Source organism: Pseudomonas saudimassiliensis, from assembly GCF_000939975.1.
GTDB classification, from domain to species: domain Bacteria; phylum Pseudomonadota; class Gammaproteobacteria; order Pseudomonadales; family Pseudomonadaceae; genus Halopseudomonas; species Halopseudomonas saudimassiliensis.
In genome coordinates this window covers 2,359,946-2,590,631 of sequence record NZ_LK391969.1, presented here as the reverse complement: position 1 = coordinate 2,590,631, position 230,686 = coordinate 2,359,946, and the positions used below count along the sequence as shown (strand labels likewise).

198 protein-coding genes, 2 tRNA genes, 2 pseudogenes and 1 riboswitch (2 of these 203 cut by a window edge) are annotated in these 230,686 nt (G+C 62.7%); of the genes and pseudogenes, 86 read left to right on the top strand and 116 right to left on the bottom strand.

Translation table 11 applies throughout. From position 1 onward, the window contains the following. The 8 genes from VG99_RS11945 to VG99_RS11910 all read right to left on the bottom strand — a co-directional run. Nucleotides 1-722: the 5' portion of a sensor histidine kinase gene (locus VG99_RS11945; RefSeq protein ID WP_044500214.1), read on the bottom strand. Its footprint begins 475 nt before the window's first position; 722 of the gene's 1,197 nt are visible here — the first part of the coding sequence; the start codon lies at nt 720-722; its stop codon lies off the left edge, out of view. Nucleotides 723-831: 109 nt separating this feature from the next. Further along, nucleotides 832-2,310, bottom strand: coding sequence for a sigma-54 dependent transcriptional regulator (locus tag VG99_RS11940; protein ID WP_044500212.1), 1,479 nt, complete (start codon nt 2,308-2,310; stop codon nt 832-834). Nucleotides 2,311-2,525: 215 nt separating this feature from the next. Beyond that, nucleotides 2,526-2,822, bottom strand: coding sequence for a flagellar protein FliT (gene fliT, locus VG99_RS11935; RefSeq protein ID WP_044500210.1), 297 nt, complete (start codon nt 2,820-2,822; stop codon nt 2,526-2,528). A gap of 20 nt (nt 2,823-2,842) precedes the next feature. Then, nucleotides 2,843-3,223 (bottom strand): flagellar export chaperone FliS, encoded by a 381-nt coding sequence (fliS, locus tag VG99_RS11930; protein WP_036988791.1) that lies wholly within the window; start codon nt 3,221-3,223, stop codon nt 2,843-2,845. 234 nt (nt 3,224-3,457) lie between these two features. Then, nucleotides 3,458-3,826: a flagellar export chaperone FliS gene (gene fliS, locus VG99_RS11925; protein ID WP_044500208.1), complete on the bottom strand. Its 369-nt coding sequence runs from the start codon at nt 3,824-3,826 to the stop codon at nt 3,458-3,460. 2 nt (nt 3,827-3,828) lie between these two features. Further along, nucleotides 3,829-5,229 carry a flagellar filament capping protein FliD gene (fliD, locus tag VG99_RS11920; protein WP_338052301.1) on the bottom strand — a complete coding sequence of 467 codons (1,401 nt, stop codon included), beginning with the start codon at nt 5,227-5,229 and terminating at the stop codon, nt 3,829-3,831. Nucleotides 5,230-5,352: 123 nt separating this feature from the next. Then, nucleotides 5,353-5,739, bottom strand: coding sequence for a flagellar protein FlaG (locus VG99_RS11915; protein WP_052508792.1), 387 nt, complete (start codon nt 5,737-5,739; stop codon nt 5,353-5,355). Nucleotides 5,740-5,809: 70 nt separating this feature from the next. After that, entirely contained in the window at nt 5,810-6,718 is a 909-nt protein-coding gene (locus VG99_RS11910; RefSeq protein WP_044500206.1) for a flagellin domain-containing protein, read from the bottom strand. A gap of 397 nt (nt 6,719-7,115) precedes the next feature. On the opposite strand from VG99_RS11910, the gene VG99_RS11905 reads away from it, so the two are divergent. The 4 genes from VG99_RS11905 to VG99_RS11890 all read left to right on the top strand — a co-directional run bounded on the left by VG99_RS11905 (nt 7,116) and on the right by VG99_RS11890 (nt 10,744). After that, nucleotides 7,116-8,444, top strand: coding sequence for a DUF2254 domain-containing protein (locus tag VG99_RS11905; protein WP_044500205.1), 1,329 nt, complete (start codon nt 7,116-7,118; stop codon nt 8,442-8,444). A gap of 198 nt (nt 8,445-8,642) precedes the next feature. Next, nucleotides 8,643-9,695, top strand: a complete 1,053-nt coding sequence (locus tag VG99_RS11900) for a hypothetical protein (protein WP_044500203.1) — start codon at nt 8,643-8,645, stop codon at nt 9,693-9,695. A gap of 376 nt (nt 9,696-10,071) precedes the next feature. After that, nucleotides 10,072-10,446, top strand: coding sequence for a type II toxin-antitoxin system RelE/ParE family toxin (locus VG99_RS11895; protein ID WP_044500202.1), 375 nt, complete (start codon nt 10,072-10,074; stop codon nt 10,444-10,446). After that, a complete protein-coding gene (locus VG99_RS11890) occupies nt 10,439-10,744 on the top strand; it encodes a helix-turn-helix domain-containing protein (protein ID WP_044500200.1) in 306 nt (101 codons plus the stop codon). The genes VG99_RS11895 and VG99_RS11890 overlap by 8 nt, the downstream gene beginning before the upstream one ends. 218 nt (nt 10,745-10,962) lie before the next feature. Here the strand turns inward: VG99_RS11890 and VG99_RS11885 are convergent, their stop codons facing one another. From VG99_RS11885 to VG99_RS11870, 4 genes are all read right to left on the bottom strand, one after another. After that, a complete protein-coding gene (locus tag VG99_RS11885; RefSeq protein ID WP_044500199.1) occupies nt 10,963-12,483 on the bottom strand; it encodes a M48 family metalloprotease in 1,521 nt (506 codons plus the stop codon). Then, complete coding sequence (locus tag VG99_RS11880) at nt 12,483-12,836, bottom strand: hypothetical protein (protein ID WP_044500198.1); 354 nt, start codon at nt 12,834-12,836, stop codon at nt 12,483-12,485. The genes VG99_RS11885 and VG99_RS11880 overlap by 1 nt, the downstream gene beginning before the upstream one ends. Nucleotides 12,837-12,847: 11 nt before the next feature. Next, nucleotides 12,848-14,185 carry a CHASE2 domain-containing protein gene (locus VG99_RS11875; RefSeq protein WP_158023921.1) on the bottom strand — a complete coding sequence of 446 codons (1,338 nt, stop codon included), beginning with the start codon at nt 14,183-14,185 and terminating at the stop codon, nt 12,848-12,850. 533 nt (nt 14,186-14,718) lie between these two features. Further along, nucleotides 14,719-15,966: an NAD(P)/FAD-dependent oxidoreductase gene (locus tag VG99_RS11870; protein WP_044500195.1), complete on the bottom strand. Its 1,248-nt coding sequence runs from the start codon at nt 15,964-15,966 to the stop codon at nt 14,719-14,721. A 183-nt stretch (nt 15,967-16,149) separates the two neighbouring features. Between VG99_RS11870 and VG99_RS11865 the strand changes: the two genes are divergently transcribed. Continuing rightward, nucleotides 16,150-17,013, top strand: a complete 864-nt coding sequence (locus VG99_RS11865) for an alpha/beta fold hydrolase (protein WP_044500194.1) — start codon at nt 16,150-16,152, stop codon at nt 17,011-17,013. Between the two features lie 63 nt (nt 17,014-17,076). Here the strand turns inward: VG99_RS11865 and VG99_RS11860 are convergent, their stop codons facing one another. The 3 genes from VG99_RS11860 to VG99_RS11850 form a co-directional block, all read right to left on the bottom strand. Further along, nucleotides 17,077-17,430 carry a hypothetical protein gene (locus VG99_RS11860; protein ID WP_044500193.1) on the bottom strand — a complete coding sequence of 118 codons (354 nt, stop codon included), beginning with the start codon at nt 17,428-17,430 and terminating at the stop codon, nt 17,077-17,079. Nucleotides 17,431-17,527: 97 nt separating this feature from the next. Then, nucleotides 17,528-17,788, bottom strand: a complete 261-nt coding sequence (locus tag VG99_RS11855; protein WP_044500192.1) for a hypothetical protein — start codon at nt 17,786-17,788, stop codon at nt 17,528-17,530. A 164-nt stretch (nt 17,789-17,952) separates the two neighbouring features. After that, nucleotides 17,953-18,801, bottom strand: a complete 849-nt coding sequence (locus VG99_RS11850) for an SDR family NAD(P)-dependent oxidoreductase (RefSeq protein ID WP_044500191.1) — start codon at nt 18,799-18,801, stop codon at nt 17,953-17,955. A gap of 158 nt (nt 18,802-18,959) precedes the next feature. Between VG99_RS11850 and VG99_RS11845 the strand changes: the two genes are divergently transcribed. After that, entirely contained in the window at nt 18,960-19,385 is a 426-nt protein-coding gene (locus VG99_RS11845; protein WP_044500189.1) for a PA0061/PA0062 family lipoprotein, read from the top strand. Here VG99_RS11845 and VG99_RS11840 read toward each other — a convergent pair. Next, nucleotides 19,360-20,175, bottom strand: coding sequence for a hydroxypyruvate isomerase family protein (locus tag VG99_RS11840; protein WP_044500187.1), 816 nt, complete (start codon nt 20,173-20,175; stop codon nt 19,360-19,362). The genes VG99_RS11845 and VG99_RS11840 overlap by 26 nt on opposite strands. Nucleotides 20,176-20,310: 135 nt before the next feature. Here VG99_RS11840 and VG99_RS11835 point away from each other — a divergent pair, with 135 nt between their 5' ends. The 4 genes from VG99_RS11835 to phnE (VG99_RS11820) are packed head-to-tail and all read left to right on the top strand — an operon-like array spanning nt 20,311 to nt 23,571. Then, nucleotides 20,311-21,177 (top strand): putative selenate ABC transporter substrate-binding protein, encoded by an 867-nt coding sequence (locus VG99_RS11835; RefSeq protein ID WP_044500184.1) that lies wholly within the window; start codon nt 20,311-20,313, stop codon nt 21,175-21,177. Next, a complete protein-coding gene (locus VG99_RS11830) occupies nt 21,174-21,983 on the top strand; it encodes a phosphonate ABC transporter ATP-binding protein (RefSeq protein ID WP_044500182.1) in 810 nt (269 codons plus the stop codon). Before VG99_RS11835 ends, VG99_RS11830 begins: the two co-directional genes overlap by 4 nt. Then, on the top strand, nt 21,974-22,810 hold the full coding sequence (phnE, locus tag VG99_RS11825; protein ID WP_044500180.1) for a phosphonate ABC transporter, permease protein PhnE: 837 nt from the start codon (nt 21,974-21,976) through the stop codon (nt 22,808-22,810). Before VG99_RS11830 ends, phnE (VG99_RS11825) begins: the two co-directional genes overlap by 10 nt. Then, nucleotides 22,807-23,571, top strand: coding sequence for a phosphonate ABC transporter, permease protein PhnE (gene phnE, locus VG99_RS11820; RefSeq protein ID WP_044500179.1), 765 nt, complete (start codon nt 22,807-22,809; stop codon nt 23,569-23,571). The genes phnE (VG99_RS11825) and phnE (VG99_RS11820) overlap by 4 nt, the downstream gene beginning before the upstream one ends. 245 nt (nt 23,572-23,816) lie before the next feature. On the opposite strand, the gene VG99_RS11815 is transcribed toward phnE (VG99_RS11820), so the two are convergent. Further along, on the bottom strand, nt 23,817-24,116 hold the full coding sequence (locus VG99_RS11815; RefSeq protein WP_044500177.1) for a DUF2288 domain-containing protein: 300 nt from the start codon (nt 24,114-24,116) through the stop codon (nt 23,817-23,819). Between the two features lie 222 nt (nt 24,117-24,338). Between VG99_RS11815 and VG99_RS11810 the strand changes: the two genes are divergently transcribed. The 5 genes from VG99_RS11810 to VG99_RS11790 are packed head-to-tail and all read left to right on the top strand — an operon-like array spanning nt 24,339 to nt 29,179. Next, nucleotides 24,339-25,466: a branched-chain amino acid ABC transporter substrate-binding protein gene (locus VG99_RS11810; protein ID WP_044500175.1), complete on the top strand. Its 1,128-nt coding sequence runs from the start codon at nt 24,339-24,341 to the stop codon at nt 25,464-25,466. Between the two features lie 56 nt (nt 25,467-25,522). Next, a complete protein-coding gene (livH, locus tag VG99_RS11805; protein WP_044500174.1) occupies nt 25,523-26,449 on the top strand; it encodes a high-affinity branched-chain amino acid ABC transporter permease LivH in 927 nt (308 codons plus the stop codon). Continuing rightward, the gene (livM, locus tag VG99_RS11800) at nt 26,446-27,705 is read left to right on the top strand and encodes a high-affinity branched-chain amino acid ABC transporter permease LivM (protein WP_044500172.1); all 1,260 of its coding nucleotides are present in this window, start codon (nt 26,446-26,448) and stop codon (nt 27,703-27,705) included. The genes livH and livM overlap by 4 nt, the downstream gene beginning before the upstream one ends. Beyond that, entirely contained in the window at nt 27,702-28,475 is a 774-nt protein-coding gene (livG, locus tag VG99_RS11795; protein ID WP_420848280.1) for a high-affinity branched-chain amino acid ABC transporter ATP-binding protein LivG, read from the top strand. The genes livM and livG overlap by 4 nt, the downstream gene beginning before the upstream one ends. 2 nt (nt 28,476-28,477) lie before the next feature. Continuing rightward, nucleotides 28,478-29,179 (top strand): ABC transporter ATP-binding protein, encoded by a 702-nt coding sequence (locus tag VG99_RS11790; protein WP_044500171.1) that lies wholly within the window; start codon nt 28,478-28,480, stop codon nt 29,177-29,179. 38 nt (nt 29,180-29,217) lie between these two features. Here the strand turns inward: VG99_RS11790 and VG99_RS15530 are convergent, their stop codons facing one another. Next, on the bottom strand, nt 29,218-29,883 hold the full coding sequence (locus tag VG99_RS15530; protein WP_052508791.1) for a hypothetical protein: 666 nt from the start codon (nt 29,881-29,883) through the stop codon (nt 29,218-29,220). 132 nt (nt 29,884-30,015) lie between these two features. Here VG99_RS15530 and VG99_RS11780 point away from each other — a divergent pair, with 132 nt between their 5' ends. After that, nucleotides 30,016-30,561: an OmpA family protein gene (locus tag VG99_RS11780; protein WP_052508790.1), complete on the top strand. Its 546-nt coding sequence runs from the start codon at nt 30,016-30,018 to the stop codon at nt 30,559-30,561. A 99-nt stretch (nt 30,562-30,660) separates the two neighbouring features. On the opposite strand, the gene VG99_RS11775 is transcribed toward VG99_RS11780, so the two are convergent. From VG99_RS11775 to VG99_RS11745, 7 genes are all read right to left on the bottom strand, one after another. After that, complete coding sequence (locus tag VG99_RS11775) at nt 30,661-30,990, bottom strand: Na+/H+ antiporter subunit G (protein ID WP_044500169.1); 330 nt, start codon at nt 30,988-30,990, stop codon at nt 30,661-30,663. A gap of 9 nt (nt 30,991-30,999) precedes the next feature. After that, nucleotides 31,000-31,269 carry a K+/H+ antiporter subunit F gene (locus tag VG99_RS11770; protein ID WP_044500167.1) on the bottom strand — a complete coding sequence of 90 codons (270 nt, stop codon included), beginning with the start codon at nt 31,267-31,269 and terminating at the stop codon, nt 31,000-31,002. Beyond that, nucleotides 31,254-31,724 carry a Na+/H+ antiporter subunit E gene (locus VG99_RS11765; RefSeq protein ID WP_044500165.1) on the bottom strand — a complete coding sequence of 157 codons (471 nt, stop codon included), beginning with the start codon at nt 31,722-31,724 and terminating at the stop codon, nt 31,254-31,256. The genes VG99_RS11770 and VG99_RS11765 overlap by 16 nt, the downstream gene beginning before the upstream one ends. A gap of 32 nt (nt 31,725-31,756) precedes the next feature. After that, nucleotides 31,757-33,280, bottom strand: a complete 1,524-nt coding sequence (locus VG99_RS11760) for a monovalent cation/H+ antiporter subunit D (protein ID WP_044500163.1) — start codon at nt 33,278-33,280, stop codon at nt 31,757-31,759. Next, entirely contained in the window at nt 33,280-33,606 is a 327-nt protein-coding gene (locus tag VG99_RS11755) for a Na+/H+ antiporter subunit C (protein WP_044500161.1), read from the bottom strand. The genes VG99_RS11760 and VG99_RS11755 overlap by 1 nt, the downstream gene beginning before the upstream one ends. Then, nucleotides 33,606-36,395 (bottom strand): monovalent cation/H+ antiporter subunit A, encoded by a 2,790-nt coding sequence (locus tag VG99_RS11750; RefSeq protein WP_044500160.1) that lies wholly within the window; start codon nt 36,393-36,395, stop codon nt 33,606-33,608. The genes VG99_RS11755 and VG99_RS11750 overlap by 1 nt, the downstream gene beginning before the upstream one ends. A 237-nt stretch (nt 36,396-36,632) precedes the next feature. Further along, on the bottom strand, nt 36,633-37,094 hold the full coding sequence (locus VG99_RS11745; RefSeq protein WP_044500158.1) for an outer membrane lipoprotein: 462 nt from the start codon (nt 37,092-37,094) through the stop codon (nt 36,633-36,635). Nucleotides 37,095-37,445: 351 nt separating this feature from the next. Here VG99_RS11745 and VG99_RS16225 point away from each other — a divergent pair, with 351 nt between their 5' ends. Then, the gene (locus VG99_RS16225; RefSeq protein ID WP_158023920.1) at nt 37,446-37,616 is read left to right on the top strand and encodes a hypothetical protein; all 171 of its coding nucleotides are present in this window, start codon (nt 37,446-37,448) and stop codon (nt 37,614-37,616) included. On the opposite strand, the gene VG99_RS11740 is transcribed toward VG99_RS16225, so the two are convergent. Continuing rightward, nucleotides 37,584-38,756 (bottom strand): 1-acyl-sn-glycerol-3-phosphate acyltransferase, encoded by a 1,173-nt coding sequence (locus VG99_RS11740; protein WP_044500156.1) that lies wholly within the window; start codon nt 38,754-38,756, stop codon nt 37,584-37,586. The two genes, VG99_RS16225 and VG99_RS11740, sit on opposite strands and share 33 nt — an antisense overlap. A 188-nt stretch (nt 38,757-38,944) precedes the next feature. On the opposite strand from VG99_RS11740, the gene VG99_RS11735 reads away from it, so the two are divergent. The 5 genes from VG99_RS11735 to VG99_RS11715 all read left to right on the top strand — a co-directional run bounded on the left by VG99_RS11735 (nt 38,945) and on the right by VG99_RS11715 (nt 42,728). Continuing rightward, entirely contained in the window at nt 38,945-39,145 is a 201-nt protein-coding gene (locus tag VG99_RS11735; RefSeq protein ID WP_044500155.1) for a CPXCG motif-containing cysteine-rich protein, read from the top strand. After that, complete coding sequence (locus VG99_RS11730) at nt 39,142-39,810, top strand: SOS response-associated peptidase (protein ID WP_044500154.1); 669 nt, start codon at nt 39,142-39,144, stop codon at nt 39,808-39,810. The genes VG99_RS11735 and VG99_RS11730 overlap by 4 nt, the downstream gene beginning before the upstream one ends. Nucleotides 39,811-39,927: 117 nt before the next feature. Continuing rightward, nucleotides 39,928-40,734: a M48 family metallopeptidase gene (locus VG99_RS11725; RefSeq protein WP_044500152.1), complete on the top strand. Its 807-nt coding sequence runs from the start codon at nt 39,928-39,930 to the stop codon at nt 40,732-40,734. A gap of 152 nt (nt 40,735-40,886) precedes the next feature. Next, nucleotides 40,887-42,182, top strand: a complete 1,296-nt coding sequence (locus tag VG99_RS11720; protein ID WP_044500151.1) for an OprD family outer membrane porin — start codon at nt 40,887-40,889, stop codon at nt 42,180-42,182. A gap of 153 nt (nt 42,183-42,335) precedes the next feature. Continuing rightward, nucleotides 42,336-42,728 (top strand): YkvA family protein, encoded by a 393-nt coding sequence (locus VG99_RS11715; protein WP_044500150.1) that lies wholly within the window; start codon nt 42,336-42,338, stop codon nt 42,726-42,728. A 39-nt stretch (nt 42,729-42,767) separates the two neighbouring features. Here the strand turns inward: VG99_RS11715 and VG99_RS11710 are convergent, their stop codons facing one another. After that, nucleotides 42,768-43,940: a baeRF3 domain-containing protein gene (locus VG99_RS11710; protein WP_044500148.1), complete on the bottom strand. Its 1,173-nt coding sequence runs from the start codon at nt 43,938-43,940 to the stop codon at nt 42,768-42,770. A gap of 216 nt (nt 43,941-44,156) precedes the next feature. Here VG99_RS11710 and epsC point away from each other — a divergent pair, with 216 nt between their 5' ends. After that, a complete protein-coding gene (epsC, locus tag VG99_RS11705; protein WP_044501617.1) occupies nt 44,157-45,074 on the top strand; it encodes a serine O-acetyltransferase EpsC in 918 nt (305 codons plus the stop codon). Between the two features lie 6 nt (nt 45,075-45,080). Here epsC and VG99_RS11700 read toward each other — a convergent pair whose 3' ends face one another. Further along, nucleotides 45,081-45,860, bottom strand: a complete 780-nt coding sequence (locus VG99_RS11700; protein ID WP_044500146.1) for a class II glutamine amidotransferase — start codon at nt 45,858-45,860, stop codon at nt 45,081-45,083. Nucleotides 45,861-45,965: 105 nt separating this feature from the next. Between VG99_RS11700 and VG99_RS11695 the strand changes: the two genes are divergently transcribed. The 4 genes from VG99_RS11695 to zapE all read left to right on the top strand — a co-directional run bounded on the left by VG99_RS11695 (nt 45,966) and on the right by zapE (nt 51,597). Continuing rightward, nucleotides 45,966-47,294 carry an amidohydrolase gene (locus VG99_RS11695; RefSeq protein WP_044500145.1) on the top strand — a complete coding sequence of 443 codons (1,329 nt, stop codon included), beginning with the start codon at nt 45,966-45,968 and terminating at the stop codon, nt 47,292-47,294. 244 nt (nt 47,295-47,538) lie between these two features. Continuing rightward, nucleotides 47,539-49,599, top strand: coding sequence for an autotransporter family protein (locus VG99_RS11690; protein ID WP_044500144.1), 2,061 nt, complete (start codon nt 47,539-47,541; stop codon nt 49,597-49,599). Between the two features lie 172 nt (nt 49,600-49,771). Beyond that, nucleotides 49,772-50,455: a hypothetical protein gene (locus VG99_RS11685; protein WP_052508789.1), complete on the top strand. Its 684-nt coding sequence runs from the start codon at nt 49,772-49,774 to the stop codon at nt 50,453-50,455. Between the two features lie 38 nt (nt 50,456-50,493). Beyond that, nucleotides 50,494-51,597, top strand: a complete 1,104-nt coding sequence (zapE, locus tag VG99_RS11680; protein ID WP_044501615.1) for a cell division protein ZapE — start codon at nt 50,494-50,496, stop codon at nt 51,595-51,597. Between the two features lie 42 nt (nt 51,598-51,639). Here the strand turns inward: zapE and VG99_RS11675 are convergent. The 7 genes from VG99_RS11675 to hrpB all read right to left on the bottom strand — a co-directional run bounded on the left by VG99_RS11675 (nt 51,640) and on the right by hrpB (nt 57,557). Beyond that, a tRNA-Asp gene (locus VG99_RS11675) sits at nt 51,640-51,716 on the bottom strand. A 13-nt stretch (nt 51,717-51,729) separates the two neighbouring features. Then, nucleotides 51,730-51,805 (bottom strand) — tRNA-Val (locus VG99_RS11670). Between the two features lie 60 nt (nt 51,806-51,865). Next, the gene (gene yghU, locus VG99_RS11665; RefSeq protein ID WP_044500142.1) at nt 51,866-52,708 is read right to left on the bottom strand and encodes a glutathione-dependent disulfide-bond oxidoreductase; all 843 of its coding nucleotides are present in this window, start codon (nt 52,706-52,708) and stop codon (nt 51,866-51,868) included. 102 nt (nt 52,709-52,810) lie between these two features. Beyond that, entirely contained in the window at nt 52,811-53,116 is a 306-nt protein-coding gene (locus VG99_RS11660) for a TOBE-like domain-containing protein (protein WP_082050038.1), read from the bottom strand. After that, a complete protein-coding gene (locus VG99_RS11655; RefSeq protein WP_044500138.1) occupies nt 53,117-53,683 on the bottom strand; it encodes a TMEM165/GDT1 family protein in 567 nt (188 codons plus the stop codon). A gap of 234 nt (nt 53,684-53,917) precedes the next feature. Then, on the bottom strand, nt 53,918-54,937 hold the full coding sequence (locus tag VG99_RS11650) for a methyltransferase (RefSeq protein WP_044500136.1): 1,020 nt from the start codon (nt 54,935-54,937) through the stop codon (nt 53,918-53,920). 79 nt (nt 54,938-55,016) lie between these two features. Continuing rightward, entirely contained in the window at nt 55,017-57,557 is a 2,541-nt protein-coding gene (hrpB, locus tag VG99_RS11645; RefSeq protein ID WP_044500135.1) for an ATP-dependent helicase HrpB, read from the bottom strand. 114 nt (nt 57,558-57,671) lie between these two features. Between hrpB and VG99_RS11640 the strand changes: the two genes are divergently transcribed. From VG99_RS11640 to VG99_RS11620, 5 genes are all read left to right on the top strand, one after another. Further along, complete coding sequence (locus VG99_RS11640; protein ID WP_044500132.1) at nt 57,672-58,082, top strand: hypothetical protein; 411 nt, start codon at nt 57,672-57,674, stop codon at nt 58,080-58,082. Then, nucleotides 58,082-59,005 (top strand): cation diffusion facilitator family transporter, encoded by a 924-nt coding sequence (locus VG99_RS11635; RefSeq protein WP_044500130.1) that lies wholly within the window; start codon nt 58,082-58,084, stop codon nt 59,003-59,005. The genes VG99_RS11640 and VG99_RS11635 overlap by 1 nt, the downstream gene beginning before the upstream one ends. A 287-nt stretch (nt 59,006-59,292) precedes the next feature. After that, entirely contained in the window at nt 59,293-59,781 is a 489-nt protein-coding gene (locus tag VG99_RS11630) for an Lrp/AsnC family transcriptional regulator (RefSeq protein ID WP_044500128.1), read from the top strand. Nucleotides 59,782-59,809: 28 nt separating this feature from the next. Further along, a complete protein-coding gene (locus VG99_RS11625; RefSeq protein WP_044500127.1) occupies nt 59,810-60,010 on the top strand; it encodes a DUF2788 domain-containing protein in 201 nt (66 codons plus the stop codon). A 75-nt stretch (nt 60,011-60,085) separates the two neighbouring features. Further along, nucleotides 60,086-61,735, top strand: a complete 1,650-nt coding sequence (locus VG99_RS11620) for an acyl-CoA dehydrogenase family protein (protein WP_044500126.1) — start codon at nt 60,086-60,088, stop codon at nt 61,733-61,735. 407 nt (nt 61,736-62,142) lie between these two features. Here VG99_RS11620 and VG99_RS11615 read toward each other — a convergent pair whose 3' ends face one another. From VG99_RS11615 to VG99_RS11560, 12 genes are all read right to left on the bottom strand, one after another. Then, nucleotides 62,143-63,432, bottom strand: a complete 1,290-nt coding sequence (locus VG99_RS11615; RefSeq protein ID WP_044500124.1) for an adenylosuccinate synthase — start codon at nt 63,430-63,432, stop codon at nt 62,143-62,145. Nucleotides 63,433-63,505: 73 nt separating this feature from the next. After that, on the bottom strand, nt 63,506-64,711 hold the full coding sequence (locus VG99_RS11610; RefSeq protein ID WP_044500123.1) for an ATP phosphoribosyltransferase regulatory subunit: 1,206 nt from the start codon (nt 64,709-64,711) through the stop codon (nt 63,506-63,508). 73 nt (nt 64,712-64,784) lie between these two features. Further along, nucleotides 64,785-64,970, bottom strand: a complete 186-nt coding sequence (locus VG99_RS11605; protein WP_044500121.1) for a DUF2065 domain-containing protein — start codon at nt 64,968-64,970, stop codon at nt 64,785-64,787. Between the two features lie 122 nt (nt 64,971-65,092). After that, the gene (gene hflC, locus VG99_RS11600; RefSeq protein ID WP_044500120.1) at nt 65,093-65,965 is read right to left on the bottom strand and encodes a protease modulator HflC; all 873 of its coding nucleotides are present in this window, start codon (nt 65,963-65,965) and stop codon (nt 65,093-65,095) included. Further along, the gene (gene hflK, locus VG99_RS11595; RefSeq protein ID WP_044500118.1) at nt 65,965-67,173 is read right to left on the bottom strand and encodes an FtsH protease activity modulator HflK; all 1,209 of its coding nucleotides are present in this window, start codon (nt 67,171-67,173) and stop codon (nt 65,965-65,967) included. Before hflK ends, hflC begins: the two co-directional genes overlap by 1 nt. Nucleotides 67,174-67,291: 118 nt before the next feature. Further along, nucleotides 67,292-68,593, bottom strand: coding sequence for a ribosome rescue GTPase HflX (gene hflX / locus VG99_RS11590; protein ID WP_044500116.1), 1,302 nt, complete (start codon nt 68,591-68,593; stop codon nt 67,292-67,294). Between the two features lie 17 nt (nt 68,594-68,610). Next, the gene (hfq, locus tag VG99_RS11585) at nt 68,611-68,862 is read right to left on the bottom strand and encodes an RNA chaperone Hfq (protein ID WP_044500115.1); all 252 of its coding nucleotides are present in this window, start codon (nt 68,860-68,862) and stop codon (nt 68,611-68,613) included. Nucleotides 68,863-68,986: 124 nt separating this feature from the next. Beyond that, nucleotides 68,987-69,961: a tRNA (adenosine(37)-N6)-dimethylallyltransferase MiaA gene (miaA, locus tag VG99_RS11580; RefSeq protein WP_044500113.1), complete on the bottom strand. Its 975-nt coding sequence runs from the start codon at nt 69,959-69,961 to the stop codon at nt 68,987-68,989. Beyond that, nucleotides 69,962-71,824, bottom strand: a complete 1,863-nt coding sequence (gene mutL, locus VG99_RS11575; protein WP_044500112.1) for a DNA mismatch repair endonuclease MutL — start codon at nt 71,822-71,824, stop codon at nt 69,962-69,964. A 20-nt stretch (nt 71,825-71,844) separates the two neighbouring features. Beyond that, nucleotides 71,845-73,239 (bottom strand): N-acetylmuramoyl-L-alanine amidase, encoded by a 1,395-nt coding sequence (locus VG99_RS11570; RefSeq protein WP_044500110.1) that lies wholly within the window; start codon nt 73,237-73,239, stop codon nt 71,845-71,847. 14 nt (nt 73,240-73,253) lie between these two features. Continuing rightward, nucleotides 73,254-73,736, bottom strand: coding sequence for a tRNA (adenosine(37)-N6)-threonylcarbamoyltransferase complex ATPase subunit type 1 TsaE (gene tsaE, locus VG99_RS11565; protein WP_239419898.1), 483 nt, complete (start codon nt 73,734-73,736; stop codon nt 73,254-73,256). Continuing rightward, nucleotides 73,733-75,271: a bifunctional ADP-dependent NAD(P)H-hydrate dehydratase/NAD(P)H-hydrate epimerase gene (locus VG99_RS11560; protein WP_044500109.1), complete on the bottom strand. Its 1,539-nt coding sequence runs from the start codon at nt 75,269-75,271 to the stop codon at nt 73,733-73,735. Before VG99_RS11560 ends, tsaE begins: the two co-directional genes overlap by 4 nt. 59 nt (nt 75,272-75,330) lie before the next feature. On the opposite strand from VG99_RS11560, the gene queG reads away from it, so the two are divergent. Then, on the top strand, nt 75,331-76,398 hold the full coding sequence (gene queG / locus VG99_RS11555) for a tRNA epoxyqueuosine(34) reductase QueG (RefSeq protein WP_044500108.1): 1,068 nt from the start codon (nt 75,331-75,333) through the stop codon (nt 76,396-76,398). A 29-nt stretch (nt 76,399-76,427) separates the two neighbouring features. Here queG and orn read toward each other — a convergent pair whose 3' ends face one another. After that, nucleotides 76,428-76,970: an oligoribonuclease gene (gene orn / locus VG99_RS11550; RefSeq protein ID WP_044500106.1), complete on the bottom strand. Its 543-nt coding sequence runs from the start codon at nt 76,968-76,970 to the stop codon at nt 76,428-76,430. 89 nt (nt 76,971-77,059) lie between these two features. Between orn and rsgA the strand changes: the two genes are divergently transcribed. Then, nucleotides 77,060-78,085: a small ribosomal subunit biogenesis GTPase RsgA gene (gene rsgA / locus VG99_RS11545; RefSeq protein WP_044500104.1), complete on the top strand. Its 1,026-nt coding sequence runs from the start codon at nt 77,060-77,062 to the stop codon at nt 78,083-78,085. Nucleotides 78,086-78,126: 41 nt separating this feature from the next. Here rsgA and motB read toward each other — a convergent pair whose 3' ends face one another. Next, entirely contained in the window at nt 78,127-79,179 is a 1,053-nt protein-coding gene (gene motB, locus VG99_RS11540; RefSeq protein WP_044500102.1) for a flagellar motor protein MotB, read from the bottom strand. A 3-nt stretch (nt 79,180-79,182) separates the two neighbouring features. Continuing rightward, nucleotides 79,183-80,037: a flagellar motor stator protein MotA gene (motA, locus tag VG99_RS11535; RefSeq protein ID WP_044500101.1), complete on the bottom strand. Its 855-nt coding sequence runs from the start codon at nt 80,035-80,037 to the stop codon at nt 79,183-79,185. A 205-nt stretch (nt 80,038-80,242) separates the two neighbouring features. Here motA and VG99_RS11530 point away from each other — a divergent pair, with 205 nt between their 5' ends. Both VG99_RS11530 and asd read left to right on the top strand, forming a co-directional pair. Next, nucleotides 80,243-81,058, top strand: a complete 816-nt coding sequence (locus tag VG99_RS11530; protein ID WP_044500099.1) for a rhodanese-like domain-containing protein — start codon at nt 80,243-80,245, stop codon at nt 81,056-81,058. Nucleotides 81,059-81,068: 10 nt separating this feature from the next. After that, nucleotides 81,069-81,929 (top strand): archaetidylserine decarboxylase, encoded by an 861-nt coding sequence (gene asd, locus VG99_RS11525; RefSeq protein WP_044500098.1) that lies wholly within the window; start codon nt 81,069-81,071, stop codon nt 81,927-81,929. Nucleotides 81,930-81,982: 53 nt separating this feature from the next. On the opposite strand, the gene epmA is transcribed toward asd, so the two are convergent. Continuing rightward, nucleotides 81,983-82,942 (bottom strand): elongation factor P--(R)-beta-lysine ligase, encoded by a 960-nt coding sequence (epmA, locus tag VG99_RS11520; protein WP_044500097.1) that lies wholly within the window; start codon nt 82,940-82,942, stop codon nt 81,983-81,985. A 66-nt stretch (nt 82,943-83,008) separates the two neighbouring features. Next, complete coding sequence (gene efp, locus VG99_RS11515) at nt 83,009-83,575, bottom strand: elongation factor P (RefSeq protein ID WP_044500095.1); 567 nt, start codon at nt 83,573-83,575, stop codon at nt 83,009-83,011. A 120-nt stretch (nt 83,576-83,695) separates the two neighbouring features. Between efp and epmB the strand changes: the two genes are divergently transcribed. The 3 genes from epmB to VG99_RS11500 all read left to right on the top strand — a co-directional run bounded on the left by epmB (nt 83,696) and on the right by VG99_RS11500 (nt 88,776). Next, nucleotides 83,696-84,721 carry an EF-P beta-lysylation protein EpmB gene (epmB, locus tag VG99_RS11510; protein WP_044500093.1) on the top strand — a complete coding sequence of 342 codons (1,026 nt, stop codon included), beginning with the start codon at nt 83,696-83,698 and terminating at the stop codon, nt 84,719-84,721. A 155-nt stretch (nt 84,722-84,876) separates the two neighbouring features. After that, nucleotides 84,877-86,655, top strand: a complete 1,779-nt coding sequence (locus tag VG99_RS11505) for a hypothetical protein (RefSeq protein WP_044500091.1) — start codon at nt 84,877-84,879, stop codon at nt 86,653-86,655. Nucleotides 86,656-86,706: 51 nt separating this feature from the next. Continuing rightward, complete coding sequence (locus tag VG99_RS11500; RefSeq protein WP_044500089.1) at nt 86,707-88,776, top strand: EAL domain-containing response regulator; 2,070 nt, start codon at nt 86,707-86,709, stop codon at nt 88,774-88,776. A 43-nt stretch (nt 88,777-88,819) separates the two neighbouring features. Here the strand turns inward: VG99_RS11500 and VG99_RS11495 are convergent, their stop codons facing one another. Then, on the bottom strand, nt 88,820-90,337 hold the full coding sequence (locus tag VG99_RS11495; RefSeq protein WP_044501613.1) for a catalase: 1,518 nt from the start codon (nt 90,335-90,337) through the stop codon (nt 88,820-88,822). 126 nt (nt 90,338-90,463) lie between these two features. Further along, nucleotides 90,464-91,675, bottom strand: coding sequence for a phosphoserine phosphatase SerB (gene serB, locus VG99_RS11490; RefSeq protein WP_044500084.1), 1,212 nt, complete (start codon nt 91,673-91,675; stop codon nt 90,464-90,466). 146 nt (nt 91,676-91,821) lie between these two features. Between serB and VG99_RS11485 the strand changes: the two genes are divergently transcribed. Beyond that, nucleotides 91,822-93,393 (top strand): hypothetical protein, encoded by a 1,572-nt coding sequence (locus tag VG99_RS11485; RefSeq protein WP_044500083.1) that lies wholly within the window; start codon nt 91,822-91,824, stop codon nt 93,391-93,393. Nucleotides 93,394-93,442: 49 nt separating this feature from the next. Here the strand turns inward: VG99_RS11485 and parC are convergent, their stop codons facing one another. The 7 genes from parC to thiC all read right to left on the bottom strand — a co-directional run bounded on the left by parC (nt 93,443) and on the right by thiC (nt 102,451). Then, nucleotides 93,443-95,695 carry a DNA topoisomerase IV subunit A gene (gene parC, locus VG99_RS11480; protein WP_044500082.1) on the bottom strand — a complete coding sequence of 751 codons (2,253 nt, stop codon included), beginning with the start codon at nt 95,693-95,695 and terminating at the stop codon, nt 93,443-93,445. 56 nt (nt 95,696-95,751) lie between these two features. Then, nucleotides 95,752-96,279, bottom strand: a complete 528-nt coding sequence (locus VG99_RS11475; RefSeq protein ID WP_044500081.1) for a retropepsin-like aspartic protease family protein — start codon at nt 96,277-96,279, stop codon at nt 95,752-95,754. A 16-nt stretch (nt 96,280-96,295) separates the two neighbouring features. After that, nucleotides 96,296-98,191 carry a DNA topoisomerase IV subunit B gene (parE, locus tag VG99_RS11470; RefSeq protein ID WP_044500080.1) on the bottom strand — a complete coding sequence of 632 codons (1,896 nt, stop codon included), beginning with the start codon at nt 98,189-98,191 and terminating at the stop codon, nt 96,296-96,298. Nucleotides 98,192-98,312: 121 nt separating this feature from the next. Next, nucleotides 98,313-99,128 carry a 3',5'-cyclic-AMP phosphodiesterase gene (gene cpdA, locus VG99_RS11465; protein WP_044500079.1) on the bottom strand — a complete coding sequence of 272 codons (816 nt, stop codon included), beginning with the start codon at nt 99,126-99,128 and terminating at the stop codon, nt 98,313-98,315. 190 nt (nt 99,129-99,318) lie between these two features. Further along, the gene (locus VG99_RS11460; RefSeq protein WP_044501612.1) at nt 99,319-99,768 is read right to left on the bottom strand and encodes a DUF1249 domain-containing protein; all 450 of its coding nucleotides are present in this window, start codon (nt 99,766-99,768) and stop codon (nt 99,319-99,321) included. Further along, a complete protein-coding gene (locus tag VG99_RS11455; RefSeq protein WP_044500078.1) occupies nt 99,768-100,385 on the bottom strand; it encodes an NUDIX domain-containing protein in 618 nt (205 codons plus the stop codon). Before VG99_RS11455 ends, VG99_RS11460 begins: the two co-directional genes overlap by 1 nt. 182 nt (nt 100,386-100,567) lie before the next feature. After that, nucleotides 100,568-102,451: a phosphomethylpyrimidine synthase ThiC gene (gene thiC, locus VG99_RS11450; RefSeq protein WP_044500077.1), complete on the bottom strand. Its 1,884-nt coding sequence runs from the start codon at nt 102,449-102,451 to the stop codon at nt 100,568-100,570. A 74-nt stretch (nt 102,452-102,525) separates the two neighbouring features. Then, nucleotides 102,526-102,624, bottom strand: a riboswitch (TPP riboswitch). 130 nt (nt 102,625-102,754) lie between these two features. Between thiC and VG99_RS11445 the strand changes: the two genes are divergently transcribed. Then, nucleotides 102,755-104,221 (top strand): TolC family outer membrane protein, encoded by a 1,467-nt coding sequence (locus VG99_RS11445; RefSeq protein WP_076939752.1) that lies wholly within the window; start codon nt 102,755-102,757, stop codon nt 104,219-104,221. Between the two features lie 152 nt (nt 104,222-104,373). On the opposite strand, the gene waaA is transcribed toward VG99_RS11445, so the two are convergent. Next, nucleotides 104,374-105,636 carry a lipid IV(A) 3-deoxy-D-manno-octulosonic acid transferase gene (waaA, locus tag VG99_RS11440; protein WP_044500076.1) on the bottom strand — a complete coding sequence of 421 codons (1,263 nt, stop codon included), beginning with the start codon at nt 105,634-105,636 and terminating at the stop codon, nt 104,374-104,376. Nucleotides 105,637-105,763: 127 nt separating this feature from the next. Here waaA and VG99_RS11435 point away from each other — a divergent pair, with 127 nt between their 5' ends. The 5 genes from VG99_RS11435 to VG99_RS11415 all read left to right on the top strand — a co-directional run bounded on the left by VG99_RS11435 (nt 105,764) and on the right by VG99_RS11415 (nt 110,889). Then, nucleotides 105,764-106,936, top strand: a complete 1,173-nt coding sequence (locus VG99_RS11435) for an NAD(P)/FAD-dependent oxidoreductase (RefSeq protein ID WP_044500074.1) — start codon at nt 105,764-105,766, stop codon at nt 106,934-106,936. After that, on the top strand, nt 106,929-107,759 hold the full coding sequence (locus tag VG99_RS11430; protein WP_044500073.1) for an aldo/keto reductase: 831 nt from the start codon (nt 106,929-106,931) through the stop codon (nt 107,757-107,759). The genes VG99_RS11435 and VG99_RS11430 overlap by 8 nt, the downstream gene beginning before the upstream one ends. A 39-nt stretch (nt 107,760-107,798) precedes the next feature. Next, on the top strand, nt 107,799-108,671 hold the full coding sequence (locus VG99_RS11425) for a hypothetical protein (RefSeq protein ID WP_044500072.1): 873 nt from the start codon (nt 107,799-107,801) through the stop codon (nt 108,669-108,671). Nucleotides 108,672-108,749: 78 nt separating this feature from the next. Beyond that, on the top strand, nt 108,750-110,246 hold the full coding sequence (locus VG99_RS11420) for an acetyl-CoA hydrolase/transferase family protein (protein ID WP_044500070.1): 1,497 nt from the start codon (nt 108,750-108,752) through the stop codon (nt 110,244-110,246). Nucleotides 110,247-110,424: 178 nt separating this feature from the next. Beyond that, nucleotides 110,425-110,889, top strand: a complete 465-nt coding sequence (locus VG99_RS11415) for a hypothetical protein (protein ID WP_044500069.1) — start codon at nt 110,425-110,427, stop codon at nt 110,887-110,889. 116 nt (nt 110,890-111,005) lie between these two features. On the opposite strand, the gene hldE is transcribed toward VG99_RS11415, so the two are convergent. Together hldE and msbA are read right to left on the bottom strand one after the other, a co-directional pair. Further along, nucleotides 111,006-112,448, bottom strand: a complete 1,443-nt coding sequence (hldE, locus tag VG99_RS11410; protein WP_044500068.1) for a bifunctional D-glycero-beta-D-manno-heptose-7-phosphate kinase/D-glycero-beta-D-manno-heptose 1-phosphate adenylyltransferase HldE — start codon at nt 112,446-112,448, stop codon at nt 111,006-111,008. A gap of 47 nt (nt 112,449-112,495) precedes the next feature. Next, nucleotides 112,496-114,280, bottom strand: coding sequence for a lipid A export permease/ATP-binding protein MsbA (msbA, locus tag VG99_RS11405; RefSeq protein WP_044500067.1), 1,785 nt, complete (start codon nt 114,278-114,280; stop codon nt 112,496-112,498). A 172-nt stretch (nt 114,281-114,452) separates the two neighbouring features. On the opposite strand from msbA, the gene VG99_RS11400 reads away from it, so the two are divergent. Genes VG99_RS11400 through VG99_RS11375 form a run of 5 tightly spaced genes read left to right on the top strand, consistent with a single transcriptional unit; the run spans nt 114,453 to nt 119,015 of the window. Continuing rightward, nucleotides 114,453-115,052 carry a lipopolysaccharide kinase InaA family protein gene (locus tag VG99_RS11400; protein ID WP_044500066.1) on the top strand — a complete coding sequence of 200 codons (600 nt, stop codon included), beginning with the start codon at nt 114,453-114,455 and terminating at the stop codon, nt 115,050-115,052. A 45-nt stretch (nt 115,053-115,097) separates the two neighbouring features. Then, the gene (locus VG99_RS11395) at nt 115,098-115,907 is read left to right on the top strand and encodes a BUD32 family EKC/KEOPS complex subunit (RefSeq protein ID WP_082050035.1); all 810 of its coding nucleotides are present in this window, start codon (nt 115,098-115,100) and stop codon (nt 115,905-115,907) included. Between the two features lie 27 nt (nt 115,908-115,934). Continuing rightward, a complete protein-coding gene (locus VG99_RS11390) occupies nt 115,935-117,080 on the top strand; it encodes a hypothetical protein (RefSeq protein WP_044500064.1) in 1,146 nt (381 codons plus the stop codon). A 31-nt stretch (nt 117,081-117,111) separates the two neighbouring features. Next, nucleotides 117,112-117,891, top strand: coding sequence for a hypothetical protein (locus VG99_RS16125; protein WP_158023918.1), 780 nt, complete (start codon nt 117,112-117,114; stop codon nt 117,889-117,891). Then, a complete protein-coding gene (locus VG99_RS11375; RefSeq protein WP_044500059.1) occupies nt 117,888-119,015 on the top strand; it encodes a hypothetical protein in 1,128 nt (375 codons plus the stop codon). The genes VG99_RS16125 and VG99_RS11375 overlap by 4 nt, the downstream gene beginning before the upstream one ends. A gap of 46 nt (nt 119,016-119,061) precedes the next feature. On the opposite strand, the gene VG99_RS11370 is transcribed toward VG99_RS11375, so the two are convergent. From VG99_RS11370 to glnE, 11 genes are all read right to left on the bottom strand, one after another. Beyond that, complete coding sequence (locus VG99_RS11370) at nt 119,062-119,874, bottom strand: hypothetical protein (RefSeq protein ID WP_044500058.1); 813 nt, start codon at nt 119,872-119,874, stop codon at nt 119,062-119,064. 9 nt (nt 119,875-119,883) lie between these two features. Continuing rightward, nucleotides 119,884-120,936, bottom strand: a complete 1,053-nt coding sequence (locus VG99_RS11365) for a polysaccharide pyruvyl transferase family protein (protein WP_158023917.1) — start codon at nt 120,934-120,936, stop codon at nt 119,884-119,886. Between the two features lie 33 nt (nt 120,937-120,969). Next, nucleotides 120,970-122,118: a glycosyltransferase gene (locus tag VG99_RS11360; protein ID WP_044500056.1), complete on the bottom strand. Its 1,149-nt coding sequence runs from the start codon at nt 122,116-122,118 to the stop codon at nt 120,970-120,972. Between the two features lie 251 nt (nt 122,119-122,369). Then, nucleotides 122,370-123,791 (bottom strand): lipopolysaccharide kinase InaA family protein, encoded by a 1,422-nt coding sequence (locus tag VG99_RS11355; protein WP_044500054.1) that lies wholly within the window; start codon nt 123,789-123,791, stop codon nt 122,370-122,372. Continuing rightward, nucleotides 123,788-124,534: a lipopolysaccharide kinase InaA family protein gene (locus tag VG99_RS11350; RefSeq protein ID WP_044500053.1), complete on the bottom strand. Its 747-nt coding sequence runs from the start codon at nt 124,532-124,534 to the stop codon at nt 123,788-123,790. Before VG99_RS11350 ends, VG99_RS11355 begins: the two co-directional genes overlap by 4 nt. After that, on the bottom strand, nt 124,531-125,346 hold the full coding sequence (gene rfaP / locus VG99_RS11345) for a lipopolysaccharide core heptose(I) kinase RfaP (RefSeq protein WP_044500051.1): 816 nt from the start codon (nt 125,344-125,346) through the stop codon (nt 124,531-124,533). Before rfaP ends, VG99_RS11350 begins: the two co-directional genes overlap by 4 nt. After that, on the bottom strand, nt 125,343-126,464 hold the full coding sequence (locus VG99_RS11340) for a glycosyltransferase family 4 protein (RefSeq protein WP_044500050.1): 1,122 nt from the start codon (nt 126,462-126,464) through the stop codon (nt 125,343-125,345). Before VG99_RS11340 ends, rfaP begins: the two co-directional genes overlap by 4 nt. 228 nt (nt 126,465-126,692) lie before the next feature. Beyond that, nucleotides 126,693-127,751 (bottom strand): lipopolysaccharide heptosyltransferase I, encoded by a 1,059-nt coding sequence (waaC, locus tag VG99_RS11335; RefSeq protein WP_044500048.1) that lies wholly within the window; start codon nt 127,749-127,751, stop codon nt 126,693-126,695. 5 nt (nt 127,752-127,756) lie between these two features. Continuing rightward, nucleotides 127,757-128,800 (bottom strand): lipopolysaccharide heptosyltransferase II, encoded by a 1,044-nt coding sequence (gene waaF / locus VG99_RS11330; protein ID WP_044500046.1) that lies wholly within the window; start codon nt 128,798-128,800, stop codon nt 127,757-127,759. 115 nt (nt 128,801-128,915) lie between these two features. After that, entirely contained in the window at nt 128,916-129,839 is a 924-nt protein-coding gene (locus tag VG99_RS11325) for a branched-chain amino acid transaminase (protein ID WP_044500044.1), read from the bottom strand. 130 nt (nt 129,840-129,969) lie between these two features. Beyond that, nucleotides 129,970-132,912, bottom strand: coding sequence for a bifunctional [glutamate--ammonia ligase]-adenylyl-L-tyrosine phosphorylase/[glutamate--ammonia-ligase] adenylyltransferase (glnE, locus tag VG99_RS11320; RefSeq protein ID WP_044500043.1), 2,943 nt, complete (start codon nt 132,910-132,912; stop codon nt 129,970-129,972). Between the two features lie 249 nt (nt 132,913-133,161). Here glnE and aceE point away from each other — a divergent pair, with 249 nt between their 5' ends. From aceE to VG99_RS11305, 3 genes are all read left to right on the top strand, one after another. Continuing rightward, a complete protein-coding gene (aceE, locus tag VG99_RS11315) occupies nt 133,162-135,813 on the top strand; it encodes a pyruvate dehydrogenase (acetyl-transferring), homodimeric type (protein WP_044500041.1) in 2,652 nt (883 codons plus the stop codon). A gap of 11 nt (nt 135,814-135,824) precedes the next feature. Beyond that, nucleotides 135,825-137,801 carry a dihydrolipoyllysine-residue acetyltransferase gene (gene aceF, locus VG99_RS11310; RefSeq protein ID WP_044500040.1) on the top strand — a complete coding sequence of 659 codons (1,977 nt, stop codon included), beginning with the start codon at nt 135,825-135,827 and terminating at the stop codon, nt 137,799-137,801. Between the two features lie 359 nt (nt 137,802-138,160). Continuing rightward, complete coding sequence (locus VG99_RS11305) at nt 138,161-138,760, top strand: REP-associated tyrosine transposase (protein ID WP_044500038.1); 600 nt, start codon at nt 138,161-138,163, stop codon at nt 138,758-138,760. Nucleotides 138,761-139,129: 369 nt separating this feature from the next. On the opposite strand, the gene clpB is transcribed toward VG99_RS11305, so the two are convergent. From clpB to rluD, 3 genes are all read right to left on the bottom strand, one after another. Next, nucleotides 139,130-141,697 carry an ATP-dependent chaperone ClpB gene (gene clpB, locus VG99_RS11300; protein ID WP_044500037.1) on the bottom strand — a complete coding sequence of 856 codons (2,568 nt, stop codon included), beginning with the start codon at nt 141,695-141,697 and terminating at the stop codon, nt 139,130-139,132. A gap of 123 nt (nt 141,698-141,820) precedes the next feature. Further along, on the bottom strand, nt 141,821-142,558 hold the full coding sequence (gene pgeF / locus VG99_RS11295; protein WP_044500035.1) for a peptidoglycan editing factor PgeF: 738 nt from the start codon (nt 142,556-142,558) through the stop codon (nt 141,821-141,823). After that, a complete protein-coding gene (gene rluD / locus VG99_RS11290; RefSeq protein WP_044500033.1) occupies nt 142,555-143,514 on the bottom strand; it encodes a 23S rRNA pseudouridine(1911/1915/1917) synthase RluD in 960 nt (319 codons plus the stop codon). Before rluD ends, pgeF begins: the two co-directional genes overlap by 4 nt. 172 nt (nt 143,515-143,686) lie before the next feature. Here rluD and VG99_RS11285 point away from each other — a divergent pair, with 172 nt between their 5' ends. The 5 genes from VG99_RS11285 to mqo all read left to right on the top strand — a co-directional run bounded on the left by VG99_RS11285 (nt 143,687) and on the right by mqo (nt 149,769). Continuing rightward, the gene (locus VG99_RS11285; protein WP_044500032.1) at nt 143,687-144,691 is read left to right on the top strand and encodes an outer membrane protein assembly factor BamD; all 1,005 of its coding nucleotides are present in this window, start codon (nt 143,687-143,689) and stop codon (nt 144,689-144,691) included. A 173-nt stretch (nt 144,692-144,864) separates the two neighbouring features. Beyond that, entirely contained in the window at nt 144,865-145,101 is a 237-nt protein-coding gene (locus VG99_RS16380; protein ID WP_044500031.1) for a PP0621 family protein, read from the top strand. Continuing rightward, nucleotides 145,082-146,674, top strand: a complete 1,593-nt coding sequence (locus tag VG99_RS11275; RefSeq protein WP_044500029.1) for a sensor histidine kinase — start codon at nt 145,082-145,084, stop codon at nt 146,672-146,674. The genes VG99_RS16380 and VG99_RS11275 overlap by 20 nt, the downstream gene beginning before the upstream one ends. 36 nt (nt 146,675-146,710) lie before the next feature. Next, nucleotides 146,711-148,051 carry a sigma-54-dependent transcriptional regulator gene (locus VG99_RS11270; RefSeq protein WP_044500028.1) on the top strand — a complete coding sequence of 447 codons (1,341 nt, stop codon included), beginning with the start codon at nt 146,711-146,713 and terminating at the stop codon, nt 148,049-148,051. Nucleotides 148,052-148,281: 230 nt separating this feature from the next. Next, entirely contained in the window at nt 148,282-149,769 is a 1,488-nt protein-coding gene (gene mqo, locus VG99_RS11265; protein WP_044500027.1) for a malate dehydrogenase (quinone), read from the top strand. Between the two features lie 64 nt (nt 149,770-149,833). On the opposite strand, the gene VG99_RS11260 is transcribed toward mqo, so the two are convergent. Both VG99_RS11260 and glyA read right to left on the bottom strand, forming a co-directional pair. Next, on the bottom strand, nt 149,834-150,571 hold the full coding sequence (locus VG99_RS11260; RefSeq protein ID WP_044500026.1) for a substrate-binding periplasmic protein: 738 nt from the start codon (nt 150,569-150,571) through the stop codon (nt 149,834-149,836). 119 nt (nt 150,572-150,690) lie between these two features. After that, nucleotides 150,691-151,947, bottom strand: a complete 1,257-nt coding sequence (glyA, locus tag VG99_RS11255; protein ID WP_044500025.1) for a serine hydroxymethyltransferase — start codon at nt 151,945-151,947, stop codon at nt 150,691-150,693. A gap of 236 nt (nt 151,948-152,183) precedes the next feature. Here glyA and ettA point away from each other — a divergent pair, with 236 nt between their 5' ends. The 3 genes from ettA to VG99_RS11240 all read left to right on the top strand — a co-directional run bounded on the left by ettA (nt 152,184) and on the right by VG99_RS11240 (nt 155,952). After that, nucleotides 152,184-153,848: an energy-dependent translational throttle protein EttA gene (gene ettA / locus VG99_RS11250; protein WP_044500024.1), complete on the top strand. Its 1,665-nt coding sequence runs from the start codon at nt 152,184-152,186 to the stop codon at nt 153,846-153,848. Nucleotides 153,849-154,119: 271 nt separating this feature from the next. After that, nucleotides 154,120-155,460 (top strand): NADP-specific glutamate dehydrogenase, encoded by a 1,341-nt coding sequence (gene gdhA, locus VG99_RS11245; protein WP_044500022.1) that lies wholly within the window; start codon nt 154,120-154,122, stop codon nt 155,458-155,460. Between the two features lie 141 nt (nt 155,461-155,601). Further along, a complete protein-coding gene (locus VG99_RS11240) occupies nt 155,602-155,952 on the top strand; it encodes a PilZ domain-containing protein (RefSeq protein WP_044500021.1) in 351 nt (116 codons plus the stop codon). A gap of 1 nt (nt 155,953) precedes the next feature. Here the strand turns inward: VG99_RS11240 and radA are convergent, their stop codons facing one another. Continuing rightward, nucleotides 155,954-157,330, bottom strand: coding sequence for a DNA repair protein RadA (radA, locus tag VG99_RS11235; protein WP_044500020.1), 1,377 nt, complete (start codon nt 157,328-157,330; stop codon nt 155,954-155,956). 82 nt (nt 157,331-157,412) lie between these two features. Between radA and VG99_RS11230 the strand changes: the two genes are divergently transcribed. After that, nucleotides 157,413-158,858 (top strand): hypothetical protein, encoded by a 1,446-nt coding sequence (locus VG99_RS11230; RefSeq protein ID WP_044500019.1) that lies wholly within the window; start codon nt 157,413-157,415, stop codon nt 158,856-158,858. Between the two features lie 111 nt (nt 158,859-158,969). Continuing rightward, nucleotides 158,970-160,097 carry a methyltransferase gene (locus VG99_RS11225; protein WP_044500017.1) on the top strand — a complete coding sequence of 376 codons (1,128 nt, stop codon included), beginning with the start codon at nt 158,970-158,972 and terminating at the stop codon, nt 160,095-160,097. A 365-nt stretch (nt 160,098-160,462) separates the two neighbouring features. Here the strand turns inward: VG99_RS11225 and VG99_RS11220 are convergent, their stop codons facing one another. From VG99_RS11220 to VG99_RS16115, 4 genes are all read right to left on the bottom strand, one after another. Beyond that, nucleotides 160,463-162,907 carry a Lon protease family protein gene (locus VG99_RS11220; protein WP_044500014.1) on the bottom strand — a complete coding sequence of 815 codons (2,445 nt, stop codon included), beginning with the start codon at nt 162,905-162,907 and terminating at the stop codon, nt 160,463-160,465. Between the two features lie 29 nt (nt 162,908-162,936). Continuing rightward, nucleotides 162,937-163,785 carry a uroporphyrinogen-III synthase gene (locus tag VG99_RS11215; RefSeq protein ID WP_052508787.1) on the bottom strand — a complete coding sequence of 283 codons (849 nt, stop codon included), beginning with the start codon at nt 163,783-163,785 and terminating at the stop codon, nt 162,937-162,939. Between the two features lie 70 nt (nt 163,786-163,855). Beyond that, entirely contained in the window at nt 163,856-166,810 is a 2,955-nt protein-coding gene (locus tag VG99_RS11210) for a transglycosylase domain-containing protein (protein WP_052508786.1), read from the bottom strand. Between the two features lie 147 nt (nt 166,811-166,957). Beyond that, entirely contained in the window at nt 166,958-167,338 is a 381-nt protein-coding gene (locus VG99_RS16115) for a hypothetical protein (RefSeq protein ID WP_044500010.1), read from the bottom strand. Nucleotides 167,339-167,503: 165 nt separating this feature from the next. Here VG99_RS16115 and VG99_RS11200 point away from each other — a divergent pair, with 165 nt between their 5' ends. Next, a complete protein-coding gene (locus tag VG99_RS11200; protein WP_044500008.1) occupies nt 167,504-168,883 on the top strand; it encodes a diguanylate cyclase in 1,380 nt (459 codons plus the stop codon). An 11-nt stretch (nt 168,884-168,894) separates the two neighbouring features. Here VG99_RS11200 and VG99_RS11195 read toward each other — a convergent pair whose 3' ends face one another. Together VG99_RS11195 and ccoN are read right to left on the bottom strand one after the other, a co-directional pair. Next, complete coding sequence (locus VG99_RS11195; protein ID WP_044500007.1) at nt 168,895-170,040, bottom strand: HPP family protein; 1,146 nt, start codon at nt 170,038-170,040, stop codon at nt 168,895-168,897. Between the two features lie 172 nt (nt 170,041-170,212). Beyond that, the gene (gene ccoN, locus VG99_RS11185) at nt 170,213-171,655 is read right to left on the bottom strand and encodes a cytochrome-c oxidase, cbb3-type subunit I (protein ID WP_044500005.1); all 1,443 of its coding nucleotides are present in this window, start codon (nt 171,653-171,655) and stop codon (nt 170,213-170,215) included. A 224-nt stretch (nt 171,656-171,879) separates the two neighbouring features. Between ccoN and VG99_RS11180 the strand changes: the two genes are divergently transcribed. The 6 genes from VG99_RS11180 to VG99_RS11155 all read left to right on the top strand — a co-directional run bounded on the left by VG99_RS11180 (nt 171,880) and on the right by VG99_RS11155 (nt 180,413). Continuing rightward, a complete protein-coding gene (locus tag VG99_RS11180; RefSeq protein WP_044500003.1) occupies nt 171,880-173,043 on the top strand; it encodes an isovaleryl-CoA dehydrogenase in 1,164 nt (387 codons plus the stop codon). Between the two features lie 37 nt (nt 173,044-173,080). Beyond that, nucleotides 173,081-174,688 (top strand): carboxyl transferase domain-containing protein, encoded by a 1,608-nt coding sequence (locus VG99_RS11175; RefSeq protein WP_044500002.1) that lies wholly within the window; start codon nt 173,081-173,083, stop codon nt 174,686-174,688. Nucleotides 174,689-174,779: 91 nt separating this feature from the next. After that, nucleotides 174,780-175,571, top strand: coding sequence for a gamma-carboxygeranoyl-CoA hydratase (locus tag VG99_RS11170; protein ID WP_044499996.1), 792 nt, complete (start codon nt 174,780-174,782; stop codon nt 175,569-175,571). 4 nt (nt 175,572-175,575) lie between these two features. Further along, a complete protein-coding gene (locus VG99_RS11165; protein WP_044499995.1) occupies nt 175,576-177,471 on the top strand; it encodes an acetyl/propionyl/methylcrotonyl-CoA carboxylase subunit alpha in 1,896 nt (631 codons plus the stop codon). Between the two features lie 72 nt (nt 177,472-177,543). Beyond that, entirely contained in the window at nt 177,544-178,449 is a 906-nt protein-coding gene (locus tag VG99_RS11160; RefSeq protein WP_044499994.1) for a hydroxymethylglutaryl-CoA lyase, read from the top strand. A 14-nt stretch (nt 178,450-178,463) separates the two neighbouring features. Then, nucleotides 178,464-180,413, top strand: coding sequence for an acetoacetate--CoA ligase (locus VG99_RS11155; protein WP_044499992.1), 1,950 nt, complete (start codon nt 178,464-178,466; stop codon nt 180,411-180,413). Here VG99_RS11155 and VG99_RS11150 read toward each other — a convergent pair whose 3' ends face one another. Together VG99_RS11150 and VG99_RS11145 are read right to left on the bottom strand one after the other, a co-directional pair. Continuing rightward, nucleotides 180,414-181,292, bottom strand: coding sequence for a cache domain-containing protein (locus tag VG99_RS11150; RefSeq protein WP_082050033.1), 879 nt, complete (start codon nt 181,290-181,292; stop codon nt 180,414-180,416). A gap of 105 nt (nt 181,293-181,397) precedes the next feature. Further along, nucleotides 181,398-182,294 (bottom strand): LysR family transcriptional regulator, encoded by an 897-nt coding sequence (locus VG99_RS11145; RefSeq protein ID WP_044499988.1) that lies wholly within the window; start codon nt 182,292-182,294, stop codon nt 181,398-181,400. A gap of 124 nt (nt 182,295-182,418) precedes the next feature. Between VG99_RS11145 and VG99_RS11140 the strand changes: the two genes are divergently transcribed. From VG99_RS11140 to VG99_RS11120, 5 genes are read left to right on the top strand one after another with little or no spacing between them, the layout of a single operon-like run. Beyond that, complete coding sequence (locus tag VG99_RS11140; RefSeq protein ID WP_044499987.1) at nt 182,419-183,927, top strand: CoA-acylating methylmalonate-semialdehyde dehydrogenase; 1,509 nt, start codon at nt 182,419-182,421, stop codon at nt 183,925-183,927. A gap of 53 nt (nt 183,928-183,980) precedes the next feature. Continuing rightward, on the top strand, nt 183,981-184,754 hold the full coding sequence (locus tag VG99_RS11135; RefSeq protein ID WP_044499985.1) for an enoyl-CoA hydratase: 774 nt from the start codon (nt 183,981-183,983) through the stop codon (nt 184,752-184,754). A 56-nt stretch (nt 184,755-184,810) separates the two neighbouring features. Beyond that, the gene (gene mmsB / locus VG99_RS11130) at nt 184,811-185,704 is read left to right on the top strand and encodes a 3-hydroxyisobutyrate dehydrogenase (RefSeq protein ID WP_044499984.1); all 894 of its coding nucleotides are present in this window, start codon (nt 184,811-184,813) and stop codon (nt 185,702-185,704) included. Continuing rightward, entirely contained in the window at nt 185,701-186,765 is a 1,065-nt protein-coding gene (locus VG99_RS11125; RefSeq protein ID WP_044499982.1) for an enoyl-CoA hydratase/isomerase family protein, read from the top strand. The genes mmsB and VG99_RS11125 overlap by 4 nt, the downstream gene beginning before the upstream one ends. A gap of 13 nt (nt 186,766-186,778) precedes the next feature. Next, nucleotides 186,779-187,930, top strand: a complete 1,152-nt coding sequence (locus VG99_RS11120; protein ID WP_044499979.1) for an acyl-CoA dehydrogenase family protein — start codon at nt 186,779-186,781, stop codon at nt 187,928-187,930. A 47-nt stretch (nt 187,931-187,977) separates the two neighbouring features. On the opposite strand, the gene VG99_RS11115 is transcribed toward VG99_RS11120, so the two are convergent. From VG99_RS11115 to VG99_RS11105, 3 genes are read right to left on the bottom strand one after another with little or no spacing between them, the layout of a single operon-like run. Further along, on the bottom strand, nt 187,978-188,655 hold the full coding sequence (locus VG99_RS11115) for a glutathione S-transferase (RefSeq protein ID WP_044501609.1): 678 nt from the start codon (nt 188,653-188,655) through the stop codon (nt 187,978-187,980). Between the two features lie 50 nt (nt 188,656-188,705). Continuing rightward, entirely contained in the window at nt 188,706-189,338 is a 633-nt protein-coding gene (locus tag VG99_RS11110; protein ID WP_420848298.1) for a response regulator transcription factor, read from the bottom strand. Between the two features lie 9 nt (nt 189,339-189,347). After that, the gene (locus VG99_RS11105) at nt 189,348-190,820 is read right to left on the bottom strand and encodes a sensor histidine kinase (RefSeq protein WP_044499976.1); all 1,473 of its coding nucleotides are present in this window, start codon (nt 190,818-190,820) and stop codon (nt 189,348-189,350) included. 158 nt (nt 190,821-190,978) lie between these two features. Between VG99_RS11105 and VG99_RS11100 the strand changes: the two genes are divergently transcribed. The 4 genes from VG99_RS11100 (at nt 190,979) to VG99_RS11085 (ending at nt 196,325) form a co-directional block, all read left to right on the top strand. Further along, on the top strand, nt 190,979-192,607 hold the full coding sequence (locus VG99_RS11100; RefSeq protein ID WP_044499975.1) for an acyl-CoA synthetase: 1,629 nt from the start codon (nt 190,979-190,981) through the stop codon (nt 192,605-192,607). A 164-nt stretch (nt 192,608-192,771) separates the two neighbouring features. Further along, entirely contained in the window at nt 192,772-194,148 is a 1,377-nt protein-coding gene (locus VG99_RS11095) for a solute carrier family 23 protein (RefSeq protein WP_044499973.1), read from the top strand. Next, the gene (locus VG99_RS11090) at nt 194,145-195,407 is read left to right on the top strand and encodes an OprD family porin (protein ID WP_044499972.1); all 1,263 of its coding nucleotides are present in this window, start codon (nt 194,145-194,147) and stop codon (nt 195,405-195,407) included. The genes VG99_RS11095 and VG99_RS11090 overlap by 4 nt, the downstream gene beginning before the upstream one ends. Before the next feature lie 51 nt (nt 195,408-195,458). Continuing rightward, a complete protein-coding gene (locus tag VG99_RS11085) occupies nt 195,459-196,325 on the top strand; it encodes an MBL fold metallo-hydrolase (protein ID WP_044499971.1) in 867 nt (288 codons plus the stop codon). 47 nt (nt 196,326-196,372) lie between these two features. On the opposite strand, the gene VG99_RS11080 is transcribed toward VG99_RS11085, so the two are convergent. Further along, nucleotides 196,373-196,972, bottom strand: coding sequence for a hypothetical protein (locus VG99_RS11080; RefSeq protein ID WP_044499965.1), 600 nt, complete (start codon nt 196,970-196,972; stop codon nt 196,373-196,375). Nucleotides 196,973-197,544: 572 nt separating this feature from the next. On the opposite strand from VG99_RS11080, the gene VG99_RS11070 reads away from it, so the two are divergent. After that, entirely contained in the window at nt 197,545-198,045 is a 501-nt protein-coding gene (locus VG99_RS11070; RefSeq protein WP_044499962.1) for a hypothetical protein, read from the top strand. A gap of 213 nt (nt 198,046-198,258) precedes the next feature. Here the strand turns inward: VG99_RS11070 and VG99_RS11065 are convergent, their stop codons facing one another. The 18 genes from VG99_RS11065 to rpsB all read right to left on the bottom strand — a co-directional run bounded on the left by VG99_RS11065 (nt 198,259) and on the right by rpsB (nt 218,151). Then, on the bottom strand, nt 198,259-201,336 hold the full coding sequence (locus VG99_RS11065; RefSeq protein WP_044499955.1) for an error-prone DNA polymerase: 3,078 nt from the start codon (nt 201,334-201,336) through the stop codon (nt 198,259-198,261). After that, nucleotides 201,333-202,745 carry a Y-family DNA polymerase gene (locus VG99_RS11060; protein ID WP_044499954.1) on the bottom strand — a complete coding sequence of 471 codons (1,413 nt, stop codon included), beginning with the start codon at nt 202,743-202,745 and terminating at the stop codon, nt 201,333-201,335. Before VG99_RS11060 ends, VG99_RS11065 begins: the two co-directional genes overlap by 4 nt. 3 nt (nt 202,746-202,748) lie before the next feature. Then, nucleotides 202,749-203,357: a translesion DNA synthesis-associated protein ImuA gene (gene imuA / locus VG99_RS11055; RefSeq protein ID WP_044499953.1), complete on the bottom strand. Its 609-nt coding sequence runs from the start codon at nt 203,355-203,357 to the stop codon at nt 202,749-202,751. Nucleotides 203,358-203,532: 175 nt separating this feature from the next. Then, nucleotides 203,533-204,192 (bottom strand): ribonuclease HII, encoded by a 660-nt coding sequence (rnhB, locus tag VG99_RS11050; protein ID WP_420848297.1) that lies wholly within the window; start codon nt 204,190-204,192, stop codon nt 203,533-203,535. A gap of 5 nt (nt 204,193-204,197) precedes the next feature. Next, entirely contained in the window at nt 204,198-205,382 is a 1,185-nt protein-coding gene (gene lpxB, locus VG99_RS11045) for a lipid-A-disaccharide synthase (RefSeq protein ID WP_044499950.1), read from the bottom strand. A gap of 3 nt (nt 205,383-205,385) precedes the next feature. Further along, nucleotides 205,386-206,162, bottom strand: coding sequence for an acyl-ACP--UDP-N-acetylglucosamine O-acyltransferase (gene lpxA, locus VG99_RS11040; protein ID WP_044499949.1), 777 nt, complete (start codon nt 206,160-206,162; stop codon nt 205,386-205,388). Next, a complete protein-coding gene (gene fabZ / locus VG99_RS11035) occupies nt 206,159-206,599 on the bottom strand; it encodes a 3-hydroxyacyl-ACP dehydratase FabZ (RefSeq protein WP_044501608.1) in 441 nt (146 codons plus the stop codon). Before fabZ ends, lpxA begins: the two co-directional genes overlap by 4 nt. 45 nt (nt 206,600-206,644) lie before the next feature. Further along, nucleotides 206,645-207,706 carry a UDP-3-O-(3-hydroxymyristoyl)glucosamine N-acyltransferase gene (gene lpxD, locus VG99_RS11030; RefSeq protein WP_044501607.1) on the bottom strand — a complete coding sequence of 354 codons (1,062 nt, stop codon included), beginning with the start codon at nt 207,704-207,706 and terminating at the stop codon, nt 206,645-206,647. Nucleotides 207,707-207,711: 5 nt separating this feature from the next. After that, a complete protein-coding gene (locus VG99_RS11025) occupies nt 207,712-208,218 on the bottom strand; it encodes an OmpH/Skp family outer membrane protein (RefSeq protein ID WP_044499948.1) in 507 nt (168 codons plus the stop codon). Nucleotides 208,219-208,252: 34 nt separating this feature from the next. Further along, nucleotides 208,253-210,571: an outer membrane protein assembly factor BamA gene (gene bamA, locus VG99_RS11020; protein ID WP_044499947.1), complete on the bottom strand. Its 2,319-nt coding sequence runs from the start codon at nt 210,569-210,571 to the stop codon at nt 208,253-208,255. Between the two features lie 103 nt (nt 210,572-210,674). Next, nucleotides 210,675-212,036 carry a sigma E protease regulator RseP gene (gene rseP, locus VG99_RS11015; protein ID WP_044499946.1) on the bottom strand — a complete coding sequence of 454 codons (1,362 nt, stop codon included), beginning with the start codon at nt 212,034-212,036 and terminating at the stop codon, nt 210,675-210,677. A 37-nt stretch (nt 212,037-212,073) separates the two neighbouring features. Further along, complete coding sequence (ispC, locus tag VG99_RS11010; protein ID WP_044499944.1) at nt 212,074-213,258, bottom strand: 1-deoxy-D-xylulose-5-phosphate reductoisomerase; 1,185 nt, start codon at nt 213,256-213,258, stop codon at nt 212,074-212,076. Then, on the bottom strand, nt 213,255-214,070 hold the full coding sequence (locus VG99_RS11005; protein ID WP_044499943.1) for a phosphatidate cytidylyltransferase: 816 nt from the start codon (nt 214,068-214,070) through the stop codon (nt 213,255-213,257). Before VG99_RS11005 ends, ispC begins: the two co-directional genes overlap by 4 nt. After that, entirely contained in the window at nt 214,070-214,816 is a 747-nt protein-coding gene (uppS, locus tag VG99_RS11000; protein ID WP_044499941.1) for a polyprenyl diphosphate synthase, read from the bottom strand. Before uppS ends, VG99_RS11005 begins: the two co-directional genes overlap by 1 nt. A gap of 101 nt (nt 214,817-214,917) precedes the next feature. Beyond that, nucleotides 214,918-215,475, bottom strand: a complete 558-nt coding sequence (gene frr, locus VG99_RS10995; protein ID WP_044499940.1) for a ribosome recycling factor — start codon at nt 215,473-215,475, stop codon at nt 214,918-214,920. Nucleotides 215,476-215,478: 3 nt separating this feature from the next. Next, a complete protein-coding gene (pyrH, locus tag VG99_RS10990) occupies nt 215,479-216,213 on the bottom strand; it encodes a UMP kinase (RefSeq protein WP_044499939.1) in 735 nt (244 codons plus the stop codon). A 181-nt stretch (nt 216,214-216,394) separates the two neighbouring features. Further along, a complete protein-coding gene (gene tsf / locus VG99_RS10985; protein WP_044499937.1) occupies nt 216,395-217,264 on the bottom strand; it encodes a translation elongation factor Ts in 870 nt (289 codons plus the stop codon). Between the two features lie 146 nt (nt 217,265-217,410). Next, entirely contained in the window at nt 217,411-218,151 is a 741-nt protein-coding gene (gene rpsB, locus VG99_RS10980) for a 30S ribosomal protein S2 (RefSeq protein ID WP_044499935.1), read from the bottom strand. A 277-nt stretch (nt 218,152-218,428) separates the two neighbouring features. Here rpsB and map point away from each other — a divergent pair, with 277 nt between their 5' ends. From map to dapD, 5 genes are read left to right on the top strand one after another with little or no spacing between them, the layout of a single operon-like run. Then, the gene (map, locus tag VG99_RS10975) at nt 218,429-219,229 is read left to right on the top strand and encodes a type I methionyl aminopeptidase (RefSeq protein WP_275425484.1); all 801 of its coding nucleotides are present in this window, start codon (nt 218,429-218,431) and stop codon (nt 219,227-219,229) included. A gap of 23 nt (nt 219,230-219,252) precedes the next feature. After that, nucleotides 219,253-221,946 (top strand): [protein-PII] uridylyltransferase, encoded by a 2,694-nt coding sequence (locus VG99_RS10970; protein ID WP_239419894.1) that lies wholly within the window; start codon nt 219,253-219,255, stop codon nt 221,944-221,946. A 13-nt stretch (nt 221,947-221,959) separates the two neighbouring features. After that, nucleotides 221,960-223,156: a succinyldiaminopimelate transaminase gene (gene dapC, locus VG99_RS10965; RefSeq protein WP_044499931.1), complete on the top strand. Its 1,197-nt coding sequence runs from the start codon at nt 221,960-221,962 to the stop codon at nt 223,154-223,156. A 4-nt stretch (nt 223,157-223,160) separates the two neighbouring features. Beyond that, nucleotides 223,161-223,502, top strand: coding sequence for an ArsC family reductase (locus tag VG99_RS10960; RefSeq protein WP_044499926.1), 342 nt, complete (start codon nt 223,161-223,163; stop codon nt 223,500-223,502). Nucleotides 223,503-223,529: 27 nt separating this feature from the next. Next, nucleotides 223,530-224,564 carry a 2,3,4,5-tetrahydropyridine-2,6-dicarboxylate N-succinyltransferase gene (dapD, locus tag VG99_RS10955; protein ID WP_420848279.1) on the top strand — a complete coding sequence of 345 codons (1,035 nt, stop codon included), beginning with the start codon at nt 223,530-223,532 and terminating at the stop codon, nt 224,562-224,564. Nucleotides 224,565-224,615: 51 nt separating this feature from the next. Here the strand turns inward: dapD and VG99_RS16375 are convergent, their stop codons facing one another. From VG99_RS16375 to VG99_RS15945, 5 genes and pseudogenes are all read right to left on the bottom strand, one after another. Further along, nucleotides 224,616-224,819 carry a (2Fe-2S)-binding protein gene (locus VG99_RS16375; protein ID WP_275425483.1) on the bottom strand — a complete coding sequence of 68 codons (204 nt, stop codon included), beginning with the start codon at nt 224,817-224,819 and terminating at the stop codon, nt 224,616-224,618. A 396-nt stretch (nt 224,820-225,215) separates the two neighbouring features. After that, a pseudogene (locus tag VG99_RS16325) lies at nt 225,216-227,303 on the bottom strand (molybdopterin oxidoreductase family protein); the annotation flags it as partial. After that, on the bottom strand, nt 227,300-228,763 hold the full coding sequence (gene nirB, locus VG99_RS10945; protein ID WP_052508785.1) for a nitrite reductase large subunit NirB: 1,464 nt from the start codon (nt 228,761-228,763) through the stop codon (nt 227,300-227,302). The gene nirB and the pseudogene VG99_RS16325, both read right to left, overlap by 4 nt. 25 nt (nt 228,764-228,788) lie before the next feature. Beyond that, nucleotides 228,789-230,129, bottom strand: a complete 1,341-nt coding sequence (locus VG99_RS10940; RefSeq protein ID WP_044499922.1) for an MFS transporter — start codon at nt 230,127-230,129, stop codon at nt 228,789-228,791. Nucleotides 230,130-230,413: 284 nt separating this feature from the next. Then, nucleotides 230,414-230,686, bottom strand: a pseudogene (locus VG99_RS15945) (hypothetical protein) (it continues 732 nt past the right edge of the window).

The following is a 230,686-nucleotide window of genomic DNA, read 5'->3' as shown; positions in this document are numbered from 1 at the left end:
GGCAGATCACCCTTGGCGAACAGCAACATGTCCCGCACCTGCTGCTCGATGGTCTGCAGCCGGTCCTTCAGTCGCTGGCTGAAACGCTGGCGATGCACGACCGACAGCTCCGGCTCATGTAGATGGCTGGCGTACAGTAAGGCCGTGGACAGCGGGGTGCGGATCTGGTGAGCAAGCGAGGCGACCATGCGACCCAGGGCGGACAGGCGCTCGTTGCGGGCCAGGTCTGCCTGCAGGCGGCGGGTCTCGGTCAGGTCGGTGAGCAGGATGATCTGCCCTGGCTCGCCCCGCAAGGAACGGGTCGCCAGGGACACACGGCGGCCGCTGCGCAGAGAGACTTCATGGTAATCGTCATCACGGGGGGCAAAACGGTCGCGGATAAGCTCGCGCCACAGTTGGCCTTCGAGGGGTTCACCGAGCAGCTCGCGGGCCACGGGATTGGCCTCGCGCACCACCCCGCGGCCATCGAGCACGATGACGCCGCCGGGGAGCAGATCCAACAGGTTCTGCAGCCGCCCAGCCAGACGAGCCTTTTCGGCCAGCTCGCGGTTGCGCTGGGCATTGACCTCAAGCAGCTGCGCCTGCAATTGCGCTACCTGCTGTTCCAGCAGGCCATGCGACTCGCGCAATTGATCGGACATCTGGCTGAACAGACCATAGGCCTGTTCGAGCTTTTCCCGGTCCTGCGCATCCTGCGGCAGGTTTGGAGCAGTGACAGCCATCGCAATCCCCTGATAAAAACACTACTTGGGGATCACTAAGCAAAGGTTATGCCACCGACAATATTCCCTTTAAAATCAACGTCCTGATATAAACAAACATTACTACCCGTCAGGCTTCTGACGCTTCCCGGTCAGCTCCACCGTCGGCGTCCCGCTGCATGCCGTATTTGCGCATCTTCTCAACGAGAGTAGTACGGCGGATACGCAGCCGCTCCGCCGCCCGGGCCACTACATAGTTGGCCTCGTCCAGCGCCTGCTGAATCAACGACTGCTCCAACCCCGCCAGGTGCTCCTTCAGATCCAGCCCCTCGGGCGGCAAGCCAGTGCGGTCCAGCCCCGGCACACCGGCCTGCCAGGCATTTTCTTCGGCTTCCTCGCGCAGTTGCCGCAGATCCTCGTGGGTATCCTCGACGTAGCGGAATTTACGCGGCAACTCGGCAACCCCGATGACGCCGTGGGGGTGCATGATCGCCATGCGCTCGACCAGGTTGGCCAGCTCGCGCACGTTGCCCGGCCAAGGGTGCTGACACAGGGACATGATCGCCGCGCTGCTGAAGCGGATGGAGCCGCGGCGCTCCTTCTCGAGCCGGGTGATCAGCTCGTTGAGCAGCAGCGGCAAGTCCTCGATCCGCTCACGCAGGGGCGGCATCTCGATGGGGAATACATGCAAACGGTAGTAGAGGTCTTCGCGGAAGGTGCCTTCCTGGATCATCTGTTCCAGGTTCTTGTGGGTCGCGGCGATCACCCGCACATCCGCCCGCTGCGGCTTGTTGCTACCGACCCGTTCGAAAGTACGCTCCTGCAACACCCGCAGCAGCTTGACCTGCATGTTCATCGGCATGTCGCCGATCTCATCAAGAAATAGCGTACCGCCCGCGGCCAGCTCGAAACGCCCGGCGCGACTGGTGATGGCCCCGGTAAAGGCGCCCTTCTCGTGACCGAAGAGTTCGCTTTCCAGCAGCTCCGCTGGAATCGCCCCGCAGTTGACCGGCACAAAGGGCCCATCGCGCCGCTGCGAGTGATAGTGCAGATTGCGCGCTACCACCTCTTTGCCGGTGCCGGAGTCGCCCAGGATGAGCACCGTAGCTTCGGTATCGGCCACCTGCTTCATCATCTGCCGTACCGCCTGGATCGACCGACTGGTGCCCACCAGGCTGCGGAACAGGTTGGGTTCGCGCTGTTGCTTGCGCTTACCGTCGTCGAACACCTCCCGGTATACCTGCGCACGGTGCAGGGTATCCAGCAGCTGGTTGTAGCTCAGCGGCGGCTCCAGCACACCCAGCAGGCGCTGGCGCAGCGCCTCCGGCCAGCTCGCCACCCGCTCGCGTCCAAGCACGACAACGGGCAGATGGGCATCCCATTTATCGAGCTGGCTCACCAGCGCATCGGCCCCCGCCGGGTATTCACACTCCCCGACGATGACGCATTTGACCGCGGCCGGGGACGGCAATTTCGCCGCCACTTCCTCCTGCCAGGCAGCGGAATGGGTGAAGAGGATGTCCTCTCCCAGGAAACCGAGAATCAGATTAAGGTCGTGGCGGCTGCGTGGACAATCATCGATCAACAGGATATGGCTATTGAGCTGCATGAGGGCAGAAGGTCCTTTTTCCAGTGACTCGCACAATGCAATGGCACTACGCCATAACTGCGGGTACAGGCTTAAGGTAGAGAATTTGCCCTTGTGAGTCAAATACTTGGCGCACTAAAAGGGTGCTATCTGTCTGATAACTAATTTATGGCAAGGGCTGGGCTAACAAACGGCGGAGATTCAGCACCGGAACGGCTCCTGGGAGCCCGTCCGGCTCAACTGAACATCTGGTAGACCTTGGCACCCTGGCGACTGCGCTGCACACCCTGCAGCTCCTCAGCCAGCTTGCCCTGCACCGCCTGGCACAGGCCAATGACTTCACGGTAGGTCTGGGACAGGGAGGTCAGCATGTCGGCCAGCAACGCCTCATCCCGATCCGGCTGGGCCATGGCCTGCTGCACCAGTTGACGACAGAGCTGGTCCAGCTCGCCCACCTGCTGCCAATCACCTGCCTGCACGGCAGCGATCAGTGCCTGATGGGTGTCCTGCAATTGTTCGACGGCAACAGCCATGATGATCTCCCGGGGCTGGTTCAGGACTGGCGAATGCCGTCCCAACCCTCTTTGATTTCACGCAGCAACTTGGCGACGTCTTCCAGCATGGCCGGATCGTTCTTCAGGTTGGCCTGGCTCAGCCGCTGCTGCATGAAGGCGTAGAGATTATCCAGATTTGCTGCTATTTCGCCACCCTTCTCGGTGTCGACCGCGTCACGCAAACCACCAATAATGCCCATCGCCTTGCCGATCAGCTCACCCTTCAGCGCGATATTGCCATACTCCATCGCCCCCTTCGCCTGCGCAATGCGCTGCAAACCACCTTCCAACAGCATCTGGATCAACCGATGCGGATCAGCCTCAGTTACCTGGGCATGAACGTTGACAGTCTGGTATTGCTTCATTGCGTAGGCATTCATTGGGACACCGATCCTGAAGAAGTGGTTCACATACTTTGGTTATCGGCAGGGAGGGAAATACTTGAGGATGAATCGGAGGTTTTCTTTAATTACACATTCGCTAACAGGGCCTCGTACCTGCCTAACTGGGCCCGCCCTTCTAACCGGGCCTCGCCTGTAGGAGGGGCGACCTCGCCGCGACGCTGGCCGGTAGGCCAGCCCACTCTCTCTATTCACACTAACGCAACGCCAAGCTCACTTCGGCTCAATCGCGTCCCAACCTTCCTTGACCTCTTCCAACAACTGCTGCACTTCATCCAGCGACCGCGGCGTATCATCCAACGCCACACCCGCCAGCTTGCGGGTCATGTAGTCGTACAGGCTGTCGAGATTCTCGGCAATCTCGCCGCCCAGGTCCTTGTCCAATGACGCCTGCAGCGCACCGATGATGGTGATGGTGCTACTGACCGCCGTGCCGCGCCGCTCAGGATTGCCGGTCTGCTGGGCATGGCGCGCCAGCTTCAGGCGCTCGATGGCCCCAGCCAGCAGCAGCTGTACGGCGCGGTACTGGGAGACTTCCTGGGCCAGGTTGACCTGTTTGTAGGTGTCGATGGGGCTTTTCATGGTTATTTACTCGGTTTCACTACACCGGGAAGGCTCTCAAGCACCCCGGTGAGATAGTTGCTGGTGCCCATCAAGTTCCCAACCAGGGAATCCATCGCATTGAACTGCGCGAGCAATCGAGACTCCAGCGAAGCGGTACGCCGCTCCAGTGCCTCCTGCTGGTCCCGTACACTCGACATGGTGTTCTGCAGCGCCTTGTCGCGGTTATCCAGCAGGCCACCGGTCTGGGTGTAAGGTTTGACGCGACTCTCCAGGCGGACCATCAGACCATTTTCGCCAGTAAAAAAGGCGCTGAGCTTATCCGTGCCGGACTCTAGAACCTTATCCAGCTTCGCCGTGTCCAGCTTGAGCTTACCGTCCCGCTCAGTGGTGATGCCCAGGTCCGCCAGGATACGCAACTCACCGTCGGACTGGCTGCTCAGCTCGGAGCGCACACTGTTCATGAAGCTGCGCACGGAGGCGTCACCCACCAGAGCACCAGTCGAAGGCTGATCATCGCCGCCCGTTCCGGGGGTGACTTTGGTCAACGCACCAATGGTGCCGACCAGCTTGTTATAGGCATCAACAAATTCGGTTACCGACGTTTTAACCGTCTCCAGGTCTTCTGCCACCGTCAGCGAGACCGGCTTCACCGCACCGGATTCATCGGCGATCTGCGCGGCGTTCAGCGTAAGCGATACCCCGTCGATGGCGTCATCAATAGTATTGCTCGCGCTGGACAGCATGATCCCGTCAATGGACAGCCGTGCATCGCTGGCCGCCATGAGCAGACGAGGCGCGCGTTCGCCGGTGGGAGCCGAGGCCGAGGCAGGGAATTCCAACAACGAAAGGTCGCCGGACCCACTGGCAGTGGCGGTAACCTTGATGTCGTTGTCAGCACCAGTAGCACTGGAGCTCAAGATCAGGCGTGAGCCACCCGGGCCGCTGGGGTCACTGACGATAGTAGCGTTCAGCCCCTTGTCCTTGCCGGCCGCGTTGATCGCATCCCGAATACCTGCCAGGGTATCCGCGCCTTCGGCAATCTCCACATCGAAGCTGTCTTCACCGATCTGGATAGTCAGCGTCCCGCTGCCAATCACGGTGTCGGCGCTATCCACGCCGGCAAGCGATACCTTGCTGCCCTGTGCCAGCTCGAACACCTTGACGTCATAGTTGCCCGCAACGGCCTTGGAACCGGCGGTAACAGTTACGATGGATTCGTCGGCAGACGCGGCCGATCGCTGCTGATAAAGGGGAGCGCTATTGAGCTTTTTCAGGGCCGTTTCAAAGGAAGACAGGGCGCTGCGGAACTGCCCGAGAGCGGACACCTTGGTTTTGGTCGTGCCTTCCAAGCGGTTGAGCTGGGCCTCTTTGGGAGCCTTGTCCGCTGCGACCAATGCATCCACCATAGCCCGCACATCCATACCGGACCCGAGGCCGCCAATTCCACCTATTGCCATTTCTGCCCTCCGTGACCGCTTATTGACGGTCTGGCCGCTGAATCATACCTGGACGAGGTTAAAGCAAAAACTGAGCCAACGCTTCGATTACACCTCAGTCTTCAATAGCAAGCCGCTCACTTCGGATAACTTTTCCGATAGCGCCAAGGCTTCCTCGGAGGGAATCTGGCGAATCACATTTCCGGTCTCCCGGTCTGCTACGGTCACCACAATTCTGCCGCTATCGTCATCCAGACTGAAACTGATATCTCGATCAGCTGCACGAAATGTCTCGTTCAATTCCGCAACAGTTACCTCCAGCTCCTCACGGCTTAACTTATCGGCTGGGCTTTGAGTCAAGAAACCGTCCGTGGGTGCATGCGCCGCCGCGGGCATTCGGTCGATTGCATCCTGATGCTGAGCGTCCGGCGCCTGGCCGGCCTTGCGCTCCGGTGAGCGGGGTATATCGAGCAAATCAGGTATACGCGTTTCCATAATCCTTGCCTCGCAAACGACAAAACGGAGGGAAGATCACTCTCCCCTCCGTGGATCACTGCCAGATGGCTTAGCCCAGCAGGCTCAACACTGCCTGCGGCAGCTGGTTGGCCTGGGACAGCATGGCAGTACCGGCTTGCTGCATGATCTGGTTCTTGGTCAGATTGGCAGTTTCGACGGCGTAGTCAGTGTCCATGATGCGGCTGCGCGAAGCTGATACGTTTTCGGAAATGTTTTGGAGGTTGGAGATAGTGCTGGACAGACGATTTTGCTTCGCACCGAGATCGGCCCGCGTAGCATCAATAGTTGCTAACGCTCCGTCAATCGCCTCGAGATTCTTTGCTAACGTAGTCGCAGGAACTTCGGTCGCTGTGCCGTCTACGTCTTCCGTGGTTGCGGCAAGCCTAATCGCATCGATTTTGATGCCATCTGTCTCAGTTGACCCTAGTGCGCTTGCCCCAAATCCTTCGTTTGTACCGTGGGTGAGGTTCAGGGTGATAGTGTCGCTGGTGCTCGAGTACGCACCAACTTGAAAGGATCTTGCCGCATTAGACGCGCCACCATTCAACAGTTTTTCTTCACCAAAGGAAGTTGTGTTTGCGATACGATCCAATTCTTGCGACAGCTGGGTTACTTCCTTTTGCAGTGACTCTTTATCGGCGGCACTGTTTGCACCGTTCTCAGCTTGTAGTGCCAGCTCACGCATCCGCTGCAGGATGGTGGTAGATTCCTGCAAGGCGCCTTCCGCAACCTGCGCCATGGAAATACCATCGTTCGCATTCCGAGTCGCAACGTTCAAGCCATTAATTTGGCTGGTTAGACGATTGGAAATCTGCAGACCGGCCGCATCGTCCTTGGCGCTGTTGATACGCGAACCGGAGGATAGACGCTCCATCGCAGTGGTCAGAGCATTGGTGGAGCCGCTCAGGTTGCGCTGAGCGTTCAGGGAAGCAATGTTGCTGTTTACTGTCAGGGCCATGGTCGTTCTCCATTTGGTCCGAATTGATGTTTGCCTGAGCTTGCGACCACTGGGCCGGTCATCCCCAGGCACCCATAATGTTCGCGTTCAATCCCTTTATCGGCGTACTGGCCAGGAGCTTTAATCTTTTTTCAGAAAATCTTTCCCGGTTGGCTTGACAGCCTGGAAAGCAGCTGCCGCCGATGAAGATGTTATCGGGCAAAACGGGTAAAGCTTTAGGAGTGGAATAGCAAAATCGACACGGGCGTATCGTTACCGAGTTGTCTGGATGGTGCGACTGCCATTCACAGCAGCCCCAGGCGATGTCGGCCCGCCCCCACAGGGGCGTCGCCACAACTGTGTGCACTTCGCACCCGACGGCTGTCAAAGCCATATCGCCATTCCAGGTACTCGCCATATGTCAGCTCCAGCTAACCTAGTGTTCCGCCTGTTCCATCGGGTGCGTGAAAGCATCGCCTTTTATCCCGCCTTGATTACCGCCTTCTACGCCTTGCTTGCAGCGGCGGTTCTGGCCTTCGAAATGACGCCGACCGCGTTAGCGCTGCGCGACAAGCTGCCATCCGGCCTTCTGGACCCGGACAATGGTCGGGAAATCCTCGGCACGCTGATCACCAGCATCGTGTCGCTGACTGTATTCAGTTTTTCCATGGTTATGGTCGTGCTCAACGGCGCGGCTGCGCGTTTGACGCCTCGGGTGCTGCCGGGGCTGTTGAGCGACATGCGTAATCGCGTGGTCCTCGGTATCTATCTGGGCAGCATTCTTTATTATCTGCTGTTGATCACCACCATCAACAAGGACGAACCCGCCACCCTGCCATCGGTTGGCCTGCTGCTGGCGCTGCTCATGGGTATCGTCTGCCTGGCGATGTTCGTGGTGTTCATCCGTTCGGTATCGCAATCAATTCAGGTTGACTGGATCTTGAGCGAGCTATTCAGGGAAGCTAATGCCGCTCTCGATAAGCGCAAGCGCCGACTGGCCGGCGTCGGCGGCGTGCCAGATGACAGCGACTGGTGGTGCCTTCCTGCAGCGCGGCCCGGCTATCTGCGGGATGTGAATCAACGGCGTCTGGGCAAGCTACTACGCAATCGCAACCTGCGTGCGGTAATCAAGGTGGAGCCGGGGTTCTTTCTGGTAGAAGGCCACCCGCTGATAAGTTTCAGCGAGCCTTTAAGCGCGCAGGACCAAGCGGAGGCGATCGACTGTTTCGACTTTCACGACTACGAATTCGCAAGTGCCAATATTTCATACGGCATGCGGCAGATGTCGGAAATCGCAGTCAAGGCCATCAGCCCGGCCATTAACGACCCAGGCACCGCGATGCGTGCGATCAATCTGATCAGCGTATTGCTGCAACGGCTCGGCGGAGTGCCACCCTTTGACGTTGGCTGTTTCGATCGGGGTAGTCCGCGCCTGTTCTGCCCGCAGCTCACCATGCACCGCATGCTGGAACTGGTGATCGCGCCCATCAGGGTATACGCCAGTCACGACCCGCTGGTGGTGATCACCCTGCTGCAATGCATGAAAAACGCATTACACGATAGCCCGAGTGCGGAGCAGGTCGAGGCGATTCATGGAGAAGTCCATGCGCTTCGCGACCAGGCCGATGCGAAGGTCGAGAACACGCGCGACCGCCACGCGGTCAACGATGCACTGGAACGATTGCTGAAGCTGGAGCCGCGCAAGCGCCCTAGCGTACAACTTCTGCCGATCGACGAAACCCGTTAGCAAGCGCTGTCGTTGAGCTTGCGCTTACAGCTGACTTCAGACACCCGCCCGCTGGACCCCATGACAGCCTCTGTGGTCCCTGATACGCGGAGCCGGTCACATTCCGCGCTCTATCGCCTTGCACTCAACCTTTTGCATGGCAGACTCGTCCCGCAGAAAAACGAATCTGCTTGGAATTGAATGCAAAAGGATTAAAGCATGGATAGCTCTCTCGCTGCCGGCCCAGGTGCAGCTCACGACGATCAACCGAAATATGCGTCCTACCCCGGTGTAGTAAGCCGTGCACTACCACTGTTGGCAATCATTGTGGGGCTGTATATATCCTGGTTCTACGAGCCCCCTTTCTATTACGGGAGCGGCACGCAGTGGCTGGTGAACGCCGGTGCGTTTCTTGTGTTTGGCGGGGTCCTCGCGTGGGCGGGGCTTGAGCTTGGTTCCCGAAAATACGAAGGGCATAGAGTCCACCCGGCCGCCGGGGTCGGTATATTCTTCTCGATCGTTATGCTGCTCGCCATCACAGCCAGGCTGATGGTTTACCTGATTGACCCGCCCCATTGGCCCGAAATGGATATTACGTTCGCCCCTTTTGACTTCAAAGGCAGTTTGATTGCCGGCGCAATCGGGGTCTGCGTTTATGCAATTATGCTGCGACATATGCACAGGCTGACACTGAAAAAGCTACCCCTGCATCTGCTGCTCTGGCATGTACTCACAGGGCTGGCCGGGGCACTATTCTTCCACCTCAGCTATGGACTCAGGCTTGACGTCAACGCGTTCCGCATCGAAATGATCTCTGACTTTACCAGTGGGTTAACCGTAGCTGGGGCCCGGCTGCTGTATATTGGTGGCAGCGTGCTCGCTGCCTGGTGGCTTGCCAGTAACGTGAAGCCAGCTGATGTGAGCCCCAGGCAGACAAGGGGCACCGTGGTCGGTGACCTGGTTTGCGACTTCATTGACAACCGCCTCGGCTTGGCACCCACCTTCTGGTATATCGGCATGATTGGAGGGCATCTGGCCACGCTGCCGCTGTTGGTCCTTGTCGCCATGAACGCTCCGCCGATCGCCGCTCTCTTTATCCTGGTTCCGCTCATATTATTCTGGGCCATGGTGTTTCTGCGGATAATCCAATCCAGTGAACGCTATGCCGGATCAACTTTCTGGGTGGTGTGCGCGGTCATCCTTATCGGCGCGCAAATGGTGAGTAATCTGATAGGGGTGATAGTGATTTCCCGCGAGCTGATTGGGGTCTGATGAATCGTAATTACAGCGCGGCATGGATTGATATCATGCCTCGCTTGGTGACGGTCTACTGATGCCTGCCCATCCTGATTGGGATCCTGCGGAGTATGCCCATCGGTGCCCGGCGCAGTGCACTCGTTGCAAAAAACAGATCACGTGGTTTCCATGGTTGATGATCGTACGGTCGGGGTATGGGGGCAGGTCAGCATTACCGCCCGGCGCGTCGAGCACCGTCCTGACATAGCGTGCCGTCGGTGAGCCCGATTTGTGGGCACTGCTTCACAGCTGTACCAACAGCTTGTTGACGAACCATTCTTACCTGTTAGTTTCGCAGGGGTTACACCTATAGCACTCAGTGATACACTACGCCACATGACAAGGATGTAGCATGCAGGTATTCAAAAACCGAGCATTCAGCAAATGGGCCACCAAGGAGGGGCTAAGTGACGAGGCCTTGTTGAATGCGGTCGAGGAAATAACACGAGGCTTGGTGGACGCTGACCTGGGCGGCCAGGTATTCATGAAACGAGTGGCTGTTGGCAGCCGAGGCAAGAGCGGAGGCGTTCGAACTCTGCTGGCGTATCGCGCAGGTAGCAGGGCCTTCTTCGTTTACGGCTTCGCCAAGAATGTCAGGACGAATATCAGCGATAAGGAACTGAAGGCTTTGAAGCTGTATGCAGATGTCCTGCTGAACTACAGCAGAGCCGAGTTGATAAGGGCCGCCAAAAGCGGCGTACTGATCGAGGTTGTTAGCGATGAATAAAACGATCCTGGACACTATCCACGAAAGCGTCAGGGAATTACATGAAGCTGGTGTGATGAACGACGTCACTTTGCGCGAGTTCGACGTACTTTGCCTGCCACCTGTGGAGATCTACACCCCGGAACAAATCAAAGCTATCCGGAGAAAAACGCGAGCCAGCCAAGCTGTGTTCGCCGCCTACCTCAACATCAGCCCCTCGACGGTGCAGAAGTGGGAAGTTGGCGGTAAGAAGCCAAACGGCCCATCATTGAAGCTACTCAATCTGGTAGATAAGAAAGGATTGGAAGCGTTGGTGTGATCAACCTCCGGGTAGAGGCGAGGCTGGCCGCAGCCGCTGTATTTTTCTGCGGTTTTGCTCATCGAGTCCGATCGCGGCCTGTGGATTCGACGTTCCCGGGAGAGGCGGTAGGAGCGGAAACGGGGCGGCCGTTCAGGCCAGACTCAGGTCAGATCCAGGCCCGCTTGCGAAGCTGGGGTTTGCCTGAATCAGCGCTGCCCAGCCCCGCTTGAGCCCGCTCAGGGCGCCAGCGACTGCAATAAGCTCCCGTATGACAGATTGCTTTTTGCCGCTGCTTCCGCATCACCGCAGGAAACGCCTTCGCCCAGGTACTTTGCGGTACATTCCGCGACCAGCGCCAGGGCGTCCACTTTCAGCTCGGACGACTCCGCCATGGCGATGACGTCGTGGTAGTAGGTGGGTGGGCGGCCGTATTGGTCGAAGGTGGCGAGCAATCGCTTGGCGGTGGCCGGGTTGCTCTCGCCGGCCAGGTGTGCGCTTTCCACATGCAGGCTGAATGATGGGTACGCGCCTTTCAGCCCTAGTGCCAGGTTCTGCTGCATAGCGCCCGTCTGCCCCTGTGCGGCGCGCAGTTCGTAGAAGGACTGGCGCAGGAAATTCTGGTTGTTGGTATGCGGGTTGATGGCGCTTCTCATGAATCGTTCAGCGTCTGCCGGTTTGCGCTGGGCGAGTGCATCCCGTGCTTCTACCACACCCAGCAGACCTTGCCAGATCTGCTCAGCTTTGCGGGCCTTGCTGATCGCTTGCCAGTTCCTGACTTCCAGCGCTGGGGTTGGTGCTGCCGGGTAGTGGGTGTCCACATAGGTGAGCAGGCTGTCGTAGCGTTTTTCGGCGGAGTCATGGTTCTGGTTGAGCTTGTTTACCACCGAGCCCACGCCGACGGCCGACCGGTCCAGAATGCCGCCGAGCATTTCGCCGAGCGCGTTCTTTTCCAATTCGGGATCGTTGACCATGAACAGCTGATCAATCAGCGCATTGCGCTGGCTCTGCGCGGTTCTGTTGCGCTCCTCCCACAGGGCCATCTTGTCCAGCAGCGTGAACATGGCGTCGCTGTTGTAACCCGCAGCGATGAGTAGATCCATGCCGAGCTTGTCGGCTTCCAGCTCCTGCCGCCGCGTCCACCCTGGGCTGAGGAAGCCATCGGATACCATGAGCGCGGTGAAGGTGTTTTCGATCAGCTTCTGATCCGAGCCGCGCACGGTTGCGCTGTCGCCCTGCTTGATACTCGCCAAGAAGGAGGCGGCCACAACGGCTTTCTTCTGCGCCTGTACGAACAGATCCGAGCTGTTGTGATTACGGATGGTATGCGCCAGCTCATGGGCCAGCAGCGCGGCCAGCTCGTCGGTGCTGCCCATATCCTGCAGCATGACGTAGGGAATGTAGATGTTGCCGTCCGGGCTGGCTCTGGCGCCAAAGGAGGTATCGGCAAACAGATAAGCCTGCCCCGGCAGATCGGCGATCCCGGACGCCTGCTTGAGGCGCTCCAGCTGCTGGTTGATGTAGCGTTCAGCTTCCGGGTGGCTCACCAGGCCAAGCCCGAGACTCTGATTGCGGTAACGATCCTGCTCCTGCCCTACCGCGAGCATGCCGGGGGCATAGGTTTTATCGACCTGCGCAAGGATCGGCTGATCCGCCGAAAGCTGGCCGGGGATGAGGTTTCTCACCGATTGGGTGGCGCCGGTTACGCAGCCCATCAACAGCGCTGCAGTGGTGCAGAGTGCAGGTAATTTCAGGTTCATCAGCATTCACCCTTGCCCAGCCCGCGCGTTACCGCCCCGGGCGCCACGGCGACGATGTTGCTGCAGGTGCCCGTGATGGCGGTGTAGTCACGGTTGGTGCGGACGGCACGCTTTCTGATCGAATACGCCCGCTGTTCGATTTCCACCTGATAGAAGCCGTTGGCCGGGGCGCCGGTGATGGGCATAGGTAACGGCAGCGTCGCCGCCTCCCTGCGCTCCAGCGGCTGTTGGCCCTGCGCATCAAACAGATCCACCTGCTTCTGACGAAACTCGATGATGGCGGCCTGTTCAGCTATTACCTGCTGGGTGCTCAGTATGCCCAGCAGCGAGGCTGTGAGGATTATCTTGCGCATCCTGTTCTCCTTTATATCCATGTATATAATCTGCGAAAACCATGACGTACGGGCGTGTACCAGCGCTCAATCAGGTTGAGCCGCTCAATAACCACACCGATACCCAGAATTTCCAGAAAGCCGGCCCACACCACCACCGACAGATCCAATATCAGGAACTGAAACCCGCAGGCGGCAATTACCAGCGCGAGGGCCGAGATCTTTATACGTCTGCCGGTTTTCTGGTTGGCATCAGCGAATAATTTCCAGTAGCAAACCAGCGCTGCGATCAGCAGGAGCACTAAAAAATGCAGGATGGCTACGGTGTGCGATCCGAGGATGGGGAGTGTGCGGCTCGGTTGCCTTGCTTTGTATTGACTCCCCCAGGTCAGCAAATTGTCCAGCGCCATGGCGTGGTAATAGGCGCCCGGAAGAATCGCGCGGGTGGGCGTGAAGACCATATCCTGAATGCCGGAGAGGCTGGCGCCGTAGATGATGACGCGGCCCTTCAGGTGTTCGTCCAGCTCACGTAACGCTTCGTCTTCTGTCTCGGCAACCGGGTTGATCAGGTCGCGCACCAGTACGGTGGTGCTGTAGGGAATGGGTGTGGTTACCCCGTCAAAACCCTGCAGTAAGGTGCCCAGCACGCTGCCCCGGCCTTCATTCTCCGCCTGCATCCAGGCCTGGTTAAGCGGGTTATCAGCTGTACCCCAGAAGATATCCAGCACCCCCCGGTGCTCGGCATGGATACCCAATTCGTCTTCAGCGATGGCAAAGGCGGCAGAGCGCAGGCCGTTGACCTGCTGCGGGTACGACCGAGCGATGAAGTCCGCCGCATCCATCATCACCTGCGGTGTAACCGGAATCACCAGCCCGACCAGTTCGGGCCACATGCTCTCGAGCCAACCCAGCCTTGGCACGGAGAGATATACCGGCACCGCCGCTTGCTGGTAGCTGGTCAGCACACTCGCAAGATAATCCCCACCCGGCTTGTGTTTATTCATCCAGAAGAAATCAATGAATACCGCCCGGGGCTGATGATGGAGCAGGTCACTCAGAATGGATGCATGAAAGGAGTAAGGAGCCGGCCATTGGCCTTGCAAGGCGGCATCGACCACCTCATCGGTGAGCAGCAACACGGCGGTGTCCTGCTGACGATCAGCGGGGTAGATCCAGCTACCGAGGTGGGTGTTGAAAAGGTCCTGGGTGTACTTGTCCAAACGCTCGCTGATGCCCAGTGGGGAGAACATCAGGAATAGCCACATCATGGCGGCCAGCAGAAGCGTGAAGAAGGGGTAAAGAAAGCGGGTTGAAGCGGTTGCCGAGTCCTTTCGCAAACCAATAATTCCTTGAAATGCCAACTGGATCACACAAAGTATAACCAGATGACATCAAAAGGCTATCAGGAATGTCGTGCCGGTGCCGGTGGAGAGCGGCTTGTATGTTCGGGACGGCAGTCTCGTGGTGAGGTTGAAGTGATTTTTCCAAATCCCAGAAAGCTCAAAGGGGAGCTTACGCTCCCCTCTGGTGTTCTTGTTTTTCTGAGCTTTTCTTGTTCTTTTAGCCGGCGGCAGTGCCGCCCTGAAACCCATCCCGGGTTGCCTAAAGCAAGCGGATTGCTTTGGATGCGCAGGAAGAGACCTTCCCATTCTCCAAAAAAATCAGTTTGCTGCACTCGCACCGTGTTGTTCTTGTTATGTGTGGAGCTGAATCTTGTTTTTATTAGTGAGTTTTCGCGGTTTTTATTTTTGTTGTACCAATAACATTGCAGAGCGCGTGCCAGGTTTTGAACATACCTTGTAAATCAGTCACTTAGCTGTATTTGTCGATTTCTTGGGGTACCCGCCGCACACCCCAGTGTTACCTTTCACCCCCTTAAGTGTTACCGGCCCCACAAAAGGTATCACCCTGAGAAGCGATCCACCGCAAAGGGTGACATATCGATCGCTGGCGTTTCTCCATCCATCATCTGCGCCAGCAACTCGCCGGTGGCCGGCCCCAGGGTGAAGCCCTGGTGGCCATGACCGAAGGCCAGCCAGAGGCCATTTTTACCCGGTGCCGGGCCGATGACGGGTTTCATGTCGGGCATGCAGGGTCGGGCGCCTTTCCAGGGTTCGGCGTCGCGGCGGGCGCCGAGGGGGAAGAGGCTGCGCGCGGCGCGTTCGGCGGCGGCCAGTTGGGTGTATTTGGGCGGGGCGTTGAGGTCGGCCAGTTCGGCGCCGGTGGTCAGGCGGATGCCGGCGCGCATGGGTTCGAGCAGAAAGCCGCGTTCGGCGTCCATGACCCAATGATTGAGGGTGGCGCCCTGCTCCGCCGAGTAATGCATGTGGTAGCCCCGTTTGACGAACAGCGGCACCTTGATGCCCAGGCGCAGCAGCAGGTCGCTGGACCAGGGCCCCAGGGCGACAACGACTTGCTCGGCCTCCACCGGGCCTGCGCTGGTGCTGACGCGCCAGCCACTGCCCTGCTGGACGATATCCTCGACGCTGGCCTGCAGCACCCGGCCGCCCTGCTCCTCGAAGTTGCGCGCATAGGCTAGTACCAGCGCGCCGGGGTCGGAGACCATCCACGGCTGGGTCCAGTGGATGGCGCCGATCAGCTCGGTGCTCAGGTGCGGTTCTACCGCGCGGAGCTGGTCGGCGCTAAGCACTTCATATTCCACGCCGAAGCGTTCGCGGTCTTCCCGGGCCTTGGCGATGCGGTCGTCCAGCGCGTCCTGGGTGCGATACAGCTCCAGCCAGCCACCCTTGCGGACCAGTTCCTGGGCGCCGGCGGCTTCGATCATCGGGCCGTGGGCGTCCTGGCAGCGCATGATCAGCGAGGCCCATTCCTTGACGATCCGCTCGTAGCGCGCGCCGCCCGAGTTGAGCCAATACTGCAGCAGCGGCCCCGCAGCGCTGACCATGCCGGTCGGACGGTAGCGGATGTCCACTTCGCGGTTGGGCAGCACTCGCAGCAGGGTGCCGATATCCCGGGGGAAGGCATAGGGGCGCACCGCCTCGCGCTGGATGATGCCAGCGTTGCCGAAGGAGGTTTCCCGGCCCGGCTCGCGGCGGTCCACCAGGGTAACGGTGTGCCCGCGGCGCACCAGATGCCAGGCGATGGAAACGCCGACCATTCCGGCGCCCAGAACGACGATATTGCGCGACATGAAAATCTCCCGGCCATGTTTTTACAAGCCCCGACTTCGGGGTGATCTGACCAGAGTCTAGCAAGGGTTTACCGGGGAAGAGTCTGTCTTGCCCGCCGAACGGTCGCCCGCTGACACCCCCCTGTAACCTGGGTGGGGTTAACTGCACCACAGGTGATATTCAGCTTCGGGAGGACAGTGGACATGTATGCAGAAAAGGCGGTGGTGCGGGTACACGGGGGCCACAAGGTGCACACGCGTTTCTATCCGAACCCGCGCAGCGACAGCACCGTCATCCTGGTGAACGGTTCGCTGGCGACCAGCGCCTCCTTCCAGCCGGCCCTGCGCTTTCTGCAGCCGCTGTTCAACGTGGTGCTGTTCGACCAGCCCTACTCCGGCCAGTCCCGCCCCCATAACCCGTCGCTGGGTATGCTGGGCAAGGAGGACGAAGCGTTGATTCTGCTGGATCTGATCGAGCACTTCCGCGCCGATCACATCATGTCCTTTTCCTGGGGTGCGGTGTCGACCCTGCTGGCCCTGGCCCAGCGGCCCGCACGCATCCGCCGGGCGGTGATCAGCTCTTTCTCGCCCATGCTCAACCGGGACATGATGGACTATCTGGTACGGGGGCAGGAATGCCTGGCGGCCTGCGACCGGCACCGCATCGCGACCCTGGTAAACGAGACCATCGGCGAGCATCTGCCGCCCCGGTTCAAGCGGTGCAACTTCCGCCATATCTCCACGCTGGAAGTGCACGAGTACGCGCAAATGCTCCATCACATCCGCCAGGTGCTGAGCCTGGACGCGGATCGCTATATGCAGTGCGTGGGCAATGTGGATATTCCGCTGCTGTTTCTCAATGGCGAGTTGGACAAGTACACCACGCCGGCGGACGCCTTGTATTTTGCTGACCTGGCGCGGCGCTCCTCCTATGTAACCATCCGCAACACCGGGCATTTTCTGGAAAGCGAGCACCAGACGGCCTGGGAGGATGTGCGCGCGGCGGTGGAACATTTCCTGTTGCCGGGGGAAGCCGAGCAGGCGCGGCGTTTGGCGATGGTGGGCTAGACAGGCAGCATACGAAAAGGCCTAGGCCGGGATGATCCCGGCCTGCGGCGCGTCAATCAGCCCTCAAGGCGATGTCGAGGTATCGCGGTCGATGCCCGGGTCCACTCGCTCGTTAGGCGAAGCGCTCTCGGTGCCCAACCCCGGATCCCGGTCGAGGGACCGTTGCAGGTTCTCGTCCTCCGGCGTCATGGCATCTTCAGCGGGCGGCATGGGCTCGTCCGCTGCGTCCAGCGGGTCGGTTGCCGGCGCGGGGGTGTCGTCGGTGGGCGACATGGGCTCATCGACCGGATCGACCGGGGCCTCGAAGGTCTCTTCCGCGGGCGCTGGATCATTCATCGGCGCGGTATCGGGTTCGTCATCGCCGCAGCCGGCCAGCAGCAGCGCAAACAGGGGAATACTCAGGTAGCTAAGACGCATGGCGGTTCTCCACTGGTAATGGTCCATGCGTTTTGACAGGCTTGGGGCCGGTAAAGTGCCGAATATCCGCACTCCGGCCCCAAGCGTTATCGGCACGTTATTGGGTAGTGCTGGTCCCTTGGCCGGTAGCCGGGTCGGTCAGCTCGCCGGAATCGGTGCCCATTCCCGTACCGCTGCCTGCTGGCGGTTGCTCGGTGGTGTTATTCGGGACAGTCGAGTCGCCGGTGGGGTCGGTCGGGGTGCCGTACTCTTCTGTCTGCGGCGCGGTGTTGGTTTCTGGGAAGGTGGCTTCTTCCTCTTCACCGCAGCCAACCAGCACCGCGGCGAACAGAGGAATACAGAGGTAAGTCAATCGCATGGCAGTTCTCCTTTAACAGGGGGTCGTGCTGCTATTGACCCGTTTCCCGGCTCCAGGTGCCATTTTTCCATCTACCGCGTCCTGAGCGCGAGGTCGCCCCTCCCACGGATTGTGCACGCGGCACGATTTTCTGTAGGAGGCCCGACCTCGGGGCGATCTGGCCGTTAAGGGTTCATCGAATCGAAGACGCCCTCTTCCCGGTCGGCTGCTTCGGCGCGCAGCTTGATCAGGGTCTTGATCTTGCGGTGCGGGAAGACGTAGAACTGGTTCTTTTCCACGGCCTTGAGGGTCATCTCGGCGATGTCGGCGGCGGGGATGCGACCGTGTTCGACCGCGTACTTCAGTGCCTCGGCGCGCTTGAGCGATACCTCGGTCTTCTCCACGGTCTGGGCCTTGTCCGCCGGGCGGTTGCGGTCGGACTGGTGAATGCCGGTGGGGAAGAATGCCGGGCACAGCACGGTCACACCGACGTTGGCCTGGGCATCGCGCAGGTCCAGGGCCAGGGTCTCGGAGATGGCCACCACCGAGGTCTTGCTGACGTTGTAGATCCCGCTGCTCGGACCGTTGAGCCAGCCGGCGGCGGAGGCGGTATTGATGATGTGCCCTTCGTCCTGCTCGATCAGCATCGGGGTGAAGGCCTTGATGCCCCAGACCACGCCATAGAGGTTGACGCCCAGCACCCACTCCCAGTCGTGTACGGTGTTCTTCCAGATCGGCCCGTTGACGCTGACGCCGGCATTGTTGAACACCAGGTGCGCACCGCCGAAGCGGCTCTTGCTCAGGGCGGCCAGTTCTTCTACCTGCTCCAGGCGGGAGACATCCAGGCGCATGGTGACCGCTTCGGTGCCCGGGTGGGCGGCCTCGACCAGGCGCAGGGTTTCCTGCATGCCCGCTTCGTCAACGTCGCCCAGCACCAGTTTCATGCCGCGCCCGGCGCAGCACAGCGCCAATTCCCGGCCCAGACCGCTACCGCCGCCGGTGATCACTGCTACCTTGTTCTGAAAGTCCTGCATGTCTGAGTTCTCCTGTTGGTGCGCTGGTGATGGGTGCAGCGCAGGGTGAGCCGATGCAGGGAGAATGCCGCGCCACGCCCGCCCCCGCCAGCGCTATGCGCCCGGTTGATCGGGGACCAGCAGTGCGGTTTATGCAAGCTGGCCCGAGGACCCTCCACTTGGCATATAAAACCCTGCTTTTGCTGTTTGCCTTGCTCGCCGGCTGCGTCCAGTCGCCACCGGCGCCGCTGGCGGCCGACCTGGCGCGTATCGCCCTGGACAGCAGCCCCCGGGCGGACATGCGCGCCTACCGAGTGGACGGCGAACTGGTGCGGCAATTGCGTTTCCCGGACTTGGAGCCCGGCTTGCGTCAGCTACAGGTGCGCTACCGGTTCGACATACCCGGCGGCATGGGCGGGTTGGGGCAGGAGTCCGAACCACGCCGACGCAGCTGCATTCTCGGGGTGGCATGGGACCTGGCCGGTGGGCAGCAATATCGCTTCACCGCCTACCGGCTCGGTTGGCAGCCGGTGGGCTGGCTGGAAACCGCAGCCGGCGAGCGGCTGGTGCGGGCCCAGGTCATACGCTGCGGGCCTGGAGTCTGAAAGTGCCGGCGGCAGTCCACTGCGCCAGCCACTGCAGACTCTGCTCCGGCGGCAAGGCGGGCTTGTACTCCGCGGCCAGCCAGCCCCGGTAACCATGCTCGTTCAGCGCCCCGAAAGCTTCGTGGAAATCCAGATTGCCGGTGCCGGGCTCGCCCCTTCCCGGTGCATCGGCAAACTGCACATGGCCGATCCGCCCGGCCAGCAGCGCGACCGACGCGGGAATCGATTCGCCCATGCGCGCCAGGTGGTACAGGTCCAGCTGGGCCGAGAGATTCGGGTGGTCGACCCGCTCGATCATGGCCAACAGCTCCTCGCTGCTGCCGAGCAGGAAGCCGGGCATATCGTGGCGGTTGATCGCCTCGCACACCAGGCACACGTTGATATCGGCAAAAGCCTTGGCAGCCTTGCCCAGGTTGCGCGCCAGGGTATCAAGCGCTGCTTCCCGATCTACGCCCTCGGCCAGCCGGCCAGGCAGGACGTTGACCTTCTCCGGGCGCAGCACCAGAGCATATTCCACCGCCTGTTGCAGGGCCTCATCGAAGGCAGCTTCCCGGCTGGGCACCCCGGCCAGACCCGGGCCGCCGGTCATCAGATCCCCGGCCGGCACGTTGATCAGCACCAGCGGCATGCCGGCGGCGGCAAGGTGGTTCTGCAAGGTGGCGGCGGGAATGTCGTAGGGGAACTGGATTTCGACACCATCAAAGCCCGCCTCCGCCGCCGCATGGCAACGCTCGGCCATGGGCAGGTCGGCAAACAGCATGGAAAGATTGGCAGCCAGCGGCCAGGACATGGAAAATCCTCCAAAAGATATTCTCATCACTGTATAGCAGTTTGCCCGCCCGGCCGGTTCCAGTAAACTTGCGCCACGCCTCGCTCGGCCTCGACCCCCGGGCGGGAGTCTTCCGCTATTGAACCGGAGAATGACATGTCGACCTTTCGCCGCCCGCTGGCCATCCTGGCCGGCGTTTGCATGACCCTTGCCGCCAGTTTTTTGCCCGCCCACGCCGAGACCACGGTGTTGCGCGTCTCTGCCATTCCCGATGAGGCGCCCACCGAGCTGCTGCGCAAATTCGAGCCCCTGGGCGCCTATCTGCAGCAGGAGCTGGGTATGGAAGTGCGCTTCCAGCCGGTATCCGATTACGCAGGGGTGGTCGAGGCGCTGGGGGCCGGCCGGCTGGATCTGGCCTGGCTGGGAGGCTTCACCTTCGTCCAGGCGCGACTGCGCACCGGCGATGCCATTCCGCTGGTACAACGCGAGCAGGATGAAGTCTTCACCAGCACCTTCATCACCGCTGACCCGCAGATCGAGGATCACCAGGACCTGCAGGGCAAGAGCTTCGCCTTCGGCTCGGTTTCTTCCACCTCCGGCCACCTGATGCCCCGCTACTTCCTGATGCGGGACGGTATCAACCCGGACGAAGACTTCAGCCGCGTCGGCTTCTCCGGCGCCCATGATGCCACCGTCGCCTGGGTCGAAGCCGGCCGGGTAGATGCGGGCGTGCTGAATACCTCGGTCTGGGACAAGCTGGTCGAGGAGAAGAAGGTCGATACCAGCAAGGTACGGGTGTACAGCACCACGCCCACCTACTTCGACTACAACTGGACCGTGCGCGGCGATCTGGACGCGCAGCTGGTGCAGGACATCAAGGCGGCCTTCCTCAAGCTGGACCCGGAAAACCCCGAGCACAAGGCCATCCTGGATCTGCAGCGGGCGTCGCGTTTTGTCGAGACCAATGCTGACAACTACAAGGGTATCGAAGAGGCGGCCCGCGCCGCTGGCCTGCTGCAGTGACCCTGAGGCTTGAGGGCGTGGGTCTGACCCACGCCAACGGTTATCAAGCCCTGCGCCACCTTGATCTGACTGTCCAGCGGGGCGAACGGATCGCCATCATCGGCCCTTCGGGGGCGGGCAAGACCAGCCTGTTGCGGCTGCTCGGTACGGCCCTGGTGCCCAGCACCGGGCGGCTGCACCTGCTTGGCAGCGACCCGGCAACCCTGCGGGGCCGCGCCCTGCGTCGCCTGCGCAGTCGTATCGGCCTGATCCACCAGAGCCCGCCATTGCCACCGCGCCAGCGGGTGGTCACCGCCGTGCTGGCCGGGCGCCTGGGCCACTGGTCACTGCTGCGCGCGCTGGTATCGCTGTGCTATCCGCTGGACGTTGCCGGAGCCCGCGCCGCCCTGGCGCCCCTGGACCTGCAGGACAAGCTGTTCGCCCGCTGCGATCAGCTGTCCGGTGGGCAGCTGCAGCGGGTGGGGATCGCCCGCGTGCTGTACCAACAGGCCGATCTACTGCTGGCGGACGAGCCAGTATCCGCCATGGACCCGGTACTGGCGGACCATACCTTGAGCCTGCTGGCCGAGGTTGCCGCCGAGCGCGGCATCAGCCTGATCGCCAGCCTGCATGCGGTGGACCTGGCGCTACGGCACTTTCCGCGGATCATTGGCCTGCGCGCCGGGCAAATCCTGTTTGATCTGCCGGTCGAACAGGTCACCCAGGCCGAGCTGGACCAGCTGTACATCAATGAGAGTTTCAGCGACGCAGCCCCCGGCTATGGTGTCCCGAGCCCAGCGCCCCTGGCGGTTGGTCGATGCAGCTGAGCGGCGCTGGCCAACCGCCCCGCGACCCGGCGGCCCTGCCCCGGCTGCTGCTGACCTGCCTGGCGCTGCTGGTGCTCTGGCCCGGCCTGGTATTGACCGAGTTCAGGCCCGCGACCCTGCTGGATCCGCGCAACCTGGATATCTTCTCCCGCTTTCTCGCCGGCTTCTGGCCGCCGGACCTGTCGCCCGGCTTTCTTGCCCTGCTGTTCAAAGCGACCCTGGACACCCTGGCCATGGCTACCGCCGGCCTGGTACTGGCGCTGCTGGTGGCGGTGCCGCTGAGCCTGCTATCGAGCCACGCGCTGTCGGTATCAGCACTGTCCAACGGGCAACCCAGCTACCTCGGCCGCCTGCTGCGCTATCCGGCGCGCCTGCTGCTGATCGTGCTGCGCAGTATTCCGGAAATCGTCTGGGCGCTGCTCTTTGTGCGTGCTGTGGGGCTGGGGCCCACCGCCGGGGTATTGGCCATCGCCATCACCTACAGCGGCATGCTCGGCAAGGTGTATGCGGAAATCTACGAATCCGTCGACCGCCGCCCCGCCCAGGCTTTACTGCAGGCTGGCAGCTCTCGCCTGGCCGCCTTCTGCTACGGCATCCTGCCCGCCGCCGCCCAGGAGCTGACGTCCTACACCCTGTACCGCTGGGAGTGCGCCATCCGCGCCTCGGTGATCATGGGTTTTGTCGGTGCGGGCGGCCTGGGGCAGATGATCGACCTGTCGATCCGCATGTTCGCCGGCGGTGAGGTGGTCACCATATTGCTGACCTTCCTGTTCCTGGTACTGGCCGCCGACCAGCTCAGCAACCTGTTGCGCCGGCGGCTGGCATGAAGCGGCATCTCGAGGTGCTGCTGTGGGTTGCTTTGCTGCTGGCGGCGATCATCGCCTCCTTCAGCTGGTTGCAGCTTGACCTGGCCGCCCTGTTCCGTGGCGATGGCCTGGCCCAGATGCAGCAATACGCAGGATCCTTTTTCCCGCCGGACACCTCCGCCGGTTGGCTGCGGCAGATAGTCGATGGCGCCCTGGAGACCCTGGCCATTTCCGCCATCGGCACCCTGCTGGCAGCATTGGCCGGTGCGGGGCTGAGCCTGCTGGCCGCCGGGCGGCTGGGAGCCGTGGCAAAGATGCTCGCCCGGCTGCTGCTCAATGCTCTGCGTTCGATCCCCGAGCTGGTGTGGGCGGCGCTCATGGTGCTGGCTGCGGGGCTGGGGCCCTTCGCCGGGACCCTGGCGCTCGCGCTGCACACCGCCGGGGTGCTCGGTCGACTGTTTGCCGAGGCGCTGGAAAACACCCCGCCCGACCCGACCCACGCTCTGCGCGAAGCCGGCGCCGGGCCGATCAAGGCATTCTGCTACGGCACCCTGCCCGGCGTGTTGCCCCAGTGGCTGAGCTATAGCCTGTACCGCTGGGAAAACAACATCCGCATGGCGGCGGTGCTGGGCTTTGTCGGCGCTGGCGGGCTGGGGCAGATGCTCTATGTGACGCTGAGCCTGTTCCAGCAGGCACGGGCCTCCACGGTTATCCTGGCGATGCTGGTGATGGTGCTACTGGTGGATGCGCTGAGCGCCTGGCTGCGGCGGCGTTGGGGGTAGCCCCTCTTCCCAGCCTCCTTCCGGCCCCGGCCCTTGCAGAGTTCAGCGCACCCAAGCGGGCGAAGCAATGCTTCGCTTTTTCCGTTTCGCCCCACTAGGCAGAGGGAACGATACTAGCCCGCCGATACCTGCTACACCGGCAGTTAGGAATGGGCTCCGATCAGGCACCTATATGCCGATTTGCACAAACAAACTCCCTCTCCCCTCGCGGGAGAGGGCTGGGGAGAGGGGAAAAAGCTGACCGCTCAACCCCGCTCCTGAACCAACACCCAGGGCCGAATCACCACCGCCCACAAGGTATCCGGGTTGCGTTCGAACCAGTCCGCGGCCTGGGCGTCGGTCGCCTTTGCCACTTGCCCCTGCTCCATCCAGCCCTTCACTTTCCCGCTGTCGTCGTCGATGAACGCTTGGGCGACTTCGACCAGGTCCAGGGCGCTGGTCACTACCAGCAACTCGCCCCGGGCGAAGTGGGGTTCCAGGGTATGCCAATCGATCTGGGCGGTGGCGCCAAGGATGGCGGCGTAGGTTTCGCTGGGCGCGGACATGGCGGGTCACCTCAAGACAATGAATGCTGCGCATGGTAACCGCCACAGCGCCAGATGCAATATCCGCAGACGATCAACCGAAACGGTGCCAGGGGTAGCGAGTTGGCATCACCTCCGCTACAGTTCAAGTGTCTGTCGAGCTGTCATGGCCAGTGCAGCGCCCTGGCTGGATGAGCAAGTGCCAACAGACGGGTCATAATTCCAATAAAGTGAGCAAATGGCATGAAAAAGACACAGCGCAAGGTTCTTTCTCAGTTCATCGTCATGACCGCCCTGGCGGGAGTCAGTACGCTGACGCTGGCCGCCGAGACTATCCGCATCGCCCTGGCCGGCCCGGTTACCGGCGCGGTAGCGCAGTACGGCGACATGCAATTCACCGGCGCCAACATGGCCATCGAGATGATCAACAAGGCGGGCGGTGTGAACGGCGCCCAACTGGAAGGTGTGGTGTTCGATGATGCCTGCGACCCGAAACAGGCAGTCGCGGTGGCCAACCGTATCGTCAACGAAGGCATCAGTTTCGTCGTCGGCCATCTCTGCTCCAGCTCGACCCAGCCCGCCACCGACATCTATGAGGACGAAGGCATCCTCATGGTCACTCCCGCCGCCACCAGCCCGGACATCACCAACCGCGGTTATGAGCTGATCTTCCGCACCATCGGCCTGGACAGCCTGCAGGGCCCGACCGCCGGCAACTACATCGTCGAGCATGTGAAGCCGAAGAAAGTCGCGGTGATCCATGACAAACAGCAGTACGGCGAAGGCATCGCCACCGCAGTGCGCAGCGTGCTGACCGAGGCCGGTATCGAGGTGCCGATCTTCGACGGCATCACCGCTGGCGACAAGGACTTTTCCTCGCTGATCGCCCGCCTGCGCCAGTCCGGGGTCGACTTCGCCTATTTCGGCGGCTACCACCCGGAATTGGGGCTGATCCTGCGCCAGGCGCGGGAACAGGGCCTCGACATTACCTTCATGGGGCCCGAAGGCGTGGGTAACAGTGATATCAGCGCCATTGCCGGCGAGGCGGCCGAGGGCATGCTGGTTACCCTGCCCAAGGCCTTTGACGAGGACCCCGCCAACGCCCATCTGGTCGAGGCGTTCAAGGAGCGCAAGCAGGACCCCCGCGGTCCCTTCGTATTCCCCTCCTACGCCGCGGTTCAGGTCATAGCCGATGGCATCCGCCTGGCGGAAAGCACCGACCCGACCGAGGTGGCCGAGGCACTGCGCAGCAACACCTTCGACACACCCACCGGCAAGCTGGCCTTCGATGAAAAGGGCGACCTGAAGGATTTCAACTTCGTGGTCTACAAGTGGCACGCGGACGGCACCAAGACTGCCCTGAGCCAATAACGCAGCCTGTTCACGGGTCGGCGACCGGCGCCGACCCCATGTCCATGGATGTGCCCATGCCCGACAGTTTCTATTACCTGCTGCAACAGCTGCTCAACGGCCTGACCGTGGGCAGCACCTATGCCTTGATCGCCATCGGTTACACCATGGTCTACGGCATCATCGGCATGATCAACTTCGCCCACGGCGAGGTGTACATGATTGGCAGCTATATCGCCTTCATCGTCCTCGCCGCGCTGGCCCTGATGGGCATCGAATACCTGCCGCTGCTGATCATCGGCGCCCTGGTGGTGAGCATGATAGTCACCAGCGCCTACGGCTACAGCATCGAGCGGGTGGCCTACCGGCCGCTACGGGGCGGCAATCGACTGATCCCGCTGATTTCCGCCATCGGCATGTCGATCTTCCTGCAGAACCTGGTACGCCTGGCCCAGGGTTCGCGGGATATCGCCATGCCCAACCTGGTACGCGGCGGCATCGATATCGGCCCCTCGACCGGTTTTCACGCCACCCTGTCCTATATGCAGATCGTCATCTTCGTGGTCACTTTGATCAGCATGACGCTGTTGACGCTCTTCATTACCCGCTCGCGCATGGGCCGCGCCTGTCGCGCCTGCGCCGAAGACCTGAAGATGACCAACCTGCTGGGTATCAATACCAACGGCATCATCGCCCTGACCTTCGTCATCGGCGCTGCGCTGGCGGCAGTCGCTGGGGTGCTGCTGGGCATGTACTACGGCGTGATCAATCCCCATATCGGCTTCATGGCCGGGCTCAAGGCGTTTACCGCCGCGGTGCTTGGTGGCATCGGCAGCATCCCCGGTGCGGTACTTGGCGGCTTGTTGCTGGGTGTGGCCGAGGCCATGACCTCGGGCTATTTCAGCGCCGAGTACAAGGACGTGGTGGCCTTCAGCTTGCTGATCCTCATCCTGCTGTTTCGCCCCAGCGGCATCCTCGGGCGCCCGGAGGTGGAAAAGGTATGATGCGCAACTTGAAACCGGCGCTGATCTCCGCAGTAGTGGTGGTCGTGCTCAGCGGCCTGCTGATGGGCGTGCGAATCAGCCAGCAGGGCACCGGCCTGGTGCTGACGGGCGCCGGAGCGGACGTGGCGATGAAGATCGCCGCAGCCGCCCTGTTCCTCTTCCTGTTCAACCTGTTCCGTGATCACCTGGCCGCGCTCTGGTTCAAGGTGCCCGCCCTGCCCCGCACGCCCGCGGCCTTTAGCATCCTGGCCGGGCGGCCGGCGGTGCGTCGGCTGTTCTGGTGTTTCCTGATTGCCGCTGCGCTGGTCTGGCCGTTTTATTGGGGCGATCGCAGCAGTATCGACCTGGCCACCCTGGTGCTGATCTACGTGATGCTCGGGCTGGGGCTGAATATCGTGGTCGGGCTGGCCGGCCTGCTGGATCTGGGCTACGTCGGCTTCTACGCCGTCGGCGCCTATACCTACGCCATGCTGGCCATGTATTTCGGCATCGGCTTCTGGACCGGGTTGGCTGCCGCCGGGGCGATGGCGGCGCTGTTCGGCTTCCTGCTGGGCTTTCCGGTGCTGCGCCTGCGCGGCGACTATCTGGCCATCGTTACCCTGGGGTTCGGCGAGATCATCCGCATCCTGCTGAACAACTTCACCAGCCTGACCAATGGCCCTAACGGCATCGGCAGCATTCCCAAGCCGGACCTGTTCGGCCTGGAGTTCAGCCGCCGCGCCAGCGAGGGCATGCAGACCTTCCACGGGTTCTTCGGCATCGAGTTCAACCCGATACATCGGGTGATGTTCCTCTACTTCCTCGCCCTGGTGCTGGTGCTGGTGACGCTGTTCGTGATCAACCGCCTGCTGCGCATGCCGGTGGGCCGGGCCTGGGAAGCCCTGCGTGAAGACGAAGTGGCCTGTCGTTCGCTGGGCATCAACCCCACGGCGGTCAAGCTCAATGCCTTTACCATAGGCGCGACCTTTGCCGGTTTCGCCGGCTGCTTCTTCGCCGCGCGGCAGGGCTTCATCAGCCCGGAATCCTTTACCTTCATCGAGTCGGCAATCATTCTCGCCATCGTCGTACTGGGCGGCATGGGCTCCCAGCTTGGGGTGATCCTGGCTGCGATCATCATGACCCTGCTGCCGGAGATGGCGCGCCAGTTCGATGAATACCGCATGCTGCTGTTCGGCCTGCTGATGGTGCTGATGATGATCTGGCGCCCCCAGGGCCTGCTGCCGATGAAACGCCCGCACCTGGAGCTACGCACATGAGCATCACCGCCCCGCTGCTGGACGTATCGGGCCTGTGCATGCGCTTCGGTGGGCTGCTGGCGGTGGACCAGGTGGCGCTGCAGGTTGGCGAAGGCCAGATCGTGTCCCTGATCGGCCCCAATGGTGCCGGCAAGACCACAGTATTCAATTGCCTGACCGGCTTCTACAAACCGAGCGCCGGCAGTATCCGCTTCCGCGGCGAGGAAGTCAGCGGCCTGCCCGGCTTCAAGCTGGCCCGCAAAGGGATGGTGCGCACCTTCCAGCACGTGCGGCTGTTCAAGCAGATGAGCGTGGCGGAGAACCTGCTGGTGGCCCAGCATCAACACCTGAATACCAGCATGCTGGCCGGATTGCTGAAAACCCCCGGTTTCCGTCGCAGTGAAAAGGAAGCGCGGGAGCGGGCCGCCCAGTGGCTGGAGCGCACCGGCCTGCTCGAGTTTGCCAACCGCACCGCCGGCACCCTGGCCTACGGGCAGCAGCGCCGCCTGGAAATTGCCCGCTGCATGGTCACCCAGCCGACCTTGCTGATGCTCGACGAACCCGCCGCCGGACTCAACCCCCGGGAGACCGCCGACCTGCAGGAACTGATTGCCGAGCTGCGCAGCGACCACGGGCTGACCATCTTGCTGATCGAACACGACATGAAGCTGGTAATGGGTATTTCCGATCACGTGGTGGTGATCAACCAGGGTTGCCCGCTGGCCGCCGGCACGCCGGCGCAGGTATGCCGGGACCCGGCGGTGATCAAGGCCTACCTGGGGGAGACCTGAGCATGCTGACCTTTGCCAACGTCAATACCTTCTATGGCAAGATCCAGGCCCTGCACGATGTCAGCCTGCAGGTTGAAGCCGGCGAGATCGTGACCCTGATCGGCGCCAACGGTGCCGGCAAGACCACCCTGCTGATGACCCTGTGCGGCGACCCGGCCCCTACCAGCGGCAGCATTCGCTATCGGGATGAGGAGCTGGTGGGGTCGCAGACCTGCGACATCATGCGGCGGGACGTGGCCATCGTACCCGAGGGCCGCCGGGTATTCTCCCGCCTGACGGTGGAAGAGAACCTGGCCATGGGTGCATTCTTTCTTGACCGCAAGGAGGTGCAGGCCCAGCTGGAGGCCACCCTGGCACTGTTTCCCCGCCTGGAGGAACGTTATCAGCAACGCGCCGGCACCATGTCCGGCGGCGAGCAGCAGATGCTGGCCATCGGCCGGGCGTTGATGAGCAAACCCAGGCTGCTGCTGCTCGATGAGCCGTCACTTGGCCTGGCACCGATCATCATCCAGCAGATCTTCGAGATCATCGAGGAGCTGCGCCGCCAGGGCGTGACCATCTTCCTGGTGGAACAGAACGCCAACCAGGCGCTGAAGCTGGCGGACCGGGGTTATGTGATGGAACACGGCCATATTCTGATGCAGGGCAGCGGGGATGAGCTGCTGGCCAATCCGCAGGTGCGCGAGGCGTATCTGGGGGCTTGAGGCTGGGGTCAGGGCGCCGCCCTACCCCCAGCAACTACTCAGGGTGCCGCCGCCTGCCCACCTTCATACCCACAGCCGCGCAGCCGCTGCCCATCCCGTACCAGGGTCGCGCTCAGGTGGTAATAATCGCCGGTGCTCCGGTCAATGCAGCCGGACGGATACAGCCACAACTCCAGCCCCTGGTCCTGGACACCACGAAATACCTGGGCGCCGTCGGGCATCTGCTCGTGGATGGTCGCCAGCTGCCGACCACTTTCCGCATCGTCGGTGTCCAGCGTCAACCCCTGGGCAGTGATATCCACGCGCCAGGCCGGATCCAGACTGAAGGCGACCCACTGGCTATGCTTGGCGCTGTTATCCATGCAACCGCGTCCGGTTGTCTGCAGGCGCTGGGTCCGCTGGACGACCCAACGGCCGTCTTCCTCGGTGACCAGCAACTCCGCAAACATGGAGATCTGCCCCGGCTGGGCAACGTCGTCGAACAGCTCCTGCAGCTGCGGGGTCGGCTGCAGCAGCCGTTCATGTTCTTCGCCGCAGGGCCGCACTATCCAGCGGCCATCGGCGCCCCGCTCGATCAGCCCGGCGACCCGCTGTGCGGGGCCTTCAGCTGCGGACGGCCAGAGGGACCATGAGGCGCAGCCAGTCAGGCTCAGGGTAAGAAAAGCGACTGCCAGCGCCGGTGTCCGGCCAAACCAACCTGCCATAGTGTGAACCTCTTTGAAGAATCGGCCATAAACCGATGAATTGCTTGAATTTGGTGGTCACAATTCGCTTGCCGAGTGCTAATCTGTGTGCACTTCGAAATTGCCCAGGTTAACTCACCGTCTGGATTGCACATGAATATCATAAAAACACTGACGCTTGCTTCACTGGTTTTCGTAACCGCCTGTTCTTCCAAGCAGGAAGTGGTCGAGGTGGCCCCGCCGGCACCGTCCTGGGCCGAATCACGTATCGTCAATCTCACCAGCATTGCTAAACAGCAAGGTTATGAGATTGAGCGCGAAGGCGAGCAGATCCGCCTGATGATCCCGGTGGATGGCAACTTCCATCCCAAACGCACCCTGTTGTTGCCCTCGGGCCTGGTGCCGCTGAGCAAGGTTGCCCAGGCACTGAAGGTCGATGGCGCCAGCCAGCTAACCGTGGTCGGCCACAGCGACAGCGACGGCAGCGACGAGCTGAACAAGAAGCTGAGCATGGAGCGGGCCCAGGCAGTTGCCAGCGTCCTGCGCCTGGGCGGCATCGAGCGTCAACGCATGCGCCTGAGCGCCATGGCCGACAACCAGCCCCGCGCTGACAATGCCAGCCCTACCGGTCGCAAGCTCAACCGCCGGGTAGAAATCATCCTGACGCCCTACCCCACCAGCATCGCGCTGGCTGACTGATCTGCTGATCCGGCTGCGATCATCCGGGGCTCACCCGGGATGATCGCAGCCAATCGAGTCGCTCGTTCCTGCCTCCCGGCAGAATCACTTCCTACCCGCTTACTGTTCCCAGGGTTCGCCCCGGGTCCGTTCGACCCGTGCGGCCCGAACCTGCATGGCGGCCTTGGCCAGCATGTTGGCGCTGGTCGGGGCGGTAATGAACAGGAACAGGGTAATCAGCAGCTCATGCAGGCCAACCTCCCCGGTTGAACTGAAATACACCATGGAGGCGACCACCAGTGCGCCCACGCCCAGGGTGGTCGCCTTGGTCGGCCCATGCAGACGCATGTAGAAATCCGGCAGCTTGTACAGGCCAAAGGACCCGATCAGGGCAAACAGGCTGCCCAACAGCAACAACCCGGCTACCAGCCATTCAATTGCGGTTTCCATGACTGCTCCTTATTCGATGATATCGCCGCGCAGCAGATACTTGGCCACCGCCACGGTGCCGACAAAACCCATCACGGCAATCAGCAACGCTGCTTCAAAGTACAGGTTGGAGCGCAGCAACAGGCCCATCAGCACGATCAGCGCGATGGAATTGATATACAGGGTGTCCAGTGCCAGGATGCGGTCGGGCATGTCCGGCCCCTTGAACAGCCGCAGCACATTGAGCAGCATGGCGAGGGAGATCATGCCCAGGCAGATGATGATCACGTTCTGGAGCATTGGAATACCTCCATCAGCGGCTGCTCGTAGCGATGTTTGATGGTGTCGATCAGCTCCTGCTCGTCCGGCACGTTCAACCCATGGATCAACAGGCTGCGACGGTCCTCGCTGACATCCGCCGAGACGGTTCCCGGCGTCAGCGAAATGGTCGTCGCCAGCATGCTGATGCCGAAGTCATTCTCCAATTCGAGGGGATAGACCACGAAGGCCGGCTGCAGCCGCTCGCTGGGCCCGAGGATCAGCTTGGCCACATCGAAGTTGGCCGTGATGATGTCCCCCAGCACCCGCAACACAAAGCGCAGCAGCGTCCAGGGTTTATGCAGCCGGGGCGGGTTCGGCCAGAACACCTGAGTGAGCCAGGGTATGGCCAATCCGAGCACCCCGCCCATGATCAGCGAGCCGGCCGTCAGGTCGTTGACCAGCAGCTGCCAGACAACCAGCAACAACAGGCTCATCCACGGATGCGGCAACCATCTTGATTGCGTGATCAATGGGCACCTCCAACAGCCTTGGCCTGGAAGGACAATACCTGCCGGGCGTATTCCTCGGGATTCAGCAATTGATTAACCGTCGCATCCAGGTAATCGAGCACCGGATCAGCGAATAGGACCAATAGCGGCGAACACAGCATCAGCAGCAGGACGGCCGTCAGGCGTACCCCATCCAGTGGCTCGCCGCCTCCGGCAGCCGGGTCCTTGCGCCAGAACAGGGTACTGCCGGCCCGGCTCATGGCGATGATGGTGATCAGGCCGCTGCCCAGCAGCAACGGATACAGCCAGGCCGCAGCCGTGCCGGTTCCGGTGGCCCGCAGCAGCAGCAACTTGCCAATAAAGCCCGACAGCGGCGGCAGGCCAATGACCGAGATGGCGCCAAGAAAGAACAGCCCGCTGAGCAACATGGGCTTGGGAAGCGCGGGGCCCGGCACCAGGCGACCAACGAAACGCGGGCCGCGGCAGCGGGAGACGATCCCGGCGAGCAAGAACAGCGCGCCGCAGACCCAGGTCGAATGCACTAGATAATAGAGCGCACCGACCAGGGCCTCATGGGTGCCCAGGGCAACCCCGGCAAGTAGTGTACCCACCGATACCACCAGGAGATAGGCAACCAACCCGTTGAGGGTTGCGGCGGCCAGCGCGCCGATGGTGCCCATGGCCAGGGTGATCAGCGCAGCCGGCCACAGCCAGACGGTGATCAGGTCCGCCAGCGGCCCGGCGGTCTCGCCAAAGATCTGTGTATACACCCGCAGGATCGAATAGATACCGACCTTGGTCATGATCGCAAACAGCGCCGCCACCGGCGGGGTAGCTGCGGAATAGGCCCGGGGCAGCCAGAAATACAGGGGAAATACCGCCGCCTTGAGGCCGAACACCACCAGCAACAGCATGGCCGCCGCTGCCACCAGCGGTGCATCCGCAGCGGACAGCTGGGCTACCCGCTGGGACAGATCAGCCATATTCAGCGTGCCGAGCACCCCATACAGGGTGCCTACCGCAATCAGGAATAGTGCTGAGCCAAACAGATTGAGCAGCACATAATGCAGGCCTGAGCGTACCCGCGCCGAGCCGTTGCCATGCAGCAGCAAAGCATAGGAGGCGATCAGCAGGATCTCGAAAAACACGAACAGGTTGAACAGGTCGCCGGTGAGAAAGGCGCCGTTGATCCCCATCAGCTGGAACTGAAACAGCGCGTGGAAGTTCGGCCCCATCAGGTCGTCGCCGCGCACGGCGTACAGTATCGCTCCCACCGCCAGCACAGCCGTGACCAGCAACAGCAGCGCCGACAGGTGGTCCACCACCAGCACGATGCCGAACGGCGGTACCCAGTTGCCCGCAGCATACACCTGTAAGCCGGTACTCGCGGCGCCCAGCAGCAGCACTGCAACGGGTATCTGCAACAGGGTTGCCAACAGACAGACGCTACGTTTGAAACCCTCCCCCGTGCGGCCGGACAACAGTAACAACGCGCCCGCAAACATGGGCAGCAGGACAGGCCATATCGCCAGATGCTCCATCAGCGCTTGCTCCGGCCGTCGACGTGATCGTTTTCCAGCTCGCCCTGGGCGCGCAGCGCCAGGACCAGCGCGAAGGCCGTCATGGCAAAGCCAATGACGATGGCGGTCAGCACCAGCGCCTGGGGCAGCGGATCGGTGTGCTCGGCCACCTGCCCCAGCACGGCAGGCTTACCGGTGCTCAACCTGCCCATGGCGAACAGGAACAGGTTCACGGCGTAGCTGATAAGGGTAAGGCCGACCACTACCGGGAAGGTTCTGGCGCGTAGCAGAAGATAGACGCCTGACATGGTCAGCACCCCCAGCGTGAGGGCATACAGCAGCTCCATTATTGCGGCTCCCGGACAGCGTGAATTGAGAGTTTGCCCAGATTGGACAGAATCAGTAGGGTCGCCCCGACTACGGTCAGGTACACCCCGAGATCGAACAGCATGGCGGTGGCCAGCTCGATTTCGCCCACCAGGGGGATGGCGAAGTGGCCGAAGGCACTGGTCAGGAAGGGGTAGCCGAACAACCAGCTACCCACCCCGGTGAGCCCGGCGATAACCACACCGGCACCGGCCAGATGGTGATAGTCGACGCCCCAGCGGGCGCGGGCCCAGGCGTTACCACTGGCGACGTATTGCAGGATCAGCGCCACTGCGGTGATCAGGCCGGCAATGAAGCCGCCGCCTGGCAGGTTGTGCCCGCGCAGGAAGATATACACCGACACCATCAATGCCAACGGCAGAATCAGATGGGACAGGTTGACCAGCATGAACGGGGGCCGGTCTTTAGCCCATGGGCGCCCTTCGGCATCGACCGCCGGCCGGCTCATGCGCAGCCCCTTGAGCAAGGCATAGATCGCCGCACCGGCAATGGCCAGTACCGTGATCTCGCCCATGGTATCGAAGCCGCGGAAGTCCACCAGGATCACGTTGACCACGTTGGTCCCGCCGCCTCCGGTCAGGCTGTTGGCGAGGAAGTACCCGGCAATGCTCTCGTAGGGACGGGTCAGCACCGCCAGGCAGAGTACGGTGACCAGCGCGCCGGCCAGCGCTGCGATCAACAGATCGCGGCCGCGGCGCCAGGTCGCTGACTCGGCCGGTGTGGTGCGCGGCAAGAAATACAGCGCCAGCATCATCAGGATGATGGTGACCGACTCCACCGAGAGCTGGGTCAGCGCCAGGTCCGGTGCCGAAAACCGGGCAAAGGCAAGCGCGACGAACAGCCCGACCACGCTGAGCATGACCAGGGATACCAGGCGCCGGCGATGCCAGATCGCGGTCGCCCCGGCTGACGCCATCAGCATCAGCGCCGCGGCCAAGGTCGCCCCGTCAACCGGCGTCAGCGGTACCGTTCCCCACAGGGACGGCAACCGCGCCAGCCAGACACCACTTACCAACAGCGCCGATAACAGCATCCACAGCAGATAGCGCTGCAGGGACATGTTTTCGATCCGCAGGGTAAACACCGCGGCCATGCCGACCAGCCGCTGCATGATCTGCTCGAAGATAGCGCGGGCGTCCAGCTGTGGCAGATGCACATACCAGCCGAGCAAGCGATGGCGGCCGAAATAGATCAGGATCCCCACCAGCAACGCCACAAAGCTCATGGCCAGCGGCAGGTTGATTCCATGCCAGATGGCCAGGCTGTACTCCGGCAAGTCGCCGCCCAGGGTGGCGCTGGCCGCTACCGCCAACAGCCCGGCGACGGTGAAGCCCGGCAACAGGCCCACCAGCAAACACAGCGCAACCAGGATCTCCACCGGTATCTTCATGTAGCGGCTGGGCTCATGGGGCGGGAACTTCGGCAGGTTCACCGGCTTGCCGTTGAAGAAGACGTCGTGGATGAAGCGCAGCGAATAGGCCACCGAGAAGACACTGGCGGTCACTGCCACCAGCGGCACAATCCAGCTGTAGTTGCCGAACTGGTGCTGCTGCAGGGTCTCGGTGAAGAACATCTCCTTACTGAGGAAACCGTTGAGCAGCGGGACCCCGGCCATGGCCGAGGCGGCGACCATCGCCAGCGTTGCGGTATGGGGCATGTACTTCCACAGCCCGTTGATACGCCGCATGTCGCGCGTGCCGGTCTCATGGTCGATGATCCCCGCCGCCATGAACAGCGAGGCCTTGAAAGTCGCATGGTTGATGATATGGAACACGGCGGCCACCGCAGCCAAGCGGGTATCCAGGCCGAACAGCAGCGTGATCAACCCCAGATGGCTGATCGTCGAATAGGCCAGCAAGCCCTTCAGGTCGTGCTGGAACAGCGCGGTACAGGCACCGAGCAGCAAGGTCGCCATACCGGTGACGCTGACCAGGAAGAACCACAGATCCGTCTCTGACAGCGCGGGGTATAGCCGCGCCAGCAGGAATACCCCCGCCTTGACCATGGTGGCCGAGTGCAGGTACGCCGACACCGGCGTGGGCGCGGCCATGGCGTGGGGCAACCAGAAATGGAAGGGAAATTGCGCCGACTTGGTAAATACCCCCAGCAGCACCAGCACCAGGATCACGGGGTAAAGCGCATGCTCGCGAATCACATCGCCGGCGGCCAGTACGGCGCTCAGCTCATAGCTGCCCACCACCTGGCCCAACAGCAGCACCCCGGCCAGCAGCGCGAGACCGCCACCGCCGGTGACCGCCAGGGCCATGCGCGCGCCCTTGCGTGCATCGGTCGAGTGGGACCAATAGCCGATCAGCAGGAAGGACGACAGGCTGGTCAATTCCCAGAAAAACATCATCAACAGCAGGTTTTCCGAGAGGACCACGCCCAGCATGGCGGCCATGAACAGCAGCAGGAAGCTGAAGAAGCGCCCCATGGGGTCGTTCTTCGACAGGTAATAGCGCGCGTAGAGGATGACCAGTATGCCAATGCCGAGGATCAGCAGGGCAAACAGGAAACTCAGCCCATCAAGGCGAAAGCTCAGGTTCAGGCCAAGCCGCTCGATCCAGGGCCAGGTCTGGACAATCACCTCGCCGTTGAAAACCGTAGCCGCATGGCTCCACAACAGGATCAGCCCCAGTATGGGGGCAACCATGGTGGCCAGCGCACATAACGAGCGGCCCTTTCCGTCCGTCAATAGCGGCAGGCACACACAAAGCAGAGGCAGCAATACAATTAGCGCCAGGGTCATCAGGTCAGAACTCCATATTGTCCGTTACCCTCCTGCACGGGTAGGAACTCGCCATTATCCACAGTGAGACGGCTCGAGCCACGATAAATTGCTTAACAAATTAATAGCATAAGCGCGGCGGTGGGCGTGGGGGCGCTACCAATATGGTTATCGGAAAGGTAGCAAACGGACTGATCGAAGGACGGCAGCACGGGCGGGGAGCCCATGAAGCGGGCCGTAGCGGCCCGCCAGGGGGAGTTACTTGCTGACGCGGGAAACGCCATTGACAGTGAGTACCCGCACCCGCTCACCCGGTGCGAAGGACATATTCGGATCCACTTCCTGCACGTAGGCGCGGGTCTGGCCGCCATCCTCGCGCACGGTGATCTCGATACCCTGGTTCCGGGTCAGCCCTTCCTCGGCCGCCGCACCGGCCATGCCGCCGGCCACCGCGCCCAGCACGCCGGTGATGATGCTGCCGCGGCCACCGCCGACGGAACTGCCCGCCACGCCGCCCACCACGGCGCCAGCGCCGGTGCCGATATTGGTCTTGGTGCCTTCGATCCGCACCAGGCGCACCGACTCTACGGTGCCCATGCGCACGGTCTGTGGCGCGCGGGCTTCATCGCGGCTGTAGGTGTCTCCGGTCAACCCGGAAGCACACCCGCCGAGGACCAGTGCGACACCCAGCAGGCAGCTCTTGATAATTCCTGTGTTCATGATTCACCTCGTATCTGTGCGGCAACCCGCGGGCTACCGATTGGTCTGCGGCCGGCGCCTTCTGAAGATTGGACCCGAGCCGGGCGAGAATGTTGCGCATGTCCTTTCATCGGGTTTTCACCGGCACGGGTCGAGGTCCGTTGCGGTTTATCCTAAAATCCGCGCCGATCATCGACATCGTCCGCTCCAGCCAGAATAACAACTAAATCCCCAGCTCACGAGCACCGACATATCCGGAGAAAAATTGCATGCCCGTTTTGCAGGTTGCGTGGTCCTTTTATCTGAATAACAGTGTTCTGGTGCTCAACAGCCTGGCCTTGTTCTATGGGCTGGCCGGCGCCTGGCTGATCCTTGCCACCCAGTTGCGCTCCGCCCGCGCCTCCCGCCGCCACCGCGGCCGGCACGCTGGACATGGCCGGCCCGGCAACCGGCAACCCCCGGGCCAACCGGCTGTTCATGCTGGTTGGCGGTGTTTGCCTGGGACTGGCCTCACTGCTGACCCTGGCTGCCCGCCTGGTCTGACACCCACTGGCGACTGATCACCGGATTGGCGTACTGACGCAGCCACCAGGGACGTTGGTCCGGCGGGCAGGCCGCCAGCCGATCGGCGAACCGTTTTTCCTCCAGTGCCAGGGTGGCAGCGTCGAACTGTCGGCGCCACCCCTCGATGTTCACCTCCGGACATTCCGCCTGCAATTGCTCCAAGGCCAGGTAGTTGCTGGCATACAGCCGATACAGGCCGAGAATCTGGCGATCCGCTTCCGCCGCCACCGCCTTGGCATCGGCATAGTCGCCCAGCAGGGGCTTGCCGAAGGCAATGTGCACCCGCCCCTTGTAACCGGTCAGCCCCATGGCAATGGAGCGATCATCCTCGCCCGGCTGCTTGGTATAGCCACCGGTTCGCTCGCGCTGCTCCAGCTCCCGCGCCTTCATCTGGTCGCAGGGATCCCATTCATAGGCGATGGATACCGGCACTATATTCAGTGACCGCACTACCTCGGCGAACGCCTCACCCTTGCGGCTCATGCACAGCATCTTGATGATGGCGGTGTCGGTACGATCACAACCGTCCTTGGCGCGGCCTTCAGCCTGGGCGATCCATACCGAATGCCCGCCCAGGATCGAATGGTTGATGTAGGCCGACAGGGTCTGGTACACCGCCAGCTTCTCCCGCCGCCCGGCCACCGAGCGATGCACGATAAAGCACTTGTTCAGCCGCATCAGGTCGCTGACGAAGGGGCGCTGCAGCAGGTTGTCGCCGATGGCGATACGTGGCGTCGGGTGCCCGCCGTGGTACAGGGCATAGTTGACGAAGGCCGGGTCCATGGCAATGTCCCGGTGATTGGCCAGGAACAGGTGCGGCTGGGTCTTGCTCAGGTGCTCCAGCCCACTATAGGTGACCGTCAACGCACTGCGTTCGATCACCTTGTCCAGCCAGGGCTCGAGACGATGCTGCAAGGCGTCGATGGTATCGATCCCCCGGGCCTCGCGGCGCAACCCGGCACCCACCAACGCCGAGGCCATGCCCGGCAGCCAGCGGCTCAAGCGGGGGAATCGATAACCGGCCAGCGTACGCAACAGCTCGCGATCCTGCAGCAACCGCTGCAGGACGACAGGTACTTCGTCATCTCCATAGGGCCGGATGGCATCAAACTCGCCCATGCATTCCTCATTACCTTGGGTAGAAAGCGCGCATTATGCGGCGCAGCGAGGGGACTCACAATTCCCCTGTGCCGGTTTTGTCGGATCATGCCTGAAGCGTACCGGCAAATTCCCGCCACATCCGCCGCCTGGGTAGTTCACCCCCGGGTCTGCTAGACTGCCCTACTACCCCGTTTCGAGAGAATCCCATGCCCCTGCTGGATGAATGCGCACGCCATTGCCCGCACTGCGGCGAGCCCATCCGCTTGCTGGTCGACCTCAGCGGCGGCTCGCAGAGTTATGTGGAGGACTGCTCCGTCTGCTGCCAACCGATCCTCGTCAACCTCTGGGTAGACAATGACCTGGAGGGTTACCAGCTCGACCTGCGCCGTGAGGAAGATCCGCTATGACCGGCCGCATCGCCCAGTTCAATGCGCCGGCGCCGGACCTGCCCGCAGGCTGGCGGCCCAATTGGAACCTTAGCCCCGGCAATCGCATCCTGATCCTGCGCAAGACCGACAGCCGCCTCGAATGCACCGAGGTGCTGTGGAATCTCACCCCTGGCTGGCTGCGCGACCTGAGCCGCGCGCCCTTTTCCGCCCAGGCCGAGTTCCTCCATGACAAGCCGATGTTCCGCGAGCCCCTGGTGCAGCGCCGCTGCCTGATTCCCGTCGATGGCTTCTATGTCTGGCAGCCGCAGGGCCAGCGCAAACAGCCCTGGTACCTGCGGCGTGAGAACGGCGGCCTGGCGCTGGCGGCACTCTGGGATCGCTATGCCCTTGACGATGGCACTTACTGGGACAGCTGCGCATTGATCACGGCCCCGGCCAAAGGCCTGCCGGCGCGCCTGGGCGAGCGCATGCCGGTGACGCTGAACCGGGCCGAGCAGGCGATCTGGCTGGCCAGCGCCACGGCGCCGGGGGCGCTGCAACCGCTACTGCTCAATGCCGACTCCCAGGTGCAACTGATGTATCCGGTCAACCCTGCGGTCAGCAGCCCGGCCACCCAGGGCCCGCACTGCTGCAACCCGATCGGTCATGCGGTGCGGCTCGACAGCCCCGCCGCAGCGGAATGATTGCCAACTGATCCGGAACGCTTTATAAACCGCAGCGGTCCAAGCTAGTTAAATCTGATCTGCTACCGAGCGCACGCCACGCTGCCCCCGGTATCGAAATCGCGAAGGAAGTCCGTCATGCGCACCCGTCTACTTTGCTGTCTGCCATTCATGCTCCTTGCGAGCTGCGAAACCGTCAATACCACCCAGGGCGGAGCGGTCGGCGTCGATCGCAGCCAATACATGTTCAGCGCACTGTCCAGCGCCGAGGTCGACCAGATGGCGGCCGAGTCCTACAACGAAATGCTCGCCGAGGCGAAAGCAAAAAAGGTGCTCAACACCGATGCTGCCATGCTCAAGCGACTGCACCGCATCGCTGACAAGCTGGTCAAGGAGGTCGATCATTTCCGCCCCGATGCGGCCAACTGGAAGTGGGAAGTGAACCTCATCAAGAGCGACCAGTTGAACGCCAGCTGCATGCCCGGCGGCAAGATCATCTTCTATACCGGCATTGTCGATAAGCTGCAGCTGAGCGACGACGAGATTGCCCAGATCATGGGCCATGAAATTGCCCACGCTCTGCGCGAACACGGTCGCGAGGCCATTTCCCGCGCCTATACCACGCAGATGGGCACCCAGGTGATTGGTTCGCTGCTGGGCCTGGGCGAAGGCGCCCGCCAGGCGGCGGACATGGCGGTACAGTACGGCCTCGAGCTGCCCAACAGTCGCTCCAACGAAACCGAAGCAGACCTGATCGGCCTGGAACTGGCCGCGCGGGCCGGCTACAAGCCGGACGCGGCGGTCACTCTGTGGCAGAAGATGGCCGCCGCCTCCCAGGGCCAGCCGCCCGCCTTCCTGAGCACTCACCCTTCCTCCTCCGGGCGCATCCAGAACCTGCAGAACAATATTCCCAAGGTACGCCCCCTGTATGAGGCGGCGCGATAAGACCGACCGACAACGCAGGGGTTCCTCATACTTAGGTCTAGATCGACACGTCAATTGCTTGATTTGTTGGCAGATTCATCTATGTTACAGCGGTTATAAAAATGACCGCCCGACGGGCAACCCCTGAGATGTAATACTCGAGGAACAACATAATGAGAAAAACACTGATCGCCAGCAGCGTCGCCGCCGCTGTGCTGGCTCTGCCAACTCTGTCCATGGCCCAGGCCCCGAATAACGGTTTCAGCTTCGTCGACGACGCCAAGGCTACCCTGGGCCTGCGTAACCTGTATTTCAACGGTGATTACCGTGAAGGTGATGTTGAGGACGACAAGGCCTGGGGCCAGGGCTTCATGCTCGACTTCCAGTCCGGCTACACCCAGGGCCCCGTCGGCTTTGGTCTGGACGTGTTTGCCCGTGCGGGCATTCGCCTGGATTATCAGGGCAGCCAGAGCATGTTCCCCGAAGATGACGACGGCGGCGCGGTACCCGAGTTCAGCCAGATCGACTTCGCTGCCAAGGCCAAGGTCTCCGAGACCGAGCTGAAGGTCGGCCGCGGCCTGCAGCCCAGCCTGCCGGTGCTGATGCGCAACGACGGTCGCCTGCTGCCGCAAACCTACAGCGGCGCCACCTTGACCTCCAAGGAAATCGACAATCTGACCCTGCGCCTGGGCCAGATGGATGAGTCCAGCGGTCGTAACTCCACCTCCCATGAAAATCTGCGCATCGGTGGCAGCAGCGAACTGGTGAACAAGTTCCAGTACGCCGGCGGTGATGCCCAGCTGGGCGACAACCTGGTAGCCAGCTACTACTTCGCCAAGCTCAAGGACTACTACAAGCAGCACTACCTGGGCGCGGTCCACACCCTGGACCTGGGTGCCGGCCAGTTGATCACTGACCTGCGTTACTTCGACAGCGGCTCCACTGGTGCCAACGATAGTGGCGCAGCTGGTTACACAGCCCGTGGCATCTACAACGATGGCGAAGTGGACAACCGCGCCATGAGCGCCATGTTCACCTACAAGCTGAGCAACCACGGCCTGGGCCTGGGCTACCAGAAGATGAGCGGCGACAGCAACTTCGTCTACCTGGATAACGGCGGCGGCTCCACTGCGTACCTGATCACCGACTCGCAGATCAACAAGTTCGAGCGTGCCGGCGAGAAGACCTGGGTTGGCCAGTACAGCTACGACTTTGCCGATCTGGCGCCCGGTCTGAAATTCACTGCCAAGTACCTGCGCGGTAGTGACTTCGACGTCAATCCCGGCGAAAGGGACGAGGAATGGGAACGTAACCTGCGCCTGGACTACACCGTGCAACAGGGCTTCCTGAAAGACCTGGGTGTATCCGTGCGTCATGCCAGCCTGCGCTCCGGCGCCGCTGAGGGCAACAGCGGCCGCGACCAGGACCAGCTGCGCGTCTACCTGACGTACAACTTCGTTCTGCTCTAAGTCGAAACGATGCCCCGGTACGCCGGGGCATCTTCCACTGGCTCCATCCCTTCTTCACACCCTCCCCGCACCGCACTTTCACCCCACCGCTGTGGTCTGTAGTCTGAGCACCTGACTATCAGGTTCACGCATTGCATTTCCCAGGGGGCGACCATGGCCATCAAGTTTCAGAGTTTCGAGAAAAAATTCAGCGAAAGCGGTTTATGGAACAAATTGACCCGCTACGCCAAGGTGGCAGGCAAGGAAGTGGTGGAAAAGGTCCTCTGGCTGTACTACGCCGCCCAGGATCCGCAGACCCCGCGCTGGGCTAAAACCGCCATCTACGGCGCCCTCGGCTATTTCATCTTCCCGCTGGATGCCATCCCGGACTTCGCCGTCCTGCTGGGCTATACCGACGATCTGGGCGTGCTGCTGGCAGCCCTGGCCACGGTGTCGGCCTATATCACCGATGACGTAAAGGCCCAGGCCAGTCGCAAGATGGAGCGCTGGTTCGGGCCGGCGATACCGGAGGAAAGCGGCATCGTTATCGATGCCGAAAAGGAGTAACAATACCGGCAGCCCGGCACGGGCTGCCGGTCCGGCACTTCAGAACCGGAACACCGCGGCGGCCCCGCTGCCGCCTTCCATCATGCCCTTGGGCACCACGACCACTTCGGCCCCATTCTGCACCGCCCGGGGGATCAGCTGATCGAGCACGTCCGCGCCACTGTCAGCGGTGTCGTCTTCGGCTTCATACAGGTCCACCTCGCCGCTCTGGGGATTGACCACCCCCGGCACACTGCGCCCGGATTCCACCAACAGCATGGCTACCCGTCCGGCGTAGACTGCCTCGCCAATTTCCGGCAGATCCTCGCAGGTCAGCTGCTTGCCCTTGGCCGCGCCATAGCGCTCCATGACGCTGTTCAACCAGGCGCTGTGACGGCGGGTCATGATCTCCGCTGCGTGGCGGCGCAGCTCGCTGGCATCGAGCAATGACGGATCCAGGGGAATACCCTCCTCCAGCAACTGCGGGTTGTGGCTGATCTCGCGAAAGGCCGCCTGGTTACGCGGCAAGGCGGCGAGGATCAAGGGTAGACCCGGGCGGGAGTGGTGTTCGGTGATGGCCTTGTCGATCGCACGGAAATACCGCTCACGGTCATTGTCGATCTCGTCCTGCTTACCGCCACCGCCGGCCTCGTGCATGGTCATGCCGCCGGCACGTTCCGCGGCCCGGCTGAAACCTTCCGGGTAACCGGACTGGTTCTTCTCGGTCAATTCGGTACCCAAGGCATCTTCCAGGTTGCGGGGTACCGAGGGATGCAGCTCCACTTCATGGGTAACATGGCGATCGCCCTCGCACATCCTTACCGCATCGCGGGTAACGCAAAGGATCTGGAAGCTTTCCGCGAACTGGTTTATGCGCAGCAGGGGTTGGAGATAGGGTTGGCGATCTACCCGCACCCGTTCCTCGACGGTCTGATGCAGTGAGAACACCTTGAAAAAGTCATCGCTGGCCAGTACTGCCAGGCCGTTACGCGGGTTCGTCCAGAGTTCGTCGTCGTTGAGCAGCGCCTCGAATTGCTGCAGGAGCGCCGTTCCCCCTGCCCCCTTGCCGCCCTCCAGATGGTCGCGTAGCTGACGCATGAGGTTCTTGTAACGGACCTTGTTCTGCTCGCGTTCGGGGAAGGTCCGCTCCATGGGCATGTAAAGGGACACGAAGGTCTGGCCCTGGAGTTTAAGCAATTCAGTCAGTGCTGCTCGGGTAATGTGTTGGTACATAGATGGTCACCTCGATCGTGGAGCCTCTCCCTGATTACGACGGGGTTGCTCGCTGCGAGTTCAGACAGACCGATAGCCTGCCCTCCCCCAGCTGCGGATTGCAGTTCGCGGGCACCCTCTGCGGCTGTATCCATGCTGAATCGGTTGCGCGCCAGGGCTTTGCGCCGCGGCCAGGAGTGTCTACCATGGGGCCTTTCCGGAACATAAGTGTTGACCATGACCTACGACCAAAGCTGGCAACTCGATAGCATTGTCGAACAACTGCGGGAAGCCCGCTCCGAATGGCGCACAGCCCAGGGGCGGACCCACGAACCCGGCGACCGGGAGTTGCCCTCGCGCACGGCCATGCAGACCATTGTCGAATCATTGGCCGGTGCGCTGTTCCCCATGCGCCTGGGGCCGGCCGATCTGCGCAAGGCCAACGAGGACTTCTATGTTGGCCACACGCTGGATGTGACGCTGAATTCACTGCTACAACAAGCCTTGCTCGAACTGCGCCATACCCACCGCCATAACCCGCAGGATACCGATGAGCTGTTGAAGCAGGCGGAGGGCATTGTCCGCCGCTTCGCCGCAGGCCTGCCAGCGCTGCGGCGTATCCTGGATACCGACGTGATGGCCGCCTACCACGGCGACCCCGCCGCCAAGTCGGTCGACGAAGTGCTGCTCTGCTACCCCGGGGTGATGGCGGTTATCCACCACCGCATCGCCCATCTGCTGTACCGCGAGGGTCTCACCCTGCTGGCCCGGATCATCAGCGAGCTGGCCCATTCGGACACCGGCATCGATATCCACCCGGGCGCCCAGATCGGCCCGAGCTTCTTTATCGACCACGGCACCGGCGTGGTTATCGGCGAAACCGCCATCATTGGCGAGCGGGTGCGCATTTATCAGGCGGTGACGTTGGGCGCCAAGCGCTTCGAGTCGGACGACCAGGGCAAGTTGCTGAAGGGCCAGCCGCGCCATCCGATTGTCGAGGATGATGTGGTGATCTACGCCGGCGCCACCATTCTCGGCCGCATCACCATCGGCGCCGGCTCGATCATTGGCGGCAATGTCTGGGTCACCCAGAGCTTGCCAGCCGGCAGCAACGTGTCCCAGGCCAGCCTGAAGAACCGCCGCTGCACGGACTGATGCCGCTCAGGCGAGCACGTTGCCCTGCTGCAGGGTTTCACCGCCCTGCCACAGGCGCCACTCGCCCGGCGCATAAGGCTGCCACTGCTCATTGCTGGTCAATGGTTCGGTCGCGACCACGGTAACCACGTCGTTCGGGGTGGTGTGCTCCTGGAAATCCACCACCAGCTCCACATCGCTGAGCTGGGCCGGCCCGAAAGGCGCACGCCGGGTGATCCAGGACAGCTTGGTGGTGCAGAGCGTGAACAGCCACTGGCCATTGCTCAACAGGATATTGCAGACCCCGCGGGCCGCGAATTCGGCACAGGCCTCGGTCAGGCAGGCGAGGATATCCTGCTGATCCGGCTGCTGGGCATATCGACTGCGCAGCCGGTTGAGCAACTCGCAGAAAATGGCTTCGCTGTCGGTGCTGCCGACGGGCTGGAACGGCCCCGGGCCGGCGGTGAAGTCATTGATCTGGCCATTATGGGCAAAGGTCCAGTACTGCCCCCACAGCTCACGGGTAAACGGGTGGGTATTGGCCAGACTGACCCGCCCGACGTTGGCCTGGCGAATGTGACAGATGACATTCTCCGACTTGATCGGGTAGCGCTCGATCAACTGTGCGATGGCGGAGCTGTGGCAGGGCGCAGGGTCATGGAAGCAGCGTACGCCCTTGCCCTCATAGAAGGCCACACCCCAGCCGTCGCAGTGGGGTCCGGTGCGGCCGCCACGCTGCATCAGCCCGGAAAAGCTGAAACAGATATCCGTCGGTACGTTGGCACTCATGCCCATCAATTCACACATTTGGTTTCACTCTACTACCCCACCGCGGCAAGTCACTCTGGTTGAACATGGTAGCGTATATGGGGTCTCAACTCCCATGAACCTCAACAGGGCAGACCCATCATCATGCTTCGTCATTCCCTTCTCCCCGGCTTGACCGCCGGCCTCCTGTTCAGCCTCGGTGCCTACGCCCAGACACCGGTCACCGACCTGGAACAGCAAATCCGCAAGGATACCGCCGCCATCGAAGAACAGCTCATCGCATGGCGCCGGGACATTCACCAGCACCCGGAGCTGGGTGAGCAGGAAACCCGCACCGCCCGCCTGGTGGCCGAGCACCTCAAGGAGCTTGGCCTGGAAGTGCAGACCGAAGTCGGCCGCACCGGCGTGGTCGGTATTCTCAAGGGCGCCAAGCCCGGCCGCACGGTGGCCCTGCGTGCCGATATGGACGCCCTGCCGGTGAAGGAACCGGCAGGCCTGCCCTTCGCCTCCCAGGCGACCGGCATCTACCATGGCACCGAAGTCGACGTGATGCATGCCTGCGGGCATGACGCCCACACCGCCATGTTGATGGCCACCGCCGAGGTGCTGGCGGGCGTGCGCGACCAGATCGAAGGCACCGTCATGTTCATCTTCCAGCCCGCCGAGGAGGGTTCCAGCCTGGTGCAACCCGGCCCGGATGCCAGCTGGGGTGCCAAGCTGATGCTTGAAGACGGCCTGTTCAAGTCGGTCAAACCCGATGCCATCTTTGCCATGCATGTCATGCCTGGCCCCACCGGTGAGATCAGCTGGCGCAGCGGTGCTACCACGGCGGCCAGCGACATGCTGAACATCACCGTGACCGGCCACCAGGGCCATGGCGGCATGCCGTGGAACACCATCGACCCGGTTGTCGCTTCAGCCCAGGTAATCAACGGCGTGCAAACCGTGGTCAGCCGCAAGGCCAACCTGACCCGCTCCCCCGCCGTGGTGACCATTGGCAGCATCCATGGCGGCAGCGGTCCGAACATTGTTCCCGAGACAGTAGAAATGGCCGGCACCATCCGCACCTACGACCAGGGTGTGCGCGACAAGCTGCGCGACGATCTGACGCTGAGCGCCGAGAAGATCGCCGAAAGCGCCGGTGCCACCGCCAAGGTGTCCATCGAGCCGATGTACAGCACCACCATCAACGATGCCGAGCTGACCGAGAAGATGGCGCCGGTACTGGAGCGCGCCGCTGACGGCAAGGTCGCCACTGCCGAGTTGCCCGGCGCTGCTGAAGACTTCTCCTTCTTTGCCCAGGAAGCGCCCGGCCTGTACGTTTTTCTCGGGATCACCCCGGAGGGCCAGGACCCGGCCACCGCCGCGCCTAACCACAACCCGGAATTCTTCGTCGATGAAAGCGCGCTGGTTGTGGGGAGTCGCGCCATGGCGATGATGGCAGTCAACTTCCTCGCCAACCAAGAGGACTGATTCCTGCCTCCCCTGTGCCGGGCCCCTGTGGTCCGGCATCTGCGCGTCCATACAGTTGAAAATATATGCAAACAGAGCCAGAATCGGCGCCGGCGCCAGTTGAACCGGAAAAGGACAGACCGGCCCACCTGAATCTGGAATCTGCTTTCTCGACAAGCTGTCGCCCAATCAATGCTGGCGTTGTTGAAGTGCTTCCGTAACAAAAATCTGCGTCCTCCTGCCGGGCGTAGCTACGGAGCTTCACATGAACCTCAACAAACCTACCCTGCTCGCGAGCATCATCAGTTCGACCCTGATGAGCGGCGTACTGCATGCCGCCACCACGCTGGACATGGCTATCGTCATCGACGAATCCGGCTCCATGTCCGGTGAACACAACGCCTTCATCGGCACCTATGTGCGCAACCTCGACAGCATGCTCAAAGAGCAGAACGTCACCTTGAACCAGTACGGTCTGGTGGGCTTCGGCGGCGCAACCTATACCCCGCCTTCCGCCCACGAAGCAGGCCGCGAACAGGGCGCGGATTTCTACCGCCATTTCAACCTGTCACTCGATCCTGACAACGTATGGGGCACGGCGGACGACTTTCACGCCATCACCTCGGAACTGGTGACCACCGGTGGGACAGAAGACGGTTACCGGGCCATCGATTACACCTTCCGCAATTTCGACTTCCGACCCACCGCCGGCGCCTCGATCATGCTGATCACTGATGAGGATCGGGACAACGACCGTACCAACCTTGACACCTCGCACCTGCCCAGCGGCATGACCGAAATCGACAAGGCCTACATCCAGGCCCAGTTGGCGCAGTACAACACTGTTGTCCACGCTGTCGTCAGTCAGCGTTTCACCGATCTGGACGGTAACCCCGCCATCGCCGTGGTAGGCGCCGACCCGGCCACCGGCTACGCCTATGTGAAGGACGCGTCGGGCGTGATCACCAAGGTGCAGGGCTACATCCTGCAATCAGCCGACGGCACTACCCAAGCCGATTACACCGAGCTGGCGCTGACCAGTGGCGGCACGGCGATGGATATCGATGGCCTACGCAGCGTATATACCGACGCTGACGCCCTGGCGGCGCTGAGCGGCGAGCTGGCCAAACTGGTAGCCGAAATCTCCGCCGGGCAGACCCCGGTTGTCGGCATCGACTGTAACGCTGCCAGCGGCGTCGCCGCGCAAATCTGCAGCGCCATTGCCGCTTCCAACAACACAGGATTGCAGCAGATCGGTCAGCAAATAAATAACCCCAGGCAATACCGTCAACTCAATCAGTACCAGGTCAGCCAGATGCTGCGCACCGCTGCGGCCAACAGCCGCCACGTGCGCCGCGTGGTGCTGGACCGGCTGTCCGACCTGCGCCGCACCGGCATGGCCAGCAACGACATCCACTTGATGAACTACAGCAATGCCAACGTCAACCTGTCGCCGGATATGGTCGACTCGATGCGGTTGGTCCGGGGTGGCGCGGCCTCGGGCGATCAGGGTGACGTGGGTTACTTCATTCGCGGCATCTACACGCGCGGTGATTATGACGACACCTCAGCGGCCCCGGGCTATGACAGCACGACCTACACCCTGGTGGCGGGTGCCGACCGTTACGTCAGCGACGCCCTGCAACTGGGTGCGGCTCTGCACTATTCAACCACTGACTCGGACTTTTCCGGGGTGGGTGGCGGTACCGAGGCCGACACCTGGGGTGGAATCCTGTATGGCTCACTGGAGCTGGGCCCGGAGCTGTATCTGGAGAGCAACCTGAGCTACAGCCGCGCCAACTTCGATACACGTCGCGACAGCGGCTTCGGCGTGCTCGAAGGTGATACCGATGGGGATATCTGGAACCTGTCGGTGGGCGTGGTGAAATCCATGCTGGTGCGCAACCTGGCGATTCAGCCCTTCGCCTACCTGCATTACACCGACGTCGAGATCGATGGCTTCACAGAGAGTGGCGGCGCCGCTGCGCTGCGGGTCGGCAGCAGCGATATCCAGTCGCTGGTGTCCGAACTCGGTTTCACCACCGCGGTGCAGTTCTCCGACACCCTGACCGGCGACCTGCGCCTGGCCTGGGAACATGAGTTCGAGGACGATGGCACCTCGGTGCGTACCGCCTTTGTGGCTGCCCCCGGTAACGTATTCGATAGCCGCACGCCGTCGCAGTCGTCGGACTATGGCCGCGTTGGGGTGGGGCTGACCAAGGACATGGGTGTCAATCGTAGTCTCGCGCTGCGGGCGGAAACCCTGGTCGGCCATAACAACTACGATGAGCACTCCGTTGAGATACGCTTCCGGCAGAATTTCTGACCTATCCGGCGCTGCGGTCACGCATGGTGATCGCAGCGGTTTCACCGGGCCGACAGCTTCGCTGTCGGCCCGCCTATTCATCGGCTGGGTGCTGCTTTGGTTGGCATCCGGCTGCGCTCCCCTTTCTTCGCCCTCGCTCAAGGAAATAGCCAACCAGGCTGGCCTCCAACCCGTGTCTCTAGCAGGCGGTGACTATCTGCTGCATTCCTATCAACGAGAAGTCGCCGGGCGCCATGCCCTCGTGTTTATCGAGGGCGACGGCCGCCCCTGGCGCGCCGGCGGCCGGGTTGTATCCCCGGATCCAACCCCCGCCAGGCCACAGGCCCTGATCTGGATGGGCCAGACATCGGGTCCGGCTCTTTATCTGGGACGCCCCTGCTATGGGGTGCAGGCGGCGCCCGGCTGCGATCCCCTGCTCTGGACCTACGGCCGCTATTCCACAGCGGTGGTAGACAGCATGGTCCTCGGGCTAGGCGACTGGCTTGATCAACATCCAGATATCGAAACCATTACGCTGGTGGGCTATTCCGGCGGCGGCGTACTGGCCTTGCTGCTGGGCGAACGGGATCTACCGGTCACGCAGGTGATCACCCTGTCCAGCCCGGTGGATACCGATATCTGGTCCGATCATCACCGTTACGGTCGGCTGTTTGCCTCCCTTAATCCCGCAGCGATCAGGCTCTGGCGAGCGGACCGTCAGCGTTATCTGTATTTCGGTGCCAACGACACCCAGGTGCCCCCGCCGCTGTTCATTGGGTCGGCCAAACAGATCCCCCATGCACAGCTGCATATTGTTCCAGGCGTGGGACACCAATGCTGCGCGCCGACCATCTGGCTACCGCAACACACCCCCTGACCAGCAGCCCCATGGCCGTTGCTGGTAAACTGCACGCCATGACTATGCAATCACCCCTGGCCGCGTACCAGCAGGCCATCGCCCATCAGGGCTTTATTCCCGATCCTGCCCAACAGCACGCCATTGACCATCTGCAGCACTGCTTCGAGGCGCTGCACGAGCCCGGCGCGCCCGCACCCCGGGGCGTCTACTTGTGGGGCCCGGTAGGCCGCGGCAAGACCTGGCTGATGGACAGTTTCCACAACAGCTTGCAGGTGCCCAGTCGGCGCCAGCATTTTCACCACTTCATGCAGTGGGTGCATCGGCGGCTATTCCAGCTGACTGGCACCGCCGACCCGCTCAGTACCATCGCCCGGGAGTTGGCGGCGGAAGTACGGGTGCTGTGTTTCGATGAACTCTTCATCAGTGATATCGGCGATGCCACCCTCCTTGGCCGGCTGTTCCTGACGCTGTTCGATGAAGGCGTGGTGCTGGTGGCTACCTCGAACCAGCCGCCGCATCAGTTATACGAGCACGGGCACAACCGTGAACGCCTGCTACCCGCACTCGCCGCCATTGAACAGCACATGCAGGTGGTAGACGTGGATGGCGGCCAGGACCACCGCCTGCACCCCGGCCAGGCGCACCCACGTTACTGGGTGAACAACCCGACAGCCCTGGTTGACGTTTTCACCCGGCTGTGCCCCGCCGGTGCCGTATCCAGCGCCCCAGTGATGCTGAACCACCAGCAACTGCACCCACTGCGGCACTGCACCGAGGCCATCTGGTTCACCTTTGCCGAACTCTGCGAACGGCCGTTGGCCGCCACGGACTTCATGACCCTGTGCGACAGTTATCCGGTGATCTTGTTGGGAGAGGTCCCGGCGCTCAGCGGCGCCGAGCGGGAAGCGAGGATTGCGCGGGGTACCGAGGATGCGGTGGAGCAAGTGAAGGCTGGCGACCGTGCCCTGCCGGCGCTGTCGAAACAGGACGACAGCGTCCGCCGGCTGATCGCCCTGGTGGATGAATGCTATGACCGCCGCATACCGCTGTATATCGAAGCGGCAGTGCCCTTGACCGAGCTATACACCCAAGGCGCCCTCACCTTCCCGTTCCGCCGCACCCTCAGCCGTCTGCAGGAAATGCAGCTGGCGCGCTTCTGAAACGAAAAACCCTCGCATCTCTCGATGCGAGGGTTTCGGATATGGCGCAGCGGACGGGACTCGAACCCGCGACCCCCGGCGTGACAGGCCGGTATTCTAACCAACTGAACTACCGCTGCGCGTTACCTCGAGTGGTGGGTGATGACGGGATCGAACCGCCGACCCTCTGCTTGTAAGGCAGATGCTCTCCCAGCTGAGCTAATCACCCATTTGCTCTCGAAGTGGGGCGCATTCTAGACAGGTTTTACCGTTATGGCAACTCCGCTGCTCACTGATCGAAATCACTGGCCGAATGCCGCTCCGGCACCTGCTCGCCCAGTTCACCCCAGGTGCGGTTGACCTTGCGGCCGCGCTGCACCGCCGGGCGCTGGCCGATCTCCTCGGCCCAGCGCAGCACATGGGTATAGCTGTGGGCTTCGAGGAATTCCGCGGCCTCGTACACCTGGTTGGTCGCCACCCCGCCGTACCACGGCCAGATCGCCATATCGGCAATACTGTACTGATCACCCGCAATGTAGCGGTTATCCGCCAACTGCCGGTTCAGCACGTCGAGCTGGCGCTTGACCTCCATGGTGTAGCGGTTGATCGGGTACTCGAACTTTTCCGGGGCGTAGGCGTAGAAGTGCCCGAAGCCGCCGCCCAACAGGGGTGCGCTACCCATCTGCCAGAACAGCCAGTTCAGGCACTCGGTGCGTCCGGCCAGGTCGTGGGGCAGGAAGTGGCCGTACTTCTCCGCCAGGTAGACCAGGATTGAGCCGGATTCGAACACCCGCAGCGGCGGGTTGACGCTGGTGTCCAGCAGTGCCGGGATCTTCGAGTTGGGGTTGATCCCGACAAAGCCGCTGCCGAATTGGTCGCCTTCCTGGATGCGGATCAACCAGGCGTCGTACTCGGCCTCGCCGATGCCCAGTTCCAGCAGCTCCTCGAGCATGATGATGACCTTGACGCCGTTGGGGGTCGCCAGCGAATAGAGTTGCAGGGGGTGCTCGCCGCGGGGCAGTTCACGCTCGTGGGTGGGGCCGGCGACGGGCCGGTTGATATTGGCGAACTTGCCGCCGTTGTCCTTATCCCAGGTCCAGACCCTCGGTGGCACGTAGGCTGAATGGCTCATCTGATCCTCCCATCGGTGGCCGGTCGGGTATCGACCGGCAAACAGTGCAGGTAAGGATAGTAACCCTGGCCGGTGGCGCAGGCCACCGCCGCCAGGGCCGGCTCAGATCGCTTGCAGCTCGCTGTCGTCGAGGAACACCCGACTGCTGACCGGCCTGATCCAGGCATCGCCGCCCTGCAGCAGGCCTAGCTCGCGGAACCGGTGTTTGCTCAGTTCCGCCTGGACCAGGGTTTCGCTATGGTCGGTACGCAGCTCCAGCCGCACCCTCGGGCCGACCACCGAGACCAGATCAATGCGCGCGTGCAGCGCATCATCGCTACCCTGGCTCGACACCTCATTACAACCACCGACTCGAGCGCCTCCCACCCCGGGCGCGGGTCCTTGGGGGTCCTCCTGGGAAGGAAGCATCTAGCTCCAGGCTAACCAGCCGGCATAGACACCAAGCAGCAAGAAGATAACGGCGGTAATACCGCGGATCAGGCCCAGCGGTAATTTTCCGGCCACGGCGTGGCCCAGAAATACCACGGGCACGTTCGCCAGCATCATGCCCAGCGTAGTACCCAGCACCACCCACAGATAGGCATCGAATTGTGCGGCCAGGACCACGGTCGCCACCTGGGTCTTGTCACCCATCTCGGCGAGAAAGAAGGCGACCAATGCCGCCATGAAAGCGCCGTAGCGGCTGATCGGTGGAGTATCGTCTTCATCGAGCTTGTCCGGCACCAGGGTCCAGGCGGCCACGGCCAGGAAGCTGATGGCGAGCAGGATGTAGAGCCAGGTATCGCTCAGCAGGCCTGCGATCAGCTGACCTACCGCACCGGCCAACGCATGGTTGGCAATGGTGGCAAACAGGATGCCCCAGATGATCGGCCAGGGTCGACGAAAACGCGCCGCCAGCAGCAACGCCAGCAACTGGGTCTTGTCGCCGATCTCCGCCAGCGTCACCACTCCGGTTGAAACGAAAAAGGCTTCCAAGGATATTCCGAAAGAGGGCGGGTCGAGCATTCCAATGACATATGCGCACCCCCGCCCTCGGCTGGTGCACCTATGTCAAAGGTCTCGTCAGACCCGGGTCACCTGGGGTGACGGCAGGGCCGCAAACGCCACGGCCTGCGGGCCGATCGTGTTGACGTTTGCCGTGGAAGGCTGGCTTCCGGAGAGACTACTCCCCTAAGACGGCGGCCACTGTAGCAAGGCCCGCCGGTCGAATCAACCCGGCGCAACGGCCGAGTACACCTTGAACCGGCTGGTCTCGCGCAGGACCGTGCAGGGTCCGATGTGATCTTCGATAAGCGGTGGGTACTTGAGAAATCCGTTGGCGACGATGCGCAATTCGCCGCCGGGCAGTAGATTGCGCGTCACCTTGTTGAAAAATTCCTCGGCAATGCTGGTGTCGTGGCGGATGCCGGTATGGAACGGCGGATTGCTCACCACCCCGGCAAAGCGGCCATGCACATCACTCAAGCCATCGGATGGATAGACCTGCCCTTCTACCCCATTGGCCCGCAGGGTCTGCTCGGCGCAGTACAGCGCCAGGGCATCAACGTCCACCAGGTCGAAGCGGCTGTCGGGGTTGCGCCGGGCCAGCACTGTGGCCAGCACACCGGCCCCGCAACCGAAATCCAGCACCCGGCCCGCTGGCAGCGGTGCCAGTTCTTCCAGCAGCAACTGGCTGCCCTCGTCCAGCCGCCCATGGCTGAACACACCCGGCAGGCTGACCAGCTCTACCGTCTGGTCCGGAAAGGCCAATTGCACGGAGCGCTGCCAATCCGCCAGCTGGAACGGCTTGGCCCCCTCCTGGACCACGCAGCGCCACAGCTGGCAATGGCGAGCGGAGTCAAGCTTCTCGATCGCGGTGCCATGGGCGGCGAGCAGTTTCTCCGCCCGGCTGATCCCGCCCTTCTTCTCGCCGACCAGATATAGCGGACAGCCGGCCCGCAGCAGCGGGACTATCTGGGCCAGGGCAAACTCGGCCCGTTCGATGGCCTTGGGCATCATCAGGATCGCGGCATCCAGCTCGGTCACGGCCGGGCACAGATGGGAGAAGCGCAGATGCTCCTCGTCCAGGCTGCCGCTCAGGCCTTGCTGCACGAAGTAATCCCAGGTCCAGACATGCCAGTCGGCCGGGAGCTGCCGGGTCAGGCCATCCACCGGAGGATTGACCAGCAGCAGGCGCTGGCCGGCAAACAGCTCGGCGCTGCGTTCGAGTATCTGACTGGTGTTGTCCATGGCTGTGCTCCGTAGGTGAACCGGGCCGGGCATTGTACGCGCGCGAGGCACTGGCTTAAAGGCGATCGGCTTGCTGGTTTCAGCCCTTGCGCGGCTTGGCCCGGGTAGTCGGCTCGGCCTGGAGCGGATCGTCTGGCCAGTAGTGCTTGGGATAGCGGCCCTTCATGTCCTTCTTGACCTCCGCATAGCTGCCACTCCAGAACCCCGCCAGATCCTGGGTCACCTGCACCGGCCGGCGGGCCGGTGACAACAGGTGCAACTTCAATGCCACCCGGCCCTGGGCGATGCGGGGGGTATCACGGCTACCGAACAGCTCCTGCAGACGCACCGCCAGTACCGGCGGCTGCTCGCTGTAGTCGATGCGGATGCGGGACCCGGTCGGCACCGTCCAATGGGTCGGCGCCAGCTCATCCAGCTGCTGCGGGAGCGGCCAGGGCAACAGCCCGGTGAGAATGGCCGGCAGGTCCAGGTTGGCAAAATGGGCCAGGCGGCTGACCCGGTCCAGCCAGGGCGCCAGCCAGTCTTCGAGACTGTCCAGCAGCGCCTGGTCGGACACATCCGGCCAGGCGCTGTCCGCGCCCTGCTCCATATGCAGCTGCCTGAGCAACAATACTCGCGCCTGCCACTGCCGCAGCGCTGGCGTCCAGGGCAGCAGCGCGAGCCCCTGCTTGCGCACCACATTACAGAGCGCGCGGCTGCGCTGGGCCGGATCGATATCGGCCAGCGGCTCGCGGCGCAGCACCAGCGTGCCGATACGCTGTTGGCGCTCGGCGACCAGGGCTTCGCTGCGCGGGTCCCATTCCAGGGTCTGCTCCTGGTGCAGCATCTCCGGCAGGTATTGGGTCAACCAGCCGGGATCCAGCGCCGCCGCCAGGAAGATGCGCGCGTTGCGCTGGTCAGCGTGCCCACCGAGGCTGGCGACTACCAGCCAGGGTTGCTGCTGCAGGCTGTCGACCTGGGCGAAGGCGGCGGCGCGGCCATTGGCCAGCCGATAGTCGGCGCCCTGCTCGCCCCGACGCTGGGCAATGCGGTCCGGGTAGGCCAGCGCCAGCAGCAGGCCGGCCCAGCGTTCGTGGCCCGGTTCCGGCAGCTGCTGCGTGATGCCGTGTCGTTCGATCAGTCGCTGCCACTGCCCGGCGAGCTGGCGCGCCCGCTGCAGCGCGCCGCGATCCAGTGCTGGTTCGCCCGCCGGCTGGTCGAACAGGGCCAGTCGGCGAGCGATATCCGCATCATCCACCCCGCGCAGGAGATCCCGTTCACCCAGAATCGCGGCCAAGCGGCAGGCCTGGCGACCCAGCCCGAGCTGCTGACCACGCAACAGCATGTGGGCCAGGCGCGGGTGCATGGGTAGAGCGGCAATGGCGCTGCCATGGTCGGTCAATTGCCAGCCGCGGGCAGTACGCGCCAGTGCCCCCAGTTGTTCGAGCAACTCCCGGCCCTGCTGCAGCGCCGCCGCTGGCGGCCGGTCCAGCCAGCGCAGCTCGGTGGGATCATCCACGCCCCATTGCGCCAACTGCAACGCCAATGGCGCCAGGTCAGCCTGCAAAATTTCCGGCTGGCCCTGGGCCGCCAATTGATCGTGCTGGCCCGCCGACCACAGGCGGTAACAAACTCCCGGCTCGGTGCGCCCGGCCCGGCCCGCCCGTTGCTCGGCGGCGGCTCGGGAGATACGTCGGGTATGCAGCCGGGTCATGCCGGAGACCGGGTCAAAGGCTGGCTCGCGGCGCAAGCCGGAGTCGATGACCACCCGCACTCCCTCGATGGTCAGGCTGGTCTCGGCGATCGGCGTGGCCAGCACCATCTTGCGCCGCCCCGCCGCCGGCGGGCTGATCGCCTGGCGCTGGGCGGCGAAATCCAAGTCGCCATACAGCGGCGTAATATCCACTTCAGGATGATCCGCAAGGGCGTCCTGCAGCCGGCGCTGCAGCCGGCGAATTTCCGCCGCCCCGGGCAGAAATACCAGCAGGCTGCCGGTTTCCGTCGCCAGCGCTTCCAGGATGGTACGTTCCAGCAGGGGCTCCAGCGGCTGGCCAGGGGAAAACGGGGCCCCATGGTGAATCTGCACCGGGTACTGCCGGCCCAGACTGCTGACCAGCGGCGCATCATCCAGCAGCCGACTGACCGCAGCCGCATCCAGCGTGGCCGACATTACCAGCAGCCGCAGCGGCGGATCATCGCGCAGGTATTGCTGGGTCTGCAGGCACAGCGCCAACCCGAGGTCGGCGTCCAGGCTGCGCTCATGGAACTCATCGAAGATCACCAGTCCCACACCCGGCAACTCCGGGTCCGCCTGCAGCAGGCGCTGCAGTATGCCCTCGGTCACCACCTCGATGCGGGTGGCGGCGCTGACCTTGCTGTCCAGGCGGATGCGATAGCCGACCGTCTGCCCCACCGCCTCACCCAGCATCTGGGCCAGCCGTTCGGCGGCGGCCCGAGCCGCGAGCCGGCGCGGTTCCAGCAGGATGATCTTCTGCCCGGCCAACCATTCGCTGCGCAGTAGCGCCAGCGGCACCAGGGTGGTCTTGCCGGCACCGGGTGGTGCCTGCAGCACCACGGCGGGCGAACGGGCCAGCTGCTGATCCAGTTCGGTCAGCACGGCTTGTACGGGCAGATCAGTCATACTCAGGGGTATCCGGCGCAAAGGGAGGCATTATAGCCACCCCCGGCTTCAAGCCGTCAGCCCGGCGGCGTATAGTAAGCGCGTCTGGTTAAGTTGCCATCTTCGAGGAATATCATGCGTTTGAAAGCTCTGGCCAGCATCATGCTGTCCACCACCTTGATCACCCAGCTGACCGCGTGCGGCACGGTTTTCTACCCTGAACGTCGTGGCCAGATCAGCGGCGAGATCGATCCCGGCGTGGCGATTCTCAATGGCATGGGACTGTTGTTCTATATCATCCCCGGCCTGATGGCCTTTGCCGTGGACTTCGCCACCGGCGCTATCTACTTCCCGGATGACCGCTACACCCTGGCGCCCGAGCGGCTGCAGCAGGCGGTCGATGCCCAGGGGCAGATCGATCCGCTGAAGCTGGAAGCCATCCTCGAGCAGGACCTGGGTCTGCGGGTCCCGATGCAGCAGGCGCGCCTGCTCAACAGCCCTGATGCTACCCAACTGGCCATGCTCGGTCTGCCGGCCCGGGGTTGATGGACGGCGCTGACGCCCGGCAGCTGGGCACCCGCAACGCCCGGCTGCTGCGGCTGGCCACCTATGCCTCGATTTCGGTAGCGCTGGCGCTGATCGTGCTCAAGGCGGCGGCCTGGTACATGTCCGGTTCGGTGAGCCTGCTCGCCTCGCTAATCGACTCGCTGATGGACGCCGGGGCCTCGTTGATCAACCTGGTCGCGATTGCCTACGCCCTGACCCCAGCCGACAAGGGCCATCGCTTCGGTCACGGCAAGGCCGAGGCGCTGGCCGGCCTGGCCCAATCGGTGTTCATCGCCGCATCGGCGCTGCTGGTGCTGCAGCAGGGCATCGACCACCTGCTCCATCCCCGGCCGGTCGAGGCCGCCTGGGTGGGGGTGGCGGTGATGCTGGTCTCCATCCTGGCTACCCTGGGGCTGCTCGGCTTCCAGCGCCATGTGATCCGGCATACCGGCTCCACGGCGATCCGCGCTGATGCCCTGCACTACCGCTCCGATCTGCTGATGAACATCAGCATTATAGTGGCACTCATCCTGGCCTATTACGGCCTGCCCGGTGCTGATGCCCTGTTCGGCATCGCCATTGCGCTGCTGATCGGCTTCAGTGCCCTGCAGATCGGCCGCGACGCGGTGCAGATCCTGATGGACCATGAACTGCCCGACGCAGTGCGCAAGGAGGCCCTGGCACTCGCCCGTGCCGTACCCGGTGTGATTGACGTGCATGACCTGCGCACCCGGGAATCGGGTCAGCAATGGTTCATGCAGCTGCATCTGGAACTGCCGGGTGAGTTGTCCCTGACCGATGCCCATGAACTGGGTGAGCAGGTCCGGCATGCCATCATCCGGCGCTTTCCCCAGGCCGACGTACTGGTGCACAAGGATCCGGTGCACGAAACTGCAGCTGCACAAACGCCAACGGCCGACTGAGTCGGCCGTTGGCGCTGGGGTCCGTAAGGTATCCGGATGGGATACTGCCTGTCCTCCGTGCCTTGTGGGCTGGGGTGGCCGGGTGACGAATCGATCCGATGGGATCGTTCGTCGCAGGGCTGCTCGTGTGGAGCGCCTGTGTGGACTCGCCGGCCAGGGCTTGAAACTTGTGATTATGGTAACGCCACAGCCGCACCATTTCTTGCCTTTTATTGCCCACCCAATGCAGTATTGCGCAACCATATCGCGATATATGACAAAACCACGCAATAAAGGTGAGCGAGACCATGCATGAAAACAATCTGGACCGGTATGACCTGAAAATCCTGGCTGCCCTGCAGCAGGACGCCCGCATCAGCAACCAGGAACTGGCCGAACGCATCGGCCTGTCACCCTCGCCCTGCTCGCGACGGGTGAAACAGCTGGAGGAAGCCGGTTATATCACCCGCCAGGTAGCGCTTCTCGATCCGCAGAAACTTGGCCTGACCCTGACCGCCTTCGTGATGATCGGCATGGACCGCCATACGCCCGACCGCTTCGCCGGCTTCGAGGAGACTATCCGCAAATGCCCGGAAGTGTTGAACTGCAGCCTGGTCACCGGCATGGACGCCGATTATCAACTGCGCGTCGTGGTACCGGATATGGATCATTACCAGCAATTTCTGCTCGGCACTCTGACCCGCATCGAGGGCGTGTCCAGCGTGCGTTCCAGCTTTGTCCTGAACCAGGTGGTATCTAGTACGGAATTGCCGCTCAACCATCTGGTCACAAAATAGACTCCCTTTTTCCTGACAGGAGACCATAGTGTCCTACGAAGAATTTGAAGCCCTCGCCCTGCCCCTGAGTATTTTCGCCCTGGTCGCCTTCATGGGCTTCATCGTCTGGGACCTGGCGAAGAAATCCAAGGCCGGCCGCTACGGCACCATGGTGCTGTTCTTCGCCCTTGGCCTCGGCGTGCTGGGGTTCGTGATCAAGGCCGTGATTCTTGGTAGTGTGGAAGGCTGAGATCGACCACCACCGCAGGGCTGCTGGATGAGCGATCTCCGCCGACGATAACAACAAGCATCGGAGTATTGCGCCATGAACCTGCATCAGTATGCGGAAACCCACGAAGTCACCAACCAGGTGCCGCCGCTGGACGGTATCAACCTGTACCGCAGCGACCTGGCGCTGCAACACTGGGTGCGGCATTACCAGGGTGGCTGGGCAGACGATGAACTGGCCGCCTACGGGGCGCTGGGCGGCGGCCCCCTGATGCAGGCTGGCTTCCAGGCCAACGACAACCTGCCGGTCTTCCATAGCCATGATCGCCAGGGCCACCGGATCGACCTGGTGGAGTTTCACCCGGCCTATCATGAACTGATGCGCGCCGGCATCGCCCATGGCATCACCAGCGCACCCTGGACGGCGCCGCGCCCCGGCGCCCACGTTGCCCGCGCGGCAACCATGTACCTGCACAACCAGGCCGAAGCCGGCACCAGTTGCCCGATGACCATGACCTTCGCCTGCGTGCCGGCACTGCGCCTGCAGCCGGACCTGGCTAAGCAGTGGTTGCCGAAGATCCTGTCGCGCCAATACGACCCACGCAATCTACCCATGGCAGACAAGACCGGCCTGACCATCGGCATGGCCATGACCGAGAAACAGGGCGGCACTGATGTGCGGGCCAATACCACCCGGGCCTGGCCCATAGGCCAGCCCGGCCCCGGCCAGACCTACGAGCTGCTGGGCCACAAATGGTTCTGCTCGGCGCCCATGTGCGACGCCTTTCTCACCCTGGCGCAGACCGACAAGGGACTGAGCTGCTTCCTGCTGCCCCGCCATCGCCCCGACGGCAACCGCAACCAGTTCTATATTCAGCGACTCAAGGACAAACTGGGCAACCTGGCCAACGCCTCGAGCGAAGTCGAGTTCCGCGGCGCCCTGGCCTGGATGATCGGCGAGGAAGGTCGCGGCGTGCCAACCATCATTGAAATGGTCGCCCTGACCCGCTTCGATTGCATGGTCGGCTCCAGCTCGCTGATGCGCCAGGCCCTGGCCCAGGCCAGTCACCACTGCGCCCACCGCAACGTTGGCGGCCGCCCGCTGATCGAACAGCCCCTGATGCAAAACGTGCTGGCCGACCTCGCCCTGGAAAGCGAAGCCGCCCTGGCCCTGACCATGCGCATGGCCCACGCCCTGGACCATGCCGATGATCCGCACGAGGCCGGCTTTGCCCGACTGGTTACCGCCATCGGCAAGTACTGGATTTGCAAACGCGCCCCGGCGATGATCAACGAAGCGCAGGAATGCCTCGGCGGTGCCGGCTACGTGGAAGACAGCATCCTGCCGCGGCTATATCGCGAAGCTCCGGTAAACTCGATCTGGGAAGGCTCCGGCAACGTGCAGTGCCTGGACGTCCTGCGGGCGCTGTCCAAGGAGCCGGGGATAGTCGAGATGCTGTTTGCCGAGCTGGGCGATGGCGCGGGTGATCCGCGCCTGCGGGCGCATATCAGCCAGCTACAGCAACACTTTGCCGACAAGGATGACATTCAGTATCGCGCCCGCCAGCTGACCGAAGATGTGGCCGTGGCACTGCAGGCAAAGCTGCTGCTGGAAGCCGGCGACAATACCGTAGCCGACGCCTTTATCGCCAGCCGCCTGCAACAGCCCGGTCGCGTCTACGGCACCCTGCCCCGCGGGCTGGATGTGCAAGCGCTGATCGAGCGAGCGCGCCCGCAGATAACTTGACTCGGGCAAACCTGCCTCCACCCCGCGCTCACCTGCCCTCAGCAACTCATGAGTCGACAGGACGGTGCTGGGCGGTTGCCCTTGGCGAACCGTGTGCGGCCATGGACGGCCGCACACGAGCGCCACGGATGGCACGGGTGCGTGTTCGCCAAGGGCAGCTGCCCGGCACCGTCTAACGCCGTGCGTGCCGCACAGATGACTGCGGAGCTGGCGGCAAGGCGGTCAGTTTAGAAGGAGCTCGATCTTCCGGAGGACGTACTGGCTGGTGGTATAGCGTTTGCCGGCAACAGTGGCGGTGCTGGGAATTTTGGTACGAGCTGGTGCTCGAACCGCCCAGGGCGGGCACCAGCACCTCCCATGAGCAAAAAAAGCGCCCCGCGGGGCGCTTTTTCAGTGCAGCATACGGCTTAGAAAATCTGCCGCTGGATAATGGTCTCGTTACGGTCCGGACCAGTGGAGATGATGTCGATCGGCGTGCCGACCAGCTCCTCGATCCGCGCAATATAGGCGCGGGCGTTGGCCGGAAGCTCCTCCAGGGTCTGCACCCCGAGGGTGGACTCGCTCCAACCGGGTACTTCCTCGTACACCGGCTCCAGGCCGATGTAGCTATCGGCGTCGCTGGGCGCTTCCAGGACGTCGCCGCCCGCGTTGCGGTAACCCACACAGATCTGGATCACATCCAGGCCGTCGAGCACGTCCAGCTTGGTCAGGCACAGGCCACTGATGCTGTTGATCTCAACTGCGCGGCGCAGGATCACGGCATCGAACCAGCCGCAACGACGGGCGCGACCGGTAGTCGAACCGAACTCGTGGCCACGCTGGGCCAAACGCTCACCGATGTCATCGAACAGCTCGGTGGGGAACGGACCCGAACCTACCCGGGTGGTGTAGGCCTTGGTGATGCCCAGCACGTAATCCAGGTACAGGGGACCGAAACCGGAACCAGTAGCCGTACCGCCAGCCGTGGTGTTGGAGCTGGTCACGTAGGGGTAGGTGCCATGGTCGATGTCCAGCAGAGAGCCCTGGGCACCCTCGAACATGATGTTGGCCCCTTCCCGGCGCAGCACGTGCAGGCGCGCGGTCACGTCTTCCATCAGCGGCTTGAGCCACTCGGCATATTCCATTGCCTCATCCAGCGTCTTCTGGAAATCGATGGGCTCGACCTTGTAGTAATGCTGCAGCGCGAAGTTGTGGTAGTCCAGCACCTCGCCCAGCTTGGCGGCAAAGCGCTCGCGGTGGAACAGGTCGGCTACCCGCAGGCCCCGGCGGGATACCTTGTCCTCGTAGGCCGGGCCGATACCGCGACCGGTGGTACCGATCTTGGCTTCACCGCGGGCCAGCTCACGGGCCTGATCCAGCGCCACGTGGTAGGGCAGGATCAGCGGACAGGCCGGGCTGATGCGCAGACGATCACGCACCGGCACACCCTTGGCTTCCAGGCCGGTCAACTCCTTGAGCAGCGCTTCGGGGGACAGCACCACACCGTTACCGATGTAGCACATCACGTTTTCACGCAGGATCCCGGAGGGAATCAGGTGCAGGACAGTTTTCTCACCATCGATCACCAGCGTATGACCGGCGTTGTGTCCGCCCTGATAACGCACCACGGCGGATACCTGGTCGGTCAGCAGATCGACGATCTTGCCCTTGCCTTCATCACCCCATTGGGTGCCCAGGATGACAACATTCTTACCCATGTTCAGCTCTTGCCTCACTCGTTAGGAACCGGCCCACTGGGCCATGGAATCACACCCGGACGACGGTGAAACGCTACGCGTTTCCGGCGTCCCTAGTCAGTTCTTTTACCTGCCAACCCGCACTCTCGAACTGCAGGATCCGATTGCAACCAAAGGCGGCAGCTTCGGCATCAAGCTGACCGGGCAACGCAACGATCACCCGCTCGCCGGCGGCGCGCAGCTGCATGACCTTGTCGTGCAGGCCAGGCTGGTCCGCATGGGGTGCCCAGATGCCCTGGTCACGACTATCACCTTCGATCTGCCCACAGGCCACCAGCAAACGGAGATCCGTGGAAAAACCGGTGGCCGGCCGCGCCCGACCAAAATCCCGACCGATATCATCGTAGCGACCACCCTGGGCGATACTTTGCCCCGTGCCCGGGACGAACGCAGCGAAGGTCACACCCGAGTGATAGTGGTAGCCACGCAGCTCCGCCAGATCGAAATACAGCGGCACCTCGGGGTAGCGGCGGGCGATCACCTGGGCAATTTCCGCCAGCTCATCCAGCGCCGCCAGAATCACCTCAGGCGCACCATCGAGCATGATATGGGCGCGCTCCAGCACCTCGACACCACCAGACAACTCGGCCAGGCTGCGCAACATGGCCGCCAGGCCCGGCTGTTCGATACGCGAGGTCAGCTCGTGGACTTCATCCAGGGCCTTGCGCTGCAGGGCATTGAACAGCGCCCGCTCCTCAGGCCCGACCAGCCCCGCCGCCTCGACCAGACCACGGTAGATGCCCACATGGCCGATATCCAGGTGCACACCGGCGACCCGTGATGCCGCCAGGGTTTCCAGCATCAGCGAGATGACTTCGATATCGCTGGTACTGGAGGCGTCCCCGTAGAGCTCCGCACCCAACTGAATCAGGCTGCGCGAGGTGGACAATGGCCGGGGCAGCGTGTGCAGCACGCTACCGCAATAGCATAGGCGACTGGGACCTTCCGCGCCCAGGGTATGCGCATCGATGCGCGCCACCTGGGGTGTGATGTCGGCGCGCAGGCCGAGCATGCGCCCGGACATCTGGTCGATCATCTTGAAGGTTTGCAATTCCAGATCATGACCGGAGCCGGTCAGGAGAGATTCGAGGTACTCGATATGCGGGGTGATGACCAGGTCATACCCCCAGCGGGAGAACAGATCCAGCAATTGCCGGCGGGCTGCTTCGGTACGTGCGGCCTCTTCCGGCAGCACTTCTTCGATCCCGTCAGGCAACAGCCAGCGATCAACAGTAGGCATTTTCAAAACCTTTATTACGTAAGGGTCGTGACGTTCCAGCGCCGGGCTCGCAGCAGTCAAACACCAACCAACCCTAGCGGATCAGATATAAGCAGGCAGTACCCGCCAGCATGCTCAGCAACCCCGCAACCCGTAGTTGCCGGTCGCTCATACCGCTCACTTCGACCAGCATGCGCTTCCACATACGGGGTGCCAGAAAGGGCATCAGGCCTTCGAGGACCAGCACCAGACACAGCGCCGCGGCCAGACTCTGCCACATCAACTCGAACCTCTCCCCGGGAACTGCCGGTCACAAAAAAGCCGGGATGACCCGGCTGCGCGATTGTAGCATGTTTTTGGCGGGCCACACCCATTCAATGAATGAGTGCGGCCTGCGCCGAATCAAGGTTGCTGTGCGCCCTTGAAGAACTGGAAGAACTCGCTGTTCGGGTCCAGCACCAACACGTCGGACTTGTTGGCGAAGCTTTCCCGATACGCCTGCAGGCTACGGTAGAAGGAGTAGAACTCCGGGTCCTTGTTGTAGGCCTGGGCGTAGATGGATGCCGCCTCGGCGTCACCCTGACCGCGGATTTCCTCGGCTTCGCGGAAGGCTTCCGCCAGGATCACCCGCTGCTGCCGGTCCGCATCAGCGCGAATACCTTCGGCCAGCTCGCGGCCCTTAGCACGGTGTTCCCGGGCTTCACGCTCACGCTCGGAGCTCATCCGCTCGAACACGCTGCGGTTGACCTCACGGGGCAGGTCCATGCCCTTGACCCGTACGTCCACCACCTCGATACCCAGCTCGCGACGCGCGCTGTCGTTGAGGCCAGCGGTGATGTCCGCCATCAACTGATCGCGTTCACCGGCGACCACCTCGTGCAGGGTACGGCGCGCCACTTCGTTACGCAGGCCCGACTCCAGCTGGCGGGACAACCGCTCTTCGGCGATCGAACGCAGACCGGAGGTCGCGGTGTAGTAGCGCTGCACGTTGGCGATGCGCCACTTGGCGAAGGAGTCCACCATCAAGGCTTTCTTTTCCAGCGTCAGGTAACGCTGGGTGGTGGTATCCAGGGTCAGCAGCCGGCCGTCGAACAGCTTGGCTTCCTGCACGAAGGGCAGCTTGAAGTGCAGACCCGGCTCGACGTCGTCACGCACGACCTTACCGAACTGCAGCACCAGGCCACGCTGGGTCTGCTCGACGATGAAGAAGCTGTTCCAACCGACCACGATCACCACCAGGGCGATTATGAGTCCGAAAATCGACTTGTTACTCATCAGCGGGCCTCCCTTGAGCGCAGATCTCGCTGTTGCAGTTGTACCGGCAGACGGGTGCTGGCGTCAGCTCCGGTAGCGGACGGGACCGCCGCAGAGGATGACGACGAGGACGAACTACCGCCCTGCTGCATCAGCTTGTCGATCGGCAGGTACAGCAGATTGCTGCTGCCATCGCCCGACACCATGATCTTGCTGGTACTGCTCAGTACTTCCTGCATGGTTTCGATGAACATGCGCTCACGCATCACCTCTGGCGCCTGCTGGTATTCAGCGACCAGCAGGTTGAAGCGTTCGGCCTCACCCTCGGCCCTGGCGACCATCGCCTGACGGTAACCGGCAGCCTCTTCCAGCAGACGCTGGGCCTGACCGCGGGCTTCCGGAATCACGCCGTTGGCGTAGGATTCGGCCTGGTTGCGCTCGCGCACTTCGTCTTCCCGGGCACGGATCACGTCGTCGAAGGCATCCTGCACCTCGGCCGGGGCCTGGGCGCTCTCGATGTTGACCTGCACCACGGTAATACCGGTCTGGTAGGCATCCAGATAACGCTGCAGACGCTCGGTGGTCTCGACGCCCATCTGCTCACGGCCTTCGGTCAGTACCTGGTGCATCGGCGTGGAACCGACCACGTGACGCAGGGCACTTTCAGTGGCGTGGCGCAGACTGGTTTCCGGGTCTTCCACCTTGAGCACGAAGTCTTCCAGGTTGGAGATGCGATATTGCACCGCCAGCGGTACCTCGACGATATTCTCGTCCTCGGTCAGCATCTGCCCCTGTTGGCGATAGGAGCGCACCTGGGTGACGTTGCGCTGGAATTTCTTCTCGATCGGCGGGAAATAGATGTGCAGGCCGGATTCGACGGTACGGTTGTATTCACCGAAACGCAGCACTACTGCCTGCTCCTGCTCATCCACCTTGTAGATGGCATTGAACAGCCAGAACACGAAGATGATCAGACCGCCGATGATCCAGAGCCCCTTGGGGATCCCCTGACCGCCGCCGACCCGACGACCGCTGCCGTCATCGCCGGCACCGCCGCGCTTCTTGTTGCCGAAGATACCGTTCAGGCTGTCCTGCAGCTTGCGCAGCGCCTCATCCAGATCCGGTGGCCCCTGCTTGCCGCCACGATTGCCCCCGCCGCGGTTACCACCACTCCCCCAGGGATCCTGGTTGTTCGAGTTATTGCCACCACCAGGCTCATTCCACGCCATAGCGTTCTCCGTTATCTGAAACCATGAAACTGCATCTGCCGGCGTGGATGGCCGGCGCAGTCATTTCCGCAATCCTACAGCAAATCCAGGCGGCAGAGCGAACCGCTACCGCCATCCATTATTGCAAAGTGTGTTGTTCGAGAAACTTGTCCGGCTGCCAGCCTTCACGCTTGAGCAACCGGTTGAAGTCGCTGCGCTGCAGGCGCAGATCCAGTTCCTGACGGCCATCGGCAGCAATCCGCTCGGCGGTCACTGCACCGGCGGCGTAGAACTGGGCCCGTAACCGCGCCTCGTCATGCTCCAGCACAATGCTCTGCTGGACAATATCGTCCCCCAGTCGCTCGGCGATGGCCTGGGCAACCAGATCGAGGCCGCGGCCTTCCCGGGCGGATAGCCAGACGCGTACCGCCACACCATTGCCGTCGCGCTGGATCTGCGGCTCGAAGTTCTCCAGCAGATCGATCTTGTTGTAGATCTCCAGTATCGGCAGCGCGCTGGCACCAATCTCGTCCAGCACCAGGTTCACCTGTTCGATATGGGAGGTGCGCTCGGCATCGGCGGCGTCGATCACATGCAGCAGCAGGTCGGCCTGGCTGGATTCCTCCAGCGTGGCGCGGAACGCCTCGACCAGCTTGTGCGGCAGATGGCGAATGAAGCCCACCGTGTCGGCCATGATGGCCGGCCCGACATCGTCCAACTCGATCCGCCGCAGGGTCGGATCAAGGGTGGCGAACAACTGGTCGGCGGCATAAACCGCGGACTCGGTCAGGGTATTGAACAGGGTGGATTTTCCGGCGTTGGTATAGCCAACCAGGGAGACCACGGGGATTTCCGCCCGACGGCGGGCACGGCGCGCCTGGTCCCGTTGACTGCGGACCTTTTCCAGACGCTTGGTGATCTGCTTGATGCGCGCGCGTAACAGACGGCGGTCGGTTTCCAGCTGGGTTTCACCTGGGCCACGCAGGCCGATACCACCCTTCTGCCGCTCCAGGTGAGTCCAGCCGCGCACCAGGCGTGTACTCAGGTGGTCCAGCTGGGCCAGCTCGACCTGCAGCTTGCCCTCATGGGTACGGGCGCGCTGGGCGAAAATATCCAGGATCAGACCGGTACGGTCGATGACGCGGCATTCCAGCTCACGCTCGAGGTTGCGCTCCTGGCTCGGTGTCAGCACATGGTTGAAGATGACCAGGTCACCTTCGCCTGCCTTGACCAAAGCCCGCAGCTCTTCCACCTTGCCGGTGCCGATAAGAAAACGGGGACTGGGCTGATAGCGGGTAATGGTCAGGAAATCGACAATTTCCGCCCCGGCCGAACGCACCAGCTCCAGAAACTCATGAGGGTCTTCACGGCTCTGTTCATCCTGGCTTTCAAGATGAACGAGCACCGCCCGCTCACCACCCTCATGACGTTCAAAAAACAATCAGACCTCCCGTGCGGTCAAGGATTGCCCGCCTCGGCCTCATCGGCACCCTGCACCGGCAGACGCACCGGGCGACCGGGGACCACGGTGGAGATTGCATGCTTGTAGACCATCTGGCTGACAGTGTTCTTCAGCAGAATGACGAACTGGTCGAAAGATTCGATCTGGCCCTGCAGCTTGATGCCATTAACCAGATAGATGGATACCGGAACACGTTCCTTGCGCAGAACGTTCAGGTAAGGGTCTTGTAGAGAATGCCCTTTTGACATTGACTCACTCCTTATGGAAACCATTATGGGAACCGCTTAAATTGAAATGCATTATCCGGCCAGTCCATCAGGACGGACAGCCAGTATCCAGATGACTGCGTGACACCTGCGGCCTACATACGAGCTATATGGCGATTGACCCGAGGTATTTCAAGAGCTTGTCCGACCGTGCCGGATCCAGGCTGTCGAACCATTCGATATCCCCATGCCAACCGCGCAGCCAGGTAAACTGCCGCTTCGCCAACTGCCGGGTGGCAATCACACCGCGTTCGACCATCTCTTCCAGGGAGAGTTTCCCCTCGAGATAATCCCAAGCCTGCCGGTATCCCACTGCACGAACCGACGGCATCGACACATCCAGATCACCGCGCCCATACAGGGCTTCCACCTCGGCGAGAAACCCTTGCGCCATCATCTGCGAAAAGCGCAGAGCAATGCGTTCATGGAGGATATGTCGCTCACGGGGAGCCACAGCCACATAGCGCGTAGTATAGGACATATTTGCCCCGCCAGTCGCCCTGGTTTCGGCATTTTCCCTTGCCTGACGGGCATGCCAATCGGTCAGCGAGATGCCGCTCAGCAGAAAGACTTCATAGGCGCGCTGGATGCGCTGCGGATCGTTGGGATGAATGCGTGCGGCGGCCACCGGATCGACTTGCGCCAGCTCCCGATGGACGCCTTCCCAACCCACTTCGGCGGCCCGGCTTTCGATGCGCTGGCGCACCGCCGGGTCCGCCGCGGGCATCTGCGCGAGCCCGCCGGCCAGCGCCTTGTAATACAACATGGTACCGCCGACCAGCAGCGGGATACGGCCGCGTCCGAGAATATCCTCGATCAGTTGCAGGGCGTCCTGGCGAAAGCGCGCCGCGGAATACGCCTCGGCGGGGTCGAGGATATCCACCAGATGGTGGGGATAGCGGGCCAGGGTCTGGGCATCGGGTTTGGCGGTGCCTATGTCCATGCCGCGGTAGACCAGCGCCGAATCCACGCTGATCAACTCGCAGGGCAGGTGGTCGGCCAGGTGCAATGCCATATCGGTCTTGCCCGCCGCGGTCGGGCCCATCAGGCAGATCACGGTGGGCACGGGAGCGCTGGCCATCTAGCGGCCCCGCAGGAAGAGCTTGTCCAGCTCCCCCATGCTCATGCGCGTCCAGGTGGGCCGGCCGTGGTTGCACTGGCCACTGCGCTCGGTCTGCTCCATGTCGCGCAGCAGCCCGTTCATCTCCGCCAGGGTCAGCCGCCGATTGGCGCGTACCGAGCCGTGGCAGGCCATGGTCGCCAGCAGCTCGTTGCGGTGGGCCTCGATGCGGTCACTGGTGCCGAACTCCATGAGATCGGCCAATACATCCTGCACCAGCTGCGCGGCATCGGCCTGGCGCAGCAGCGCAGGGATTTCCCGTATCGCCAGGGTTTCCGGGCCCATGCGTTGCAGGGCAAAGCCCAACCGGGCGAACCAGTCGGCGTGCTCTTCAGCACAATCGGCCTGGCGCTCGCTCACCGCCAGCGTCTCGGGCACCAGCAGCGGCTGGCTACGTAACCCTTCCAGTTCCATTGCCTGTTTGAGGCGCTCATAGGTGATGCGCTCATGGGCCGCATGCATATCCACCACTACCAGCCCCTCGGCGTTCTCCGCCAGGATGAACACACCGTGCAGCTGCGCCAGGGCGTACCCCAGCGGCGGAATGGTCCCGGCCTCGCCCGCCGGCGGCATGGGCGCGGCGCCCGGATTGGCAGCGCCGCCATAGAGACCGGCATAGGCTTGGGTCGCCCCGGCCAGGGCCTGGGGCGACGGCCGATCCACTGCTGGGGTTGGGGCTGCGGTCCAGGCCGCTGCCGGCTCGCTCAACGGCATATGGGTCTGCCCGGAAAACACGCCGGCGCTCAGGCCGGTCGCCGCGGGCATGGGGGCCGACTGCAACACCTCGCCTGCCCCATCAGCGGCGCCCGCCTGGGAATCCGGCCGTTGGTCGGCCAGGGCCCGGTACAGGGTACTGAACAGGAAGTCGTGCACCATGCGGCCGTCACGGAAACGTACTTCGTGCTTTGTCGGGTGCACGTTGACATCCACTACCGCAGGGTCGACTTCGAGAAACAGCACAAAGGTGGGGTGACGGCCATTGAACAGCACATCGCGGTAGGCCTGGCGTACCGCGTGGGCCACCAGCTTGTCGCGGATCATCCGGCCGTTGACGCAGAAGTACTGCAGGTCGGCCTGGCTGCGGGAAAAGGTCGGCAAACCGACCCAGCCCCACAGGCGCAAACCGCTGCGTTCCTCATCGATGGTCACCGATTGTTCGACGAAGGCCGGGCCGCAGATGCTGGCCACCCGGCGGCGCGCCTCCTGCTCAGTCTGGGCCGGGCGCAGGCTCAGTACCGAGCGGCCGTTATGGCGCAGGTTGAAGGCCACATCGAAGCGCGACAGGGCCAGACGCTTGACCACCTCTTCCAGGTGGCCGAATTCGGTTTTCTCGGTGCGCAGGAACTTGCGCCGGGCCGGGGTATTGAAGAACAGGTCGCGGACTTCCACCGTGGTGCCCCGGGGATGCGCCGCCGGCTGTACCCGCGGATTCATGTCCCGCCCCTCGGTTTCCACCTGCCAGGCCTGGTCGGCCGACTCGGCACAGGAGGTCAGCAGCAGCCGTGACACCGAGGCCACCGAAGCCAGCGCCTCGCCCCGGAAGCCCAGGGTGGCTACCCGCTCCAGATCGTCGAGATCCATGATCTTGCTGGTGGCATGGCGGGAGAGCGCCAGGGGCAGGTCGCTCTCATCGATGCCGCAGCCATCGTCGCGCACCCGCAGCAACTTGACGCCGCCCTGCTCGACATCGATATCGATGCGCGTGGCGCCCGCATCGAGGCTGTTTTCCAACAGCTCCTTGATCACCGAGGCGGGTCGTTCGACCACCTCGCCAGCCGCGATCTGGTTGGCCAGTCGCGGATTCAACAACTTGATTCGGGGCATGTCAGACTTCGTTGGCAGTATCAGGGGTCATTCTTGACCAGCATGTTGCCGGCCGGCACCTTGAGCACCTGGCCGACGCGGATCTGATCGTTACCCAGGCCGTTGGCCTGGCGCAGACTGGCCAGGCTGACCTCGTAGCGGGTAGCGATCATCGACAGGGTATCACCCCGGGTCACGGTATGCTCGCGCGGCCCCTGCGCCAACTGACCGTTGCTCTTGAGCGCGGCAATACGGGTGCCGGGCGGCGGATTGCGGTGGAAGTAGCTGCGAATGCCACTGTGCATGGCCCGCGCCAGCCCCTGCTGGTGGCTGCGCGTGACCAGCTTGCGCGACTCGCCCGGATTGGAAATGAACCCGGTCTCGACCAGGATCGACGGAATATCCGGCGACTTGAGCACCATGAACCCGGCCTGTTCAACCCGGCGCTTGTGCAGGGGCGTGAGCTTGCCGATGGAACTCAGCACCTGCTGCCCTACATCCAGGCTGGCGGACAGCGTGGCGGTCATCGACAGGTCCAGCAACACGCTGGCCAGGATCTGGTCCTTGTTATCCAGGCTCACCCCTCCGACGCCACCGATAAGGTCCGAGCGGTTTTCCCGGTCCGCCAGCAGGCGGGCCGTTTCCGAGGTGGCGCCGCGATCGGACAACGCGTACACCGAGGCACCAAAGGCGCTGGCGCGCGTGAAGGCATCGGCGTGGATGGACACGAACAGGTCGGCATTATGCTTGCGGGCAATCTCGGTGCGCTTGCGCAGGGGAATGAAGTAGTCGCCGGTACGTACCAACACCGCCTTGAACCCCGGCTCGGCATCGATCAGCTTTTTGGTTTCCTTGGCGATGGCCAGCACCACGTCCTTTTCCAGCGCCTTGTTATGGCCGATGGCGCCCGGATCCTCACCGCCGTGACCGGCGTCCAGGGCAACGATGATATCCCGCTGGCCGGCCTCGGTCACCGAGCGGGTCGGCGTCTGCGGCAGCGGTGCGGCACTCGGCTCGGCGGTAGTCGGCAGGGCTGAACGGGGTTCGCTGTCGTACAGGTCGATCACCAGCCGGTGACCGTACTGCTGGTTCGGCGGCAGCGAGAAGCTCTTCGGCTTGACCTCACGGGACAGGTCGAGGACTACTCGCAACTCGTTATCCCGCGGTGCCGAGCGCACCCCGGTCAACGGGGTGTTCTCCAGGTCCAGGCCGCTGGTGCTGGCCTCGAAGCGCGTACCGGCGATATCGATGACGATACGCTCGGGGTTGGACAGGGTGAACAGCTTGTGTTCGGCAGGGCCGGTCAGGTCGAAGACCAGCCGGGTATTATCCGGGGCCCGCCACAGGCGCACGCTCTCGATCTGCGCCGCTTGCAAAAGCCCGCCATAAAACAGCCCGGCTGCCAGTGTGAGCAGCCCCAGGGTGCGCATTGTCATTGTTCGGATGTTCTTCACGGCGTCGCTTCGCCTCTTATGCTGTGCAGCCGGTGGCCAGCAGCCAGGCCGCGTTCCCCATGCCCTTCGATCCGCAATCTTCGACCCTCACCATCCACGGTGATCACGATGACCAGATCCGGCTGGGGCAAGATACCCCGGCCCTTGGCGGGCCATTCTATCAGACAGAGACTGTTGTCCGAAAAGTAGTCGCGAATGCCGAGAAACTCCAATTCCTCGGGGTCGGCCAGGCGATACAGGTCGAAATGATAGATGCTGCGCTCGCCCAGCTCATAGGGCTCGACCAGGGTGAAGGTCGGGCTTTTCACCGCGCCGGCATGGCCGGCCGCGCGGATCAATCCGCGGCTCAGGGTGGTCTTGCCGGCGCCCAGGTCGCCCTCGAGCCAGACGCAACCGCGCCATTCCAGCGCCTCGCCGATGGCTGCACCCAGGCGCTCCATGGCCTGGTCACCTCGTACATGCAATTCCAGGGTCATCAAATATCCCGCAGGTTGAGGTAATAACGTATGGATGAAATCAGGTCACTGGCGATAAGGCCCAGCTGACCGCCCTGCTCCGCGGCGCGGTCCCCCGCCAGCGCATGCAGCAGTACTGCGTAACGCGCGGCCGCGCCCGCCTCCAGATGCTGGGCCAGCAGTGCTCCAACCAGCCCGGACAACACATCGCCCATGCCGGCGCTGGCCATCCCCGGGTTCCCCGCGCTGCATAGCGCCGGCAACGCCCGGGGATCGGGGTCGGCCACCAGCGAACCCACTCCTTTGAGGACCGCAGTACAGCCGAAGCGTTCCACCAGGCGCCTGGCCGCCGCCAACCGATCAGCCTGGACCGCTGCCGTGGCACAGCCCAGCAGCCGGGCTGCTTCCGCCGGGTGGGGCGTCATGACCGTCCCTGGGCCCAGGGGCCTGGGGTGGGGCGTCATGACCGTCCCTGGGCCCAGGGGCCTGGGCTGCGGCGCAGCGGCAATGAGATTGAGCGCATCGGCATCCAGAATCCGCGGCGCATCATGGGCCAATACCTGATCGAGCAACTGCTGCGCCCAGGAATCGGTGCCCAACCCCGGCCCTAGCACCACGGCCGTTGCCGGCTTGAGCAGCGCTGCCAATTGTGCCGGATCATCCACCCCGTGCGCCATCACTTCCGGGCAACGGGCCAGTATCGATGGCACATGGTCGCTGCGTGTCGCCACACTGACCTTGCCGGCGCCGCAACGCAGCGCGGTCTCGGCCGCCAACATGATGGCCCCGCCCATGCCGCGGTTACCACCGATTACCAGCAGATGGCCGAACATGCCCTTGTGCGCCGCCCGCGGTCGGGCTGGCAGCCATGCCCGGCATCGCGCCAGGGTCAACCGCTCCAGCACCGGCGCCACGCCGGAGGCGGGCAGGTCGGCCAGCGCGGCAAAGCACAGCTCGCCCGCCTGATCCGGCCCTTGCCCGGTCAGCAGGCCCGGCTTAAGAACGATGAAAGTGACCGTCAGGTCGGCGCGCACCGCGCAGTCGGCTACGCCGCGGTCGGCGTCCAACCCGCTGGGCAGATCCACCGCGACCACCGGCAGGCCGCTGGCGTTAATCGCAGCGATCGCCCGCTGGAAGGGTTCCCGCACCGGCGCTCGCAAGCCGGTGCCCAGCAGCGCATCCACTATCACGCCCTCGCGCACCTGCTCACCGGTCCAGCAGCGGATATCGACGCCGGCATCCCGCGCCGCCTGCCACGCCCGGTGCGCATCGCCCTGCAAACGCTCCGCTGGAGCGACCGCCCATACCTGCACCTGCCAGCCGGAACGCTCCGCCAGCCGGGCCACCAGATAGCCATCGCCGCCATTATTGCCGCCTCCACAGAACACCGTGAGGCGACCGGCATGCGGCCAGCGGCGGCGCAGTTCGCGCCAGACGGCCGCCGCGGCGCGCTGCATTAGCTCGAATCCGGGCGTGCCGGCGGCGATGATCTGGGCATCCAGCTCTCGGGTAGCCGCGGCACTGTAGATAAAGGACGGAAGATCAGGACGCATGGACATGTTACCTGGGGCGATATCTGGCAGAATTATAGGCCCAGTCACGCACAGACCCCAGCTCCATGCCCGATACCTCGCCCGATTACCTGCTTCTTGCTGCGCAGATTCGCGACATTGCCACCGAGCTGGGCTTCCAGCAGGTGGGCATCAGCGATCCGGATATCGGTGCCCATGAGCAGCGACTGCAGGAATGGCTGGCGGCCGGCTACCACGGGGAAATGGAATGGATGGCCAGCCATGGCAGCAAGCGCACCCAGCCGGCGGAGCTGGTGCCCGGCACCCGCCGCGTCATCTCGGTGCGCATGGACTATCTGCCCGGCGACACCGCCATGACCAAGCGCCTGGCCGACCCGGATGCCGCCTATATTTCCCGCTACGCCCTGGGCCGCGACTACCACAAGCTGATCCGTCGCCGCCTGCAGCAATTGGCCGAGCGCATCCAGGCACTGATCGGGCCGTTCGGCTTTCGCGCCTTTGTCGACAGTGCGCCGGTCATGGAGCGCGCCCTGGCGACCCGCTCCGGCCTGGGCTGGATCGGCAAGAACACCATGCTGTTGAATCGCAAGGCCGGCAGTTTCTTCTTCCTCGGCGAGCTCTATACCGACCTGCCTCTGCCCACCGATGCGCCCTACGAACAGGAGCATTGCGGCAGCTGCACCGCCTGCCTGAGCCGCTGCCCGACCGATGCCTTTATCGGCGCCCATGTGCTGGACGCCCGCCGCTGCATTTCCTACCTGACCATTGAACTCAAGGGCGCGATTCCCGAGGAGCTGCGCCCGCGGATGGGCAACCGGGTGTTTGGCTGCGACGACTGCCAGTTGGTCTGCCCGTGGAACAAGTTCGCCAAGCCCACCGGCGAGCAGGACTTCAGCCCACGCCACCAGTTGGACCAGGCCGACCTGATCACCCTGTTTCGCTGGGATGAGGAGCAGTACCTGAAGAATACCGAAGGCTCGCCGCTACGCCGGATCGGCCACGAGCGCTGGCTACGCAATCTGGCCGTCGGCCTGGGCAACGCCCACACCAGCATCCCGGTGATCGACGCATTGAACAGCCGTCTCGACCACCCTTCGGAGCTGGTGCAGGAACATGTGCGCTGGGCGCTGACCCAACACGGTATCGCCGCCTGACGGCGCCAACTGGCCTACGCGACCGCCCCTCAGAACTTGATGAAGTGCTCCCGGTAATGCCGTAGCTCGGCAATCGAGTCGCGGATATCATCCAGCGCCAGGTGGCTGCTTTCCTTGTTGAAGCCGTCCCGCACCGCCGGCGCCCAGCGCGCAGCCAGTTCCTTGAGGGTGGAGACATCCAGGTTGCGGTAGTGGAAGAACTGCTCCAGGTTCGGCATACCCCGATACAGGAAGCGGCGGTCCTGGCAGATGCTGTTGCCACACATGGGCGAGCGCCCCGCCGGCACCCACTTGACGAGAAATTCCAGGGTCATCTGCTCGGCCTCGGCCGGGCTGACCACACTGTCCTTCACCCGCTGCACCAGACCGGACTGGCCGTGCTGGCGGGTATTCCACTCGTCCATGCCGTCGAGCATGGCGTCGGGTTGCTTGATCGCCAGCGCCGGCCCTTCGGCCAGCACATTCAGCTGGGAATCGGTAACGATGGTGGCAATTTCGATGATCACATCCTTGTCCGGATCCAGACCAGTCATTTCCAGATCGATCCAGATCAGGTTATCGGGGTGTTTCATATTCGCTCCTATTCGTGTTGATGCCGCGAGATAGCAGCAGTATACGCGCCCCGTGCTACACTGCGGCGGATTCTCAAGATGCATACAACATGGCCAAGCGACATCTCACTCGACGCCAGAGCTGGCGGATTCAGAAAATCCAGGACGAACGCAGCGCCCGCGCCACCCGGCGCGCCGATCTGGCCGAAGAAAGCCTGCTCGGTGGCGAGCTCGGCCCCGAACAGGAAGGGCAGGTCATCGCCCACTTCGGGGTGCAGGTAGACATCGAAGCGACGTCCGGCCCGCTAAAGGGCCAGGTACGACGCTGTCACCGCCGCGCCAACCTGCCGGCCCTGGTCACCGGCGACCGCATCGTCTGGCGTGCCGACAACCAGCAAGGCGGCGTCATCGTGGCGCTGCAGCCGCGGATCACCGAACTCTACCGACCCGATCATCGCGGCCAGTTGAAGCCGGTGGCAGCCAACGTCGACCGCCTGGTCATCGTCTTCGCGCCCCTGCCCACGCCCCACAGCAATCTTATCGACCGCTATCTGGTGGCGGCCGAACAGTCGGGGCTGGAGCCGCTGCTGGTGCTGAACAAGGCGGACCTGCTGAATCAGGGTAACTACGGCCACATCCGCGCCTGGCTGGACGACTATGCGCGGCTGGGATACCGGACCCTGTGCCTGTCGGCAGCCTCGGAAGAAGGCCTCGACGGGCTGCGCCGCGAGCTGCGCGACCACGTCAACGTGCTGGTCGGCCAGTCCGGGGTCGGCAAGTCCTCGCTGATCAATGCGTTGCTGCCGGATGTGGACCTGCGCGTCGGCGCGCTCTCGGAGCTGACCGGCAAGGGCACCCATACCACCACCACTGCCCGGCTGTTCCACTTTCCCGATGGCGGGGATCTGATCGACTCCCCCGGCATCCGCGAATTCGGCCTGACCCATATCAGCCCGGATGAACTGCTGGAAGGCTTCATCGAATTCCGGCCCTTCCTCGGGCACTGCCGCTTCCGCGACTGCCAGCACAAGCACGAACCGGGCTGCGCCCTGCTCGAAGCCGTGGCCAGCGGCGAGATAACCGCCAGCCGCATCAACAGCTACCGGCATATCCTCGCGAGCCTGGGCGGTAGCTGAGCCAGCCTTACTGCAGATTCAACTCCAGGGGCTGGCTGCTGTCATCGAACAGGTTGCGCGGGCGCGCGGCGGCTGGCGCCTCGGGCCGGCGCCAGCCCTGGCTCCGGCTGTGCTATTGCTGACTCCCCTTCCGGCAACTCAGCTTCGGTTGCGGTAGCAGCCGGCGTAACGGTCGGCTCGGTAGCCGCCCCGCCCTGCTGGCGCTCGCCGCCGCCCTGGCGCAGGACATCCTGCTCAGCGCGCTTGTTCATCACCACGATTTCGATACGCCGGTTGATCGGGTTGAGCGGCTCGCTGGCATCGAACAACGCCGCATCGGCATAACCGACTACCCGGGCCACCTGCTGCTCGGGGTAGCCAGCGGTGAGCAGCGTGCGCCGCGCCGCATTGGCGCGCTGGGTGGACAGCTCCCAGTTGCCATAATCGCGGCGCCCCACGTAGGGCCGGGCGTCGGTATGGCCGCTGATGCTGATCTTCTTCGGCACCTTGGCGATGGTGTCGGTCAGGGTCAGCAGGATTTCCTCGAAATAGGGCTGCAGTTCAGGACTGCCGCTGGCGAACATGGGTCGGTTTTCCGCGTCGACGATCTGGATGCGCAACCCCTCCAGGGTAAACTCCATGAGGATCTGGTCACGAAAGCGCTGGAGAACCGGCTCGGTATCGATCTTGTTCTGCAGTTCCTGCAACAGCAGGTCCAGCTCCCGCAACTCCATCTTGTCCGGCGGCTCGTCCACTTCCGGCGGCGTCGACATCATTGGATCCAGTTGCTCGATCGACTCGGGCTGCTCCGCTGGTTCGGGCAATGGCTGCTGGCCGGTCTCCAGCTCGTTGAGCGTGCGTTGAGGGGCCGGTGTCGGTGAGCCGCCCAGGTCGATCGGGTGCGGGCTGCCGCCATCGAAGTTGATCGGGTCCTTGAAATAGGCAGAGACCAGCTTCAGCTGTTCCGGCGTTGCCACGGTGACCAGCCACATCACCAGAAAGAACGCCATCATGGCAATGGCGAAGTCGGCGAAGGCGATCTTCCAGGAACCGCCGTGGTGGCCCTCAGCCTTGCGGCTGATGCGCTTGACGATGATGGGCTGGGTATTGTTCACGACTCAGCGCCCTTTGACCGAGGCTTCCAGCTCCGCAAAGCTCGGCCGCTGATCCGGCAGCAGCGCCTTGCGGCCGAATTCCACCGCCAGCGCCGGCGGCAGGCCCTGGGCGCTGGCAACCAGGCACATCTTGATTGCCTCGTAGGTATTGGCCTCCTCGTTGGCGTCATGCTGCACCGCCGTACTGAAGGGCCCGACGAATCCGTACGCCGCCAGGATACCCAGGAAGGTGCCCACCAGCGCGGTGCCGACCTTCTCGCCGATCATGGCGTTATCGGCCTCACCGAGGATGCTCATGGTAATGACGATGCCCAGTACCGCGGCGACGATACCGAAGCCCGGCAGGGCATCGGCGATGCGGTTCAGCGCATGGGCCGGCTCGCTCAACTCTTCGGTCAGGCTGGAAATCTCCACATCGAACAGCGCTTCCAGCTCATGGGGCGCCATGGTGCCGGTGGACATGATTCGCAGGTAGTCGCAGATGAACGCGGTCATGTGCGCATCCTTGAGGATCGCCGGGTACTTGCTGAAAATCGGACTTTCCTGGGGTTCCTCGATATCCCCCTCGATCGCCATCATGCCTTCACGCCGGCTCTTGTTGAGGATTTCATAGAGCACCCCGAGCACATCCAGATAGAAGGGCTTGTTGAAACGATGGCCGAAGAAAATGACCGGGATCTTGCCGAACACCTTCTTGACCGTCGACAGGCTATTGGCAATCAGGAAGATACCCAGGGCCGCACCGCCAATTATGACAATCTCGAAGGGATGCCAGAGCGCCGCCAGCGCCCCGCCCGACAGCATGAACCCACCAAACACGCTGAGGATAACAACCAGATAACCCGCAATTTTCAGCATATGCCCCGCAATCCCTACACTCGACCCAGCGCCTCGGCGCACCGACACCCACCATCATACCGGGCTATATCGGCAACGGCCTGCGGATCCTGAAGGGCAATTCGCGCGGGTTGCCGCCGTTCATCGCCTCGGCGCGGCCAGCCGAATCCGGCTTTCCCGGCCATGCTCTGTATAATGGCCTCAACCACGAGAAGAGATTCGCACCATGAGCCTATCCACATCCCCGTTGCCACTGCTGCTTGAGCCCGACCAATTGCCGGAATCGCTTGATCAGGCGACGTTCCGCCTGGTCGACCTGAGCAAGTCCGACCAATACCTGGCCGGCCACATTCCCGGCGCCGTGCACCTGCCCCCGGGCAGCATTACCAGCCCCGCGCCGATACCCGGACTGTTGCCCGATGTGACCAGCCTGCAGCAGATCTTCGGCGCGCTTGGCCACCACAGCGACCTGCACTACATCGTCTACGATGATGAAGGCGGCGGCTGGGCGGGACGCTTCATCTGGATCCTGGACAGCATCGGCCATCACCGCTACAGCTATCTCAATGGTGGCCTGAAGGCCTGGCAGGCCGAAGGGCGTCCTCTGGAGCAGCAGGTGAATCAGGCCGAGCCGACCCTACCGAGCCTGACCGTCAACCCGGAGCACAGCATTACCCGGGAGGAGCTGCTGGCCGACTTGCACAACCCCGAGCGGGTGATCTGGGATGCCCGCTCACCCGCTGAACACCGCGGGGAGAAGGTGCTGACCGCCCGCGGCGGGCACATTCCCGGCGCCGTCAATTTCGAATGGACCGCCGGCATGGACCCGCAACGCGGACTGCGTCTGCGTAGCGACCTGGCCGAACAACTGCAGGCACTGGGTATCACCCCTGACCGGGATGTGGTCACCCATTGCCAGACCCACCACCGCTCCGGCTTTACCTACCTGGCGGCGAAGATTCTTGGCTACCCCCGGGTGAAGGCCTACGCCGGCTCCTGGGCCGAGTGGGGCAACCATCCCGATACACCCATTGATTCCTGAGACCCACCGCATGCGCGATCGTCTGTTCATCCTGTCCCAATACCTGCTCCCCCAACAACTGCTGTCCCGCCTGGCTGGCGGGCTGGCCAACTGCACCTGGGACTGGGTAAAAAATCCCTTCATCACCTGGTTCGTAAAGCGCTACCAGGTGGATATGAGCCAGGCGGTGGAGTCCGATCCCCTCGCCTACCGCTGTTTCAATGATTTCTTTACCCGCGCGCTGCTGCCCGATGCCCGGCCGCTGGACCCCGGCGAGCAGAGCATCCTGTGTCCGGCGGATGGCGCCATCAGCCAGCTGGGTCGCATCGAACACGGCCGCATTTTCCAGGCCAAGGGCCAGAGCTTCAGCGTGCTGGAACTGCTTGGCGGCAACCCCGCCCATGCCGAACAATTCCAGGGTGGCGAGTTTGCCACCGTATATCTCTCACCCAGCGACTACCACCGGGTGCACATGCCCCTGGGCGGTACCCTGCGCGAGATGATCTACGTACCGGGCAAGCTGTTTTCCGTGAACCAGACCACAGCGGAAAACGTGCCTGAGCTGTTTGCCCGTAACGAGCGGGTGGTCTGCCTGTTCGATACCGACGCCGGCCCCATGGCCGTCGTGCTGGTCGGGGCCATGATTGTCGCCTCGGTAGAAACCGTCTGGGCCGGATTGGTCGCGCCGCCGCAACGGGAACTGCGCAGCGAAGCCTACGGCCGCAGCGCCCCGACCCTGGAGCGCGGCGCGGAAATGGGCCGCTTCAAACTTGGCTCCACGGCCATCGTGCTGTTCGCGCCCGGACGCGCCCGTTGGGACGAACACCTGACCGCCGGCAGCCTGGTGCGGATGGGGCAGAAAATGGGTGAGCAGCTCGACACCGGCGTCTGAGTCGGCTTGCCGAATACCAGCACAGCGCCCCGTCCCGTCGGGGCGCTGTGCTGTCAGGCACGGGAAAAGGGAAAGGCGATGACCTCGTCGATCCGGCTGGCGCCCACCGCCAGCATCACCAGCCGGTCGACGCCCAGCGCAACGCCCGCGCATTCCGGCAGGCCCTCCTGCAATCCGTCCAGCAGCCGGGTATCGATCGGCAATACCGGCCGGTCCAGGGCTTCACGCTGCCGCTGGTCCGCGGCAAACCGGCGGGCCTGCTCAGCGGCGTCAGTCAGCTCGAAATAACCGTTGGCCAGCTCCATGCCGTGGATGAACAATTCGAAGCGCGCGGCACTGGGCACCCGATCATCACCCGTGACGACTCGGGCCAGCGCCGCCTGTGAGGCAGGGAAGGCATAGACCATGGTCGGCTGCTGCAGCTGCGGCTCGATGCAGTGGGAGAACAGCAGGTTCAGCCAGCCGTCCCGGTCCAGCTCACCCTGGAAATCACAGCGTTCCCGGCCCAGGCGCGCCAGCTCGGCCTGCGCCGCGGTATGGATGTCGACCTGCAGATACTCTTCGAACAGCGCGGCATAGGTCACCCGCCGCGACCGCTCGGTGCCCAGCAGTGACACGACCAGGTCATCGACCTCATCCATCAACTGGTGATGGTCAAAGCCGATGCGGTACCACTCCAGCATGCTGAATTCGGGGTTGTGCCGGCCGCCGGTCTCGCCGTTGCGGTAAACCCGGCACAGCTGCCAGATGCAGCCGCTGCCCGCCGCCAGCAGGCGCTTCATGGGGTATTCGGGGGAGGTATGCAGGAACAGTCGCTGGGCCGCCCCGCCGCCTTCAGGCACGTAATCGGTAGCGAAGGGGAAGAGGTGGGGGTCGCTGACCGCCGCGCTGGACAGGCTCGGGGTTTCGACTTCGAGCACCGCGCGCTCGGTGAAGAACCGGCGGATGCCATTGATGATGTCCGCCCGCTTGCGCAGATTGTCCAGGGGCGCCGTGGGTTGCCAGTCGCTCATGTTGTCTCCCGTAGAAACGAAAAACCGGGGCCAGGCCCCGGTTTCACTTGCCGCTGCAGCCTGGAATCAGGCGCGACCGACGTAGTCACCCGTGCGGGTATCGACCTTGAGCACGTCGCCGACGTTGATGAACAGCGGTACCTTGACCACCGCACCGGTGACCAGTTTGGCCGGCTTGTTGCCGCCGCCGGAGGTATCACCGCGCACACCCGGATCGGTCTCGACCACTTCCAGTTCGACGAAGTTCGGCGGGGTGATGGCAATCGGCGCACCGTTGTACAGGGTGACGGTGTAGATGACCTGCTCTTTCAGCCAATTGGCGGTGTCGCCCACGGCCTTCTCGTCGGCGCCGTACTGCTCGAAGGAGCCATCGGTGGCCATGAAGTGCCAGAATTCGCCGTCGGCGTACAGGTACTCCATTTCCCGGTCCATCACATCGGCGCCTTCCAGGGAATCACCCGACTTGAAGGTCCGCTCGTTGACCCGGCCGGTCTTCAGGTTGCGCACCTTGACCCGGTTGAAGGCCTGTCCCTTGCCCGGCTTGACGTACTCGTTTTCGAGGATCGCACAGGGATCACCGTCGAGCATCACTTTAAGACCCGGCTTGAATTCGTTGGTAGAATAGTTGGCCATAGATTTCCCACTTACAGTTTGAACGGATACATCCGAAATCGCGCCGACCGATGGTTGCTGCCTGACGTTGCCTGCAACGCCCGACGGATGCCCCTGTCACCCATGCGCGGAAAAACGCCAATGATACATGGATCTTTAGCGCCTGTTGAGTCTGTCAACTGGCAAAGCCTGCTGGCTGGCAGCATTACCGACCCGCAGGTACTCCTCAGCCGCCTCGATCTGGATCCTGGCCTGCTCGGCCCGGCCCGCGCCGCCAGTGCCAGCTTTACCCTGCGCGTACCCGAACCCTACCTCAGCCGCATGCGCCGGGGTGACCCAACAGATCCCCTGCTGCGCCAGGTTCTGCCGGTGGGCGACGAACTGCTGGCCCAGCCGGGTTTCGTTCTCGACCCCCTCGGTGAACAGCAGACCAATGCCCGCCCCGGCATCATCCACAAGTACCACGGACGGCTGTTGCTGGTGGTCAGCGGCGGCTGCGCGGTCAATTGCCGGTACTGCTTCCGCCGGCACTTCCCCTATGAGGACAACAACCTGAGCACCGCGCAGTGGCGCCAGGCACTGGATTATATCCGTGAGGATGACAGCATCGCCGAGGTGATCTACAGCGGCGGTGACCCCCTCGCTGCCAGTGACAAGCGCCTGGCCTGGCTGACTCGGGAAATTGCCGATATCCGCCACGTACGCCGACTGCGGGTGCACACCCGCCTGCCGGTGGTTATCCCCCAGCGGGTCACCGCCGAGCTGATCGATGCACTGTGCGGTACCCGGCTGCCGGTGACCATGGTCCTGCACTGCAACCACGCCAACGAACTCGATGGTACGCTGGGCGACGCCATCCAGACGCTGCGGCGCGCCGGGGTCATACTGCTCAACCAGGCGGTATTGCTCAAGGACGTCAACGACAGCATCGAGGCGCAGGTCGCCCTCAGCGAAGCGCTAGGCGACAATGGCGTTTTGCCCTATTATCTCCACGTATTGGATCATGTGCAGGGAGCGCAGCATTTCCATGTGGACGATGAGATTGCCAAACGCTTGTGCGGGGAGATGCTGGCGCGACTGCCGGGTTTCCTGGTGCCGCGTCTGGTGAGGGAGATTGCCGGGGCGTCGAGCAAGACACCGCTGCCAGCCACGTTGACCGATCAATAGCAGGCGCGCCGCCCGCCCCTTCGCTTGGGGCGGGGCCAACTGCTACATTGTGGTCAGAGATTCTCTAAAATCATCAGGGTGTGACGCATGTATGGGACTCCAGATTGATTCGTTCTCGATTTAGCCTCAAGGGGCTGCAACGGAAGAAAAACGTTATGGATAACACGGCGCGTACCCTGACTCTGCGGCTGCCTGAGCAGACCCTCACCACCTTGTCGTTTGCCGAGAGCAGCGAAAAGGGCATCATCGACTGGATTGCCGAGCTGCCCAAGGCCAATATTGGCGAAACCGCCCGGCAGCTCTACCACGGGTTGACCGAACTCAATCAGTTGCAGATTGCCCCGGACAAGCGTCTGGCCATGCTGGAGCGGATCCGCCCCGGCGTGCATTACGTGTGTTCTGCGCTGGCGCGCTACTACTTGGGTCAATCCATCGTGCTGGAGGACCGCCCACGCAAGGTGGCCAACCTGTCCCAGTCGCTGCAGAACCACCTCGCCAATGGGTACAAGATCGTGGTCGCCCAGGCGGACAGTATCAAGTCACGTGACCGTGGCGAGCTGATGTCGCTCGCAATCCAGCGTGCCATCCGCGCCCTCAGCGGTCCGTTGCTGCGTGCCTACCAGCTGTATTGCCCGGTATCCGACGGCACCTGGCTGGAAATCCACCAGCTCTACCTGGCCGCCCGCACCCGCAATCTGCACCTGAATGCCATCAAGGACCCTGAGACTGTGGACGGCAAGGCACTCAGTATCGAGCGAGCCTACCTTGCGGTGCTGCTGATGGGCGCCGCGCGGCCGAACCAGATTCGCCAGAGCGCCATGGCCAAGCTGTTCGCGATTCTCGAGGAATGGAGCGGGCTGGTCCAGTTGGTCGAGCCGGACTCCCCGGATGGGCTGTTCATCATCAACCTGGACATGGATTGCCCGCCGCGCTATCGCTCGCTGGTGCTGGATGAAGACCTGACCGGCAGCCTCGGCCTGGATACCCGTCAACTGGTCGAGACCATCAAGCACTACCTGCTGGATAATGACGGCGCCCGCCAGCGCCTGCGGGTACCGGAAGGGCTGGGTGTGGAGCTGCTGCAGCATCTGAGCCAATCCTGGGGCGACCTGGCCGAGCGCACCTTCAATCGCATGCCCGGCCAGGGCGAACTGCGGGTGACCATCGGCATGAGCGCCACGCATTTCCAGATCGCCGGCCAGAGCTTCTCGCAGTTCATGAACGCCGAGGACACCAACCCCTTCTCCGATGCCGCCCGCCGGGCCGCCCAGGAGGGGTGGAGCAACGCCTTTGATGGCGACAAAGACATCGAGTGGGCGCCGGATGTGGAAAAGATCAACTACCACACCACCAACGAACCCAGCGATGAAGAGAACGCCGAGAACTACCCGGTGCACAGCCTGCGGATCGTCAACCACAGCCCAGGGGGCTTCTGCCTGACCTGGCCTCGGGAAGTGCCCAAGCAGCTGCAAGCTGGTGAACTGCTTGGCGTACAGGAGCAGAGCGACCAAGGCTGGAGCCTCGCAGTGGTGCGCTGGATCCGTCAGGTACGTGGCGGCGGCACGCAGATGGGCATTGAGCTTATTGCACCCCACTGCTCCCCCTGCGCGATCAAGCTGCTGCGCAAGGCCGAGCAACCGAGCCGTTACCTGCGAGCCCTGCTGCTACCGGAAGTGACGGCCCTCGACAGACCGCCAACCCTGATCACCCCACGCCTGCCGTTCCAGGTCAACAGCCGTGTCATGCTGTGCCTGGGCGGCCAGGAGCAGCGCGCCCTGCTGGTCGACCGAGTCATGACCACCGGCAGCTTCAGCCAGTTCACCCACCAGGTGATCGGGCAGATTGACAAGGCAGGTGGCAAAAGCGAGACGGACAGCACGAGTTTTGCCATCGCCACCGACGACGACTTTGACTCACTATGGAAGTCTCTGTAGATTCAGCTACTTGGATCTCAAGGACGGCCGTTTGGGACGTGATGGATTAGCATGGGCACCGACGCACACGCCATACGATTACTGATACTGGACGACTCGCAGAATCATGCGGAGCGGCTGGTAAGCATTTTGCGCAACGCCGGGCACGCCACCCGCGCGCACCGTGTCACCTCCCGGGAAGATCTGCAGGAATCCCTGCAGCAGACCTGGGATCTGTGCCTGTCCTGCCCCGAAACCAGTTACATAACGGCGCAGGAAGCCTGCCAACTCATCAGCCAGGCCCACGATATCCCGTTCATCATGCTCGCCGAGCAGGTCGATACCGACGCTCGCCTTCTGGCGATGCGTTCCGGCATGCAGGATACTGTGCCAGCGGCTGCCGAAAGCCTGCTTACCCTGGTGGTCAAGCGTGAACTGACCAACCTGTCTGCCCGCCGCCAGCGGCGCATCGCCGAGCAGGCCCTGCGCGAAACGGAAAAGCGCTGCCAGCTGCTGCTGGACAGTTCGGTGGACGCCATAGCCTATGTGCTCGACGGCATGCACATCTATGCCAACCGCGCCTACAGCCAGCTGTTCGGTTACGATGACGCGGACGACCTGGCGGCCGAACCCATGGTTGGCCTGATCGCTACCAGGGACCAGGAGACGTTCAAGGACTTCCTCCGCCATTACGCCAGCCGGGGCGACCAGAGCGAATTGCGCTGCACCGCCAGGGACAGCGAGGGGAAGGAGTTTCCGATCATGCTCAGCTTCTCGCCGGCCAATTACGACGGCGAGCCCTGCACCCAGGTGGTTATCCGCGCCGAAACCGCCAGCGCCGAGTTCGAGGAAAAGCTCAAGGCCATGGCCAGCCATGACCTGGTCACGGGGCTGTTCAACCGCTCCTGGTTCCAGGAGCAGCTCGACGGCATCAGCGAGCAGGCAGTGCACAACAGCCAGCCCAGCACCCTGGCCTACCTGAGTATCGATAACTTCAACAGCCTGCAAAGCGAGATCGGCATCGGCGGTGCCGACCTGATCCTGGCTGATCTGGCGCAAATACTGCGGCAGTTCTTCCCCGAAGGCACGTTACTGGCCCGGTTCAGTGACGACGCCTGCAGCGTGCTGATCGAAGGCAAGGAGCCGGATGCGGTCACCGCGGCGCTCGGCAATCTGCTACGACAGATCGAAGGCCACCTGTTCGAGGCCAATGGCCGGACCATCCAGATCACCACCAGCATCGGTGTCGCCTGTATCAGCGAAACCCATCCGGAACCGACCCTGGCGATCGAACGCGCCCATCGTCTGGCCGAACAGGTCAGCCAGGCCGGCGGCAATGCCATCAAGGTATTCAACCCGCTGGAGGAGCTGGAGCAGTTGGCCAACCGCGGCAACCTTATTGCCCTGATCCGCCATACCCTGAAAACCGATGGTTTCAGCCTGCAGTTCCAGCCCATCATCAGCCTGCGGGGCGACAGTTCCGAGCATTACGAGACCATTCTCCGGCTGTTCAACAGCCAGGGAGAGCAGATCCCCGATGCAGAATTCCAGGCCGCCGCCCTGGAGTCAGGCCTGGCCATCGACATCGATCGCTGGCTGATCACCCGTGCGGTAACCCGGCTGGCCGAACACCGCAGCAGCAAGGGTGCCGATACGCGACTGCTGGTCAGCTTGAGCAGCGCCAGCCTGCAAGACCCGGAAATCGTGCAGTGGATCTCCGCCCTGCTGAAGGAACATCGGCTATCCGCCGATGTGCTGATTTTCCAGTTCAACGATGCCGAAGCCAACAGCTACCTCAAGCATGCCAAGGTGCTGGTGGAGGCACTGCATTCGATCCACGCGCGCATCGCCCTCAGTCACTTCGGCGGCGCGCTCAATCCCTACGCGATACTCCGGCATCTGCCGGTGGATTACGTGAAGATCGACGACGCCTTCAGCCAGGACCTGTCGACCCCCGAGGCGGTGGAACAGCTCCGGGAAATGGTCGCCACGCTGCACAACCAGGGCAAACTGACCATAGTGTCGAACGTGAGCAGTGCCACCATGATGCCCACCCTCTGGCAGGCCGGGATCAATTACATCCAGGGCGACTACCTGCAGCCGCCGGCAGACAGCATGGACTTCAACTTTTCGGGGGAATGACGCCGCACTGCAGAGCAATGCGGCGTCGGTGGCGTGGTAGGCTTCAGCTGGAGGGACGGGGCTTGAGCGGCGGTAGCGCCTTCGCCTTCGCCAGATCAATCCCAGCCCCTTCGGCGACGCGCCGGCCATAGTCCTCATCGCACTGGCTGAAATGCCAGACCATGCGCAACTGGATGTCCTCCGGACATTCCTTCATGTCGGCCACCAGGTTGGCAATCAGGTCATCGCGCTCCCAATCCTCGAAGCTACGGTAACGCTCCCCGGTCTGGGTATAGTCAGCGTCGGTCTTGGTGGTCTGATAGCGTCCCAGGTGCCCTTCGATATATTGCTTGTACTCCTTGCCGGGGTACGGCGTCTCGTGCAACCCGCCCTGGGAGCTGGGTTCATAGTTCACGTGCGGATTCTCGCCACCGGTATCCACGAAGTAGGTCATCTGCCCATCCCGCTGGTTGGTGGCGAAGGGGCACTTGGGTGCGTTGATCGGTAGTTGCAGATAGTTCGGACCGACGCGGTAGCGCTGGGTATCCGAATAGGACAGGGTACGCCCCTGCAGCATCTTGTCATCGGAGAAATCGATGCCGTCCACCAGTACCCCGGTGCCGAACGCCGCCTGCTCCACTTCGGCAAAGAAATTGGACGGGTTGCGGTCCAGCACCAGGCGCCCTACCGGCAGCAGCGGGAACTGGTCTTCCGGCCAGCGTTTGGTGTCATCCAGCGGATCGAAGTCCAGTTCCGGATGCTCGCCGTCGGCCATGATCTGCACGCACATCTCCCACTCCGGGAAGTCGCCCCGCTCGATGGCATCGTAGAGGTCGCGGGTGGCATGGCCGACGTCGTGCATCTGGATCTGCGCGGCCTGCTCGCTGGTGAGGTTCTTGACCCCCTGCTTGGGCTCGAAGGAAAACTTGCACAGCACCGCCTCACCCTCGGCATTGACCAGCTTGTAGGTGTTGACGCTGGAGCCCTGCATATGGCGATAGTTTGCCGGAATACCCCAGGGGCTCTTGACCCAGGTGACCATGTGCAGCGATTCGGGGTGGTGCTGTACGAAGTCATAAAAGCGCCAAGCTTCCTGGCGATTGCTGATCGGGTCGGGCTTGAACGCATGGATCATGTCGGGGAACTTGATCGCGTCCCGGATGAAAAAGATCTTCAGGTTGTTGCCCACCAGGTCCCAGTTGCCTTCCTCGGTATAGAACTTGATGGCGAAACCGCGCGGGTCGCGGGCGGTTTCGGGGGACTCCTTGGCACCGATAACGGTGGAGAACCGCAGGAACACCGGCGTACGGGTGCCAGCCTTGGTCAGCACCTTGGCCCGGGTATATTTGCTGGCCGGCTCATCACCGATCTTGCCATAGGGCTCGAAATAGCCGTGGGCGGCGGTGCCGCGGGCGTGCACCACCCGCTCGGGAATACGCTCCCGGTCAAAATGGGTGATCTTCTCGATGAACTGGTAGTTTTCCAGCGTAGCCGGGCCGCGTTCGCCCACACTGCGCAGGCTCTGGTTATTGTGAACCGGGTGGCCCTGGCGGTTGGTGAGCTTTCTCTGTTCGTCGTTCATGGTGTCCTCCAGGCTATTGGTCATAATTTGGAGGTGCCAGCCCGGCGACAGTTCGGTCCGTTTGACGAACGGACCTGCGCTGGCACGGCCAGGCCGCGCCAGCGCAGGGTCGAGAATAACCGGAGGCTAGAAGCCTTCCCGGTCGCGGAATCCCAACAGATAGAGGATGCCATCCAGGCCCAGGGTGGAAATCGCCTGCTTGGCGGACTGCTTGACCAGCGGCTTGGCGCGGAAGGCCACGCCCAGCCCGGCGATGGACAGCATCGGCAGGTCGTTGGCGCCATCGCCGACGGCAATGGTCTGCTCCAGGCTGATGCCCTCACGCTGCGCCAATTCCCGCAGCAGGTCGGCCTTGCGCTGGCCATCAACGATCGGCTCACGCACCTCACCGGTGACCAGCCCATTCTCGGTCGGCAGGGCATTGGCATAGACGTAGTCGATGCCCAGGCGCTGTTGCAGGCCTTCGGCAAAATAGCTGAAGCCGCCCGAGAGGATCGCGGTCTTGTAGCCCAGGCGGCGCAGCTGCGCGATCAGGGTTTCGGCGCCCTCGGTCAGGCGCAGGGACTGGCCGATTTCTTCCAGCACGCTTTCCGGCAAGCCCTTGAGCAACGCCATGCGCTCACGGAAGCTGGCCTTGAAGTCCAATTCGCCACGCATGGCCCGCTCGGTAATCTCCGCTACCTGGGCGCCGACCCCGGCCGCCTTGGCCAGCTCGTCGATCACCTCGGCATCGATCAGGGTTGAATCCATGTCGAACACCACCAGCCGCCGGTTGCGGCGGAAGATGCTGTCCTGCTGGAAGGCGATATCCACGTTCAGCTCCTGGGAGATGGCCAGGAACTCGGTCCGCAGCGCCGCCGGATCCGCTGGCTCGCCGCGCACAGAAAACTCGATGCAGCCCTTGCCCTGGTCGGCAGGCATGCCCTCGGGGATGCGCTCGGACAGCCGATCGATATGGTCGATGTTCAGGCCGTAGCGGGCGGTGATTTCACTGACCCGAGCGATATGTTCAGCGGTCACCCGCCGCGCCAGCAGGGTAACGATATGCCGCGGCTTGCCCTGCCCGGTGACCCACCGGCTGTACTCTTCGGCGCTGACTGGCGTGAAGCGTACCTGCTGGTCCAATTCGTAGCCGCGGAACAAAACGTCCTTGAGTACGTCAGAAAGACCGTCCTCCCCCGCCATTTCAACGAGAATACCGAACGACAAAGTGTCATGAATAACAGCCTGTCCGATATCAAGAATCTTGACGTTCGCCCGCGCCAGGATGCCGGTGATGGCTGCCGTCAGGCCGGGGCGATCGGGACCGGTAATATTGATCAGGACAATTTCCTTCAAGGCACCGCTCCAGTCAGAAAACAAAGTTCGCTATTCTACCCGCAAATGCCCGGATCATCCCAGCGCCCGCCTTCTTCCACCCCTGGCGACTGGCTATACTGTCACCCGTGCGCGTTCCTGCCGCCAACCTATCGATCGAGATCATTTTGAAACACACACCGCATTCACCCGACAACCTGTTCCTGCGCGGCCATGCCTCCCTGCGCAGCAAACATCTGAAGCTGCCCGGCGCCCTGATAATGCTGGCCCTGGTTCCCCTGCTGCTGATGCTGGTGCTGACGCTCTGGTTTGGCAAGCTGCAGCTGCAGCGTGACATTGCCAGCCAGGCCGATCTCACCGGTGGCGAACTGGCCCGGCAAATTGCCACCCTGGTGGCGGACCCGCTGGCAGCCAATGACACCCTGAGCCTGAACATCATCCTCGCGCAGTGGGCCCAGAGCCCCCTGGTTGCCCATGCCAGCCTGACCGCTGCCGATGGTGCCCGCGTCATCGCCCAGGCCGGCCCCAGGCCCTCCGCCGGCAACCTGGCCCCCGGCAAGGGACAGTTCTCCGCCGCCGTGCACTTCCAGGACGAACTCATCGGCCAACTGCATCTGAGCCTGGCCAAGGGGCCCTTTGTCACCCCCGCGGCCAACCTGCTGCAGCGGTTGCTGTGGAGCCTGGCCTTGCTGGCAGTGATTATCAGCCTGATCGCCTGGCGGATGGGCGTTGGCATGCGCCGGATACTGGCGAGCCTGGGCAACTGGTACGGGGATTCCGGTGTTCCCCCGGCGGGCCTGCGCCGCGCCGATGAGCTGGGTGACCTGGCCCGACGCCTGGCCGAACGCCGTATCGTCGACCTGCCGCCGGAGCCGGAGCCTGAGCCGCTGCCTGAACCGGAAGTCGAGTTGGAAACCCTTGATGAGCAGCTCTCCGACGACGTCGATCCGGCGCTGGCCGCAGATGACCAGCCGGCACTGACGCTGGAGGCCACGGACGATAAGCTGACGGAGAGCAACGAGGCGGACGATACCCAGGCCGAGCAGCGGATTGACAGCCCGGCGGACAGTGCGCTGTCGACTCTGGCCGAACCGGGAGAAACCGAGCCAGCCGCAGACGCCGCCAGCCTGAGCGAACAGCTTGATGAACTCCCCACGCCTGTCGCGCCATCGGCACCGGCCAGCACCGTGCTGGCGGTCCGCCTGGGCAATCATCACACCCTGCACCGCCTGCCCCGGCCGCGTCTGCTGGGCCTGCTGGAACGCTATCGTGAACAACTGGAGCAGGCCAGCCGCGCCTGTGGCGGCGACCTGCACACCCTGCAGGACGGCACCAGTCTGGTGTTCTTCCACCCAGCGCAGGGCGACCAGGTTGGCGCGGCGCTGTGTTGCGGCGAACTGATGCGGGTATTGGGTCATGACCTGCAGGTGCAGATTGCCGACACCGGCATTGCCCTGCATCTGCAGATCGCCCTGTGCCATACCCCCTGCCAGGACATCGCACCCGATGACCTGACCGAACAGGCGCCGGACTGCGCGCAGATGCTTGACCGTCTGCAGCACAGCCGCAACCTGGTGCTGATGGATGCCGAGTTGGCGAATGCTGACCTTATCCGCGAGCGCGCGGTAGTCCGCCGCCTGGCGACCCCGCCGGGCATCTTCTGCGTGGAACGTCTGCATGAGCCCTACCAGGGCCAGCTGGAGCAACAGCTGGATTCACTGGGTAATCAGCCGCGCTGAAGTTACCCTGCGCCGCTGGCGGGGATGACAAACCCCGCCAGCTCGGCGCTTAGCCCTCTATCTTCAATCCATCCACCTTCTGGAAGCCCCGGGGCAATTTATTGCCGCGCCGGCCACGCTCGCCGCGGTAATGCTCCAGGTCGGCCGGTTTCAGGGTCAGGGTCCGCTTCCCGGCCGTCAGCACCGCACTGGCCCCCTCGGGCAGCAGCGCCAGCGCCAGCAGGTACTCTTCCCGACTCTTCACCCGTGCCGATGGGATCGACAGGATCTTGTTGCCCTTGCCCTTCGGCAGCTGGGGCAGGTCCTTCAGCGGGAACACCAGCAAACGCCCCTCGTTGGAAATGGCGATCACCTGATCGCTGTCACGCTGGTTGACCGGCACCGGCGTAATCACCCGGCTGCCTTCAGGCAGGCTCAGCAACGCCTTGCCGTTCTTGTTCTTGGCCTGCAGATCGGCGCCCTGCACCACAAAGCCGTAACCGGCGTCGGACGCCAGCAGGTAGAGCTGCTGGTCCTCCGGCAGCAGCACGCCGACAAATTCCGCGCCGGGCGGCGGGCTCAGGCGGCCGGTCAGCGGCTCGCCCTGCCCCCGGGCCGAGGGCAGGCTGTGCGCCATCAAGGAATAGCTGCGCCCGCTGGAATCGAGGAATACCGCCTGCTGGTTGGAGCGGCCACTGGCCTGGGCCAGGAAGCTGTCCCCGGCCCTGTAGGACAGCGCCGCGCCATCGACCTCATGCCCCTTGGCGCAGCGTACCCAGCCCTTGTCCGACAACACCACGGTTACCGCTTCGGAGGGCACCAGGTCGGTTTCCGACAGGGCCCGGGCTTCCTGGCGCTCGACCAGCGGCGAGCGCCGATCGTCACCATAGGTCTCGGCGTCGGCAATCAGCTCGCCCCGTACCGTCTTGCGCAGCAGCTTCTCGCTACCCAGCACCTTCTGCAGCTGGTCGCGCTCCTTGGCCAGAGCATCCTGCTCACCGCGGATCTTCATTTCCTCCAGCCGCGCCAGCTGGCGCAGACGGGTGTCGAGGATGTAATCGGCCTGCAGCTCGCTCAGGGCAAAGCGGGTCATGAGCTCGGCCTTCGGGTGTTCCTCATTACGGATGATCTCGATCACCTCATCCAGATTGAGGAAGGCCACCAGCAGGCCGTCCAACAGGTGCAGTCGCGCCAGTACCTTGTCCAGGCGGAACTGCAGGCGGCGACGCACGGTGGTGATGCGGAAGCCCAGCCATTCGCCGAGCAGACCGCGCAGATCCTTGACCGCCGGGCGGCCGTCGGTGCCGATCACGTTCATGTTGACCCGGTAACTGTTCTCCAGGTCCGTGGTGGCGAACAGGTGCTGCATCAGCTCATCGGCGTCCACCCGGTTGGAGCGCGGCACGATGACCATGCGGGTGGGGTTTTCATGGTCGGATTCATCGCGCAGGTCGGCCACCAGCGGCAGCTTCTTGGCCTGCATCTGCGCGGCGATCTGCTCCATCACCCGGGCGCCGGAGACCTGGTGCGGCAGCGCGGTAATGACGATATCGCCATCCTCCCGCGTCCAGACCGCGCGACAACGCACCGACCCGCGGCCGGTGGCGTAGAGATTCAGCAGCTCCCGGCGCGGCGTGATGATTTCCGCTTCGGTCGGGAAGTCCGGGCCCTGGATATGCTCCATCAATTCATCCAGACCGGCGCCCGGCTCGTCCAGCAGGCGCACACAGGCCGCCGCCACTTCGCGCAGGTTATGCGGCGGAATGTCGGTGGCCATGCCTACGGCGATGCCGGTGGTGCCGTTGAGCAGCAGGTTCGGCAGGCGCGCCGGCAGCACCATGGGTTCTTCCATGGTGCCGTCGAAGTTCGGTTGCCAGTCCACGGTGCCCTGCCCCAGCTCGCTCAGCAACACCTCGCTGTAGCGGGCCAGCCGGGCTTCGGTGTAACGCATGGCGGCAAAGGACTTGGGATCATCCGGCGCGCCCCAGTTGCCCTGGCCGTCGACCAGCGGGTAGCGGTAGGAGAACGGCTGCGCCATCAGCACCATGGCCTCGTAACAGGCCGAGTCGCCATGGGGGTGGTATTTGCCCAGCACGTCGCCCACGGTGCGCGCGGATTTCTTGTGCTTGGACAGGGCCGACAGCCCCAGCTCGCTCATGGCGTAGACGATGCGCCGCTGTACCGGCTTGAGCCCGTCGCCGATATGCGGCAGCGCGCGATCCATGATCACGTACATGGAGTAGTTCAGATAGGCTTCTTCGGTAAACGACGACAGTGAGCGGCGCTCAACGCCTTCCAGGCTCAGATCCAGACTGTCACTCATACTTGCTCTCTAATTGGTGAGGGGGACCGAATGATGCTGACGAGGCCGTCAGGTCTTTATTCGGTGCCGCCCAGGGTTTGACGCAAAATCAGTTCGCCGCCCTGCTGGCTGAAGTCCAGCTGCTTCAGGGCGCTCATGCCCAGTAACACCTCGTCGCCGAGGATGCCCGGTACTATGCCGGCGCTGACATCCCGCAGCTGGATATCGCCCAGCTGCAGGGTGTCGATACGGGTGCTCCAGCTCTCGGTCAGGCCATTGGCGGTATTGACCATCATCGGTCGGCCGCGGGGCAGGTTCAGCCGCTCGGCAAGGGTGGCAGGCACCGCCACGAAGGTGGCCCCGGTATCCAGCAGGAAGGTCACTGGCTGGCCGTTGATACGACCCTCGGCCAGATAATGGCCCTGACGGTTGCGCTCCAGGTGCACTTCCACGGTATCGCCGCGATGCAGCGACACCGGCGCCTGGTTTGGATTGCGCCGCCGCTCCTCCATGCCGGCAAACCACTGGGCCGCCAGCGCCAGCCCGGCGACCCAGGCCAGCACCATCATGATGGTGCCGAGCCGGCGGTCCGGGGGCGGGTTCATCGACGACCGCCTGCCATCAGATCAGTACCTCGGCCAGGTTGCCCTTGCTTTCCAGCCACTGCTTGCGGTCACCGGCGCGCTTCTTCGCCAGCAGCATGTCCATCAGCGCTTCGGTACCCTGGAAATCGTCGATGGTGAGCTGCACCAGACGGCGGGTATCCGGCGCCATGGTGGTTTCACGCAATTGCAGCGGATTCATTTCACCGAGGCCCTTGAAGCGGGTCACCTGCACCTTGCCGCGTTTGCCTTCGGCCTCGATGCGATCGATGATGCCGCTCTTCTCCGCATCATCCAGGGCGTAGAACACTTCCTTGCCGATATCGATGCGATACAGCGGCGGCATGGCGACGAACACGTGGCCGGCCTCCACCAGCGGGCGGAAATGCCGAACGAACAGCGCGCACAGCAGCGTGGCGATATGCAGTCCATCGGAGTCGGCGTCGGCCAGGATGCAGATCTTGCCGTAGCGCAGTTGGGACAGGTCCGGCGAGCCCGGGTCCACACCGATGGCAATGGCGATGTTGTGGACTTCCTGGGAGGCCAGCACCTGGCCGGAGTCCACCTCCCAGGTGTTCAGGATCTTGCCGCGCAGCGGCATGATCGCCTGGAATTCCTTGTCCCGGGCCTGCTTGGCACTGCCACCGGCCGAATCCCCTTCCACCAGGAACAGCTCCGAACGACGGCTGTCCTGGCCGGCGCAATCGGCCAGCTTGCCTGGCAGCGCCGGCCCCTGGGTAATGCGCTTGCGCTCGATCTTCTTGCTGGCCTTGAGCCGACGACTGGCATGGTCGATGGCCATCTCGGCGATCTGCTGGCCGATGTCGGCGTGCTGGTTCAGCCACAGGCTGAAGGCGTCCTTGATGACGCCGGAGACAAAGGAGGCGGATTCGCGCGACGACAGCCGCTCCTTGGTCTGTCCGGAAAACTGCGGCTCGGCCATCTTCACCGAGAGCACGTAACCGACCCGCTCCCAGATATCCTCCGGCGCCAACTTCACCCCGCGGGGCAGAAGGTTGCGGAATTCGCAGAACTCGCGGATGGCCTCCAACAAACCGGAGCGCAGACCGTTGACGTGGGTGCCGCCCTGGGCCGTGGGGATCAGGTTGACGTAGCTTTCCTGCACCAGCTCGCCGCCTTCGGGCAGCCAGAACAAGGCCCAATCGACCGCTTCCTTGCTGGACGCCAGCGCACCAGTGAAGGGCGCCTCGGGGAGCGTCGGCCACTGGGCGCAGGCGTCCACCAGGTAATCGCGCAGGCCATCTTCATAGAACCAGCTGGTCTTCTCGCCAGACTGGCGATCATCGAATTCGACCCGCAGGCCCGGGCACAGCACGGCCTTGGCCTTGAGCAGGTGCAGCAGGCGATTGATATTGAACTTGGGCGTATCGAAGTATTTGCCGTCGGGCCAGAATTTTACCGTAGTACCCGTGTTGCGCTTGCCGACCGTACCGACAACCTCCAGTTCGCTGACCTTGTCGCCATGCTCGAAGGTAATGGCGTATTCCTGGCCATCACGGCGCACCCGTACTTCCAGGCGCAGCGACAGCGCGTTGACCACGGAGATGCCCACCCCGTGCAGGCCGCCGGAAAACTGGTAGTTCTTGCCGGAGAATTTGCCGCCGGCATGCAGCCGCGTAAGAATCAGCTCGACCCCGGATACCCCTTCTTCGGGGTGGATATCCACCGGCATACCGCGGCCATCGTCGATCACTTCCAGCGCGTTGTCCTGGTGCAGGATGACCGTGACCGTACGGGCGTGCCCGGCCAGGGCCTCGTCGACACTGTTGTCGATAACTTCCTGGGCGAGGTGGTTGGGGCGGGTGGTGTCGGTGTACATGCCCGGGCGGCGGCGCACCGGGTCCAGGCCGCTGAGAACTTCAATATCATCGGCGTTGTAGGACGATTGGGACATAGGGTGTCTGGGTTTCCTTGGTCATTCAGGGCGGGCACGGCGTCCCGCCGGGGCAGATCAGCATAGTATCCTATCTGTGCCGAGGGCAGGCAGCCAGTGCACGCCGGTGAAGCCCCCGCGGCTAATAGCCGGAAGCGCCATCGGCGGGCAGAAAACAGCCGTCGGGCAAGCGCGACACCGCCGTCTCCACAGTGCCGTCGGCATGCAACCGCAACCAGCGATAGCCGGGCGGTTGGGCGTCGGTGGCGAAATCGGCGCTGCCCACCGCAAACTGCACGCAGGTCGATGGCGACGCCAGCAGCCGAAGATGGCCGCGCTGCTGATCCAACGGCTGATGGATGTGCCCCCAGAGCACCACCCGCACCCGCGGGTCGGCATCCAGCCGGGTGAACAGTTGGGCATGATTGTCCAGCCCCAGCGGCTCCATCCAGGCGCTGCCGATGGGCACCGGATGGTGATGCAGGCAGACCATCACATACCGCTCGCCCGCCCCGGCCAGCGCCTCATCCAGCCGTGCCAACTGATCATCGTTCAGGTGGCCGGCCACCGAGCCGGGCACACTGGAGTCCAGCAGGACGATACGCCAGGCGCCGACATCCACCCAGGCCCGATTGAGGCCGTGGCGCTCGCCGATATCGCCCATACGGGCGGCGTCATCATGATTGCCCGGTATCCAGTAACAGGGCGCCGGCACCCGCGCCACCGCCTCAATGAAGCGCTGGTACGCCGGTTCCTCGCCATCCTGGGTAATATCGCCGGTCGCCAATACCAGATCGACTGGCGCAACTTCGCCCAGCAGCTGATCAATTACCGCATTCAACGAAGCGAGGGTGTCCAGGCCCAGCAACTGCTGGGCCGAACTGGCATAAAGATGGCTGTCAGTCAGCTGAACCACCTGGATAGCAGCTGTGGCGGTGGTCGTGGCGGATGGCGGCATCGGCGGTGCTCTCTGATCGGTGGACTACGCGTTCGCAGAGAGCGAGCGAAGCCCCTGCGATCCCCCGCCATGATGGCAACAGACCGCCGGACAATCCAGCGCTGCACCGGCGCGGAAGGCAGAAACATGCGTTGGGACACATAAAAACTGGTCGGACCAGAGATTTATACCATGCGGGGATACGCCCGGCTCAGCGGTTGATCAACACCGGTTGGGCGCTCTGTCCATGACGATGACAATAGCCGAGCCACTCACCGAGAAACTGATTGAGCTGGAATTTCTCGTCCGGCTGCAACATCTGCTCGTTGGGATAGGGATAGACGCTGCGAAAGCGGCGGCGTTGATGCACCACGGTCACCTCGGCCATGCGCGCATCGTGATACAGGCGCACCTCCATGCTCGGCGGCGTCAGCCATTGATGCTGCTTTTCATGGCGCAGGCGCAGGGTCGTGGTGTAAGGGCAACGCTCAAGCACCTGCAGCACCAGGCGCTGCGGCTCGCCGGCAGCGTCAAGCACGATATGACTCTCGTCCGTTTCCGCCATGTCCGGCATCAATTGGCGCAGACGGTAGAAGTTGGCCTCACAGACCGCCTGCAGCGACGACAGATCCACCCGGTAGCGGGGCTTGCGCAGGGCCATCATGGTTGTGGCCCCGCCTGCTCGCGCAGGCGCTGCCCATACAGTTCCAACCACTGCAGGGCGATGATGCTGGCGGCATTGTCGATGCGACCGTCCGCCAGGGCGGCCATGGCCTCGCTGCGTGGCCAGACACTGACCCGAATATCCTCGCCCTCCTCGGCCAATCCGTGCAGACCGCCCGCGCCGCGGCTGTCCACCGTGGCGCAGTACAGGTAAACCTGCTCATCACTGCCGCCAGGCGACGGGAAGTAACGGGTGATTGGCGTCAGCTCCAGCAGCGTCAGCCCTGCTTCCTCCTGCGCTTCGCGATGGGCAACCTGCTCGGCTTGCTCGCCCTCATCGAACAGACCGGCGACCAATTCCAGCATCCAGGGGTTGGCCCGCTTGCCCAGCGCGCCAACACGGATCTGCTCGACCAGCACCACCGCATCCAGCCAGGGGTCGTAGGGCAGCACGCACACCGCATCCGGGCGCACGAACAGCTCCCGACGCAGCTCCGGCCCCCAGCCGCCGGCAAACAGACGGTGGCGCAGGGTCAGCACATCCAGTCGGTAGAACCCGCGGAAACCCGGCTCGCGCTGCAGGATCTCTACATCCTGCTGATTGAAATCACTCAAATGGTAACCCCTGACAAAACACCCCGCAGACCGGAGTAACAGCTTTAACCTCGCATAACCCAGCGGGCTGAGGCAAGGGGTCAGCCCCCAGACAGAGGCGAAGCGAGTGCCGTCTAGACCAGCGGTAGCACAGGCTACCGCTGGCAGGTGAGGACGGACGCGTTGATGAGCGCCGTCGGACGTTAGACCTTCTGATACAACTGCGACCCGGTCTGGCGAAATTCAGCGGACTTGGCCTGCATGCCCTCCGCCACCGCCACATCCACCGTGGCAATACGCTGGGCCGCGGCATAGTCGCGTACTTCCTGGGTGATCTTCATCGAGCAGAACTTGGGCCCGCACATGGAGCAGAAGTGCGCCACCTTGGCCGACTCCTTGGGCAGGGTCTCGTCGTGGAAGGCGCGGGCGGTGTCCGGATCCAGGCCGAGGTTGAACTGGTCTTCCCAGCGGAATTCAAAGCGCGCCTTGGACAGCGCATTGTCCCTGATCTGCGCTCCAGGGTGGCCTTTTGCGAGGTCGGCAGCATGGGCGGCAATCTTGTAGGTAATGATGCCGGTCTTCACATCATCCCGGTTGGGCAGCCCGAGGTGCTCCTTGGGCGTGACATAGCAGAGCATGGCGCAGCCGAACCAGCCGATCATGGCCGCGCCGATGCCGCTGGTGATGTGGTCGTAGCCCGGCGCGATATCCGTGGTCAGTGGTCCCAGGGTATAGAAAGGCGCCTCGTCACAGCATTCCAGCTGCTTGTCCATGTTCTCCTTGATCAGGTGCATGGGCACGTGACCGGGGCCTTCGATCATGCACTGCACGTCATGCTGCCAGGCAATCTTCGTCAGCTCGCCGAGGGTTTCCAGCTCGCCGAACTGCGCCGCGTCGTTGGCATCAGCAATCGAGCCGGGACGCAGGCCGTCGCCGAGGCTGAAGGACACGTCATAGGCCTGCATGATCTCGCAGATGTCCGCAAAATGGGTGTAGAGGAAGTTCTCCTGGTGGTGCGCCAGGCACCACTTGGCCATGATCGAGCCGCCCCGCGAGACAATGCCGGTCACCCGGTTGGCGGTCAGCGGTACATAGCGCAGCAGCACCCCGGCGTGGATGGTGAAGTAATCCACGCCCTGCTCGGCCTGCTCGATCAAGGTGTCGCAGAAGATTTCCCAGCTCAGGTCCTCGGCAACCCCATCGACCTTCTCCAGTGCCTGGTAGATGGGCACGGTGCCAATCGGCACCGGCGAGTTGCGGATGATCCACTCCCGGGTTTCGTGGATGTTCTTGCCGGTGGACAGGTCCATCACCGTATCCGAGCCCCAGCGGATGCCCCAGGTCATTTTCTCGACTTCCTCCTCGATGGAGGAGCCAAGCGCCGAGTTGCCGATATTACCGTTGATCTTCACCAGGAAATTGCGGCCGATGATCATTGGCTCCAGCTCGGTGTGGTTGATATTGGCTGGAATGATGGCCCTGCCCCGGGCTACTTCCTGGCGGACGAACTCGGGGGTGATTTCCCGGGGGATACTGGCGCCGAAACTGTGGCCGGGATGCTGGTCGGTCAGCAGACCTGCCGCGCGCGCCTCCTGCAACTTCATGTTCTCGCGGATGGCGACAAATTCCATCTCCGGGGTAATGATGCCCTTTCGCGCGTAGTGCATCTGGGTCACGTTGCGGCCGGCCTTGGCGCGGCGTGGCGTGCGTACATGGGCGAAGCGCATATGTTCCAGGGTGGGGTCGGCCAGACGGGCATTGCCGAAGGCGGAACTCAGACCGGGCAGGATCTCGGTATCGCCCCGCTCATCGATCCAGGCGCTGCGCACATCCGCCAGACCAGCGCGCAGGTCGATCGACACCGCTGGGTCGGTATAAGGGCCGGACGTGTCATAGACCAGCACGGGTGGATTCTTCTCCACGCCCTGGTCGGTGCGGGTGTCGGCCAGGCTGATCTCGCGCATGGGTACGCGAATGTCCGGCCGCGAGCCGGTGACGTAGATCTTGCGGGAATTGGGCAAAGGCTGGGTGGCGGCACCATCGGCGCCGGAGGTGGCGATGGCGGTATCAGGCAAACGGCTGGTCATTATTGTGCTCCACTGTCAGGTAAAAACAGGGAACCGAAGCGGCACAGGGCCACCACCCCGGGACGGGGTAATGCAGGACTGCGCATCTCGATTCCTACGCCGGTACTAACCGGATCAGGTTCAACGGGTGTCGTCTCAGCCGGCAAAAAAAGCCGGCACCCCGTCAAGATGAGCTCGCAGCTTAGAACGTCCGATTATGGACAGCAAGTTTCGGTCCAATAACCGCTTGCCTTACTTGACCGGTGCCCCGCACCTCTTTAGCCTTGGCGGATTGACTTCTACCCCCATGCGAAGGACCTCTGCATGCTGCGCGCCCTGTATGTTGCCATCGTGCTGGCCGGACTCTCCGGCCCGGCCCTGGCTAAATCCGACCTGCTGACGATCTACCAGGAAGCCCTGCTCAACAGCGCTGATCTTGCCGCTGCACAAGCCGATGCCCTCGCCCGCCAGGAAGCCCTGCCCCAGGCGCGCGCGCAGTTACTGCCGCAGATCGGCCTGGGTGCTGGCGTGGCGCGGGAGCGGGTTGACATCGAAGGGGTGGGGTCGGACAGCTACTCTACCCATTACTACCAGGCCAGCCTGACGCAGCCGCTGTTTCGCGCTGATCGCTGGTTCAACTACCAGGCGTCCAAGTCTCTCAGCGAACAGGCCCGGGTGGAGTTTTCCGCAACCCAGCAGCAGTTGATCCTCGAGGTGGCCGAAGCCTATTTCAACGTGCTGCGCGCGTCCGATAACCTGGCCACCGCCCGCGCCGAGGAAGCCGCCTTCGAGCGCCAGCTGGAGCAGGCCCGCGAGCGCTTTGAGGTCGGCCTGTCCGCCAGGACCGATGTGCTGGAAGCCATGGCCGGTTTCGACACCGCCAGGGCCACCCGGATTACCGCGACGACCAACCTGGATGTGAGCTACCAGGCCCTGACCCGTCTGACCAATCGCGACCATACCGATCTGCTTGGCATGAGCCACAACCTGCCCATCCTCGCGCCGACGCCGGCCGTCATGCAGGAGTGGGTGGAAACCGCCGCCGCGCAGAACCTGACGCTGCAGGCCTCGCGCCTGGCCATCACGGCCGCCGACGAAACGCTACGCAGCAGCAGAGCTGGATACGCGCCCGCGGTCGATGCCTTTGTCCGCTACAGCGACAGCTACGGTGGCCCGCGACTGGGCGGTCCAGGCGCCGGGGCAGGATTGGGTGTGGGTGCGGGTGCCGGGGATAGCGAACTGACCCAGTTCGGCGTGGAGATGACCCTGCCGCTGTTCACCGGCGGTGGGACTAGCTCCCGGGTCCGCGAATCCAATTTCCGCCTGACCCAGGCCGAACAGAGCAGCGAAGCGGAATTGCGCCGCGTTGTCGAACGCACCCGAAACCTGTTCCGCACAGTGACCTCCAGCGTGGATGAAGTGGAAGCCCGCCGGCAGTCGATCATCTCCTCCAAGGCGGCTGTGGATGCAACCCAGGCCGGTTACGAGGTAGGCACCCGTAACGTGGTGGACGTGCTGGATGCCCAGCGCAACCTGTACCGGGCCGTGCGCGACTATAACGACGCCCGCTACAACTACATAATCGACAACCTCAACCTCAAGCAGGCCGCCGGCACCCTCAGCCCACAGGACCTGGAAGACCTCTCCACCTGGCTGAAGGCCGATTACTATCCAGACCGCGATTTCATCCCGCCATTCACCGAGGCGGAAATGCAACGCATGACCATCGGCAACCAGCCGCCGCGCGCCGAGGAAGATGAGCTCCAGCGCCGGATGCGTACGTCTTTCTAGCGCACTAACCCCAGGGCGCCCCTTGGGCGCCAATCGCCGCCAGGTGGCGCCTCCTACAGGAAATAGACGGATTGTAGGAGGCGCCACCTGGCGGCGATCGCTGGCCGCAGGACAGCCGCTACCAGCAGGCAGGATGTTACAAACCCACTCCGCTATTGCCCCAACAACCGGCCAATCCCCTGCACTAACCGCTCCAACGCACCCTGGTTGGCCCTGACCACCGCCTGCCCGGCTTCGCCGGCCTGCCGGGCCGCGGGTCGGTCTGTCAGCCAGCCGGCTACCCGTTCCGCCATCGCCATTGCGTCCGCCACCTCGACCAGGGCGCCAGCCTGCTCCAGCAGCTCGCTGATCTCGGCAAAATTGAACCGATGCGGCCCCGACAGGACCGGCAGACCGAGCGCGGCGGGCTCCAGGTAGTTATGCCCGCCACCGGCGATCAGCGAGCCGCCGACAAAGGCCACATCGCCGCAGGCATAGAACTGCATCAACTCGCCCATGGTGTCGCCCAGCAGCACCTGATCGGTGGGAGCTGGCATGCTGCCCGCGCTGCGCCGCACCATCGTCAGCCCCGCCGCTTCGATCTGGCGGGCGACGGCATCGAACCGCTCGGGATGGCGGGGCACCAGGATCAGCAGCGCGGCCGGGTGCCGTTGCAGAATCTGCCGATGGGCCGCCAGTACCACCTCGTCTTCACCCTGGTGGGTGCTGGCGGCGATCCACACCGGGCGCTCGCCCCACTGCGTGCGCCACTGCTGGGCCGTGTCCAGCAACTCGGCTCCCGGCTTGAGGTCGAACTTGATGCTGCCGGTCACCGTGAGCGCGGGATCGGTAACGCCCAGGGCGCGGAAGCGCTCGGCCTCCGCCGCAGTCTGCACCGCAGCCCAGTCCAGCGCGGCGAACATGGGCCGCACCAGGGCGGCTACCCGCTGATAACCCCGCGCCGAGCGTGCCGACAGCCGACCATTGGCCAACACCACCGGCACCTGTGCCCGCTTGCATTCGGCCACCAGATTCGGCCACAGCTCGGTTTCCATGATGATGACGATGCGCGGCCGCAGCCGGCGGATCAGGCGCCGCTGCAACCAGGGCAGATCGTAGGGCAGATAGGCGTGACCGACATCCTGGCCGAACAGCTTGCGGATCTGCTCAGAGCCGGTCGGCGTCATGCAGGTGATGGTGATGGGCAGCTGCGGATGCCGCTGGCGCAGTTCGCGTACCATGGGCGCCGCGGCGATGGATTCCCCCACCGACACCGCATGCACCCAGATGCCGCCTGGGCGCAGGTCCCCACCGAGAGCAAACCGCTCGCGCCAGCGCCGCGCGTAGGCCGGCGCGCGCCAGGCGCGGTACAGCAGCCGCGCCAGGATCAGCGGCAGACACAGGGTAAAGATCAGACTGTACAGAAAACGCGGCATTCCCTTCTCCAGACCGGTCGAGCGGCATAAACGCGGCATAGGGTAGCAGAAGTGACCTGCCTCCCCGCCAATGGCTATACTACGCGGGCAAAAACCGGTCATTCATCCCTCGACATCCGCGGAGCCCATGAGCACACCCCTGCACACCGATATCTGTATTCTGGGCGGCGGCATCGCCGGCCTCTGGCTCAACGCGCGGCTGCGCCAGCAGGGTTACAGCACCCTGCTGGTCGAACCCCACGCCCTGGGCGGCGGCCAGAGCAGCAAATCCCAAGGCATCATCCACGGCGGCACCAAGTATGCCTTGCATGGCAAGCTGACCACCGCGGCGGAAGCCATTGCCGGCATGCCCGATCGTTGGCGCGCCTGCCTTGCCGGGAGCGGTGAACTGGACCTGCGCGATGTGCGAGTGCTGTCAGCGCACCATTATCTGTGGTCGCCGGGCAACCTGATCAGCAACCTGGCGGGCTTTTTCGCCAGCAAGGCCCTGCGCGGCCGGGTCGATAGCGTCAAGGGGTCGGAACTACCGGCAGTGTTCGCCAACCCGGCGTTCAAGGGCAAGGTCTACCGCTTGTCTGAGCTGGTACTCGATGTGCCCGATGTCGTGCGGCGATTGGCAGAGCTGGGCGGCGACAGTCTGATCAGCGGCCCGGTACGGATCGCTGGCGGCAGCGAGGGCGTTACCGCCGTGCAGGTGGGCGACCAGCCCATCATCGCCCGCCGCTACGTATTGACCGCTGGTGAGGGCAACGAGGCATTGTTGCAGGGCGCTGGCATCCTGCAGCCGGCCATGCAGCGCCGCCCCTTGCAGATGGTCCTGGTCAAGGGACCGAACCTGCCGGCGCTCTACGCCCACTGCCTGGGCAGTAGCCCCAAGCCCCGCATCACCGTCACCACCCATCCTTGCAGCGACGGTCAATGGTGCTGGTACCTGGGCGGCGACCTGGCTGAACAGGGCACCGACATGCCCGCCGACCAGTTGATCCAGCGGGCGCGCCAGGAGCTGCAGGAGTTGTTGCCCTGGGTCGATCTGCGGGACTGTGAGTGGGCGACCCTGCCGGTTACCCGCGCCGAGCCGGCCCAGAGCGGCCTGGTGCGCCCGGACAATGCCTATCTCCAGGCCGTCGGCAACGCGCTGATCTGCTGGCCCACCAAGCTGGCCCTGGCCCCGGATCTCAGCGACCAGGCCCTCGCCGAGCTGGCCCGCCAGGCGGTCCAGCCGGAATTGCCGCAGCCAGCGAATGACCTGCCACCGCCTGCGATCGCCACACCGGTCTGGGATACCCTGTTCCATGCATAACCTGCACAGCTTCCACCGTCCCCTTGGCCGCACCGGCCTGACGGTCTCCCCGCTGGGCCTGGGCACCGTCAAGATCGGCCGCAACCAGGGGGTCAAATACCCCAGCGGCTTCGAGCTGCCAGACGACCAGCAGGTGCGCGAGCTGCTCGCCCAGTCCCGTGACTTGGGCATCAACCTGCTGGACACCGCACCCGCCTACGGCATCAGCGAGCAGCGCCTGGGGCCGCTGCTGCGCGGCCAGCGTCAGGAATGGGTGCTGTGCACCAAGGTCGGCGAGGAGTTCGAGAACGGGGAATCCCACTTCGACTTCAGCGCCCGGCACACGCGCCATTCGGTGGAACGGTCGCTGCAGCGCCTGCATACCGACTACCTGGACCTGGTGCTGGTGCATTCCAATGGCGATGACCTGACCGTGCTGGCGGATGAGGTCTACCCCGCTCTCCAGCAATTGAAGCAGGAAGGGCTGATTCGCGCCTTCGGGTTTTCCGGCAAGACGGTCGACGGCGGCCTGCAGGCCCTGGCCGAGGGCGACTGTGCCATGGTGACCTGGAACCTGCGTGAGCAGACCGAACGTCCGGTTCTCGACTATGCGCTGTCACAGGACAAGGGAATTCTGGTGAAAAAGGCCCTCGCCAGTGGTCATATCTGTCTGCAGGGGGAAGATCCCGTCCGGGCCGGCTTCGAACTGGTATTCAGCCACCCGGCGGTGGGCAGCGCTATCATCGGCACCATCAATCCGGTGCACCTGGCGCAGAATGTTGCCACCGTAGCAACTATCCTGCAGCAGGCCGCACCCAGCGGCGTTTCAGCCCGGCCGCGCTGACCCACAGCGAGCGCGGCCCCATTCGTGACGAGGGGACGCATGGCCATTATCATTGCCCGCCACAACCCGGTGATCTTCAAGACCCAGGCCATCCAGGTGCAGGCCGGACCGGAGCTGCTCCGGTATACGCCGGTCGGCGACCCGCTCAGCTTCGAGCAGATGCTCCAGCTGCGCCAACCCATCCAGGTGGACGATCCGACGCAGTTCGAGCTGACGCTCGCCAATCTCGGCGTATCCGCAGATATCACCTTTCATTGGCAACAACGCGACTTCCGCCTGCTGGTCCGCCAGCAGCGGCCCGACCGCGGCGATGAGGTACTGAAGCTGCTGTCCGGCTACGTCCCGGCCCATGAGCTGCGATTGCCGCTGCTGACCCTGATGACCGAGCTGGCCGAAGAGCTACTGCTGGAAACCGGCCAGGGATGGTTGCCCGGGCGCTATCAGGAAATCTGGCTGCCCACTCCCTACGCTGACACCCTGCCCACCGACCCCAACCGCTGGTTCCACCTGAGCCCCCACCAGGGCGCCGCCCGGGCAGTGTTATGCCGCGAACTGAACCTGCTGGAACGCCCCCGCGCCTACGTCCACCTGCCCACCAACTCGCTGCAGCTGGTATACCACATGCACCTGAGTGTGCCACGCTGCGCCGACCTCAGCGCCTTGCATGCCGATGAGTCGCTGGACCCGCAGAGTGGGCAACTGCAAGCCGAGCTGGACTGGCAGCATCCCGACCTGTATCTCGCCGAACTGGTCGATGGCGAATTCAACGGTCAGCTGTTCACTCTGATCAAGGGCGAGCTGGTAGCGCAGCAGCCCAACCAGGTATATCTCAGCGAGGCTTTCGCCCACCAGACCGGCTGGGTGGTGGCCGACGAACACTGCGCCTGGCCGAGCACCTCTGCCGCGCCTTAGACCATGGTCGGGTCGCACCCCCGGCCCGCTCTTCCCTAGACTGCCCGCTGTTCGTAATCACCCCACTGGAATCTCTCCATGTACGAAGATCGTATTCGCATGCCGGCGCTGCATGACAAGGTCATGGGCGCGGCAGAAGCTGCCCTGTTGATTGAAGACGGCATGACCGTCGGCATGAGTGGTTTCACCCGCGCCGGGGAAGCCAAGGCTGTTCCGTTGGCGCTGGTCGAGCGCGCCCGGGAGCACCCATTGAAGATCAGCCTGCTGACCGGTGCCAGCCTGGGTAACGACCTGGACAAGCACCTGACCGAGGCCGGCGTGCTGGCCCGGCGCATGCCCTTCCAGGTGGACGCAACCCTGCGCAAGGCAATCAACCAGGGTGATGTCATGTTCATCGACCAGCACCTGTCCGACACCGTCGAGCAGATGCGCAACCACCAGTTGAAACTGCCCGACATCGCCATCATCGAGGCCGTGGCCATCACCGAGGAAGGTCATATCGTACCGACCACCTCGGTAGGCAACTCCGCCAGTTTCGCCATCTTCGCCAAGCAGGTTGTGGTCGAGATCAACCTGGCGCACAACCCGAACCTGGAAGGGTTGCACGACATCTATATCCCGACCTATCGTCCGACCCGCACGCCAATTCCCCTGGTCGCCCCCGGCCAGCGCATGGGCAGCACGGCCATCCCGATCGACCCGGCAAAGATCGCCGCCATCGTCATCACCAACCAGCCGGACTCCTACTCCACGGTTACCCCGCCGGATGACGAGACCCAGGGCATCGCCGATCACCTGATCGCGTTCTTCGAGCGGGAAGTGGCCGCCGGGCGCCTGCCGGCCAACCTCGGTCCGCTGCAGGCGGGTATCGGCAGCATCGCCAACGCAGTCATGTGCGGCTTCATCAACTCCTCCTTCGAGGACCTGGTGATGTATTCCGAGGTGCTGCAAGACTGCACCTTCGAGCTGATCGACGCCGGCAAGATGACGCTGGCCTCGGGCTGCTCCATCACCCTGTCCGGGCGCTGCAACGAGCGGGTCTTCGGTAACCTGGAGCAGTACAAGGACAAGCTGGTGATGCGTACCCAGGAAATGTCCAACCACCCGGAGATCGTCCGGCGCCTGGGCATCATCGCCATCAATACCGCGCTGGAATTCGACATCTACGGCAACGTCAACTCGACCCACGTTGGCGGCACCAGGATGATGAACGGTATCGGCGGCTCCGGCGACTTCGCCCGCAACGCCAACCTGGCCATCTTCGTCACCAAGTCCATCGCCAAGGGCGGCGCCATCTCCAGCGTGGTACCCATGGTCAGCCATGTCGATCATACCGAGCATGACGTGGATATCCTGGTCACCGAACAGGGCCTGGCGGACCTGCGCGGCCTGGCGCCCCGCGAGCGGGCCCGGGTCATCATCGACAACTGCGTGCACCCGGACTATCGCGATGCGTTGAACGACTACTTCGAGCGTGCCTGCGCCAAGGGCGGCCACACGCCCCATCTGCTGCGCGAAGCCGTTGAATGGCACCTGAACCTCGAGGAATTCGGTCATATGCGCGCCGCAGGCTAAACCCAGCCGCCACCCCGCTCCCGCCGGGATGAAGCCCTGCGGGAGCGCTTTGATCGGCCCTGGTTCACAAAATCGGCCACTGCTGCCCCTCCTCGCCCGAGAATGTGAACCCTGCACTTGGCCTGACCGCCATCCTTGATATGCTCCGCGCTGAATTCAATTCCTGCCGGGGCTAATCATGGATGCCAGCCACACCCGAACCGGACTCAGTCGCGCCCTATCCGTTCTGCTGATCAGCGTCGCGCTGTTGATATCAACCCTCGCCCAGGCCACCAAATCCGGAGCCGAACGGCAGACCAGCTTCAGCGATCGCAACTACACACCGAGCCGCCACATCAATATCGTCAGTCCGGTAACGACGCAGCCGCGCAAAGGCAAGCCTGCTACGGCTCGCCGCGTGAAAGATGAAACGGAGAAGGTGATCTGGATCGACGCTCGCGGCGACGAGACGGAATACCGCATGTACTACGAACACGACGGCACCCTGTTGGACTTTGCCAGCGTGTGCAGCAACCATCGCACCGGATCAATCGATTATCGCAACTGCCGCAAGGCCGCCAAGCAGTGGTTTGGCAGCAAGTGCAATGGCGGTAGCGCCGCAGGGAAGATGTATTGCCACGCGCGTAACGCGTTCAGGCCGTGAGGCGGCGGTAGCGGTGTGAGCGAGAAGTTAGCGGGCGGCGCGTAAGACGCACCTGGGAAGGCCGGGTTCCATCCCGGCCAGCGGCGCCCCAGCAGGCCTCAAGTCTGAATTCAGACTCAGGAAGCAGCCTCGCCGCTCCCCTGCTCCCGGATCTTCTCGACGATTGCCGTGGTTGAGCAGCTATCGACGAACTTGAGCACCTTCACATCGCCGCCATAGGCCTGGACGATGGGGGCACCCACGACCTGGTCGATGCCGTAGTCGCCACCCTTGACCAATACATCCGGGCGCAGCTGGCGCAGCAACTCTTCGGGAGTGTCCTCGGCGAAGCTGACAACCCAGTCCACCGCACCCAACCCGGCGAGCACCGCCATGCGCCGCTCCACTGTATTGATCGGCCGGCCCGGGCCCTTGAGACGGGTTACCGAGGCATCATCGTTGATGGCCACGATCAGCCGGTCGCCCTGGCTGCGTGCCTCCTCCAGATAGCCCACATGGCCAGCATGGATGATATCGAAACAGCCATTGGTGAAGACAATACGCTCGCCGTGGGCGCGGGCATCCTCAACCGCTACCAGCAGTTGATCAATCGACAGCACGCCCAGCCCAGCACCCTGTTCCAGCTGCACTGCACGCCGCAGTTCCGGCGCGCTGATGGCTGCGGTACCCAGCTTGCCGATGACAATGCCCGCGGCCAGGTTGGCCAGCCCTACCGCATTGGGCAGCGGCTCGCCGGCAGCCAGCGCGGTGGCCACGGTGGAGATCACCGTATCGCCCGCACCGGTCACATCGAACACTTCCCGCGCCCGCGCCGGCAGATGCAATGCCGCTTCGCCCCGGCGCAGCAGCGTCATCCCCTGCTCGCTGCGGGTGACCAACAGTGCTTCTAGGTCCAGTTCCTCGATCAGCGCCAGGCCCTTGTCAACCAGCTCCTGCTCGGTCACACAGACACCCACCACCGCCTCGAACTCGGACAGATTCGGGGTGATCAGCGTGGCGCCGCGATAGATGGAGAAGTCCTTGCCCTTGGGGTCGGCCAGTACCGGCAGGTTGCGCGCACGCGCCGCCTGGATCAGCGCCTGGTGGTTGACCAGCGCGCCCTTGCCGTAATCGGACAGCACCACCACCTTCACCTTGTCCAGCAACCCCTCGACGCTTTCCAGCACGGCCTGGCCGTCGGTGGCAAAGGGCTCCTCGAAATCCACCCGCAACAGTTGCTGGTGGCGACTCATGACCCGCAGCTTGGTGATGGTCGGCTGCTCGGGATGGGCCTGGAAGGCGCAATAGACACCCGCAGCGTTAAGCCGCTGCTGCAGGGTGGCAGCGGCCTCGTCGTTACCGGTCACGCCAACCAGCCAGGCCGGCGCGCCCAGCGCAGCGACGTTGAGCGCCACGTTGCCCGCCCCACCGGGACGGTCCTCGATCTGGTCCACCTTGACCACCGGCACCGGAGCTTCGGGCGAGATACGGTGGGTCGGCCCGTGCCAGTAGCGATCCAGCATCACGTCACCCACCACCAGAACCGGCGCGGAATCAAAACGGGGCATGGTCAGTTTCATTGCGTCACTCACTTGTATTGGTTCCGACCTGTCGGTTGGTAAATGGGTTAGACGAGCGGCTTGTCGTCCTGGAACTGCATGCTGTGCAGCCGGGCATAATAGCCATTCTGGGCCATCAGCTCGGCGTGACTGCCGCGTTCAACGATCCGCCCCTGGTCCATGACCATGATGATATCGGCCTTCTCGATGGTCGACAGGCGATGGGCGATCACCAGGGCGGTGCGGCCTTCCATCACGCGGTCGAGTGCAGCCTGGATGTGCCGCTCAGACTCGGTATCCAGCGCCGAGGTCGCCTCGTCGAGAATCAATATGGGCGCATCACGCAGCAACGCGCGGGCGATCGCCAGACGCTGGCGCTGACCGCCGGACAACAGCACGCCGTTTTCGCCGACCAGAGTGTCGAAGCCCTGGGGTAATTGATCGATGAACTCACGGGCGTAGGCGGCCTCCGCCGCCTCGATGACGGCCTCGCGCGGCGCCCCGGCCAGATCACCGTAGGCGATGTTGTTCGCGACGGTGTCATTGAACAGGGTCACGTGCTGGGTCACCAGGGCGATCTGCCGGCGCAGGTTGCGCAGCCGGTAGTCTTCCACGGGAGTACCGTCGAGGAGAATCTGACCCTCATCATGGACGTAGAAACGGGGAATCAGATTGGCCAGGGTCGACTTGCCGCTGCCCGACCGCCCCACCAGCGCCACCATCTGGCCCGGCTCGACGGTGAAGCTGATGTTCTGCAGCACCGCCTTGTCCGTACCCGGATAGCGGAACGACAGATTGTTGACCTCGATACGGCCGGAGATCCGGTCGCGCTCTACCGTACCGGTATCCCGCTCGGGCTCTTCGTCCAGCTGTTCGAAGATACTCTCGGCCGCGGCTATACCCTTCTGGATATTGGCACTGACCTCGGACAGCTGGCGGATCGGCTTGGGCAGCAGACCTGCGGCGGTGATATAGGACACCAGATCACCCGCCGTGGCGTCGCCGCGCAGGAACAGCACCAGGAACATCACCCCGGCCATCGCGCCATAGGTGGCCAGCTGCAGCGTGGGAGTGAATACCGCACCCGTACGCACCATCTTCAGTCCGCGCAAGCGATTGTTCTGGCTGGCCTTGTGGAAGCGCTCGCTCTCGTAGGTCTCGCCGCCGAAACTGCGCACTACGCGGTAGCCCGTGATGGTTTCCGACGTCACATGGGTCACATCGCCCATGGCCGTCTGGATCTTCTTGCTCTGCTTGCGGAATTTCTTGCTGGTGCTGTTGACCATCAGCCCGATCAGCGGCAGCACCGCCATCAACACCAGGGTCAGCTTCCAGTTCATCCAGAGCAGATAACCGAACAGGAAGATCACCGTCATGCCTTCTCGGAACACCACCTTGATCGCGTCGGTCGCGGCCCCGGTGACCATGGTCACGTTGAAGGTCACCCGGGACACCAGATGCCCTGAGTTATTATTGTCGAAGTAGCGATTGGGCAGGGTCAGCAGATTGTCGAACAGGGCCGTGCGCAGGTCATGGACCACACCGAGCGAGACCTTGGCGATATAGTAGTTGCCCAGAAAGGAACCTATACCCTGGTAGACCGCCACCAGAATGATGAACAAGGGGAACCCCCAGAGCAGCGGTATCCCGAAAAACTCGCCGTCTGCCCCTGCGTTCAAGCCATCGACGAAATACTTCAGCATCCAGGCCATGGCTGGCTGGCTGGAGGCGAAGATCATGAATCCAAAGATGCTGACGGCGAACGGTGCCCAGTAGGGTTTCACGTAACCGAGCAACCGCGTGTAGATACGGATACTGGATCGAGCAAAGCTTTCTTTCTTCAATTCCGACATAAGGTCATCGCGTAGGTGAATCAGGCCGGGAGTTTATCACAGGCCACAGATTACTCGATGCTACCGCCCTCCCTACCGGGGGAACGATAATAGCCGCGGGCAGCCAACGATGAGCGAGAGGTGGAATACTGGCATTTCCGGTAAACTACCGTTTTGTTTCAGGAACGTGTCGATGCAACATCTTAGCCGAGAGGATTACGAGAAGTGGCGCGCGGGGGCCGAGGTCCTCGAGACGGATGCCCATGGGGACAAGGTCCTTCGGCTTACTGATGGTACTTTTTTGAAGCTGTTCCGGCGTAAAAGCTGGTTTTCGAAAACGGCGTTCTACCCGCCGGCAAAACGCTTTGCCGATAACGCAACAGAACTCAAACGCCTGGGCGTACCCTGTCCAACCGTGGTGCAACTTTACCAGTTGGCGGATCCCTACCGTTCGGTGGTGCATTACGAGCCGCTCCCCGGAATGACCTTACGCCAATTGCTGACCGACGATCCAGGCCTTGACCAACTGGAACTGTTTGCCCGTCTGGCCGAATTCATCACGCATCTCCATGATCTGGGGGTCTATTTCCGGTCCCTGCATATGGGCAACATCGTACTTACTCCAGAGAACGAACTGGGCTTGATCGACATATCGGATATGCGCTGCATTGGCCGGCCGCTACCCCGCCGAATGCGGGATCGGAATTACCGCCATTTGTTGAGATATGAACAAGATTGGGCGATGGTGAACCCGCAAATCGGCACGCTTTTTATGTTTTCCAGACCCAGATGACAACCTTAGGCTGGCGGGGCAAGTCTGCCAGACAGGAACCGGAATATGATTCACCTTAAATATAAAAGCAGGTTTCCGCATGCGTATCGCCATGAAAACCTGCTCATCAAGACAGGTTTCCCCCTAGACCCACAGCATCTTGGTGAAATCACCGCGTTTGCGCAGACTCCACTGCCTGGCAAAACCAGAAAATCGACCTACATCAGCAAGAGCCGCACCCACTTTCTTAAACTGAGCAAGATAAAAAGCCTCAGCAAACAAATGCGCATCAGCCTCGGCATGGCCAAATCTTTCGATTACTATCTGAAAGAGCTGGAAAACAATATACGCCTGGCGGATTTCCCGGTGCCGGCCCCTCGTCTTGTCGGCTATTTCCTGTATACCAGAATGGGCATGACCCGCAGAGCAGGCCTGATATTCGAAAACATGGTTGGACAGGAAAATGCGGCCCACTATGTAAAGTCCAACCCAGAGAAAAAAGCCTCGATCATCGATGGCGGGTTGCGCGTGCTGTCGGGCCTGCACCGCTGTTCCATTTATCATATGGATCCGCGCCTGGAAAATCTGATGGTGGATGCGGCAGCGCCTCATCAGCTCTCCATCATCGATTTCGAGCACTGTTATTTCGGCGAGCCCGCCAATACCATGGCAATGACCGGCATGGTGTACGGCATGTTCTACCGATCCGGCGTTGAAGCGCATATCTCGGAGGCAGAATACGACGCGCTGGTCCGTTCGATTCTGGACCCTCCCGCGTGGGAAGACCCTGATTTCAGCGAAGCTTATCGCACCGCGAAGCACCGTTTCATGGAACGAACCGAATGCAAACGCATGTTTTTTAGTGGAAAGAGATAAACCGAAACTCCGGCCAAGTGAGCCAACATGCCAGCCAACGCAAGCACACTTACTGTCATTACGACAATAGACGGACCTTTGGTCCGCGTTTCATCCGAGCTTTTCGAAATCAATATTGCCATAGAGGGAAAAGTGTCAGCGTCACCCCGCACGCGCAACTTCGCCCTCTGGCTCAGTCTGCCGATTGCCATGGCAGCAGCCCGTAATCTCCATATCAGCGGCCCGGTATCTGCCGCCGCACTGGCCAATGCGCAAAATCTGGTCGACATATGGTCCAGATGGATGCCTGCCCTATTCCATCCTATCCAGATCAGCGCTGCGGAAATAATTTGCCCAGGCAACGACCCGTCTTTCGGCCATGACTTGATGCTCTACTCCGGCGGCGTCGACTCGACATATTCCCTGCTCAAGAATTATATCAACACATCAACTCCTGTTTCGTTGCTGACCATACATGGCATGGATTACCAGACCACCGATCAAAATAGATTCGAAAAGCTCAAGAACAAAATAAAGCCACTGACCACTCAAATAAGAGGCAAGCATTACTTCATCAAGTCCAATGCGGCCGATGTCATGAGCAAGTTCGGTATAAACGGCGGCATTGGTCACGGGTTTCATCTGTTCGGGAATCTGTTCCTTTTCGAGGATGACTATACCTGCGGCGCCATTGCTGCCGATTGCACGCCCACCCTGGACTTCATTATTTCTCCGTGGGGCACCAATCACTTAACCAATCCAATGTTCTCAAGCGAGCGATTCCATATCAAAACACTGGATAGCGATATCGACCGGGCAGAAAAGGTTGGCAAGCTTCTCGCTCTGGACGGCAAAGAGCATGCACTGGCAGCGCTGACTTTTTGCAAGAATCGCCAGTCACGGCCTGAGAACTGCGGGATGTGCTCGAAGTGCATCCGGACCAAAGCCATGTTCTATACCGAAACCGGGGCGATTCCTGACATCTTTGCGGAACGCTCGTTTAAACCTACCGACTTGGCGGAAATCGACCTCTCCCGCCGTGGCGAACGGGCCTTGGTACTTGATCTCCTGGCATCGGCACGTCGCAATGACAAAGCCCGAGAGTTCGAGTGGCTTGAGAAACAGATCAAGCGCAAGCCCAAGCCCAAATCCAAACCGCGCCTGAAAAAGCTACTGAAAAAATTACCGTTCTGAGTCTCTGACCGTCGATGCCGGAGCGTGTTTAATGCTGCGCTACAGATTCTCCCGGCATCGTCATGATGGTAAAATGGCACCACGTCGACTATCAGGGATGAACATGTCTAGCAGAATTGATGCACCTCCAGTAACCCTGTTCAAGAGCGCTCAACTCAAGCGGAAGCGGATCATACTCGACGGCAAGACCTACCGTGCTGAAATGGGCGCCTGGGCTTTCTATATCCCTGAACTGGAACTCAAGTTGTTCCACACCAGTAATGGTTTCCTCCATTGTTGCCACCGAACCGCTCCGGACAGATCAGCGTTGGAACATGGGCATGCCGTTCTACACAATGAAACCTATTCGGTTGAAGAATGGCGTGCAGTTTACTCAAAACATGTCATACGTCGGACTGCTGAAAATTATGTTGCGGCGTCCCTACTTCATCGGGCTGGGCTGGGACCCAGGCCCCTGGGTGTATGCCTGATCTTGACCTACAAGTCCCCAGTGAGCAAAGCGCCCTGCCTTAACGCCGGCTTGTTCATAGAAAACATACATCATTATCCGCCTAAGCATCCGGCCACGGCAGACGACATGCTCAAGGCAGGGGTTGGCCCGGACAAGATAAAGTCCTGCGTTCGCCAGCAGATAAAGGGCTATGTCAGTGACCTGAATTCGGTAGTGGGCGTCATGCCACTGTCTGGACAAAACGATGTTCTCGATATAGAACAAGCCCTGTTCACGCGCTACCAAACCTACTCCGCCGAGACGATCTCTATGGACCGTCCTGGCATTTTCCGCACCTTGAAACGAATGGTGACATCATGAAGCCGCTAATCATCATCCCTTCTATTGATCAGTTTTCAGCGCGTGCCACATCGGATGAATTCGAGATCAAACTTGACGTAGAGGGGCGGGAGCACGCGCTGGATGTCTCGAGTAACTTTGCGCTGTGGTTAACGCTGCCAATAGCTATGGCAACGGGCCGCGACTTGCATATCGAGGGTACCGTCTCGCCACTGGCATTACATAATGCCCATATACTGGTAGACATCTGGTCTAAGTGGCTACCTACGCTTTTCTCGACAATAAGCATAAGCGCCAGGGAAACCAGTGAACTTCCTGGCGCGGCGAACCGTGACTCCACTTTGATGTTGTTCTCCGGGGGACTTGATTCCAGTTATTCTCTGTTCAAGAACTTCATCATTCCGAAAAAGCCCGTTTCACTATTGACGGTCCACGGCATGGATTATAAGACCAAGGATACCAATCGGTTCCAGGAGCTTATCGAGAAGACGCGTCCTCTGACCTCGGAGGTCACCGGCTCACACTACTTTGTACGATCAAACGCAGCGGAGGTAATGAGCCAATACGGGATCGGCGGTGGGATAAGCCATGGGTTTCATCTGTTCGGCAACCTGTTTCTCTTTGAAGATCAATATCAATCGGGCGCTATAGCATCAGACTGTAGCTTGCCCCTGGAGTTTGTAATTGCCCCCTGGGGCACGAATCACATCACCAACAAGTTATTCACCAGCGGCCACTTCTTCGTGCAGACGCTTGATAACGACGTGGATCGTTCGCAAAAAGCCGGTAGTCTCCTGAAGATGGATAGCCACCCACAAGCGTTACATACGGTCTCCTTTTGCAAGGACTACGAGTCTCGCCCCCACAACTGTGGCGTGTGCTCGAAATGCGTTAGAACCAAAGCGATGTTTTATACCGAGACGGGTGAAATTCCCGACGTATTCCTGAACAGGGCATTCGAGCCCGAGGACGTCGGGATCATCGACATCACCAAGAGAGGAGAAAAAACCTTTGTCCTCGACCTGCTGGCCTCTGCCCGACGAAACGGCAAGGAAGACGAGTTCAGCTGGCTCTCTAACAAGGTAAAAAGCTCACCTGCTAAGGCCAGTCTGTACGAAAAGATAAAGAAGCTTCTCAAAAAATGACTGCACGAGGCGTCAAGCCGTATGCCTCGTGCCGCCTCTCGCTCCGTTAATCACTACAAATCGTCTTGATATCTGCGCGATCGATCTTCTTCACGACCGAGTCCGGTAGACGGCTGTCGGCAGACAGATTGAATACCAAGAAACGTGGGTTCATGATCCGCTCGGCCATCAAGGCGAAGCTGGGCAGGATGTATTTCGGAAAATCCTTGTCAAGCGTACTGGCCAGCGCACCAAGTCCGGACTCGTAAAATCGGCCTGCGGACGGGTTCAGATCCACTCCAACGAGAAAAACCTTGTCGAAGCCGAGATGACATGCCAATTGCAGACCTGCGTAGGGGATAGTGCGCGAGCCGAAATAGCCTTTTGCCAAATTCCTACTGAACCCGATCCGGTTTTTCCTTTTGGAAAACAAGGAGAAGCCAGAAACCAGTTCATCGTCGTTGCGAATTGACCAGGCATAGCGGCGGTCAGATTGAACTGGCTTGCCCTGGCTGCGGTTCACCCGGTTCAGGACAAATAGCTGCTTACCCGACAATAGCCCGGGATAGATGCGATCCAATATTTCATAGCACGACATAGTCATCGCGACGTTCTGCGACGATTGCACACCTTCCTTGGCAAGCTCGGCACGCTTTTCAATAAAGCTGTCGTCATCGCACAAGTAAAACAGTGGCTGGACGTTCTCGGATACGCATTTCACGATAGACCCGTTCATCGCCACTACCGGCAGGTCGGAAAACTCCCTGAGCGGAAAATCACCAGCGGAAGGGCCAGAAGCAAGCACGATTATCCCTCCCGATTGACTACCGCGGTTTTCCGAAAAGTCCCTGACATTCATTTTCCAGCTGACATCAGACATCGTTTAAATCTACCTCGATTCAGCCTGACGCCTTGAGACGGCGTCATGTATTTCTTGGAACATGCTTCGGGACTTTCGTCTGGCATCGCCGACGTAGCTGGAAATGGTGGCAAGTTCTGCATCGGAAAACTGGATCTTATCCTTCCGGGAAATGCCCTCCGCATAACTTGAGCAAATGCGGTCTGTCAGCCCCACCTCCTGTAATAGACCTTCAATCTTGAACGTATTGGAACGCAATGCGTAAAAAGGTGTGCGGGTTACGATACAAAGCGTAACCATATGGAAGCGGCCGGTGATTACCCCTTCAGAACCCTTGATTCGCTGTAGAAATTTCTCCGTAGACAGGACTGCGTGGCGCCAGCGCAACCTGCTCAGACCTTTACCGGTGACCATTTTCGAGTAGGGGCGAAAATAACTAGCGACAATATGCCTGAGCATCTTTCGTCTCTTTCGCGAATAAAGGCCCGCGAAATGCTCCCGGCTTCTTTTAGTGGGGTATGGCGGGAGGGTACGAATGCTCATGTAGCTGACCGCATCGCGATTCGCCCGGTTTTTTTCTTTCCAGGCGTCCACGAGCACATGGGGAATCACGCTGCCATTGATAATGAGTCCCTTGCGCGGCAAAGTCTCCTGATCACACTCCAAACTGAGCGTCAAATCGGGGACCACCTGCGCAGACACACCTATTCTGGCAAGTTCCGCCTGGCTGAGCGGATCCCGAACATATATAGCGGTGAAGAACGGAGCCAGTTCATTCAACTCGACATTTTGTTGCCATACCGAGTTGATGAGTACGCATGGAATATTTTCCGCTGCGCAGAACTGGGCCAGATGCCCGAGCCGCATCGCATTAGGAGCGTCGTCATGCATGGTACCTTCGCCGTTGACGATGCAGAGCTCTGCCTTCCGGACCTCCGCCTTCAACCACTCATCCGATTCCCATTCGTAACCTAGTGGGCATGAAACAACGATGTCCATACCTACCGAGGTGGCCAATGTACTGATCTGATTCATCACCAACTGACAACCATGATGATCGTCGATGGAGGTATCGTTAAACACTATTGTCCGCATATATCGGCTGCCAGGTTGATCCTACTTCTCTGCGTTTTTCATAAGCACTGGGAGGATGAGTTCATGAAATCGATATTTGGCGGCGTCGTCAGAAAAGCATTTTCTGAGTTTGGTATAACCTGCCTGTGCTTTCGCGGCCTTTTCTTCCTCAGACAGTTTACCCGCGAGAGTCAGCGCTTCGGCCAGCCCCCGCTTGTCCTTCACCGGGAACAGCACTCCCACGTCGGCTACTATTTCACGCCCCGCCTTGCTGTCACTCGACACTATTGGGACACCGGCGGCCATTGCTTCGGCCAATACCATCCCGAACCCTTCGTTCACAGAGCTCAGAGCAAAGACATCAAACGCCTTGAAATATCGGGACGCGTGGGAAACATGCCCAGCGAAAACGACACGCTTCTCTACTCCCAGAGAGCGGGCAAGATCCAACAGATCCTCGCCGAGCCGCCCCGTACCGATGATCAGCAACAGGGCGTTGTCGGGCAATGCCGGTAGCGCCTCGGCGAAGCCATGAATGAGGGTGTTCTGATCCTTATCGGGATGTAACCGCCCAACATTTCCCACAACCCAGGCGCTCTCCGGGATACCGAAAAATCGGCGCGCCTCGTCCCTGGAAACCTGCTGTGCCTGCAGCGCTTTTACATCGATACGGTTATATAAGGTCTGGATACGCTCGGGCGGCCATGATGGTAAGCAATTCCGTACATCGTTCCGCACTGCATCGGAGACACCCAGCAACAGCAAACGCTTACGGAAGAATCGCGCAAATAGCTGTCGTGACCTACGCTTGTATACCCCGAAAGCATGTTGCACGCCGATGGTCGGCAGGTGGGTGGAAGCCAATGCTGCAACATACGTGGGTTTAAACCGGTGCGCGATGCAAAGCTCGAAATTACGAGACCGGATGATTTTCCTGACCCGCGAGATCGCCTCTAACTTCAGTCCACGAATTCCCCGGCTGGAGAAGTTGAGAAAGACGACTTCATCCGAAGCCGAGCCGGTGATAACGTCTTGATTAGGCTCTCCCGTCAGATAAACAGTACAAACGCGGTAGGAGGTTTCCTTGAACAGCACAGCGTATTGCCGAGCGCAATCGAGAAAGGGACCGTCATAGCCGTGACAAAGTTGAAGAACCCATGGCTGGGTCGTCTCGTTAACTTCAGAAGCCATCTCGATACCCCACCTTTCCCCTCGCCATCAGTACACACTCCATGATCAGATAGCCCCGCTCCGGCCCGTAAAATCCGTTCAGCACATCTGCTAGCGAGCGCGCCATTAATGTTCCCGGTAGAGGCTGGACCTGGCGGATTCTACACCCATACGCCGGTCTGCGCCCCATCGAAAGCACCGTTGCAGTGAGATGGTAGAACACAGCGAGGTCCCCGCGAGAACGATTGAAGAGCCTTATCTGCACTGCAGCTTTATCGCAACAATATCCGTTCCAACCACCTCGCCAACTCACTATTGGCTGGCCAGTTCCGCACGAAGCGCGCTCGGTCCCGGGCCCATGCCTTGTGCCAGGCGGCCGTCCCCGCATGACTCTGCATGGCGTCCAGGTCGATCAGCCACACTTGGTCCGCGTGCCACAGCAGGTTGGTGGCCTTGAAGTCGCCATGGCTGATTCGCGCTTCGTTCAATTGCCGAAAAGTGTGCAAGATGGCATTGGCCGTCGTCTCATCAGGCACGCTGTCTCCTGCCTCCCCCAGCCGCTGGAACAGGGTGCTGCCCGGGCAATACTCCGTAATCAGCCAGGCCTCCCGCCGCAGCGGCCCAATCCGCCGCTCGATCATCGCCAGCGGCTGCGGCGTGGCGATGCCGAGAAAGCGCAGGCGCCAGCCGGCCAGCCAGGAGTGCCAGGCGCGACTGGGGCGCCAGAAGCGTTTGAGCCAGTGGCCGACACCTTTGATGTTGTAGCGCTTGATAACCACATCCCGACCGCCAACCGTGGCGCGGGTGACGGTGCTGCTGCCGCCGTCCTTGAGCAGGGGGGTGCCGGCAAATGCGCTATCGGGATCGTCAAGTAACGGGGCCAGGGCTTGCTGTTCCGAGCGCAGCACCACACTGAACTGGCGAAAGCTTCGAGTCACCGCAAACTGGGTGCAATCTCGGAGGGTTTTGCCGAGGAAGTCATCCAGCCGTTTCTGGCGCTCGGCCTGCACCATCGCGAATAGCTGCTCGCCGCCCAAAGCAGGCAGCGGATTAACCGCGAGATAGCACTGCAGCAGCGAGTCGATCTGTTGATCCCAGTCCGGCTCGAACTGCGCAAAAAACAGCGCCAGATTCGCTTCTACAGCCTTGGGGGATAGAGGCTTGCCTGGCTCGACAGCCTCGATGGCATCGCCATCGATCACATAGAGCTGCTGCTGGTATCGCAGGAAATTACCCAGATGCATGTCCGTCTGGGCCAGGCCCTGTCTGTGCATGGCGGCGATCAGCTGCAGTGCCTCCTGCAGGATGGCTCTAGCGGCAGCGCTGTCGGTCGACGCATCCGGCAGTGTCTCCCAACGCTGCTGCAGGCTTTGTGAACCAGCCAGGAATTCGGTGAGCAGGTAGTAGCCGCCGCCGGGCAACTCGCCGCTGGCCAGCAAATCCGGTGTTGTCAGCCCGGCGCGTTGCAGCGCCTGGATGCCGTTGCTCTCGCGCTGCCAGTGGCGCTCGGCGCCGGTGGCGATGAACAGCTTGGCCAGCACCTGGCGGCCCTGCCACTCGCCCCGCCCGACCAGGCGCTTGCCGGGCAGGATCCGGAGCCATTGCTGGACGTCCAGCGCCCCACCCTCTACCGGCAGGCTGCAGGGCGTGCTGGGATGACGTCCGGCATGGCGCAGGCGGGCGGTGGTGTTCATTCTCGTCCCTCGAAAAAAGCCAGTATCTTCCTGATGCGTTTCTTGTCGGCAGCGGTCAGGCGGTCGCGCTGGGCATAGGCCAGGTAGAAACGCAGCCGGTCGGTACGCCGCAGGTGATATTTGGCCACCTTGTCGAGACAGGCCAGGTCCTTGATGATCCGGTAGCGCAGCAGCGGATAGGGCCACCTGCTGCCAGCCGGGCAGTCGATGAAATAGACCTGCGGTGACTCCCCGCGGTCGACGAGGATATTCCGCCATTTCAGGTCGTTATGGGCAAAGCCGTGGTCGTGCATCGTACGGGTCGCCCGGGCGATCCGGGGCATTACCGAGGCCAGCCACTGCCGGTCGCGCAGACATGGGTCGCTGCGTCTGGCCAGTTGGGCCAGGTCGTCGGTCTCCCCGATGCCCAGCGTGATCAGCGCGCCCCGCCCAAAGCTCAGCCCGCTGCGTTCCATGCCATAGCCCACCACCGGCACCGTCGGGATGCCCCAGCGCTGGAAGCGCAGCAGGTTTTCCCACTCGGCGCGGATGCGCGGGCGGCCGATAAACCGGCGCAGGTTCTTGCCAGCGGCCACGTAGCGCTTGATGTAGTAGCAGCGCCCATCGAGGCAGAGCCGCTGCACGTCGCTGATGTCGTCGGCGGTAATGCGTTCGCCCTGCAGGGCAAATACGCTGGGGAGATCAGCAAACAAGCGCGCTGCCTGCCCTGGCGCGAGAGCAGGGTCGAGTACCCACCCGGTCATGCCTTGCTACCGGGTGCGTATTTGCGTTCAAACCGGGTCTGCAAGCGCGCCGCCTTGCGCTCGAGCATGCTCAGCAATACCGCTTCCTCGGTGATGATCCGGCGCAGCGGCCGCTGGAAATAGGTACGCAGGAAGCGCAGCTTGTCCCGCTCGGTCAGGCCGATATTCAGCGCTGAAAAGTACAGTCCGCTGAGGTCCTTGTCGCGCCAGCGGCGCGGCACCTCGGCGCGGATCTGGGCGCGATGCAGATCGATCAGCGACAAACGCAGGTTGTCCGGCGTCGGCGGCGTATCGGTATGCAGCAGGAAATGGCAGATATAGCAGTCACGGTGATTGACGCCGGCGCGGTGCATACGCCCGGTCATCTCCGCTACCCGATGAATGAGCGCGTGCTTGAGCTCCGGTGCTGGCGGATCGGTTGGCCAGTGGCGGCTGAAATCCTCCAGGCTGATGGTCGGCGCAAGCTCCTCGGTAATGATGAAGGAGTGGCGATTGGCGGGATTGGCCCCACGTTCGCCGTAGGCGACCGCTGTCATGGTCGGCACACCCGCACGGGTCAGCGCCTCGATGGCTTGCCATTCCTGGTCAGCGCCGAGCACCGGCTTTTTCAATGTCGACCAGTTCTTGAATATTTCCCGCCAGCCGACACCCCGGTGGATTTTGACGAAGTAGCCCTGCCCGTTCACTTCAGTACGCAGGGTACGGCGCGCTTCCAGCTCGCGAAACACTTCGCCCTGCAGCTTTTCCACCTCAACGAAAGCGTCGCGCCCGGCCCAGAGGCTCTTGAAGGGCTCGTTCAATACCAGGGTCACGCCAAGTCTCCGAGAATCACGTCAGCGGCTCGCTCCGGCATGCTGTACAGGTCTGCGCCTTCGGCATACTCCAGGGCATTCTGTTGCCATTCCCGGCGGGTTTCCGGGTCGTCGAGAATGCGCGCGAGCCAGTTGTTCAGGGTGTCCTGCTCGAAGGGTTCGGGCACTACCAGGCCGCAGTCAGCCTCTTCGATGTAATGGGCATAGCCGCAGACCGCCGTGGTCAGTACCGGCAGCCCAGCGACCAGCGCCTCCAGCAGCACGGTGCCGGTATTTTCGTTGTAGGCCGGATGAATCAGCAGGTCGGCGCCGAGCAGAAAGCGCGGCACATCATCGCGTCCGGGCAGAATCTGCACCTGCTCGGTGATACCCAGGGCGCGGATCTGGCGCAGGAATGGCGCCTGGTCATCGGCGCCGATGACGATCAAGCGCGTACGCTGGCGCAGTTCCGCTGGCAGCGCTGCTACCGCCTCCAGGGTGCGGTCCAGACCCTTGGTCTTGAAGCCGGAGCCAATCTGCACCAGCAGCAGGTCATCCTCTCCCAGGTTGAACTCGCGACGCAGATCGGCGCGGATCTCCGGAGCATTGGCCGGCGCGCGGCGGTCGGTCGAAATGCCCGGCGGCAACAAATGGAAACGCTCGGGTGGGGTGCGGTAATGCTGCATGAACAGCGGCAGCTGCACTTCGGAGATCATCAGGATCTCTGTGCGCCCTTCCGGAGTGAATACCGCGCGCTCATAGCTGGAAAAGTGCCGATAGCGGGGGCCGAACTGATACAGCCAGCCCCGCTGGTTGCACGCCTTGTCTTCATAACAACCGTCGGCTGCGTAATACACATCCAGGCCGGGCATCTTGTTGAACCCCACCACGCGGTCAACGGGGTCACGCTGCAGGTCGGCCTGCACCCAGCGGGCGAATTTCTCGTTTCGGCGGTGGTTCGACAGCGCCTTGACCGGCACCAGGCGAATATCGAAACCCGCCGGCCGCTCCCCTTCCCAGCTCAGGGTGTAGACGCGAATGGCGTGGCCGCGCTGCTGGCATACCTTGGCGATCCGCAGGAAGTCGCGCTGCAGCCCGCCGAAGGGGAAGTATTTGTAAAGCAGAAAGGCCAGTTGCATCGGGGTTCTCTTGCTGGGCCGCTGCATCTCAACTGAAAGGGTCATGCCGACCATGGCAGCGTGTTGTATTGGGTTATCAAAGACTGGCGAGTTTAGCACAGCTGGGGTTGATCCTGGCGCAGGAGGGTCGGCGGCGGTGCTGGCCTGCGCGAAGAGCTGTCGAGCTGGTGCTCGACCGGGTCGCGCTCGACAATCCCAGGGCGTGCTCGAACATTCCCGGGGCGAGCCTTACTGCCTGACGTGTTGCAGCAACCCTTCCAGCTCCGCCAGCACCCGCTCGGGCTGCAACCGGGTAAAGCACAGCGGCAGCTCCTGGCGCAGATCGAACTGGCGAGCGTCTTCGGGGGTGGGCTGGTACTTGCACTTCTTGCTCATGCAGGGTGCGCACGGGAAGTCGCTGGCCAGATGGGTCTGCACTGCCCCATAGGCGCCGGTAAAGCCCGGGTTGGTCGGACCGAACAGCGAGACGGTCGGTACATCCAGCGCGGCGGCCAGATGACCGAGCCCGGTGTCCACGGCCACACAGGCGCGGGCGCCGGCCAGGATATTGGCCATCCCGGCAAGCGGCAGCCTGGGTAGCACCTGCACCCCCGGCACGCCGTCGGCGATACGCTCAGCACGAGCTCGTTCCGAGTCATTACCCCAGGGCAGTTTGACCTGCATGCCCCGCTCCACCGCCAGCTCCGCCAGCCGTTTCCAGTACAGTTCCGGCCAGTGCTTGGTAACCCAGGTGGTGCCATGCAGGAAGACGACGTAATCCGCGGCGGCCTGCTCACCCGCCAGGTAGCTGCGATTGAGCCCGTAGTGCCCGGTCGTGGCCGGTACCTGATACCCCAACGCCTGGGCAAACAGCTGGCGGACCCGCTCTACCGCATGCTGGCCCCAGGGTACCGACATGGTCTGATCATACAGCCGGCTGGCCAGGGGTTCGCGGGCGGACTCCCGATCCAGCCCGACTACCGGCGCCTTGATTCCACGCGTCAACAAAGCGCTTTTCAGCAGTCCCTGGGCATCGATGACCAGATCATAATGACGGCTGTGCAAACGCCGGCGGAAGCGTTGCCACTCGCCGGTGCGCAGGGTTTTCAGCGGGCTCTTGCGCCAGCGGCGGATAGCAACCGGAATCACCTCCGCCACGGCGGGATGCCACAGCGGAATCTCCGCGAAATTCTCCTCCACAACCCAGTCGAAAACGATGCCGGGCAGCGCCGCCTGGGCATCGGTCAGCGCCGGCAGGGTGTGAATCACATCGCCCATGGAGGACGTCTTGATCAGCAGCACACGCATGGCAGTTACCATTGCGGGTCGGGCAAGGGATCACCGACCAGGCGCTGCAAGGCGTCAATGACCCGCTGGGGCTCAAGATCGCGCAGGCAATTGTAGTGGCCAAAGCGGCACGTGCGGTCGAAACAGGGGCTGCAGTCGAGCCCCAGCCGCACCACTTCCACCTGCTCAGCCAACGGCGGCGTAAAATCCGGGGAGGTGGAGCCATATACCGATACCAGCGGCCGGTTCAGCGCGGCGGCCACGTGCATCAGCCCCGAGTCGTTGCTCACCACCGCCGTCGCGCAGGACATCAGATCAATCGCTTCAGCCAGGCTCGTTTCGCCGGCCAGGTTGCTGGATTCTTCCCGCAGGCCGGGGATCAGCCGTTCGCGGATCTGCTCCCCGCCCGGATGATCGTTCTTCGAGCCGAACAGCCAGACCTGCCAGCCCTGCCGGATCTTGTGGTCGGCCACCGCCGCGTAATGCTCGGCCGGCCAGCGCTTGGCCTCGCCGAACTCGGCACCGGGACAGAGCGCCAGTACTGGCCGGTCCAGTTCCAGGCCGAAGCGCGCCAGCGCCGCTTCCCGGCTGGCCGGGTCGATCTGCAATGTCGGCCGAGGGTAAGGCCTTTCGAGCTGATGATCTGGTTCCCAGGCCAGCGCCATGAAACGCTCGATCATCAGCGGATAGGCTTGCTTGTCCAACACGCGAATATCGTTCAGCAAGCCGTAGCGCATTTCCCCACGCCAACCGGTGCGCTTGGGAATACCGGCAAAGAACGGCACCAGGGCAGACTTCAGGGAATTGGGCAGCAGAATGGCTTGATCGTACTGGCCGGCCAGGCCTTTGCCGATGCGGCGGCGGCTGGCGATGTCCAGTACCCCATGACCGAGCGGAAAGCTCAGGGCCTGGTGGACCTCGGGCATGCGCTCGAGGATCGGCCGGCTCCACTCTGGAGCCAGCACATCAATCAGGCAGTCGGGGCCGTGACGCAGCTTGAGGCAGGCAAAGAGCGTCTGCGCCATGACCATGTCACCCACCCAACTGGGACCAACAATGAGAATCTTCATAAGTCTTGCAAGCCGCAAGCTGCAAGCGACAAGCCACAAGCGGCGCGTTTCCCACGCCAGGATGAGAACGACTCCACGCGCCCTGCCGCTTGCTCCTTGCCGCTTGCCGCTGCCATCACTTGACCAGGGTCAGCCATTCGCTGCGGGCGGGAATCCGGCCGTTGACCAGATCGAAGTAGGCCTTCTGCAGCTTCTCGGTGACCGGGCCGCGGCGGCCGATGCCGATCTGGCGGTTGTCCACTTCGCGGATCGGCGTCACCTCAGCGGCGGTACCGGTGAAGAACGCCTCGTCAGCAATGTAGACCTCGTCGCGGGTGATACGCTTCTCGACCACCTTGATACCCATTTCCTCGGCCAGGCTCAGTACCGTGCCACGGGTGATGCCATTGAGGCAGGCGGTGACTTCGGGGGTGTAGATGACACCATCCTTGACGATGAACACGTTTTCGCCCGAACCCTCGGCCACGTAGCCTTCCGGGTCCAGCAACAGGGCTTCGTCGGCACCGGCCGATACGGCTTCCTGCAGAGCGAGCATGGAGTTCATGTAGGCGCCGCTGGATTTCGCGCGGGTCATGGTGATGTTGACGTGGTGACGGGTAAAAGAACTGGTGCGGATGCGGATGCCCTGCTCCAGCGCTTCGTCGCCCATGTAGGCGCCCCAGTACCAGGCCGCGACGGCCACGTGGACCTTGAGGTTGTCAGCCCGGATACCCATGCCTTCCGATCCGTAGAACACCAGCGGACGAATGTAGGCGGTTTCCAGGTTGTTGTCGCGTACGGCGGCGCGGCATGCTTCGTTGATCTGTTCCTTGGTGAACGGAATCTTCATGCCCATGATGTGGGCGGAGTCGAACAGGCGGTCGGTGTGCGCCTGCAGACGGAAGATGGCAGTACCCTGCTCGGTGTTGTAGGCACGCACGCCTTCGAACACGCCCATGCCGTAGTGCAGCGAGTGGGTCAGGACATGGACGTTGGCATCGCGCCACGGAACCATTTGACCATCAAACCAGATAACACCATCACGATCAGCCATCGACATAACAGCCAGCTCCATTCATATATATCTAAGGTTCAGGATTCCGCATCCGCGCCTGCCCGCAGGCCCAGCGGAGCTATCCTATCGTTTTCTGGCCTGGCCATGCCTGCCGCATTGTCGAATGAGATGTCATTCAGGCACCCGCGGCGTCTGGTAGCCATTGCTGCCAGAGTCGGATGATGTCATGTCGGTAGTCATGAAACTGGTCGCCAGGTGTTTTCCCCGGCTGCTTTTGCAAAGCCAGGCGATGGGCTGCTGCGCGGTAGGCCTTGTAAGCCTCCTGCAAACGCTGCACGTCTTCGCTGGCGATCAAGCCGGCGTCGCGCAGCCCGTCCAATATTCTGATGTTATCCGTGAAACGCAGTAACTCGGGGTACCGGCACGACCAGGCCAGAACCGCATATTGCACCATAAATTCGATATCAACGATACCTCCCGCGTCCTGCTTCAGATCAAACAGCGCATCGGCGGTAAAGGCAGCGGGATCGAAGCCGCCCTGGGTGCTCGACGTACCGAGGTTGTCGCGCATCTTCTGGCGCATGTTCAGCACCTCCTGGCGCAGCTGGTTGACATCACGCTCGCGGCCCAGCACATCGGCACGCAGGCTGTTGAACCGCTCTCCCAGCTGCGGGCAGCCAGCCAGCGGCCGCGCCCGCACCAGTGCCTGGTGCTCCCAGGTCCAGGCTTCCTCCCGCTGATAGCGGGCGAAGGCATCCAGCGAGGTCACCAGCAGCCCGGCATCACCAGACGGACGCAGGCGCATGTCCACCTCATAGAGGGCGCCGGAGGTGGTGTGGGCAGTGAGAATATGGATGATGCGTTGCCCCAGGCGGGTGTAGAAACGCCCTCCATCCAGCGGCCGCGGCCCATCGGTTTCCGCCTCGGTGTCGCCATCGTGAATGAATACCAGATCCAGGTCCGAGCCATGGGACAGCTCGATGCCGCCCACCTTGCCGTAGCCGACCACAATGAAATCCAGCTCGCAGGGGCTCCCATCGTGGCGCCGCGGCGTGCCGTGGCGGCGCACCATGTCGCGCCAGGCCAGTTCCAGCACCTGCTGCAGGATGGCCTCGGCAATCCAGGTCAGGTAGTCGCTCACCTTCATCAGCGGCAGACTGCCGGCAATCTCCGACGCCACCACCCGCAGCCCGTGGGCGCGCTTGAAATAGCGCAGCACTTCCATCTGCTGCTCGAGGTCGTCCTCGGGGATACGCACCAGCTCCTGACGCAACTCATCCACCAGCTCGGCAATCTCCGGCGGGCGATACAACCGGCCTGAATTTAGCAACTCGTCCAACACCACCGGGTAGCGGGCAATCTGCTCGGCGATCAGCGGGCTGGCCGTGCAGAGCACCAGCAGTTCATGCAGCGCACCGGGGTTTTCCGTGAGCAATACCAGATAGGCGGAGCGCCGCGCCACGGCCTCCACCAATGGCATAACCCGCTCCAGCGCCAGATCCGGATCGTCCTGCTCACAGGCCATGCCCAACAGGCGAGGCATGAACACATCGAGCCGCTCGCGGCTGAGGCGCTGCATGGCCCGCACCCGGGCCGAGCCCATCAGGTTGCGCAGCAGGTTCCAGGCCCGTACCGGGTCCTGGAATCCGCCCTCGGCCAATTGCTGCTGGGCGGCTTCGGCCTCCGGCAGATCGTCCCACAGCAACATCCATTCCTCGTAATCGAGCTGGGGTTGATCCTTATCGTCATCGGGATCGGCGATGACACCGGCAAAATGCCGGGCCACCTTGCTGCGCTGCAACTCCAGCTGGGCGCGATACTCGTCCCAGGAGTCGAATCCCATGACCAGCGCCAACCGCGCCTGGCCCAGCGCATCGGTCGGCAGCATCTGGGTCTGGCGATCATCCACCGCCTGCAGGGCATGCTCGGTATCGCGCAGGAACAGATAGGCGCCCTTGAGCTCGTCCACCGCCGCGTCGGGCAGGTAAATGTTGGTCGCCAGCACATCCAGCACCGGCAGGATCGGTCGCTGCTGCAGGCTGCGATCGCGCCCGCCATGGATCAACTGGAACGCCTGGCCGATAAACTCCACTTCGCGGATCCCGCCGGAGCCCAGCTTGACGTTGTCTTCCAGGCCCTTGCGCTGCACCTCCCGCTGGATCATCTGCTTGAGGTTACGCAGCGCCTCGATCGCGGCAAAATCCAGATAGCGGCGATAGACAAAGGGTTTGAGCATGGCCAGCAGCTCCGCCCCCGCCTGTTGATCGCCCGCCACCACCCGGGCCTTGATCATGGCGTAGCGCTCCCAATCCCGGCCCTGGCTCTGGTAATACTGCTCCAGGGCGTTGAAGCTGAAGACCAGGGCGCCGCTATCACCGTACGGGCGCAGCCGCATGTCGACGCGGAATACAAAGCCATCGACCGTCACTTCATCCAGCAGCTTGATCAGCCGTTGCCCGACGCGGATGAAGAATTCCTGGTTCGACAGACTGCGGCGGCCGCCCCGGGTTTCCCCGGACCGCGGGTAAGCGAAGATCAGATCGATATCCGAGGACAGATTCAATTCATGGGCGCCCAGCTTGCCCATACCCAGCACTACCATATGCTGCGGCTCACCGTCAGGACCGCAGGGTTCCCCCAGACCGGCGCTCAGGTGCCCGTACAGCCAGCGGTAGCCCTGCTCCAGGCAGGCATCTGCCATGTCGGACAGGTCCCGCGTGGTTTCCATGGTGGCTGCGTGGCGTAGCAGATCGCGCCAGATGATGCGCACCTGCTGTTGCTGGCGGAACCGCCGCAGCAACCGCGCCAGCTCCTCTTCCGTCGCGGCGGCCGCCAACGCTTCGGCCAGCAGCTCGGCCAGCTCGCCCGGCGCCAGGCTGCGCCACAACCGCTGATCCTCGACCAACCGCCAGGCCATCTGCGGATCACGACGCAGCTGCTCAGCAACAAAATCACTGCCCGCCAGCACCTGCGGCAATTCGCTCAGAAACTGGTCGCCCAGCTGATGTAGGCTGGCTTCCAGGCCGGCCTGATGGAGAGCAAGACGCCACTGCGCGAGGTGATGATCTACCAGTCGCTGGACGTGGGTGGGCATGGGGGCCGGCGATGAAAGAGACATGGTCTATCCTGAGTACATCCGAGGGCTGCAGATTGCCACGCCGGGGGCGTGCGGAAAAGAGCGCTGCGAAAAAACCTCGGCATTAGGATGTAGTTTCACTACAGATATTCCTGTGACCGGATAGTTTTTTTATTCATTTTGTAGTAAAACTACACGCACCGTTGACCATTGCGTTCCCGAGCCTCATCACCGTGCTCCGGCAATGCAATTGTTTTTCCATCAAGGGACCCACAAGGTCTGGAGAACAATATGAAGCATGATGATATCGATCCACTCGAAACCCAGGAATGGCTCGATGCCCTGGAGTCCGTTCTCGATGCCGAAGGCGAAGGCCGGGCCGAATATCTGATCAAGCGCATGGGCGAATTGGCAAGCCGCACCGGCACCCGCCTCCCCTACGCGATCACCACCCCCTATCGCAACACCATCCCGGTGACCCACGAAGCGGTCATGCCCGGCGACCTGTTCATGGAGCGGCGCATCCGCTCGATGGTACGGTGGAACGCCCTGGCGATGGTCATGCGCGCGAACCTGCAGGATCCGGACCTGGGTGGTCACATCTCCACCTTCGCCTCCAGCGCCACCCTGTACGACATCGGCTTCAACTACTTCTTCAAGGCGCCTACCGAAGAACACGGCGGTGACCTGGTCTTTTTCCAGGGTCACGCTTCACCGGGCATCTATGCCCGTGCGTTCCTCGAAGGCCGCATTACCGAAGAACAGATGACCAATTACCGCCAGGAAGTGGACGGCAATGGCCTGTCCTCCTATCCGCACCCCTGGCTGATGCCCGACTTCTGGCAGTTCCCCACCGTGTCCATGGGCCTGGGCCCGATCCAGGCCATCTACCAGGCCCGTTTCATGAAGTACCTGGAAAGCCGCGGCTTCATCGAGCCGGGCAAACAGAAGGTCTGGTGCTTCCTGGGCGATGGCGAGTGTGACGAGCCCGAATCCCTCGGCGCCATTTCCCTGGCTGGCCGTGAGAAGCTCGACAACCTGATCTTCGTCATCAACTGCAACCTGCAGCGCCTCGACGGCCCGGTGCGCGGTAACGGCAAGATCATCCAGGAACTGGAAGGCAACTTCCGTGGTGCCGACTGGAACGTGATCAAGGTCATCTGGGGCCGCCTGTGGGATCCGCTGCTGGCCAAGGACGTTGACGGCCTGCTGCAGGAGCGCATGGAAGAAGTCGTGGACGGCGACTACCAGAACTACAAGGCCAATGATGGCGCCTATGTGCGCGAACACTTCTTCGGTGCCCGTCCGGAACTGAAGAAGATGGTCGAGAACATGTCAGACGACGAAGTCTGGAAGCTCAACCGTGGTGGCCATGACCCGTACAAGGTCTATGCGGCCTACCATGCGGCGGTCAATCACGAGGGTCAGCCCAGCGTCATCCTGGCCAAAACCATCAAGGGCTACGGTACCGGCGCCAGCCAGGGCCAGAACATCGCCCACAACACCAAGAAGGTCGACACCGAGAGCCTGAAGACCTTCCGCGACCGCTTCGGTATCCCGCTCAATGATGACGAGCTGGAGAAGCTGCCCTTCTATCGCCCGGAAGAAGGCTCGCCCGAGTACAAGTACCTGCACTCGCGCCGCGAGGCACTGGGCGGTTACATGCCGCAGCGCCGCGCGACCAGCAAGCCGATCCCGATTCCGCCGCTGGACACCCTCAAGTCCATTCTGGACGGCACCGGCGAGCGCGAAATCTCCACCACCATGGCCTTCGTGCGCATTCTGGCGCAGTTGGTAAAGGACAAGGAGCTGGGCTCCCGCGTCGTTCCGATCGTACCCGACGAAGCCCGTACCTTCGGTATGGAAGGCATGTTCCGTCAGCTGGGCATCTACTCGTCCGTGGGTCAGCTGTATGAGCCGGTGGACAAGAACCAGGTGATGTTCTATCGCGAGGACAAGAAGGGGCAGATCCTCGAGGAAGGCATCAACGAAGCCGGCGCCATGTCCAGCTGGATTGCCGCTGCCACCGCCTACAGCACCTATAACCAGCCGATGCTGCCGTTCTACATCTTCTATTCGATGTTCGGCTTCCAGCGTATTGGCGACCTGGCCTGGGCCGCTGGCGACAGCCGCGCCAAGGGCTTCCTGATCGGCGGCACCGCCGGTCGCACCACGCTCAACGGCGAAGGCCTGCAGCATGAGGACGGTCACAGCCACATCCTGGCCTCGACCATTCCCAACTGCCGCACCTACGATCCCACCTATGCCTACGAGCTGGCGGTGATCATCCGTGAAGGCTCGCGCCGGATGATGGAAGAGCAGGAAAACATCTTCTACTACATCACCGTGATGAACGAAGCCTACGCCCAGCCGCCCATGCCCGAAGGCGTTGAAGACGGCATCATCCGCGGCATGTACCTGCTGGAAGAAGCCAAGGAGAAAGGCAAGCACCACGTCCAGCTGATGGGCAGCGGTACCATCCTGCGCGAAGTGCGCGAGGCGGCCACCATCCTGCAGAACAACTACGGCATCAGTGCCGATATCTGGAGCGTGACCAGCTTCAATGAGCTGCGTCGTGACGGCCTGGATGTGGAGCGCTGGAACCGCCTGCACCCAACCGACAGCCCGCGCCTGACCTATGTCGAGCAGAACCTGGCCGAGCGCCAGGGTCCGGTCATTGCCGCCACCGACTACATGAAGCTGTATGCCGAGCAGATCCGCCAGTGGGTGCCGGGCACCTTCAAGGTCCTGGGCACCGACGGCTTCGGTCGCAGCGACACCCGTCGCAAGCTGCGGGACTTCTTTGAAGTCGACCGCCGCTGGATTGCCTACACCGCCCTGGCGTCCCTGGTCGATACCGGCGAGCTCAAGCCCGAGGTACTGATCGAAGCCCAGGCCACCTTCGGCCTGAACCCGAACAAAGCCAACCCGCTGGATTGCTGAGGAGAGATACCATGAGTGAATTGATCAAGGTACCCGGCATTGGCGGCGAAGGTGAAGTCATCGAAATCCTGGTCCAGGTCGGCGACAAGGTCGAAGTGGAACAGGGTCTGGTGACCCTGGAATCGGACAAGGCCAGCATGGAAGTCCCCAGCCCCAAGGCTGGGGTCATCAAGTCGATCAAGGTCAAGCTGGGTGACACCCTGAACGAAGGGGACGACCTGGTTGAGCTGGAACTCGCTGGCGGCGAACAAGCCGCCAGCGAGGAGCCCGCCGAGCAGGACAAGAGCGAACAGGCGCCGAAGCAGGAAGCGGCTCCGGCACCGGCTGAAAAGCCGGCGCCCAAGAAAACGGGCGGCAGCGTACAGTCCTTCAATATTCCGGATATCGGTGATGGCGGCGCGCGGGTGATCGAGCTGCTGGTGCAGGTCGGCGACAAGGTCGAGGCCGAGCAGAGCCTGCTGACCCTGGAGTCGGACAAGGCCAGCATGGAAATCCCGGCCCCCGCCGCCGGCGTGATCGAATCCATCGAAGTCCAGCTCGAGCAGGAAGTGCAGACCGGTGCGCCGATGGTGCGTATGCGCGTCGAAGGCGAGGCTGAGGAATCCGTGGAAGCCGAAGCCAGCGAGCAGCCGACCAAGCAGGAGGCGGCGGAACCGGCGCCAGCGCAGAAACCCGCACCGAAGAAGGCCGAGAGCAGCGTACAGTCGTTCAATATCCCGGATATCGGTGATGGCGGCGCGCGGGTGATCGAGCTGCTGGTGCAGGTCGGCGACAAGGTCGAGGCCGAACAGAGCTTGCTGACTCTGGAATCGGACAAGGCCAGCATGGAAATCCCGGCACCGGCCGCTGGCGTGATCGAGTCTATTGAAGTGCAGCTCGAGCAGCAGGTGCAGACTGGGGACCTGATGGTGCGCATGCGTGTCGAGGGTGACAGCGAGGCCACGCCGGCCCCTGCCCAGGAAGTTCAGGACGAGGTTGCTGTGGCCCCGGCCAAGGAAGAACGCGCCCCGGCAAAGGCCGACCAGCAAGCCACCCCCGGTCCGGTCGGTGCGCCCAGCCGCGGGAAGAAGAAGGTCCACGCTGGCCCGGCCGTACGCAAACTGGCCCGCGAGTTCGGTGTGGAGCTGACCGACATAACCGGCAGCGGCCCCCGCAACCGCATCCTCAAGGAAGACGTGCAGGAATACGTGCAGAGCGTCATGCGCAAGAGCAAGGAAAGCAAAGGCGCGGCAGCAGCCACCACCGGCGGCGCGGGTATTCCGCAGGTGCCCGAAGTCGACTTCAGTCGTTTTGGTGAAGTCGAGCTGAAAGACATGACCCGTCTGCAGCAGATCGGTGCCAGCAACCTGCACCGCAGCTGGCTGAACGTACCCCATGTCACCCAGTTCGACCTGGCCGACATCAGCGAACTGGAAGACTTCCGCAAGGCGCAGAAGGCCATCGCCGAGAAGGCTGGCGTCAAGCTGACGGTACTGCCGTTCCTGCTCAAGGCCGCAGCCCACCTGCTGCGCGAGCAGCCGAACTTCAACGTCTCGCTGGCGCCCAACGGCAAACAGCTGATCCAGAAGAACTACGTGCACATCGGCTTCGCCGTGGACACACCGGACGGTCTGTTGGTCGCGGTCATTCGCGATGTGGACAAGAAGAGCCTGCTGGAGCTGGCAGCCGAAGCGGCGGAACTCGCCGACAAGGCACGCAACAAGAAGCTCAGCGCCAACGACATGCAGGGCGCCTGCTTCACCATCTCCAGCCTGGGACACATCGGTGGCACCTACTTCACACCGATCGTCAACACCCCGGAAGTCGCCATCCTGGGCGTCAGCCGGGCGACGATGCAACCGGTGTGGGACGGCAAAGCCTTCCAGCCGCGCCTGATGCTGCCGCTGTCCCTGTCCTACGACCACCGCGCCATCAACGGCGCCGCTGCCGCCCAGTTCACCAAGCGTTTGGGTGAGCTGCTGGGCGATATTCGGTCGATGTTGTTGTAAGGCACAAGCGGTCGGTAACGCAGGTTACCGACCGCTTCCCCTTCCCTCTCACCAGCCCCCTCCCGGGATTGTCAGCTCGACAGCTCTCAAATCGGCACATACCTCGAAGTTACCGCCAGCACGGTACGAGCTGGTGCTCGAACCTCCCAGGGATACCGCTCACGCACCGAGCCCCGGGGAAGTACCCCTGGGATTGTCGAGCACTAGCTCGACAGCTCCTCGAACCGGCAACACCGGAGCCACCGCCAACTCGACCATAATGCCTGCCCGTTCACAACTACGTCCTTGAACCGGCACGTTCTCTTGCCACGCCGTCCTCTCTTTGCCCGCATCGGTTCATTCTGCTTGGATCGATAATCATGGATGAACTTGTCTACCGGGGCTGGTACAACTCTCGAAAACTGCCGCACTTCGATGGCCCCAGCCTCACCCAATTCATTTCCTTTCGCTTAGCTGACTCCTTGCCTTCTGACCGGCTGAGACAGATCAAGGCGGAGCTGCGGACCTTGCCGCATGCACGGCAAGGCATCGAACGCCGCCGGAAGATGGAGTACTGGATTGACCGCGGCCTAGGCTGCTGTGCCCTGGCTCACCCACAAATGGCAGCGGTGTTCCTGGAGGGGCTGCGGCTCCATGAGGGGCGACGTTATCGCTTGCTGGCGTGGTGCATCATGCCCAACCACGTCCATATTCTTATCGAGGCGCATTACTCCCTGCCAAGAATCGTGCAGAGCTGGAAGTCATACAGTGGTCGTTGGGCTATCGGCAATAACGTGCGTCTGGGTTTAGGCATACCGGTGGGCAGCGTCTGGGCGAGGGGCTATTGGGACAGGTTCATCCGTGATGAGCAACATTTCCGTACGGCAGTGAACTACATCCATGAGAATCCGGTGAAGGCCGGTTTGTGCAAAGCAGCGGATAGCTGGCGCTGGTCCAGCGCCAATGCGGGTCCGGAGTAGCCGAGGGCATCTCTCTAGATCGAACCAACGCTGTCGAGCTGATGCTCGACCGGGTCGCGCTCGACAATCCCAGGGTGGGCTGGCGGCTGGAGTGAGGTCCTGGGAGATCCGAGCACCAGCTCGTATCGTTCTAGCGGCGGCTACGGATTTGCCTGGGATGGGCGCTGTCGAGCTGGTGCTCGACAATCCCAGGGTGGGCTGGTTGCGGGAGTGAATTCCTGGGAGATTCGAGCACCAGCTCGTATCGTTCTGGCGGCGGGCTACGGGGTTCGCCTGAGCAGGACGCTGTCGAGCTGGTGCTCGACCGGGTCAGGCTCGACAATCCCGGGGGAAAGGACGGACATCGTTGCGATGTCCGTCCGGGAGGCCTCACTTACTAAACACAAACTCCTCCCCTTCCACACCGGCCTTGATGACCACCCCCGGCTCGAAGTCGCCGCCCAGAATGCGCTGGGCCAGGGGGTTTTCGATCCAGCGTTGGATGGCGCGCTTGAGTGGGCGGGCGCCGTAGACGGGGTCGTAGCCGACGGCGATGAGCTTGTCCCGCGCCTCGTCGCTCAGCTCCAGACCCAACTCGCGCTCGGCCAGGCGCTGACGCAGGCGGCCCAGCTGGATCTCCGCGATGCCGCCGATCTGATCCTTGCCGAGCGGATCGAACACCACCACTTCGTCGATCCGGTTGACGAACTCCGGGCGGAAGTGCTGACCCACCGCATCCATCACCGCCGCCCGCTGCGCCTCGGGGTCGCCGACCAACTCCTGGATCTGCGCCGAGCCCAGGTTGGAGGTCATGACGATCACTGTATTGCGAAAATCCACGGTACGCCCCTGGCTGTCGGTGAGACGGCCATCCTCCAGCACCTGCAGCAGGATGTTGAACACATCCGGGTGGGCCTTTTCCACTTCGTCCATCAGGATCACCGAGTACGGCTTGCGGCGCACCGCTTCGGTCAGGTAGCCGCCCTCTTCGTAGCCGACGTAGCCCGGGGGGGCACCAATCAGCCGTGCCACGGAATGCTTCTCCATGAACTCGGACATGTCGATGCGCACCATGGCCTCTTCGGTATCGAACAGGAATTCGGCCAACGCCTTGCACAATTCAGTCTTGCCCACCCCGGTCGGGCCGAGGAACAGGAAGGAGCCGCTGGGGCGGTTCGGGTCCGACAACCCTGCCCGCGAGCGGCGTACCGCGTTGGACACCGCGACCACGGCCTCGTGCTGGCCGATGACCCGCTTGTGCAGCTCCTCTTCCATGCGCAGCAACTTGTCCCGCTCGCCTTCGAGCATCTTCGAGACCGGGATCCCGGTCCACTTGGAAACGACCTCGGCGATCTCCTCATCGGTGACCTTGTTGCGCAGCAGCTGGTTCTCGGTCTTGCCGTGCTGCTCTGCCATCTGCTGGCTGCGCTCCAGGTCCGGGATGATGCCGTACTGCAGTTCGGCCATGCGGTTCAGGTCGCCCTTGCGCCGAGCGTTTTCCAGCTCCTGCTTGGCCTGCTCGATCTTTTCCTGCAATTGCGCTGTGCCCTGTACCTCGGCCTTCTCGGACTTCCAGATTTCTTCAAGATCGGCGTATTCGCGTTCGAGTCGGGCGATGTCCTCCTGCAGCTTTTCCAACCGCTTGATGGTGGCTTCGTCATCCTCCTTCTTCAGCGCCTCGCGCTCGACCTTGAGCTGGATCAGCCGGCGATCCAGGCGGTCCAGCTCCTCCGGTTTGGAGTCGATCTCCATACGGATGCGGCTGGCGGCCTCGTCGATCAGGTCGATGGCCTTGTCCGGCAGCTGGCGGTCGGTGATATAGCGATGCGACAGCTTGGCCGCAGCGATGATGGCGCCATCGGTGATCGCTACCTTGTGGTGGACCTCGTAGCGCTCCTTCAGGCCGCGGAGGATGGCAATGGTGTCCTCTTCGCTGGGCTCATCGACCAGCACCTTCTGGAAACGCCGCTCCAGCGCCGCGTCCTTCTCGATGTATTGCCGGTACTCATCCAGGGTGGTCGCGCCCACGCAGTGCAGCTCGCCCCGCGCCAGTGCCGGCTTGAGCATATTGCCGGCATCCATGGAGCCTTCCGCCTTGCCGGCGCCAACCATGGTGTGCAGCTCGTCGATGAACAGGATGATCTGCCCTTCCTGCTTGCCCAACTCATTGAGCACGGCCTTGAGCCGCTCTTCGAACTCGCCGCGGAACTTGGCGCCGGCAATCAGCGAGCCCATATCCAGCGACAGCAGCCGCTTGCCCTTCAATCCGTCGGGCACTTCGCCATTGATGATGCGCTGGGCCAAGCCCTCGACAATGGCGGTCTTGCCCACCCCCGGCTCGCCGATCAGCACCGGGTTGTTCTTGGTGCGGCGCTGCAAAACCTGCACGGTACGGCGAATCTCATCGTCCCGGCCGATCACCGGGTCAAGTTTGCCCTCCTCGGCTTTGCGGGTCAGGTCCACGGTGTATTTGTCCAGCGCCTGGCGTGATTCCTCGGCATTGGCATCGTTTACGGTGTCGCCGCCGCGCAGGTTGTCGATGGCGGTTTCCAGTGCCTTTCTCGATACACCCTGGGCCAGCAGGATATTGCCCAGCCGGGTGTTCTCGTCCATGGCGGCCAGCAGCACCAGCTCGCTGGAGATGAACTGATCGCCGCGCTTTTGCGCCATGCCGTCGGCCTTGTTCAGCAGCCGGGCCAGGTCGGTGGACAGGTTCACATCGCCGGTGGGGTTGGCGATGGTTGGAAGTTGGTCGATCGCGTCGCTGAGTTGCTGGCGCAAGGTGCCGAGGTCGAAACCGACCTGCAGTAACAGCGGCTTGATGGAACCTTGCTGCTGCTCGATGAGGGCGAGCAACAGGTGCAAGGGTTCTATCTGGTTATGATCACGGCCCACTGCCAGCGACTGGGCGTCGGACAGGGCCATTTGCAATTTGCTGGTCAAGCGGTCAATACGCATGGGTAATAATCCTTATCGGCAGGCCGGAGCCAGGAGACTGTCCCAGGTCCAGCAAGATTCACTTTAGATGAATCATAGATGAGGATTATTACTGCGCTTTCAAGGGGGTCACGTTGACTCGCGTCAAATTTTTGTCGCAGAGTCCAGCCAGACCAGGGAGGCGAAGCGTCCGGTCTGGCCGTCGCGTCGGTAGGAGAAGAAGCGCGTCGGGTCACTGACTGTGCACAGGCCGCCGCCGTAAATCGCCGTCACTCCGGCGCTGCGCAGGCGCAGTCGGGCCAACTGGTAGATATCGGCCAGGTAATGACCCGCCCGCTCGGACGGCTTGAAGCACTCGGCGGCCGCGGCGCTGCCGAATATATCCCGCACCTCCGGCCCGACTTCAAAGTTGTCGGGGCCGATGGCCGGCCCTAGCCAGACCAGTAGTTCCTCCGGGGGCACGCCCATCGCGCTGATGGTGTTCTCCAGAATGCCGGCAGCCAGCCCGCGCCAGCCGGCGTGGGCCGCAGCGACCCGGGTGCCGGCACGGTCACAGAAGAGTACCGGCAGGCAATCGGCAGTCATGACCACACAGGCCACGTCCGGCTCGAGGGTCCAGCTGGCATCCGCCTCCTCTACCAGGCCGGGCGCCGCTTCGACCACATCGGTACTGTGGGTCTGCTCCAGCCAGGCCATGCGACAGCCCAGCAGGCGCCCCAGCTCGGCCCGATTGGCCAGCACGTTGTTCAGCTCATCGCCGACGTGGGTGCCCAGATTGAACCCCTTGTAGACACCCTGGCTGCAGCCATCCTGCCGTGTGGTTACGCAGGTCTTGACCCACTCGGGGGCTGGCCAGTCGGCCTGCAGCCAGTGCTGTTTCATTCTTCGATCTCGCCGTCCTGGCGCAGCAGCGCCAGCAACGCCTGCATATCGGCGGGCAATGGCGCTTCCCAGCGCATCGGCCGATTGTCGTCCGGGTGCTCCAGTTCCAGGCGCCTGGCATGCAGTGCCTGGCGCGGGAACCCCCGCAGCATGGCGATCAGCTCCTGGTTCGCGCCCGGCGGGATGCGCAGCCGGCCGCCGTAGGTCTGGTCGCCCACCAGGGGATAATTGATATGACTCATGTGCACGCGGATCTGGTGGGTGCGCCCGGTTTCCAGCTTGACTTTGACGTGGGTATGGGCCCTAAAGCGGCTGATGACGCGGTAATGACTTACCGCGTCCTTGCCGCCGGCCACCACGGCCATCTTCTGACGATTGTTGCCGTGCCGGGCGATCGGCTGGTCGACCTTGCCGCCAGCGGTCATCACACCCACCACCACGCATTCGTATTCCCGGGTCACGCTGCGGTTCTGCAACTGGATGACCAGGTCGGTCTGCGCTTCCAGGGTCTTGGCCACGACCATGAGCCCGGTGGTGTCCTTGTCCAGCCGGTGGACAATACCCGCGCGCGGCACCTTGGCCAGCTCCGGGGCATGGTGCAGCAGGGCGTTGAGCAGGGTGCCGTCGTGGTGGCCAGCGGCCGGGTGGACCACCAGCCCCGCCGGCTTGTTGATCACCAGCAGGGCATGGTCTTCATAGACGATATCCAGGTCGATGGCTTCCGGCTGCCAGTCGCCCTGCACTTCCAATTCGGCGTCCAGCTCCAGCAGTTCGTCGCCGTAGACAGTGTCGCGAGGGCGCACCTGTTTTCCGTCAACCGTCAGGCTGCCGTCCTTGATCCAGCCCTGCAAACGCGACCGGGAATGGCTGGGGAACAATCGGGCAGCGACCTGGTCAAGGCGTTGACCACCACACTCTGGGGTAACCTGTGCAGACAAGCGAATTCGTTCGGACATCAATGGCTCACTGGAACGCACCGGTAACGCGCAATCCCTTTTGGTTTCGGCCCGGCGCTGTGGTTAAATACGGCTTCTTTGCCTGACACATGCTGTGTCCGGCAACTGAGCTCAACTATAACAGGACGGCTGTCAGGGCAACAGCGCGGGGTCGTCCATCCGGATGTCAAACATGTCGATTAAACATCTATTGCTGGTCGGTCTGCTGAGTCTGTTGGCGGCCTGTTCATCAAACAAGGCGACGGTGCTGGATGAATCGCTCAGCGAATCCGAGCTCTACGTCCTGGCGCAGAAAAACCTGGATGCCAACAACTACGGCCAGGCCATCGAATCACTGCGGGCCCTGGAGTCGCGTTACCCCTTCGGCCGGTTCGCCGAGCAGGCGCAGCTGGAGCTGATCTATGCCTATTACCAGAACATGGAGCTGGATGCGGCCAAGTCGTCCGCCGACCGCTTCATCCGCCTGCATCCGCAACATCCCAACGTGGACTATGCGTACTATCTGCGCGGCATGACCTCCTTCACCCGGGACCGCGGCCTCTTCGAGCGCTTTCTGCCGCTGGACATGACCCGCCGTGATCCCGGTGCAGCGCGGGATTCGTTCAACGAGTTCGCCCAGCTGGTCAGCCGCTACCCCAATAGCCGCTACGCCCCCGATGCCCGCCAGCGCATGGTGTACCTGCGCAACTTGCTGGCTTCCTATGATGCCCACGTGGGCCATTACTACCTCAAGCGGGGCGCCTATATCGCCGCGGTAAACCGGGGTCGCTACATTGTCGAGAACTTCCAGCAGACGCCCGCGGTCGGTGACGGCCTGGCGCTGATGGTCGAAGGCTACCGCCGCCTGGCCATGGATGATCTGGCCGACAACGCCCTGCTGGCGCTGCAGACCAACTATCCCGAGCACCCGAGCCTCGTGGACGGTGAGTTCCGCCACCATGTGGAACCGGCCCAGCGGGACGCCGGTTGGGTCGAATCGATGACCGTTGGCCTGCTCGACAAGGTCATGACGCCGCCGTCCATGAACCGGGAAACCCAGATGGAACGGGAGATGGAGCAACAGTATCAGGAAGCGCTGAACGCCCTGCCCCGCGATATCAAGGCTCCGCGCCAGGCCCCAGAAGCCGAAACCAAACGCTCGATCTGGAGCCGCATGACCTTCGGTCTGTTCGACTGATATACCTGCCCCACGCCGGCTCGGCGTGGGGTGTAACTTCCAGGGCGAGCCGCCCTTGATGCCCCTCTTCGGGCGCTTCCCACTCGATCGCAATGGAACCACGGACTGGTTTGGCCCGCCGCCAGGGTGGGATACACTAGGCCCGCACACCCTCACATGGAATCATCGCGAGCATGGGCTTGATCAAACTCTTCATTATTCTGGTGCTGGCGTACATCGCCTTTGTCTTCTGGCGCCAGTGGAAAGCCGCCCAGACGGAGAAGCGTCGCGCTGCGCCGCCTCCGCAACAGTCGCCAAGGATGGTCCGCTGCCAACAATGCCAGCTGCACCTGCCGGAACATCTGGCCCTGCGCCAGGGGAATAAATGGTATTGCTGCAGCGAGCACCGCGATGTGGACCAACAACACTGACACGGTTGACTCCCAACGCCCGAAAATATTGCGTATCTACAATATCTATCGGGTGGTGCTCGGGCTTTTCCTGACCCTGCTGACCAGCTCGGCCCTGCGCGACGGGCTGATCGACCTGCAGAACCCCGATCTCTACGAGAGCGCCAGCTGGATCTACCTGATCTGCAATGTGCTCATCGCCCTGCTGTTGCACCAGGGCAAGCGCGACCTGCACCTGTTCGTGCTCGCCTTCATCGATATCTTCCTGCTCGCGGTATTGTTCTACGCCGCCGGCGGCGCCAGCAGTGGGCTGGGCAACCTGTTGATCATCCCGGTGGCCACTGGCAACATCCTGCTGCATGGCCGTATCGGCCTGCTGCTGGCCGCCCTGGCGAGCCTGGCGCTGATCTACCTGACCTTCTTTCTCAGCCTGGCCCACCCGGCGATCAGCCAGAGTTACCTGCAGGTAGGGGTGCTTGGCTGCATCTATTTTGCCGTGGCGCTGTTCGTCCAGCGACTGAGCCGGCGTCTGCGCCTGTCGGAGAACCTGGCCCAGCAGCATGCCGCCAGCCTGGCGAGCATGGAGAAACTCAACCAGCTGATTATCCAGCGCATGCGCACCGGCATCATGGTCATCGACGAGTCGCTGCAGGTACTGCTCGCAAACGAGGCGGCAGCGCAGATGCTCGGCAAGCCCATCATCCGCGGTATGGCCCTCGACAGCCTCGCCCCCGAGCTGGGCCAGCGCCAGCGCCAATGGCAGCTCAACCCCTCCATCCGCGCCCTGCCCTTTCGCAATCACCCGGGCGGCGCCGAGTTGATGGCCAACTTCAAGCGCTTGCCCGCCGAGGAACCCCGATCCATCCTGATCTTCCTCGACGATCATGCCCTGATGGCCCAGCAGGTACAGCAGCTGAAACTGGCGTCCCTTGGCCGACTCACCGCCAGCATCGCCCACGAAATCCGCAACCCCCTGGGGGCGCTCAGCCATGCCGCGCAGCTGCTGATCGAGTCGGAGCATATCCACCCGCAGGACCGGCGACTGACCGAAATCATCCAGCAGCATTCCAAGCGCATGAACAAGGTCATCGAAACCGTGCTCGAGCTGTCCCGCCGCCGCCAGAGCGAGCCACAACTGGTCGACCTCACGCTGTGGCTGGCGCAGTTCATCCGGGACTACAAGCAGACCAGTCCGGCCACTGATACCATCGAATGCGAGCTGGAGAAGGAAGGCATTCTCACCCGCATGGATCCGAATCAGCTGAGCCAGGTGCTGGGCAATCTGTGCCAGAACGCCTTCCGCTACAGTGGCGAGCCGGGTAGTCCGCGGACCATCTGGCTGAAACTCTATGAGGACACCCAGAACGGGTTGCCCACGCTGGAAGTCATCGACCATGGACCCGGTATCGATGACCGCCACCTGAGCCAGGTGTTCGAGCCCTTCTACACCACCGAAGCAGCGGGCACCGGCCTGGGTCTGTATATTTCCCGGGAGCTCTGCGAGAGCAACCAGGCTACGCTGGAATACGAGCGGTTGGAGCCGCGCGGCAGTTGCATGCGCATCGTCTTCGCCCATCCCAAACGCCTGGTATGATTCTTCCACCGAATTGACGACTGCAGGGAGCAAGACGTGAATAACCCGCTGGCACTGATCATCGATGACGAGCCCGACATCCTCGAGCTGCTGGACATGACCCTGGGCCGGATGAATATCAGCACCCGCAGTGCGACCAGCCTGGCGCAGGCACTGGAGCTGCTCGGCCAGCAGCACTTCGACCTGTGCCTGACCGACATGCGCCTGCCAGATGGCGATGGCCTGAGTATCGTGCGGCATATCCAGCAGCACTGCCCCAATACGCCGGTAGCGATGATCACCGCCTACGGCAGCCTGGATACGGCCATCAACGCGCTCAAGTCAGGGGCGTTCGACTTTCTTACCAAACCGGTGGACCTGCAGCGCCTGCGTGAGCTGGTCAACAGCGCGCTACGCCTCAGCCGTCCGCGGGAAGAACCCATTGCTGAAGATGCGGACGATCCGATCCAGGGCGCTTCGCCGCCAATCCAGCAACTGCGCCGGCAGATTGCCAAGCTCGCCCGTAGCGAGGCCCCTCTCTATATCAGCGGCGAGTCCGGCAGTGGCAAGGAATTGGTCGCCCGGCGCATCCATGCCCTCGGACCGCGGGCCTGCCACCCCTTTGTGCCGGTGAACTGCGGGGCCATTCCGTCGGAGCTGATGGAAAGCGAGTTCTTCGGCCATCGTAAGGGCAGCTTCACCGGCGCCGTGGCCGACAAGCCGGGATTGTTCCAGGCGGCCAGTGGCGGCACCCTGTTTCTCGACGAGGTGGCCGACCTGCCGCTGGCCATGCAGGTCAAGCTGCTGCGGGCCATCCAGGAGAAGGCGGTGCGCCCCGTCGGCACCCAACAGGAGCAACCGGTGAACGTGCGGCTGCTCTGCGCCACCCACAAGGATCTGGCCCAGGAAGTCGCCGAGGGGCGATTCCGCCAGGACCTGTTCTACCGGATCAACGTGATCGAGCTCTGTGTGCCGCCGCTGCGGGAGCGCCGCGAAGACATCCCGCTGATGGTCAAACGGATCCTTGCCCAACTGGCCCAGCGCGCTGGCGTGCCTGTACCCCATGTCGACCCCGCTTGCATGGAGCGCCTGAGCAATTACCGGTTCCCGGGGAACGTGCGTGAACTGGAAAACATTCTAGAGCGCGCCTTCACCCTGTGCGAGGGCGACACCATCATGGCCAGCGATATCCAGCTTGCTGCCGGCCCGGTCCCGGGCGACGATGCGGCGCTGGGGCAGATCGATTCGCTGGAGGATTTTCTCGATGATATCGAGCGCAAGGCCCTGACCCAGGCACTGGAGGAGACCCGCTGGAACAAGACCGCCGCGGCCCGTCGCCTGGGGCTGACCTTCCGCTCGCTGCGCTACCGCCTGAAGAAACTGGGGCTGGAGGACTGACCAGCCCGCCTTCCTTGCCAGGACGCCTTACTCCAAACCAGCGCGTTTGCCTCGTCTCACGCTGGCAACCGTTGCGTCACGTCAGCAGGCGTCATCACACCGTACCGCTACCTTGCCCACCCAGGCACTCGTGGTGCATTTGATGTGTCTATTGCATAGGTAACGGTTATGACACGCAGCGGGATAAACGAGTATCATACGCGCAGTTTTTAGTAAGAGGCGACATGTAAATGACAGCAAAAGATGTAGACGTATTGCTGGTCGGTGGTGGCGTCATGAGCGCCACGCTCGGAATGTTGCTCAAACAGCTCGATCCAAATATGACCATTACCCTGGTCGAACGTCTGGATCACGTCGCTCATGAGAGCACGGATGGCTGGAACAATGCCGGCACGGGGCACGCCGGTTACTGTGAGCTGAACTACACTCCCCAAGCCGATGATGGCAACATCACGATCAACCGTGCCCTGTCGATCAATGCGAACTTCGAGGTGAGCCTGCAATTCTGGTCCTACCTGGTCGAACAGCAGATCCTCCCGGCGCCCGGCAAGTTCATCAACCCCACTGCACACCAGAGCTTCGTCTGGGGCGAGAAGGACGTCGCGTTCCTGCGCAAACGTCACGAATTGCTCAGTGCACACCACCTGTTCGCGGAGATGCAGTACAGCGAGTCCCGGGAGCAACTGGCGGAATGGATGCCACTGGTCATGCGGGACCGTGCGGCCACGGGGCCGGTAGCGGCCACCCGCGTTGATCACGGCTCGGATGTGGATTTCGGCTCCCTGACCCGCAGCATGATCAAGCACCTGGTCGCCCAGGATAACTTCGAGCTGTGCCTCAGCCACTCGGTCAAGAGCCTGCGCAAGAGCAAGCGTGGCCATTGGCGGGTGTCGGTGAAGGATGAACACAACGGCGATGACAAGCAGTTCAACGCCCGCTTCGTGTTCCTCGGTGCCGGTGGTGGTTCCCTGCCGCTGCTGCAGAAGTCCCACATCGATGAAAGCCAGGGTTATGGTGGCTTCCCGGTCAGCGGCCAGTGGCTGGTCTGCAAGAAGCCGGAGATTGTTCAACAGCACCATTCCAAGGTCTACGGCAAGGCCCCGGTCGGCGCTCCGCCCATGTCGGTGCCGCATCTTGACACGCGCATCATCAATGGTCAGCCGGCCCTGCTGTTCGGCCCCTTCGCTGGCTTTACCACCAAGTTCCTGAAAAAAGGCTCGGTATTTGACCTGTTTTCCTCGGTCCGCCCGTACAACGTGGCGCCGATGATGGCGGTGGGTCGCGACAACATGGACCTGACCAAATACCTGATCGCAGAATCCTTCCAGTCCCACAAGGACCGGGTCGCCTCCCTGCGCAACTTCTTCCCGGACGCCAAGGAAGAAGACTGGACCTTGCAGAACGCTGGCATGCGGGTCCAGATCATCAAGAAGGACGCCGAGGGACACGGCAAGCTGGAGTTCGGCACGGAAATCGTGGCGGCAAAGGATGGCACCCTGGCAGCACTGCTGGGCGCTTCTCCGGGCGCGTCCACTGCTGTACAGGCCATGATCGACGTGCTGCACCGCTGCTTCAAGGACCGCATGGCGTCGCCCCAATGGCAGGCCCGCATGAAGGACCTGGTGCCTTCCTACGGCCAGTCGCTGATTGACGATGCTGCGCTGCTCAAGACGGTCCGCGACCGCACCTTGAGCACGCTCAATCTGCGCCGCGACTGACCGCTCGCTGCGCATCACCCGCTGGCAGACTGTGAACCACCTGCCGGCGGGCTCCCCCACCCCGCTACTGCCGAGTCACATCCAGCTCGACCCCTTGAACCTGCAATCGGTCGAAGGCCGCGTCCAGATCCGCGCGCAGCTGTTCGGCAAAGCCGGAATGGCGTGACAGCACCAGGCGCATGGGATGTACCGCCACTTCCATATCTGCCAACTCTACCCCTGGCACCTCCTGCAATACCACGTCCACCTGCGCCCGATAATCCAGCAGATAGTCGCCACGGCCGCGCAGCAGCATATTCACCGCCCCTTTGTGCGAGTTGCTCTTATGGATGGTCAACTCCAGCTGCGGATCCAGCAGGGTATTCTTCAGGCCAGTGGTGTAGGTGAAGTTGGTGATCAGGATGACGCTCTTGCCCCGCAGCCCTTGCGGCCAGATGGGTGCCGGGCGGTCCGGCAGGTAGTACAGGTTGATGCCTACCGCGCCGAGGTCGCGCTCCGTCAGCAGGGTATGTTCATCCAGACCCGGCTTGTTCAGCACCCCGGGCCACAGATGGACATCACCGTTCTCCAGCCCCAGCCAGATGCGGGCGGCGGGAAGAATGCGAATCCGCGCCGTGTAGCCGGCTTCGTCCAGCAGCTTGCGCAGGAGCTCGACCGCCTTGCCGGTAGCCCGGCCGGAGTCATCGAGTTCCGAGTAGCCCGGAAAGTCCATGAACGCGGCTTCCACCCGCGGTTTGTTTTCCGCCTGGGCCAGGCTGCCCCAGAGCAACAGCAGGACCAGCCATTTGCTCATCCCTTTCATCAACACCCCCTCCCAGCTTGCAGGTCGTCATCCTGCCCAGCCTAATGGGCTGCCGGCATATTGCAATAAAAAACCCCTCGCCGGTGACCCGGAGAGGGGTTCTTGTACTGCCCTGCCGCTTACTCGCCGTATACCGGCAAACGCGCGCAGATGGCCTTGACCTGTTCACGGACACGGTCGATCACCGACTCATCGCCCATGTTGTCGAGGATGTCGCAGATCCAGCCAGCCAGCTCGCGGCAGTCCTGCTCCTTGAACCCACGGGTGGTCACCGCCGGCGTACCGATACGCAGACCGGAGGTCACGAAGGGCGAGCGCGGATCGTTCGGCACCGCGTTCTTGTTCACGGTAATGAAGGCGCGACCCAGGGCGGCATCGGCGTCCTTACCGGTGATGTCCTGCTTGATCAGGGACAGCAGGAACAGGTGGTTCTTGGTGCCACCGGAAACCACATCAAAACCACGCTCGATGAACACCTCGGCCATGGCCTGGGCATTCTTCACCACCTGCTGCTGGTAGGCCTTGAACTCATCGCTCATGGCTTCCTTGAAGCAGATCGCCTTTGCCGCGATCACGTGCATCAGCGGGCCGCCCTGGCCGCCCGGGAATACCGCCGAGTTGAGCTTCTTCTCCAGCTCCTCATTGGCACGGGCCAGGATCAGACCACCACGGGGACCGCGCAGGGTCTTGTGGGTAGTGGTCGTGACCACGTCAGCATAAGGCACTGGGTTCGGGTAGACACCCGCGGCAACCAGACCGGCCACGTGAGCCATGTCGACGAACAGATAGGCCCCGACCTTGTCGGCGATCTCGCGGAAGCGCGGGAAGTCCAGAATCTGGGAATAGGCAGAGAAGCCGGCAACGATCATCTTCGGCTTGTGCTCGACGGCCAGGCGCTCCAGCTCGTCGTAGTCAATCAGCCCGGTGGCAGTGTCGATACCGTACTGTACCGCGTTGTACATCTTGCCAGAGAAATTGACCGAGGCGCCGTGGGTCAGGTGACCGCCGTGGGCCAGGCTCATGCCCAGCACGGTGTCGCCCGGCTGCACCAGCGCCTGGAATACCGCGCTGTTGGCCTGGGAGCCGGCGTGGGGCTGAACGTTGGCGTAATCAGCACCGAACAGCTGCTTGGCCCGGTCGATGGCCAGTTGCTCAGCCACATCCACGAATTCACAGCCACCGTAGTAGCGCTTGCCCGGATAGCCTTCGGCGTACTTGTTGGTAAGCACCGACCCCTGGGCCTGCATTACGGCAGGACTGGTGTAGTTCTCGGATGCGATCAGCTCGATGTGCTCTTCCTGACGCTGGGCTTCCTGCTGCATGGCAGACCACAGCTCGGCGTCGAAAGTGGCAATATCGTTGGAACGGCTAAACATGTCACGGCCCTCTGCCAGAGATGTACAAATAAAAAAGAGGCCGCATTTTACCCCAACCGGGCATAACTGGCACATGAAAAGGATTCAGGCGCTCGATGAGCGGAATTCGGGGACCTACTCCCCTCCCCCATATTTGCCCTCCACACCGACTTCGGCTAGCCTTGCCCACCATTCTCCTGCCCGTTCAGGGCGGCATATATAGTCATTCATTTTTTATCAATACAGGTTACGCCTCCATGGCCCAATACGTTTACAGCATGCACCGGGTGAGCAAGGTTGTGCCCCCGAAGCGGCAGATCCTCAAGGATATTTCCCTGTCATTCTTCCCCGGCGCCAAGATTGGTGTGCTGGGTCTCAACGGTGCGGGTAAATCCACCCTGCTACGCATCATGGCGGGGGTGGATACCGAGTTCGACGGCGAAGCGCGGCCCATGCCCGGCATCAATGTCGGCTATCTGCCCCAGGAGCCACAACTGGATCCGGAGCGCACCGTACGGGAAATCGTTGAAGAAGCCGTCAGTCACGTCAAGGATGCCCAAGCCCGGCTGGACGAGGTGTACGCCGCCTACGCCGAACCCGACGCCGACTTCGACGCCCTGGCCGCGGAACAGGCCAAGCTGGAAGCTATCCTGCAGGCCGCAGACGGCCACAACCTGGACCGTCAGCTGGAAGTGGCCGCCGATGCCCTGCGCCTGCCGCCGTGGGACGCCACCATCGGCCACCTGTCCGGCGGTGAAAAACGCCGCGTGGCCCTGTGCCGCCTGCTGCTGTCGGCGCCCGACATGCTGCTGCTGGACGAGCCGACCAACCACCTGGATGCCGACTCGGTCGCCTGGCTGGAGCAGTTCCTGCACAACTTCCCCGGCACCGTGGTCGCGATTACCCACGACCGCTACTTCCTGGACAACGTCGCCGGCTGGATTCTCGAGCTGGACCGTGGCCATGGCATTCCCTTCGAAGGCAACTACTCCCAGTGGCTGGAATCCAAGGCCAACCGCCTGGCCACCGAAGCCAAGCAGGAAGCCTCCCACGCCAAGGCCATGAAGGCCGAACTGGAGTGGGTGCGCCAGGGTGCCAAGGGCCGCCAGGCCAAGTCCAAGGCGCGCCTGCAGCGTTTCGAGGAAATGCAGTCCCAGGAATTCCAGAAGCGCAGCGAGACCAACGAGATCTACATCCCGGCCGGCCAGCGCCTGGGGGACCAGGTCATCGAACTGCACAATGTATCCAAGGGCTACGGCGACCGGGTGCTGATCGATGACCTGTCACTGACCATTCCCAAGGGTGCCATTGTCGGTGTCATCGGCGGTAACGGCGCGGGTAAATCCACCCTGTTCCGCATGCTGACCGGCAAGGAACAGCCCGATAGCGGCAAGATCGTCATCGGTGAGAGTGTGCACATCGCCAGTGTCGACCAGAGTCGGGACAACCTCGACGGCAACAAGACCGTTTGGGAGCAGGTGTCCAACGGGTTCGACATGATCAAGGTCGGCAACTATGAAGTGCCCTCCCGGGGCTATGTCGGCCGCTTCAACTTCAAGGGCGCGGATCAGCAGAAGTTCGTCAAGGACCTGTCCGGGGGTGAGCGCGGTCGCCTGCATCTGGCGATGACGCTGAAACAGGGCGCCAACGTGCTGCTGCTGGACGAACCGTCCAACGATCTGGACGTGGAAACCCTGCGGGCACTGGAGGAAGCGCTGCTCGACTTCCCCGGCTCGGCCATCGTGATCTCCCACGACCGCTGGTTCCTCGACCGTATCGCCACGCACATTCTGTCCTATGAGGATGACGCAAAAGTGATATTCTTCGAGGGCAACTACACCGAGTTTGAAGCAGACCGCAAGAAACGCCTGGGCGAAGCCGCAGCCCAGCCGCATCGTGTCCGTTATAAAAAACTCGCCTGACCAAAAAGTCACATTTTTTCTGAACTTTTTTGCCCCCGCGCATGCGACCAAATAGCGCATGCGCCGGGGAGCGAAAATAATTCTGAAAACGCTTTGAAAACAGGCACCTGCAGCATTCCCCCGGCTCCCGGGGACACCCTCGAGCAGGGGCTGCAGGGGGCCGTTTCCCTCCACCTCCAAGCAAGTTTTTTTGCCAAGCGCTATTTCGGAGCGTGCATAGCTCTGATAAATTTGCGCCATTACGTCTTAAACTTGCAAAAAAGAGACTTCCATGACTGATACTCTGACCTCCTGCCTGGCGCATCTCAAACTGCGCGATCCAGAGCAACCCGAATTCCATCAGGCAGCTGAAGAAGTGCTGAGCACACTGTGGCCCTTCCTGCAGGAGAACCCGAAGTATCTCAAGGCCGGCATCATCGAACGCCTGATCGAGCCCGAGCGGGTCATCATGTTCCGCGTGCCGTGGATGGATGATAGCGGCCAGGTGCATGTCAACCGCGGTTTCCGCGTCCAGATGAACAGTGCCATCGGTCCCTACAAGGGCGGCCTGCGGTTCCACCCGTCGGTCAACCTGGGCGTGCTCAAGTTCCTCGCCTTCGAGCAGGTATTCAAGAATGCCTTGACCACCCTGCCCATGGGCGGCGGCAAGGGCGGCTCGGACTTCGATCCCAAGGGCAAGAGCAACGCCGAAGTCATGCGTTTCTGCCAGTCATTCATGACTGAACTGTCCCGCCACATCGGCGAGAACCTGGATATTCCGGCCGGTGATATCGGCGTCGGCGCCCGGGAAATCGGCTACATGTATGGCCAGTACAAGCGTCTGCGCAACGAATTCACCTCGGTGCTGACCGGCAAGGGCCTGACCTACGGCGGCAGCCTGATCCGTCCGGAAGCGACCGGTTACGGCGCGGTCTATTTCGCCGAAGAAATGCTGCAGGAGCGCGGCCGCAGCCTCGAAGGCCAGCGGATCGCCGTGTCCGGCTCCGGCAACGTGGCCCAGTATGCTGCGCTCAAGGCCATGGATCTGGGCGCGGTGGTCATTTCCGTGTCCGATTCCGGTGGCACCCTGTACTTCCCCGAGGGCATGACCACTGAGCAGTGGCATTACCTGATGGACCTGAAGAACGAGCGTCGCGGTCGGCTGCAGGAAATGGCCACCGAGTTCGGCCTGGAATTCCTCGCCCAGCGCACCCCCTGGCACCTGGTCTGTGATATCGCGCTGCCCTGCGCCACCCAGAACGAGCTCAACGGTGACGATGCGCGCACGCTGATCGCCAACGGCTGCTTCTGCGTTGTCGAAGGTGCCAACATGCCTTCCACCCTGGAAGCGATCGATGTATTCCTGGAGCAGCGCATCCTGTTCGCCCCTGGCAAGGCAGCCAACGCCGGTGGCGTGGCGGTGAGCGGGCTGGAGATGAGCCAGAACGCCATGCGCATGCAATGGACCGACGGCGAAGTGGACACCAAGCTGCACGCGATCATGCAGTCCATCCACTCGGCCTGTGAGCGCTACGGCAAGGAAGAGGACGGCTACATCAACTACGTCAAAGGCGCGAATATCGCCGGCTTCGTCAAGGTTGCCGACGCCATGCTGGCCCAGGGCGTGGTCTGAATCCCTGGTTGAACGACTCAGCCTCACCGGAGGCTGATGACCCGGTCTGTCACAGGTTTGCCTGTGGCAGATAGGTGGCTGCGGGGCCCGGTCCTCGGCAGCTGATATTGACCTGCTGAAAACGATGTCCCGGTGGCCGTCATGTCAGACTATCCTCCTCCCCCCTATTTCAACGCCAGCGTCCGTCTCTACCAGGACAACTGGAGCGCCCGCAGCACCCTGCTCGACCTGTCCCTGCACGGCCTGCTCGTGAGTCGCCCCGACACGTGGCCGGAGGCAGATCCCAGCGCAAGCTTCGATGCCATCATCGACCTGGTCGCTCGCGAGCAGATCCACCTGGAAGCACGTCTGGCCTTTGTGCGCCACGACCAGCTCGGGTTGACCTTGGTCCATATGGATCTGGATTCGGCCAGCCAGCTCAAGCAGTTGATTCGCCTGACACTGGCCGACCCGGCGCTCGCCGACCGCGTGTTACCCGAGCTGGGTAGCTGAATCAGTCGAACAATACCCCCAGGGCTTCATCCAGCCGGGTAACCGGAACCACCTGCATACCCTTGGGCGACTCCTTGGGCGCATTGGCCTTGGGCACGATGGCCCGGGTAAACCCATGCTTGGCCGCCTCCTTGAGGCGCTCCTGACCGCTGGGCACCGGCCGGATTTCACCGGACAGCCCCAACTCGCCGAAGACCATCAGGTCCATCGGCAGCGGACGGTTGCGCAGGCTGGAAATCACCGCCGCCAACAGCGCCAGGTCAGCTGCGGTTTCCAGCACCTTGACGCCACCGACCACGTTGACGAAGACGTCCTGATCATAGGTCGCTACGCCCCCGTGGCGATGCAGCACCGCCAGCAGCATGGCCAGCCGGTTCTGGTCCAGGCCCAGGGTAACGCGGCGCGGGTTGCCCAGGTGGCTGGTATCCACCAGCGCCTGGACCTCCACCAGCATCGGCCGCGAGCCTTCCCAGGTGGACATCACCACGCTGCCCGGAATGGGCGCGTCGTAGCGCGACAGGAAGATCGCCGACGGGTTGGAGACCTCCTTCAGTCCCTTATCGGTCATGGCGAACACCCCGAGCTCGTTGACCGCACCGAAGCGGTTCTTGACCGCCCGCAGCATGCGCAGCCGGCCATCCGCCTCGCCCTCGAAGTACAGCACGGTGTCCACCATGTGTTCCAGCACCCGCGGGCCGGCCAGCGAGCCTTCCTTGGTCACATGGCCGACCAGGAAGATGGCGGTACCGCTCTGCTTGGCATAGCGCACCAGCAGCGCGGCACTTTCCCGCACCTGGGCTACCCCGCCCGGCGCCGATTGCAGTTGCTCGGTGAAAATGGTCTGGATGGAATCCACCACCATCACCTTGGGCTGTTCACGGCGGGCGGTGGCGACGATGCTCTCGATACAGGTCTCGGTCATCACCTTGAGTTTGTCTTCCGGCAGGCCAAGGCGCTTGGCGCGCATGGCCACCTGCTGCTGGGATTCCTCCCCCGTCACATAGAGTGCGGGGATGGTCTGGGCCAGCCGGCACAGCGTCTGCAGCAGGATGGTCGATTTACCGATGCCGGGGTCGCCACCGATCAATACCACCGAACCGGCCACCAGGCCGCCACCGAGTACCCGGTCCAGCTCGGAGGAGCCGCTGGGCTGGCGCGGCATCTCCTCGGTGGAGACTTCCGCCAGGGTGCGCACCTGGGCCATTTCCCCCGCCCAGTTGGCGCTGCGGCCGCCACCGCCACTGCCGCCTACCGGCGTGGTATCGATCACGGTTTCCACCAGGGTATTCCAGGCCTGACACTCGCTGCACTGCCCGGCCCACTTGGTGAAGGTGGCACCGCATTCGGTGCAGCCATACATTCGCTTGTTCTTCGCCATTGCCGTCCCATGAAAACTGAAGAGATTCTCAGGCTGTCACTATACTGACCATGCACGGATAAATCCTGACGGGGGTAACAAGATGCCGGAATTGCGCAGCAGCAAGGCCGCCTACAAGCAGCAGCGCAGGGAGCTTACCGAGAACCTGCTGGAAGCCCAGTACGCCCTGCGCGAAGCTGGCGAGGGGCCGCTGCTGATAGTGATCAGCGGCAATGATGAGGCGGGCAAGGCCGAAGTCATCTACCGCTTTTATGAGGAGCTGGACAACCGCTACCTCACCACCCGCGCCTTCACCCTGCCCCAAGGCGTGGAGCGGCGGATGCCCCACCTCTGGCGCTACTGGATCAGCCTGGCGAAACCCGCACGCCTGGCGTTCTACCTGGGCTCCTGGTATCACCAGCCACAAATCCGCTACTGCCGGGGCGAGATTGACCTGCCGACGCTGCACCAGCAGATGACCGACATTGCCCGCTTCGAACAATTGCTGGCCGATGAGGGTGTGGGTCTGCTCAAGCTCTGGCTGGAGGTCAGGCAGCCTGGTGCTCCCGAGCCCGACGCGGAAGCGACCGTCGCCATGCGCGAATGGGGCCATATCAGCTCGGCGGACCAGGCGCTGGTGGATGAATCCTTTCAATTGATCAGCAGTTTGACCGCCACGGATGCCGCACCCTGGGTCAGGGTACCCAGTGACGACGCGCTTTATCGGGATATCCAGATCGGTCAACTGGTGCTCGAACGCATGCAGCAGATGCTTGCGCAACCACCTGCGCAGCCCGCCGCTGCCCCCTGGAGCCCTGCGCCCCTTACCCGCCTGCAGCAGGTCGATTACCGCCGCACGCTGGACAAGGACCAATACAATGAACAGCTCCGGCACTACCAGGCCCGCCTGCGGGAGCTGGTCCGCCACCCGGGGTTCGCCGACCGCAGCCTGCTGCTGGTGTTCGAAGGCACCGATGCTGCCGGCAAGGGTGGCGCCATCCGCCGTATCAGCCAATGCCTGGACCCGCGCTTTTTACGGGTGCACGGCACCCGCGCACCCACCGCCGAGGAGCAGCGTCAGCCCTACCTGCTGCGGTTCTGGAAGCGGGTGCCCTTGCCGGGCCAGGTGGTCATTTTCGACCGCAGTTATTACGGCCGGGTGCTGGTCGAACGGGTGGAGGGCTTCTGTAAGCCCGAGGAGTGGCAGCGCGCCTATGGGGAAATCAACGACTTCGAGAGGCAGCTGCAGGCCGCCGGCACCCTGGTGGTGAAAATCTGGCTGGCGATTACCCCGGAGGAGCAACTGAAGCGCTTCCAGGCCCGCGCCGCCTCGCCACTCAAACGCTACAAGCTCACCGAGGAAGACTGGCGCAACCGCGATCAATGGCCACACTATGAACAGGCCATGAATGACATGGTCGAACGCACCGGCACCGCCTCGGCGCCCTGGCATGTGGTCTCGGCCGAGGACAAACGCCACGCGCGCGTCGAGACCCTGGCCATTATCTGCGGGGCACTGCAACGGGCGTTGCTTACAGGAGGGCGTTAACCGACATCCGCCATCTGCAACCGGGGAAGTACCGAGCCACTCGGCACTTCCTGGCCTTTCAGGGCAGCCGGCTGCGCTATACTGCCGGCCCCTGATTCGACTGGTCCGTCCATGCAACCTTGTGATACTCCCTTCGGCAGCCTCCGGCTCGACCGCTATCCGCCTACCCGCAACCCGACCCTGCAGCCCTTTGATGCCGCCGATCTGTATCTGCTGCAGCAGTTGGCGCCGCTTCCGCCAACGCTGACGGGGGTTTTGGTCGTCAATGACCAGTTCGGCACCCTCGCCTGCGCCCTGGCCGGGACGGGAATCTCGGTAACGAGTTGGGGTGACTCCCACCTGGCCGAGCGCGCGCTGTTGAACAACCTCAGGGAAAACCAGCTGCCCACCCAGGCAGTCACTGTTGTTGACAGCCAGCAGCTGCCCAGTGGCCCGATCAGTCATGTGCTGCTGCGCATTCCCAAGAGCCTCGCCCTGCTGGAGGACCAGTTGAGCCGGCTGCGCCCGCTGCTCGCCGACGATGCGGTGGTGATCGCCGGCGCCATGCTCAAGCACCTGCCGCCCAGTGCTGGTGATCTCCTGGCCAAATACATCGGTCCGTACCAGGCGTCGCTGGCCTGGAAGAAGGCGCGGCTGCTGACAGCCCGATTCGATGCCGGCCTGGCGCCAGCCGCCGCCGAGCTCACTACCCGCTACGCCCTGCCAGACAGCGATGTCGAGCTGCACAACCGCCCCGGGGTATTTTCCCGGCAGCGCCTGGATATCGGCACCCGCGTGCTGCTGCCCTGTATTCCGCGCGCGGCAGGGCCGCTGCGCATCGTCGACCTGGGCTGTGGCAATGGCGCCCTGGGCATCCACGCGGCCTTGCTCAACCCCGAGGCCCAGCTGACCTTCATTGACGAATCCTACGCCGCGGTTGCCTCGGCCCGGGATAATTTCCTGCGTGCCTGTCCTGGGCGGGAGGCGCGCTTTCTGGTCAGCGATGGCCTGATCGACGCAGCGGCCGACAGTGCGGATCTGGTGCTGTGCAACCCGCCCTTCCACCAGCAACAGGTCATCGGCGATGAAATCGCCATGCGGCTGTTCCAGCAGAGCCACGCGGCCCTGACGTCGACGGGCAGCGTGCTGGCGGTAGGCAACCGCCACCTCGGTTACCACGTCAAGCTGCGCCGCTTTTTCTCCACCGTGGAACAGGTGGGCGGCAACAGCAAATTCGTCGTCCTGCGGGCACAGCGGTAAGGGGTCGGAGGTTGTGCACACATTCTGTGGATAAGTCTGTGAACAGCCTTGTGGCAACTGCCCCTGGGCCATGGTTTCGCAGGGGTGCCCGCAATCCGTTCAAAAAACAGCCAACGTGACCGAGTGGTCATGAACTAACCGGCCAGAAAGCCTGGAGACGGCGTTATGTCGCACTCTCAGCCCTTGCCATGGAAATAATTTGCTGTCCAGCCCTGATTCGCGAAAACGGGTTATTGACAACGGGCCGCGGAAATGGATGGCGCAAAGTACTCCACACATTCTGTGGATAACTCTGTAGACAATAGCGGGAAAGGTTGCTCCAGAGCATGCCGGACCTGGGGTCCGACATGCTGTTCAATGTTTGATCAACGATTGGGCGCGCCGTTGTCAGCGCCGTCGTCGTCTCCCTCCTTGGCGTCCTGATCGTCATGCTGCTGGTCCCGGCTGTTGATGGCCTTCAGCCGTTGCACCACCCGCGCGTTGATCGAGCCATCGGGGAAGTTGCCCTCCGCATCCGGGGTGCCGGCATCCTCGCCTGCCAGCAGGCTGAGCGCCTGGTCGACATTGTCCACCGCATACACGTGGAACAGCCCGGCCTTGGCCGCATCCAGTACCGTCTGATGCAGCATCAGGTTGGGCACATTGGAGCGCGGGATAATCACGCCCTGGCGACCGGTCAGGCCACGGGCTTCACAAAGGCGGAAGAACCCTTCGATCTTGACGTTGACCCCGCCAATGGCCTGCACTTCACCGAACTGGTTGATCGAACCGGTGATGGCGAACTCCTGCTTCAGGGGCACCCGCGCCAACGCCGAGATCAGCGCGCAAACTTCACCCAGCGAGGCGCTATCGCCGTCGATGTACCCGTAGGACTGCTCCAGGGCGATGCTCGCGGAAATCTCCAACTGGTGGTCCTGGGCGTAGCGACTGCCCAGGTAACCGGTAAGGATCATCACGCCCTTGGAGTGGATCGACTGGCCCAGGCTGACCTCACGTTCGATATCCACGATACCGCTGCTGCCAGGGTATACGGTGGCGCTGATCCGGGCCGGCATGCCGAACACCGAGTCGCCCACCGCCAGCACGGTCAGGCCGTTGCACTTGCCGATGGCCGCCCCGGCGGTATCGATCAGGATTACGCCTGACAGCATGTCCTCACGAATCCGGGAGCTGGCCCGGCCGGTACGCGCCTCCTTGGCTTGCAGTGCCCGCTCGATATGGCCAGTGTCGGTCATGCGATCACCGGCCAGCTCCCGGGTGAGATCCGCTTCGGCTACCAGCTGGAAGATATCGGCGATGCTGGCGGACAGGTGCTGCTGATGCTCGGCCAGGCGCGCGCTGTAGGTCAGGATCCGCGCCACTGCAGCGACCGTGAGTGGCGCCAGGCCCTCCTCGTCTACCCGGGTCTTGAGCAGCTGGGCCATACCCTCGATGCTGTCGGGGGTGCGCGGCAGGTGGTCATCGAAATCCACCAGCACACGAAACAGCTCCTGGAAATCGGGATCGTAGTCCTGCAGGGTGTAATACACCCGCCGCGAGCCGATCAGCACTACCTTGACCGACAGCGGAATGACCTGCGGCGTGAGGGTAACGGTCGTCAGCCGGCCAAGATCGGCCCAGGGCGATTCGATCTTCAGCTGCCGCGATTGCAGGGCGCGTTTGAGCGCCTCCCAGGCAAACGGCTCGGCCAGCAACTTCTCGGCTTCCAGCACCAGGTAACCGTTGTTGGCCCGGTGCAACGCGCCGGCACGGATATGGCGATAACTGGTGATCAACGCGCCCTGCTCCGAGCTGTATTCCACCCGACCGAACAGGTTGTCATAGGAAGGATGGGGCTCGTGGACCACCGGCGCACCCCGCGAGCCGGGATGCTCGATGATCAGGTTGGGGCTGTAATGGGCCACCAGCGCGGCCTTCTTCGCCGCCTCGGAACGACCGTCCGCGGTGCGCTCGTCGACCATCAGCTCGATCACCACTTTCAGCAGGTTCTGCCGAATCGCCTGCAGGTATTCGCACACGCCCGGGTTGTCGCAGTAGCGCTCGGTCAGGGGGTCCAGGAGCGGCTGCAGGGCGTCGGTGATGGTTTGTTCATTGAGCTCGCGCAGTTCGTTGCTGGATTCACGCTTCCACTGGGGCAGGCTCGCCAGGGCCTCGTTGAGCACCTCTTCCAGGTCCGAGATGTCCGCATGGAAGCGTTCCCGCTCGGCCTCCGGCAGCTGGGCGAAATCCGCCTCATCCAGCGCCTTGCCGTCACGCATGGGCGTGAACGCCAGATTCTGGCCCTCGCGGTACAGGGCAATATTACGCTCCAGCGCCTTGCGCTCGACCATATCGATGGCGCTGTCGTAGCGTTTGTTGAAGTGCCGGTCAATGGCGCCCTTTTTCTGTTGGAAGGCCGGATGCTCGAACACCGCCGGGAAGGTCGCCAGCAGGTTGTCGATCAGTTGATGGATATCCTCGATAAAGGCGGCCGCCGCCCCCGGCGCCATATGCAGCGCCTTGGGTTCGCGGGACTCGTCGAAGTTGTTGACGTAGATACAGTCCTGCGGGGTGGCCATGCGCTTGGCCTCCGCCTGCAGATAGCGCATGGCATAGGAGAATCGCCCGGTGCCCGGTTCGCCCATGACAAACATGTTGTAACCGGGCCGGCGCATGGCGACCCCGAAATGCATCGCCTCCACGGCACGGTCCTGCCCGAGGATGCCCTTAAAGGGTTCAAGATCATCCGTGGACGTGAACCCCAGGCTGTCGAGGTCGATAGGTACGGTCAATTGTTCTGGCGACAGCAATGTCGGGCCGGCTTTGCTCATCAAACATCCCTTGTGGAACAGGTGAAAAGTCAGTGTAAACCATCGTCCGGGCTTGCGCCCCCGAACTCCCGGACCAGCTCGCGCACCAGCGGCTTCATGAAGAAACTGCTGGGCGGCATGAGATCGACGCGCAGCCCCCGCTCCTCCAGCTCACTGGCAACCACCGGCCCGACCGCAGCAATCCGCAGCGCGCCGAGGATCTCGCGCAATCGGGACTCGCCAACCGTGCGCTTGCCGATCTGGAACAGCCGCCGAACCTGGGTGCCGCTGGTAAAGGCAATGGCATCCAGGCGTCCGCTGGCCATTTCCGCGATCAGCTGGTCAACCCGGGCGTTCTCGGCGTCGTCTGCATAGATGTAGGGCCATACCGGCGCGACCTGGGCGCCCGCCTGTGCGAGAAAGTCCATGAGCGGCTGGTTCGGGTCGGTGCCGTACAGTTGCACGGCGATCTTGCGGCCGCGCAGATCTTCGTTCTGCAGGGTGGCGATAATGCCCGCCGTGGTCGGCTCGACTGCCACCACCTCGGCTTTCAAACCGACGGCGCGCAGCGCGGCGCCCGGCTTGGGACCGCGAACGATCTTGCGGACCTGGCCGAGGCGGTGAATGAAATCCTCCCGCATACTGCCACCCGCCCGCTCCGCTGCGGTCAGCAGGCGTCGCATCCCCTCACCGGTGAGCATGATGAAATCGTCCCAGGCCTCGCTGTTGAAGGTGTGCAGCCAATCCCTGACGGGCTGCTGGTCCGGCGCATCGTGGATCGCGACCAGGGGGCAGCGCACGACCTCGGCGCCGCGCTTGAGCAGCATATCGGCGAACAGGTCCAGCTCGCGGCTTTCCGGCAGGGCAATGCGGCGCCCGGCCAGCGGCAGATCAGACATGGTGACATCCTTTACGGGAGAAAGCGCCATTGTGCGGCCTGATCCGGCCGGCCTTCAAGCGCGCGGCCGCTCAAGGCTGGTGCTGGGCGAGTACGGCGGCAGGCTCATCCAGATAGGGCGCCAGGACCGGCGCCATGCTTTTCAGCACCTGCGCCGGCAGCGCGGAGGTGAAATGGAAGTCCCCGGCATCGGCCCCGGGGACAAAGGCGGTAAGCGTGCCGAAATGGTTGGGCCCTAGGAAGAACACGAAGGTCGCCGTCCGATTCAGGACCTGGGAGGACAGCACGCGACCACCCGACGCCATGGTGTAGCTGCGATTGTCCCCGGTGCCGGTCTTGCCACCCACGGCCAGCGGCTCACCGCTGGCCGTGGTGAATACCCCCTGCAGCCGGCGCCCGGTCCCATCCAATACCACGGCGGACAGCGCCTGGCGCAGCGCGGCCGCAACCTCCGGCGCCAGCACCTGCCTGGCCTCGACGGGCACTGGTTCGAAGCGGGTTTCCCAGGGCGTGTCGGCAGCAAAATGCAGGTTGTTGATGCGTCTTACCGGCAACCGCTGACCATCATTGATGATGATCCCCATCAGCTCGGCCAGCGCGCTGGGGCGATCACCCGAGCTGCCCAGGGCAGTGCCCAGGGAGGGCACCAGATGGGGAAAGGGATAGCCGACCCGCTGCCAGCGCCGGTGCAGATCATCGAAGGCTTCGCGCTCGAGCATACTGCGGATACGCACATTGCGCGCCCCCGCGTGCCGGGTGCGAAACAACCAGGCATACACCTCCTGGCGCTCCACTGCGCTAGCCGAGACCGCGTCGTTGAAGGTGGCCTGGGGATGGCGCCGCAGATAGTCCAGTAGCCAGAGCTCCAGGGGGTGCACCTGGGCGATATAGCCCTGGTCGGTGAGACTGTACTTGCCCGGCCGGTAGGCCTGGTACAACCGCTCGATACGCTCGGGCTTCTGCGGCACCCGCACATGCTCCTGCAGGAAGGTGCTGAACCGCTCGAAGTCGGCCTCCGGATACAGCATGCGGTACACCACCGACAGGCGCGCGGCGATGGGCTGCACCTGGCGCAGTAGTCGATCGAAGCGCTGCTGCTCGTCCATCCCCGCATAGCGGCGCCAGAAACGCTGCAGGTAGACCCGACCCTCGCGGTCGGCAAAGGTCTGCAGCCAGGCCTTGCGCCGTGGATCGCGATCATTGGTCAGCAGGCTGTCGGCATCCTCCACAATCTGGTATTGGCTATAGCGGATGATGTCGCGCAGCAACCGCACAAAGGGCAGATTGATGGATTCCTGCAGCGCCTGTTGCACCGTGGGGCGCCGTTGGTTGTCGTCCTTGCTGTAGTTGGCGAAGCTCTGCACGCCCCCACCGGTGGGGAAGCGCTCCCAGGGCGAGGCGGAATAGCGCCGTTGCAGGGCCGCGTCCAGCATCGTCGGCAGGTCGCTGTCCGGGTTGGCGCGCAAATATTCTACCGCCCAGGCGCTGAGCGGGTCCCGCGCTGGGGCGGCGCCCGCCTCACTGGTCAGCGCAGCGTGCAACTCAGCGATGATCTCAAGGTAACTGGTCAGTACCCGCAGCTTGGCAGTGGAGCCCAGCTCCAGCTTGCTGCTCTGGTTCAGGTCGAAGGGCTGCCCGGTGGTATCGGTCTGCACCCGCACCTGGTTGCCGGTGGGGGTGCGCTCCATCAGGGTGAAGCTGTAGCTTACTTCGGCTGCCTGCCGGGCCGACAACAGCGTCTCACCCAACAGGCCGTGTTGCCGGGCGCTCTCCTCGTCAGCCAGGCTGTCGAGGAAGTCGCTCACCGCGCGCTGCAGTGCCAGATCCAGACTGCTGGCCGCACTCATGTCCAGCCGGTCCAGGCTGTAGATCGACTGACCGAGCATCCCGGCCAGCTGGCTGCGGGTGACGCGGATTGCCTTGTCCGCCTCGATGGTTTCCTGCAGCGGCTGGGTCTCCCAGTTGCGAAACGCCAAGGGGCTGGCCAGCGCGGCCTCCGCCAGCCGGGGATCGATACGCTGCTCGTTGGCCAGCAGCCGGATATGGCTGTCGACCAGCTCCTGCAATTCAGCCCGGCCCGTCAGCAAATACCAGCTGGGACGCCGCTGGGCGATCACCAGCGACAGGCCCTGGCGCAGCGCCAGGGCCTGAGCCGGCAGGCCCCGCTCGCCATTGAGGCTGGCACTGAAACCCTCGATATCTTCGGCAAACCATACCCACAACGCATCGCCGAAGCCGTGCACTTCGCCATGCCCGGGCGCCGCGGTCAGCGGTACGCTGTTGAGGTAGTCCAGCACCAATTGGCGACGGGCATCCAGGGTCTGCGGTCCGCCGCGGTAGGCCCGCACGCTGGCCGAGGTCATCTGCCGTAACTTGTCCAGGGGTGACTGGGTACGACCTTCGAGGGAGTGGCGGTATTTCTCGATCTGGGTGGCCAGGGTACTGGCGCCATGGCTGTATCCGGCGCCGCCCAGGGTGCCCGCCACCATCGCCAGCGACGCGCTGGCCAGCCGTGGCCAGTCCACGGCGGGGTTGGCATGCTCCAGCGTCGGGTCCAGCAGATGACGGTTCTCGATAAACAGCAGTGCCTCCACCAGCAAGGGAGGAATATCCTCAAAGGCGGCAAAACCGAAACGGGGATAGGTGAAACGGTAGATGGACTGGCCGCGAGCGTCGGTGATCATCAAACCGGCCTGGGTCTTTTCCCGATAGGGAACAAAGAGCCCGTGGTCGGCGTAGTCGAGCAGCTCCGAGGAGAAGCGCGCCTGTTGGCTGATGCCGTAACCGCGCTGCTGCAGGCGCGGCTGAAAGTCGGGAATCAGGCTGTAACCGAGACGCTGGTTGAAGGGCCCGGCTTCTGGAAAACGGATCGCCTCGCTCGGACCTTCGCCGAGTTGGTATTCCAATCTGCTCGCGTAGTCACTGATCCACTGTGATTGCAGCCAGGCATAACGAAATTCAAAGCCGGCCACGCAGAGCAGTATCAAGGAGACAATGCCCAATACAATCCAAATCCGCAGCCTCATAGCTCCCTCGTTTACTGGTTCGCTTTCAGTCTAGTTCAGGGCTGGCGTTCCATCAGCGGATCTGCAATTTTTTCCGAGACCGGACCGGGGACACGAAAAGGCCGGGATAAGCCCGGCCTTCCGTTGTCGCTGATACTACTGCCAGGGTTAGCCCCCGGCGCCTGCGCCAGCACCGCTGGCACCACCTGAACCGGCGCCACCGGTGCCTGCGCCTGTGCTGCCGGAGCCGCCGCTGGTACCGGTACCCGCACCACCGCCTGTGCCTGTACCTGTGCCACCGCCGCCCGCGCCGCCGGTACCAGTGCCGGTGCCACTGCCAGTCCCAGCTCCCTCAGGACCCGAAGGATGGGCCGGGCTGGTGGGCGGCGCATCGCCATTGGCACCGGTAGCGTTATAGGCACCGGAATCCTGCCGTTGCTCGGTCATGGTGTGGTCGTCGTCGTGCTTGTCGCCTCCGGCCAACGCCATCGGTGCGGTTGCGCCCAAGGCAAAGGTAAACAAAGCGGTATAAATCAATTGCTGTTTCATGTTTCCACCTCCGGGTGTATTTGGGGGGACTACATGGCAATAGAATTATCCGCGGCGATTTGGTTCAAACAGAAAAATGCAACAGAAAGATTACATTTTCCGCGATGGCCTTGCCCGAAGGCCTGTGGAAAAATGCCTCCTTTCCCTTGAACACCGGAATTTACCATGGCCCGATTGTCCCTCGATGAACTCGCTGCGCACTGGCAGCATCAGCTGAACCGCTTCGATGATGCGGTCAAGGAGGGCACCGCCGAGGTCGCCATGCGGCACAAACAGGAGCTGGCCGACCACTTCTATGCGGCGCTGCTGGGGCATGGTGAAGCCGGCGCCCTGCTCTCCCATGAGGACGTCAAGACGCGGTTGAACAACTCCCTGCAGGGCTGGCTCGTCAACCTCTATTCCAGCCAGCAAGCGACCGAGATCCAGGCGCTCATCGCCCATCAGCACAAGATCGGCGAGGTGCATGCGCGCATCGATGTCCCGGTGCACCTGGTCCTGCACGGGGCGCGCCTGCTCAAGGGGCGGCTGGTCGAGCTGCTCCATCAGCAGCTCGGTCCCGCGCAGCGTTCCCAGGCCGCCAGTTATGCCACCACCCTGATCGACCTGGCGATGGAGATCATGAGCCAGGCCTATGCGGTATCCCATGAACGACGGTCCCGCGCCGAGGAAGGTTATCGCCTGTTCGCCGTGACCCAGAACATGGCCAACGAAAAGGAACGGCAGCGCGCCGCCCTGCTCAATTGGGAAAGCCAACTGATGTTCGACCATGCCATGGGCCTGGCAGCGGACCAGTTGCCCCGGCTGCGCGCCTCCGAGTTCGGCCTGTGGTTCCGGCACAAGGGTGCCCACGGCTTTGAGGGTGCGCTGGAAACCGGCCTGATCATGGATGCCATTACCGAAATCGATGACGTGCTGCTGCCACTGTTCGCCCAGCCTGCCACTGGCGAAGCTCCCCACTCGCCAACTCAGCTGCTGCGCGAGGTGCGCGAGCAGAGCCGCAGCATTGGTCATCATCTGGAGCTGCTGTTCGAGCAGAACAACGAACTGGAATCGGGTCGCGATACCCTCACCCGTCTGCTCAGTCGCAAGTTTCTGTCGGTGGTGCTGAGTCGGCAGATCAACTACGCGCGTCAGGCCGGCAACTCCTTCGCAGTACTCTCCATCGACCTCGACCACTTCAAGCAGGTCAACGACACCTATGGCCACGAGGCGGGCGACCTGGTACTGCAGCAGTTTGCCAGCGTGCTGTTGAACCAGAGCCGGGCCGGCGACTACCTGTTTCGCATGGGAGGTGAGGAATTTCTGGTGATCATGGTCGACGTCAACGACGCCAATGCCCGGCGCGCCGCGGAGAAATTCCGCCAACTCACCGCCAGCGAAACTTTCCGTCTGCCCCAGGACGTGACCATCAATCTCACCGCCAGCCTGGGCTTGGCCATGTTCACTGGCCATCCGGATTACCAGCAACTGCTGCGGCGAGCGGACAGCGCCTTGTACGAAGCCAAGCACAGCGGCCGCAACCGGGTGGTCGTTGCCGCCAACTGATCCTGGCGCGGTCAGGCTAGGTGGCTGACCAGATCCCGGTGCAACGCGGCGATCACGTCAGTCTGGGTGACCAGGCCCACCAGGCTGCCATTGTCGAGCACCGGCAGGCAGTGCAAGCCCTGGCTCGACATCAGGGGAATCATGTCCACCACATGGGTGTGCCCGTCCACCGTCACCACCGGCGCGGTCATTATCTTGTGTAGCGGCTGGTCGCGCCACAGGTTGATCCGCGTCGGCAGGATGCGGCCCAGGGGCAGGTCCAATTGCGCCAGCAGGTCGCTCAGGCTGATGATGCCCTGCACCGCGCCAGCGCTGTCCACCACCGGCAGGGTCTTCACGTGATGATGGCGGAACAGCCGGATGGCCTGCATTACCGTGGTATCGGGACCCACGGTACGGATATCCCGGGACATGATCTGCTCGGCGCGGATATCGCCCATCTTGCGCCGCAGTGCCGAACTCTCGGTGTCGCGGATGATCTGTTCCAGGTCATGGCGGGTGATGTCGACAAAGCCACCGAACTGCTCCAGTGCCCGATCCAGGTCTTCGTCGGTGAAGCCCACCCGCTGTTGCGGCAACGCATCTCGGGTATGGTGCAGATCGACGCGCGGCGGCTGCTTCGGATAGCGAATGCCGGTGAGGTTGTTGTACAGGGTGGCGCAGAACAACAGGCAGCATGCATTGAGCATGATCGGCAGCACCAGCCAACCGCCCAGCGGCTCCAGCAGATCGGCGGCCAGCACGATCACTACGACCAGGGCGCTGGCCGGCGGGTGCAGGCAGCGTAGTACCGACATCCCCAGCACCACCGCACTCACCCCGCTTACCAGTCGCCAGCCCAGGGTCATGTCCGGCACCGGTAGGTACAACATGGCCAGGCCGATCAGCGCCGCCAGTAGGTAACTGCCCAGCACCGGCCAGGGCTGGGCGAGCGCACCGGAGGACACCACGAACAACAGCACGGCGGTCGCCCCCGCCGGCCCGAGCAGGACCATCGCCGTGGTCGAGCCATAGAGCAGGCTGGACAGCCAGAATGTGAAGGCCACTGCGGCGGCAACGCCGATGGCAGCGCGCAGCCATTCACCCGGACGAGTCTGTACCGTCCGGGGTAACCAGCCAAACAGAAAACGGGAAAGGGTCAGCAGCTGACCGGACATTGAATGCTCCTGCCGGCAGTCAATGACGGCCGGATAAAGCACATCAGAAACCGGAACTTGCAAAGGGGATTTAACGAGCCGGATATTTTGGGCTCTGGAATGGCCGCAGGCAATTCAATAATAATTGAGTTTTTATACAGTAATTCCTATATCAACCTGATCATGGCCTCCCTCAGGAAGCCGTGATCAGGTTGTCCTGCTGCGTGGATGCGGCTGCGCGGCGGATGGTCATGGCACAATTGAACGCCATCAGCACCATGCCCGCCGCGAAAATGCCGCCGCCTATCATCCGTACGATATATCCAGGATGGCTGGCATCCAGGGCCTCGACAAAGGAGTAGGTCAGGGTGCCGTCGAGGTTGACCGCCCGCCACATCAGCCCCTGGGTAATGCCATTGACCCACATGGCAACGATATACAGCACCGTCCCCATGCTCGCCATCCAGAAATGCACGTTGATCAACTTGATGCTGTACATCCCTTTCCGGCCCCAGAGCCTGGGCACCATATGGTAGAGCGCACCGATGCTGATCATCGCCACCCAGCCCAGGGCCCCGGCGTGCACGTGGCCGATGGTCCAGTCGGTATAGTGCGACAGCGCGTTCACGGTCTTGATCGCCATCATCGGCCCTTCGAAGGTCGACATGCCGTAGAACGCCAGCGCCACGACCAGGAACCGCAGGATCGGATCGCTGCGCAATTTATGCCAGGCGCCGGACAGGGTCATCATGCCGTTGATCATGCCGCCCCAACTGGGCGCCAGCAGGATGATCGACATCACCATGCCCAGGGTCTGCGCCCAATCCGGCAGCGCGGTGTAGTGCAGGTGATGCGGGCCGGCCCAGATGTACAGGGCGATAACCGCCCAGAAATGCACGATGGACAGGCGATAGGAATAGATGGGCCGTTCCGCCTGCTTGGGTACGTAGTAATACATCAGGCCGAGAAACCCGACCGACAGGATGAAGCCCACCACGCTGTGGCCATACCACCACTGGATCATGGCATCGGCAGCGCCGGCATAGATCGGATAGGACTTGAACAGCGACACCGGCACGTCGATATGGTTAACCACGTGCACCAGGCCGGTGACGATGATGAAAGCCCCGTAGAACCAGTTGCCCACGTAGATGTGCTTGACCTGCCGCCGGGCGATGGTGGCGAAGAACAGGTAACCGTAAGCGAGCCAGACCAGGGTGATCAGGGTCGCAATCGGCCAGATCATTTCCGCGTACTCCTTGCTGGTGGTCAGGCCGTTCGCGTAACTGAGGATGATCGCCACGATGATCGTCTGCCAACCCCAGAACACGAAATTCGCGACCCGGTCGGACACCAGGCGTACCCGGCTGGTGCGCTGGACCACATAAAGCGAGGTAGCGAACAGCGCGCCGCCGCCAAAGGCGAAAATCACCAGATTGGTATGGATGGGGCGAATACGTCCGAAGCTGAACCAGGGCAGATCGAAATTCAATGCCGGCCAGACCAGCTGCGCAGCCAGCACCACACCCACCGCCATGCCCAACACGCCCCACACCAGGGTCATGAGGGTGAACTTGCGAACCACATCGTAGTTGTAGCCGGGCTTCGCACCAGCTGAAGCGAAGGAAGGATGCATGATGACTCCATTGATAAACAGACAGGCGGAACCGGACTAGTTTGCGCCTGACATTGAATATAAACAAACCAATAATAACTAACGTTAAATTCATTTGTGGTTATTTATAGGTTTTCTATTGTCGCTTCGCCCCGCCCCGGTTGGTCGACACATTGACACCCCGCCTGCCGCTGCTAGCTTGATCAATAGTCACAGCCAGAAGAACAGAACAACAAAGGTGACCCATGAACCCACCCCACCTCGATTTTGCCCTGGGGGAAACCCTCGACTTGCTGCGCGAGCAGGTGCGGGGCTTCGTTGATCGGGAGCTGGCCCCGCGGGCCGCTGCCATCGACCGTGATAACCAGTTTCCCAGGGACATGTGGCGCAAGCTGGGCGACATGGGCTTGCTCGGCATCACCGCACCGGAGCAGCACGGCGGCGCCGGCCTGGGTTACCTGGCCCACGCTCTGGTGATGGAAGAAATCAGCCGCGGCTCCGCCTCCGTAGCGCTGTCCTATGGCGCCCATTCCAATCTGTGCGTGAACCAGATCTGTCGCAACGGCAGCGCCGAACAGCAGGCCCGATACCTGCCCCAGCTGATCTCCGGCGAGCACGTGGGGGCACTCGCCATGAGCGAACCCAACGCCGGCTCCGACGTGGTCAGCATGCGGTTGCGCGCCGAGCGCCGAGGCGATCACTTTGTGCTCAACGGCAGCAAGATGTGGATAACCAACGGGCCGGATGCCGATATCTATGTTATCTACGCCAAAACCGAGCCCGACCGCGGTGCCCGCGGCCTGACGGCCTTCATCCTGGAAGGCGACAGCCCCGGCTTTTCCCGTGGGCCCAAGCTGGACAAGCTGGGCATGCGCGGCTCCAACACCTGCGCGCTGTTTTTCGACGAGGTAACCGTGCCGCTGGCCAATGTGCTGGGCGAGATCAACGACGGTGCGCGGGTATTGATGAGCGGGCTGGACTACGAACGGGTGGTGCTGGCCGGCGGACCGGTGGGGATCATGCAGGCCTGCCTGGATGTGGTGCTGCCCTACATCCACGACCGCCAGCAATTCGGCCGCAGCATTGGCGAGTTTCAGCTGATCCAGGGCAAAGTCGCCGACCTCTATACCAGCCTCAACGCCAGCCGCGCCTACCTGTATGCCGTGGCTCGCAGTTGCGACCTCGGCCGGGCCAGCCGGCAGGACGCCGCCGGGGTGATCCTCTATACCGCCGAACAGGCGACCCGTGCCGCGCTGGATGCTATCCAGATCCTCGGGGGCAACGGCTATATCAATGACTACCCCACCGGTCGCCTGCTGCGTGATGCCAAGCTGTACGAGATCGGCGCCGGCACCAGCGAGATCCGGCGGATGCTGATCGGCCGGGAGTTGTTCGAGCAGAGCCGCTAAGTCGCCACGGGCGCCCTGCCTATCGTTGGGAGAGACCATGGCCATATTCCACACCCAGCTCGATGTCCATTCACCCGAGTACGCCGCCAACCGCAGCGCCATGCTGCGTGAGGTGACGGCACTGCGCACGCTGCTTGAGCGCATTGCTCAGGGTGGCGGTGAACAGGCCCAGGCGCGCCACTGCGGCCGGGGAAAACTCTTGCCCCGGGAACGCATCGATACCCTGCTTGATCCCGGCTCGCCGTTTCTCGAAATCTGCCCGCTGGCTGCCCATGGGGTATATGACGAGGAGGTGCCCGCCGCAGGGCTGATCGCCGGTATCGGTCGGGTCGCTGGGGTCGAGTGCATGATCATCGCCAACGACGCCACCGTCAAAGGCGGCAGCTACTACCCCCTGACAGTGAAGAAGCACCTGCGGGCCCAGGCTATTGCCGAACAGAACCGCCTGCCCTGCCTCTATCTGGTCGACTCGGGCGGCGCCAACCTGCCGCGCCAGGATGAGGTGTTTCCCGACCGCGAGCATTTCGGCCGCATCTTCTTCAACCAGGCGCGGATGAGCGCCCAGGGCATACCGCAGCTTGCGGTGGTGATGGGCTCCTGCACCGCCGGAGGCGCCTATGTCCCGGCCATGGCCGACGAAACCATCATGGTGCGCAACCAGGCCACCATCTTCCTGGCCGGCCCGCCGCTGGTCCGGGCGGCCACGGGTGAGGTGGTCAGCGCCGAGGAGCTGGGCGGCGCGGATGTGCATTGCCGCACCTCCGGCGTGGCCGACCATTACGCCGAGAACGATGAACACGCCCTGGAACTGGCCCGGCGCTGCGTCGCCCAGCTCAATTGGCGCAAGCTGGGGCAACTCCAGACTCGTCAGCCCCAGGCGCCGCGTTATCCCGCGGACGAGTTGTACGGGATCATTCCGGCCCAGGCGAAACAATCCTATGACGTGCGCGAGGTCATCGCCCGGCTGGTGGACGCTAGCGAGTTCGATGAATTCAAGGCGCTGTTCGGCACTACCCTGGTGTGCGGCTTCGCCCACTTACATGGCTATCCGCTGGCGATCCTCGCCAACAACGGCGTGCTGTTTGCCGAGGCGGCGCAAAAAGGCGCGCACTTTATCGAGCTGGCGTGCCAACGGGGCATCCCGCTACTGTTTCTGCAGAACATTACCGGCTTCATGGTCGGCCAGAAGTACGAGGCCGGCGGCATCGCCAAGCATGGCGCCAAGCTGGTCACCGCCGTCGCCTGCGCCCGGGTGCCCAAGTTCACCGTGATCATCGGCGGCAGCTTCGGTGCCGGCAACTACGGCATGTGCGGCCGCGCCTATGATCCGCGCTTTCTTTGGATGTGGCCCAACGCGCGGATCGGCGTCATGGGTGGCGAACAGGCCGCCGGGGTGCTGGTGCAGGTCAAGCGCGACCAGGCCGAGCGCCGTGGCCTGGCTTTCTCGGAGCAGGAGGAACAACAGCTGCGCCAGCCGATACTGGAGCAATATGAACGTCAGGGGCACCCATTCTATTCGAGTGCCAGACTGTGGGATGACGGGGTGATCGACCCGGCGCAGACGCGGGATGTAGTGGGGTTGGCGCTTTCAGCGAGTTTGAATGCGGCGGTGGAAGAGACGCGGTTTGGCGTGTTCCGGATGTAATGGGAGTGCGGCGGCTCCCTCTCCCCTCGCGGGAGAGGGCTGGGGAGAGGGGCAGATAAGCTCAAGCGACAGGATAAGGGAGAAACAAACCATGCAGTTCAATACCATCCAGCTGGAACGCCATCCCCGCGGCTACGCCACCCTGTGGCTAAACCGCGTGGACAAGCACAACGCCTTCAATGCCGAGATGATTGAAGAACTGCTCACCGCACTCGACCATCTGCGTGAGGATCACCAGCTGCGCTTTCTCCTTCTGCGCGGCCGGGGCAAGCATTTCTGCGCCGGTGCCGATCTGCAGTGGATGCGTCAGTCCGCCGAGCTGGACTACACCGGCAACCTGCGCGATGCCGAGGCCATGGCCGAGGTCATGTACCGCCTGTACCAGTTGCCCATGCCGACCCTGGCGGTGGTCCAGGGGGCGGCATTCGGCGGGGCCCTCGGGCTGATTGCCTGCTGCGATATCGCCATCGGCGCCGAGGATGCCCAGTTATCACTGTCCGAGGTGCGGATTGGCCTGGCGCCAGCGGTGATCAGCCCCTTTGTGGTCAAGGCCATGGGTGAGCGGGCCAGCCGCCGTTACGCCATCAGTGGCGAACGCTTTTCCGGCCGCCGCGCCGAAGAGCTGGGCCTGCTGACGGAGAGCTGCCCCTCAGCCGAACTGGAACAGCGGCAGGCGGACTGGATCACTACCCTACTGCAGAACAGCCCCCAGGCCATGCGTGCCAGCAAGGCCCTGGTGCATGCGGCCACCGCCCACCAACTTTCCCTGGAGCTGCGCCATTACACCCAGCAAAGCATTGTGCAGATCCGCGCCAGTGCAGAGGGCCGGGAAGGCATCCGCGCCTTCCTGGAAAAACGTACCCCCAACTGGATCGAGGAATAAACTGATGATCACCACGCTGCTGGTGGCCAACCGGGGCGAAATCGCCTGCCGCATCATGCGCACCGCCAGCGCCATGGGCATCACTACCGTGGCCGTGCATAGCGCGGTGGACCGGGATGCCTTACACGTTCATCAGGCCGACCAGGCGGTGGACCTGGGCGGTGTCCGGGCCAGCGAAAGCTACCTGGACATCAACCGCATCATCCAGGCCGCACTCGCCAGCGGCGCCCAGGCGATCCATCCGGGTTATGGCTTTCTCTCAGAAAACGCCGCCTTCGCCCGGGCTGTCAGCGCGGCGGGCCTGCTGCTGGTTGGCCCACCCGCCGCCGCCATCGAGGCCATGGGTGACAAGTCCGCTGCCAAAGCGCTGATGGCCGAGGCTGGGGTACCGCTGGTGCCGGGCTATCACGGTGCGGACCAGTCGCCGCAGGCCTTTGTCGAGGCCGCGCGGCAGATCGGTTATCCCGCACTGCTCAAGGCCAGTGCTGGGGGCGGCGGTAAGGGCATGAAGATAGTACAGAGCGAGGCCGAACTGGCCGCGGCCCTGCAATCGGCCCGGCGCGAGGCCCAGGCGGCCTTTGGTGACGATCGCCTGCTGCTGGAGAAATACCTGCCCAGACCGCGCCATGTGGAGATCCAGGTGTTTGCCGACTGCCAGGGCAACTGCCTCTACCTGCACGAACGGGACTGCTCGATCCAGCGCCGCCACCAGAAAGTACTCGAAGAGGCGCCCGCCCCCGGCCTGAGTCAGCCACTGCGCCAGACCATGGGCCAGGCCGCAGTGCGGGCGGCCCTGGCGATCGGCTATGTAGGCGCAGGCACTGTGGAATTCCTGTTGGACGAGCGCGGTGATTTCTTCTTCATGGAAATGAATGCCCGGCTGCAGGTGGAGCATCCGGTGACCGAGGCCATTACCGGGCTGGACCTGGTGGAATGGCAGCTGCGCGTCGCCCAGGGCGAGACCCTGCCGCTGGGTCAGGAGCAGGTCCCCCTGCAAGGCCACGCCATGGAAGTGCGGCTGTACGCCGAGGACCCGGACCAAGACTTCCTCCCCGCCAGCGGCCGGCTGCAGTTGTACCAGGAGCCCCCGCTCAAGCCCGGCCAGCGGATCGACAGCGGCGTGCGCGAGGGCGATGTCATTTCTCCCTACTATGATCCGATGTTGGGCAAGCTGATTGCCTGGGGCGCGGATCGTGAGCAGGCCCGGCGGCTATTGTTGGACCTGCTAAAACGCACCCTGGTCGGCGGCATTCGCAGTAATCGCCGCTTCCTGCAGCGATTACTGGAACACCCTGCGTTTGTAGCCGGGGAACTGGACACCGGTTTTATCGAGCGTCACGCCGCGGACCTCCTGCCGCCTGTCGAGTCCCTGCCCGACGCCTTCTGGGAGCAGGCGGCCCGGCAGTTTGTCGCCACCCTGCCCGCCATCCGGCGGGGCGATGACCCCGGCTCGCCCTGGGAGCGCAGCGACGGCCTGCGTTTGGGCCTGCCTGCGGCGACACGGCTGCATCTGCAATGCAATGGTGAACAACGCGTGCTGTATCTCGGCGCCAGCCAGCCGGCCCAACCGACGGCCCTGGCAGTCCGCCGGGGCGAGGTGCTCTATGTGCAATGGCAGGGTGAGCTGCACGCCGTACGACAATACGACCCGCTGACAGAGGCCAGCGGCCATCACCTCGCTTCAGGCGGACTTACCGCGCCGATGAACGGTAGCGTCGTGCGGGTGTTGGTGTCGCCGGGCCAACAGGTGGACGTGGGCGCTGCGCTGCTGGTGCTGGAGGCGATGAAAATGGAACACAGCATCCGCGCCGATCAGGCCGGCACGGTCAAGCGCATCCTGTTTGCCGAAGGCGATATGGTCAGTGAGGGCAGCCTGTTGCTGGAGCTGGAGCCGGGTTGACCTTCGCAAACGGCTGCGCCCGCCGGGGCTCGCTATACTCGAAGCAAGCAACCAGCAGTACCGGAGATCCCAATGTCCCTGCCCGAGCACGTCCGCCTGGTGGAAGTCGGCCCCCGCGATGGGCTGCAGAACGAGGCCCAGCATCTTTCCGTGGCCCAGCGTATCGAGCTGGTTGACCGCCTGACGGCGGCCGGACTAGGGCATATCGAGGTCGGCAGCTTTGTCTCGCCCCGCTGGGTGCCGCAGATGGCCGACTCCGCCGCGGTACTGGCCGCTATCACGCGCCAGCCGGGGGTGCGCTACAGCGTCCTGACACCCAATCTGCGCGGCCTGGAGGATGCCATTGCCGCTGGTGCCCGTGAGGTAGCGGTGTTTGCCTCGGCCTCGGAGGGATTTTCCTGGCGCAATATCAACTGTTCGATCAGCGAAAGCCTGCAACGCTTCGTGCCGGTTATGGAACTGGCTGCCGCACGCGGCATGGCGGTGCGCGGTTATGTTTCCTGCGTGTTGGGCTGCCCCTATGACGGCACCGTCGCGCCGGAGCAGGTGGCTACAGTCAGCGCCGAGCTGCTGGCAATGGGATGCTACGAGGTGTCCCTGGGAGACACCATCGGTGTCGGCGTGCCCAGCGCGACCCGCCACTTACTGGAGACCGTCGGTCAACGCGTGCCCCGGCAGCAACTGGCCGGGCATTTTCATGACACCTATGGCCAGGCACTGACCAATATCTACGCTGCCCTGCTGGAAGGCGTCGCAGTATTCGACAGCTCCGTCGCCGGGCTGGGTGGCTGCCCCTACGCCAGGGGCGCCAGTGGCAATGTGGCCAGCGAGGACGTGGTCTACCTGCTGCAGGGCATGGGCATCCGCACCGGCGTGGAGCTAACGAAACTGGTGGAAGCCAGCCACTGGATCTGCCAGCTGTTGCGCCGGGACAACGGCTCCCGGGTTGCGCGGGCACTGCTGGCCCGAGCCGATTAGACCAGGAGTAGAGCATGCCCCAACCGCTATGGACGCCCAGCGCCGAACGCATCCGCCACAGCCGGATGGAGGCGTTTCGCCAATACGTGAATCGGCAGTACCAGCTGAACCTGGCCGACTACAGCCAGTTGCATGCCTGGAGCGTCGACCGACGAGCCGACTTCTGGAACAGTCTGGCGCAGTTCTTCGATGTGCATTTCAGTAGCCCGGCCGAGAAGGTGCTGGAAGAAGCCCAGGACATGACCCAGGCACGCTGGTTCACAGGCGCACGCCTCAACTACGCCGAGCACCTGCTGCGGCGCACGGATGAACGCCCAGCGCTGATCAGTATCAACGAGGCCGGGGAGCGGACACAGCTGAGCCATGCCCAGCTCCATGCCCATGTCGCGGGGCTGCAGCGGAGCCTGGCAGCGGCCGGCGTAGGTGTGGGTGATCGGGTTGCCGCCGTGCTGCCCAATGCCTGGCAGGCCATTGTCGCCATGCTGGCCGCCACCAGCCTAGGTGCGATCTGGTCGTCCTGCTCGCCTGACTTCGGCGCCCAGGGCATCGTCGACCGTTTCGGCCAGATCGCGCCCAAGGTGTTGATCGCCTGCGCCGGTTATCAGTACGCTGGCAAGCAGATTACGCTGGGAGAACGGCTGGCACAGGTGCTGCGGCAGTTGCCCAGCGTCAAGCAGTTGGTGCTGACTGGCGCTAACGCGGAAGTGCCGCAACCAACGGCGCCCGGCGTGGCCGTTTGCGCGTGGGACAGCTTCTACCAGCCCGGCGGTAGCCCGACCTTTGCCGCCCTGCCCTTCGACCACCCGCTGTATATCCTGTATTCCAGCGGCACCACGGGCGTGCCCAAATGCATCGTCCACCGCAGCGGCGGCGTGCTGCTGCAACACCTGAAGGAACTGGGCTTGCATACGGACCTGCAGCCGGAAGACCGCTTGTTCTACTACACCACCTGTGGCTGGATGATGTGGAACTGGCTGGCCTCAGGGCTCGCCGTTGGCGCCACCCTGATACTGTACGACGGGGCCCCGCTGTACCCGAACGATGCCAGGCTGATCGACCTGATCGATGCCGAAGGCATCACTGTCTTCGGCACCAGCGCCCGTTACCTCGCCGCGCTGGAGAAGGCCAACCTGCGACCGGCACACAGCCACCGCCTCGACAGCCTGCGTACCATCCTCTCAACCGGCTCGCCGCTGGCACCGGAGGGCTTCGACTATGTGTACCGCGACATCAAGCGGGACGTGCAGCTATCGTCCATTTCCGGTGGTACCGATATCGTCTCCTGCTTTGCGCTTGGCAATCCGTTGCAGTCAGTCTGGCGCGGCGAACTGCAGGGCGCGGGGCTGGGCATGGCGGTGGAGGTATGGAATGACGATGGGCAGCGGGTCACCGGTGAAAAGGGCGAACTGGTCTGCAACCGCGCTTTCCCATCCATGCCGCTGGGCTTCTGGAACGACCCGGATGGCAGCCGCTACCGCGCCGCCTACTTCGAGCGCTTTCCCGGCGTGTGGGCCCATGGTGATTATGCCGAGCAGACCGAACACGGCGGGCTGGTCATCCATGGCCGCTCGGACGCCATCCTCAACCCCGGCGGGGTGCGGATTGGTACGGCGGAGATCTACCGCCAGGTAGAGCGCATCGACGAGGTGCTGGAATCGGTTGCCATCGGCCAGCGGTGGCAGGGAGACGAGCGGGTGGTGCTGTTCGTGATATTACGTGACGGGGTCGCGCTGGATGACGCGCTGCAGCAGCGCATCAGGACCGCAATTCGCCAGCACACCACACCACGGCATGTACCGGCCCGGATCGTCCCGGTCCGAGATATACCGCGCACTCGCAGCGGCAAGATAGCCGAACTGGCCGTGCGCGATGCAGTGCACGACCAACCGGTGAAGAACACCGAAGCTTTGGCCAACCCGGAGGCGCTGGCGCATTTTCGCCACCGGGTCGAGCTTCAGCAGTAGTTACTCGGCGCTGGCCTGCGCGCCGTCGCCGTTATTGGGCTGGTAATACCCCACCGCCACCAGGTAGTTGCCGACCTTGCGTGCATAGGCATGCTTGTGCTCAGTATCACCGGTGATCGGATGCTTCCACTGGTAGTCGAATTCGACCATTTCAGTGGTCGCGATCTTGTCCAGCGCCTCCTGGCCAAAGGGCTTGCCGACCCGATCAGCCAGCGCACCGAAGTCGCGGCCGACGAGGCGCAGGTTGGAGCCGTGGGCGACGAAGCGCTGGCTGTCCAGCTCGACCACGAATACATAGAGATCATCCTGGTAGAAGCGCGGATCAAGCGCGTTGATCGCGTTGAAGGTCTCCCGCGCGTTGCTGCTCACCGCCTCGGCGGCCGTCTCCAGCAGCTGCAGCGCCTGCTCGGAGCTCGCCCGCGGCTGGTAGTAACCCACGGCCAGAACCGTATCGCCTACCCGCTGGAAATACACATGCTTGGTGATCTTTCTCCCACCAGTATTCCAGCTGCCCCAGGGATAATCTGCCTCGAGGATCTCACCGTTCTCCGGCTGGCTCAGTGCCTGCTGGAACTTCGGCTTGAGCTCATCATCGATGGAGTTCATGATGTCCCGCCCGATCAGCATGACCGACGGGCCGCCGCTCGCCAGCATGATGCCGTTGGTGTTGATGGCAAAAACATAAAGATCATCCTTGACGAAGCGCCCCTGCCGGCTGAATACCGCCAGCGCCTTGTCGCCGTTTTCCTTGTAGTAGTCCACAGCTTCGGTCAGCAAAGCGCGGGCCTGCGCGCCATCGTCCTCCGCCTGCGCGTATGCGCCCCCAACTCCCACTCCTGTCCATAGCAGTACCAGCAGCATCCAGTTTCTCAACATCATGTCATCCTCATCGCGATATAGTCGTCCCAGTATCAGATTAGTCAGGATAGGAGTAAAAACCACGTTCCGCCTTCCGGCCCAGGTAACCGCCTGAGCAAATGAGGGCTAACCAACCGACCCCATCAATCGCCCCCGCTCCCGCTCCGCCTGTTCGCGGAGAAAATCCCAGGTCACCCGCATCCGCGCAATATCCTTCAATTCAATCGGCATCAACATCCAGAAAGTGCGGATAAAGCGGATCTGGGCCGGCATGATCAGGCTCAACCGCGAGTCTTGGTCGGCAGTAAATGCCGGCAGGATACCCAAGCCGGCGCCAGCAGCAATCGCCTCCTGTTGCGCCAGCACGCTGGTACTACGCACCCCGACCGCGCCGGAGCCGGCAATCTCGTCGAGGAACAGCAGGTCCTTGCTGAACACCAGGTCGTCCACGTAACTGACGAAGCGGTGTTTCTCCAGATCACTGCGGCTGTTGATTGGACCATGCTGCTGCAGGTAATCCTTGCCCGCATAGAGGCGCAGCACATAGTCGGTGAGTTTGGTGATGATAAAGGGGCCGCGCTCGGGGCGCTCCAGGGTAATGACAATGTCTGCCTCATGACGGGACAGGCGCACTGCGCGGGGCAGCGCCAGCAGGTCAAGGTGCAAATGCGGATGGCGGTGACTGAGTTCACTGAGCTGCCCCGCCACCAACATGGTGCCGTAGCCCTCGGTGGCACCGATGCGCACCTGGCCGGAGAGGCTATCCCCCGGGCTGGGCAGCGCCTGCTCGATGCGCACGCTGGCTCCTTCCATCAACTCCACCTGCGGCAGGAGGCTGCGCCCGGCCTCGGTCAGGGTGTAGCCGCTGGTATCGCGCAGGAACAATGCGACGCCCAGGCTTTTCTCCAAGGCCTGCAGCCGCCGGGAAACCGTGGTGTGGTCAACCCCAAGTCGCCGGGCCGCCGTGGTCAGTCGCCCTGCCCGGCTCAACTCCAGGAAAAACCGCAGGTTGTCCCAATCCATTTCCTCTCCCTGTGCAAAAACGCAGACCCAACTTGCGAATGAGCCAATTGTTTATGGGAAAAACGCACTGCTACTATCCATGACATCTTTCCAGACGACAAGGGCCACGGCCCAGAGGGCACCAATGAGCAATAACAATATTCCTACCGTCAAGTTGCTGATCAACGGCGAGTTCGTTGAATCGAAGACCGATCAATGGCGCGACGTGGTCAACCCGGCCACCCAGGAAGTCCTGGCCCGTGTACCCTTCGCCACCCAGGACGAAATCAACGCCGCCGTGGCCAACGCCAAGGAAGCCTTCAAGACCTGGCGCAAGACGCCGATCGGTGCCCGCGCCCGCATTTTCCTCAAGTATCAGCAGCTGATCCGCGAGAACATGAAGGAGCTAGCCGCCATCCTCACCGCCGAGCAGGGCAAGACCCTGGCCGATGCCGAAGGCGATGTATTCCGTGGTCTGGAAGTGGTCGAACACGCCTCCGCCGTGGGCAACCTGCAACTGGGCGAGCTGGCCAACAACGTGGCCGGTGGTGTCGACACCTACACCCTGCTGCAGCCGCTGGGCGTCTGCGCCGGTATCACCCCGTTCAACTTCCCGGCGATGATCCCGCTGTGGATGTTCCCCATGGCCATCGCCACCGGTAACACCTTCGTACTCAAGCCCTCCGAACAGGACCCCATGGTCACCATGCGCCTGGCCGAACTGGCGCTGGAAGCCGGCATCCCGCCGGGCGTACTGAACGTGATCCACGGCGGCGTGGACGCGGTGAATGCGGTCTGCGACCACCCGGACATCAAAGCCGTTTCCTTCGTCGGCTCCACCCATGTCGGCACCCACGTCTACAACCGCGCCAGCCAGGCCGGCAAGCGCGTACAGTGCATGATGGGCGCGAAGAACCACGCCATCGTCATGCCCGACGCCAACAAGGAGCAGACCCTCAATAACCTGGTGGGAGCCGCCTTCGGTGCGGCCGGTCAGCGCTGCATGGCCCTGCCGGTAATCATCCTGGTGGGCGAGTCGCGCAACTGGCTGCCGGAACTGGCGCGCAAGGCCCAGGGCCTCAAGGTCAGCGCCGGCGTCGAGCCGGGTACCGATGTCGGCCCGGTCATCTCCCGCTCCGCGCTGGAGCGCATCAACGATCTGATCCAGCAGGGTATCGATGAAGGCGCCGAGCTGGTGCTGGATGGTCGCAGCCCCGAGGTCCCCGGCTACGCCGATGGCAACTTCGTCGGCCCGACCATCCTGGCGGGCGTCAAGCCGGGCATGAGCGTGTACGACACCGAAATCTTCGGGCCGGTACTCTGCGTGATGGAAGCCGACTCCCTGGACGAGGCGATCGAGATCATCAACGCCAACCCGAACGGTAACGGCACCGCCATCTTCACCCGTTCCGGTGGCATCGCCCGCCGCTTCCAGGAAGACATCGACGTGGGTCAGGTCGGCATCAACGTGCCGATTCCGGTACCGGTCCCGCTGTTCTCCTTCAGCGGCTCGCGCGGCTCCAAGCTGGGCGACCTGGGTCCGTACGGCAAGCAGGTGATCCTGTTCTACACCCAGACCAAGACCATCACCGCGCGCTGGTTCGATGACGACGAGCAGGCCGCTGCCGTGAACACGACCATCACCCTGAAGTAATGCCCGAAAGGCCGGCTCCGTAAAGGCCGGCCTCTTTTTGTTGGAGTAGTGACATGAGTTTTGAAACCCTCCTGATCGAGACCCGTGAGCGCGTCGGCCTGATTACCCTGAACCGCCCCCAGGCGTTGAACGCCCTGAACACCCAGGTCCTGGACGAGCTGAACCAGGCGCTGGACCAGTTCGAGAATGACCCGAATATCGGCTGCGTGGTGCTGACCGGCTCCAGCAAGGCCTTTGCTGCCGGTGCCGACATCAAGCAGATGGTCGATCTGCAGTACCCCGGCGTGTTCATGGACGACTTCTTCTCCCCCGCCGACCGCATCGCCAACCGCCGCAAGCCGCTGATCGCCGCGGTGGCCGGTTATGCCCTGGGCGGTGGCTGCGAGCTGGCGATGATCTGCGACTTTATCTATGCCGCGGACAACGCCCGCTTCGGCCAGCCGGAGATCAACCTGGGCGTACTGCCCGGTATCGGTGGTACCCAGCGCCTGACCCGCGCCATCGGCAAGGCCAAGGCCATGGAGATGTGCCTGACCGGTCGCCAGATGGACGCCCAGGAAGCCGAGCAGGCCGGTCTGGTTGCGCGGATCTTCCCGGTGGATCAGTTGCTGGACGAGACCCTGAAGGCCGCCCAGGTCATTGCGGAAAAATCCCTGCCCAGCGTGATGATGACCAAGGAATGCGTGAACCGCGTGTTCGAAACCAGCCTGGCCGAAGGCGTGCGCTTCGAGCGTCGCGTGTTCCACTCCATCTTCGCCACCGCCGACCAGACCGAAGGCATGCAGGCTTTTGTCGAGAAGCGTAAACCCAACTTCAAGCACGGCTGAGTGAGCGAGCGTGCGCAGCACGCCCAACCGCCTGACAACAATAATGAGGCAACCACATGAAAATTGGCTTTATAGGACTGGGTAACATGGGTGGGCCGATGGCCCGTAACCTGATCAAGGCAGGCCACCAGCTCACCGTATCCGACCTCTCGCAAAGCGCCGTCGCCGGTCTGGTCGAGGCCGGTGCTACTGCCGCCGCCAGCATCGCGGAACTGGCCCGCAGCGACGTCGAGCTGATCATAACCATGCTGCCGGCAGCGCCCCACGTGAAGGGCGTCTACCTGGGTGAGAACGGCCTGCTGGCCCATGTGGCTGCGCACGTGCGCCTGATCGACAGCTCTACCATCGACCCCATGAGTGCCCGCGAGGTAGCTACTGCTGCTGGGAAACAGGGTAACCGCATGATTGATGCCCCGGTTTCCGGCGGTACCGGCGGCGCCGCTGCCGGCACCCTGACCTTCATGGTCGGCGGCGACAAGGCGGACTTCGACACGGCCCTGCCAATACTCCAGGCCATGGGCAAAAACATCGTTCACTGTGGCCCCACCGGCAATGGCCAGGTCGCCAAGGTCGCCAACAATATGCTGCTGGCCATCACCATGATCGGCACCGCCGAGGCGATGAACCTGGGCGTGTCCCTGGGCATGGACCCCGCGGTCCTGGCCGGCATAATCAACACCTCCAGCGGCCGCAACTGGAGCTCGGACACCTATAACCCCTATCCTGGCGTCATGGACAACGTACCGGCTTCCCGCGGCTACACCGGCGGTTTCGGTACCGACCTGATGCTCAAGGACCTGGGGCTGGCCACCGAAGCAGCCAGGCAATCGCGGCAACCGGTGATCCTCGGCGGTCTGGCCCAGCAGCTGTACCAGACCTTCAGCAGCCAGGGTAATGGCGCGCTGGACTTCTCTGCCATCATCAAGCTGTACAACGGAGCCATAGAATGACCGAGCAGACCGTACTGGTGGAGGTGCGCAACCGCGTCGGCCACCTGACACTCAACCGCCCTGCCGGCCTCAACGCCCTGAACCTGGACATGGTCCGCCAGCTGCGCCAGCAGCTGGACGCCTGGCTGAACGATGATCAGGTGCGCGTCGTGGTGCTGCGCGCCAATGGCGAGAAAGCCTTCTGCGCCGGTGGCGATATCCGCGGGCTGTATGACAGCTACCTGGCCGGCGATGGCATGTACATGACCTTCTTCCGCGAGGAGTACGCGCTGGATCAGTTGATCCATGACTACCCCAAGCCGGTTGTCGCCCTGATGGACGGCTTCGTGCTGGGCGGCGGCATGGGCCTGGCCCAGGCGGCATCGCATCGGGTGATCACCGAGGGGGTAAAGATGGGCATGCCGGAAACCGGCATCGGCTACTTCCCGGATGTCGGCGGCAGCTACTTCCTGTCCCGCCTGGACGGCGCCATCGGCCAGTACCTGGGCATCACCGGCACCCATATCCGCGCAGCCGATGCCCTCTATTGCGGGCTGGCCGATCACTGCCTCGGCAGCGACCTCGTTGGCGAGCTGGATCAGGCGCTCGATAGCATGCAATGGTCCGACGAACCTGCCAGCGACCTGGACGCGCTGCTGCACAAGCGCGCCTCGCAGAAGATTCCGGGCTCGGAGATCAAGGCCATGCGCTCGGCCATCGATCACCACTTCAGCCAGCCAGACATGCCGCGCATCCGCGCCTCGCTGGCCGCTGAGGAATGCCCCGCCTACCAGGACTGGGCCGAACGTACCCTGGCGGCCATCGACAGCAAATCGCCGTTGGCCATGAACGTCACCCTGGAGCTGCTGCGCCAGGGGCGCGAACTGAGCCTGCCCGACTGCTTTGCACTGGAACTGCACCTGGATGCCCAGTGGTTCGCCGAGGGCGACATCATGGAAGGCGTACGCGCACTCATCGTCGACAAGGACAAGAACCCCCGGTGGAATCCGCCTACGCTGGACGACGTCAGCCCCGCCCGGGTGGCAGCGTTCTTCGCCGACTTCCAACCGGGCCAGGCTTGAGGGAGACAGATAGATGCATGACATCGAGCTTAATGAAGACCAGCGCATGATCCGCGACATGGCCCGCCAGTTTGCCCAGAGCGAACTAGCCCCCCGCGCTGCCGAATGGGACAAGTCCGGCTGGATCGACGACGCTGTGGTAAGCCAGATGGGTGAGCTGGGCCTGCTGGGCATGGTCGTCCCCGAGGAATGGGGCGGCAGCTATGTTGACTACATCGCCTATGCCCTGGCCGTGGAAGAAATCGCCGCCGGCTGCAGCGCCACCGGAGCCATGATGAGCATTCACAACTCGGTGGGCTGTGGCCCGCTGCTCAAATATGGCACCCCTGAGCAGCAGCAAACCTGGCTGCCGGATCTGGCTGCCGGCAGAAAGATCGGCTGCTTTGCCCTGACCGAACCCCAGGCGGGCTCCGAGGCCCATAACCTGCGCACCCGGGCGGTGCTGGACAATGGCGAGTGGGTCATCAACGGCGCCAAACAATTCGTCAGCAACGCCAAACGCGCGCATCTGGCTATCGTGTTTGCCGTTACCGATCCGGAGCTGGGCAAGAAAGGCTTATCAGCCTTCCTGGTGCCCACTGACAACCCCGGTTTCAAGATCGAGCGTATGGAACACAAGATGGGTATCCGCGGTTCGGACACCTGCGCCGTGACCCTGGACAACTGCCGCATCCCCGAGGCCAATCTGCTTGGCCCGCGCGGCAAGGGTCTGGCGATTGCCCTGTCCAACCTGGAAGGCGGCCGCATCGGCATTGCCGCCCAGGCGCTGGGCATCGCTCGGTCGGCCTTTGAAGCCGCCCTGACCTACGCCCGTGAACGCACCCAGTTTGGCGTGCCGCTCACCGAGCACCAGAGCGTTGCCAACATGTTGGCCGACATGCACACCCGCCTCAACGCGGCACGCCTGTTGATTCTGCACGCGGCGCGCCTGCGCACCGAAGGTATCCCCTGCCTGTCGGAAGCCTCCCAGGCCAAGCTGTTCGCCAGTGAAATGGCCGAAGAGGTGTGCTCCAAGGCCGTGCAGATTCACGGCGGCTACGGCTATCTTGAAGACTACCCCGTCGAGCGGCTATACCGCGATGCCCGCATCACCCAGATCTATGAAGGCACCAGCGAAATCCAGCGTCTGCTGATTGCCCGGGAGTTGAAGAACTACCCGCTCTAACATGGGGCCGCCGGGCGCGAGCCCGGCCTTTAAAAAGCGATCCTCGATCACTCCATCCCAGGGCGAACCTCGGGAAACAGCACTGGTACATCACCCGCCTGCCAGGGTGGAAGCTTGACCATGGCGCTCACAAATAACGGATGGGCCAGCCAGTTCCTCAGCCAGCGTTGCAGATTCGGGTACGGCAGGCTGTGGAACACCTCCTGGTCCACATGGGCAAACTGGCGGACAAAGGGCATCACGCCAATATCCGCGACGCTTACCCGGTCACCCAGCAGATAGTCGTTGGCACCAAGCAAGGCTTCCAGCACCTGCAGAAAGCGTTCGCCGCGCTGCAGGTATTCCGACTGGGGCAATTCAGGGTAGCGGTCCGCGTACTTGTAGCGATCCAGCCAGTGCTTGAATTCACTGTCGTTCTGATCGATCAGGGCGCCAGCGCGTGCGAGATCGGTCTGCAGCAGACCTTGCGGATCATTCTGCCGCAGCGCCCAGTCGACTATCTCCCTGCTTTCCTCGATGACCCGCCCGCTTGAGCTTTCACCTGCCGCCCATTCCAGCACCGGAACAGTGCCCTTGGGACTGATGGCGAGCAGCTGCGGCGGCTTGTTCTTCAGTACCACCTCGCGCAGCTCCACCTGCATACCGGCAAACAGGATGCCGAGCCGAGCCCGCATGGCGTACGGGCAACGGCGGAAGGAATATAAACGGGGCAATGCAACGACCATGACATCTTCCTCTTTCCGGGCCGGACGCGATAAGCGATCCGACCAGTCCATCACAACGCCTGCAAACCGAAAGGCGCCACCAACCCCGTTCCTATCGCCATGCCCACCAACGCCGGCAGGCTATCGGCCTGCATGCGCTTCATTACCCGCGAGCGGTACAGGTCCACGGTCTTGACGCTGATCCCCAGCTGCTCGGCGATTTCCCGGTTGCTGTAACCCTGCACCAGCGGCAGCAGCACGTCCCGCTCCCGTGGGGTCAGCTGGGCCAGGCGGTTGCGGATGTCCACCGCCTGGGGGCCACTGGCGATGGGGCGTGAGTTCATGCGCAACGCGCGCTGCACGCTGTCGAGCAGCAGCTGTTCGTTGTAGGGTTTCTCGATGAAGTCGACAGCGCCCCCGCGGAAGGCGCGCACCACGATGGGCACATCGGCGTGGGCGCTGACAAAGATAACGGGGAGCTGGCTGCCCCGTTCGCGCAGCGCATCCTGCACCGCGAGGCCGCCCATGCCGGGCATGCGGATATCCAGCAGGACGCAGGCGGGAAGGTCTTCGTTGTAGCTATCCAGAAAGGCCTGGCCCGAGGCGAAGGGGACGGCGCGCAGGCCGACCGATTCCAGCAGCCACAGGGTGGAGTCGAGCATGCCTTGGTCGTCGTCCACCACATATACCTGCTGCTGATGCATGTCCATGTTCTACGTCTCCGTTGATTGTTCTTGTCTATCCACCAGGGCAGGCAGCCAACCATGTAGGCACAGCCCGCCTTCGACCGCCGGGTAGGCTTCCAGCCCACCGTCAAAACTGTCGATGATGCCCTGGCTCATGGAAAGGCCCAAGCCGAGCCCGTCCGCCTTGCTGGTGAAGAAGGGGGTGAAAAGATGGGTCAACTGTTCCGCGCTGGCGCCGGGGCCCTGGTCGATGACCCTGAGGTGCACCTGGCGCTGCTCGGTGCTCAGTTGCAGGACCACCTGCGAAGGGGCATCCGGATGGGTCTCGCGGTTGGCCTCGATGGCATTGCGCAGCAGGTTGAGCAACACCTGCTGGACCAGTACCGGATCGGCGTGCACATCCGGCAGGTCCGGCGGAATCTGCTGGATGATCTCGACCTCCTGTTGCCGGGCCTCCCAGGCGCACAGGCTCACCGCGTCCTGTGCCAGCTGCGCCGGACTCACGCGTTGGGCATTGCGCGGCCCCTTGCGCAGGAAGGCACGCATGCGCCTGATCACTTCTGCAGCATGCTGGGCGTGATCGGTGATGCGCGCCAGCCCCTGGGCCAGGCGCTGCCCGGTATCACCCTGCGCTGGCATTGCCGCCAGGTAGCGCTGACTGGCGCTGGCATAGTTGACGATGGCTGCCAGGGGTTGGTTGATCTCATGGGCAATGCCCGACGCCAGCTCGCCCAGGGCGGCCAGTCGCGTGGCATGGGTCAGCTCGTCCTGCAGCCGACGGGTCCGCTCTTCGCTGCGTACCCGTTCGGTGATATCCCGGGAGACGCTGACCACCTCGACCACATTGCCGGAGTAGGTATCCCGGGTCGCCCGGCTGGCGGTCTCGAACCAGAGATAATGCCCGTCCCGGTGCTGGATCTGGTAGCTCACGGTGAGGTAGCCGTCCTGCTCCAGCGCCCTGGCATAGCGCTGCATCAGCTCGTCACGCTGCTGGGGGTGGATCAGCTGCTGAATCCGGGTGCCACGCAGCTGCTCGGGCCAGTAGCCCAGCAGTGCCCAGGCGGCGGGCGAGGCGTCAAGGAATTCGCCCTCCGGGGTGTGCCGGGAGATCAGGTCAGTGGTGTTCTCAATGATCACCCGGTACAGGCGGCGGGCGACCTGCGCCTGCTGATAGGTCTGCAGCATGTCGGTGGCATCCCGGGCGCGACCCAGCACATGACCCTCGCCCAACGGGAAGAAGGTCCAGAGCAACTGCCGCTCGTCGGGCGTTGCGACCGGCACATCCTCAATGGCCCGCTGCTGCGTGAGCACCGCCGTGACCAGATGCGCCCAGTTCTGCGGCAGCAGCTCATCCGGCGCGGTGCCGGCCTGGAGCCAGGCATGCAGCGCCGGATTCCAGTCGCAGAGCCGTCCGGCGGCGTCAAACACCACCGCCGGCTGGGGATCGGCGCTCGGCAAAAGCCAGCGTAGCGCTGGTTCGGTCTTGTTCTTGGACGGCACCCGGCTACCTTATAGTAAAAGCACTATATGACTTTGGTAATACTTCCAATCCTTACATGGATCACCTATAACTTGATCCACGAATACGGGGAATGCGTTAAAGATAGTCGCATTCTTTCCAAACAAGAGCTAATAAAACGCCATACAGGATACGAGCCATGTCCATCTTCGAGGAAGGCCTGTCGGCCACCGCCGTGAACCACACTGCCCTGTCTCCGCTGACCTTTATCGAGCGCACAGCCAGTGTCTATCCCGATTACCCCGCTGTGGTGCACGGTGCTGTACGCCGCACCTGGTCGGAGACCTATACTCGCTGCCGCCGTCTAGCCTCTGCTCTGGCGAACCGTGGTATCGGCAAGGGCGACACAGTAGCCGTCATCCTGCCAAACATCCCGGAAATGCTCGAAGCCCACTTCGGCGTGCCAATGATCGGTGCGGTCCTCAACACCCTGAACGTACGCCTGGACGCCGAAGCCATCGCCTTCATGCTGCAGCATGGCGAGGCCAAGGTGCTGATTGCCGACCGCGAATTCCATGACATTGTGCACGCGGCCATCGGCATGCTCGATCACCCGCCGCTGGTGATCGACGTCAACGATCCCGAGTATGGTGAAGGTCAAGCGACCAGCCCGCTGGACTACGAAGCCTTCCTCGCTGAGGGCGATCCCGAGTTCGTCTGGCAACTGCCTGGTGACGAGTGGGACGCCATCAGCCTCAACTACACTTCCGGTACCACCGGCAATCCCAAGGGTGTGGTCTACCACCACCGCGGCGCCTTCCTTAACGCCCTGGGCAACCAGATGACCTGGAACATGGGCCAGCATCCGGTCTACCTGTGGACCCTGCCGATGTTCCACTGCAACGGCTGGTGCTACCCCTGGACAGTGACCGCCATGGCCGGCGTGCACGTGTTCCTGCGCCGGGTCGATCCGCAGAAAATCCTCAACCTGATCCACGACGAGCAGGTAACCCACATGTGCGGCGCGCCCATCGTGCTCAATGCCCTGGTCAACATGCCGCCGGAAGCCAAGGCCGCCATCGACCATCCGGTGCACGCCATGGTCGCGGGCGCAGCACCGCCGGCCAAGGTAATCGGCGCGGTGGAAGAAATGGGCATCAAGGTCGCGCACGTCTACGGCCTGACCGAGACCTACGGTCCGGTAACTGTCTGCGCCTGGCATGGCAAGTGGGATGAGCTGCCGCTGGAGCAGCGCGCGGATATCAAATCCCGCCAGGGTGTGCGCTATGCGACCCTGGAAGGGGTCATGGTTGCCGATCCCAAGACCCTGCAACCGGTACCCAAGGACGGTCAGACCATCGGCGAGATCTTCATGCGCGGCAACACCGTGATGAAGGGCTACCTGAAGAACCCGAGCGCCACCGCCGAAGCCTTCGAAGGTGGCTGGTTCCATACCGGCGACCTGGGCGTGTGGCATGAGGACGGCTACGTGCAGATCAAGGACCGCCTCAAGGACATCATCATTTCCGGTGGCGAGAACATCTCCACCATCGAGGTCGAGGGCGTGCTCTACCGGCACCCGGCGGTGCTGGAGGCTGCGGTGGTCGCCAAACCGGATGACAAATGGGGCGAGACTCCTTGCGCCTTCATCACCCTCAAGGCCGGCCAGCGGGTAAGCGAACAGGACATCATGCGCTTCTGCCGCGAGCATCTGGCCGGGTTCAAGGTTCCCAAGGATGTGGTCTTCGTCGACCTGCCGAAGACCTCCACCGGCAAGATCCAGAAATACGTTCTGCGTGAATGGGCCTGCCAGCGCGAGGCCTGCTGATCCGCTGACCCCCTGATGCCCCGCAGCCACCCCTGCGGGGCCGCCGACGGCGCCGGATCGCCGGACCGCGGCAACATTTCCTGTTCCACAACAACAATAAGCCGACGACCGTCAGGCGGGGCGCTCCTGCCCTGCACCCGGCGTTCGGCCAGAGGAGTGTTTACATGCAAGTCTACAAGCGCGCCCATGGCGCAGAGCAGCCTCATTGGCCTTGCGGCCCCTTCAAGATCCGCCTGCCCTTCGTCCACTACCGCTGGGAAACCGCAGAAATGCTCCAGGCGTTGATCATGTTCGTGGTCAGCCTGGGCATGATTCCCCTGCTGCAGAGCACCCTTGGCCTGCCCTACGAGGTCGCTCTGGCCTATGTGGTGGTGTGCGGCGTCGGCTTCATGCTGCCGGCGCTGCTGGGCGTGCCCTTCGTACCCGGCTGGATCACCCCGGGTATTCCGGTGGTGTTGCTGTTTCTGGGTAACTTCGAGCCGGGGCCGGAGGCTATCCAGGCGCTGTTCGCCCTGCAGTTTCTGGTATTCGTGATCTTCCTGCTGCTTGGCATCACCCGGCTCGGATCGGTGCTGGTGCGGCTGATCCCCAACTCGATGAAGGGCGGCATCATCATCGGCGCCGGTATCGCCGCGCTGATCGGCGAGATCGATACCGGCGGCCGCTTGGCCAACACGCCGATTTCACTGGTGCTGGGCAGCCTGATCTGCCTGTACCTGATGTTCTCGGTGTCCTTCCAGGGCCTGACCCAGCGCTTTCCACTGGCGCGCAAGATCGTCAACTACGGCATGGTGCCGGGCATGTTGATCGCCATCTTCGTCGGCATTGCTACCGGGGAATATGCCATGCCTGATGTGCAGTTCGGCATCACGGCTCCGGCCTTCGGCGAGATGTGGAACTACCTGCCCTTCAGCGTCGGCTTCCCCGACGCCGAGGTATTCATGCTGGCGGTGCCCACCGCGGTGATCGCCTATGTGATCGCCTTTGGTGACATCATCGTCGGCCAGTCGCTGATGCAGCGCGCCGATGAGCTGCGCACCGACGAGGTGATCGAGAACAACATCGACCGTGTGCATCTGGTCACTGCCATCCGCAACGCCTTGCATGCCTTCTTCGCGCCCTACCCCGGGCTGGCCGGCCCGTTGTGGACAGCAGTCGCCGCCACCATGGCCGAGCGCTACAAGTACGGCCGCAACGCGATGGACTCCATTTACAGCGGCGCCGGCACCTTCTGGATCAGCGGCTTTCTGGCGCTGTTCATGCTGCCGCTGGTGAGTTTCTTCCAGCCAGTACTGCCGATTGCCCTGTCGCTGACCCTGATCCTCACCGGCTACATCTGTCTCATGGTGGGCTTCGAGCAGCTGCAGAACAACACCGAGCGCGGCATCGCCGGCACCATGGGCGTGGTCCTGGCGGTCTACGGCGCAGGCTGGGGGCTGGCCGCCGGCGCAGTCTTGTACGTCCTGGTGGAACGTACCCACCTGCTGAAATTCCGCAGCGTCAGCGACGTCAAAACCACCAGCCAGGAGGGCGCACAATGAACCGACTCAACCTGACCAGACACATCGCCATCGCTGCCGCCCTGCTCGGCGGCGGCCTCGGCATCCTGCCCGCCCAGGCCGAATTCTTCGAAGACAGCAGCGCCAGCCTCAGCCTGCGCAACCTGTACTTCAACCGCGACTTCCGCCACTCGGCCGCTACCCAGAGCAAGGCCGACGAATGGGCCCAGGGTCTGCGCGCCGAATGGCACTCTGGCTATACTCCCGGCCGCCTCGGCCTGGGTATGGATGCCATCGGCCTGCTCGGCATCAAGCTGGACTCCAGCCCCGAGCGCAACGGCACCGGCATTCTCAAGCGCAGCACCAGCGACGGCCGCGCCATGGACGAGTACGGCGAGCTGGGCTTGACCGCCCGCCTGCGGCTGGACAACCATGTGCTGCGCATCGGCACCCTGCTGCCGTCCATGCCGCTGGCCATGCATAACGACACCCGCCTGCTGCCGCAGACCTTTCGCGGCGCCTGGCTGCAGAGCGACCCGGCAGCGCCCCTCAAGCTGGACCTTGGCCGCTTTGACCGGATCAACCTGCGCGACTCCTCGAACCACGAGCGCATGACCCCGGTCATGGGCGGCGCGCGCAATATCCGGCTCAACGCCGCGGGCGTCGAGGCCAGCGCATTCGACTTCGCCGGTCTGACCTGGCAGGCGAGCGAGCAGACAAAAGTAAGCTGGCACTTCGGCGAACTGGAGGACATCTACCGCCAGCACTACCTGACCCTGGGCCACAGCTGGCAGCTGGATAACGGCGATCGCCTGAACCTGAACCTGCGCCACGCCGACTCCACCGACGCCGGACGCAGCAATATCGACAACCGTATGACCAGCCTGGGCCTGAGCTACCAGGCCGGCATGCACCGCTTCAGCACCAGCTACCAGCACATGGAAGGCGACACCGGCTTTGCCTATATCAACGGCACCGACCCTTACCTCGCTCACCTGGTGCAGATCCAGGACTTCGCCAACCGCGACGAGCGCAGCTGGCAGGTTCGCCATGACTACTCCTTCGCCGATCTGGGTCTGCCCGGACTGAAGCTGATGAACCGCTACACCCACGGCCACAACATCGAGCATGCCGGTGGCCGCGGCAAGGAATGGGAGCGCAACACCGATCTGATCTATGTGATCCAGAGCGGCGCGCTGAAGAACCTGTCCCTGCACTGGCGCAACGCGACCTACCGCAGCAACTACGCCACCGACATGGACGAGAACCGCCTGATTGTCGGCTACACCTTCAACCTGTAACACGCCCCCCGGCCGCCAGCCCCGCACTGGCGGCCGGCCAAGGAGAATCCCATGCGTACTTTCACCACCCTCGAAGGCAACAGTCAGCGACTGGACGGCGGCGCCATGTTCGGCAACGCCCCCAAGGCCCTGTGGTCCCGCTGGGTCGACACCGACGACCAGAACCGCATTGCCCTCAGCTGCCGGGCTCTGCTGGTACAGGAGAGTGACCGCAACATCCTCATCGAGACCGGCATCGGCGCCTTCTTCTCCCCGCAGATGAAAGAGCGCTACGGCGTGGTCGAAGACAATCACGTCCTGCTCGACAGCCTGAAGGAGGTCGGCTTCAGCCATACCGACATCGACGTGGTGGTCCTCACCCACCTGCACTTCGACCATGCCGGCGGTCTGCTCACCGCCTGGGAGGAAGGCAAGGAACCGGAACTGCTGTTCCCCAACGCCACCTTCATCATCGGCGAACGCCACTGGGCCCGCGCCCGCCGCCCCCACCCAAGGGACCAAGCCTCCTTCATCCCCCAGCTGATAGAGCTACTGAGCGCCAGCGGACGGGTGGAACTGATCAAGGACGGCCAGCCATCCCCAACCCTGGGCACGGACTGGCAGTTCCATTTCAGCGACGGCCACACCCCCGGCCTGATGCTGCCGGAGTTCAGCATGCCCGACGGCCCCGTCGTCTTCCCCGGCGACCTTATCCCCGGCGCGCCCTGGCTGCACCTGCCCATCACCATGGGCTACGACCGCTTCCCCGAAATGCTGATCGGAGAAAAAGAAGCCCTGCTCAATGAGCTGGTCGCGCGTAATGGGCGACTGGTGTTTACCCATGACCGGGATGTTGCGGTGGCGTATGTAGATAGGGATGAGAAGTGCAGGTATACGGCGCGGGAGGCGCAGGGGAATGTGCGGGGGGTGGCGATGTAAGTTGGGGAGAGGGATGCTCCGAGTCAATGTGTAAAGCTCCATCTTCATTACAGTTCAGAGGATTCTTGCCTCACTCTCTCTTTCAGGGTTGCCAACAGATGATCTGCGAGCGCATCGTCACCGTGGATATCGAGGTAATGAACAACATCGTCGTCGAGAATGAAAAAAACGTGGTAGCGTCCACCGCTGGCTCGCGTCTGCGAGTAGGTAAAAAGATCCGTATCGGAAAGCTGGTAATGCCTGGCATTTATGCAGCTAGACACCATGGCGTGCCAGACGGCATCAGCCTCAGCCCGATCAGCAGTGGACGCGTCAGACACGTTTTTTCTGAATACCAGACGGATGAAGTCCACAAAGGGCAGATCACTGGATTGGTCTTCACGGAGCTCCGACGGAGCCATCCAGCGATGGGACAGCGTAGCGCCATCGGCGAATTTAACGATCAGCATTTCCGGAAAGCGAGCTAGGGTCATCGCCTTCTCGCCGAGATCCAGTTCCAGCCTCGCCTTCCCGGCGAGAAGCAGAGTCTGACCTTCAGCCGCCCGGGCGGTAGGCAAACTAGATTCAACAACAGAGTCGCTGCAGCTTTCCTGACCGTTAGCGGCAAAGGCCGCTGTCAGAAATAGCAGTCCTATCCATCTGGTCATTCACCGACCTCCTTTCACCTGATGCGCGCTGCGATGGGGGTGCAGGAACGCACTTTCCAGCATCCTTTTCGTCGCGATCATACCCAATGCCACTCGCCAATCGCAGCGAAGCTGGGCCATTGGACCCCCGACTGTGACGGCACCTACAAAATGGAGAATCTTTCAGCGCAGTGAAGGGACAAACGATTGAACGGGAGATAGGATCTGACATATTTCTATCGGAAAAGGAGCTGCTTGTGAGATGCCCTCCCATTCACGGTCTGCGACTGGACCAGAGCGATATCACTGCGTTACGACGTCTTCGTAATCTGCCACGAAGCCGCAAGCTGCTCGAAGCAACCTTACCCACTGGCGTCATGGCTACAATCTTCTTGGGCAATAATGCGGCCCAAGTGGGCCACAATATTGCGGTCACCGACTGGGCCACCCTTGCTCAAGCCATGGCCTAAGTCTCCGCTATTGAGCGTAACGCATTTGTACAAACCGCTCGCCTGCAGCAACTGCGTAGCGGGTCGACACATGAACAACGCCTCTTCTGGCGAGCAGTTGAAGATGGCTGCCAAGGATTCTGAATGAATAAGCTACTTGCATTATCAACAGTGACCATTGTCCTGGCATGTGCCGAAGTGTTTGCCGACGACTCGCTGGAATTTGTATATCTGCAAGAAAAGGTCGCTGCCTACGAAAACCAACTCCAAGAATGCATGTTGATGGGCCGCAACGCCGATTTTCCATCCGAGGCAGTACTGGCCGCTCTGGAAGCGTACCCGCAAGAGCAAGTCGAAAGTTTTCTGGTCACCAAGGCTACGCTGGCTGAAGAACAATGTGTCGCCAAGGAGCTCGGGGAACTCGCGGCTGCCCTGCTTACTATCGAAGCGGCTGAGCATGAACCATCAGAGGATGCGGTTACGTTGATGAACGAGATCAAGCCCGCTACATTCGTCTCTACCCGATGGGAGCTGCAACGACATTATTTGTCATTACCAAGGGAAATGAGGGAAAGAATGGAAGAAGTCGAAGCATTCCAACGACCTTTCAACTCCCTTTTGATCAGAGAACACCTGTACAACTAATGTCTCCGGGCCGCAGGAATGCACCCTGCATGAAACCTGCCAGACGGTGCCGGTACTACGCCGGCGGCTCGAAGCCTATCTATGAATCCAGTGAAACAACGCCAAGGTCAAAAGCACTATCGACTCAACCAAGCCACGTCCCCCTTCCTTCGTAGTCGCTCGGCTCAACCACCGTCCAAAGTGCGGCGCATGGTTACATTTGCCAATTCTGCCTTAGTGAAAATCCCGACTCCGTGTATCCAGCCCCTGCAGCATCGGCGTGAGGTCGGTCAGTCTGCTGGCGATCAGGTGGCGTACTCCTTCCTTGTGTTCGAGCTTGCCCTGCACTTGCAGCAGTTGTGAGTGCACCAGTTCCTTTCTCTGGCGTTCGGCAAGGGTGCGCCAGACAACGACGTTGATCATGCCGTGTTCGTCTTCGAGGGTGACGAAGGTGACGCCGCTGGCAGTGCCGGGACGTTGGCGGCCGGTGACGAGACCCGCGACTTTGACGTGGGTGTCGTCGTTCATTTGTTTGAGCTGTTTTGAGCTGCGGCAACCTATGGTTTTCAACTGGCTGCGCAGCAGGCGCAGGGGATGGGGGCCCATGGTGGTGCCGACCAGGGCGTAGTCGGCCATGAGGTTTTCGCCGACGCTGGGCAGTGGCAGGGCTACGCCTTGCTCTGCCTGGGGTGGTGTTTCGGCGAACAGGGGCAGCGGCTCCTGTACACCGGCGACGGCCCAGCGGGCCTGGTGGCGGTGGCCGGCGAGGCCGCGCAGGGCGCCGGCGTCGGCCAGCAGCTCCATTGCCCGGCGGTTGAGTTTGCTGCGCAGGGCCAGTTCGTCGACAGAATTGAAGCCCTGCTGCTGCCTTGTCTGCACCAGCCTGTGGGAATCGTCCTCGCGGAAGCCGCGGATCATGCGCATGCCCAGGCGGATGCCATATTCGCCGTTGCGGTCGTGTTCCAGGGTGCAGTCCCAGTCGCTGTAGCGCACGTCCACCGGCCAGGTTTCGATGCCGTGGCGGCGGGCGTCCTGCAGAATCTGGTCGGGGCTGTAGAAGCCCATGGGCCAGCTGTTGATCAGGGCGCAGGCGAAGGCGGCTGGTTCGTGGCATTTGAGCCAGCTGCTGGCGTAGGTAAGCAGGGCAAAGCTGGCGGCGTGGGATTCGGGGAAGCCGTAGTCGCCAAAGCCCTTGATCTGCTCGAAGAGGCGTTCGGCAAATTCCCTCGTATAGCCGCGCGCGAGCATGCCCTGGGTAAGTTTTTCCCGGTGCGGCTCCAGCCCGCCCTTGCGCTTCCAGGCGGCCATGGAGCGGCGCAGCTGGTCTGCTTCACCGGCGCTGTAGCCGGCGGCGACTATGGCGATCTCCATGACCTGTTCCTGAAACAGGGGCACGCCGAGGGTGCGCTCGAGTACCTTTTTCAGCGCGGGGGACGGATATGTCACTTCCTCTTCGCGGTTTCGACGGCGCAGGTAGGGATGCACCATGTCCCCCTGGATCGGGCCGGGGCGGACGATGGCGACTTCGATGACAAGGTCGTAGAACTCCCTCGGGCGCAGCCGCGGCAGCATGCTCATCTGCGCCCGGGATTCGATCTGGAATACGCCTATGGTGTCGGCCTTGCTGATCATCTCGTAGGTCGGCTTATCTCCTGCGGGGATGGTGGCCAGGGTCAATTTTCGGCCCCGGTAATGACGGACCAGATCGAAGCAGCGGCGCAGCGCGGTGAGCATGCCCAAGGCGAGCACATCCACCTTGAGCAGGCCGACCGCATCCAGGTCATCCTTATCCCATTGGATAACGGTGCGCCCTTCCATGGCGGTGTTTTCCACCGGTACCAGGGTGTCCAGCGGCTGTTCTGAAATGACAAAGCCTCCCGGATGCTGGGACAGGTGCCGGGGGAAGCCGATCAGTTGACCGCTCAGTGTCAATACGCGGTGCAGTACCGGGCTGTCCGGGTCGAAGCCGGCTTCACGCAGGCGCTCGGCATCGGGAATGCGATCGCTCCAGCGGTTACAACAGCGGGCCAGGGCATCGACCTGTTCCGGCGGCAGGCTCAGAGCCTTGCCCACATCGCGGATGGCACCGGCGGCGTGATAGCTGCTGACCACGGCGGCCAGTGCCGCGCGGCGGCGGCCATAGCGGTTGAAGATGTACTGGATGACCTCTTCCCGGCGCTCATGTTCGAAGTCCACGTCGATGTCCGGTGGCTCGTTGCGCTCACGGGACAGGAAGCGTTCGAACAGCAGGTTGGAGCGGCTGGGGTCGATCTCGGTGATGCCGAGGGCAAAGCACACCGCGGAGTTGGCGGCCGAGCCCCGGCCCTGGCAGAGGATGTGCTGCTGGCGGGCAAAGCGCACGATGTCATGCACGGTGAGGAAGTAGCTTTCGTATTCCAGCTCGCTGATCAGGGTCAGCTCTTTGTCGAGCTGGGCGCGCAGTTCGGGGGAAATGCCCTGGGGCCAGCGCCAGGCGATGCCTTCCTCGGTCAGCTGTCGCAACCAGCTGGACGGTGTATGACCAGCCGGGACCAATTCGTTGGGGTAGTAGTATTTGAGCTCTTTCAGTTCGAAGCGGCAGCGCTCGGCTATGCGCAGGGTCTCGGCCAGCAGTGCTTCGGGGTACAGCCGCGCCAGTTGCTCGCGGCTGCGCAGGTGACGCTCGCCGTTGGGGAACAGCCGGAAACCGGCCTCGTCCACCGGGCAGTGATGGCGGATGGCGGTGAGGGTGTCCTGCAGCGCACGGCGGCCCCGGGCGTGCATATGCACATCGCCGCTGGCCACGGTGGGGATCGCCAGTACCTGGGCCAGCTGTTGCAGGCGGGTCAGCTCGGCCTCATCGGACGGGCCGCAGTGCAGCTCTATGGCCAGCCACAGCCGGTCGGGAAAGACCTGTTTCAGCCACCCGCCCTGCTCCCGTGTTGCGTCTGGGCCGGCAAGCCAGAGTGCCAGCAGGCCACCGGTGTCCTCGATCAGATCCTCCCGCAACAGCCGATAACGGCCTTTTTCTGCGCGGCGGCGGGCGTGGGTGATCAACTGGCACAGGCGCTGGTAACCGGTGATATTTTCCACTAACAGCACCACCTTGGGGCCGTTCTCGATCTGCATTTCGCTGCCGACAATCAGCGGCACGCCGTGCTCAATGGCCGCTTCGCGGGCCCGGACTATCCCGGCCAGGGTACATTCGTCCGTGATCGCCAGCGCTCGGTAGCCCTGTTGTTTGGCACGGGCAAACAGCTCGTCAGCACCGGAGGCACCGCGCTGGAAGCTGAAGTTGCTCAGGCAATGCAGCTCGGCATAGTCGGGGGTCATGCGAACCAGCCCTGCAGCATGAAGGGGCCGCTGCCGTCCACCGCTTGCCAGGCCCAGGCCACGCGCCCGTCCCGGGTGCGCACCACATAGTAGTCCCGGCGCTGGTCGGCGCCGTCCCACCAGCCAGTCTCGAGACGCTCGGGGCCGGCGATAATCTCCGGCAACAGGTCATTCAAGGGTTGGGGCTCATCCAGCAGCCAGCCGGGGCGCGGTCCGAGAACCCCGGGCCGTATCCCCCCACCCTGCACTTCCCGGCGCCAGCTGGCTTCCGGTCGGTGATCGGCCACGGCCAGCAGACCGTGGATGGCCTGGTCGCCCAACCTGGCTCGCAGCCGCTCACGCAGTTGCTCCCAGGGTTGGGATTGTTGTGGGCGTTCATCAAGCAGGGAAGCCGGTTGCGGAGCAAAAGCCGGTAGGTCCCGGGCCAACAGCCGTACGGCCAGCACCGGCTCGGGCAGCTGCACCTGTTCCAGACGGCTGCGGACCACCTCGAACAACAATTGCGCGTCCCGCTCCGGGGTCAACAGGCCGATGGGCAAACTGGTGTGCTCGCGATGGCGATGTTCGAGGGTCAATTCGAAGCGCTGCACGCTGCAGTCCCGGCCGGCGAGAAAGGCGCTGAGGTCGGTCAGCAATCGGCGCAGCGGAAACAGCAGCGCCTGGTGGGAGTCGACCTCGAAATTGAATTCGATCCGGGCGCTGAATTCATCGGCCGGCTTATAACAGTCCAGGGCTACCGGTCGCAGGCCCAGCAAGCGGTCGAGATGCTCCAGCACTACTGCGGGAAAGCGCCGGGCCAGGGTATCCCGGGGCAGGCTCAACAATTGCCGCACCTGCTTCAACCCCATGCGAGACAAAGCGGCGGCGCTCTCGCGGTCGAGCCCGCAGCGCTGGATGGGCAGGCGCTCCACCTGTTCACGCAGGTTGTGCTGATCCACCGCCAGGCCATCATGGATATTGGTCAACACCCGGGCCGCTGCCGGGTTGGGCGCCAGCACGATACGGTGGCTGAAGCCCAGCGCAGTCAGCTCATCACGCAACCGCTGCTCGAAGGCAGGCCAGGGGCCGAACAGACCGAAACTGGATTCCACCTCCAGCAACAGCGCGCGGGGGTAATCCAGGCTGACGTGGGAGCTATAGCGGTAGGCCCAGGCGGCCAGAAAGCCCTGCCAGTGAAGAATCTGCTGTTCGTCATAATCCGCCACCGCAAAGCCGCTGGCCAGCGCCTGGGCGGCGGTCAGGGTCATCCCCGGCTTGAGCCCGAGCGCGCGGGCCGCTGGATTGAGCGTGCGGATCACTCGGCGCGGCACGGTGCCGGTCGCCAGCACCAGCGGCACGGTTGGATCTGCCCGGCTGCGCATGACGCCATCCAACGCCAACTGGGTCAGCAGGATACAGGCCCAGCGCATGGTCTAGCCCAACGCAACCGGGTGCCCTGCGGGCAGGGCTCCCCGGCTTTTCAGCACCCGCACCTGTCGTGGCCAGGCGTCCAGCGCCAGGCGCAATGCTGCGGGTGAGGGATTGGCCGCTTCACGCAGGGACCGGCAGACAAAACCCAGCGTCTGGCCGGTAGCTGCGGCCAGTTGCAGGCGCCGCAGCCCGCGGTCATCAACCCGCTGCGGCCAGCACAACACTGCCCCGCAACTGCCCGAGCGCAGGCATTGTTCTGCCGCCCACAGCAAATCGCGCTCCGGGGCATTGATCATCACCAGCCAGCGCAGGTCGACTCCAGCCTGCAGCCAGGCATGGGCGTAGGGAATGAACGGCGGCGTCACCAGCACGACCCGCTCCTGCGCCTGAGTCAGGCGGGCCAGGGTCGGCCACAGCAGTTGCAGCTCACCCGCACCCGGGTGGGCCAACAGCAATTCGGCCAGGGCCGACTCGGGCCAACCGCCGCCGGGCAGCAGGGCATCCAGGTGTGGATGGCCCGTCGGCTGGGCGACCGGCACGGCAATATCCGCCCCGCCCTTCCAGACTCGCCGCTGCTGCAGCAAGGTATCCAGCGATACCACGGCGCTCATGGCCCTGGCTCCAGGGACCATGGGTACTGCGCTAGGCAGAGAGAAGGGAACAGCCGAGAGGCCAGCATGATATACACCCAATAACCTGTATGGACATACAGGTTATTTATTCATGCAAGGGAGGTCAACAGATCAACGACCACCGGCTAGGCAAAGCCGGCAGGCAGCTACCGCATCAGGGAATCAGCACCACGGCGGAGCTATGCTCGGTCAGGTCTTCCATCACGGGCGCGACGGGCTCGGCGGTCAGTGCTTCACGCACCGGCGCGAAAGAGCGTCGATGTACCGGGGTCGCGCCCAGCAGTTTCAACGACGACAGGTGCTCAGGCGTCGGATAGCCCTTGTGCTTACCGATACCATAGCCGGGATAGAGCAATTCCAGCTCCTGCATTTCCCGGTCGCGGGTGACCTTGGCGAGTATGGAAGCTGCGGCAATGGCGGGTACCCGTGCATCACCCTGGATAACCGGCTCACTCGGCATGGGTAGTACCGGGCAGCGGTTACCATCGACCAGCACCCGGTCCGGTCGCACCGCCAGCCCTTCCACCGCCCGCTGCATGGCCAGCATGGTGGCGTGCAGGATATTCAGCCGGTCAATCTCTTCCACCTCGGCGCGGCCGATAGCCCAGGCCAGTGCCCGCTCCTGGATCAGCGGAAAGAGCTCTTCACGGCGGGCTTGATTGAGCTTCTTCGAATCATTCAAGCCTTCAATCGGTCGCAGCGGATCAAGGATCACCGCCGCCGTGACCACCGCGCCGCACAGCGGGCCGCGGCCCACTTCATCGACACCGGCGATGAGTTCGTCACCGGGAGGCAAGGTCCAATCCATCATCATCTGGGTCATGCCGGCTGCGCTCCCTTGCACTGCAGCAGCTCGGTTATCGCGGCGGCGGCCGTACGGTCGGCATCGCGGCGCAGCATGCGGTGCAGCTCCATGAATACCGCCTCGGTCTGCTCCCGTTCGGGCGTCGGCCCCAGGCGCGCCAACAGCGCCTGGCCCATCGCCTCGGGGGTGGCGTCATCCTGCAAAAATTCCGGCGCCACCTCGCGTCCGGCCAGCAGGTTCGGCAGCGCCACATGCCCCACCTTGACCAGGCGTTTGAGGATCTTGAAGGTCAATGGCGCCATGCGGTAGGCAACCACCATGGGCCGCTTGAACAGCATGGCCTCCAGCGTGGCGGTGCCCGAGGCGATCAGCACTGCATCACAGGCCGCCAATGCCTCATGGCCCTGACCATCCAGCAGCCTCAGTGGCAACTGCAAACCGCTCGCGGCCAAGATCGCTTCCATCTGTTGGCGCCGCTCGGGATTGGCGCAGGGCAGGATGAACTGCAGGTCGGGGTTGCGTTGCAGGCACCAGTGGGCCGTCTGCAAAAACAGCAGGCCGAGCTTGCGCAGCTCGCCGTTGCGACTGCCAGGCATCAACGCCACCACCTGGGCACTGTCGCTCAGCCCCAGGCCCTGACGGGCGGCGCTGCGGTCCGGCTGTAGCGGAATGCGGTCGGCCAGCGTGTGGCCCACGCAGCGCACCGCTACCCCGTGCTCACGGTAGACCGCTTCCTCGAAGGGGAACAGGGTGAGCATCAGATCGGTGGACTGGCGGATACCCAACACGCGCTTCTGCCGCCACGCCCAGACCGAGGGGCTGACGTAGTGCACCGTGGGGATACCGGCATCGCGCAGTTTGCGCTCCACACCCAGGGTAAAATCCGGTGCATCGATACCGATGAACACATCGGGGCGCCGCTGCTTGAGGAATTCCACCAGCTCACGGCGGATGCGCAGCAACTCCCGCAGCCTGCCGAGTACCTCGACCAGACCCATCACTGACAGACGCTCCATAGGTACCTGGGTCACCAGGCCCTCGGCCTGCATCCGCGGCCCACCGATGCCGATGAACTGCGCATCGGGATGGATTTCCTTCAGCGCCCGGATGAGCCCCGCGCCCAGGGTATCGCCGGACGCCTCACCGGCAACCAGGGCGATACACAGGGGGCGATGGGATACCGCAGCCGTAATGCCCATGGCTCAGCGGGTGATACCGCGGGTCGAGGCCAGGATGGAGTCGCGATAGAGGGCTACTTCAGGATACTGGTTAGCTTCGTCATCCAGCAGCTGCAGCGCTTCCTGCAGTGTCTTGCCCTGCCGGTAGACAACCTTGTAGGCGCGGCGCAGCGCCGAAATCAGCTCCTGGCTGTAACCGCGACGGCGCATGCCCTCGAAGTTCATGCCATGGGCGTTGGCGGGGTTGCCGCCGACCATGACGAACGCCGGAATATCCTTGAACACCGCGCTGTTGGCGGCACTCATGGACCAGGCGCCGATATGGCAGAACTGGTGCACCGTGGTGTAGCCACCGAGAATAGCGCCATCGCCGACGTGCACGTGACCTGCGATGGTCGCGTTGTTGGCCATGATGATGTTGTTGCCAACCACACAGTCATGGGCGATGTGCACGTAGGCCATCAGCAGGTTGTTGCTGCCGACCGTGGTCACGCCGCGGTCCTGGACGGTGCCCCGATGCAGGGTGCAGCCTTCACGGATGACGTTGTTGTCACCGATGACCAGCCGGGTCGGCTCGCCCCGGTACTTCTTGTCCTGGCAGTCCTCGCCGACCGAGGCAAACTGGAAAATCCGGTTGCCCTGGCCAATAGTCGTCGGTCCCTTGATGACTACATGGGGGCCGATGACAGTCCCTGCGCCAATCTCGACATCCGGTCCGATCAGGGACCAGGGGCCGACCTCGACGTCATCAGCCAGCCGGGCGGCGGGGTCGACGAGCGCCAGAGGATGAATCCGACTCATACTTTATGTTCCGCACAGATGATTTCCCCGGAACAGGCTTCCTTGCCGTCCACCAGGGCGCGGCAGGCGAACTTCCAGATGCCACGCTTGTTACTCAGGTAGGTGGCTTCCAGCTGCAGCTGATCGCCCGGCACCACCGGCTGGCGGAACCGCAGCTTGTCCGAGCCGACGAAGTAATACAGCGTGCCGTCCTCGGCCTTGGTATTCATCATCTTGAAACCCAGCAGGCCGGCAGCCTGGGCCATCGCCTCGATGATCAGCACACCCGGCATGATGGGGTGGCCGGGGAAATGCCCATTGAAGAAAGGTTCGTTGACCGACACATTCTTGTAGGCACGAATACGCTTGCCCTCAAGGTCCAGTTCGACCACCCGGTCCACCAGCAGGAAAGGATAGCGGTGGGGCAGGTATTCTTTGATTTCGTTGATGTCCATTATGTCTTGAGGCCTTGCAGTGAAAGGTGGATGCGCAATGCGCATAGCTCAGGACTCAGATGAGTCCTGCTTCGCCTGAGTCACCGCAGGCAACTGCTTCTCCAGTTGTTGCAGGCGCTTGGCCATGCCGTCGAGCTGACGAATGCGCGCTGCACTTTTCTTCCATTCGGCGGCAGGCTGCATTGCGGTACCGGAGGAATAGGCTCCGGGTTCGGTAATGGAGCGCGTGACCATGGTCATGCCGCTGACGAATACGTTGTCACAGATCTCGATGTGGCCCACCATGCCGACGCCGCCGGCAATGGTACAGTGGCGACCGATACGGGTGCTGCCGGAGATGCCGACGCAGGCCGCCATCGCGGTGTGATCACCAATCTGCACGTTGTGGGCGATCTGGATCTGGTTGTCCAGCTTGACGCCATTGCCGATCACGGTGTCGTTGATGGCGCCGCGGTCGACGGTGGTATTGGCACCGATCTCCACGTCATCACCAATCAGCACGCCACCGATCTGGGCAATCTTCTGCCAGCTGCCGCGATCATTGGCAAAGCCGAAGCCCTCCCCGCCGATCACCGCACCGGATTGAATCACCACCCGCTGGCCCATCCGCACATCGTGGTACAGGGTCACCCGCGGGGCCAGCCAGCTGCCGTCACCAATCACACAGCGCGCACCAATGAAACACTGGGCGCCCAGGGTGACATTCGCGCCGACAATGGCGCCCGCCTCGATAACCACTCCAGGGCCCACCGCAGCGGTGGCATCCACCTGGGCGGACTCGGCCACGACGGCAGTCGGGTGAATACCGGCCTGCGGGCGCGGCTTGGGATCGAACCGGTGGGACAACCGGGCGTAGGCCAGATAGGGGTCAGCCACGATCAGTGCGTTGCCGGCGAACTCGGCGGCATCCGCCTCGGTCAACAGCAACGCACCGGCCTGGGAGGTGGCCAGCAGCTTGCGGTATTGGCGGTTGGCCAGAAAGCTCAGCTCATCGGGACCGGCATCCTGCAAGGCGGACAGCCCCGTGACCACCTTGTCAGCATCGCCCACCAGCCGGGCGTCCAGCGCCTCGGCCAGCTGCGCCAGGGTAAAACGGATCGAATGCGTCATGCCGATCAACGCGCGCTGTTCAGGCGCTCGATGACCTGACGGGTAATATCGAACTCCGGCTTCACGTCCACGACGGCGCTGCGATCGATCACCAGATCATAGGCGCCGGCCTTGAGCACGTTTTCCACCGCCGCATCCAGCTTCGGCTTGAGCTGCTCCAGCATCTCGCGGTCGGATTGGGCCTTGGCGTCGTTCAGTTCCTTGGACTGGACCTGGAACTCACGGGCCTTCTGGCGGAACTCCAGCTCGATCTTTTCCACTTCGGTCTGACCCAGCTTCTCGCCGTCACGCTTCATACGGTCCTGCAGACGCTTGGCTTCGGACTCCAGGTTCTTCAGCCGCTGCAGCTGGCTGCCGAACTTCTTTTCGGCATCGACGGAGTACCGTTTGGCGGCATCCGACTCAAGCAAGGCCATCTGATAATCCAGTACGGCGATTTTCATCTGCGCCGCGGCCGGGAAGCTGGCCAGCGCGAAGACGGACAATATTGCTACGGAAATAAACTTGCGCACTCTCTAACACTCCTGATGAAAATGATTCCCGGCTTCAGAATGTCTGACCCAGGGTGAACTGGAATACTTGACGATCGTCATCGGACTCGTCGTTCAGCGGCATGCCAAGGCTGAAGCCCAGCGGACCCAAGGCCGTCAGCCATGAAAGGCCAACGCCGACACTGTAACGGATTTCGCTGGCGCTCACATCAGGACAGTTATCGCAGTAGGTGTTGAACACGTTACCGGCGTCAAGGAACAGCACAGTGCGCAGCGAGCGCTGGTCCTTGATGAAGGGCGCCGGGAAAATCAGCTCGGCACCACCGGTAATCTTGACGTTACCACCGAAGGGCAGCTCATCCGGATCCCAGTCGTCTTCATGGGGCGTGCTCTTGGGGCCCAGGGTGCTGTCTTCGAAGCCACGTACCGAGCCGATACCACCGGCGAAGTAGTGTTCATAGAACGGCACCTGTTTGGTCGAGCCAAAGCGACGGGCAAAACCAGTGTCGGTGTGCAGACGCAGGGTCCAGTCCTGGGTGATCGGGAAGAACCGCTGGCCGCGGTAGCCGATCTTGTAGAAGTACAGGTCACTACCCGGGATAGTGGTTTCCAGGCCCAGGCTCTGGGAATAGCCGCGGTCCGGGAACACACCGCGGTTCAGCGTGGACTGCGACCAGCCGAGGTTGGCCTTGAAGTTCATGAAGCTGTCGCCTTCGGCATCCAGGAACTCCTCGATCTCCCGCGCCGGATACAGGCCTTCCTTGATGTCGTCCTGCTGCAGTGACATACCGAAGGACAGGCGCGAGGTGTCGCTGATCGGATAACCGATATTGAAGCCGGCGCCGTAGGAGTCGACCGAGTAGCGGGCGATATCCACGTCCAGCTCTTCATAGTCGGTGGTGCGGTAGAAGGCGTTGTAACCCAGGCTGACGCCGTCGGCGGTGAAGTACGGATTGAGGAAGCCGAAGGACAGTGCGGTCTGGTAGGACGAACGGTTGGCGCTGAAGCTGACCCGGTTACCCGTACCGAAGAAGTTGTTCTGGCTGATCGAGCCGCCAAGGATCAGACCGGTGCCCTGGGCAAAACCGAGGCTGGCGGTTACCGAGCCGGAGGGCTGCTCTTCAACGGTATAGTTGACGTCGATCAGGTCATCGGCGCCAGGCACCGGCACGGTTTCGACATCCACTTCCTTGAAGAAGCCCAGGCGCTCGAGACGCACCTTGGACTGGTCGATCAGGTAGGTCGAGGCCCAGCCGCCTTCCATCTGGCGCATTTCCCGACGCAGCACTTCGTCGTCGGTCTTGGTGTTGCCGCGGAAGTTGATGCGGTTCACGTAGGCGCGCTGGCCGGGGTCCACTACGAAGGTGACATCGACGGTGCGGTCTTCTTCATTGACCTGGGGAATACCGTTGACGTTGGCGAAGGTGTAACCCTCGTTACCCAGGCGACGGCCGATCAGATCCGAGCTGGCGGTCATCACCTGACGCGAGAAGACCTGGCCCGGCTCGACCAGCAGCAGACGCCGCACGTCCTGCTCGGGCACCACCAGGTTGCCGGACAGCTTCACGTCATTGACGGTATACAGCTCGCCCTCGTTGACGTTGACGGTGATGTAGACGTGTTTCTTGTCCGGCGTAATGGACACCTGGGTGGAGGCGATATCCATGTTGATGTAGCCGCGGTCCAGGTACCAGGAACGCAGGCGCTCCAGGTCGCCGGAGAGTTTTTCGCGGGAATACTTGTCGTCGTTGCGGATGAAGGACAGCCAGCCGGTGGTCTTGAGCTCGAACAGCGGTTGCAGTTCCTCATCGGAGAATACCGAGTTGCCAACCACGTTGACGTGCTTGATGGACGCCACCGAGCCTTCGTCCACGACAATCTTCAGGGCGACGCGGTTGCGCGGCTCGGCAATTACCTGGGCATCGATGTCAGCCGAATAACGGCCCTGGGCAACGTACTGACGCAGCAGCTCGTTGCGCACGCCTTCGAGCGTGGCCTGCTGGAAGATTTCGCCTTCGGCCAGGCCGGCCATGCGCAGGCCATCGAGCAGATCCTCGCTCTTGATCGCCTTGTTGCCTTCCAGCTCGATGGAGGAAATCGACGGGCGCTCGACCACGTTGATGATCAGTACCTCACCTTCGCGTCCCAGTTGGATATCCTGGAAGAAGCCGGTGCGGAACAGCGAACGGGAGGCGTCGACCAATGCCTGGTCATCCACGTTGTCACCGATATTGAGTGGCAAGGCACTGAACACGCTGCCAGCGGAAACACGTTGCAATCCATTGACACGAATGTCGGAGATCTGGAAGGCATCGGCATAAACTCCCGGCGCCAGGAGTATCAGCAATAGCGCAGGCAATAGGTAACGTTTCATGAAATCCGTTCTGGCTGACTGGTTAATTCTTATCTGCCGCACGCGGCAGTTCGGGTTGGAGCGGCACCACCGGTGCGATCCCGCCTCCGTATTTCTTTGCCGCTCAGCTGCCCAACCGGCTTATATCGTTGTAGATGGCGAATAACATCACGCCGACTATCAAGGTCAAACCTATCTGCAAGCCCCAACCTTGCACACGCTCGGACAAGGGCTTGCCTCTGATCCATTCGGCTACGTAGTACACCAGATGGCCACCATCGAGCACCGGGATGGGTAGCAGATTCAACACCCCCAGGCTGATACTCAGATAGGCGATGAAACCGAGAAAGCTTTCGACTCCGGACTTGGCCGAGGCGCCCGCCACTTTAGCAATGGTTATCGGGCCACTCAAGTTTTTTGCCGAGACCAGCCCGGTGATCATCTTTTTCAGCGAGTCGAGGGTCAGCGCCGTCATGTCCCAGGTCTTGACCATGGCTACCGGGATGGCCGCCAGCGGGTTGTGACTGATGCTGCGCATCATGTGTTCAGGCCATTCGAAGGCCTCGATGCCGGCCCCGATAAAGCCGATCTGCTTGCCGTCCTGCTCGCGGGCGGCGGGGGTGAGTTCGAGCAGGCGACTGCGGCCGTCACGCTCGATGGTCAGCTGCAGGGGTTGGCCTGCGCTGGATTGGATAGTCGGAACCACGTCCACCAGCCAGTCGTCGACCGGCGTGTCGTTGATGGCCACGATCAGATCGCCCGCCTCCAGGCCGGCAGCAGCGGCGGCACCGTCGGGACTGACCTGGCCGATCAGCGGCGGCACCGGCGGCTTCCAGCTGGTCAGGCCCAGCGCCGTCACCGGGTCGGGCTGTTCGGCACCACGCAGCCAGTCCTGCAGTTCCAGGGTAAAGCGCTGGGGCATACCGCCCTCGCCTTCCCGGGCCTGCAGTTGCAGTTGGCCGGTCTCGCCGAGGCGGCGGATCAGCTGAAGATTGACCTCGTGCCAGGTAGGCGTGGCAGTGCCATCGATCTCGAGGATCTCCAGCCCTTCGTACAGCCCGGCACGCTCGGCGACACTGCCCGGCTCGACCGGCCCGATCACCGGCGCCACGGTAGTGACACCGAGCACGGCGATAACCCAGAACGCGACTATCGCCAGCAGGAAATTGGCGGCCGGGCCTGCGGCCACGATGGCAATGCGCTGTTTGACGGTCTTGCGATTGAACGCCTGGTCCAGCTCCTGCTCCGGCACGGGGGCTTCACGCTCATCGAGCATCTTGACGTAGCCGCCCAGCGGAATGCCGGCAATGACATATTCGGTGCCCTGGCGGTCATACCAGCGGTACAACGCCGGGCCAAACCCGATGGAGAAACGCAGCACCTTGACGCCGCAGCGACGGGCGACCCAAAAATGCCCGTACTCGTGAATGGTGACCAGCAGCCCCAGCGCCACGACGGTGGCTAGCAAAGTAAATAAAAGATCCATTCAGTGCCTCACTTGGGGAATGCGCCCGGATTCATGCTCAGGCCCGGTTGATCAGCCACCTGTGCGCCTGTTCGCGAGCTTGCTGATCGGCCAGCATGACCTGCGGCAGCTCTTCGACCCGCTCGGGCGGCAGGCAGTTCAACGTGTGCTCGATAATAACAGGGATGTCGGTGAAACCAATGCGCCCAGCCAGAAAGGCCTCGACGGCCACTTCATTGGCCGCATTGAGGATGGCGCAGGCCGTGCCGCCGGCATCGAAAGCCTCCCGCGCCAGGCGCAGGCAAGGAAAACGCAGCGGATCCGGCGCTTGGAAATCCAGCCGCGCGGTCAACAGCAGGTCGAGCGCGCTGACCCCCGAATCGATCCGCTCCGGCCAGGCCAGGGCATGGGCGATGGGCGTGCGCATATCTGGATTGCCCAACTGGGCCAGCACCGAACCATCGACATAGTCGACCAGCGAATGCACCACGCTCTGCGGATGCACTACCACCTCCACCTGGTCCGGTCGCGCATCGAACAGCCAGCAGGCTTCGATCAGCTCCAGCCCCTTGTTCATCATGCTGGCGGAATCGACGGAGATCTTCTGGCCCATGGACCAATTGGGGTGGGCGCAGGCCTGGGCAGGGGTAACGCCGCTCAGGTCTTCCAGGGCGAAGTCGCGGAACGGGCCGCCCGATGCCGTCAACAGGATGCGCCGCACGCCGACCTTGCCCAGACCGGTGGCATAGTTGTGCGGCATGCACTGGAAGATCGCATTGTGCTCGCTGTCGATCGGCAGCAATTGTGCGCCGGAGTGGCTGACCGCCTGCATGAACAGCGCGCCGGACATGACCAGCGCTTCCTTGTTGGCCAGCAATACCCGCTTGCCGGTACGTACCGCCGCCAGGGTCGGTTCCAGACCTGCCGCGCCAACGATGGCCGCCATGACCACCTGGCAACGCTCATCAGCAGCCACCTCGGCCAGCGCCTCGGAGCCATGCAGCACCCGGGTCGCCAGGCCCGCTGCATCCAGGCGTTGCTGCAAAGCGGCAGCCTGGGCCCCGTCCGCGACCACGGCGAATACCGGCTGGTGCTGCAGACACTGGGCTTCGAGCACCGCCATGCGGCTATGGCCGGTCAGCGCAAAGACACTGTAACGGTCAGCGTGCCGCGCAATCACATCCAGGGTGCTGACGCCGATCGAACCCGTTGCGCCCAGCACCGTTATCCATTCGTGGCTCAACCCAGCAGACTCCCGAACAGGTACCAGCCGAGGGAGAATACCGGCACCGCCGCGGTCAGGCTGTCAATGCGATCCATCACGCCGCCGTGGCCGGGCAGCAGGTTGCTGCTGTCCTTGAGCCCCTGCTCACGCTTGAACAAGCTCTCGGTCAGGTCGCCCACCACCGAGAACAGCACCACCACCAGCGTACCGAGCATGCCCAGCAGGATGGACGGCAGCGACCAACCCAGGTAGAGCATGGCGGCAACCGCCAGCACCTGGGTCAGCACTACGCCGCCGAGCAGGCCTTCCATCGTCTTGCCGGGGCTGACCCGGGGCAGCAGCTTGTTGCGCCCGAAGGTCTTGCCGGCAAAGTAGGCGCCGATATCCGCCGCCCAGACCATGACGACCACTGCCAGAATCAACCACAGCCCGCCTTCCAGCGCCCGCAGCCAGACCAACCCGTACCAGGCCGGCAGCAGAACCAGCAGGCCGAACAGCTGAGCGATCAGCGATCCGGCCCAGAGTCCGCGGCCATTGGGGTAGCGGATGATCATGGTGGTGGCGAGCAACCACCAGCCCAGCGCCGGTGCCAGCAGAAAATGCGGCGCCCAGACATCCCGGTACAGCCCCACTAGCATTAAGGCAACCGCCAGGGCATAGATGACCCGCCCTTTCTGGCTGGTCTCGCCCGCCAGCCGCGCCCACTCCCAGGCCCCGAGAGTGACAATGAAGCCGATCATCACGGCGAACCACAGATGGTCCAGCAGCACGAAGCCGGCGATGACCAGGGGTGCCAGGATGATACCGGTAAGAATGCGTTGTTTGAGCATCAGGACTCCGCTGCCACTTGTTCGCTGGTCTTGCCGAAGCGCCGTTGCCGGCGGGCAAAGTCCGCCAGTGCCTCGCGCATGGCGTCGTGTTTGAAATCAGGCCAGAAAAGGTCGGAGAAATAGAGTTCGGCGTAGGCCATCTGCCAGAGGACGAAGTTGCTGATGCGTCGTTCGCCTCCGGTGCGAATGCACAGGTCGGGCAACGGCAGACCAGCCGTACTGAGCCGGGCGGCCAGATCTTCCGGCTGGATGGCATCGGCGTCCAGCACGCCAGCGGCGGCGTCACGGGCCAGCGAGCGCGCTGCCTGGGTAATATCCCACTGGCCACCGTAGTTGGCGGCAACCAGCAACCGCAACCCGCGGCATTCGGCCGTGTAGGCCTCCGCGTCCGCCATCGCCTGTTGCAACTGCGGCGCGAAGCGAGTGCGCTCACCGATGATGTTCAGACGGATATCATTATCCCGCAGCTTGCGTACCTCACGGTGCAGAGCCAACAGGAACAGCTCCATCAAGGCACCGACCTCGGCCTGCGGCCGCGCCCAGTTCTCGCTGGAAAAGGCGAACAGCGTGAGTACCTCGACCCCTTCCTTGACGCACACCTCGATGACCGCCCGGACGGCATCCACACCCGCCTTGTGCCCCGCCACCCCTGGCAGGAACCGTTTACGCGCCCAGCGATTGTTGCCATCCATGATGATGGCAACGTGACGAGGGACGGACCCGGTCGCAGCTTTATTATCAGTCATGATCCTGGATCTGCTGGTGTGCTGAACAATATTCTCTCCTGGGTCCCCCGCCCCCATCGACCCGCACCCGGAGGCGCGACCCGATCGGGGACGGACTGGCTTCAGATAGCCATCAGGTCCGCTTCCTTGGCTTCCAGCGCCTTGTCGATCTCGGCAATATACTTGTCAGTCAGTTTCTGCACATCATCCGCGGCACGACGTTCTTCGTCCTCGCTGATCTCCTTTTCCTTCTGCAGATCCTTGAGCTGACCCAGCGCGTCGCGACGGATGTTGCGGACCGCCACCCGGGCGTTCTCCGCTTCACTGCGGGCCTGCTTGGTATAGCCCTTGCGGGTTTCTTCCGTCAATGCCGGCATGGGTACGCGGATGGTGGTACCGGCGGTAGCCGGGTTCAGCCCCAGGTCCGAGGTCATGATGGCCTTTTCCACCGCCTGGATCATGCTCTTGTCGAACACGCTCAGGGCCAGGGTGCGCGAATCTTCCACGGTCACGTTGGCGACCTGACGCAGCGGCGTGTCGGAACCGTAGTAGGACACCATCACGCTATCAAGAATGCTCGGGTGCGCACGCCCGGTGCGAATCTTGGCGAAGGCGCTATCGAGCGACTCCACCGACTTCTTCATGCGTTCCTGCGCTTCTTGCTTGATTTCGTTGATCATTACTCAGCCCTCGATCAATGTACCCTCGGCGCTTCCTACCACTGCGTTGAGCAGCGCGCCGGGTTTGTTCATGTTGAATACCCGCAAGGGCATCTGGTGATCGCGGATCAGACAGATGGCTGTCAGATCCATCACGCCCAGCTTGAGATCCAGTACCTGGTCATAGCTGAGCCTGTCGAAACGTTCGGCGTTCGGATCCTTCATCGGATCGCGATTGTAGACGCCATCCACCTTGGTCGCCTTCAGCACCACATCCGCATCTACCTCGATACCGCGCAGACAGGCAGCGGTGTCGGTTGTGAAGAAGGGATTGCCGGTACCGGCGGAAAATATTACCACGTCGCCACCAGCCAGATAGCGCATGGCCTTGCGGCGGTCGTAATGCTCGGTCACGCCTTCCATGGTAATGGCGGACATTACCCGGGTCTGGATGTTGGAGCGTTCCAGGGAGTCGCGCATGGCCAGGCCATTCATCACGGTAGCAAGCATGCCCATATGGTCCCCGGTTACCCGGTCCATGCCGGCAGCGCTGAGGGCCGCGCCGCGGAACAGGTTGCCGCCGCCGATAACCAGCCCCACCTGGACACCGATACCGATCAATTGGCCGATTTCCAGCGCCATGCGATCCAGCACCTTGGGATCGATACCGAAATCCTCGGTACCCATCAGGGCCTCTCCGCTGAGTTTGAGAAGGATTCGCTTGTACTTGGGCTGACGGCTGCTAGGTACCTGGGCCATTGATCACTCTCCTGCTGTGGCTGGTGAAACACTCAACAAGTCCCACCCAGACCATCAGGATGGCGACTTGTTCAGTATTTCTCAAAAAGAAGGCTTCACGCCTGCGCGGGAAGCCTTCCTGTTTACTGCCTGGTTGCAGACTCCGCGCAGGGAGTCTGCAGAGCGCTGGTCACGCTGCGCCTTACTGCTTGGAAGCAGCAACCTGAGCGGCGACTTCAGCGGCGAAGTCGACCTCGGCGCGCTCGATACCTTCGCCCACTTCAAAGCGGGTGAAGGACAGGATTTCAGCGCCGGCTTTCTTGGCCAGATCACCGACCTTGATTTCCGGATCCTTGACGAACGCCTGCTCGACCAGACTGGCTTCAGCCAGGAACTTGTTGATACGGCCCTTGACCATGTTCTCAACGATGTTTTCCGGCTTGCCAGCGATCTTGTCGGCGTTCAGTGCCAGGAAAATCTCTTTTTCCTTCTCGATCACTTCAGGAGAAACCTGGGAAGGATCAAGCAGCTGCGGGTTGCTGGCAGCCACGTGCATGGCGATGTCGCGAGCCAGCTCGGCGTCGCCGCCTTTCAGGGCAACCAGCACACCAATGCGGTGACCGTGCAGGTAGGCACCTACCACGTCACTTTCAACGCGGGTCAGGCGACGGATGTTGACGTTTTCGCCACACTTGGCAACCAGCGCTTCACGGGCGGATTCCTGGTCGGCAATCAGCGGAGCAGCGTCGGTGTAACCAGCGGCAAAGCCTTTTTCCAGGCTCTCGTTGACGAAGGCCTTGAAGTCGTCCTGCAGCGCCAGGAAGTCGGTCTGGGAGTTGACTTCGATGATGATGGCCGACTTGTTGTCGTCAGCAACCTTGACAGCAATGGAGCCTTCAGCGGCGATGTTGCCAGCTTTCTTGGCGGCCTTGATCGCGCCAGCGGCACGCATATCGTCGATGGCTTTCTCGATATCGCCACCCGCTGCGGCAAGCGCCTTTTTGCAATCCATCATGCCCTGGCCGGTACGCTCACGCAGTTCCTTGACCATGGCTGCAGTAATCTGTGACATGAATTATTCCTCTGGCTTGCTTGATTGGGAGCCGCCCGGACCACAGGGCGACCTCAATATGTTGCTTTCAAGATATTTCAACATAGTGCAAAAAGGGGGCATGGCCCCCTTCTTGAATACGGCATTCACACCACGCCGGTTTCCGCTCAGCCTTCGGAGGCCTCGGAAGCCGCTGCGGCTTCTTCGACGAACTCGTCGACGCCGCCGCTGTTCTTGCCGCGCAGTACCGCGTCAGCCATGGCACCAGCGTACAGCTTGATGGCGCGGATGGCGTCGTCGTTACCGGGGATCACGTAGTCAACGCCTTCAGGGCTGCTGTTGGTATCGACGATGCCGATGACCGGGATGCCCAGCTTGTTGGCTTCGGTGATGGCAATGCGCTCGTGCTCGACGTCGATAACGAAGATCGCGTCAGGCAGGCCGCCCATGTCCTTGATACCACCCAGGCTGCGATCCAGTTTTTCCAGATCGCGAGTGCGCATCAGCGCCTCTTTCTTGGTCAGCTTGGTGAAGGTGCCGTCCTGGGATTGGGCTTCCAGGTCGCGCAGACGCTTGATGGACTGACGGATGGTCTTGTAGTTGGTCAGCATGCCGCCGAGCCAGCGGTGATCAACGTAGGGCATGCCAGCGCGGGCGGCTTCTTCAGCAATGATCTTGCTGGCGGCGCGCTTGGTACCGACGAACAGCAGCTTGTTCTTGCCGCTGGCCAGTTTTTCCACGAAGCTCAGGGCTTCATGGAACATCGGCATGGTCTTTTCCAGGTTGATGATGTGAATCTTGTTGCGAGCGCCGAAAATGAACTTGCCCATTTTCGGGTTCCAGTAACGGGTCTGGTGGCCGAAGTGCGCGCCGGCCTTCAGCATGTCACGCATGGAAACTTGGGTCATGATAACTCCATCAATTGTATCGGGTTGAGCCTCCACATATCCCGCCATCCAACCCCGAAGGGCACCCAGGACAACGTGTCGATATGTGTGCGGATTCAGTAATACCTGAGGCGGACGATGCCGCGGTTCTCTCAGGCGCGGCGCTTTATATCACAAAGTGCGCGGCTGAATAAAGGCCGGCGTGCCGAACGGCGTCCACCCCGGCGCGCCCATCAATCTGATAAACTCACGCCCAATCAATCCATTCCGCACGCCAGTCGGCGTGGCACGACGAGAGATTTCCCCAACCATGACAGTAACCATCAAGACCCCCGAAGACATCGCCGGCATGCGCGTCGCCGGCCGACTGGCCGCGCAGGTTCTGGAGATGATCGAAGAGTACGTCAAGCCGGGCGTGACCACCGATGAACTGAACCAGCGTTGCCATGACTACATCGTCAATGAGCTGCAGGCCATCCCCGCACCGCTGAACTACGGCGGCGGCCATGGCCGCATCCCCTTCCCCAAATCCATCTGCACCTCGCTCAACCATGTGGTGTGCCACGGCATCCCCAACGACAAGCCGTTGAAAAATGGCGACGCGATGAATATCGACGTCACGGTCATCAAGGATGGCTACCACGGCGATACCAGCAAGATGTTCCATGTCGGCGATGTACCCGAATGGGTCGAGCGGCTGTCCCGCGTCACCCAGGAATGCCTGTATAAAGGTATTTCCGTGGTCCGCCCCGGCGCGCGTCTGGGTGATATCGGCCAGATCATCCAGGATCATGCCCATGCCAATCGCTTCAGCGTGGTGCGCGACTACTGCGGTCACGGTATTGGCAAGGTATTCCACGAAGAGCCCCAGGTATTGCACTATGGGCGCGCCGGTACCGGCCTGGAGTTGAAGGAAGGCATGATCTTCACCATCGAGCCCATGCTCAACCAGGGCCGCCCGGAAACCCGCCTGCTGGGTGACGGCTGGACCGCGATCACCAAGGATCGCAAACTGTCCGCCCAATGGGAGCACACCATCCTGGTTACCGCCGATGGCTATGAAGTGCTGACCCTGCGCAAGGATGAAGATTTCCGCTAACCCCGTTTTGCCGAGGAATCATTGTGGATCACGAACTGTTTGACCCCAGCCAGTTCCAGGAAGATCTGGCGCTCAAGCGCAGCCCGATTCCCGCCTTCAAGAAAGCCCTGCGCCACGCCCAGGGCGTGCTGCAGGCACGCTTCGAAGGCGGCCGGGACATCCACAAGCTGATCCACGACCGCGCCTGGCTGGTCGATCAGATCCTGCGGCAGGCCTGGCACACCCTGGATTGCCCGACGGATGCCGATATCGCCCTGCTGGCCGTCGGCGGCTACGGACGGGGCGAGCTGCACCCGCATTCGGATATCGACCTGCTGATCCTGTTGCGCGACAGCAGCGACCGCTACAACGACGCCATCAGCCGCTTTCTCACCCTGCTGTGGGATATCGGCCTGGAGGTCGGCCAGAGCGTACGCACCATCGGTGAGTGCCAGGACGAGGCGCGCGCCGACGTGACCGTCATCACCAACCTCATGGAGTCGCGCACCCTGGTCGGCGAAGAAACCCTGCGCCAGGACATGATGGACGCCGTCGGCCCGCAGCATATGTGGACCAGTGCCGAATTCTTCCGCGCCAAGCGCGCCGAGCAGCACGACCGGCACGCCAAGTTCAATGACACCGAGTACAACCTCGAACCCAACGTCAAAAGCTCGCCCGGTGGCCTGCGGGATATTCAGACCATCGGCTGGGTAGCGCTGCGCCATTTCGGCACCAGCGACCTGCGCGAACTGGTCGAGCAGGGGTTTCTCAACGAGCCCGAGTACAACATCCTGGCCGGCGGCCGGGCCTTCCTCTGGCAGGTACGCTTTGCCCTGCACGCCTTGTCCGGCCGCGCCGAGGACCGGCTGCTGTTCGATCATCAGCGGGCCATGGCACGGCTGTTCGGCTTCGAGGACAACGACGCCAAGCTGGCGGTCGAACGCTTCATGCAGAAGTACTACCGCATCGTCATGTCGCTGTCGGAGCTCAACGACCTGTTGATGCAGCACTTCGAGGAGATCCTGCTGCGCGATGCCGAGTCGGCGGATATCCAGCCGTTGAATTCCCGCTTTCAGGTGCGCAATCACTATATTGAAGTGACCCACCCCCAGGTGTTCAAGCGTACGCCCTTTGCGCTGTTGGAGATCTTCGTGCTGATGGCCCAGCACCAGGAGATCCGTGGGGTCCGGGCCGACAGCATTCGCCTGCTGCGCGATCACCGGCATCTGATCGACGACGACTTTCGCCGCGACATCCGCAACACCAGCCTGTTCGTCGAACTGCTGCGCTGCCGCGAGGGCGTGCACCGCAATCTGCGCCGCATGAACCGCTATGGCATTCTCGGACGCTACCTGCCCGAATTCGGCCGGATCGTCGGCCAGATGCAGCATGACCTGTTCCACATCTACACGGTCGATGCCCACACCCTGAACCTGATCAAGCACCTGCGCAAACTCGGGCGCCCTGACTATCAGGAAAAGTACCCGCTGGCCTGGAAGATCTTCTGCCGGCTGCCCAAACCGGATTTGCTGTACATGGCCGGCCTGTATCACGACATCGCCAAAGGCCGTGGCGGCGATCATTCGGAACTCGGCGCCATCGACGCCACCCTGTTCTGCCAGCGCCATCATCTCCCCGCCTGGGATACCCACCTGGTCAGCTGGCTGGTCGAACACCATCTGGTGATGTCCACCACCGCCCAGCGCAAGGACATCTCCGACCCGGAGGTGATCCATGACTTTGCCGTGCATGTGGGCAACCAGGTGCGCCTGGACTACCTGTACGTGTTGACCATAGCCGACATCAACGCGACCAACCCCAACATGTGGAACTCCTGGCGCGCCTCGCTGCTGCGCCAGCTGTACACCGAGACCAAGCGGGCCCTGCGCCGCGGGCTGGACAACCCACCCAACCGGGCCCAGCAGATCACCGCTACCCAAGAGGCGGCGCTGGATATCCTGGTGCGCAGCGGGATTGATGAAGAGGATGCCGAAGGGCTGTGGGCGCAACTGGGCGAGGACTACTTCCTGCGCCATACCGCCAGCGATATCGCCTGGCACACCGAAGCCATAGTGCAGCACCCCGAGCATCGCGGGCCGCTGGTGCTGATCAAGGAAACCGCGCAACGGGAATTCGAAGGGGCGACCCAGATATTCCTCTATACACCCGAGCAGCACGATCTGTTCGCCGTGACCGCCGCCGCCATGGACCAGCTCAACCTGAGCATCCAGGACGCCCGGGTCATCACCACCACCAACCGCTTCAGCCTGGATACCTATATCGTGCTGGATGCCGATGGCGGGCCGATCGGCGACAACCCGCAGCGCATCCGGGAGATCAAGGGCGGCCTGCTCGAGGCCCTGTCCGACCCGGACGCCTACCCGGCGATCATCCAGCGGCGGGTGCCGCGCCAGCTCAAGCATTTCGCCTTCGAACCCGAGGTCACCATCTTCACTGACCACAGCGGGCAGCACACCATTCTCGAACTGAGCGCGCCGGACCGGCCCGGTCTGCTGGCCCGTATGGGAAAAATATTTCTCGATTTCGACATCAGCGTGCAAAATGCGCGCATCGTCACATTGGGCGAGCGCGTGGATGACGTTTTCGTCATAACCGACGCGGACAACCAACCCCTGTCCGACCCCCGGTTATGCGAGCAATTGCAGCACACCATCATCCGTACCCTCGGCCAGAACATTCAATCGGATAACGGCACGCCGCACGCCATAGTGATTTGAGGACCCAGCCCGGATGAACCAGGACCTGCAGCGACTGCAACCCTACCCTTTTGAGAAGCTGCGGGCCCTGGTTGCGGGTGTCACGCCCAACCCGGCGCTGGCGTCGATTTCCCTGTCCATTGGCGAGCCCAAGCATGCCTCGCCCGCCCTGGTACTGGAGGCCCTGGCCGCCAACCAGGACAAGACCGCCATCTACCCCTCCACCGCCGGTGTGCCGGAATTGCGCCGGGGCATTGCCAGCTGGCTGAGCCAGCGCTTCGCGTTGCCCGCGGGCATGATCGACGCCGACCGGCATGTGCTGCCGGTGACCGGCACCCGGGAGGCGCTGTTTTCCTTCACCCAGGCCATGGTCCAACGTGATCCGCAGGGTTTGGTGGTCAGCCCCAACCCCTTCTACCAGATCTATGAGGGTGCCGCCCTGCTGGCCGGCGTTGAGCCGCATTATCTCGCCTGCGATGAAAGCAATGGCTTCGTCCCGGATTATGCCAGCGTCCCCGCGGATATCTGGCGCCGCTGCCAGCTCCTGTTCATCTGCTCGCCCGGCAACCCCACCGGCGCCGTGACGCCGTTGGCGACCCTGCAGGAGTTGATCCACCTCGCGGACCAGTACGATTTCGTGATCGCGGCCGACGAGTGCTACAGCGAGATCCATGACCCGGACCAATCCGGCCCGGTCGGCTTGCTGCAGGCCTGCGCCAGCCTGGGCCGCGCTGATTTTGCCCGCTGCGTGGTGTTTCACAGCCTGTCCAAGCGCTCCAACCTCCCCGGCCTGCGCTCGGGGTTTGTCGCTGGTGACGCCAGCCTGCTCGGCCCCTACCTGACCTACCGCACCTACCACGGCTGCGCCATGCCGATCCAGACGCAACTGGCGAGCCTGGCCGCGTGGCAGGACGAAGCGCATGTCGTGGAAAACCGCCGCCTCTACCAGGCCAAGTTCGACGCCGTGCTGGACATCCTCGGCGATGTCATGAACGTCCAGCGTCCCGACGCTGGCTTCTACCTCTGGCCCGCTACGCCCATCGACGACGAGACCTTCACCCGCCGGCTGCTGGCCGAGCAGAACGTGGCCGTGCTGCCGGGCAGCTATCTGTCCCGCGAGGTCAACGGCCTCAACCCCGGTGCCGGGCGCATCCGCCTGGCGCTGGTCGCACCGCTGGACGAGTGCATTGAAGCCGCCCAACGGATCCGCACCTTTATTCGGAGTTTGTAACACCATGATTACCCTGTACGGCATCAAGGCCTGCGACACCATGAAGAAAGCCCGCACCTGGCTGGATGAGCATGGCATCGACTATCACTTCCATGACTACAAGAAGGAAGGCATTGATGCCGAGCGCCTGCGCAGCTGGTGCGAGGAGCACGGTTGGGAAAAGATCCTCAATCGCCAGGGCACGACCTTCCGCAAGCTCGACGAGGCGGACAAGCAGGATATCGACCAGGACAAGGCCATTGCCCTCATGCAGGCCAACCCCTCCATGATAAAAAGACCGGTACTGGATACCGGCCCACGGCGTCTGGTCGGCTTCAAGCCGGAGCTGTACGCCACTGCCTTTTGATTCCATGTACCAAGGAAAACACATCTGATGAGCGACCATTTCAGTCTGGCTCTGGGTATCGGCACCCAAAATATGGCCGGCGACTGGCTGGAGGTGTTCTACCCCCGGCCGATTCTCCATCCTGACCGCGCACTGGTAGCCGCCGTGGGCCAGCAGCTCGGCTATACAGGCGGCAACCAGGCGATCGACCTGCCGGTCAGTCAGTGCGCCGTACTGGGCAAAGCGCTTGCCGATGCAGGCTTTGCCGAGCTCGGCGCATTGGCAACCGAACTGCAGCACAGCACCCGCCCGCTGGTGGTCACCATACTCGAGACCGACGATGCCCCCATCACCACGCCCGGGGCCTATCTCAAACTGCACCTGCTGTCGCACCGCCTGGTCAAGCCCCACGAGGTAGTACTGGCTGGCCTGTTCCCGCTGCTGCCGAACGTTGCCTGGACCAACCAGGGCGCAATCGACATCCACGAGCTGCCGCAGCGCCAGCTGGCGGCCCGCCTGCGCGGCGAGGATCTGCAGGTACACAGCGTCGACAAGTTTCCGATCATGACCAACTACGTAGTGCCCACCGGCGTACGTATCGCGGACACCGCACGGGTGCGCCTGGGCGCCTATATCGGCGAAGGCACTACTGTCATGCATGAAGGCTTTATCAACTTCAATGCCGGTACCGCGGGCACCAGCATGGTTGAGGGGCGCATTTCGGCCGGCGTGTTTGTTGGCAAGGGTTCTGACCTGGGCGGTGGCTGCTCGACCATGGGCACCCTCTCCGGTGGCGGCAATATCGTCATTTCAGTGGGTGAAGGCTGCCTGATCGGCGCCAACGCCGGTATCGGTATTCCGCTGGGCGATCGCTGCACTGTGGAAGCCGGCCTGTACATCACTGCCGGCCTCAAGGTCGCGCTGCTGGATGAAGCCGACCACCAGGTGGGCATCGTCAAGGCGCGGGAGCTGGCCAACCAGCCGGACCTGCTGTTCCGCCGCAACTCCCAGACCGGCGCCATCGAGTGCAAGACCAACAAGAGCGCCATTGCACTGAACGAGATGCTGCACGCACACAACTGAGCTAGACCGGAGCAGCCCGGCGCGCCGGGCCGCTCCTTGCCCCCTTCTCCCTTATACCCCTTCAGTCGCTCTGGCCTCGGCCAGCAGCGCGCGGATTTCCGGCTGACAGGAGCCGCAGTTGGTGCCGGCCCGTACGCAGCGGCCCACTGCTTCGACGTTGGTCAGGCCGTTATCCCGGATGGCATCGAGGATGGTGTTACGGCCCACCGCAAAGCAGGAACAGATGGTTGCACCGACATCATCGGCCGGATCCACGGATCGCCCGAGCCTGAGCCCAACGATGTCCGCTTCCGTCAGACTGGCCCGGGTGAACAGGCGATTCAGCCAGCTGCGCGAGGGCAGCTCGGCGCGCGGCGAGAGATAAACGCACGCCAGCAGGCGATCGCCATCAAGCGCCGCGGTGCGGTACTCATGGGTACTGTCATCCTGTACTTCCAGCCAGCCTGGCTGTGCCCCCAGCAACTGCCGGCTCCAGCGCTGCGGGTCTGCCAGCGCACCGCGCCCGGCCAGCTCGTAGCGGAAGAAGCCATCGCCCTGAATGCGCACCCAATAGGCTGGCGACGCGTCCGGCGCAAACGCCAGTGGCGCACGACTGTAGACCACGCCGTGCCAGTCCACCGGGAACGGCGTCACCGCCGCGGGCGTATGCTTGAACTCCGGCTCCCCGGACAGCGGATCGACCACCGGATTGACCAGCGCCCCCACCCGCGCATCCGAGGCGCATTGATCATTCCAGTGGATCGGCACGAATACCGTGCGGCGCGGCTGGTCAGCCGTGCAACGCAAGCGCACCACCATGCTGCCCCAGCGGCTGGCAACCCGTACCAGCGCACCGTCCTGCACGCCACAGAGCATGGCTTCATAGGGATGCATTTCCACGAACGGCTCCGGCAAGTGGCCGGCCAGGCGCGCGGCGCGGCCGGTACGGGTCATGGTATGCCACTGATCCCTGATCCGGCCGGTATTGAGCACCAGCGGAAAGTCCTCATCCACCGGGTTTGCCGGGGCGCGGGGCACGGTCGGCACCAATCGCGCCCGGCCATCGGCATGGGAAAAGTGGTTATCCGCAAATAGCCTGGGCGTTTCCTGCCCCGCCTGCAGCACCGGCCAGCGGAGCGGGCGCAGGTTGTCATAGCCCTGCGCATCCAGTCCCACCAGCCCGCTCAGATTGAACGCACGCGGCGCCTTCTGCAGATCATTACCCCAGGCCGACAGCCGCGCATGCTCATCGAATATCTGCGCCGGCTGCTGATAATCGAAGCCTGTATAGCCCAATCGGCACGCCACCTCGCTGACTGCCCACCAATCCGGCTTGGCCGCACCCGGCGCGGGCAGGAATGCCCGTTGCCGGGACAGGCAACGCTCCGAGTTGGTGACGGTGCCGTCCTTCTCGCCCCAGCCCAGGGCCGGCAACACCACATCGGCCAGCGCGGCGGTATCGGTATCGGCAAACAGATCAGACACCACCACCAGCTCGCAGCGCTTGAGCGCCTCGCGCACCCGGTCAGCGTCCGGCAGGCTCACCACCGGGTTGGTCGCCATGATCCATAACGCCTTGATCCGTCCAGCATGTACGGCTTCAAACAGGTCTACTGCTTTCAAGCCCGGCGCACTGGCCATGCGCGGGCCGTCCCAGAACGTCTGCACCAGTTGCCGGTGCTGCGGATCAGCCAACTCCAGATGCGCGGCCAGCATATTGGCCAGTCCGCCTACTTCCCTGCCGCCCATGGCATTGGGCTGCCCGGTAATGGAAAACGGCCCCATCCCCGGCGCGCCGATGCGCCCGGTGAGCAGGTGGCAATTGATGATGCTGTTGACCTTGTCGGTACCGCTGGAGGACTGGTTCACCCCCTGGGAAAACACCGTCACCACCCTGCGGGTACGGGCGAACAGCGCATAGAAGCTTTCCAGGGCGGCCACCGGCAGGCCGCAGGCCTTGGCGACGGCTTCCAGTCGCCCGGCACTGTCACGGGCAACGGCCAACGTCTCGGCCGCGCCGCCGGTATGGTTGGCGACAAAGTCGGTGTCTACCACGCCATGCTCTTCCAGATAGGCGAGCAGGCCATTGAACAGCCAGACATCGGAGCCCGCCTTCACCGGCAGATGCATATCCGCCTGCTCTCAGGTGGCGGTGCGTCGCGGGTCCACTACCACGATGCGCTTCTCGGGGCGTTCGCGGCGGCTCTGCATCAGCCGCTGGTAGACAATGGGGTGGCACCAGGCAGTGTTCGAGCCGACCAGCACCACCAGATCTGCCTCCTCCAGGTCCTCGTAATTGCCGCCGACCAGATCCTCACCGAATGCCCGCTTATGCCCCGCTACGGCCGAGGACATGCACAGCCGGGAGTTGGTGTCGATATTGGCGGTGCCCAGCCAGCCCTTGACCAGCTTGTTGACCACGTAGTAGTCCTCGGTTAACAGTTGTCCGGATACGTAGAAAGCCACCGCCTCGGGCCCATGCTGGTCAATGATCCGCCGCAGGCCTTCGGCGACATGATCCAGCGCCTGATCCCAGCCGGTGGTGTGTGCCTGCCCCTTGCTGTCACGCAACAGCGGCTGCAGCAGTCGCCCTTCCAGCCCGACGGTATCGGCCAGCGCCGAGCCCTTCACGCAGAGCCGACCGCGGTTGGCCGGGTGCTCAGGATCACCCTGGATGCGCACTCGGTTGGGCGTCTGCGCATCCAGCGTCGCGATCACCCCACAGCCCACGCCGCAGTAGGGACAGGTAGTACAGGTCATGCGACTTTCTCCGCCGACTGGCGCATATCTGCAGAGGAGTCCAGCAAGGTGCGCACCAGCGACGCGCAGCTGCCGCATCCGGTAGCGGCGCCGGTACACGCCTTGATTGCCGCCAGATCACCGTGCCCCTGGGCGATGGCCTGACAGATGGAACCCTTGCTGACGTTCTGGCAATGGCAGAGGGTGGCATCGCCCGGCAAGGCATTGACGTCCAGTTGCGCCGCCGCGCCTTCGGCGACCGGCAGAATCAGTTGTTCGGGCGCCTCCGGCAGGGTCATGTCATTGAGCAACATCTGCAGCAGCCTGTGGTATTCCCGGGCATCGCCGACCAGCACGCCGCCCAGCAGGCGCCGGCCATCCTCACTGACCACCAGCTTCTTGTAGATCTGTTTGCGCTCGTCCTCATACCGATAGCAACAGGCTCCCGGCGTGCTGGCGTGGGCGTCACCGAAGGAGGCCACGTCAACGCCCATCAGCTTGAGCTTGGTGGACATATCCGCCCCAGTGAACGGCACCGCCGCCCGGGCATCATGCAGGTGCTGCAGGTGGCTGGCCGCAGCACGGGCCATCGCGTAGCCGGGCGCCACCAGACCGTAGATGCGCCCACCCCAGAGCGCACATTCGCCGATGGCATAGATGTCCGGGTCCGACGTGCGGCAGTGGTCGTCAATAACGATTCCCCCGCGTTCGCCCACTGCCAGATCCGCCTCGCGGGCCAGCCCATCCTGCGGGCGGATACCGGCAGAAAACACCACCACATCCGCTTCCAGATGCGCGCCGCAGGCAAAATTAAGGGCATGGCGATAGAATTCGCCGTCAGTGATCTCCGTGGTGCTCTTACCGGTATGCACTGACACGCCGAGTTGCTCGATCTTGCGCCGCAGGAGCGCCCCGCCGCTGTCGTCCACCTGCACCGCCATCAAACGCGGCGCACACTCCACCACGTGGGTCTGCAGGCCGATGTCGCGTAGCGCCTTGGCCGCTTCCAGGCCAAGCAGACCGCCACCAATCACCACCCCCACCTCGGCGTCGCGGCCGGCCTCCATGATGGCTTGCATATCCTCGATGGTGCGATAGACCAGACAGCCCGGCCGCTCCCTGCCCGGCAGCGGTGGCACGAAGGGGTAGGAGCCGGTGGCCAGCACCAGCTTGTCGTAGCCCAGCGTCGCACCCTTTTCAGTCAGTACCGTCCTGCTCTGCCGATCGATACGGGCAGCGCCTTCGCTCAAACGCAATTCGATACCATGGCGTCCGAAGAACCCCTCCGGTACCAGCGACAGCGCTTCGCTACTGCGCCCACTGAAAAACTCGGTCAGGTGAACCCGGTCATAGGCTGGCCGAGGCTCGGCGCACAGCACGGTGACCTGATAAAGCCGGTGCAAACCCTCGGTCACCAGTTGCTCCAGAAACTTCTGACCCACCATGCCGTTGCCGATCACCACCAGCCGTGGCTGCGCCATTGCTAACTCCGTCACGCCCGGCACCTCAGGCACTACCGGCCGCAGGAGCAGCACGCTGCGCCAGCGCCTGCTGGTAGAGTTCTTCCTCCTGATGCTTGTGCTCTACAGAGAACCGCACGGCGATGGCGCAGAAGGCGCTGGTCAACACCAGTGCACCGAGGATGAACAGCGTCTGTTGCAGCTCACCCAGCCACAGCAGCAGCAAGCCCGCTGCCACCGCCCCCACGTTGCCGCCGGCGCCGATGATGCCGGCCACTCCACCCAGCGCCTGGCGATCAATAAAGGGCACCAGGGCATAGGTCGCGCCACAGGCCATATGGGTGAACAGACCGAAGGCCAGCATCGAGATGACTGCCAGATGAAAGCTGTCCATCTGCGAGAACAGCAGCAGGCCCAGCCCCTCACCGACAATGAGCAGGAACAGTATCTTCGACCGGGCATCCAGACCGCCGCGCCGCGCCAGCTGATCCGACAACCAGCCGCCCAGGGCGCGTGCAAACAGCGCCAATAGACCGAAGCTGCCGGCCACCAGCCCTGCGGTCTTCAAGGACAATTCGAAATTATCGAGAAAATACAACGCCACCACGTTATGCATGAAGATCTCAACGCCGAAACAGGCGCCGTAGGTAACGAACAGCATCCACACCCGGTAATTGCCGGCGGCCAGTTTAAAACTGCTCCATCCACCCTGCTTGCCCGAGTCCGGCATGGTGCCCGCGGCGCGCAGCTCGCTGTAGTTACCCGCCATACAGTCCTGGGTATAACGCCAGTAGAGAAACGCCATGATCAGCATCAGCACACCGGGCACCAGCAGGGCCACCCGCCAGCCCAGCGCCTCGCCGGCACCGAGCATCAGCACCGCGCCCAGCACCAGCGGCATGATCACCTGAGCGGCGCCGCCGCCGGCATTGCCCCAGCCCGCCGCCGCTGCGTTCGCCGTACCAACCACATTGGGCGCGAACATGATTGAGGTGTGGTACTGGGTGATCACAAAGCTGGCGCCAATGGCACCGATGAGCAAACGGAAGAACAGAAAACTCTCGTAACTCTGCGCCGCAGCCACACCGAAAACCGGAATCGCACCGACCAACATAAGCCCGGTGTAGGTCTTGCGCGGACCAAATCGGTCACACAGCGGGCCGATGATCAGACGAACCAGAATGGTAATAGCCACCGCCGCGATATTGATATTGGCGATCTGCCTGGTGGTCAGATCGAACTCACCGCGGATCACCGGCATCAGCGGCGCACAGGCAAACCAGGCGAAGAAACAGACGAAGAATGCCATCCAGGTAAGATGGAACACGCGCGTCTGGATGAGTCGGAAATTCAACAGCTGCAGGCGGGTTGCTTTATCGGTGTGCACGGGTTGAGCTCCTTATCAAGACACACCGTGAACAGCAATTGCCATGCCATGGCAGGTAATGATAGGCAGAACCTAGCTGTAAGCGAGCCGTATGGGCGGCTCATCTGATGCATTAATGTTTATGAAAACAGACAATTAGATCGGCTTAGGAAAAGCTCAGAATGTTGATAGCTGATTCTTATGCAGCCGAGAGCGTGCTGCTTGCCACCGCCAGCATCGCCCCCTTGAGGTGCAGGTTCAGTGCTTCAGTGTCTGGATTGGGTGCAGTGGATGCACGGACATCGTCACTCCGTAGGCCAGTTGGATTTAGCCGGCCTGGGGTCAGCACGCAAAGCGGCTTTCGCTACGGCTTCAGCGGCTTCCTTGAGAACTTGCTCCTCGGCCAGCTCAATTTCGCGTTCAGCGATGGCTTGTTCCAGCGCCGGAGATCGTTTGGCCCACTTTTCAGGCGGGAGAGGTTTGGACCACTCGAGGGGGAGCGGGTCGGTAAGATCGGGGGGGGGTATGTCAGTTTCAGGTTCTGTAACTTCTCGGCGAAGTAAGTACCTAGAAAGATT

Bases quoted from the DNA above. Each gene is read 5' to 3' on its own strand.
- VG99_RS11085 (WP_044499971.1), top strand. From the start codon at position 195,459: ATGCGTACTTTCACCACCCTCGAAGGCAACAGTCAGCGACTGGACGGC.
- epsC (WP_044501617.1), top strand. From the start codon at position 44,157: ATGACCTACGACCAAAGCTGGCAACTCGATAGCATTGTCGAACAACTG.
- VG99_RS11230 (WP_044500019.1), top strand. From the start codon at position 157,413: ATGCCGGAATTGCGCAGCAGCAAGGCCGCCTACAAGCAGCAGCGCAGG.
- VG99_RS11605 (WP_044500121.1), bottom strand. From the start codon at position 64,970: ATGTGGCAGAGTCTGGCCGCGGCGCTGTGTCTGGTGCTGGTCCTCGAA.
- uppS (WP_044499941.1), bottom strand. From the start codon at position 214,816: ATGACTGATAATAAAGCTGCGACCGGGTCCGTCCCTCGTCACGTTGCC.
- VG99_RS11400 (WP_044500066.1), top strand. From the start codon at position 114,453: ATGCAACATCTTAGCCGAGAGGATTACGAGAAGTGGCGCGCGGGGGCC.
- VG99_RS11910 (WP_044500206.1), bottom strand. From the start codon at position 6,718: ATGGCCCTGACAGTAAACAGCAACATTGCTTCCCTGAACGCTCAGCGC.
- mqo (WP_044500027.1), top strand. From the start codon at position 148,282: ATGACAGCAAAAGATGTAGACGTATTGCTGGTCGGTGGTGGCGTCATG.
- epmA (WP_044500097.1), bottom strand. From the start codon at position 82,942: ATGAGCGACTGGCAACCCACGGCGCCCCTGGACAATCTGCGCAAGCGG.
- waaA (WP_044500076.1), bottom strand. From the start codon at position 105,636: ATGCCGCGTTTTCTGTACAGTCTGATCTTTACCCTGTGTCTGCCGCTG.
- VG99_RS11840 (WP_044500187.1), bottom strand. From the start codon at position 20,175: ATGTCCTGGCCGCTGGCTGCCAATCTTTCCATGCTGTTTGCCGACCTG.
- VG99_RS11760 (WP_044500163.1), bottom strand. From the start codon at position 33,280: ATGGAGCATCTGGCGATATGGCCTGTCCTGCTGCCCATGTTTGCGGGC.
- VG99_RS11530 (WP_044500099.1), top strand. From the start codon at position 80,243: ATGAGCCTATCCACATCCCCGTTGCCACTGCTGCTTGAGCCCGACCAA.
- VG99_RS11650 (WP_044500136.1), bottom strand. From the start codon at position 54,937: ATGGACAACACCAGTCAGATACTCGAACGCAGCGCCGAGCTGTTTGCC.
- VG99_RS11260 (WP_044500026.1), bottom strand. From the start codon at position 150,571: ATGAAAGGGATGAGCAAATGGCTGGTCCTGCTGTTGCTCTGGGGCAGC.
- VG99_RS11560 (WP_044500109.1), bottom strand. From the start codon at position 75,271: ATGTCCATGCGTCCTGATCTTCCGTCCTTTATCTACAGTGCCGCGGCT.
- VG99_RS11865 (WP_044500194.1), top strand. From the start codon at position 16,150: ATGTATGCAGAAAAGGCGGTGGTGCGGGTACACGGGGGCCACAAGGTG.
- VG99_RS11425 (WP_044500072.1), top strand. From the start codon at position 107,799: ATGGCCATTATCATTGCCCGCCACAACCCGGTGATCTTCAAGACCCAG.
- livM (WP_044500172.1), top strand. From the start codon at position 26,446: ATGATGCGCAACTTGAAACCGGCGCTGATCTCCGCAGTAGTGGTGGTC.
- asd (WP_044500098.1), top strand. From the start codon at position 81,069: ATGCGCGATCGTCTGTTCATCCTGTCCCAATACCTGCTCCCCCAACAA.
- VG99_RS11090 (WP_044499972.1), top strand. From the start codon at position 194,145: ATGAACCGACTCAACCTGACCAGACACATCGCCATCGCTGCCGCCCTG.
- epmB (WP_044500093.1), top strand. From the start codon at position 83,696: ATGATACATGGATCTTTAGCGCCTGTTGAGTCTGTCAACTGGCAAAGC.
- VG99_RS11080 (WP_044499965.1), bottom strand. From the start codon at position 196,972: ATGACCAGATGGATAGGACTGCTATTTCTGACAGCGGCCTTTGCCGCT.
- VG99_RS11145 (WP_044499988.1), bottom strand. From the start codon at position 182,294: ATGGATTGGGACAACCTGCGGTTTTTCCTGGAGTTGAGCCGGGCAGGG.
- glyA (WP_044500025.1), bottom strand. From the start codon at position 151,947: ATGTTTAGCCGTTCCAACGATATTGCCACTTTCGACGCCGAGCTGTGG.
- VG99_RS11770 (WP_044500167.1), bottom strand. From the start codon at position 31,269: ATGCTCCAGAACGTGATCATCATCTGCCTGGGCATGATCTCCCTCGCC.
- VG99_RS11725 (WP_044500152.1), top strand. From the start codon at position 39,928: ATGCGCACCCGTCTACTTTGCTGTCTGCCATTCATGCTCCTTGCGAGC.
- VG99_RS11755 (WP_044500161.1), bottom strand. From the start codon at position 33,606: ATGGAGCTGCTGTATGCCCTCACGCTGGGGGTGCTGACCATGTCAGGC.
- queG (WP_044500108.1), top strand. From the start codon at position 75,331: ATGCCCGATACCTCGCCCGATTACCTGCTTCTTGCTGCGCAGATTCGC.
- VG99_RS11630 (WP_044500128.1), top strand. From the start codon at position 59,293: ATGCATGAAAACAATCTGGACCGGTATGACCTGAAAATCCTGGCTGCC.
- fliT (WP_044500210.1), bottom strand. From the start codon at position 2,822: ATGGCTGTTGCCGTCGAACAATTGCAGGACACCCATCAGGCACTGATC.
- waaF (WP_044500046.1), bottom strand. From the start codon at position 128,800: ATGAAGATTCTCATTGTTGGTCCCAGTTGGGTGGGTGACATGGTCATG.
- VG99_RS11885 (WP_044500199.1), bottom strand. From the start codon at position 12,483: ATGAACCTGAAATTACCTGCACTCTGCACCACTGCAGCGCTGTTGATG.
- VG99_RS11855 (WP_044500192.1), bottom strand. From the start codon at position 17,788: ATGCGATTGACTTACCTCTGTATTCCTCTGTTCGCCGCGGTGCTGGTT.
- VG99_RS11325 (WP_044500044.1), bottom strand. From the start codon at position 129,839: ATGTCGATGGCTGATCGTGATGGTGTTATCTGGTTTGATGGTCAAATG.
- hfq (WP_044500115.1), bottom strand. From the start codon at position 68,862: ATGTCAAAAGGGCATTCTCTACAAGACCCTTACCTGAACGTTCTGCGC.
- VG99_RS11240 (WP_044500021.1), top strand. From the start codon at position 155,602: ATGTCAGACTATCCTCCTCCCCCCTATTTCAACGCCAGCGTCCGTCTC.
- tsf (WP_044499937.1), bottom strand. From the start codon at position 217,264: ATGTCACAGATTACTGCAGCCATGGTCAAGGAACTGCGTGAGCGTACC.
- VG99_RS11135 (WP_044499985.1), top strand. From the start codon at position 183,981: ATGAGTTTTGAAACCCTCCTGATCGAGACCCGTGAGCGCGTCGGCCTG.
- VG99_RS11720 (WP_044500151.1), top strand. From the start codon at position 40,887: ATGAGAAAAACACTGATCGCCAGCAGCGTCGCCGCCGCTGTGCTGGCT.
- lpxA (WP_044499949.1), bottom strand. From the start codon at position 206,162: ATGAGTCGGATTCATCCTCTGGCGCTCGTCGACCCCGCCGCCCGGCTG.
- VG99_RS11420 (WP_044500070.1), top strand. From the start codon at position 108,750: ATGTACGAAGATCGTATTCGCATGCCGGCGCTGCATGACAAGGTCATG.
- miaA (WP_044500113.1), bottom strand. From the start codon at position 69,961: ATGGCCAGCGCTCCCGTGCCCACCGTGATCTGCCTGATGGGCCCGACC.
- VG99_RS11870 (WP_044500195.1), bottom strand. From the start codon at position 15,966: ATGTCGCGCAATATCGTCGTTCTGGGCGCCGGAATGGTCGGCGTTTCC.
- VG99_RS11370 (WP_044500058.1), bottom strand. From the start codon at position 119,874: ATGTCTGATGTCAGCTGGAAAATGAATGTCAGGGACTTTTCGGAAAAC.
- dapD (WP_420848279.1), top strand. From the start codon at position 223,530: ATGAGCGACCATTTCAGTCTGGCTCTGGGTATCGGCACCCAAAATATG.
- orn (WP_044500106.1), bottom strand. From the start codon at position 76,970: ATGAAACACCCCGATAACCTGATCTGGATCGATCTGGAAATGACTGGT.
- VG99_RS11610 (WP_044500123.1), bottom strand. From the start codon at position 64,711: ATGCCTACTGTTGATCGCTGGCTGTTGCCTGACGGGATCGAAGAAGTG.
- VG99_RS11350 (WP_044500053.1), bottom strand. From the start codon at position 124,534: ATGACCGGGTGGGTACTCGACCCTGCTCTCGCGCCAGGGCAGGCAGCG.
- hrpB (WP_044500135.1), bottom strand. From the start codon at position 57,557: ATGACTGATCTGCCCGTACAAGCCGTGCTGACCGAACTGGATCAGCAG.
- VG99_RS11445 (WP_076939752.1), top strand. From the start codon at position 102,755: ATGCTGCGCGCCCTGTATGTTGCCATCGTGCTGGCCGGACTCTCCGGC.
- hldE (WP_044500068.1), bottom strand. From the start codon at position 112,448: ATGAAACTGACCATGCCCCGTTTTGATTCCGCGCCGGTTCTGGTGGTG.
- hflC (WP_044500120.1), bottom strand. From the start codon at position 65,965: ATGAGTAACAAGTCGATTTTCGGACTCATAATCGCCCTGGTGGTGATC.
- VG99_RS11285 (WP_044500032.1), top strand. From the start codon at position 143,687: ATGTCGATTAAACATCTATTGCTGGTCGGTCTGCTGAGTCTGTTGGCG.
- VG99_RS11360 (WP_044500056.1), bottom strand. From the start codon at position 122,118: ATGGCTTCTGAAGTTAACGAGACGACCCAGCCATGGGTTCTTCAACTT.
- VG99_RS11225 (WP_044500017.1), top strand. From the start codon at position 158,970: ATGCAACCTTGTGATACTCCCTTCGGCAGCCTCCGGCTCGACCGCTAT.
- VG99_RS11220 (WP_044500014.1), bottom strand. From the start codon at position 162,907: ATGAGCAAAGCCGGCCCGACATTGCTGTCGCCAGAACAATTGACCGTA.
- VG99_RS11915 (WP_052508792.1), bottom strand. From the start codon at position 5,739: ATGGAAACGCGTATACCTGATTTGCTCGATATACCCCGCTCACCGGAG.
- zapE (WP_044501615.1), top strand. From the start codon at position 50,494: ATGACTATGCAATCACCCCTGGCCGCGTACCAGCAGGCCATCGCCCAT.
- VG99_RS11695 (WP_044500145.1), top strand. From the start codon at position 45,966: ATGCTTCGTCATTCCCTTCTCCCCGGCTTGACCGCCGGCCTCCTGTTC.
- VG99_RS11060 (WP_044499954.1), bottom strand. From the start codon at position 202,745: ATGCGCTGGGCCTGTATCCTGCTGACCCAGTTGGCGTTGGATGGCGTC.
- VG99_RS11765 (WP_044500165.1), bottom strand. From the start codon at position 31,724: ATGAGCCTGTTGTTGCTGGTTGTCTGGCAGCTGCTGGTCAACGACCTG.
- VG99_RS11660 (WP_082050038.1), bottom strand. From the start codon at position 53,116: ATGCTTCCTTCCCAGGAGGACCCCCAAGGACCCGCGCCCGGGGTGGGA.
- VG99_RS11150 (WP_082050033.1), bottom strand. From the start codon at position 181,292: ATGATGTTGAGAAACTGGATGCTGCTGGTACTGCTATGGACAGGAGTG.
- VG99_RS11750 (WP_044500160.1), bottom strand. From the start codon at position 36,395: ATGACCCTGGCGCTAATTGTATTGCTGCCTCTGCTTTGTGTGTGCCTG.
- VG99_RS11730 (WP_044500154.1), top strand. From the start codon at position 39,142: ATGACCGGCCGCATCGCCCAGTTCAATGCGCCGGCGCCGGACCTGCCC.
- VG99_RS11415 (WP_044500069.1), top strand. From the start codon at position 110,425: ATGGATGCCAGCCACACCCGAACCGGACTCAGTCGCGCCCTATCCGTT.
- fliD (WP_338052301.1), bottom strand. From the start codon at position 5,229: ATGGATGTGCGGGCTATGGTGGATGCATTGGTCGCAGCGGACAAGGCT.
- VG99_RS11615 (WP_044500124.1), bottom strand. From the start codon at position 63,432: ATGGGTAAGAATGTTGTCATCCTGGGCACCCAATGGGGTGATGAAGGC.
- parC (WP_044500082.1), bottom strand. From the start codon at position 95,695: ATGAGTGACAGTCTGGATCTGAGCCTGGAAGGCGTTGAGCGCCGCTCA.
- gdhA (WP_044500022.1), top strand. From the start codon at position 154,120: ATGACTGATACTCTGACCTCCTGCCTGGCGCATCTCAAACTGCGCGAT.
- mmsB (WP_044499984.1), top strand. From the start codon at position 184,811: ATGAAAATTGGCTTTATAGGACTGGGTAACATGGGTGGGCCGATGGCC.
- VG99_RS11065 (WP_044499955.1), bottom strand. From the start codon at position 201,336: ATGACCCCCGACTATGCCGAGCTGCATTGCCTGAGCAACTTCAGCTTC.
- VG99_RS11200 (WP_044500008.1), top strand. From the start codon at position 167,504: ATGGCCCGATTGTCCCTCGATGAACTCGCTGCGCACTGGCAGCATCAG.
- VG99_RS11860 (WP_044500193.1), bottom strand. From the start codon at position 17,430: ATGCGTCTTAGCTACCTGAGTATTCCCCTGTTTGCGCTGCTGCTGGCC.
- VG99_RS11215 (WP_052508787.1), bottom strand. From the start codon at position 163,785: ATGTCTGATCTGCCGCTGGCCGGGCGCCGCATTGCCCTGCCGGAAAGC.
- VG99_RS11690 (WP_044500144.1), top strand. From the start codon at position 47,539: ATGAACCTCAACAAACCTACCCTGCTCGCGAGCATCATCAGTTCGACC.
- VG99_RS11180 (WP_044500003.1), top strand. From the start codon at position 171,880: ATGAACCCACCCCACCTCGATTTTGCCCTGGGGGAAACCCTCGACTTG.
- yghU (WP_044500142.1), bottom strand. From the start codon at position 52,708: ATGAGCCATTCAGCCTACGTGCCACCGAGGGTCTGGACCTGGGATAAG.
- VG99_RS11710 (WP_044500148.1), bottom strand. From the start codon at position 43,940: ATGTACCAACACATTACCCGAGCAGCACTGACTGAATTGCTTAAACTC.
- VG99_RS11900 (WP_044500203.1), top strand. From the start codon at position 8,643: ATGGATAGCTCTCTCGCTGCCGGCCCAGGTGCAGCTCACGACGATCAA.
- bamA (WP_044499947.1), bottom strand. From the start codon at position 210,571: ATGAAACGTTACCTATTGCCTGCGCTATTGCTGATACTCCTGGCGCCG.
- msbA (WP_044500067.1), bottom strand. From the start codon at position 114,280: ATGTCGGAATTGAAGAAAGAAAGCTTTGCTCGATCCAGTATCCGTATC.
- VG99_RS11160 (WP_044499994.1), top strand. From the start codon at position 177,544: ATGTCCCTGCCCGAGCACGTCCGCCTGGTGGAAGTCGGCCCCCGCGAT.
- VG99_RS11435 (WP_044500074.1), top strand. From the start codon at position 105,764: ATGAGCACACCCCTGCACACCGATATCTGTATTCTGGGCGGCGGCATC.
- motA (WP_044500101.1), bottom strand. From the start codon at position 80,037: ATGCTGAAAATTGCGGGTTATCTGGTTGTTATCCTCAGCGTGTTTGGT.
- VG99_RS11155 (WP_044499992.1), top strand. From the start codon at position 178,464: ATGCCCCAACCGCTATGGACGCCCAGCGCCGAACGCATCCGCCACAGC.
- VG99_RS11210 (WP_052508786.1), bottom strand. From the start codon at position 166,810: ATGAGGCTGCGGATTTGGATTGTATTGGGCATTGTCTCCTTGATACTG.
- VG99_RS11895 (WP_044500202.1), top strand. From the start codon at position 10,072: ATGCAGGTATTCAAAAACCGAGCATTCAGCAAATGGGCCACCAAGGAG.
- VG99_RS11700 (WP_044500146.1), bottom strand. From the start codon at position 45,860: ATGTGTGAATTGATGGGCATGAGTGCCAACGTACCGACGGATATCTGT.
- radA (WP_044500020.1), bottom strand. From the start codon at position 157,330: ATGGCGAAGAACAAGCGAATGTATGGCTGCACCGAATGCGGTGCCACC.
- pyrH (WP_044499939.1), bottom strand. From the start codon at position 216,213: ATGGCCCAGGTACCTAGCAGCCGTCAGCCCAAGTACAAGCGAATCCTT.
- VG99_RS11880 (WP_044500198.1), bottom strand. From the start codon at position 12,836: ATGCGCAAGATAATCCTCACAGCCTCGCTGCTGGGCATACTGAGCACC.
- VG99_RS11500 (WP_044500089.1), top strand. From the start codon at position 86,707: ATGGGCACCGACGCACACGCCATACGATTACTGATACTGGACGACTCG.
- VG99_RS16115 (WP_044500010.1), bottom strand. From the start codon at position 167,338: ATGAAACAGCAATTGATTTATACCGCTTTGTTTACCTTTGCCTTGGGC.
- VG99_RS11620 (WP_044500126.1), top strand. From the start codon at position 60,086: ATGAACCTGCATCAGTATGCGGAAACCCACGAAGTCACCAACCAGGTG.
- VG99_RS11170 (WP_044499996.1), top strand. From the start codon at position 174,780: ATGCAGTTCAATACCATCCAGCTGGAACGCCATCCCCGCGGCTACGCC.
- VG99_RS11850 (WP_044500191.1), bottom strand. From the start codon at position 18,801: ATGCAGGACTTTCAGAACAAGGTAGCAGTGATCACCGGCGGCGGTAGC.
- VG99_RS11340 (WP_044500050.1), bottom strand. From the start codon at position 126,464: ATGCAACTGGCCTTTCTGCTTTACAAATACTTCCCCTTCGGCGGGCTG.
- imuA (WP_044499953.1), bottom strand. From the start codon at position 203,357: ATGAGCGCCGTGGTATCGCTGGATACCTTGCTGCAGCAGCGGCGAGTC.
- VG99_RS11640 (WP_044500132.1), top strand. From the start codon at position 57,672: ATGCGTTTGAAAGCTCTGGCCAGCATCATGCTGTCCACCACCTTGATC.
- VG99_RS11715 (WP_044500150.1), top strand. From the start codon at position 42,336: ATGGCCATCAAGTTTCAGAGTTTCGAGAAAAAATTCAGCGAAAGCGGT.
- VG99_RS11475 (WP_044500081.1), bottom strand. From the start codon at position 96,279: ATGAACCCGCCCCCGGACCGCCGGCTCGGCACCATCATGATGGTGCTG.
- VG99_RS11275 (WP_044500029.1), top strand. From the start codon at position 145,082: ATGTGGACCAACAACACTGACACGGTTGACTCCCAACGCCCGAAAATA.
- VG99_RS16125 (WP_158023918.1), top strand. From the start codon at position 117,112: ATGCTGCGCTACAGATTCTCCCGGCATCGTCATGATGGTAAAATGGCA.
- VG99_RS11395 (WP_082050035.1), top strand. From the start codon at position 115,098: ATGATTCACCTTAAATATAAAAGCAGGTTTCCGCATGCGTATCGCCAT.
- rseP (WP_044499946.1), bottom strand. From the start codon at position 212,036: ATGGATCTTTTATTTACTTTGCTAGCCACCGTCGTGGCGCTGGGGCTG.
- VG99_RS11740 (WP_044500156.1), bottom strand. From the start codon at position 38,756: ATGGGCGAGTTTGATGCCATCCGGCCCTATGGAGATGACGAAGTACCT.
- pgeF (WP_044500035.1), bottom strand. From the start codon at position 142,558: ATGAAACAGCACTGGCTGCAGGCCGACTGGCCAGCCCCCGAGTGGGTC.
- livH (WP_044500174.1), top strand. From the start codon at position 25,523: ATGCCCGACAGTTTCTATTACCTGCTGCAACAGCTGCTCAACGGCCTG.
- ccoN (WP_044500005.1), bottom strand. From the start codon at position 171,655: ATGCATCCTTCCTTCGCTTCAGCTGGTGCGAAGCCCGGCTACAACTAC.
- thiC (WP_044500077.1), bottom strand. From the start codon at position 102,451: ATGACCAGCCGTTTGCCTGATACCGCCATCGCCACCTCCGGCGCCGAT.
- lpxB (WP_044499950.1), bottom strand. From the start codon at position 205,382: ATGGGCATTACGGCTGCGGTATCCCATCGCCCCCTGTGTATCGCCCTG.
- VG99_RS11815 (WP_044500177.1), bottom strand. From the start codon at position 24,116: ATGTCCGCGCCCAGCGAAACCTACGCCGCCATCCTTGGCGCCACCGCC.
- VG99_RS11570 (WP_044500110.1), bottom strand. From the start codon at position 73,239: ATGACAATGCGCACCCTGGGGCTGCTCACACTGGCAGCCGGGCTGTTT.
- VG99_RS16380 (WP_044500031.1), top strand. From the start codon at position 144,865: ATGGGCTTGATCAAACTCTTCATTATTCTGGTGCTGGCGTACATCGCC.
- VG99_RS11355 (WP_044500054.1), bottom strand. From the start codon at position 123,791: ATGAACACCACCGCCCGCCTGCGCCATGCCGGACGTCATCCCAGCACG.
- rnhB (WP_420848297.1), bottom strand. From the start codon at position 204,192: ATGATGATGGATTGGACCTTGCCTCCCGGTGACGAACTCATCGCCGGT.
- VG99_RS11745 (WP_044500158.1), bottom strand. From the start codon at position 37,094: ATGAACACAGGAATTATCAAGAGCTGCCTGCTGGGTGTCGCACTGGTC.
- fliS (WP_036988791.1), bottom strand. From the start codon at position 3,223: ATGAATGCCTACGCAATGAAGCAATACCAGACTGTCAACGTTCATGCC.
- aceF (WP_044500040.1), top strand. From the start codon at position 135,825: ATGAGTGAATTGATCAAGGTACCCGGCATTGGCGGCGAAGGTGAAGTC.
- livG (WP_420848280.1), top strand. From the start codon at position 27,702: ATGAGCATCACCGCCCCGCTGCTGGACGTATCGGGCCTGTGCATGCGC.
- VG99_RS11070 (WP_044499962.1), top strand. From the start codon at position 197,545: ATGAATAAGCTACTTGCATTATCAACAGTGACCATTGTCCTGGCATGT.
- VG99_RS10960 (WP_044499926.1), top strand. From the start codon at position 223,161: ATGATTACCCTGTACGGCATCAAGGCCTGCGACACCATGAAGAAAGCC.
- VG99_RS11115 (WP_044501609.1), bottom strand. From the start codon at position 188,655: ATGGTCGTTGCATTGCCCCGTTTATATTCCTTCCGCCGTTGCCCGTAC.
- VG99_RS11165 (WP_044499995.1), top strand. From the start codon at position 175,576: ATGATCACCACGCTGCTGGTGGCCAACCGGGGCGAAATCGCCTGCCGC.
- frr (WP_044499940.1), bottom strand. From the start codon at position 215,475: ATGATCAACGAAATCAAGCAAGAAGCGCAGGAACGCATGAAGAAGTCG.
- VG99_RS11635 (WP_044500130.1), top strand. From the start codon at position 58,082: ATGGACGGCGCTGACGCCCGGCAGCTGGGCACCCGCAACGCCCGGCTG.
- aceE (WP_044500041.1), top strand. From the start codon at position 133,162: ATGAAGCATGATGATATCGATCCACTCGAAACCCAGGAATGGCTCGAT.
- VG99_RS11390 (WP_044500064.1), top strand. From the start codon at position 115,935: ATGCCAGCCAACGCAAGCACACTTACTGTCATTACGACAATAGACGGA.
- VG99_RS11780 (WP_052508790.1), top strand. From the start codon at position 30,016: ATGAATATCATAAAAACACTGACGCTTGCTTCACTGGTTTTCGTAACC.
- waaC (WP_044500048.1), bottom strand. From the start codon at position 127,751: ATGCGTGTGCTGCTGATCAAGACGTCCTCCATGGGCGATGTGATTCAC.
- VG99_RS11305 (WP_044500038.1), top strand. From the start codon at position 138,161: ATGGATGAACTTGTCTACCGGGGCTGGTACAACTCTCGAAAACTGCCG.
- VG99_RS11120 (WP_044499979.1), top strand. From the start codon at position 186,779: ATGCATGACATCGAGCTTAATGAAGACCAGCGCATGATCCGCGACATG.
- fliS (WP_044500208.1), bottom strand. From the start codon at position 3,826: ATGAAAAGCCCCATCGACACCTACAAACAGGTCAACCTGGCCCAGGAA.
- VG99_RS11375 (WP_044500059.1), top strand. From the start codon at position 117,888: ATGAAGCCGCTAATCATCATCCCTTCTATTGATCAGTTTTCAGCGCGT.
- VG99_RS11835 (WP_044500184.1), top strand. From the start codon at position 20,311: ATGTCGACCTTTCGCCGCCCGCTGGCCATCCTGGCCGGCGTTTGCATG.
- rpsB (WP_044499935.1), bottom strand. From the start codon at position 218,151: ATGACCCAAGTTTCCATGCGTGACATGCTGAAGGCCGGCGCGCACTTC.
- hflK (WP_044500118.1), bottom strand. From the start codon at position 67,173: ATGGCGTGGAATGAGCCTGGTGGTGGCAATAACTCGAACAACCAGGAT.
- rluD (WP_044500033.1), bottom strand. From the start codon at position 143,514: ATGTCCGAACGAATTCGCTTGTCTGCACAGGTTACCCCAGAGTGTGGT.
- phnE (WP_044500180.1), top strand. From the start codon at position 21,974: ATGCAGCTGAGCGGCGCTGGCCAACCGCCCCGCGACCCGGCGGCCCTG.
- VG99_RS11790 (WP_044500171.1), top strand. From the start codon at position 28,478: ATGCTGACCTTTGCCAACGTCAATACCTTCTATGGCAAGATCCAGGCC.
- VG99_RS11460 (WP_044501612.1), bottom strand. From the start codon at position 99,768: ATGGCCCTGCGCAAGCCCCGCTACCGGGTGGATCTGTCGTCGCTGCAG.
- VG99_RS11810 (WP_044500175.1), top strand. From the start codon at position 24,339: ATGAAAAAGACACAGCGCAAGGTTCTTTCTCAGTTCATCGTCATGACC.
- VG99_RS11195 (WP_044500007.1), bottom strand. From the start codon at position 170,040: ATGTCCGGTCAGCTGCTGACCCTTTCCCGTTTTCTGTTTGGCTGGTTA.
- VG99_RS11175 (WP_044500002.1), top strand. From the start codon at position 173,081: ATGGCCATATTCCACACCCAGCTCGATGTCCATTCACCCGAGTACGCC.
- VG99_RS11905 (WP_044500205.1), top strand. From the start codon at position 7,116: ATGTCAGCTCCAGCTAACCTAGTGTTCCGCCTGTTCCATCGGGTGCGT.
- clpB (WP_044500037.1), bottom strand. From the start codon at position 141,697: ATGCGTATTGACCGCTTGACCAGCAAATTGCAAATGGCCCTGTCCGAC.
- VG99_RS11775 (WP_044500169.1), bottom strand. From the start codon at position 30,990: ATGGAAACCGCAATTGAATGGCTGGTAGCCGGGTTGTTGCTGTTGGGC.
- VG99_RS11735 (WP_044500155.1), top strand. From the start codon at position 38,945: ATGCCCCTGCTGGATGAATGCGCACGCCATTGCCCGCACTGCGGCGAG.
- glnE (WP_044500043.1), bottom strand. From the start codon at position 132,912: ATGTCTCTTTCATCGCCGGCCCCCATGCCCACCCACGTCCAGCGACTG.
- VG99_RS11430 (WP_044500073.1), top strand. From the start codon at position 106,929: ATGCATAACCTGCACAGCTTCCACCGTCCCCTTGGCCGCACCGGCCTG.
- nirB (WP_052508785.1), bottom strand. From the start codon at position 228,763: ATGGCGCAGCCACGGCTGGTGGTGATCGGCAACGGCATGGTGGGTCAG.
- parE (WP_044500080.1), bottom strand. From the start codon at position 98,191: ATGTCCCAATCGTCCTACAACGCCGATGATATTGAAGTTCTCAGCGGC.
- VG99_RS11005 (WP_044499943.1), bottom strand. From the start codon at position 214,070: ATGCTCAAACAACGCATTCTTACCGGTATCATCCTGGCACCCCTGGTC.
- VG99_RS11125 (WP_044499982.1), top strand. From the start codon at position 185,701: ATGACCGAGCAGACCGTACTGGTGGAGGTGCGCAACCGCGTCGGCCAC.
- VG99_RS11140 (WP_044499987.1), top strand. From the start codon at position 182,419: ATGAGCAATAACAATATTCCTACCGTCAAGTTGCTGATCAACGGCGAG.
- cpdA (WP_044500079.1), bottom strand. From the start codon at position 99,128: ATGCCGCCATCCGCCACGACCACCGCCACAGCTGCTATCCAGGTGGTT.
- ettA (WP_044500024.1), top strand. From the start codon at position 152,184: ATGGCCCAATACGTTTACAGCATGCACCGGGTGAGCAAGGTTGTGCCC.
- VG99_RS11095 (WP_044499973.1), top strand. From the start codon at position 192,772: ATGCAAGTCTACAAGCGCGCCCATGGCGCAGAGCAGCCTCATTGGCCT.
- dapC (WP_044499931.1), top strand. From the start codon at position 221,960: ATGAACCAGGACCTGCAGCGACTGCAACCCTACCCTTTTGAGAAGCTG.
- lpxD (WP_044501607.1), bottom strand. From the start codon at position 207,706: ATGACGCATTCGATCCGTTTTACCCTGGCGCAGCTGGCCGAGGCGCTG.
- VG99_RS11100 (WP_044499975.1), top strand. From the start codon at position 190,979: ATGTCCATCTTCGAGGAAGGCCTGTCGGCCACCGCCGTGAACCACACT.
- VG99_RS11505 (WP_044500091.1), top strand. From the start codon at position 84,877: ATGGATAACACGGCGCGTACCCTGACTCTGCGGCTGCCTGAGCAGACC.
- efp (WP_044500095.1), bottom strand. From the start codon at position 83,575: ATGGCCAACTATTCTACCAACGAATTCAAGCCGGGTCTTAAAGTGATG.
- phnE (WP_044500179.1), top strand. From the start codon at position 22,807: ATGAAGCGGCATCTCGAGGTGCTGCTGTGGGTTGCTTTGCTGCTGGCG.
- mutL (WP_044500112.1), bottom strand. From the start codon at position 71,824: ATGCCCCGAATCAAGTTGTTGAATCCGCGACTGGCCAACCAGATCGCG.
- VG99_RS11110 (WP_420848298.1), bottom strand. From the start codon at position 189,338: ATGCATCAGCAGCAGGTATATGTGGTGGACGACGACCAAGGCATGCTC.
- VG99_RS11940 (WP_044500212.1), bottom strand. From the start codon at position 2,310: ATGCAGCTCAATAGCCATATCCTGTTGATCGATGATTGTCCACGCAGC.
- rsgA (WP_044500104.1), top strand. From the start codon at position 77,060: ATGGCCAAGCGACATCTCACTCGACGCCAGAGCTGGCGGATTCAGAAA.
- VG99_RS15530 (WP_052508791.1), bottom strand. From the start codon at position 29,883: ATGGCAGGTTGGTTTGGCCGGACACCGGCGCTGGCAGTCGCTTTTCTT.
- VG99_RS11890 (WP_044500200.1), top strand. From the start codon at position 10,439: ATGAATAAAACGATCCTGGACACTATCCACGAAAGCGTCAGGGAATTA.
- VG99_RS11495 (WP_044501613.1), bottom strand. From the start codon at position 90,337: ATGAACGACGAACAGAGAAAGCTCACCAACCGCCAGGGCCACCCGGTT.